The organism is Saccharothrix algeriensis, from assembly GCF_016907655.1.
Lineage (GTDB): Bacteria > Actinomycetota > Actinomycetes > Mycobacteriales > Pseudonocardiaceae > Actinosynnema > Actinosynnema algeriense.
The window spans coordinates 2,899,082-3,125,706 of the sequence record NZ_JAFBCL010000001.1; the positions used below are offsets into that span (position 1 = coordinate 2,899,082).

The following is a 226,625-nucleotide window of genomic DNA, read 5'->3' on the forward strand; positions in this document are numbered from 1 at the left end:
CTGGCGTACTCGGTGCGCACGATCGGCACCTATCCCGCGCCGGGCGACGAGGACGGCGTCGTGGACCGGATCGGGACGCCGATGTCGTTCGACCCGCTCAGGCCGGGCTACTCGGTGCGCGTGGGCGGCGCGGTCGCGGTGACCCACGTGGCCGGGCCCGGCACCCGCCTGGAGGTGCACCGCGACCGGGCCTCCCTGGCCGCCGACGGGTCCGACCGCCTCCTGCTGCTGCACCACCACAACCGGTCCGGGGCGCGGGCCGAGGTGGTCGTGCCCGGCGGCTGATCACCGACCGCGAGGTCGGGCACACCCGTACGGGTGTGCCGGGCCTCCGGCTTTGTGGGCATACTGCGTCGAATGGGCTTCGTGGTGGGACTGGACGCGGGCGGCACCTCGACCCGGGCTCTGGTGCTGGACCTGGACGGCACCCGGCTGGGAGCGGGGGTGGCGGGCGGCGCGAACCCCAACTCCCACCCGCCGGAGGAAGCGGCGGCGCACATCTGCCAGGCGCTGGTGGTCGCGCTGGACGGGCTCGACGCGGGCAAGGTCGAGTCGGGCGTCCTGGGCATGGCCGGCTCCAGCAAGCTCACCGACCCGCGCGTGGCGGGCCTGTTCGAGGCGGCCTGGGCCGACGCGGGGCTGCGCTGCCCGCTGCGCGTGATCACCGACGCGGAGGCGGCCTTCGCCACCGGTTCGGCGTCCCCGGACGGGACGGTCGTGATCGCGGGGACGGGGTCCACCTCGGCCCGCATCGCCGACCACCGGCTGGTGTCGACGGCGGGCGGCTACGGCTGGCTGCTCGGCGACGAGGGCTCGGCGTTCTGGCTGGGCCGGGAGGCCGTGCGGGCGACCCTGCGCGCCCTGGAGGGCCGCACCCCGCAGGACGCCCTGACCGCGGCCGTGCTGGCGCAGGCCGGCGTCGACCCGGACCCGCCCCGCGCGGCGTGGCGCCACCTGATCACCGAGGCCAACCGGGCGCGCCCCGTCGACCTGGCCCGCTACGCCCCGCTGGTGACCGCCCACGCCGCCGCCCCGACCGCGCACCCGATCATCGGGGCCGCGGTCGCGCACCTGACCGACCTGGCGCTGGCCGACCGCGAGGACGGCGACGACACGCCGGTCGTCCTGATGGGCAGCCTGGTCCACGCCCACCCCCTCGGCGCCCGGCTGCGCGCCGAGCTCGCCGCCCGCACCCGCGCCCCGGTGCGCATCGCGACCGAGGGGGCGGCCGGCGCGGCCTGGTTGGCGGCCGTGGCCCTGCTGGGCGACACCGCCCCCCGGCCGTCCTGAGGGCGCGGGCTTACTCGACGCGGGGCTTTCCGCGGCTTGCGGGGTTCTGCGCGGCTCTTCGCGGCTTGCGGGGCTTTCTGTGGTCTGCGGGGCTCTCCGCGGCCTGCCGCGCTCGCACAGGTGCGGCTGGGGTCGCGCGGCGCTTCCGCCCGCGCGGCGGAGCGGGGTGGCGCACTTCAGCCCCGGAGAGGGACCGGCTTCCGGGTGACGACGACCCGCCGCGGTTCCGCCGGGCTTCGGGGCGGCCGGGCCGAGCGCCGGTCAGGAGTCGCTGGGCAGGGGTCCGCCGGGCAGGGGTCACTGGGCGGAAGCCACGAGGCAGGAGTCCGCTCGGAAGCCGCGAGGCAGAAGCTCGCCGGGCAGAAGCCGCTGGGCAGAAGCCACGAGGCAAGAGCCGCGAGGCAAGAGCCGCGAAGCAGAAGCCGCGAAGCAGGGGCCGCGAGGTAGGAGTCGCAGGTCAGCGCCCGCCGCGCCGCACCGGGCGTGGCCTCCGGCCCCCGGCACCATCATCCCAGCCCACACCGACGTTCCCCGCCGCGAAAGCTGAGAACCGACTCCGCCACCGCCCCTCGGAGGCGCCGGGACGGCCGCTGCCGGAAGCCGGACCCGTCGAGGTCCGGGTGCCGACCGGTGATCGCGGGGTCGGGGTCGGGGTGATCGCGGGCCGGGGTCAGGCGGGCACGCGCGGGTGTCGCAGGCCGGGGTGGTCGGCGGGCAGCGACCGGCGCAGCACCCACCAGCTCACCGCGATGCACACCGCCTGCAGCGGCCAGGTCAGCACCGCCCGCATGACGCCCAGCGCCAGGACCTGCCCGGTCGCCCACAGGGCGCCGAAGACCAGCACCCGCAGCACGTACTGCCCCACCCAGGGCCAGCTGGCCACCCGGTAGGCGCGCATCAGGTCCGGGTCCCGCCGCCACCGGAACCTCTGCCCGGTGACCAGCCCGACCACGACCCCCAGCAGCGGCCACCGCACGACGATGCTCGCCGCCCACACCAGCGCGCTGGCCGCGTTCAGGAACACCTGCAGCAGGAAGAAGTCCTCGGCCCGCCCGGTCTGCAGCGCGACGTACGCGGCGAGCACCACCAGCGCCACGCTGACCAGCACCGCCCGCGGCCGGCCCCCGCGCGCCACGCGCACGACGCCGATGACGACGCCGCACGCCACCGCGGCCACCGCCCCGACGGCGACCGACCGCCCCGCCAGCACCCACCCCAGGGCGAACGCCAGCGGCGGCAGGGAGGCGTCCAGCGCACCCCCTCGCCCACCGAGCAGCTGGGCCAGCGAGTCACGGGTGTCGGTCATGACTCCAGATTGCCTCAGCCCTCACCCACCCAGGTAACGGACCAGTCTCGGAGCATTGACCGGGAGTGAGCGCCGTCACTACGGTGGCCGAAATCGTCTGGAAACTTAACAGACAGGAGGACCGATGCGCGCCGGGAGCCCGCGTCTGCTGCGCGAGATCAACGACCGCGCCGCGATCGAGGCGTTGCTGCGCAACGGCCCCCTGACCAGGTCCGAGCTGGAGGGGATCATCGGGCTGTCCAAGCCCGCGACCGCCCAGCTGCTCACCCGGCTGGAGACCGAGGGCACGGTCCTGCGCAACGGGTTGCGCGGCGGTGGCCGGGGCCCGCGGGCCCAGCTCTGGACGGTCAACGGCGCGCTCGCCCACGTGGCCGCCGTCGACCTGATGCCCGACACCGTCGACGTGGCCATCGCCGACATCTCCGGCGCGCTGCTCACCGAGCACAGCGCGCCCATGCCGCGCACCGGCGTGCTGGAGGCGTTCCACGGCGCGGTCGCCGAGGCCGCCGGGCAGGCCGGGCTCGCGCCGGGCGACCTGCGCCACGTCGTCGTCGGCTCCCCCGGCGCGGTCGACCCCGCCGACGGGAAGCTCAACTACGCGCCGCACATGCCCGGCTGGGCGGGCATCGACATCCCCGGCGAGCTGAACGCCCGGCTCGGCACCGCGGTCACCGTCGAGAACGACGTCAACCTCGTGGCGCTGGAGGAGATGGTCGCCGGCCGCGCCACCGGCGTGAAGGACTTCGTCCTGCTGTGGCCCGCCGACGCGGTGGGCGCCGCGGTCGTCGTCAACGGGGCCCTGCTCCGGGGCGCGACCGGCGGCGCGGGCGAGATCGACGCGATGCAGGTGCCCGACCACGCCCACGCCGACACCGGCACCGGGCGGACCGGCAGCCGCTACGGCGACCTGCTCGACAACGCCGCCATCCTCCGGCTCGCCCGCGCGCACGGCGTCCCCGCGCGCACCGGGCAGGCCGCCGTGCGCAAGGCGCTGGGCGAGGGCGCGCCCGGTCGGGCGTTCCTGGTCGACCTGGCCCGCCGGATCGCCACCGGGGTGGCCAACGTGGTCGCCGTCCTCGACCCGGAACTCGTCCTGCTCTCCGGCGGCATCGCGCAGGCGGGCGGCACGGCGCTCGCCGACCTGGTCGCCGCCGAGCTGCACGAGCTGGTGGTGCCCCGCACCCCCGTCCAACTCGCCCTGGTGACCGGGAAACCGGTGCGCTCCGGCGCGCTGCACTCCGCGCTGTCGGTCGTCAGGGAACAGGTGTTCGGCCTACCCGCCGCCACGACCGAACCCTTCCGCGGCCCCCGGGAGTCCCCGGACCGCGCAACGTCCCCGTCCGCACGTTGAGAGAAGGAGAGCACATGCGCAAGGTCCCCCGCGCAGCGCTGCTTTGCGTGGCCGCCGCGGTGTCCCTGTCCGCCTGCGCGGCAGGCGCGGGCAAATCCGACCAGTCCGGCGGCCCGGCCGCCGCGCCCGGCAAGGACGACCAGTTCTCGCTGACGGTGTGGAGCAACTTCTCCGGGCGCGAGCAGGCCGAGGTCACCAAGGCGCTGGAGAGCTTCAAGGAGAAGTACCCCAACGCCGAGATCAAGCACGAGGGCAGCCAGGACGACGACAAGATCACCGCGGGCATCCGCAGCGGCAACCCGCCGGACGTCGCGCTGTCGTTCGCCACCGACAACATCGGCCAGTTCTGCTCGTCCGGCTCGTTCCAGGACCTCAAGCCCTACATCGAGCGCGACGGGGTCGACCTCTCGCAGATCACCGACGCGGTGCGGTCCTACACCGAGTACAAGGGCACCCGCTGCGCGATGCCGCTGCTCAGCGACGTGTACGGCCTGTACTACAACAAGGACATGCTCGCGGCGGCCGGCATCAGCGAGCCGCCGAAGACCACCGCCGAGCTGCTGGACTACGCCAAGCGCACCACCAAGAAGGCGCCGGACGGCTCGATCGAGGTCGCGGGCTTCCTGCCCACCATGCTGTTCTACGCCAACCGCCCGCCGATCTGGGCGCCGAACTTCGGCGCGAAGTGGGAGGGCCCGGACGGCAAGTCGTCGCTGGCCACGCCCGAGTGGGCGGAGATGCTGAAGTTCCAGAAGGAGCTGGTGGACTTCTACGGCTACGACAACCTGGAGCGGTTCCGCGCCGGGCTCGGCCAGGAGTACTCCACCGATCACGCCTTCCACCAGAAGAAGATCGCCATGATGATGGACGGCGAGTACCGGACGGCGTTCCTGAAGGACCAGGCGCCCGACGTCAGGTTCGGCACCGCGCCGTTCCCGACCATCAAGCCCGAGCTGTACGGGATCGGCTTCACCACCGGCACCATCATGGGCGTGCCCAAGGGCGCGAAGAACGCCGGGGCGGCCTGGGAGCTGGTCAAGCACCTGTCGTTCGACACCGAGACGATCGTGGACCTGGCCAACGGGATCAAGAACATCCCGAGCACCAAGGCCGCGCTGGCCGACCCGCGGCTGGAGGTCGACGAGAACTTCAAGACGTTCATCGACCTGGCGCAGAGCGGCAAGCTCCAGGGCAACCCGGTGACGCCGATCGGCGACGCGCACATCAAGGCGATCGGCGACTTCGCGACCTCCTGGCAGGCGGGCAAGGTGCCCGACCTGATGGCCGGGTTGGCGGAGGTCGACAAGCAGGTCGACGACCGGATCGCGAAGAGCGGCAAGTAGCCGTGACGGCCACGCTCGACCGCGTGGACGCGGCGCGGACCGCCCCCGCCAGGGGGCGGTCCCGCGCCCGCGCCCGCCACCGGCTGACCGTGCTGGCGCTGATGGCGCCGGCGGCCGTCGGGTTCACCGCCTTCTTCGGCTACCCGCTGGTCGCGACGGTCGTGTTCTCGTTCACGGACTACGACCTGATCAACCCGCCGGAGTGGGTCGGGTTCGCGAACTACGCCTACATGCTCCGGGACGAGCTGTTCCTCACGGCGGTCTACAACACGCTGTGGTTCGTGGTCGCCCTGACCGTCCTGCGGGTGGTGTTCGCGCTGGGCGTGGCGTCGGTGGTCGCGCGGCTGAAGTCGGGCGTCGGGCTGGTGCGGACGCTGTGCTACCTGCCCTCGCTCGCGCCGCCGGTGGCGGCGACCCTGGTGTTCTTCCTGGTGCTGCGGCCCAACGAGGGCCCGCTGGACAAGCTGCTGGGCTGGTTCGGCGTCGAGAGCCCGCTGTGGTTCGCCGACCCGGCGTGGTCCAAGCCCGGCATCGCCGCGGTGATGCTGTGGGTGTCCGGCGACCTGATGATCATCATCCTGGCGGCGATCCTGGACGTGCCGCAGGAGCAGTACGAGGCGGCCGAGCTGGACGGCGCGGGCGTCGTGCGGCGGTGGTGGCACATCACCCTGCCGACGATCTCGCCGGTGCTGCTGTTCGGCGTGGTCAACTCGATCATCGTCGCGCTGCAGCTGTTCACGCAGGCGGTGGTGGCGGGCTCGGCGGCCAGCGGCGCGGCCGACATCACGGGCAACACCCGGTACCTCGGGTTCCCGGAGAACTCGACGCTGACGTTCCCGGTGTGGCTGTACACGCAGGGCTTCCGGTACTTCGACATGGGTTACGCCTCGGCGATGGCGACCGTGCTGTTCGTGATCTCGTTCGCCGCCACGGCGCTGCTCGTGCAGCGGATGCGCAAGGCCACGCACCAGGAGGAAGGGGGACCGGGCGCATGAGCACGGCGACGTTGACCGACACCGGGCGCCGCCCGGAACCCGACCGCAGGCCCCGCAACCCGCGGGCGGTCCTGGACTGGGTCGCCGTGCACAGCATCGGCCTTGCGCTGGCGCTGATGTTCGCGCTGCCCATCGTGTTCGTGTTCCTCACCGCCGTGATGTCCGACGGCCAGGCGTTCACCCCGGACCTGTGGCCGCGCGAGTGGCACTGGGGCAACTTCCTGGAGGTCTTCGACAAGGCCCCGCTGCTGAAGTACCTCGGCAACAGCCTGCTGTACTCGCTGCTGGCCACGGCCGGGATGCTGCTGTCCTCCATCCCGGCGGCGTACGCGCTGGCCAGGCTGAAGTGGCGGGGGCGCAACGCGGCCTTCCTGCTCGTGGTGGGCGCGATGATGCTGCCGCCGCAGGTGGTCGCCGTGCCGCTGTACGACATGTGGTCGAGCCTCGGCCTGACCGGCACCCTGTGGCCGCTGATCGCGCCCTACTTCCTGTTCGACGCGTTCAGCATCTTCCTGCTGCGCCAGTTCATCGTCACCATCCCGCAGTCCTACGTGGACGCCGCCCGGGTGGACGGCTGCTCGGAGTTCCAGGCCCTGGTGCGGATCGTCGTGCCGATGGCCCGGCCGGGCATCGCGGCGACCGCGCTGTTCTGCTTCCTCTACACCTGGAACGACTACTTCGGGCCGCTGCTCTACACCGGCGAGAAGCCGGACCAGTGGACGCTGTCGCTGGCCCTGTCGTCGTTCAAGGGCCTGCACCACGTGCAGTGGAACCTCGCGATGGCCGTGACGCTGCTGACCATGGTCCCGGCCGTGGTGCTGTTCGCCTTCGCCCAGCGCTCGTTCGTCAAGGGCATCACATTCACTGGAGTCAAAGGATGAAGCTGACCGTCGTCGGGGGCGGCTCGACCTACACGCCGGAGCTGGTGGACGGGATCGCGGGGCGGCGGACCAGCCTCGCCGTGGACGAGATCGTCCTGGTGGACCCGGACCGGCAGCGGCTGGCGGTGGTCGGCGAGTTCTCCCAGCGGCTGCTGCGGCACGCCGGCCACCACGCCGCGGTCCGCACCACCACCGACCTGGCGGAGGGCGTCGACGGCGCGTCCGCCGTCCTGCTCCAGCTCCGCGTCGGCGGCCAGCGGGCCCGCGCCCAGGACGAGACGTTCCCGCTGGCCTGCGACTGCGTGGGGCAGGAGACCACGGGCGCGGGTGGCCTCGCGAAGGCGCTGCGGACCGTGCCGGTGGTGCTGGACATCGCCGAGCAGGTGCGGCGGATCGCGGGCGAGGACACCTGGATCGTCAACTTCACCAACCCCGTCGGCATCGTGACGCGCGCGCTGCTCGAAGCCGGGCACCGCGCGGTCGGCCTGTGCAACGTCGCCATCACGTTCCAGCGCTGGACCTCCGCGCTGCTGGGCGTCGAGCCGGAGACGGTGCGGCTGGGGCACGTCGGGCTCAACCACCTCACGTGGGAGCGCGGCGTCTTCGTCGACGGCGTCGACCGCCTGCCGGAACTGCTCGACCGCCACGGTGACGCCCTCGCCGGGCACATCGGGCTGCCGGCGGACCTCATGCGCCGGCTCGGCATGGTCCCGTCGTACTACCTGAAGTACTTCTACGACCACGACGGCGTCGTCGCCGAGCAGAAGACCAGCCCGCCGCGCGCGGAAGTCGTCGCGGCGGTGGAGAAGGAGCTGCTGGACCTGTACCGCGACGTCGAGGTGGTCACCAAGCCCGAGCAGCTCGCCCAGCGCGGCGGCGCCTACTACTCCGAGGCGGCCGTGCAGCTGGTGCACGCGCTGACCGGCGGCGCGGGCGCGGAGCAGCACGTGGTGAACGTGCGCAACGGCCGCACGCTGCCGTTCCTGCCCGAGGACGCCGTCATCGAGGTGCCCGCGTCGGTCTCGCGCCAGGGCGCGAGCCCGCTGCCGGTCGAGCCGCTGCCGCCGTCGATCTCGGGGCTGATCTCGCACGTCACCGCCTACGAGCACCTGGCCCTGGACGCCGCCGTGCGCGGCGGGCGGGACCGGGTCGCGGACGCGCTGCTGGCGCACCCGCTGGTCGGGCAGCACGCGATCGCCGACCGGCTGGCCGACGAGCTGGTGGCGCGCAACCGCGACTTCCTGCCCTGGGCGGCCCGATGACCGACCGGGTGCTGGCCATCGACGGCGGCAACAGCAAGACGGCGGTGGCGCTGGTCGACGTGGCGGGGCGGGTCCTCGCCCAGGTCCGCGGCCCCGGCGCGTCGCCGCAGAACGTGGGGCTGGCGCGCAGCCTGGAGGTGTTCGAGGGGCTGGTCCGCGCGGCGGCCCGCCAGGCCGGGCTGCCCGACGACGAGCGCGTCGCCGCGCACACCGCCGCCTACCTCGCGGGCGCCGACCTGCCGAAGGAGGAGCGGGACCTGCGCGCGGCCATCGAGCGGCGCGGCTGGTCGGGCAGCACCGTCGTCGGCAACGACACGTTCGCCCTGCTGCGCGCGGGCACGTCCGACGGCATCGGCGTGGCCGTGGTGTGCGGCGCGGGCATCAACTGCGTGGCCGTCGCGCGCGACGGCCGCACCCACCGCTTCCCCGCGCTGGGCCGGATCTCCGGCGACTGGGGCGGCGGCGGGCACATCGGCGGCGAGGCGCTGTGGCTGGCCGTGCGGGCGGAGGACGGGCGGGGCGAGCCGACCGCGCTGCTGCCCGCGCTCATCGACCACTACGGGACCCGGACCATGGCCGAGGCCGTGGAGCGGCTGCACTTCGAGCAGGTCGAGTTCGACCCGCACGCGCTGTGCCCGCTGCTGTTCCGGGTCGCCGCGGCCGGCGACCCGGTGGCGCGCGCGGTGGTCGAGCGGCTGGTCGAGGAGGTGGCGCTGCTCGCGTCGGTGTCGTTGCGGCGCCTGGCGCTGCTCGACGAGCAGGTGGACGTCGTGCTCGGCGGCGGCGTGCTGACCGGCGCCCGCGACGCGGTGGTCGGCGCGGTGCGCGACCGGCTGCGGGACGCCGCCCCGCTGGCCCGGGTGCGCGTGGTCGACGTGCCGCCGGTGGTGGGCGCGGCCCTGCTGGGCCTGGACGCGCTCGGCGCGGAGCCCGGCGCGGAGCCGCGGCTGCGCGCCGCCTACGAGACCCCCGTGCCGCTGGACGTGGCGGCAGGCGGGTAGGACCCCGGTGCGGGGGAGGTCACGGCGGCGGCCCTCCCCCGCACCGGCCCAGGACACCGGTGCGCTGGAGGTTTCGGCGGCGGCCCTCCGCGCACCGGCCCGGATCCCGCTGTCCGGGGGGTGTTCGGCGGCGGCGCCACCGGACAGCGGGCCCGCCCCCGCGGCGACGTCAAGCGCCCGACGTCGCCGCGGGGCCGCCGCGCCCCTCGCGGCCGGCGTGATCTGCGCTGCAATCGCCCGCCTCCCCACCGTGGCCGCGACGGCCAACCCCGTAGACGAATCGCCCATTACCGGCACTTGATCACACCGTCCGGTGTCGTTGCCGTAACACCGTTGCCAACCGACGGTGGCGCAGGGCCGACTTCGGGGGGCATGCTGTCCTGCGCGGTCACGGGGGTGCCGCGCGAGGGGAGGGACGCGGATGGACGCGTTGGACAGCTTCGTCGCCTTGGGGGACAGCTTCACCGAGGGCATGGACGACCCGGGGCCGAACGGCAGCTACCTCGGCTGGGCCGACCGGTTGGCGGGCATGATCTCGGCGCACCGGCCCGGCCTGCGCTACGCGAACTTGGCGGTGCGGGGCCGGATGCTCCAGGAGATCGTCGAGGAGCAGATCCCGCTGGCGGTGTCGCTCCGGCCGAGGCTGGCGACGTTCTGCGGCGGCGGCAACGACCTGCTGGTGCCCGGCTCGGACCCGGACGCCCTGGCCGAGGTCTACGAGATCGCGGTCGCCGACCTGCGGGCGGCCGGCAGCGAGGTGCTGATCTTCACCGGCTTCGACCCGAAGCACACGCCGCTCCTGCGCTCGCTGCGCGGGAAGATCGCGGTCTACAACAGCCACCTGTGGTCGGTCGCCGAGCGCTACCACTGCCGGGTGGTCGACCTGTGGTCGATGTCCGTGCTGCACGACCGCCGGGCTTGGAGCGAGGACCGCCTGCACCTGTCCCCCGAGGGCCACCGCCGGGTGGCGCTGCGGGCGGCGGAGGTCCTGGGCTTCCAGCCGGAGGACGACTGGAGCACCCCGTGGCCACCGCTGGACACCGAGGACTGGATGACCCAGCGCCGCCACGACCTGAAGTGGGCCCGCGAGCACGTGGTGCCGTGGATCGCGAGGCAGCTGCGCGGCGAGTCGATGGGCGACGGCGTGGCCCCGAAGCGCCCGGAACTCCTCCCCCTCCACTCCGACTGACCACACCCGCGAGGTCGCGTCGGTGCGTTGCGCCCGGGTTTACTGCGATCACGCTTTTCGATCGCAGTAAACCCGCGCGCAACGCACCGACTACCAGGCGGCCTCGCCGCCGCCTGCGAAGCAGCGGCAATCCAACACAGCGGCAATCCAACACAGCGAGGTCGCGTCGGTGTGTTGCGCCCGGGTTTACTGCGATCACGCTTTTCGATCGCAGTAAACCCGCGCGCAACGCGCCGACTTCCAAGCGACCGAGCCGCCGCCTGCGAAGCAGCGGCAATCAGATAGAGCCAACCGGCCGGCACTCTCCCCCGAATGCCGGCCGGCCGGCGGTTGGGTGGCTTCCCCCCTGGCGTCCCCCTCCAAGAGCCACCCGGCACGCCGGACCGCATCAGCGTTGATCGGCGTGCGCAACCAAGCTCCCACGATTCGCCGGTCATGTGCTAAACACCCGCTAAACCCCGGTGGTCAACACCTCCAGGGCCGTCCGGACCAGCAGCGCGCGCGGTGAGCCCAGCCGTTCGAACAGCCGCAGCGACTCGGCCAGTTCCGCCTGCGCCGCAACGGTTTCACCCCGGGCGGCGAGCACCGAGCCGAGCACCTGGCGGCCGAACGCCTCCTCGAACTGCATCGACCCGCCGCGCGCCAGCTCCACCGCCTGCCGGGCGTTGTCCTCGGCCTCGGCCGGCAGGCCGAGTTCGGCGTACAGCTCGGCCAGGTTGGCCACCGCCAGCACGTAGGACCGCTCGTGGCCGTGCCGCTGGTGCAGCTCCATCGCCTGGAACTGGTGCTCCACCGCCGTTTCCAGCCGGCCGAGGCGCTGCTCGACCTGCGCCAGGTTGTTCAGCACGGTCGCCTCGCCGAACGCGTCGCCGTCCCGCCGGGCCACCTCGACGGCCTCGCGGTAGTGGGCGAGCGCCTCCTCGTGGCGCCCCTCCGCCGACAGCGCGCACGCCAACTGGTCCAGCGCCAGCACCAGGTAGCGCGGCTCGCCCAGCTCCTCGGCGATGCGGTGCGCCCGCTCGGCTTCGGGCAGGGCGCCGTGCAGCACGCCGGTCCACACGTTGACGGCGTGCTTGGCGTGCAGCACCAGCAGCTCGCCGAGCGGGTCGCCGGCGGCCCGCGCGGACGCGAGGCCGAACTCGGCGATCGCCTGCCACTCGCGGCTGACCAGGCGCACCAGGCAGTACGGGTGGACCAGCCGCACCAGCTGCCAGACCTGCCGGTGCAGGCCCGCCTCCGAGCCGGCGTGGACGAGGGCGATGAGGTTGGGCCACTCCTTGTCGAACCAGGACAGCGCCTGGCCGGGGGTGGCCGGCCGGGGCGCCTTCGGCTCGCACGCCCCGAGGTCCACCCCGTCGGACGCCGGCCGGATGAGCCGGCGGGCGTGGTCGCACGCCGCCAGGTAGTGGTCCATCAGCCTGCGCAGCGCTTCCCTGCGCCGGTCGGGCCGCTCGCCGGCGAGCACCTCCCGCGCGTACAGGCGGACCAGGTCGTGCAGCACGAACCCGCCGCGCCACAGCTCCACCAGCAGGTGGGCGTCGGCCAGGTCGGCCAACCGGCTCGCGGCGGTGCCCAGGTCGGTCCGGCACAGCGCGGCGACGGCGTGCGGGCTCACCCACCGCCCCGGCACCAGGCCCGCCGCCCGGAACGCCTCCGCCAGCTCCGGTGGCAGGTTGCGGTAGGACACCGCGAGGGCGCGCGCCACGCCGACGCCGGTGTCGGCGAGGTCCAGGGTGCGCAGCCGCGCGTCGTCGTCGGACAGCTGCGCCACCAGCGCCGCCACCGTCCACTCCGGACTGAACACCAGCTTGGCCGCCGCGATCCGCAGCGCCAGCGGCAGGTTGCCGCACAGCTCCACCAGCGCGCGCATGGCGCCGGGCTCCTGCTCCGACAGCGGCTTGCCGACCACCTCGTCCACCAGCCGGACGGACTCGTCCTCGCGCAGCGCGTCCAGCGTCAGCATCCGCGCGCCGTTGGACACCACCAGCGGCTCCAGCCGCCGCCGCGAGGTCACCAGCACCACCGAGCCCGCGCCGGGCGGCAGCAGGGGGCGCACCTGCTCCGGGTCGCGCGCGTCGTCCAGCACCACCAGCACCCGCCGCTTGGCCAGCACCGACCGGTACAGGCCGACCCGGTCGTCCAGGTCGCGCGGCACGCCGTCGGACGGCACGCCCAGCGCCAGCAGGAACCGCCCCAGCACCTCGGCGGGCTCCAGCGGCTCGCGGTCGGGCGCGAACCCGTTGAGCGAGGCGAACAGCAGCCCGTCGGGGAACTGCTCGGCCCGGCGGCGCCCCCAGGTGACCGCCAGCTCGCTCTTGCCGATCCCCGGCGCGCCGGTGACCACGGCCACCGTGGTCGCGTTCCGGTCGCGCCCGTCGCACAGCCGGTCCAGCCAGGCCAGCTCCTCGTCCCGGCCGATGAAGCCGCCGGCGGCGGCGGGCAGCTGCGCCGGCACGACCACCCCCGGCCGGGGCGGCGCCGGCGCCGCCGGCTCGGCCGGGCCCGGCGAGCTGAGCGCCGGGTCGTCGCGCAGCACCTGCTCGTGCAGCGCCCGCAGCTCCGGGCCGGGGTCGATGCCCAGCTCGTCCACCACCCGGCGGTGGAACCGCTGGTACGCCTCCAGCGCGTCGGCCCGCTGCCCCGACCGGTACAGCGCCCGCACCATGTGCCCGACCAGCCGCTCCCGGAACGGGAACTCGCCGACCAGCTGCCGCAGCTCCCCCACCAGCTCCAGGTGGCGGCCCAGCTCCAGCTCCGCCGCCACCCGCTCCTCCAGCGCGGCCAGCCGCAGCTCCTCCAGGTCCGTGGTGGCCGGCTCGCCCGGCACGTCGGCCAGCACCGGGCCCCGCCACAGGCCCAGCGACTCGCGCAGCAGCCGCGCCCGGATCGGCGCGGGCTTGCCGCGCGCGCCGGCCACCAGCTGCCGGGCGCGGTGGAAGTCCAGCCGCCACGGGTCGACCGCCAGCTGGTAGCCCGGCGGCGTGGTCAGGATCCGCGCCGACCCGGTCGGGTCGGCCTGCTCCAGCATCCGCCGCAGCCGCGACACGTAGCCGTGCACGATGGTCCGGGCCGTGGCCGGCGGGTCGTCGGCCCACAGGCTGTCCACTATCTCGTCGATCGGGACCACCCGGTTCGCCTCCAGGACCAGCATCGCGAGCAGGCCGCGCATCCCCCGGCGGCCGATGACGAGCTGGCGGCCGTCGGCGAGCACCTGCAACGGCCCGAGGACGCCGAACTCCAGCCCGCTCCTGCTCCGGTCGACCATGCCCCTCCCCCGCTTCGGTACGTGCTCGTTCGGTTCGGCTCGGTCACTGGATCAGGTGCGCCGCGTGGGCCGGTGGATACCTGTCGGTAGATGTTGTTTGCTCAACTAGCCGTGCTCCCATGACCGGACGACAGCGCGACGGCTAGGGTTTTGGCCCCGGACGACGCAGTGCAGGAGGGCAAGTGCCGCGCGAGCCGAAGAGCGTGGTCGACCGTGGCGCCGCCTGCCTGCTGGGCGGCGCCCTGGGTGATGCCCTGGGCGCGCCCGTCCAGTACTCGGGCTGGACGGACATCCAACGAGACCACGGCCCCGAGGGTGTTCTGGAACCGCCGCGTCCCGCTCTGGTGACCGACGACACCCAGCTCACCCTGTTCACCGCCGACGGCTACCTGCGCGCCTGGGTGCGCGGCCGGAACACCGGCGTGTGGGAGCCGGTGGAGACGGTGTGGCAGAGCTACCGGCACTGGCTGGTGACGCAGCAGGTGGCCGCGCCCGAGCCCGGGTGGACGGGGCTGGTCGCCGACGAGCGGCTGTACTCCAGCCGGTCGCCGGGCCTGACGTGCCTGCGCGCGCTCGCGGCCGACAGCCCGCCGACCCCGGAGGACCCGCACAACGAGTCGTCCGGGTGCAACGGTGTGACCAGGACCGCGCCGGCGGGTTTCGCGCCGAGCGCGGACATCGCCTACGACCTGGGCTGCCGGTTCGCCGCGCTCACCCACGGCGGCACCGGCGGCTGGGTGGCCGGGGGCGCGTTCGCGCTGCTCATCCACCTGATCGCGGTGCGCGGGCGGCCGTTGCGGGAGGCGGTGGACCAGGTCATCGGGCGGGTGCTGCGCGACGACCCGTACACGGCGAACTCGCTCAACCGGGCCGTGGTGTTCGCCGAGGAGCACCGGGCGCTGGGCTTCGAGTCGGTGCGCGTCGACCGGCTGGGCAGCGGGTGGACCGGGCCGGAGGCGCTGGCCATCGCCGTGCACACCGCGCTGGTGTACCCGCGCCGGTCGGAGTTCGTGGACGCCCTGCGGGCGGCGGCGAACCACTCCGGCGGCAGCGACGCGACGGCGGCGCTCACCGGCAACGTCCTGGGCGCGCTGCACGGGACGGCGGCGCTGCCCAGGGACTGGCTGGCGGGGCTGGAGCTGGTGGACCTGCTGACCCGGCTGGGCCACGACCTGGGGCACTCCGTGGTGGGCGAGGAGTTCGACCACCGGCGCTACGAGTGACCGGGGCGCCGCCGGGACCCGATCACCGGGCGCGGCGCCCGGGCTTGGCAGACGGCCTCGGCCGCACGATCCCGAATTCGTGCGACCGAAGCCGGCTCTCCGCGCGGTCGGCGCCGGGGTGCGCCCCGAGCGCGGCACCCGGCTGACCTGCGCAGAGCGGGTAACCCGTACCAGTAACCGTAGCAGGACGCGTGCGGGTCATCACACCCGGCCCACGTCCACGGCGACGCGGAGCGCCGGAACCGGGCGGCGGCCCGGTTCCGCACCGGGGGCGCGGCGCCGCGGCGGCGGGCCGCCGACCCGCTGGGCGCCCGCTGTCGCCCACCTGTCGACTTCCTGTGGATCGCGGCGGCCGGGGCCGGCCGGGTTCGACCGCCGGCCGGCGGGTGGCGCACCATGGGCGGGTGGACAAGGCCAATGCGGTTCGACTGCTCGTCGTGGACGACGAGCCCCACATCGCGGACCTGGTCGCGACCGTCGCCCGGTACGAGGGCTGGCAGGCCGCCACGGCGGGCAGCGGCGAGGCCGCGCTGGAGGCCGCGGCCGAGTTCCACCCGGACATCGTGGTGCTCGACCTGATGCTGCCCGACCTCGACGGGTTCACCGTGCTGGACCGGCTGCGGTCGACCGGCGCGATGGTGCCGGTGGTGTTCCTCACCGCCCGCGACGCCACGGCCGACCGCGTGGCGGGCCTCACCCGGGGCGGCGACGACTACCTGGTCAAGCCGTTCTCGGTGGAGGAGCTGATGGCGCGGCTGCGGGCCGTGCTGCGGCGCAGCACCGGGCCGCAGTGGAAGCGGTCCGTTCTCAAGGTGTCGGACCTGGCCCTGGACGAGGACACCCGCGAGGTCCGGCGGGGCGGCAGGCTGGCCACCCTCACGCCCACCGAGTACGAGCTGCTGCGCTACCTGATGCGCCGCTCGCCGGCGGTGCTGACCAAGGCCCAGATCCTCGACCACGTGTGGGAGTACGACTTCGGCGGCCGGTCCAACGTCGTGGAGCTGGTCATCTCGCACCTGCGGCGCAAGCTGGACGACGGCCACGAGCCGCTGATCCACACCGTGCGCGGCGTCGGGTACGCGCTGCGCAAGGCGCCCGACTGATGGCCGCACCGCCGATGGCGCCCGGGTCGCCGGCGCCGAGCCCGCCGGCGCCGCGGCCGGGCGCCCCCGCGCCGCGGTGGAGCGGGCTGCTCGGCCGCCGGTGGCTGCGGCTGCGGCTGGGCACGCGGCTCGCCCTGGGCCTGGGCGCGCTGGCGCTGGGCGTGTTCGCGGTGGTCGGCACGGTGATGGTGACCAACATGGAGGGTTACCTGGAGCGCAAGCTCGACGAGCAGATGAAGCTGACGCAGGTCGAGCTGGAGAAGGACATCGAGAAGTACGGCCGCCTGCACAAGGGGGTCTACGGCTGGTTCGCCGCCGTGTACGAGGTGCGGGACGGCCGGGCCACCCTCCGCCCGGCGGCCGACCTGCCGCCCGAGGGCGGCGGCCAGCTGGCCCGGGTCGCGGAGGCCGTGCGGGGCGACCAGCCGCAGTTCCGCACCGCGTACCTGGAGGGCAGCGGCACGTACCGGCTGCGCGGCTGCCCGGTCGGCGGCGGGGTGGTGCTGGTCAGCGCCGCCCCGATGGACGACATCACCACCACCGTGCGGCAGCTGGTGATGGTGGTGGTGGCGACGTTCGTGCTGGCGCTGGTCGCGTTCGTGGTGATCGGCCGGGCGGTGCTGCGGCGCGGGCTCCAGCCGCTGAGCGACATGGCGAAGACCGCGCACGACATCACCTCGCACGACCTCACCGACTCGGCCAGGCTGGCGGTGCGCGCGGAGGGCGGCAGCGGCGGCGTCGAGGTCGAGGAGCTGCGGACCGCGTTCAACACCATGCTGGAGCACATCGACTCGTCGCTGGCCGCGCGCACGGCGGCCGAGCAGCGGCTGCGGCGGTTCATCGCCGACGCCTCGCACGAGCTGCGCACCCCGCTGACGTCGATCCGGGGCTACGCCGACCTGTTCCGCTACGCGGCGGCGAACGCGCCGGAGGAGCGCGAGGCGCACCTGGAGAAGCTGCGCTCGGAGGCGGCGCGGATGAGCGTGCTGCTGGACGACCTGCTGCTGCTGGCGCGCCTGGACTCGGCCGAGACGGAGACGCCGCTGCGGCCGTCGCACGGCGACCTGGCGGAGCTGGTGCGCGAGTCGGCCGACGCGTTCCGGGCCGCCCGCCCGGACCACCCGCTGACCGTCGACACCGGCCCGGAGCCGGTGCGGCTGCGGTTCGACCCGATGCGGCTGCGGCAGGTGGTGGACAACCTGCTCGCCAACGCGGCCATCCACACCCCGCCGGGCACGCCGGTGGCGCTGTCGGTGGCCGCCGAGGGGCGGCACGCCGTCATCCGGGTGAGCGATTCCGGTCCCGGCATCCCGGCGGCCGACCAGGCGCGCATCTTCGACCGCTTCTACCGGGTGGACAACTCCCGCACCCGCGACCGGGGCGGCAGCGGCCTCGGCCTGGCCGTCGCGCACTCCCTGGTCGCCGCGCACGGCGGGACCATCGAGCTGGCCAGCCGGCCGGGTTCCACGGTGTTCACCACCCGCATCCCCAGGAGCTGACGCTTCGGCTTCCCGGCCGGCGCGATCGCCGGCCGGCGGCTAGGCGGTTCCCCCGCGCGGGGCGCCGAGCCGCCATTCGACGCAGTGGAATTCCCTGCGAACCGAGCAGTACTCGACGGGCACGTCCCGGATCCGCCACATGACCGGGCATCGGCGTCCGGTCACGCCCGGACCGCACGCCGACCCTGCGCCGGTGTGCCCGACCGAGAGAAGACACCGACGATGCATCGCACACGCAGACCGGCGCTCGCGGCGCTCGCGCTCGCGCTCGCCGCGTCCGTCACCCAGGCGGTCTCCCCTGCCACCGCCGCCCCCGTTGCCCCCGCACCGTCCAAGTGCGGCCCGATGGACGTCTCCTTCGTGGTCGACGACACCGGCAGCATGGGCGGCGCGATCGCCAACCTGAAGACCGGCATCAACCAGATCGCCCAGGTGGTCGAGGACCTGTCCGGGTTCGACTACCGGCTGAGCCTGGTGCGGTTCAAGGACAACATCACGGTCGTCAACAACTTCGCGCCCGGCAACAAGAACGCCGTCGCCGCGAGCGTGAACGCCCTCGCCGCGGGCGGCGGCAACGGCGAGCCCGAGGCGTCCGACGAGGCGCTCAACACGGTGGTCAACAACCTGCCCGCGGCGGGCCGCCCGCAGAACGCCGACTTCTCCGTCGGCTGGCGGTCGAACGCGACCAAGCTGGCGGTGCTGATCACCGACGCCCGGCCGGGCGGGTTCGACGACGTCTACGACACCACGACCAACACCGACCTGAACAACGCGGCGCTGCGGGCCAACCAGGCGCTCGGCAACGGCATCAAGATCTCGTCGGTCTACGTGCCCACGTCGACCACCTTCAACAACCCGATCATCCCGATCATGCAGAACTACGCCACCACGACCGGCGGCCTGTTCACCCAGGCGCAGGCCAACGGCTCGGGCGTGAGCACGGCGATCGTGAACTTCCTGCGCGACTGCAAGCGCAGCGACGTGTTCATCCGCGACCAGGTGGCCGACACCGGTGTCGAGCCGAACGGCAACTCGCTGTTCTGGAACAGCCCGGACATCAAGGTCTGCCCGACCACCGCGGACTGCGGGCCGGGCGGCATCCAGCCGGTCGTGGGCGCGCTGAACTACATCCACGTGCGGCTCAACAACCCCGGCCCGTACGGCGGCGGGGACTCGTCGGGCACGCTGAAGGTCTACCGCACCACGCCGGGCGGTTCCACGAACTGGCACCCGGTGACCAACGGCGACTGGACGTTCATCGGCCAGAAGAGCCTCACCGTGCCCACCGGCGGCACGACGGTGGCGAAGATCCCGTGGAAGCCCGTCCCCGGTCCGGGCCACTTCTGCCTGCTGGCGCGCTGGGTGTCGGCGAGCGACCCGATGGGCTACCCGGAGGTCTCCGACACGGCGCTCAACACCAAGCGCAACAACAACGTGGCGTGGCGCAACTTCCAGACCATCCGCGTGAAGCCGCTGAGCCCCGGCAGGTCCTGGTTCGCCGTGGGCAACGCCACCGAGCGCGAGATCAAGACCGACCTGGTCATCACCAGCCCGGACCGCCCGCTGGTCGGCAGCGGCCGGGTGGTCATCGACCTGGGCCCGCGCCTGTTCGAGCTGTGGCGCCAGTCCGGCGGCCACGCCGAGGGCATCAAGCAGGTGGGTGAGACCAGCGTCGAGGTGGCGGACCCGAAGCGGGCGGCCCTCGTCGGCCTGCCCATCAGGCCGGGCGAGCGCTTCACCACCGAACTGACCTTCGTGGGCGGCGCCGAGCCCGGTGAGTTCGTCCAGCACATCGTGCAGCACGTGGACGGCGAGGACATCGGCGGCGTCGGCTACGGCATCACCGTCGACAAGGAGTAACCCCGCGAGCCGCCGACTCCCCAGCGGCCAAGCCGCCGCCTGCGAAGCAGCGGCCATCAGACACAGCGAGGCCGCGTCGGTGGTTCGTGGCGCGGGTCTTGCCGATCACGCCCTTCGATCGGCAAGACCCGCCCCGCGAGCCGCCGACTTCCCAGCGGCCGAGCCGCCGCCTGCGAAGCAGCGGCCATCCAACACAGCGAGGCCGCGTCGGTGGTTCGTGGCGCGGTTGTCGTCGATCACGCTTTTCGATCGGCGACAACCGCCCCGCGAGCCGCCGACTCCCAGGCGGCCGAGCCGCCCGACGGAGTCGGGCCATTGAACACGAGAGCCGGTGAGGGGACTTGAACCCCTAACCTTTCGCTTACAAGGCGAGTGCTCTGCCAATTGAGCTACACCGGCGCGGCCGACGGCCGGGAACATCGTAAGCGCCCGCACCGGGTGTCACCTGCGGCGAACGGTCTGCTCACGGTGTGCCGCCACTGCTCCATCCGGAGGTGGCGAGCCCGTCCGAGTGGGCCCCGCAGAGCATAAAACCGCTGGCCAGCACTATCAACAGTGTTCAACGCAGGGTGATCGACTCATCCTTTCTAGGTACCTCCTCCAGGCGTGGCGCATGACACAGCGATGAATGTGACACCGTCGGGCGTGGCACAGGCAGGAGGACGACCACGAGGAGGGGATGCCCGTGCGGCTGGGGCGCAGGCGGTACCGAGACCCCGGGACCACACCCGGGTTCTGGCAACCGGTGGAGGGACCGTCCCTCCCGGACGACGCGACCGTCCACCTGGTACTGGACCTCGCGCTGCGGGTCGGCGAGGTCCAGCTCGCCAGCGGCGCGAGCGCGGCCGACGTCACGGCGACCGTGACCGCCGTCGCCGAGTCCTACGGGCTGCCCCGCACCGAGGTCGACGTGATCTACACGTCGATCACCGTCTCCTGCCACCGCGGCACCGAGGCCGCCCCGATCACGTCGCTGCGCGTGGTCCGCTCGCGCGGCCTGGACTACACGCGCCTCGCGGCCGTCGAGGACCTCATCCGGCGGATCGCGGACAACCGGGTCGAGGCGCCCGACGCGTACGCCGAGCTGGACCGGATCACCAAGCAGCCGCACCCGTACCCGCGCTGGGTCGCCACGGCGGCGCGGGCGGGCATGGCGGGCGGGGTGGCGTTCCTGGTCGGCGGCGGTCTGCTGCTGGCCCTGTCGGCGGCCCTGGTGACCGCGGTGATCGACCGGGTGGGCCGGGTGCTCAACCGGCGGTCGCTGCCGTTCTTCTTCCAGCAGGTGGTGGGCGGCGCGCTGGCCTCCTCCGCCGCCCTGGCCCTGTACGCGACGAACGCGCTGCCCGGCCTGCGCCCGTCGCTGCTGGTCGCCACCGGCATCGTGGTGCTGCTGTCCGGGCTGTCGCTGGTCGGCGCGGTGCAGGACGCGATCTCCGGCTACAACGTCACGGCCGCCGGCCGCACCATGGAGATCGCCCTGCTCACCGCCGGCCTGATCACCGGCATCGCGCTCACCCTGCGCGCCGGCGTGCAGTTCGGCGTGCGGACCTCCGCGGCGGACCCGCTGCCGCCGCTGATCTCCGCCGTGCCGATGCAGTTCGCGGCGGGCGCGGCGACCTCGGCGTTCTTCGCGCTGGCCGCCTACGCCCCGCTGCGCGCCCTGCCGATCGCGGCGGCGGCCGGCGCGGTCGGCACCGCCACCTTCGGCCTGCTGTCGCTCACCGGCACGAACGCCGTCGCCTGCGCCGCGGTCGCCGCCACGGTGGTCGGCTTCGGCGGCGCGGTCGTCTCCCGCCGGCTGCGCACGCCGCCGCTGGTGGTCGCCGTGGCCGGCATGGTGCCGCTGCTGCCCGGGTGGACCGCCTACCGCGGCCTCTACCAGCTCACCGTCGACGGCGACACGGCCGGCCTGTCGACCCTCGTGCTGGCCGCCGGCACCGCGCTGGCCCTGGCCAGCGGGGTGGTGCTGGGCGAGTTCCTCGGCCGGCCGGTGCGCACCGGGTTGGGCAGACTGGAGCGGAAGCTGTCGGGACCCCGGTCGTCCGGACCACCGCGCCCGGCCGGGCGACGGGACGGCCGGTCGTCCACCCGGACGTGAGATACGTCCAACCTGGTTGAACTCCGTGTGACGGGGATGACGGTAGGGCACCCGGAACGGGCGCTCCCGTTAACCTCGGGTGCGGGCGAGACGGATCCCCCTAGGAGGCGTTACCCGGTGAGCAGCATCGGCGAGAACGGCGCGGACTTCCTGGTCGTGGCCAACCGCCTGCCGGTTGACCTGGAGCGCCTGGAGGACGGCACCCAGCGCTGGAAGCACAGCCCCGGCGGCCTGGTCAGCGCGCTGGAGCCGTTCCTGCGGACGCACAGCGGCGCCTGGGTCGGCTGGCCCGGCATCGCCGACGCCGAGGTGGACGCGTTCGAGGAGGACGGCCTCCAGCTGCACCCGGTGGCGCTGAGCGCGACCGAGGTCCGCGACTACTACGAGGGCTTCTCCAACGGCACCCTGTGGCCGCTCTACCACGACGTGGTGGCGCCGCCCGCCTTCCACCGCCGGTGGTGGAACACCTACGTGCGGGTGAACCAGCGGTTCGCCGACGTGACGGCGAAGGTCGCCGCGCAGGGCGCGACCGTGTGGGTGCAGGACTACCAGCTGCAGCTGGTGCCCGCCATGCTGCGCGAGCTGCGGCCGGACCTGCGCATCGGGTTCTTCCTGCACATCCCGTTCCCGCCGGTCGAGCTGTTCATGCAGCTGCCCTGGCGCACCGAGATCATCCGCGGGCTGCTCGGCGCGGACCTGGTGGGCTTCCACCGGCCCGGCGGCGCGCAGAACTTCCTGTGGCTGGCCCGCCGGCTGGTCGGCCTGGAGCCCAGCCGGGGCGCGGTCGGCGTGCGCACCCGGCCCGGCGTGGTGCAGGTCGGCGACCGCACGGTGCGGGTGGGCGCGTTCCCGATCTCGATCGACTCGGCCGGGCTGGACGCGCTGGCCCGGACCAAGGACGTCCAGCAGCACGCGAAGCAGATCCGCGAGGACCTCGGCAACCCGAAGAAGATCCTGCTCGGCGTCGACCGCCTCGACTACACCAAGGGCATCGACGTCCGGCTGCGGGCGCTCTACGAGCTGATCGCCGACGGCCGGGTGGACCCGACCGAGGTGACCATGATCCAGCTCGCGACGCCCAGCCGCGAGCGGGTCGACCACTACAAGCAGATGCGCGGCGAGATCGAGCAGGCCGTCGGCCGCATCAACGGCGAGTTCTCCACCGTCGGCCACCCGGTCGTGCACTACCTGCACCAGTCGGTGGACCGCCGAGAGCTGACCGCGTTCATGTCCGCCGCCGACGTCATGGTGGTGACCCCGGTCCGGGACGGCATGAACCTGGTCTGCAAGGAGTACGTGGCCAGCCGCTACGACCTCGGCGGGGCGCTGGTGCTGTCGGAGTTCGCCGGCGCCGCGGCCGAGCTGACGAGCGCCTTCCTGGTCAACCCGCACGACCTCGACGGCGTCAAGAACGCCCTGGAAGCGGCCCTCACGCTCGATCCGGCCGAGGGCCGCCGTAGGATGCGCGCGCTGCGCCGCCAAGTCCTCACGCACGACGTCGACCGCTGGGCTCGTTCGTTCCTTGACGCCTTGGGTACGCAGACTTCGGTCTGAATCAGTTCAGACCACGCACCCGACCTGTCCCACCGAGTCTTGAGGAGGGGCGTTGACCGCCGAGGCCCTCCCCGCCGATCTTCGCCGTGCGATCGTCCAACTGGCGCGCACACCGCGCCTGCTGGTCGCCTGCGACTACGACGGGACACTGGCTCCGATCGTGGCCAACCCTGAGGACGCCCGCCCGCTGCCCGAGTCGGTGGGCGCGCTGCGCTCCCTGGCCGGGCTGCACGAGACCACGACGGCGGTGATCTCCGGCCGCGCCCTGCGGGACCTGGCGACGCTGTCCCGACTGCCGTCCGAGGTGCACCTGGTCGGCTCGCACGGATCCGAGTTCGACGTCGGCTTCGTGCACGCGCTCGACGCCGACGCGCGCACCCTGCACCGCCGGCTGGAAGCCGAACTGGAGGTGATCGTCGAAGGCCACGAGGGCGTCGCCCTGGAGGTCAAGCCCGCGAGCATCGCGGTGCACGTGCGGCGCGCCGAACCCACCGTGGGGGAGCGGGTTCTCGACGCCGTGCGCGGTGGTCCGTGCACCTGGGACGGCGTGCAGGTGACCGAGGGCAAGGCCGTGGTGGAGCTGGCCGTGGTGCAGACGGACAAGGGCCATGCCCTCGACGTCCTGCGCCACCGCGTGTCGGCCACGGCCGCCGTCTTCGTCGGCGACGACGTGACCGACGAGAAGGCGTTCGCCCGGCTGACCGGCCCCGACGTGGGCATCAAGGTCGGCGACGGCGAGTCGCTGGCCGGGTACCACATCGGCGACACCCTGGACGTGGCCACCGTGCTCGCGTTCCTGCTGGAGGAGCGCCGCGCGTGGCTGCACGGCGACCAGGCGGTGCCGATCGAGCGGCTGACCATGCTGGCCAACGAGCGGTCCGTCGCGCTGCTCACGCCCGACGCGCGGGTGAACTGGCTGTGCCACCCCGAGCCGGACTCGGCGGCGGTGTTCGCCGACCTGCTCGGCGGCCCGGCGGCCGGCCACTTCTCCATCAAGCCCGAGCACGGCTCGCTGCCCCTGGGCCAGCGGTACGTGCCGGGCACGATGATCGTGGAGACCCGGTGGTCGCGCCTGCTGGTGACCGACTACCTGGACCACGACCTGGCCTCGCACCGCACGGACCTGGTGCGGCGCATCTCCGGCTCGACCGACGCGGTGGTCACCTTCGCGCCGCGGCCCGAGTTCGGCCAGGTGCCGGTGCGGCTGCTGCGCGAGCGCGACGGGCTGCGGATCGTCGGCACCTCCGACCCGATGGTGCTGCGGTCGCCGGGCGTGGACTGGGAGATCACCTCCGACGGCGTCCAGGAGACCGCGACGGCCGTCGTGCGGCCCCGGGAGGGCGCGACGATCCTGCTGGAGCTGCGCTGCGGCACGGACGACCTGTCCGAGGCCACCCTCGGCGAGCCCGAGCGCCGGGCCCGCGCGGGCTCGTTCTGGTCGGACTGGGCGGCGACGCTCAAGGTCCCGCCGGTGGAGTCCGAGCTGGTGCTGCGCTCGGCGCTGACGCTCAAGGGCCTCGTGCACCACGAGACCGGCGCCATCATGGCGGCGGCCACCACCTCGCTGCCCGAGGAGCTGGGCGGCATCCGCAACTGGGACTACCGGTACTGCTGGCTGCGCGACGCGGCGCTGACCGCGCAGGCGCTGGTGTCGGTGGGGTCGCTGGGCGAGGCGGAGTCGTTCCTGCGCTGGGTGCACGGCGTGCTGGCCACGCTGCCCGGCCCGGAGCGGCTGCACCCGCTGTACACGCTGCAGGGCACCATGCTGGGCGCCGAGGCGGTCATCGACACCCTGCCGGGTTACGCGGGCTCACGGCCCGTGCGCGTCGGCAACCTCGCCAACCAGCAGGTTCAGCTGGACGTGTTCGGCCCGGTGGTGGACCTCGTCACGCAGCTCGCCGCGGCCCGCGGCACGCTGACCGACCAGGACTGGCTGATGGTGCAGGCGATGGCCGAGGCGGTCGCCCGCCGCTGGCACGAGCCCGACCACGGCATCTGGGAGGAGCGCCACGCGCCCCGGCACCACGTGTACTCCAAGGTCATGTGCTGGGTGACGCTGGACCGCGCGGTGTCGCTGGCCGAGACCTACGGCCGGGAGGTCGACCCGTCGTGGCCGGTGCTGCGCGACACGATCGCCAACGACGTGCTCAAGCACGGGTGGAGCGAGGAGGCGCAGTCGTTCACCACCGCGTACGACGGCGACGACCTGGACGCGGCCTCGCTGCACGTGGGGCTGTCCGGCCTGATCGACCCGGCCGACGACCGCTTCCAGGCCACCGTGACGGCGATCGAGGCGGAGCTGCGCTCCGGTTCGACCGTGTACCGGTACCGGCGCGACGACGGCCTGCCCGGTGACGAGGGCGGCTTCCACCTGTGCGCGGCGTGGATGATCGAGGCGTACCTGCTCACCGGGCGGCGGACGGAGGCGGAGGAGCTGTTCGCGCAGATGGTCGACGCCGCCGGCCCGACCGGCCTGCTGCCCGAGGAGTACGACCCGATCGCGGAGCGCTCCCTGGGCAACCACCCGCAGGCGTACAGCCACCTCGGCCTGATCCGCTGCGCGCAGCTGCTGGCGAGGTAGCGCCGCGTGCGGCCCCGGCGCGCGTCGGGGCCGCACGCAGCGGCGGGGGCGCCCGGCCCCCGTCCACACCGTTGTCCACACCCGTGGACAACTCGAACAAGCGTTCGATTCAGCTCATTTCCGCAGCTTGAGCAGGTGCAGCGCCTCCACGAGGTCGTGCGCCACCAGCGCCCGCGTCTCCGGCGGCAGCGGCCCGGCGTCCGGCGGCACCAGCGCCTTGGTGTAGCCCAGCCGGGCCGCCTCGGTGAGCCTGCGCCCCACGCCGTTCACCCGCCGCAGCTCGCCCGACAGCCCGACCTCGCCGACCACCACCAGGTCGTGCGGCAGCGGCTGGTCGGTCGCCGCGGAGGCCACCGCCAGCGCCACCGCCAGGTCGACCGCGGGCTCCACCAGCCGCATCCCGCCGACCGTGGCGGTGAACACGTCCTTGTTGTGCAGCGACATCCGCCCGCGCTTCTCCAGCACGGCCAGCGCCATCGCGACCCGCGCCGAGTCCAGCCCGCTGACCGCGCGCCGCGGCGACGGCAGGTTGGTCGCCGTCACCAGGGCCTGCACCTCGCCCAGCATCGGCCGCTTGCCCTCCACGACCACCGTCACGGCCGTCCCGGTGACGTCCTGGTCCCGCCGGTTGAGGAACAGCCCGGACGGGTCCGGCACGCCCACGATCCCGTCGTCGCGCAGCTCGAAGCAGCCCACCTCGTCGGCCGGGCCGTACCGGTTCTTGACGCCCCGCACCAGCCGCAGGCTGGAGTGCCGGTCCCCCTCGAACTGGAGCACCACGTCGACCAGGTGCTCCAGCACCCGCGGCCCGGCCACCGAGCCGTCCTTGGTGACGTGCCCCACCAGCACGATGGGCAGCCCGCGCTCCTTGGCCAGCGCCACCAGGCCCGTCGTCACAGCGCGGACCTGCGTCACCCCGCCCGGCGTGCCGTCCACCTCGGGCGAGGACATGGTCTGCACCGAGTCGACGATCAGCACACCGGGCCGCACCGCCTCCACCTGCCCGAGCACCGCCCCCAGGTCGCTCTCGGCGGCCAGGTACATCTGCCCGTGGATGTTGCCGGTCCGCTCGGCCCGCAGGCGCACCTGGCCCGCCGACTCCTCACCGGTGATGTAGAGCGAGGGCACCGCGCCCTTCACCGCCCACTGGTAGGCGACCTCCAGCAGCAGCGTCGACTTGCCCACGCCCGGCTCGCCGGCCAGCAGCACGACCGCGCCGGGCACCAGCCCGCCGCCCAGCACCCGGTCCAGCTCGGCGACCCCGGTGCGCCGGGCCCGCGCGGACTCGACGTCGACCTCGCCGATCGGCCGCGCCGGCGAGCTGGGCGCGCCCGCCACCAGCCGCGTGGCCGCCGACCGGCTGACGCCGCGCTCCTCGACGGTGCCCCAAGCCTGGCACTCGGGGCAGCGCCCCACCCACTTGGCCACCTCGTGCCCGCACTCGGCGCACCGGTAGCTCGTCGCCTTGGCCACCCGCCCGTTCTTCACCACCGACGCAGGCTAACCACCGCCACCGACACCGCCGCGCGGCGGTGGACGGCGAAGAACCCGCCACGCGCGGCGCGCGGCGGGTTCCCCGGTGCGGTGCGGGAGCGCGCGGTCAGTGCCCGGAGGACGGTTCCGAGCGCGGGTCGGGCGAGGCGCCGATCGGCAGCTCCAGCGTGAGCGGGCCGGCCTTCTCGAACAGGAACGTCACCCGGATGGTCTGCCCCGGCCGCAGGTCCCGGGTCAGGTCCTTGAGGACGATGGCGACCCGGCCGGGCTCGCCCGTGATGTCCGCCGAGGACGAGGGCTTGTTGCCCGGCGTCGTCGGGAACACCGAGCTGACGCCGCCCTGGCCCGCCGTGGGCGTGGACCGCGACGACGACGCGGACCCGGACTGGGACCCGGTCGTGGTGGTGGGCGTGGTCGTCGTGGTCGGGGCGCCGGAGGTCGGCGACGAGGCCGACGACGTCGACGAGGCCGAGCCGGTCGGCGACGAGGCCGAGGACTTCGGGGTCGTGGTCGACCCCTGGCCCGACTCGTCGTCCTGGTCGGAGCCGGCGGCGATCGCCGTGCCGGGCTCGAGGTCCACGTCGCCGGTGATCTCGGCGTTCCCGCGGCTGCCGTCGCTGGTCACCGACAGCAGCTTGTCGGCCTGCAGCGGGTCGTTGTTGGCGATCGCGACGATGACGGGCGCGTCGTCGCCCTCGCGGTAGTGGCCCTCGGCGACCGGGAACCGGAACTGCGCGTCGCGGACGGCGATCGCGCCGACCCCGCCGCTCGCCCCGTTGACCGCGGCCACCTGGGTGTCGGTCTGGGTGACCTGGCCAGCGCTGCAACCGGCGACGGCCAGGGCGAGGCCCGTCGCCGCTGCGGCCACGACGACCAGGCGACGAGGCGCTGGGGACTTCTGCTCTGCGCGACCCACGGCTGCTCGGATCCTTCCGGTGTGCTGGCTGGGCGGGTCGTCACCGGCCGTAGCACCGGTCGACCACCAGTCCAGGAGCCTAACCGGATCGCCGATCACCCACCTCACGTGGTGCCCCGCAGCCGATCCCGCCGCCCGGCGGCGTCCACAGTGGAGCAAGATCGACCTCGTCCGTTGCACGACGGCAGGGTGTTTGTCAACCCCCGCGCAGCCCTGACCTGCGCTAACCGATCTCCGGACGCCGAAGAGGGGATTGCTCGGCGTGTTAGGATGGGGTTAGCGAAAGGGGCAGAGGACACATGGTTTTCAAGGTCGGAGAGACCGTCGTCTACCCGCACCACGGTGCCGCTCTCATCGAAGCGATCGAGACTCGTGTGATCAGGGGCGAGGAGAAGAAGTACCTCGTCCTCAAGGTTGCCCAGGGTGACCTCACGGTCCGCGTCCCCGCCGACAACGCCGAGATCGTCGGCGTGCGCGACGTCGTCGGCCAGGAGGGTCTCGACCGGGTCTTCGAGGTCTTGCGCGCTCCTCACACCGAGGAGCCGACCAACTGGTCCCGGCGGTACAAGGCCAACCTGGAGAAGCTCGCGTCCGGTGACGTGAACAAGGTGGCCGAAGTGGTGCGCGACCTCTGGCGGCGCGAGAAGGATCGCGGTCTGTCCGCTGGTGAGAAGCGGATGCTGGCGAAGGCTCGGCAGATACTGGTCAGCGAACTGGCGCTCGCGGAGGGCACCGACGAGGACAAGGCGGAGGTCCTCCTCGACGAGGTCCTCGCCACCGCGTCCTGACCCTCGGCGCCCGTCCGAAGCAGAGATCCGCGAACATGGGTGTGGTCGCGCTCGTGCCCGCCGCGGGCCGGGGTGAGCGGCTGGGCTACGGCATGCCCAAGGCGCTCGTGCCGGTCGCCGGTGTTCCACTGCTGGTGCGCGCGGTGCGCGGCTTGTTCGAGTCGGGTTGCGTGCGGCACGTCGTGATCGCCGCGCCGCCCTCCGATGTGGACGTCGTGAACACCGTCACCGCCCCGCTGGCCCCGGCCGGCGGGGCGGTGCACGTCGTGCCCGGCGGCGCGGAGCGCTCGGACTCGGTGCGGTCGGCGCTGGTCCACGCGCTGCGCGCGATCCCGGGCACCACGGTCGTGCTGGTGCACGACGCCGCCCGCGCGTTCACGCCGCCGGAGGTGGTCCGGGCCGTGGTCGAGGCGGTGCGGGCGGGCAACCCGGCGGTCGTCCCGGTGCTGCCGGTGGTGGACACGGTCAAGGAGGTCGACGCCGGTGGCCTGGTCGTCGCCACCCCGGACCGCTCCGCCCTGCGCGTCGTGCAGACGCCCCAGGGCTTCGACGCCCGGGTGCTGCTGCGCGCGCACGAAGCGGCCTCGTCCGCGACCGACGACGCGGGCCTGGTGGAGCGCCTGGGTGTGAAGGTCGCCACGGTGCCCGGCCACCAGGACGCCATGAAGATCACCACTCCGTTCGACCTGGCGGTCGCGGAGGCACTGCTCGCGGGAGGCGGGGCGTGAGGGTCGGCATCGGCTCCGACGTGCACCGGGTGGAACCCGGCCGGGACTGCTGGCTGGCGGGCCTGCGCTGGGAGGGCGCGGACGGCTGCGCGGGCCACTCCGACGGCGACGTCGCCGCGCACGCCCTGTGCGACGCGCTGCTGTCGGCCGCCGGGCTGGGCGACCTGGGCTCCGTCTTCGGCACCAGCGACCCGCGCTGGTCCGGCGAGCACGGCGTGGAGTTCCTGGCCGAGGTGCGCCGCCTGCTCGCCGGCGCGGGCCTGCGGGTGGGCAACGCGGCCGTGCAGGTGATCGGCAACGCGCCGCGGATCGGCAAGCGCCGCGACGAGGCGCAGCGGGTGCTCTCGGCGGCCGTCGGCGGTCCCGTCTCGGTCAGCGGGACGACCACGGACGGCCTCGGCCTCACCGGGCGCGGCGAGGGCATCGCCGCCATCGCCACCGCGCTGGTCGTGCCGCTAGCCTGAGGCGCATGGCGATCACCCTCAACCCGGCCGTGCGCGCCCTGGTGGACGGCAGGAACTACGCCACCATCTCCACCCTGAACCCCGACGGCAGCCCGCAGAGCTCCGTCATGTGGATCACCAGGGACGGCGACGACCTGATCTTCTCCACGCTGCGCGACCGCCGGAAGGAGCGCAACCTGCGCCGCGACCCGCGGGCCAGCGTCAGCGTGTGGAGCAGCGAGAACCCCGAGGTCTACGCGGAGATCCGGGGCACCGTGACGATCACCGACGACACCGGCCACGCCGTGGTGGACGCCCTGTCGCACAAGTACCTCGGCAAGCCCTACCCGGAGGAGGACCCCGCCCTCGTGCGCGTGGTGCTCCGCCTGACCCCGACGAAGGTCACCGGCCACGCCGCCTAGCAACCGCCCGCACGAGCCCACCTGCACGAGCGGTGCGCCGCCGGCGCGGTCCGGTGCCCTCGTGTTCTCCCCGTATGGCCTGCCCGCAGGGCGACCGCGCTTGTCGTGGCAGGTCAAGCGCGCTTTTCGCTTGACCTGCCACGACCAGGGTGGTGGTCTTCGACAGGCCGTGCGGGGAGAACACGACCGCTCTTCCTCCTCCTTGGCGGCCTGCCCGTCCGGCGAGGACGCTTTTCGCCCTTCAGCCGGTCGCGATCGGGCCCCCGCAACGGGGCGTGTGTTGTATGTCTTGATCCTGTTCCAGCCCTTCAGCCAAGAGGTCCAGACCACGTAACGTGCCGGTGTGACGATCCGCGCCGTCCTCTTCGACTTCTCCGGGACGCTCTTCCGCCTCGAGCACGACTCGCTGGCCGAGCACGCCGACCTGATGCGCGCGCTGACCGCGCCGGTCGGCGTCGCCGAGGGCCTCGACATCGACCCGGACGAGTGGGCCCGCCGCGACCTCGACGGCGACCTGCACCGGGACCTGCACATCAAGGCCCTCACCGCCGCCGGCGCGCAGGACCCCGCCGACTTCTACGGCCGGCTGTGCAGCCCGCCGTTCTGGCAGCCCTACCCGGACACCGCGGCGGCCCTGGGCAGCGGGCTGCCGACGGCCGTGGTGAGCAACATCGCGTGGGACATCCGGGCCGTCTTCGCGCGCCACGGCGTGGAGGACCTGGTCGACGAGTTCGTCCTGTCCTACGAGGTGGGCTCGGTCAAACCGGACCCGAAGATCTTCCAGGTGGCCTGCGAGCGGCTCGGGGTTCACCCGTCCGAGGCATTGATGGTCGGCGACAGCGAGGAGGCCGACGGCGGCGCGGCGGCGATCGGCTGCCGGGTCGAGATCGTGCCGCCGCTGGAGACCGGCCAACGGCCCGACGCGCTGCTCCGGGTGCTGCGCGAGCACGCGGCATAGCGAACCGGCGCGGGGGCGACCGGCCGGTCGGCTCAACCCCGGGTGGTCGACGCCCGTACCATCTCGGGGGTGACCCTCCACCTGTACGACACCGCGAGCCGGTCCATGCGGGAGTTCGTCCCGCAGGTCTCCGGGACGGCGTCGATCTACGTGTGTGGGGCGACCGTGCAGGGTGTTCCGCACATCGGCCACGTGCGCAGCGGGTTGAACTTCGACGTGCTGCGCCGCTGGCTGGCGCGCACGCACGACGACGTCCGGCTGGTGCGCAACGTCACCGACATCGACGACAAGATCCTCGCCAAGGCCGCCGACCACGGCCGCCCGTGGTGGGAGTGGGCCTACCAGCACGAGCGCGCGTTCGAGGACGCGTACGCGGCCCTGGGCTGCCTGCCGCCCTCCTACGCGCCGCGCGCGACGGGCCACGTGACGCAGATGGTCGAGCTGATGCAGCGCCTGGTCGACCTCGGCCATGCCTACGCCGCACAGGGCGACGTGTACTTCTCCGTCGCCTCCTTCCCGGAGTACGGCGCGCTGTCGGGCCAGAAGCCGGACGAGGTGCACCAGGGCGAGTCGGCGGCGCAGGGCAAGCGCGACCCGCGCGACTTCACGCTGTGGAAGGCCGCGAAGCCGGGTGAGCCGGCGTGGCCGACGCCGTGGGGCCCGGGCCGGCCGGGCTGGCACCTGGAGTGCTCCGCGATGGCCACCGCCTACCTGGGCGGCACGTTCGACATCCACGGCGGCGGCATCGACCTGATCTTCCCGCACCACGAGAACGAGCTGGCGCAGTCCCGCGCGGCCGGCGACGGGTTCGCCCGGTACTGGCTGCACAACGCCTGGGTGACGCTCAGCGGCGAGAAGATGTCCAAGTCGCTGGGCAACACGGTCGCCATCCCGGTCCTGCTGGAGCGGGTCCGCGCGCCGGAGCTGCGCTACTACCTGGTCGGGCCGCACTACCGGTCGACCATCGAGTTCTCCCAGGAGGCCCTGGACGAGTCGGTGTCGGCCTACCGGCGCGTCGAGTCGTTCCTGCGCCGCGTGGTGGAGCGCACCGGCGCCGTCGGGGACGCCGGCGAGCTGCCGGCGGCGTTCTCCGCGGCGCTGGACGACGACCTGGGCACGCCCGGCGCGCTGGCCGCGATCCACCGCCGGGTCCGGGAGGGCAACACGGCGCTGGAGGCGGCCGACGACCTCGGCGCGCGGGCGGCGGCCGAGTCGGTGCGCGCGATGACCGGCGTGCTGGGCGTCGACCCGCTGCGCTGGGCGCAGGAGCCGGCCGACGGGGCGGGTGGCCGCAAGGCGCTGGCCGCCCTGGTCGAGCGGGTGCTGGAAGAGCGCGTGAAAGCCCGCAAGGACAGGGACTTCGCCAGGGCGGACGCGCTGCGCGACCACCTGCTCCTTGCCGGGATCGCCGTCGAGGACACCCCCGACGGTCCGCTGTGGACGTTGAAGGACGACTGACCTCGTGGCAGGGAACTCCAAGCGCCGGGGCGCGATGCGCAACCCCGGCTCCAAGAAGGGCGCGGTCGTCGGTTCCGGCGGGCAGAAGTCCAAGGGCCTGCAGGGCAAGGGACCGACGCCGAAGGCGGCGGACCGCCCCAACCACCCGGCGTACAAGCGGGCGCAGGCGGGCGCGAAGGCCGAGCAGGCCCGCGACCGGCGCCGCAAGGCCGCCGAGAACGCGCCGGAGACGGTCGCGGGCCGCAACCCGGTCGTGGAGTGCCTGCGCGCGGGCATCCCGGCGACCGCGCTGTACGTGGCGCTGGGCATCGACGCGGACGACCGGGTCGCCGAGGCCGTGCAGCTGGCGGCCGACCGCGGCATCTCGGTGCTGGAGGTGCAGCGGGGCGAGCTGGACCGCATCACCGGCGGCGCGGTGCACCAGGGGCTGGGCCTGCAGGTGCCGCCGTACGAGTACGCGCAGCCGCGCGACCTGCTCCGGATCGCCCGCGAGTCGGGCCGCCCGCCGCTGCTGGTGGCGCTGGACGGCGTGACGGACCCGCGCAACCTCGGCGCCGTGGTGCGCTCGGCGGCGGCGTTCGGCGCGCAGGGCGTGGTGCTGCCGCAGCGCCGCTCGGCGGGCATCACGGCCGTGGCCTGGCGGACCAGCGCGGGCACGGCGGCGCGGATGCCGATCGCGGTGGCCACCAACCTGACCCGGCAGCTGCGCGAGTGGGCCGACGAGGGCCTGATGGTCGTGGGCCTGGACGCGGACGGCACGGTCGACGTGGACGGGCTGGAGCTGGCCACCGGGCCGCTGGTGGTGGTCGTCGGCTCGGAGGGCCGCGGCCTGTCCCGGCTGGTGCGGGAGACCTGCGACCAGACCGTGTCGATCCCGATGGCGGCGGGCGTGGAGTCGCTGAACGCGTCGGTCGCGGCCGGCGTGGTGCTGGCGGAGGTCGCGCGGCGGCGGCGGCTGGACGTGGCCAAGCCCTGACGGTCGGTGCGGTGGGGCCGCCGGGCGGACCCCACCGCCGACCGGTGTGGTGACGGCTCCCGCCCGATGCGGTGATCCGGCCGGTCCGGGGCCGTCGGCGCGGTGACGGCCGGTGCGGTGCAGGCCGGTGTGACCCCGACCGGTTTGTCACCCGATCGGCCACTTCGGCGACGGCGGCCGGATAAAGTTCCCCGCGATGTCCTTCGCCACCCCGCTGTTCCTGTGGTTCTTCCTGCCGGTCGTGCTCGCGGCCGTCCTCGTGGCACCCAGGAAGCGGCGCAACGTCGTGGTGGCGGTGGCCAGCCTCTTCTTCTACTTCACCGGCGCGGGCGGCACGACGCTGCTGCTGCTCGGCGCGATGGTGGTGAACTACTTCGCGGGCCTGCGGCTGGAGCCGGGCAGGCCGGGCGACCGCCGGCTGGTGCTGGTCGGCGCGATCTGCGTCAACCTGGGCGTGCTGCTGGTCTGGAAGTACCTCGGCTTCGCCACCGAGCAGCTGCGCGCCATCGCGTCGCTGGTCGGCGCGGACCTGCCGGTGGTGCACCTGGCGCTGCCCATCGGCATCTCGTTCTACACGTTCCACCACATCTCCTACGTGGTGGACGTCCACCGGGGCGAGCGGCCCGCGCTGCGGGACCCGGTCGCGTTCGTCACCTACATCGCGATGTTCCCGCAGCTCGTGGCGGGCCCCATCGTCCGGTTCCGGGAGATCGCCGACCAGCTGCCGCAGCCCCGGCTGCACCGCTGGGACGACATCGCGGCGGGCTTCCCGCGGTTCGCGCTGGGCCTGTGCAAGAAGGTGGTCATCGCCGACTCGCTGGCCCCGCTGGTGGACGCCTGCTTCGCCACGCCCGACGACGAGATGACCTTCGCGATCGCCTGGCTGGGGGCCGTCGGCTACGCGCTCCAGCTGTACTTCGACTTCTCCGGGTACTCGGACATGGCGATCGGCCTGGGCCGGATGCTGGGCTTCCGGCTGCCGGAGAACTTCGCCCGCCCGTACTCGTCGGTGACGATCACCGAGTTCTGGCGGCGCTGGCACATGTCGCTGTCGCGCTGGTTCCGGGACTACGTCTACATCCCGCTCGGCGGGAACCGCACCGGCGTGCTGCGCACCTACCGGAACCTCGGGATCGTCTTCGTGCTCACCGGGTTCTGGCACGGCGCGAACTGGACGTTCCTGGTGTGGGGTTTGTTCCACGGCGCGCTGCTGATCGTCGAGCGCCGTTTCGGGTGGGATTCCGCACCGATCACCACGCGTGCGCGAATCGCCCGCCGAGCGCTCACGATGGTGTTAGTGGTGATCGGTTGGGTGTTTTTCCGGTCGGCCGACCTGGGTGCCGCGTTCACCATGATCGGGCACCTGCTGACCCCGGATTTCGGCGGTCTCGGCGAGGCCGTCGCGGCCGCCGCCACGAATCAGCGGATCGTGCTGCTGGTGATCGCGCTGGTCGTCGTCGCATTGCCCGACCACCCGGTGACGGGTCCGTACCTGGAGTCCTCGCGGGATCGGGTGGCGGTGGCCGCGCGGGCTTCGCTGATGACGGTGGGCGTGGCTTATGCGGCGCTGCTGGTCGCCGGCGGAACGTTCAGCCCGTTCCTGTACTACCAGTTCTGAAGATCCCCCGAGCGGGCAGCCGCACAATTGCCGAACAGCGGCGCGGCGCGGGCTCGCCGGGCCGCCGGAACGGGCTGCACCGGTCGGTCGAGCGGGTCGGCGACCAATGGGCGTCACCTTGACGTAGGGTAGGCGCGCTTTGCCCGACCCTGGTCCGCTACGGTCAACTGTCAAGAATAGGTACGGGACTTTTCGCCATTGTAACTACTTTATGTAACCGGCCTGGTCCGTTCGGGTACACACTGTGGTAGGACAGAGATTGCACAACCAGCAGCTTCTACCGTGCTGACCGAGATAATTGTTACTTCGGGTGGGGGTTACGTGACTCACTCAGTGGGGCCGACGAACCTGGAGGAGTGGTGACTTCCGGGGGAACCCTGCGCGCGCTCGTGGGCAACCGCGAGTTCCGCGGCATGTGGGTCGGCTCCACGGTGTCCACCGTGGGCGACCAGCTCGCGGCCGTGGCGCTGTCGCTCCTGGTCTACGAGCGCACCGGTTCCCCCGCGTGGACCGCCCTCACCTGGTCGCTGACGCTGCTCCCGTCCCTGGTCTCCGGACCGCTGCTGGCCTGGGTCGCCGACCGCTTCCCGCGGCGCACGGTCATGATCTGCTGCGCCTGGCTCCAGGCGGCGCTGCTCGGGCTGATGGCGCTGCCCGGCGTGCCGTTGTGGATCATGGTAGTCCTGCTCGTCCTCGTGCTGATGATCGCCTCGCCGTTCCTGGCCGCCCAGGAGGCGAGCCTGCCCTCCGTGCTGCCCGACGAGCGCTACGACGACGGCGTGGCGCTGTTCGGGACGTCGGTGGACGTGGCCCAGATGGCCGGCCTGGCGGCGGCGGGCTTCCTGGTGACCACCGCGGGCCCGAACGTGGCCCTGGCGATCGACGCGGTGACGTTCGTGCTGGTGGCGGTGCTGGTGCAGACGTCGGTGCGGTTCCGGCCGGCCGCCGACCCGCTCGGCGCGGCACATCGGGAAGCCGAAGGCGGCAAGGGAGCTTTCGCGCTGCTCGTCACTGAACCGCGATTGCGCTCTCTTATGGGTATGCGCCTTCTGGCCGGCATCGCGATGGTGCCCGAGGGGCTCGCCGTGCCGCTGGCCGCGAGCCTGGACGCGGTGTGGGCCGTCGGCCTCATCCTGGCCGTCGAACCGGCCGCGAACGTGCTGGGGGTGGCCGTGCTGTTCCGCCTGGTGCGCGACCCGGCGAAGCGCGAGCGGCTCATCGGCCCGCTGGCCATCCTGTCGCTGGCGCCGCTGGTGATGTTCGCGCTGAACCCCAACCTGACCTGGACCATCGCGCTGCTCGTGCTGGCCGGCATGGCCGGGGCCTACCACACGCCGGCCCGCTCGGCGTGGATGCGGATCCTGCCGGACGCCTACCGCGGGCGGGCCTACGGCATCGCGCGCACGGCGCTGAGGTCCAGCCAGGGCGGCGGGATGGCGTTGGCGGGGGTCGTCGCGCACGCGATCGGCTCGGTGACGGCGACGCTGGCGGGCGCCGGGGCCATCGGGCTGCTCCTCGCCGGGCAGGCGACCGTAGCCTGGAACCGCGCACGAGCCAGGACCGACCCGAACACGGTGGCCACATGAAACAGACTCACCACGAATGGCGATTCCCATGACGAGGCGCGTTCGTGCGCGCACCGCGAGAACGCACGCACGTACGGTGAAGATTCCGGACCGGGGCTCAAGGAGAGCGATGGGGTCACCACTCGCGGTTACGCATGGCGGACACTCCTCTACGCACGACTCGGGTACCGATGGGGGCCGTAAAGCCGCCGCTGCTCCGGCGAGTGGCCGCGCGGCGGCGGCATGAGTGTAGGGGGGACGTGGTGAAGAACAGTTTGCCTGACCACGCGCCGTCCGCGACAGCCAAGTGGCGCCCGAGTCGGAACTGGGACCTGTGGTCGCTGCGCCGCACCGCGATCGCCTACGTGCTTTCCGTCGAAGTGGTGGTGGCATTCGCCGCCATTTGGCTGTTGACCACGCTCGGTTCCGCGGCGCCCGCGGATTGGCTGCGGTTCGGCGCACTGGTGCTGGCGGTCACCGTCCACCTGACGATCGTCCGACGGGCCGAGGAATCGCGCCGGGACGAATCCGCGGGCCCGTACTTCGACCTCACTTCGGTGTGGACGTTCGCCGCGGCGATCGTGCTGCCCGCCGCCATGGGCGTCCTGGTGGTCGTGTGGCTGCGGGTGGTGCTGTGGCCGATCGCCCGGCGGCAGCCGTACCGGTTCGTGTTCACCTCCGCGCACATCGTGGCGAGCACCGCGCTCGCCGGCGCGGCCGTCCGGCTGTCGGGGTTCTCGCTGTCGTCCTCCGGCCGGGTCCTGACGGACCTCGCGCTGCTGGGCGTGCTGGTCCTCGTCGCCGCGCTGTACTGGTTCGTGCAGGTGCTGCTGATGACGGTGGCGCTCAAGATCGTCAACCCGCAGACCCGGTTCGTGGACTCGCTGGGCACGCGCCACGACAACATGCTGGAGATGACCACGCTCGGCGTCGGCGCGGCGCTCGGGCTGCTGGTCGCCACCCACTGGGTCGCGCCGCTGCTGCTGGCCGTGCCGGTGATCCTGGTCAACGCCCTGCTGCACCGCGCGTCGGAGCGCCACGCGCACCTGGAGCGGCTGGTCGCCGAGCAGCACAAGGCGCACCTGCAGCTGACCAAGGACGCCCACACCGACTACCGCACGGGCCTGTTCAACACCAACGGCCTGAGCGAGCACGCGGGCCGGCTCACTGAGCGCTGCCGGCACGCGGGCCAGCCGGTGACCGTGCTGGCGATCGACCTGGACCACTTCAAGCGCATCAACGACACGTGGGGCCACCCGGCGGGCAACGCCGTGCTGGCCGAGGTGGGCCGCATCCTGCGGGAGAAGCTGCGGCCGGGTGACGTGGCGGGCCGCGACGGCGGCGAGGAGTTCGTCGTCGTGCTGGCCGAGACGGGCCTGGTCCAGGGCACGGCGATCGCGGAGCGGGTGCGCGAGGCGATCGGCGAGATGACCGTCGTGACCACCGACAAGCACCGCAACACGGTGACCCTGCGCGGGCGCAACCTGCCGCTGACCGAGGACGGCCCGGAGGTGCGGGCGATCTCGGCGTCCATCGGCGTGGCGGTGGTCCCGGACAACGGCGACTGCCTGATGTCGGCGCAGCACAGCGCCGACGCGGCGCTCTACGCGGCCAAGGAGAACGGCCGCAACCAGGTGCGCGTGGCCGGCATCGACATCCACGCCCGCCGGCTGCCCGCGCCGCGGGTCGACGAGCCCGAGATCACCCGGTCCGCCTGAGCCGGCCGCGGGGCCGCCCGCGGCGCGCGGACCCCGGTGCGCACGACCTCGCCCCACCCGTGCGGCGCGTCCCGCACGGGCGAGCGCGTCAACCCGTGTCCGCATCACCCGGCGCCCGTCCCAGCGCTGCCGATCAGCCCCACCCGGTGCGGTACCCGCGCCGGCCCCCGGCCAAACCACCCGTCGCGGGCGGTCCGGTCAGGCGTCCGCCCGGGACCGCGCGCCGCCCAGCACCCGGCACACCAGGTAGATCAGGAACGACACCCCCGTGACGAACGCGCTCACCGGCACGCCGGGGGCGAGCGAGAGCAGGATGCCCAGCAGCACGGCCGCCTCGGCGAACACCACGGCCAGCGCGGTCGCCTTCACCGGTGACGCCGTGACCCGGCTCGCGGCGGCCGCGGGCGTGATCATCAGCGACAGCACGAGCAGCGCGCCGACGACCTGCACGCTCAGCGCGGTGGCCACGCCGACCAGCACCGCGAACACCACCGCCAGCGAGCGGACCGGGACGCCGCGCGCCGTGGCGACCGCCGGGTCGACCGAGGCGAAGTGCAGCGGCCGGTAGATGACCGCCAGCACCACCAGCACGGCGACCGACGAGCCGATCAGCAACCACAGGTCGGTCGAGCCGACGCTGACGATCTGCCCGGTGAGCAGCCCGAACTTGTTCGCCGACCGGCCCTTGTAGAGGTAGAGGAACAGCACGCCCAGCCCGAGGCCGAACGCCAGGATCGCGCCGATCACCGAGTCGCGGTCCGAGTCGCGCCGCGACAGCAGCCCGAGCAGCAGCGCCGCCACCACCGACCCGGCCAGCGCGCCGTAGCCGACGCCGACGCCGACCAGCAGGGCCGCCGCACCGCCGGTGAACGCCAGCTCGGAGGTGCCGTGGACGGCGAACGCCATCTTGCGGGTCACCACCAGCGGCCCGAGCAGGCCCGCCACCACGCCGAGCACCGCGCCCGCGATCAGCATCTGCCAGACGAAGTCGTAGCGCAGCAGGTCGAGCGTCAGCGACAGGTCGAAGAAGTTCTCCATCAGTCCTCATCCGCCACGTGGTGCGGCGCGTCCTCGCACACGTGCTGCGCGCCGACCACGTGGATCTGGTCGCGCACGCGGACCACCTCGACGTTGGTGCGGTACAGCTGCGACAGCGTCGCCGAGGTCATCACCTCGGCCGGGGTGCCGACCCGGAACCGACCGTCCACCAGGTACAGCACCCGGTCGACCAGCGGCAGCACCGGGTTGATCTCGTGGGTCACGAACAGCACGGCGGTGCCGGCCGTGCGCCGCCGCCGGTCGATCAGGTCGCTGACCACCCGCTGGTGCGCGAGGTCCAGCGACAGCAGCGGCTCGTCGCACAGCAGCACCTCGGGGTCGCCGACCAGCGCCTGGGCCACCCGCAGCCGCTGCTGCTCGCCGCCGGAGAGCAGCCCCACCGGCTCGTCGGCGTACCGGGTCGCGCCCACGGCGGCCAGCGCAGCGTCCACCTTGGCCGCGCGCTCGCGGCGCCCGCGCAGCCCCAGGCCCCAGTGGTGGCCGTCCACACCGAACCCGACCAGGTCGCGACCGCGCAGCGCGAGCGACGGGTCCACCGCGCGCTGCTGCGGGACGTACCCGATCCGGCGGTTGCCGCCCGAGACGTGCACGGTGCCCGCCGTCAGCGGCTGCAGGCCGAGCAGCACGCGCATGAGGCTGGTCTTGCCCGACCCGTTGGGCCCCAGCACGGCCACGAACTCGCCGGGCGCCACGTCGAGGTCCAGCCCGTCCCACAGCACCCGGTCCCCGTAGGACAGCCGTGCGCCGCGCAGGGTCACGGCGCCGCGCACGGGGGTGTCGGTCACCTGTGCCGTCATCCGCGCAGCGCCTCCGCCAGCGAGTCCACCTGCTTCGTCATCCAGTCAAGGTAGCCCGTGGCCCCCTCCGGCAGCGTCTCGGTGACCTGCACGACCGGGACGCCGGCCTGCCGGGCCCCGTCCACGACCTGCTTGACCGCCGCGTTCTCGGTCTGGACGTTGTCCACGACCGCGACGACCTGCTTCCGCCCCACCAGCTCGGTGACCTCGGCGAGCGCGGCGGCCGGGATGTCCGTCTCGCCCTCCACGGCCTCGCTGAACGTCTCGGGCGTCGCGTCCACCACGCCGGCGGCGTCGAGCAGGTAGTGCGCGACCGGCTCGGTCTCCAGCACCTTGCGGCCCTCGCCCGCGCCCGCGATCCGCTGGGACAGCTCGTCGAGCCGGCGGCCGAAGTCGGCGGCGTTGCCCTCGAAGTCGGCCCTGCGGTCCGGCGCGATCTCCGACAGGTCGGCGGCGGCCTGGTCGGCGACCTTGCGCACGCTGGCGAAGTCGTACCAGACGTGCTCGTTGACCTCGTGGTCGTGCGGCTCGGCCCCGGTCTCCGGCTCCGCGCCGGTCTCCGGCTCGGCGTGGTCGGAAGCCTTGCCCGACAGCGGGAACGCCTCGATCTTCTTCGCGCCCTCGGTCTCGGTGGTCAGCAGGGTGGCGAAGAAGTCGTCGTAGCCGCCGCCGTTGAAGATCACCAGCTTGGCGTCGCGCACGGCGGCCACGTCCGAGGGCTTGCTCTCGTAGGAGTGCGGGTCGCCCGACGGGTCGCTGATGATGGCGGTGACCTCCACCGCGTCGCCGCCGACGGCCTGCACGACGCTGCCCCACACGTTGGTGGACGCGACGACCTTGATCTTGCCGTTCGCCGCGGGCGGGGCCTGCTCACCGCCGCAGGCGGCGAGGACGGCGGCGGTCACGGCGGCCACCGCGCCGAGCATCGCGTTACGGACGGTCATGGGCTGGCTCCTCGACGGGCTGGATTTATGTGCAATGGAAACCGTTGTCGAGTTCAGTTTAGAACGCTCCGCCACCGGTGTGTCCACTGACCGGGTGTTCTGTGACTTTGCGCGCGGTCGCGGAACGCGACGAGGGCCACCTCCGCGTCGGGAGGTGGCCCTCGCAGCGCCGGGCGGGCGCGCAGCCGGTGCGGCGCGCCCGTCCCCGGTCCGGCCTCAGTCGCTCAGGCGCGCGCCCGTCTCCGGGTGGAACAGGTGGATCTCGGAGGCGTCGCGCACCGCGACCTTGACGACCTGGCCCAGGGCGGGCGGCGTGCGGCCGTCCACGCGGACCACGAACCGCTCCGAGCCGGAGCCGATCCGCACCGCGCCGTGCACCAGCGCGTCCGCGCCCAGCTCCTCGACCAGCTCGACGGTCATCTCCATGCCGGGGCCCTGCGAGCCGACCAGCGCCAGCGACTCCGGTCGGATGCCGAAGGTGACCTCGTCCAGGCCGCTCGCGCCGGCGCCGTCGAGCGCGCGGCGCTCCAGCGGCACCACGATGCCGTCCAGCTTCGCGCCCTCGGCGGTCAGCGGCACCGTCTTGAGGTTCATGGCGGGCGAGCCCATGAAGCCGGCGACGAACGCGTTGGCCGGCTTGTCGTACAGCGCGCGCGGGGTGTCGCACTGCTGGAGCAGGCCGTCCTTGAGCACGGCCACGCGGTGGCCCATGGTCATGGCCTCGACCTGGTCGTGCGTGACGTAGATCGTGGTGGTGCCCAGGCGCTGCTGGAGCGCGGCGATGTTCGCGCGGGTCTCCACGCGCAGCTTCGCGTCCAGGTTGGACAGCGGCTCGTCCATCAGGAAGACGGAGGGCTCGCGCACGATCGCGCGGCCCATCGCGACGCGCTGCCGCTGACCGCCGGACAGCGCCTTGGGCTTGCGGTCCAGGTACTTGGTCAGGTCCAGCATCCTGGCCGCCTCGGCGACCTTCTCCTTGATCCGAGCCTTGTCCACGCCGCGCAGCTTGAGCGCGAAACCCATGTTCTCGGCGACGGTCATGTGCGGGTAGAGGGCGTAGGACTGGAACACCATGGCGATGTCCCGCCCCTTGGGCGGCACGTTGGTGACGTCCTTGCCGCCGATGGTGATGGCGCCCTCGTCCACGTCCTCCAGGCCCGCGAGCATCCGCAGGGCCGTCGACTTGCCCGAGCCCGACGGGCCGACCAGCACCAGGAACTCGCCGTCGGAGACGTCGAGCGACAACTCGTCGACGGCGCGGACCGGCGGGGTGCCGGAGAAGACCCGCGATGCCTTGACGTAGGCGACCTCAGCCATGGGAACGCACCTTTCACTACCGAGCTTTGCCGCAACGGTAGGGATTGCAAGCGCTTACGGGAACGGGTGGATTGGTCCAGTCCGCGCGGCGCCCGGCGGGCTCAGCCCTTCACCGCGCCCGCCGACAGCCCGGCCACCAGGAACCGCTGGACCAGGTAGAACACCAGCACCGCCGGGACGGCGACCAGGACCGACGCCGCCGCGAGGTGCCCCCACTCGGTCCGGTTCTGCTGCACGAACACCTGCAGGCCCACCGCCAGCGTCTTGGACCGGTCCGCCGCCGAGAGGAACGCCGACGCGAACGCCACCTCGCCCCAGGCGGTCAGGAACGCGTAGAAGGCCGTCACCGCCAGGCCGGGGCGCGCCAGCGGCAGCACCAGCCGCCAGAACACCCCGAACGGCGAGAGCCCGTCGACCCGGCCCGCCTCGTCGATGTCGGTGGGGATGGTGTCGAAGTAGCCCTTGAGCAGGTAGGTGCAGAACGGCACCGCGGTCGTGCAGTACACCAGCACCAGGCCGGTGCTCGTGCCCTGCAGCCCCAGCGCCAGCAGCGCGTTGTACAGCGGCACGATCAGCACCGCGAACGGGAACATCTGCACCACCAGGAACGACAGCAGCAGCCCGCGCCTGCCCGGGAACCGGAACCGCGACGCCGCGTAGCCCGCGGTCGCCGACAGGAACACCGCGACCAGGGTGGTCAGCAGCGCGATGAGGACCGAGTTGCCGAACCACGCCAGGAAGTCGCCCTTCTCACCGGACAGGACCCGCGCGTAGTTGTCCACAGTGGACTGGTTGACCAGCTTCGGCGTCGTCTCGACGGCCCGCGCGTCCGGTTTGAACGACGTGACCAGGACCCAGAACACCGGGAACACCGCGATGGCCGACGCGACGAGCAGCGCGGCGTGCAGCCCGGCGCTCGCCAGCGGGGAGCGCTCGCGGCGCCTCCGCTTCGCCCGCGCCGCAACGGTTCCAGCGGTTCCGACCACCATCACCACACCTCGCCTCGCGCGCGCAGCGCCCGCCGGTGGACCCCCGCGAACACCAGCAGGACGGACAGGATCAGCACGCCGTAGGTCGACGCGATCGCGTAGTCCCGCGAGGCGCCGGAGAAGAACCGCTCGAACGCGTAGGTCACCAGGATCCGGGTGTTCGGGTTCGGGCCGGTGATCAGGTAGATCACCGCGAACATGTTGAAGGTCCAGATGATCCCCAGCAGCACCACGGTGCCGGACACCTCTCGCAGGCCCGGCAGCGTCACATGCCGGAACCGCTGCCACGGCGACGCGCCGTCCACCTCGGCGGCCTCGTACAGGTCGCCGGGGATGGCCTGGAGGCCGCCGAGCAGCGCCACCATCATGAACGGCACGCCCAGCCACACGTTGACGACGACGACCGCGACCAGCGCCCAGTCGGACTGGCCCAGCCACACCGGACCCGGCAGGCCGATCGCGCGCAGGGCCTGGTTGATGATCCCGTACTGGGCGTTGAACATGTACTTCCACGCGAACGCGCTGACGAACGCGGGCACGGCCCAGGGCAGGACCAGCAGCACCCGGTACGCGGCACGGCCGCGCAGCGGGCGGTTGAGCAGCACCGCCAGGCCGAGGCCGATGGCGTAGTGGCAGAACACGCAGCCGAACGTCCAGACCAGCGTGCGCGCCAGGGTCGTCCAGAACGAGCCGAAGCCCGGATCGCCGGAGAGCACGTTCAGGTAGTTGGTCAGGCCCACGCCGGTGTAGCCGGCGGCGCGGCCCAGGACCGGGTTGGCGATGTTGCCCTCGTTGATGTTCGTGAAGGTGAAGAACACGCCTTGGGCCAGCGGGTAGAGCACCAGCGCGGCGAGGACCACCACCACCGGCAGCACCATCGCGTACGCGTACCAGTGCCGGGTCAGGAACCTGCGCACGGTCGCCTCCTGGGGTCGGCGGGCGGGCCGCGCGCCAAGGGGAGGCGCGGCCCGCCGCGGGAAGGGGGGTCAGCCGATGGCGTAGTCCTCGACGACCCTGTTCCGGTAGACCTCGGCCACCTCGTCCAGCGCCGCGCGGGCGTCCTTCTTCCCCGCGAGCACGTCGGCGTAGGCGATCTTCAGCGGCTCGAACAGCTCCGCGCCCTCCGGGATCCACGGGCGGGCGTGGGCGGCGTCGACGACCTGGCGGAACGCGGAGACGACCGGGTTGCCCTTGACGCCGGCGACCTCGTAGGCGGACTTGCGGGTGGGCAGCAGGCCCAGCTCCTCGGCGATACGCGCCTGCGACTCGGCGCTGCTCATGCACGCGACGAGCTCGACCGCGGAGTCCCGGGCCGCGGTGCCCTGGCGGATGACGTAGTCGTGGCCGCCGACCGGCGCCGAGCCCTTGCCGGCCGTCTCGCCGGGCACGGGCGCGATGCCGAGGTCGGCCGCGTCCGCGAACGCCTCACCCTTGAGGTAGTCGGTCACCGACCACGGGCCGTTGATCACCATCGCGACCTCGCCGGCGGAGAACGCGGCCTGCATGTTGCCGTAGGAGTTCACCGGGTCCAGGGCGGTGGTCGCGGCCTTGGCGTCGAGCAGGCCCTTGGCGGTCTCCAGCGCCGCCACGTTCTCGGCGGAGTTGACGACGATCTTCTTCGCGGGCGCGTCCACGAGGTCGCCGCCCGCGCCGTAGATGAACGGCAGCGCGTAGTAGGCGTCGTTGTTGAGGAACAGGGTCTTCTCGCCGCCGAGCTTCGCGGCGGCGGCCTTGACCTCGTCCCAGGTCTTCGGCGGCTCCACGCCGGCGTCGGCGAGCTTGCGCTTGTTGTAGAACAGCGCCAGCGAGTCGGTGACCTGGGGCACGCCGTAGGTCCGGTCCTGGAACCTGGTGGAACCCAGCGGGGTGGCGAGGAAGTCGTCGGTGTCCCTGCCCAGCTCGGTGTCGGTGAGGTCGACGACGTAGCCGAGCTGGGCCAGCTGCGGCACCCAGGCGACCTCGGCGCGGAACACGTCGGGGCCCTGGCCGCCCTGCGCGGCGGTCTTGAAGTTGTTGAGCGCGAGGTCGAAGGCCACCACCTCGGTCCGCACCCGGTAGCCGCCCTCGGCGGCGCACTCCTGCGCGATCCGGTCGAACACCGGGCTCTCGCCGGGGCCGCTGGTGTCCCAGAAGGTGACCACGCCGCTGTCGGCGGGCGCGCCGCCGCCGCACGAGGCGAGGACGAGCGCGCCGGCCAGACCCGCCGCGGCGGTGACGAAGGTGGTGCGTCGCATCGTTGGTGCCGTCCCTCCGGTTGGCCTCATCGGGATGAGGTTCTGCAAGGACTTGCGAAATTCCTGACACAAGTTGCATAACCCCCTACCAGCGGAGGGTCAAGACACTTGCAGTAACCAAGCCGTAACGGAGGCGATCCACCGGACCGGCCGGGGACCGGCGTTGCAAAAACTTGCCGGTCCCGGCAGGCTGCACGTCACCCACGATCACCGAACGAGGAGGCGCGGTGTCCGGACTGTCCGAGATCGCGAGGGCAGCCGGGGTGAGCATGTCCACGGTCAGCCGGGTGCTCAACCGCCGGGCGGGTGTCAACGAGGAGACCCGCCAGCGCGTGCTGGCCGTGCTCGCGGAGATGCCCTACACGCCGCGCGGCCTGGGCGCGCTCCAGCGGACCGGGGTGATCGGGCTGCTCGTGCCGGAGCTGTCCAACCCGGTGTTCCCCGCGTTCGCCGAGGCGCTGGAGGTGCGCGCCGCGCGGCTGGGGTACTCGTCGCTGCTGTGCAACACGCGCGCGACCGGCAGCGCGGCCATGGGCGAGGAGGAGTACGTCCGGATGCTGCTCGCCCGCGGCGTCGAGGGCATGGTGTTCGTGTCGCCGGAGATCACCAACGCCGAGGTGCCGCTCGGCCAGGCGCCCCGGCCCAGCTACTACGCCAAGCTGCTGGCCGACGGCGTGCACATGGTGTTCCTCAACGGGGCCACGCCGTCGCTGGACGTGCCGGACGTGACGGTGGACGAGCAGCACGCGGGGTACGCGGCGACCCGGCACCTGGTGGAGCTGGGGCACCGCCGCATCGGCTTCGTGTCCGGTCCCGCGCGGTCGCTGACGTCCCGGCTGAAGCGGGCGGGCTGGTCGGCGGCGCTGGAGGAGGACGGGCTGCCCGCCGGCTCCGAGTACGTGGCGCACGCGCCGTTCGGGCCGGAGGGCGGCGCGGCGGCGACGGCCGCGCTGCTGGACGCGGTGCGGCCGACGGCGGTGATCTGCTCGTCCGACCACATGGCGATCGGCGTGCTGCGGGAGGCGCACCGGCGCGGCCTGTCGGTGCCCCGCGACCTGTCGGTGGTGGGGTTCGACGACATCCCGCTCGCGTCGTACTGCTCGCCGTCGCTGACCACGCTGGCGCAGCCGATCGAGGAGATGGCGGCAGCGGCCGTGGACGAGTTGGCGCACCGGCTGGACCCCGACCGGCGCAGGCGGCCGGCGGGCAACTACACCCGCGTGTTCCGCCCGGAGCTGGTCGTGCGGGAGTCCACGGCGCCGCCACCCACCGCCTAATTGGTCTGGACCATGTTCCACGCAGGTGACCCGGTCCCACCTGCGCGGATGCACCTTCTCAGGGATGCCCGTCACGCCTGCTTCTGTAATTGGTTCTGAACCGTTACGGTCACTTCATGGCGCGGTCGATGCATGTGCGACGCCCCGCGACGCTGGCCTCACTGGCGGCGGAGCTGGGTGTTTCCCGGACAACGGTGTCCAACGCGTACAACCGTCCCGACCAGCTCTCGCCGGAGCTGCGACGCCGGGTGTTGGAGACAGCGAGGCGGCTCGGCTACCCGGGGCCCGACCCGGTGGCGCGGTCGCTGCGGACGCGGAAGGCCGGTGCGGTGGGGCTGCTGCTCACCGAGAACCTGTCCTACGCCTTCCGCGACCCGGCGGCGATCGGGTTCCTGGAGGGCCTGGCCCTGGCGTGCGAGGACGCCGGGACCGGGCTGCTGCTGGTGCCGGCGAACCCCGAGCGCGAGGACGTGGCGGCCGTGCACCGCGCCGGCGTCGACGGGTTCGTCGTGTACTCGGTGCCCGACGACGACCCGCACCTGGCGGCGGTGCTGGAGCGGCCGGTGCCGACGGTGGTGTGCGACCAGCCGGACCTGGGCAACGTCGACCGGGTCGGCATCGACGACCGGGCCGCGATGAACTCGCTCGCCCGCCACCTCATCTCGCTCGGCCACCGGCGGGTCGGCGTGGTGTGCATGAGGCTCGCCCGCGACCGCAACGACGGCTACGTCACCGCCGAGCGGCAGCGGTCCGCGCACTTCCACGTGCAGCGGTCCCGGCTGGCGGGGCTGGCCGAGGCGTTCACCGAGGCCGGCGTCGACTGGGCGGGTGTGCCGGTGGTGGAGCGGTTCGACCACAACACCGCCTCCGGCGCGTCGGCCGCCGCCCAGGTGCTCGACCGCGACCCGCAGATCACGGCGCTGATCTGCACGTCGGACATCCTCGCGCTGGGCGCGCTGGGCGAGGCGCGCAGGCGCGGCCTCGCCGTGCCGCACGACCTCACGGTCACCGGGTTCGACGGCATCCGCGAGGCGGAGCAGGCCGGCCTCACGACCGTCCGCCAGCCCGTGCTGGAGAAGGGCCGGGCGGCGGGCAAGCTGCTGCTGGACTCGGCGGAGCGGACCAGGCCGCGCACGGTGACGCTGTCCACCGAGCTGGTCGTCGGCTCCACGGCGGCGTCGCCGCGCGGAGCGGTCGAGGAGCGCTGGTTCGGCCCGTGACGCGCGGCGGGCCGGGCGTCAGGTCATCCGGAAGGCCACCGGGTCGCTCGACCTCCCGGCCACCCGAGCGGTGAGCAGGTAGTCCCCCGGGCCCAGCCGGGTGTGCTCCGCGCAGCCCGGCTCCGAGGCCGTCCCCCGCCACTCCAGGCCGTACTCGAACAGCTCGCCGGGGCGCAGGACCCGCACCTCGGACCCGACGGTGTCGTAGCAGTCGTTGCTCGACCAGAGCCGGGCGCCCCCGTCGGCCGCGGTCACCACCAGCTCCCGCACCGCGCGGCCGATCTCCTCGGCGCACGGCTCCGGCCCGGTGTTCGACACCCGGATGCCCAGCTCCACCCGCTCCCCCGCCGGGTGGGAAGCCCTGTCCAGGGTCGCCACGACGCCCAGCTGCGCGGGCTCGCACCGCCGCGGCAGGCCCAGCGGCGACGGGGGCTGCCCCGGGAGGTGGCCGGGCGGGTGGGCGGCGGCCGGCCGGGTGGACGGGCCGGGCGGGGGCGAGGCCGACGAGGAGGCCGGCGAGGGCGGGTCGGCCTGCGGCGGCGGGTTGGAGACCACCGGGGCGACCGGGTCGGCCGGCGCGGACTCGCCGTGCCCGATGAGCGCGCCCACCAGCCACACGGCCAGCACGGTCGCGACCGCGGTGCCGGCGGCGGCCAGCGCTCGACGACGCCGGTACACCTCCGGCGGCAGTGGACCTGTGGGCACGATCACTTGGCGAAGGTAACCAAGTGACGTGGAATGGCCACGTAACTGCTTGTCATCCGATGTGATGAACGTGATTCACACCCCGGATCGGTTGCCGGTCCGCTGGAGGCGGGTTCCAATCCGGGGAGGAACAGGGAGGTGTTGGGCATGACGTCCATCGAAGAGCTGCTGCGCCGCAACGGGGAGCTGGGCAACGCCGTGCCCGGTGACCGCTCCTCGCCTCGGCCCTCCATGCAGGTTGCCATCCTGACCTGCATGGACTCCCGCATCCGGGTCTTCGAGATCTTCGGGCTCAAGCAGGGCGAGGCGCACGTGCTGCGCAACGCGGGCGGCGTGGTCACCGACGACATGATCCGGTCGCTCGCGCTGAGCCAGCGCAAGCTGGGCACCCGCGAGGTGCTGCTGGTGCACCACACCAACTGCGGGTTGCAGCTGGTCACCGAGGACGAGTTCAAGGACGAGCTGGAGTCCGACGCCGGGATGCGCCCCACCTGGGCCGTCGAAGCCTTCCGCGAGGTCAAGGACAGCGTCCGCAACTCCATGAACCGCCTCCGCCACAGCCCCTTCGTGCCGCACCGGGACAACATCCGCGGGTTCGTCTACGACGTGCACACCGGCGAGCTGACCGAGGTCGTCTAGGGGCTCTCGCCTGCGCGCGTGGTGCCCGCACGACGCGCGCAGGCCGCACGGCTCACTTTTCGCCCTCGGCTCTTGGCCCTTGGCTCTTGGCTTTTGGCACGCCCCGTGCAGACCGGTGCCTTCGTGTTCTCCCCGTATGGCCTGCCCGGAGGGCTACCATGCTTTTCTGGGGGGTGCAAGCACGCTTTTCGCTTGCACCCCCCAGAAAAGCATGGTCGTCTTTAGACAGGCCATGCGGGGAGAACACGACCGCTGTTTCTTTTCATTCTCCTTGGCGGCCTGCCCGTCCGGCGAGGACTCTTTCAAGCTCTTCAGCTGAGATCCGTACTGCACCAAATCTAACCCGGATCGGTGCAGGTCAGAGGTATGAAGGGCGGCCAGGAGGCCCCCAAGGAGGAGGGAAGTGCGTCGTGTTCTCCCCGCACGGCCTGCCGGAGGCAATCATCTTTGTCGGGGGGTGTCAAGCGAAGGGCGTGCTTGACACCCCCCGACAAAGATGATCGGGCTGCGCCCAGGCCGTACGGGGAGAACACGAGGCACACGGCTGCGCTGAAGCGCCGCCGCGCGGAGCGCGGCCTGCTGGAGCTAAGCGCCGCCGCGCGGAACACGGCTAACAGTGAGAACTGAAGCGCCGCCGCGCGGAGCGCGGCCTGCTGGAGCTAAGCGCCGCCGCGCGGAACACGGCTAACAGTGAGAACTGAAGCGCCGCCGCGTGGAACGCGGCCTGCTGGAGCTAAGCGCCGCCGCGCGGAACACGGCTAACAGTGAGAACTGAAGCGCCGCCGCGTGGAACGCGGCCTGCTGGAGCTAAGCGCCGCCGCGCGGAACACGGCTAACGCGGAACACGGCTAACAGTGAGAACCGAAGCGCCGCCGCGGAGCACAGGCCCACAAGCGTCAAAGCCGGGCGGTGCCCGGCAGCACCTCCCTCAACCGGGTCGCCGCCCTCTGGGACACTGGCCGGGCTATGAGCCTGGACGCGCAGACACTCCTCGACTGGTTCGCCGAGACCGCCCGGGACCTGCCCTGGCGGCGGCCCGACTGCACGGCCTGGGGTGTGCTCGTCAGCGAGATCATGCTCCAGCAGACGCCGGTCGCCCGGGTCGAGCCGATCTGGCGCGAGTGGTTGCGGCGCTGGCCGACGCCCTCCGCCATGGCCGCCGCGAGCCAGGGCGAGGTCCTGCGCGCCTGGGGCAAGCTCGGCTACCCCCGGCGCGCCCTGCGGCTGCACGCGGCGGCCCAGGCGATCGCGGCCGAGCACGGTGACGTGGTGCCGGACGACGTGGACACGTTGCTGGCGCTGCCGGGCATCGGCGCGTACACGGCCCGAGCGGTGGCGGCTTTCGCCTACGGGAAGCGGTGCCCGGTGGTGGACACGAACGTGCGGCGCGTGGTGGCGCGGGCCGTGCACGGCGCGGGTGACGCCGGGCCGCCGTCCACCACCCGGGACCTGAACGACGTGGCAGCGCTGCTGCCGCGGGAGGACGCGGCCGTGTTCTCGGCGGCCCTGATGGAACTCGGCGCCCTGGTCTGCGTCGCGCGCACGCCCAGGTGCGCGGACTGCCCGGTGCTCGCCACGTGCGCGTGGCAGCGCAACGGGCGCCCCGCCTACGACGGGCCGGCCAAGGCCGTGCAGAAGTTCGCCGGGACCGACCGGCAGGTGCGCGGCCTGCTGCTGGACGTCCTGCGCGGCACGCCCGAGCCGGTCGGCAAGGCCCGGTTGGACGCCGTCTGGTCCGACGCCGGGCAGCGCGACCGGTGCCTGCACTCCCTGCTGGTGGACGGCCTGGTCGAGCAGACCGCGACCGGGTTGTTCGCGCTGCCCGGGGAGCACTGACGTGCACGCGCTGGTGGTGTTCTTCGACGCCGACGCCGACGCGCGGGTCCGGGCGCTGTGGCGGCGGATCGGCGCGTCGTTCGAGCACCCGCCGCACCTGACCTACGCCGTGGCGGGCGCGATCGGGCCGAAGGTGCGCGCCGAGCTGCGCGAGGACCTGTCCCGGCTGTGGCTGCCCGACCTGTGGCTGCACACCCTCGGCGTGTTCTCCACCACCGAGAACGTGCTCCAGCTCGGCGCGGTCGTGGACGGGGAGCTGCTGGCCGTGCACTCGGCGATCCACGACGTGCTGGCGGGGCGGGTGAAGAACCCCAGCGCGTACTACCTGCCGGGCAACTGGGTGCCGCACTGCACGCTGCTGCACGGCGTCGACGACGCGGAGGTCGTCCGGGCGTTCGCCGCCCTGCACCCGGTCGAGCCGATCCGCGCCAAGGTCCGCGAGGTGTCCGTCGTGGACACTCAGACCGGCGGGATCGACCCGCTCAGGAAGGCTTCCACCGCGCCCCGGTAGACCTCGGGCGCCTCGTCGTGCACGACGTGCCCCGACTCGGGCACCAGCAGGTGCTGCCCGCCCGTGCGCCGGGCGACCTCGGCCATCTGCCCCGGCCGCAGCCCGCCCCGGCCCGCCTCGACGGTCAGCGTCGGGCACCGGACGGCGTCCACGAAGTCCCAGTAGGACCGCTCGCCCCACTCGGCCGCGATCTCGTAGAGGTCCTCCAGCCGCGCGATCAGGTGGTAGCCGTCGGCGCGCTCCTCGAACATCTCCTCGACCCGCGGCACCCGCACCACGGACCGGACGTGCGCCAGGGACTCGAACACCGGCCACGACTCGAAGTACCAGCGCCACTCGTCCACCGTGCGGCCCCGGTTGTCCGGCACGACGTCCTCCGCCACCACGGCCGCCACCAGCTCCGGGCGGGTCGCGGCCAGCGCCCACGCGTGCAGGCCGCCCATCGAGTGCCCGATCACCACGGCGGGCGCGAGGTCGTGCCGCTCGACCACGGCGGCGGCGTCGGCGACGAAGTCCTCCGTCCGGAACGGGCCGCGCTGGGAGTTGCGGCCGTGGCCCCTGGCGTCCGCCGCGACGACCCGCCCGTAGGGCTTGAGCCACTGCGCGACGGTCCACCAGGTGGAGGCCCGGCTCATCAGGCCGTGCATCAGCAGGATCCCGCGCCCCGATCCACCGAACTCCACAACGCTCATGCGTGCATCATGTCGGCATGGCAATCAGCCCCGGGGCCCGTCCCTACCTGCTCGTCGCGGCCGTCGTGCTCGTCGTGGCGGGGGTGCTGGTGGCCGAGTTGCCCGACCGGCCGGAGCAGCAGCCGCCGACCGCGTCCCCCGCGAGCGGCACTCCCCCGGTGGTCGACGCCGAGGGCGGCGACGGCGCGGGCGACCCGTACTACCCGCAGGACGGCAACACCGGCTACGACGTCGACGGCTACGACGTGGCCATCAGCTACGACCCCGGCACCCGGGAGCTGACCGGCAAGGCCCTGATCACGGCCGTCGCGACCGACGACCTGAGCCGGTTCAACCTCGACCTGTACCAGCTGCGGGTCTCCGGGGTGACCGTCGGGGACGTCGAGGCCGGCTTCAGCCAGGAGGGCGAGCACGAGCTGGTCATCACGCCCGCCGCGCCGCTGCGCGAGGACGAGCGGTTCGTCGTGGCGGTGACCTACGGCGGCCGGCCGGCCCTGTTCCAGGACCGGGCGCTGGGCCGCAGCGGCTGGCAGGTCTCGGCGGGCGGCGGCGCGTTCGCGGCGGGCGAGCCGCACTCGGCGACCACCTGGTTCCCGGCCAACGACACCCCGCGCGACAAGGCGTCGTTCAAGCTCGCCGCGCGGGTGCCGGACGGCTGGTCGGCGGTGTCCAACGGTGTGGAGGGGGAGGTCACGCACGACGCCGGCTGGACGACCTACCGGTGGGACGCGGCCGAGCCCATGGCGACCTACCTGGCCACGGTGGCGATCGACAAGTGGACCGTCGACCGGTCGACCCTGCCCGACGGGACGCCGGTGGTGAGCGCCTACGCGCCCGGCGCGCTGGGCGCGCGCGAGGACCAGCGGCGGCTGCCCGAGGTCCTGGAGTTCCTGTCCGCGAAGTACGGCCCGTACCCGTTCCGGGCGGCCGGCGGGATCTTCCTGTCCGACGACATCGGCTTCTCCCTGGAGACCCAGACCCGGCCGGTGTACGCCGGGTGGGCCGACCTGGAGACCATCGTGCACGAGAACGCCCACCAGTGGTTCGGCGACTCGGTGACGCTGCGGTCGTGGGCCGACATCTGCCTGAACGAGTGCCTCGCCAGCTACGCGCAGTGGCAGTGGGCGGAGGAGAAGGAGGGCGTCGACCTGGACGAGCGCTACCGCGCGGAGGTCGACCGGACCGACGGCTCGACGGGCTACTGGAACCGCAAGCTCTACGACATGGGGCGCGGCAACGAGTTCCGGGGCGTCTACGACAAGGGGCAGCTCGCGGTGCACGCCCTGCGCCGCCAGATCGGCGACGGGCCGTTCGACCGGGCGGTGCGGGAGTGGACCGAGCGGCACCGGGGCGGCAACGCCTCGTGGCCCGAGTTCGAGGCGCACGTCGAGCAGGTGTCCGGGCAGGACCTGGACGGCTTCTTCCAAGCCTGGTTCCGGGGCGACGAGCTGCCCCCCGACGAGCACCTGTGGCCGGGCTCCCTGCGGCGCTAGCGGTCCCTCCGCCGGCGGGCGGCCGGTGCTAACGTCGGTGCCATGGCGGTTGTGAAGATCAACGCGATCCACGTCCCCGACGGCTCGGGGCCGGAGCTGGAGAAGCGGTTCGCCGCGCGGCTCGGGGCGGTGGACTCGGCGGCCGGGTTCCTCGGCTTCCAGCTGCTGCGCCCCGTCGCGGGTGACGACCGGTACTTCGTCGTCACCCACTGGGAGACCGACGAGGACTTCAAGAACTGGCTGGGCGGCAGCGCGCGGGAAGCGCACTCGGGCGAGCGGGCCAAGCCCGTGGGCACCGGCTCGGACCTGCTGGAGTTCGAGGTCGTGCTCAGCTCCGAACCGAAGCGTGGCTGACCGGACCTCCACCGGGACGGGGCCCGACCAGGCCGGGCCCGACAGCACCGAACCCGATCGCGCCGAACTCGACAGCGCCGGGCCCGATCGTGCCGAGCCAGACAGCGCCGAACCCGACAGCTCCGGACTCGACCGCGCCGGGCTCGACAGCGCCGGACTCGACCGCGCCGCCGAGCTCATCGCGGGCGCCGGCGCGGTGCTGGTGTGCGCGGGAGCGGGCATGGGCGTCGACTCGGGCCTGCCGGACTTCCGGGGCGACCACGGGTTCTGGCGGGCCTACCCGCCCTACCGGCGGCTCGGGCTGCGGTTCGCCGAACTCGCCGACCCCGCGCACTTCGCGGCGGACCCGGCGCTGGCCTGGGGCTTCTACGGGCACCGCCTCGACCTGTACCGGCGCACCCGGCCGCACGCGGGGTTCGACGTGCTGCGGTCCTGGGGCGCGCGGGTGTTCACGTCCAACGTCGACGGGCAGTTCCAGCGCGCCGGGTTCGACGACGTCGCCGAGGTGCACGGGTCCATCCACCGCCTCCAGTGCGTCGAGCCGTGCACGGACGACGTGTGGCCGGCCGACGACGTGGAGGTCGACGTCGACCCGGGCACCATGCGGGCCGCCGCGCCGCTGCCCGCGTGCCGCAACTGCGGCGGCCTGGCACGGCCGAACATCCTGATGTTCGGCGACTGGTCGTGGGTCGCCGGGCCGAGCCGGCGGGCGCTGGACGAGCTGACCGCGTGGCGGCGCGGCGTGCGCGACCTCGTCGTGCTGGAACTGGGCGCGGGCCTGGCGGTGCCGACCGTGCGGCGGCAGGCGGAGCTGGCCGCCGCGGCGTCCGGCGCCCTGATCCGGGTCAACCCGCGCGAGCCGGAGGTGCGGCACGGGCGCGGGGTGGCGCTGCGGATGGGCGCGCTGGAAGCGCTCACCGAGCTGGCACGACGAACCGGGTGACGATCGCGCGGTGGTCGCTGCCCGGCACGTCGACCACCTGGAACGCCTCCACCGGGCACCGGTCGTCCACCAGGACGTGGTCGATGACGACCGGCGGCGGCCACACCGCGCCCGCCGGCCACGTCGCGGCCAGCCCCGCGCCGACCTGGTCGGCGGCGTCCACGTAGCCCTGGTCCAGCAGCCGGCGCAGGCCGACGTGGTCCAGCGTGGCGTTGAAGTCCCCCGCCAGGACCCGGAACGGCCCGCCCGGGTCGCGCCCCGGCAGGCCCGCCATGTCGCGCTGCCAGTGCTCCGGGCCGTCCGGGACGACCGGCGGCAGCGGGTGCACCGACAGGACCTCCAGGTCCTCGCCGGGCAGGTCGACCAGCGCGCCCGCCTGCCGCAGCGTGCTGGGCCCGGCGAGGGTGCGCGGGGTCAGCGGGTGGCGCGACGCGATGCCGGACCCGGAACCGCCCGGCTCCGCCAGGAACACGCGGTGCGGCAGCACCTCGTCGAGCCCGGCGCGCTCGAAGTCGCGGACCATGGCCGGCGTCAGCTCCTGCAGCGCCAGCACGTCGACCTCGTGGTCCCGGACGGCGTCGACCAGGGCCTCCGCTTCCGCCTTGCCCACCAGCAGGTTCGCCGACATGACGCGGACCTGCTGCCCCACCCCGGCGGGCCGCGCGTCGGGGAACGCGCGCGGCGCGACGGTCGCCACCAGCACCAGCGCGACCACCAGCGTCACCGCGCCGACCAGCCAGCGGCGCAGCAGCAGCGCGACCGCGCCGAGCAGCACGCCGGCCACCGTGAAGTAGGGGACGAGGGCGGTGGCGGCGACCATGTGCCGCGTGCCGTCGACGCCCAGCAGCCGGAGCGCGGCGGCGACGACGAACGCCGTGGCGGCGAGCACCAGGAGGGACGTCGTGGCCCTGTTCCTCGGACGGCTCTTCGGACGGCGTTCCCCGATGTCGACCACGCCCTCTAGTCTGCCCGAGTGAGAGTTGTGCTGACGGGTTTCGAGCCGTTCGGGGGCGACGACACCAACCCCTCGTGGGACGCGGTCCGCCGGGTGACCCCCGACGGGTACGAGTTGACGACGGCCGAGCTGCCGTGCGAGTTCGGGGCGTCGGTGGCGGCGCTGCGGGAGCTGGTGGTCCGCCACTCGCCGGACGTGGTGGTGTGCGCGGGTCTGGCGGGCGGGCGCGACGCGGTGACGCTGGAGCGGGTGGCGGTCAACCTGGACGACGCGCGCATCCCCGACAACGCCGGCCGGCAGCCGATCGACGTGCCGGTGGTGGAGGGCGGGCCGGCGGCCTACTTCACGACGTTGCCGGTGAAGGCGTGCGTGTCGGCGCTGCACGGGGTCGACATCCCGGCGGCCGTGTCGCACACGGCGGGCACCTTCGTGTGCAACCACGTGTTCTACGGCCTGCTGCACCTGATCGCGACCGAGTTCCCCGAGGTGCGGGGCGGCTTCGTGCACGTGCCTTACGCGCCGGAGCAGGGGTACGACAACGCGCCCAGCCTGCCCCTGCCGACCACGGCCCGCGCGCTGGACCTGATCATCCGCACGACGATCGCCCGCTCCACCGACCTGCGCACCACGGCCGGCACCCTGCACTGAGCCCTGCCTCGGGCTCCCCCGGGGAGCCCGAGCGGCGGGGTTCGTGCAGCTCTTCCCTCCACCAGGCCGCCTTCCCCCCGCAGCACTGCCTTCTCACCGCGCTCTTCCCGGCGCCTCTCCCGGGGCCTCTCTTCCTGGGGCTCTCTTCCCAGGGGCTCTCTTCCCAGGGGCTCTCTTCCTGGGGTCTTTTCCCGGGGGCTCTTCCCGGCGGGCCGCTCCGCGCCTCTGAGCACTGCCCCTCTTCACCCCGCGCGCCGCCTGCATCCCCCGAGCCACCCCACACCTGCGCGCCGCCCGCACCCCTACCGGTGCCCGCGGCGGCCTGAATCCCGCCGCCGGCAGGCCGCACCGCAGCCCTCACCCAACCGACAAGCCGCTCACCGCACAGGGCCGCCCGCGGGAAGGCTCGCGCAGGCGTACCCCCGGACAGGGAACCCCTGCGTGCATCCAAGCAGGGCGGCACGACGGGGAGCGTGGTCGGAGCTGAGAGCTGTGGACAGCGGGAGTGGGGCGAGGCGGGGTGGCTGAGCTGCGCAGATACGCAAAAGCGCCCCCTGGGGTCCCAGGGGGCGCTTCAGCTGTGGCGTCAGGCCGACTCGGAGTCCGACTCGCCGGTGTCACCACCGGACGAGGCGGCCAGGTCGACCGGCGGCGCGTCGGGCACCTGGAGGGGCTTCGACTCGCCGCGGAAGACGAAGTGGGCCTTGTCGTCCGCCTCCGACTCGCCGTCCCAGCCCTCGACGTCGGTGATGATGATCTGGCCCGGCTGGATCTCGCCGAACAGGATCTTCTCCGACAGCTGGTCCTCGATCTCGCGCTGGATCGTCCGCCGCAGCGGGCGGGCGCCCAGCACCGGGTCGAAGCCGCGCTTGGCCAGCAGCTTCTTCGCCCGGTCGGTCAGCTCGATCGCCATGTCCTTGTTCTTCAGCTGCTGCTCGACCCGCGCGATCATCAGGTCCACCATCTTGATGATCTCGTCCTGCGTCAGCTGGTGGAACACGATGATGTCGTCGATGCGGTTGAGGAACTCCGGCCGGAAGTGCTTCTTCAGCTCGTCGTTGACCTTGTTCTTCATCCGCTCGTAGTTCGACGCGGTGTCCTGGCCCGAGGTGAAGCCCAGGCCCACGGCCTTGGAGATGTCCGACGTGCCGAGGTTGGAGGTGAAGATGATCACGGTGTTCTTGAAGTCCACCGTCCGGCCCTGACCGTCGGTCAGGCGGCCGTCCTCCAGCACCTGCAGCAGCGTGTTGTACACCTCCTGGTGCGCCTTCTCGATCTCGTCGAACAGCACCACCGAGAACGGCTTGCGGCGCACCTTCTCGGTGAGCTGGCCGCCCTCCTCGTAGCCGACGTACCCGGGGGGCGCGCCGAACAGCCGCGAGGCGGTGTACCGGTCGTGGAACTCGCCCATGTCGATCTGGATCAGCGCGTCGTCCTCGCCGAACAGGAAGTTCGCCAGCGCCTTGGACAGCTCGGTCTTGCCCACGCCCGACGGGCCGGCGAAGATGAACGACCCGGACGGGCGCTTGGGGTCCTTCAGACCGGCCCGCGTGCGGCGGATCGCCTGCGACACGGCCTTGACCGCGTCGACCTGGCCGATGATCCGCTTGTGCAGCTCGTCCTCCATGCGGAGCAGACGCGTGGTCTCCTCCTCGGTGAGCTTGAACACCGGGATGCCGGTCCAGTTCGCCAGGACCTCGGCGATCTGCTCGTCGTCCACCTCGGCGACGACGTCGAGGTCGCCGTCCTTCCACTGCTTCTCCCGCTCGGCCTTCTGGCCCAGCAGCTGCTTCTCCGAGTCGCGCAGCTTGGCGGCCCGCTCGAAGTCCTGCGCGTCGATCGCGGACTCCTTCTCGCGCCGCACGTCCGCGATCTTCTCGTCGAACTCGCGCAGGTCCGGCGGGGCGGTCATCCGGCGGATCCGCATCCGCGCGCCCGCCTCGTCGATCAGGTCGATCGCCTTGTCCGGCAGGAACCGGTCGTTGATGTACCGGTCGGCCAGCGTCGCCGCCGCCACCAGCGCGGAGTCGGTGATCGAGACGCGGTGGTGCGCCTCGTACCGGTCGCGCAGGCCCTTGAGGATCTCGATCGTGTGCTCCAGCGACGGCTCGCCGACCTGGATGGGCTGGAACCGGCGCTCCAGCGCGGGGTCCTTCTCGACGTACTTGCGGTACTCGTCCAGCGTCGTCGCGCCGATGGTCTGCAGCTCGCCGCGCGCCAGCATGGGCTTGAGGATCGACGCGGCGTCGATCGCGCCCTCGGCGGCGCCCGCGCCGACCAGCGTGTGGATCTCGTCGATGAACAGGATGATGTCGCCGCGGGTGCGGATCTCCTTGAGCACCTTCTTCAGGCGCTCCTCGAAGTCACCGCGGTAGCGCGAGCCCGCCACCAGCGAGCCCAGGTCCAGGGTGTAGAGCTGCTTGTCCTTGAGCGTCTCGGGCACCTCGCCCTTGACGACCATCTGCGCCAGCCCCTCGACGACGGCGGTCTTGCCGACGCCGGGCTCGCCGATGAGGACCGGGTTGTTCTTGGTGCGGCGGGACAGCACCTGCATGACCCGCTCGATCTCCTTGGTGCGCCCGATCACCGGGTCGAGCTTGCCCTCCCGCGCGCTGGCGGTCAGGTTGCGCCCGAACTGGTCGAGGACCAGGGACGAGGACGGGGTGCCCTCACCGCGGCCACCGGACTCGGCGGGCTCCTTGCCGCCGGAGTAGCCGGACAGCAGCTGGAGCACCTGCTGGCGGACGCGGTTGAGGTCCGCGCCCAGCTTGACCAGGACCTGCGCGGCGACGCCCTCGCCCTCGCGGATCAGGCCGAGCAGGATGTGCTCCGTGCCGATGTAGTTGTGGCCGAGCTGAAGCGCTTCGCGCAGCGACAGCTCCAGCACCTTCTTCGCGCGCGGGGTGAAGGGGATGTGCCCGGACGGGGCCTGCTGGCCCTGGCCGATGATCTCCTCGACCTGCTGGCGGACGCCCTCCAGCGCGATCCCCAACGACTCCAGCGCCTTGGCGGCGACACCTTCACCCTCGTGGATCAAGCCCAGGAGGATGTGCTCGGTGCCGATGTAGTTGTGGTTGAGCATCCTGGCCTCTTCCTGGGCCAGGACAACCACCCGCCTCGCGCGGTCGGTGAACCTCTCGAACATTCGCACTCCCTGACTGCTGCGCCGGCGGTCCTCGGGCTCACCACTGGCATACCCCTGGCATGACCACGGAGAGCGCGGCACCGTGGGACCACTGTAGTCGTCAGCCCCGACGCTCTCAGTTCCCGTTCGCGTGCAGTCACCGTCGGGGATCTCTGACATCGGTACCAACGCGTGATCTGCCAGCCGGATTCCGCGGATCGGGCGGTGTCCGCTCAGCGCGAACACCTCCGGCCCGTCCGGCGGCGCGCGGCGTGACCGGTGTCACGCCCCGCCGCCGACCACGGCGACCCTCTATAAGGTTAGGCAAACCTCATACGAACCCACGCGAGGACCCTCTCACATGACCGTACCGGCGAAGGCACCCGCACGCGACGCGCACGCGCCGCTCGCCGGTTCGCTCAGCCAGGCCAACAGCCTCACCCAGTGGTGTGAAATCCGCTACGGCCTCCCGACCACGCCGCCGGTGGCGGGCGCCGCGCCCGGCACCGGCTGGCTCACCTCGGCGGCGCTGCTCGCCGCACCGGCCGGGTTCGACGCGTGGCGGGCCGCCCTCGCCGACTGGCTGCGCGCCGAGCACGGCGACGCGCCCGAGCGGACCACCGGCGGGTACGTCCTGGGCTGGTACCTCGGCGCGGTCGGCCTGCTCGGCGGCGCCCTGTTCCACCAGTCCCGGCGCGTGCCGTCGCTGCGACCGCGCGACGTGGCGATCCGCGTCGCCGAGCGGGGCCGCCCCCACGTCGTCGGCCTGGCGCTGCTGTCGGGCGGCTTCGCCTGCCTGCCCGACGACCCGGCGGCCGACCACCCGGCGGCCACCCCGGTCGCCGACGAGCAGGCCCTCGCCGCCCTCCTGCGGGCGCGGTTCGCCGACCACGCGGCCCGCTTCGCGGCCGTCTTCGGCCCCACCGTGCGGCTGGGCAGGCGGCAGCTGTGGGCAGCCGCCACCGACGCCCTGGACAGCGCCGCGTGGACGGCGGGCCGGCTCGGCGGCGACGAGGCGGCCGGGGTCGCCGACTCGGCGCTGCTGCTGCCGGCCCGGCTCGACCCGTTCACCTCCGCCTCGACGCTGCGCGCCGACGCCGGCGGCGGGTGGACCCGCCGCCGGGAGAGCTGCTGCTTCCACTTCGCGCTGCCCGGCGCGGAGGTCTGCCCGACCTGCCCGCGGGTGTCGGGCAAACGGGCCGGCGCCGCTTCCTAGATCACCCGCCCGGCGCGCGCCGCGGCTCCACCCGGCGCGTTTCGGGCGCGTTCGTCCGGCACCCGGACACATCACCCGCACGGGTGTCGGACATGATCGTTGTGAACTTCACCTTCCGACGTCCGACGTACCGCGCAGCGGCCCGACGCGCCCTTCTTGACCGATCATCCGATCACTTCGGTGTTGCGATCGCGTACCGGCCGGCGCAAATGGCCGCCGCCCCGGCGGCGGGGAAACGACGAAGGGGCGCCGGCGGCAAACCGGCGCCCCTTCGTAGATTGACGTAATTGCCCGACCCCGGGGGCCGTGCAATCACCGGACCCCATCGCGGGTCAGCCCTGCTGGTGGTAAGCCTCCAGCACCTCCGCCGGGATGCGCCCGCGATCGGAGACCTTCATCCCCTGCTTGCGGGCCCACTCCCGAATCGCCTGGTTCTGCTCGCGATCGGCCGATGCCGGACGTGCCGCCTTCACACCGGCCGGGCGACCCGGGCCGCGCTTGCGGCCGCCCGCCTTGCGAGCGCTGGCGACGAAGTCGGCGAGTGCGTCGCGGAGCCTGCCCGCATTGCTCGAAGAAAGGTCGATCTCGTAGGACACACCGTCCAAGCCGAAGCCGACCGTCTCCTCAGCCTTCCCGCCGTCCAGGTCATCGACCAGGGTCACGGTGACCTTCTGCGCCATGCGTATCCTCCTGGACTCCGAATGCGCGGTGTTCCCCGACCGCGACCAAAGCATTGTCGAGTGCAGGTTAGCGCACAAGTACCGCAATGCGCAGACCGGAGTCCGAGAAGTTACTTCATTCAGGGCGCACCAGGGGGAAGAGGATGGTCTCCCGGATACCGAGGCCGGTGATGGCCATGAGCAGTCGGTCGATGCCCATTCCGACGCCACCGCTCGGTGGCATTCCGTACTCCAGCGATCGCAGAAAGTCTTCGTCCACCGGCATGGCCTCGGCGTCGCCGGCGGCGCTCAACCGGGCCTGGGCTTCCAGCCGCTCCCGCTCCACGACCGGGTCGACCAGTTCGGAGTATCCCGTGGCCAACTCGAAACCGCGCACGTACAGGTCCCACTTTTCGGCCACGCCGGGCCGGGTGCGGTGCTGGCGGGTCAGCGGCGAGGTCTCGACCGGGAAATCCCGGACGAACGTGGGCGCGTGCAGCCGGTCGCCGACCAGGTGCTCCCACAGCTCCTCCACGAGCTTGCCGTGGCCGAGCTTCGGGTCGGTCTCCAGCCCCGCCCGGTCGGCGAGCCCGCGCAGGAGGTCCGCGGACGTCTCCGGCGTGACCTGCTCGCCGACGGCCTCCGACAGCGACTCGTACATGCCCAGCGTCGTCCACTCGCCGCCGAGGTCGTACTCCTCGCCGTCGGCGAGGGTCACCACGTGCGAGCCGGCGACCGCCATCGCGGCCTCCTGCACCAGCTCCCGGGTCATGACCGCGTTCGTCTCGTAGGTCGCGTACGCCTCGTAGTACTCCAGCATGGAGAACTCGGGCGAATGGGTCGAGTCGACGCCTTCGTTGCGGAAGTTCCGGTTGATCTCGAAGACCTTCTCGATACCGCCGACCACGCACCGCTTGAGGTACAGCTCCGGGGCGATGCGCAGGAACAGGTCGATGTCCAGCGCGTTGGAGTGCGTGACGAACGGCCGGGCCGTCGCGCCGCCCTGCAGGGTCTGCAGCATCGGGGTCTCGACTTCGACGAAACCGCGGCGGTGGAAGGACTCCCGCAGCGACCGCACCACGGCGGCCCGGCTGCGCACGGTGTCCCGGGCCTGCTCGCGCACGATGAGGTCCACGTACCGCTGCCGAATGCGGGTTTCCTCGGCCAGGTCCTTGTGCGTCACCGGGAGCGGGCGCAGGGCCTTCGCGGCGAAGCGCCACTCGTGGGCCATGACGGACAGTTCGCCGCGCCGCGACGTGATGACCTCGCCGCGCACGAATACGTGGTCGCCCAGGTCGACGTCGGACTTCCATTCCGCCAGGGCCTGCTCGCCCACCGCGTTCAGGCTCAGCATGGCCTGCAGCTCGGTGCCGTCGCCTTCGCGGAGCGTCGCGAAGCACAACTTGCCGGTGTTGCGGATGAACATCACGCGGCCGGTGACACCGACGACTTCCCCGGTGGACACATCGGGTTCGAGCCCCTGGTGCGCTTCGCGGACCTGGCGCAGCGTGTGCGTGCGGGGCAGTTCCACCGGATACGGGTCGACCCCCCGCTCCAGCAGTCGCACCCGCTTCTCCCGGCGCACCCGAAGCTGCTCGGGGAGGTCGTCATCACTGGTCGGGGCGGGGATGGCAGGCTGCTCGCTCACGGGGGAAGCCTACGGAAAGACCGCTCGGGGATTCGCACGGGTTCTCACTACGGTGGGGCCGGTGACGAGTGACGACCTGACCGCTCGCCGGGCGAACTCCTTCGGCGCGAACGCCCGCGCCTACGCCGAGCACCGGCCGGACTACCCGACCGCCGCGATCCGCTGGGCGCTGGCCCCGCTGGGCCCCGGCGCGCACCGCGTGCTGGACCTGGCCGCGGGCACCGGGAAGCTCACCGGCGGGCTGGTCGCCGAGGGCCACCACGTGACGGCGGTGGAGCCGGACGAGTCGATGCTGTCGGAGCTGGTGCGCCGGCACGGCGGGGTGCGGGCGCTGCCGGGCGCGGCGGAGCGCGTCCCCCTCCCGGACTCGGCGGTGGACGCCGTGGTGGTGGGGCAGGCGTTCCACTGGTTCGACCCGGTGCGGGCCATGGCCGAGATCGCCCGCGTGCTGCGCCCCGGCGGCGTCCTGGCCGGCCTGTGGAACCACGTCGACACCCGGGTCGGGTGGGTGGCCGAGTTCGACGAGGTGTGCCGCTCCAGCGTCCGGCCGATGGGCGCCCCCGGCGCCGCCGACGACACGATGCCGGCGCACGAGCTGTTCGAGGACGCCGAGGTCCGCGAGTTCCCGCACCGCCAACGCAGGACGGCGGAGACCCTCGTGGAGACGATCGGCACGCACTCGCACACCCTGGTGATCCCCCGCGAGGAGTGGGCGCGGCTGCGGCGGCGGATCCTCGACTTCCTCCGCTCCCGCCCGGAGACCGCCGAGGGCGGGTTCGACCTGCCGATCGTCACCCGCGGCAAGCGCGCCACCCGCCGCGCCTGACCGTCAGCGCATGTTGCGCTCGAACACCAGCCGCAGCCCCAGCAGGGTCAGGTCCGGCACGTGCCGGTGGATGCCGGCCGACTCCGCCACCACCAGCGGCGCCAGCCCGCCCGTGGCGATCACCATCACCTCGCCCGGCTCGGTCGCCTGCAGCTCGTCCACGATGCGCCGCACGAGGCCGTCGACCTGGCCCACGAACCCGTAGACGATGCCGGACTGGAGGCACTCGACGGTGTTCTTCCCGATCACCGACCGGGGTCGCACCAGCTCCACCTTGCGCAGCTGCGCGGCCCTGGCCGCCAGCGCGTCGACGGAGATCTCGATGCCCGGCGCCAGCGCGCCGCCCAGGAACTCGCCCTTGGCCGAGATGACGTCCAGGTTGGTGGACGTGCCGAAGTCGACCACCACGCAGGCGGTGCTGTAGAGGTGGTGCGCCGCCAGGGTGTTGATCACCCGGTCGGAGCCCACCTCCTTGGGGTTGTCCACCAGCAGCGGCACACCGGTGCGCACGCCGGGCTCCACGAGGACCTTCGGCACGGCCGAGTAGTAGCGGCCCAGCATGACCCGCAGCTCGCGCAGCACCGCGGGCACCGTGGACAGCGCCGAGATGCCGGTGATCTTGTCCGCGTACTCGCCCAGCAGGCCGCGCATCGTCAGCGCCAGCTCGTCGGCGGTCATCCGCGCGTCGGTGCGCATCCGCCAGTCGCGCACCAGGGCGGCCTTGTCCCCGGTGCCGTCGTACAGCCCCAGGACGATGTTGGTGTTGCCGACGTCGATGGCGAGCAGCACGGGCTTCCCTCTCTGGTTTCCCACCTCTGGCGAGCGCGGCGGCTCGGTGCACCGGCCGGTCCGGTGCGGCGCGCGGCGGGCCGGGCCGGGCGCGGCGCCCGGTCCGGCGCGCCGGCCGGTCCGGCGCTCAGCCGACCCGGTGCTCGGGCTGGAGCAGCGCGTCCAGCGCCGTGGCGTCCTCGGTCTCCGACGCGGGCTCCGCGGCCGGGGCCTGCTCGACCGCGGCGCCGCTGACCAGGCCGGACCCCTCCGGCGCGCGGGACGGGTCCGCGCCGAGCTCGACCACCCGGTTGTCCGCGTCCACGAACACGACCCTGGGCCGGTGGGCCCGCGCCTCGGCGTCGTCCATCTGCCCGTAGGCGATCAGGATGACCAGGTCGCCCGGCTTCACCAGGTGCGCCGCGGCGCCGTTGATGCCGATGACGCCCGTGCCGCGCGCGCCGGGGATGACGTAGGTCTCCAGCCGGGCGCCGTTGGTCACGTCCACGATCGCGACCTGCTCGCCCGCCAGCAGGTCGGCGGCCTCCATCAGGTCCTCGTCCACCGTCACCGAGCCCACGTAGTGCAGGTCGGCCTGCGTCACCGTCGCCCGGTGGATCTTCGACTTGAGCATGGTGCGGAACATGGCGGTCCCCCTCACTCGTCGCCGCTGCCCAGCAGCACGGCGGCGTTGTCGATCAGGCGGGTGGCGCCCACGCGGGCGGCGAGCAGCAGCCTGGCGTCGCCGTTCTCCGGCGCGGGGCCCAGGTCGGGCGCGCGCAGCTCCAGGTAGTCGACCTCGACGCCGGGCTCGGCGGCCAGCGTCGCGGACGCGGCGTCGAGCACCGCCGCCGCGCCCCGCCCGCTGACATACGCGCCGGCGACCAGCGCCGCGGACAGCGCGGTCGCGGCGGACCGCTCGGCCTCGGACAGGTACCGGTTGCGGGAGGACAGCGCCAGCCCGTCCGGCTCCCGCACGGTCGGCACGCCGACCACGTCGACCGGGAAGTCCAGGTCCCGCGCCATCCGGTGGACCAGCGTCAGCTGCTGGTAGTCCTTCTCCCCGAACACGGCGTAGGTCGGCTGCACGATGTTGAACAGCTTCGACACCACGGTCAGCACCCCGGCGAAGTGGCCGGGCCGGGACGCGCCCTCCAGCTCGTCGCCCAGCGGGCCCGGCGACACGGTCACGGTGGAGCCCGGCGGGTACACGTCCTCGGCGGAGGGCGCGAACACCAGCCCGACCCGCTCCTCGCGGCAGAGGTCCACATCGGACTCCAGCGACCGGGGGTACCGGTCGTAGTCCTCGGTCGGCCCGAACTGCGCCGGGTTCACGAAGATCGACACCACGACCACGGTGTTCTGCATGACGTGCGCTTCCCGGATCAGCTTCCGGTGCCCGGCGTGCAGCGCGCCCATCGTGGGCACGAGCGCGATGTTGCGCCCCGCGGCGCGCAGCGCGCGGACCACGCGCCGCAACCGGTCCGGGTCGCGGTGCACCGTGACGTCGTCGGGCGCGTAGTCGTCTCTGGTCAGCGGCTTGGTCATCGGTCCTCAAGGGTGGTGCGGACGTCGGCGGCCGGTCCGGGCCCGAGCAGCCCGGCGGCCTGCGCGCGGTCGACGGTGCGGCGCGCGAGAACTCGGTAGGGGGCAAGCGTCCCAGGCGCCTCGGCGGCCAGCACGCGCAGGTGCCCGGCCACGGTCCCGGCGTCGCCGCGGGCGACCGGCCCGGTCAGCGCGCGGTCGCCGTGCCGCAGCGCGTTGTCCAGCGCGGCCGACAGCAGCGGGCCGAGCACCCGCTCGGCGTTCGCGACGCCGGCCGAGCGCAGCACCTCGGCGCAGTCGCCGACCAGCGTCATGAGGTGGTTGGCGCCGTGCGCCAGCGCGGCGTGGTAGAGCGGCCGGGCGGCCTCGGTGACGCGCACCGGCTCGGCGGACATCTCCACCACCAGCGCCTCCCCGACGTTCCAGGCCGCGTCGTCGCCGTCGGCGGCGGTCACCCCGACCGAGCAGGCCGCCATCCGCTCCACGTCCTCCGGCCGGCCCGTGAACGTCATCACCGGGTGCAGCGCCACGCACAGCGCGCCCGCGGCGGCGGCCGGGGCCAGCACCTCGACGCCCTGCGCCCCGCTGGTGTGCACGACGATCTGCCCGGCCCGCAGCGACCCGGTGGCCACCAGGCCGCGCACCAGCCCGGCCAGCTCGTCGTCGGGCACGGCCAGCAGCACGAGGTCGGCCGCGGCGGCGACGTCGGGCGGCGGCAGCACCGGCACGCCCGGCAGCAGCTCCTCGGCGCGCCGCAGCGACGCGCGCGACACCGCGGACACCGAGCCGACGACGTGGCCCGCCCTGGTCAGGGCGGCGCCCAGCACCGAGCCGACCCGGCCGGCCGAGATCACCCCGACGGTCAGCCGCGCGGGGCGGGGGGTCGCGTCCATGCGACATGCTCCTTCAGTGGCGTTCCAGGCCCGTGCGGGTACCGGACGACGGCCGCGAGCGTAATCCGCGCCCGCCGGGGCCGTCGTCAACTGCGACGAACACCACCCGCCGCCTTGAGCGCGCCCGGCGCGTCCACCGCCGCCTGCCGTGCGGCGACGAGGGCCTCCAGCAGCGCGGAGTGGCGCTCCCCCGCGTCCGCGCCCGCGGTGCCCTGCTCCATGCGGTGGCGCAGGAACGCCAGTTCCGTCGCGGCCACCTGGTAGCCCGCGACGGCCCGCGCGGCCTGGTCGCCGACCTTGCGGCGCACCGCCCGCCGCCACCGCCGCCGACCCTGCAGCGAGGCCAGCAGCGTGACCTCGCTGGCGGCGATCCACCGCCGCGCGGCCATCTCCGGCAGCTGCCCGGCCACGATCCGCTGCTCGCGGCGGCGCTGCCAGACCACCAGCCACACCATGCCCGCGAACAGCGGCACCATGATCAGGAAGTACAGGTTGATGAACGTCGTCCCGGTGCCCACCGTGGTGGAGAAGTTCCACAGCGAGTGCAGCCCCGCCGCGCCCAGGTAGCCCAGCACCGGCGCGACCACCCGCAGCTTCCGGTTCGCGGTCATCGACGCGATGCCGACCCCGATCCCGGTCATCGCCGTGAACAGCGGGTGCGCGAACGGCGAGAGCACCCCGCGCAGGACGAACAGCGCCACGACCCCGCTGGACAGGTCGCCGAAGCCGCTGTCCACGAAGACCCGCGCGAAGTAGTAGATGTTCTCGGTGTAGGCGAACCCGGCGGCCGTGACGCCCGCGTAGACGATGCCGTCCACCACGCCGTCGAACTCGTCCCGGCGGCGCAGGAACAGCGCGATCACGAACGCCGCCTTGGTCGCCTCCTCCACGATCGGCGCGCCCACGACGGCGGCGAACGTCGACCCGTCGCCGTCGTTGATCAGCTCGCCCAGCACGTGCGCGGTCTGGTTGAACACCAGCGAGGTGATGGTCGCGCCGCACGCGCCCCAGGCGAAGGCCAGCAGCAGGATCTTCGCGGGCTCCGGCTCCCACCGGTCCACCCACAGGAAGGCGCTCAGCACGGCCACGACCGGCACCAGCGCCGCCACCGCGCCGACCAGGATCGGCCCGGCCCCGATCCGGCTCGTGCCCAGGCCGAGCAGCACCAGGCCGCAGACGCCCAGCCCGATCAGGCCGACGACCGGCAGCAGGACGGTCCAGCGGCGCTGGTTCGCGCGCTCGCGGGCGGGGGAGGCGGTCACAGTGGGCAACCTTAAAGGGACACTTGACCGATGCGGGACTGGGAAGCGGCGTGGCGCGGCGCGCTCTACGGCCCGGGTGGCTTCTTCCGGCGCGGCGAGGTGCCCGCGGGCCACTTCCGGACCGCGCCGCTGGTCGGTCCCGAGCTGGCCGAAGCCCTGCTGGTGCTGCTCGACCGGGTGGACCGCCTGCTCGGCCGGCCCGCGCGGCTGGACTTCGTCGACGTCGGCGCGGGCGGCGGCGAGCTGTCGGCCGCGGTCCGCCGCCTGGCGACCGGTCCCCTGGGTCGACGCCTGCACGTCACCGCGGTCGACCTCGGCCCGGCGCGCCGGCTGCCCGGCGTCCGGTGGACCGACACCCTGCCGGCGCGGGTGGAGGGCCTGCTGGTCGGCCACGAGTGGCTGGACGCCATCCCGTGCCCCCTGGTGACCGGACCGCACGACGACCCCTGGCTGGCGCGGTGGTGGCCGGTGCGGGAGGGCTGGCGGGCGGAGGTCGGCGCGCCCCGGGACGCCGCCTGGGCGGACGCCGTGGGCCGGGTGCGCGGGGCCGCGCTGGCCATCGACTACGGGCACCTGCGGGCCGACCGGGCGGCGGGCCGGTACCGCTCCGGGACCTTCGCCGCCTACCGCGGCGGTCGGCAGGTCGAGCCCGTGTTCGACGGCTCCTGCGACCTGACCGCGCACGTGGCGCTGGACGCGTGCGCCGAGGCGGCAGGCGGCGACCACGTCCTCGTGTCGCAACGGGACGCGCTCGCGGCCTTGGGCCTGACCGGGGCGGGTCCGGGCGGGGTCGTGGGCCTGGGCGGAATCGTGGGTCCGGGCGGGGTCGTGGGTCCGGGCGGGGTCGTGGGTCCGGACGGGGTCGTGGGTCCGGACGGGGTTGGCGGGATCGGCGGTCCGGACGGGGTCGGCGGCCCGCTCGGGGTGCGGAGGGGCGGCGGCATGGCGTGGCTGGAGTCGGCCGCACGGGCGTCCCGGGTGGCCGAGCTGCGGGCGGTCGGCGGGCTCGGCTCGTTCGGGTGGCTGCTCCACGGAGTCGACATCCCGGTGTCCGAACTCCTCCCCCCGCTACCACCCTGGCACCCCTGAGCCGCACCGCCCACGCACCACCCGCACTGCCCACGCAGCACACCAGCCCCGCACTTGCGGCTTTCGCTTTTTATCTTTTGGGTTTTCGGCACGCCCCGTGCAGACCGGCGCTCTCGTGTTCTCCCCGTATGGCCTGCCCGGAGGGCTACCATGCTTTTCTGGGGGGTGCAAGCACGCTTTTCGCTTGCACCCCCCAGAAAAGCATGGTTGTCTTTAGACAGGCCATGCGGGGAGAACACGACCGCTCTTGCTCTTCCTCCTCCTTGGCGGCCTGCCCGTCCGGCGAGGACTCTTTAGCTCTTCAGCCTCTGACCTGCGGCGAAGCCTCCCTCCCCACGATCAACCGACCCCATCGAGAAAGGCTGAAAATTTATTTGTTGCGGTGCGCGCCACAAGTAAGAAGAGCGGCCGGGAGGCCCCCAAGGAGGAGGGAAGTGCGTCGTGTTCTCCCCGTACGACCTGCCGGAGGCAATCATGTTTTCCGGGGGGCGTCAAGCGAAGAGCGTGCTTGACGCCCCCCGGAAAACATGATTGGGCTGCGCCCAGGCCGTACGGGGAGAACACGAGGCACACGGCTGCGCTGAAGCGCCGCCGCGCCGAGCGCGGCGCAGTTCGCCGGCGCCGCAGCCCATCGGTCTCCCGCCGGGGGCCGGCAGCAGGTCCGAAGACCGCCGGCCCCGGCCCGCCCCCACCCGGAAGCTGGTCGGCATGAGGATTCACGCATTGCCCACGGACGTGGTGGAGCGGGCCAGGAAGCTGGCCGGCACGGACGAGTTCCACGAGTTGCGCCACGAGGCGGTCGGCGCGCCGTTGCGGTGCTGCCTCCGCAAGGCCGGAGAGGGCGAGCCGGTCGTGCTGTTCCGCTACTCGCCCAGCACCGGGCGCGGCCCGTACGAGGAGCTGGGGCCGGTGTTCGTGCACCTGGAGCGCTGCGACGGCCCCGACGAGCTGCACGAGGTGCCGGAAGCGCTGCGCCACGCGCGCCGGGCGCTGCGCGCCTACGACGCCGACGGCCGGATCGTCGACGGGGGTGTCGCCCAGCCCGAGGAGCTGACCGCGCGCATCGAGGAGTGGCTCGCCGAGCCGGGGGTGGTGGAGGTGCAGGTGCGCAGCGCCACCCACGGGTGCTTCCTGTTCGCGGTGACCCCGGGCTGACGTGCGAGCATGACCGGGTGGAGATCACCGTTGGCGTAGGGGCCGGGGCACGTCACCTGGGCGTGGACCGGGTGGTCGACCTCGGCCCCCTGCACCCCTCCGCGCACGGCGCGTACCGCCTGCGCCTGACCGTCCGCGACGACGCGGTCATCACCGCCGCCGAACCGCTCGTCGGGCACCTGCACCGGGGCGCGGAGAAGCTGTTCGAGGTGCGCGACTACCGCCAGGTGCTGACCCTGGCCAACCGGCACGACTGGCTGGCCGCGTTCTGCAACGAGCTGGCCGTCGCGCTGGCGGTCGAGCGGATGACGGGCATGGACGTGCCGCCCCGCGCCCAGGCCCTCCGGGCGCTGCTGTGCGAGCTGAACCGGATCATGGCCCACCTGGTCTTCCTCACCCCGCTCACCGGCCCGACCGCCGCGCGCGGCCGGGAGGCCGTCCAGGCGGTGCTGGAGGAGGCGTCCGGCGGGCGGATCCACTTCATGTTCAACCGGATCGGGGGGCTGCGCGAGGACGTGCCGGCCGGGTGGGCCGACCGCGTCCGCGCCGCGCTGTCCGCAGTGGACGTCGACCCGGTCCCGCCCGGCCTGGCCGGGCTCGGCGTGCTGTCGAGGGAGGCCGCGCTGGCCTACGGCGTCACCGGGCCGATCGGGCGGGCGTCCGGGGTGGACCTCGACCTGCGCCGGGACGACCCGCTGCCGGGCTACCTCGGGCTGGACGTCGTCCCGGTGGTGCGGACCGAGGGCGACGCGCTGGCGCGGGTGCGGTGCCTGGTCGACGAGGTGCGGCAGTCCGTGCGGCTGGCCGGGCAGTGCCTGGACCGGCTGCCGGGCGGGCCGGTGAACCTGCGGCTGCCCAAGGCGGTCAAGGCGCCCGAGGGCTCGGTCTACACCCGGGTGGAGGCGCCGCTGGGCACCTCCGGCGTGCACCTGGCGTCGCGGGGCGAGAAGACGCCGTGGCGGCTCAAGCTCAGGACGCCGTCGTTCAACAACGTGCAGGCGCTCTCGGCGCTGCTGCCGGGCACGCGGGTGGACGACCTGCCCGCCGTGCTGGGCTCGTTCGCCGTGGTGGTCGGCGACATCGACAAGTAGGTCAGTCCTGGCCGCGCCGCCGCCGGCGGCGCGGGGACTCGCCGCCGCCGAACGCGGCCAGCAGCTCGCTCACCGACTTGCCGTCGGCGTGCGCGCCGGCCGGCTCCTCGGGCTCCGCCGCGCCGCGCCGCCCGGCGGGCCGGTCCTCGGCCCGCCGCCGGCCGCCGGCCTCGTCGGCCTCGTGGGCGGTGGACAGCTCGGCGGACGACCGCCCGGCGGGCGCGGCCGTCACCGGCAGGTACCCGCTCTGCTCGGCGGCCCGGCGCGCGGTCCCGCCCGCCTGCGCGGCGGTGGGCGCCGCGCGGTGGCCGACCGGCTCCTCGGCCGGGGTCGAACCGCCCGCCCTGGCCGCCGCGGGCGCGCTCCGGGGCCCGGCGGCCTCGGCCCGAGCCGCCTCGACCGGGCGGAAACCACCGGTCCGGGCCGCCGCGGGCGTCGTGCGGTGACCGGCGGCGGGCTCCGCGCGCGCGGGCTCCACCGGCCGGGCGCCGCCGGGCTGCGCCGCCGCGGGCGTCGTGCGGTGGCCGGCGGCGGGCTCCACCGGCCGGGAGCCGCCCGCCCTGGCCGCCGGGGTGGGCTGCTCGGCGGGCGCGGCCCGGCGGGCGTCGTCGGCGGCGACCGCGTCGCGGCTGATCATCTCGGTGCGCTCGGCGACCCGGCTGCGGCGCTGGATGGTGTGCTCGGTGCGGGACGGCTCGGGCTTGCGCGCCGGCTCCACCCGCACGGGCTCCGCGCGCGCCGGGTCCACCCGGGCCGAGTCGGTCCGGGCCGAGCCGGTGCGCACCGCGTCCGCGCGCGGCGACTCCGGGCGCGGGACCTCCGCGGCCCCGCCCCGCGCGGCGTCACCCGGCTCGGGGCCGACGGGCTCGGTGCGGCGCGTCGGCTCCGCCGCGCGGGCGGCCGTCGACGGGCTCAGCCGGCCCGCCAGGTCCACCCGGCCGGCGCGCTCGGCCGGCTCCGGCGCTCCCGGCCGCGCCACGGCGGCCGACCGCTGCCCGGTCGCGCGCGCCGGCTCGCGGCGGGCGGCCTGGGCGGGCTCGCGGCGCGCGGGCTCGGGGCGGACCGGCTCGGGCCGCCGGACCTGCTCCTTGCGCGGCGACTCGTGCGCCACGCGCTCGATCAACTCGGTGCGGTCGGCGGCGGGCTTGTCCGCCGCCTGCTTCACCGCGGTCGCCTTGGCCGGCCCCGCCGTGATGATCCGCTGGTCGCCCAGCGACATCAGCCGGGACTGGTCGGACAGGGACCGCATCCGGGTCGACTCGGCGCGCAGCGCCACCCGCTCGACCAGGACCTCGCCGCCGAGCAGGGCCTCCAGGTTCTCCCGCAGGGCGCGCAGCTCGTCGCGCAGCGCCTCCAGGTCGTCCTTCGCCTCCTCCTGCACCCGCTTGCGGGTCTCGGCCTCGACCTCCAGCTCGTACTCGCGCCGGGCCGCGACCTCGCGCTCCAGCTCCAGCTCGTAGACCGACTGCAGGTCCGCGACCTCGTCCTCCCGGTCGGTGACCTGGCGGCGGTAGCGGGCGGCGAGGAACGCCCCGACCAGCGCGGCCCACAGGGCGGCGACGACGCCCAGCCGCAGCCACCGGGCGCTGTCGCTGAGCACCAGGACCGCCGCGGCCCCCAGCGCGAGCACCAGTGCCGCCAACAGCAGCAGCCGCCCGGAGCCGAGACCGCCGGTCTGCCGCTCGTCGTCCTGCGCCGTGCCTCGCCCGGTCATGGCACCTACCGTACCGGTCAGTTACAGGATTGAGACCTCCACGTCCGCATTCAGCTCTCGCGGAGGGAGTCCTTCGGCGTCCGGCAGCAGTGCTCCAGCCACAGCCCGGCGCCGATCAGCGCCGCCGCGCAGGCGACGCCGACGACCGCGCTCACCAGGTCGTGGTCGGCGGCCTCGAACTCGCCGCGCACCGGCAGCACGTAGACCAGCACCCCGGCCCACGCGCCGGCCATGATCGCGCCGAGCAGCGACGACGCCTTCGCCAGCGCCACGGCGCGCGCGGCGGTCAGCGGCTGGACGGGCTCGGTGCCGGGTTTGCGCTGGATGCGCGCGCGCAGCGAGAAGGCGAGCACCAGGTCGACCACCGCTATGACCAGCAGGGTGAACCCGGCGAACGTGGGCAGCGGCGGCAGCGTGCCGTAGGCGAGCCGCAGCAGCAGGTGCGCGAGCAGGCCCGCGATCAGTGCCGCGGCGAGCAGGTCACGGGGCTTGGTGAACCTCACGCACCCATGGTGTCACCCGACCGGCGCGACCTCCCGGGCTCGCGAGCGGGCCGTCAGGCCAGGGGCAGGTCGTCGCGGCGGGTCACGCCGCTCACGTCGAGGCCCGCCACCAGGTCCGCCACGCGGCCGTGGCCGGGCAGCACGGCGTCCGGCTCGACGTCGAGCCACGGCACCAGCACGGTGGCGCGCTCGTGGGCCCCGGGGTGGGGCAGCAGCAGGGCCGGGTCGTCCGACGTCACCCCGGCCACGGTCACCACGTCGACGTCGAGCGTCCGCGGGCCCCACCGCAGGGTGCGGACGCGGCCCGAGGCGTTCTCCAGCTCCTGGCCGCGGCGCAGCCAGTCCCACGGCCCGGCCCCGCCGTCGACGACCAGCACGGCGTTGAGGAAGTCGTCCTGGTCGGTCACGCCCCACGGCGCGGTCTCGTAGACCGGCGACACCGCGACCAGCTCGGCGGCGAACCCGGCGACCGCGGCCCGCAGGTGCCCGAGCCGGTCGCCCAGGTTGGAGCCGATCGACAGCACCGCCCTAGCCACGGGTGCGCCTGACGGTCACCGCCACGTCCGCGAAGACCAGCGGGATCGGGGCGGAGGGCTTGTGGACGGTCACCTCGGCCGCCTTGACGCGCAGGTCGGTCATCACCTCGTCGGCGATCTTCCCGGCCACGGTCTCGATCAGGTCGTACGGGCCGCCCGCCACGATCGCCGCCGCGCGCTCGGCCAGCTCGCCGTAGTGCAGCGTCTCGCGCAGGTCGTCGGTGGCCGCCGCCCGCGACAGGTCCAGCCACGCCGTGACGTCGACCAGGAAGTCCTGGCCGTCGCGCTTCTCGTGCTCGAACACCCCGTGGAAGCCGCGCACCCGCAGGCCGCGCAGCGAGATCCGGTCACCCACGGCCGGCCGCCCACGCCCGCGCCACGGCCACCGCGTCCAGCGACCTGCCCACGTCGTGCACCCGCACGCCCCACGCACCCGCGAAGGCCGCCAGCGCCGACACCGCGGCCGTGGCGTCCTCGCGGCCCTCCGGCGGCCGGTCGCCCAGCAGGCTGCCGAGGAAGCGCTTGCGGGACGCGCCGACCAGCACCGGGAAGCCCAGCTCCAGCAGCTCGTCCAGGCGCCGCAGGAGCTGCCAGTTGTGGTCGGCGTCCTTGGCGAAGCCCAGCCCCGGGTCCAGCACGACGTCCTCCGCCGCGACGCCGGCCGCCAGCGCGGCGTCGACGCGGGCGCTCAGCTCGTCGCGCACGTCGCGCACCACGTCGTCGTACACGGCCAGCTCGTGCATCCGGCGGCTGTGCCCGCGCCAGTGCATCAGCACGTACGGCACCCCGGCGGAGGCCACCACCGACGCCATGCGCGGGTCGGCGAGGCCGCCGGAGACGTCGTTCACGATCGACGCGCCCGCCTCCAGCGCCGCCTCGGCCACCTCGGCCCGCATGGTGTCCACCGACACCGGCACGCCCTCGGCGACCAGGTCCCGCACCACCGGCGCGACCCGCGCGGCCTCCACCGCGGCCTCCACCCGCTGCGCGCCCGGCCGGGTGGACTCGCCGCCCACGTCGACCAGGGCCGCGCCGCGGCGGAACATCGCCACGCCGTGCTCGACCGCCTCGCGCCGCCCGAGGTACCGGCCGCCGTCGGAGAACGAGTCCGGGGTGACGTTCAGGACGCCCACCACCACGCAGTGCCCCGGCCTGGGCAGGCTCACCTCGTGCGCCCCCTGATCAGCTCGATGGCCTCCGCCCGCGTCGACGCCGACGAGCGCAGGATCCCGCGCACGGCGGAGGTGGTGGTCCGCGAGCCGGGCTTGCGCACGCCGCGCATCCCCATGCACAGGTGCTCGGCCTCCACGACCACGATCACACCGCGCGGTTCCAGCCGCCGCACCAGGGCGTCCGCGATCTGCGAGGTCAGGCGCTCCTGCACCTGGGGCCGCTTCGCGTACAGGTCCACCAGCCGGGCCAGCTTGGACAGGCCGGTGACCCGCCCGTGCTCGTTCGGGATGTAGCCCACGTGGGCGACGCCGTGGAACGGCAGCAGGTGGTGCTCGCAGAACGAGAACATCGGGATGTCGGTGACCAGGACGAGTTCCTCGTGGCTCTCGTCGAAGGTCTTCGCCAGCACGCTGTCCGGGTCGGTGTACAGGCCCGCGAACAGCTCCCGGTACGCCCTCGCCACGCGGGCCGGGGTGTCGCGCAGCCCCTCCCGCTCCGGGTCCTCGCCGCACGCGAGCAGCAGCTCGCGCACGGCCGCCTCGGCCCGCCGCTGGTCGAACGCCCGCCGCGTGGGACCGGCCTCCCCGCTGGGGAGGCCGGTCCGGTCGATCTCGGTCACGTGCGGTTGTCCGGATCCGCGTCGAACGACCGCTTCCCCGCGTCGGCGTCGGTGTGCTCCGGCTGCCACTGGCCGGGCTGCCCGCCGCCGCCGGGCACCGTCGCCGGGGTCCAGCCGGGCGGCGCGCCGTAGTGGGGCGGGCCGGACGACGGGTGCTGCGGCTGGGCCGGGTGCGGCGCGCCGTTGCCGTTCGGAACGGCGGGCGGCGCGGGCGCGGGCGCGGGCACCGGGTCCTGCGCGGGCGGCAGGTCCTGGTCGAGGGTGTCCTCGATGGCGGGCGGCCACGGCTCGCCGCGCTCCTTCGCCAGCTCGGCCGGGGTCTTGACCGGCGGCTTGTCCGACGGGGTGCGGTTGCCGAAGTCGTTGAACTTCGTGATCCGCGGTCGCTTCTCGACGCCGGCGAAGATCCGCTCCAGGTCCTTCTGGTGCAGGGTCTCCTTGTCGATCAGCTCCAGCGTCAGCGCGTCCAGCACGTCGCGGTAGGTGTTGAGCACCTCGTACGCCTCGGTGTGCGCGGCCTCGATCAGCTCGCGCACCTCCTCGTCGATCTCGTGCGCGACCTCCAGCGAGTAGTCGGCCTGCCGGCCCGCCGTGCGCCCGAGGAACGGCTCGCCCTGCTCCTGGCCGTACTTGACGGCGCCCAGGCGGGCGGACATGCCGTACTCGGTGACCATCGCGCGGGCGATCTTGGTCGCCTGCTCGATGTCGTTGGACGCGCCGGTGGTCGGCTCGTGGAAGACCAGCTCCTCGGCGGAGCGCCCGCCGAGCGCGAACACCAGCCGGGCGATCATCTCGGACCTGGTCATCAGGTCCTTGTCCTCCTCGGGCACGGACAGCGTGTGACCGCCGGTCCGGCCGCGGGCCAGGATGGTGACCTTGTAGACCGGGTCGATGTCCGGCATCGCCCACGCGGCCAGGGCGTGCCCGGCCTCGTGGTAGGCGGTGATCTTCTTCTCCTTCTCGGAGATGATCCGGCTCTTGCGGGCCGGGCCGCCGATCACGCGGTCCACCGACTCCTCCAGCGCGGCGCCGTCGATGACCGTGCCGTTCTGGCGGGCGGTGAGCAGGGCGGCCTCGTTGATGACGTTGGCCAGGTCCGCGCCGGAGAAGCCGACGGTGCGCTTGGCCAGGCCGTCCAGGTCCGTGTCGGGGGCCAGCGGCTTGCCCTTGGCGTGCACGCGCAGGATCTGCTTGCGGCCCTTGAGGTCCGGTGCGGACACCGGGATCTGCCGGTCGAACCGGCCGGGCCGCAGCAGCGCCGGGTCCAGGATGTCGGGCCGGTTGGTCGCCGCGATCAGGATGATGCCGCCGCGCGAGTCGAAGCCGTCCATCTCCACGAGCAGCTGGTTGAGCGTCTGCTCGCGCTCGTCGTGACCGCCGCCGAGGCCCGCGCCGCGGTGGCGGCCGACCGCGTCGATCTCGTCGACGAAGATGATGCACGGCGCGTTCTGCTTGGCCTGCTCGAACAGGTCGCGCACCCGGGAGGCGCCGACGCCGACGAACATCTCCACGAAGTCCGAGCCGGAGATGGAGTAGAACGGCACGCCGGCCTCGCCGGCGACGGCCCTGGCGAGCAGGGTCTTGCCGGTGCCGGGCGGGCCGTAGAGCAGGACGCCCTTGGGGATCTTCGCGCCCAGCGCCTGGTAGCGACCGGGGTTCTGGAGGAAGTCCTTGATCTCCTGGAGCTCCTCGACGGCCTCCTCGGCGCCCGCGACGTCCGCGAACGTCGTCTTGGGCATGTCCTTGGACAGCTGCTTGGCCTTGGACTTGCCGAAGTTCAGGACGCGGTTGCCGCCGCCCTGGGCGTTGTTCATCATCCACATCAGCAGCAGCAGCAACAGGCCGAGCGGGACCAGGTACAGCAGCATCTGCATCAGGAACGAGTCCTGGCTGACCTTGGTCTCGACGGTCGGCTTGTTGCCGGCCTGGTCGAGGATGGTGAAGACCTCGTCGGTGGAGCTCGCCGGGAACTGCGTGATCAACCGGTTGTGACCCTCGAAGGTCACCCCGTCGTTGAGAGTCAGCTTGAGGCGCTGCTCCTTGTCCTCGATCGTGGCTTCCTTGACCTTGCCGTCCCGGACTTGCTGGAGTGCCTGGGACGTCTTGACGGGGGTGTACCCCCGTGCGTCGTCGAAGAGCACGGTGAAGGCGTAGTAGAGCAGCAACACCGCCACGATCCACAGCAGCGGGTTGCGAAGCAGGCGCTTGCGGTCCATTCACTTACGGCCGGCGGGCGGCCTCGACCCTCCCTGACTTGGTGACGGGCGCGGACGGGCACGACCCGTCCGGCCAGCGTACCGCCCGGAGCGCGGGGGGAGCGCTCCGCGTGCGGGGCTGTCACGTCTCGTCCGACCAACGGATGGCGCCCGTCAAGTGTTCCCCGCGGTGACCGCGGACACCCTGCGCAGGTCAAACGGGTTCACCCGGTCGTGGAGCAGGTCGCGGGCGGGGTGGCGCAGATCGCCGTAACACCGGACGGCGGTGTGACGTTACTAGCAGGTAGCACGGAAGTGAGGAATGTTCGGGTGAACGAACCCGAGGGTGCGCGCGCGCACGACGGCCACACCCCCTCCGCAGTTGCCGAGTGTTCATCACCCACCCGAAAGGGTGAACACCGACCGAAGGTACCCACGGTATGCCTGCTCCCACCGAGCGTCCCACCGGCCGAGCCCGCCGGATCGCCCTCCCGATCGGCGCGCTGCTCGGCGTCGTCGCCGCGGCCGGCGCCACCGCCGTCGCCCTCCGGGCCACCTCCGGGCCGGACTGCGCGGGCGCCCTGCCCCTGAAGGTCGCGGTCACCCCGGCCGTCGAGGAGGTCGTGCGCGCCGCGGCCGACGACTACCAGGCCGGGCGGCCCGTGGTCGACGGCCGGTGCGTGCAGCTGCAGGTCGAGCCCCGCAGCGCGGCCGACGTCGCCCACGAGCTGCCCACCGCGCAGATCAACCCGCCCGCGCTGTGGGTGCCCGACTCGTCCATGTGGGCCGCCGAGACCCGGCGGCAGGCGGGCGACCTCGGGCCCGAGGCGCCCCGGCTGGACATCGGCGAACCGCTGGCCTCGTCACCGCTGGTGATCGCCGGCTCCGAGCGGGCGATGGGTGCGCTCGGCTGGCCCGTCACGCCGGTGAGCTGGGCGAAGGTGGTCGACCCGGCGGTCGCCGTGGCGCTGAGCAACCCCACGACGTCCACCGAGGGCCTGGCCACGCTCGCGGTCGTCCGCACCCTGCTCGGCAAGCCGGACGGCGCCGCCGACCCGGCGCTGATCGGCGCCCTGATGCGGGTCGGCCGCGACGCCCCGCCGTCCGTGCGGGACGCGTTCGGCAAGGTCGTGCAGGGCGCGGACGACGCACCGGTGTTCACCGCCGCCGAGCAGTCGGTGCTGGCCGCCAACCGGGCCGCCGGCTCGCGCCGGGTCGTGGCGTCCTACCCGGCGGAGGGCACCGTCGGGTTCGACTACCCGGTGGTGCGGGTCACCCGGGTCGGCGAGGCGGCGGGCACCGCGCAGGCCGCCGCGGACTTCACGCGGGTCCTGCGCTCCGACCGGACCGCCGAGCGGTTCGCCGGGGCGGGCTTCCGCACGCCCGCCGGCGAGGCGCCGGAAGGCTGGACCACCGAGCGGGACGGCGTGCGCGGCGACAACGTGGCGCTGACCGCCACCCCCGCCCCGGAGCAGGTCTCGGAGCTGCTGCGCACGTGGGGCGCGGTCAGCCTGGACACCCGCATCCTCGCCGTGCTGGACGTCTCCGGCTCGATGGCCGAGAGGATGCAGGGCGGCGGGCTGACGCGGGTGGTCGCGGCGAAGGAGGCGGCCCTGACGGCGCTGTCGATGCTGCCGGACACCTCGGAGATCGGCCTCTGGGCGTTCTCCACGGACAAGGGGCCGAAGGGCTACGTCGAGCTGGTGCCCGCGGGCCCGCTCGGCGAGCCGATCGACGGCGCGCCGCGCCGGGAGCAGCTGCAGCGGGGCGCGGAGCGGATCCCCGGCCTGGTCGGCGGCGGCACGTCGCTGAACGACACGGTGCTGGCCGCGTTCCGCGCCGCGCAGCGGTCGTTCGACCCGACGAAGATCAACTCGGTGACCATCATGACCGACGGCAGCAACGACGACGCCTCGTCCGTCGGGCTGCCGGAACTGCTGGCCGCGCTGGGCCGGGAGGCCGACCCGGCGCGGCCGGTGCCGCTGTTCATGGTCGGCCTGGGCCCGGACGCCGACCTGGCGGCGCTCGAGCGGATCGCCTCGGCCACCGGCGGCAAGTCCTACCAGGCGCTGCAGCCCGAGGACATCGAGACCGTGCTGCTGGACGCCATCTCGCAGCGCCGCTGCCGCCCCGACTGCTGAGCCGGGGCGCCGGTCTCAGCCGGAGTAGACCTTGGGGTCCAGGGTGCCGATGTAGGGCAGGTCGCGGTAGCGCTCGGCGTAGTCGAGGCCGTAGCCGACCACGAACTCGTTCGGGATGTCGAAGCCGACGTACTTCACCGGCACGTCCACCTTCACCGCGTCGGGCTTGCGCAGCAGCGAGCAGACCTCCAGCGAGCGCGGCTTGCGGGACGCCAGGTTCTTCAGCAGCCAGGACAGGGTCAGGCCCGAGTCGATGATGTCCTCGACGATGACCACGTCGCGGTCCACGATGTCCCGGTCGAGGTCCTTGAGGATGCGCACCACACCCGACGAGGACGTGGCCGAGCCGTAGGAGCTGACCGCCATGAACTCCAGCTGCACGGGCACCGGCAGCGCCCTGGCCAGGTCGGTCATGAACATCACCGCGCCCTTGAGCACGGTGATCAAGACGAGGTCGGACCCGCCGTCGGCCGGGTGGTCGGCCGCGACCTTCTTGGCCAGCTCCGCGACCTTGTCGCTGATTTCCTGCTCGGTGATGAGCACGGAGGCGATGTCGCCGTCGTACACGGACGATCCCCTTTTGTCATGACTGCACGGCTTCCACCCGCAGCCTGCCATGCGCCCGGCGCGCCACAAAGCCGCCGGGCAGCCAGACGCCGCCCTGCCCGCGCCAGTCGCCGACCAGCGCGTCCACCCTCCTGAGGTGGGAGTCGGACAACTCGGGCACGCCCGCGCCGAGCAGCCAGAGACGAAGAACACGCCGGCGCAGGGCCGGCGGGAGGCGCGCGAGGTCGGCCGCCGACTGGCGGTCGCCCGGGAAGCCCTCGGCGAGCGCGTCGAGCGCGTCGCCGTCCTCGCGCAGCTGCGCGGCGGTGCGGGCCAGCGCGTCGGCAACGCCCTGCTGGAGCACGTCCTCCAGCAGCGGCAGCACCTCGGTGCGCAGCCGGACGCGGGTGTAGGCCGGGTCGGCGTTGTGCGGGTCGACCCACGGCCGCAGGCCCAGCTCGGCGCACGCCGCGGCGGTCGCCGCGCGCGGGACGGCGAGCAGCGGGCGCCCCCACGGGGGGTCGTACGGGCGCATCCCGGCGATGCTGCGGGGCCCGGAGCCGCGCCCCAGGCCCAGCAGCACGGTCTCCGCCTGGTCGTCGCGGGTGTGGCCGAGCAGCACCACGCCCCGGTCGGGCCGCAGCGCCGCGTAGCGGGCCCGCCGGGCCGCCGCCTCCGGGCCGCCCGGACCGCTCACCACGACCCTGCGGACCTCCGCCCGCAGGCCCAGCTCCCGGCAGGTGCGCGCGGCCCGCTCGGCCACGTGCGCGGAGCCCTCCTGGAGCCCGTGGTCGACCACGACCGCGGCCGAGCCGGGCGCCAGCCGGGCCGTGGCGGCGGCCAGCGCGAGCGAGTCCGCGCCGCCCGACACGGCGACCGTGACGTGCTCGGGCGCGTGCTCGGCCAGGAACCGCTTCACCGCCGTGCGCACGAGGGCCAGCGGCCCGTTCACGGCGAGACGCGGCGCAGCCAGGCGGCGGGGTCGGCGATCTCGGCCCTCGTGGGCAGCGTCCCGGGGTCGGTCCACACGGCGTTGAAGCCGGCCATGCCGACCCGGTCGACGACGTGCCGCGTGAAGGCCGCGCCCTCCGCGTACTGCCGGACCTTGGCCTCCACGCCGAGCAGGGTGCGCAGCACCCGGTCGAGCACCCCGCCGCCCTTGCGGCGCGCGGTGAACCGCTCGCGGATGACCGCGACGTTCGGCACGACCTCCGGGCCCACCGCGTCCATCACGTGGTCGGCGTGCCCCTCCAGCAGCGTGGACAGGGCGATCAGGCGGTCCAGCACCGCGCGCTGGGCAGGGCTCTGCCACAGGTCGACGAACCCGCCCGCCTCGCGCAGCCGCGCGGGCAGGTCGCGCAGCCGGGGCGCGACGCCGTCGTCCATCGAACCCAGCAGCTCGGCGACCAGGCCGGCGAAGTGCCCGCCGAGCCACGGCACGGCCGTGAACTGCAGCCGGTGCGTGCCCTCGTGCAGGCACACCCACATGCCGAAGTCCGCCCCCGGCACGTCCAGCGCCCGCTGCGCGCCGACGACGTTCGGCGCGACCAGCAGCAGCCGGCCGCCGGCGGAGAACGGGTCGTACTGCCCGAGCACGCGCGCGCTGAGGAAGGCCAGGACCACGCCCGCCTGCACGCCGGCGGTGCCCGCCAGCACGCCGCCGAACGCGCCCGACTGCCGGGGCAGCGCACCGTCGGTCAGCGCGGCGAGCCCCTGGGCGGCCGCCCGCACCCAGCCCGGCCGGTCCACGACCTCGCCCGCCCGCAGCGGCAGGCCGTGCCCCAGGCCGGTCACCTCCCGGACGTGCACCTCGGCGTCGACGGCCTGCTCGCGCAGCCGCCCCACCGCGGTGTCGGCCTCGGCCCGGGGCACCGCCGGGCCCGGTCGGACGAGCCGGGCGGCGGTGGCGACGGCCAGCTCCCAGTCGACGGGGTCGCTGCCCGCGGTGCGGTGATCCTGCGCTGAGGGGTCCACACCCGCTGACGCTACCTGCGGCGGCCGGCCCGGCGACACTCCCGGCTCAGCCCCCGCAGCCACAGGTCCGCAGCGCGGCGGCCAGTTCGTCCAGCGCGTGGCGCACCACCCGGTTCTCGGCCGGGCTGAGCGACATGAACGCGAACACCAGGAGCCGCCCGTCGGTGTCCACGACCACGCCGGCCAGCGAGTTCACGCCGGTCAGCGTCCCGGTCTTGGCCCGCACCCAGCCCTTGCCCGCCGCGCCCGCCTCCTGGTAGCGCCCGGCCAGCGTCCCGCTGCCGCCCGCCACCGGCAGCGCGGTCATCAGCGGGCGCAGCTTCGCCGTCCGGGGGTCCGCGGCGCCGGGCTCGCCCGCGGCCACGAGGATGTCGGTCAGCAGCCGCGCGGGCACCTTGTCGTCCACCGACAGCCCCGACGCGTCGACGACCTCCGCGCCGGTCAGGTCGAACCCGTTCTCGGTGAGCACCGCCCGGACCGCCTGCACCGCGCCGGCGAACGTGGGCGGCATCCCCCTGGCCAGGGCGACCTCCCGGCCCAGCGTCTCGGCCAGCACGTTGTCCGAGATCTGCATCATGTTCTCGACCAGCTGGTCCACCGGCGCGGACTCGACCTCGGCCAGCACCTCCGCGCCGGGCGCGGCGGCGCCCGGACCCGCCGACGGCACGCCCAGCCGCGCCGCCAGCGCGGCGGCGGCCGCGGCGGCGGGGGTCGCCGAGCGCGGGTTGTCCATCATCGTCGGGTCCTGCCGCCCGCCGTCAGCCATCAGCGGCACGATCGGCGCGACGTAGCCGTCCGGCACGTCCTCCGGCGCCCAGCCGGGCGCCAGGCCGTCGCCCTGGTAGCGGCTGACGTCGAACAGCAGCCGGTCGACCGGGCCCCGCGCCTTCACCCGCGCGGCCAGGTCGTCCAGGGTGGCCGCGCCGGGGTAGACCGTCCGGCGGTCGGCGGGCAGCGAGGACAGCGTGGGGTCGCCGCCGCCGACCAGCACGGCGGTGCCCGGCTGGTCGCCCCGCACCACCCTGGTCGTCAGCCGGTCGGTGTGGTCGAGGGTGAGCAGCGCGGCCGCCGCGACCAGGACCTTGACCGTCGAGGCGGGGGTCAGCGGCGTCGTCTCGCCCTGCTTCCACAGCACCGCGCCGCTCGCCGGGTCGACCACGCTGCCGGTCAGCGTGCCGAGCGCGCCGTTGCCCGCCGGCCCCTTCAGCACCGCGGCGACGCCGGCGGCGGTGGGCGCGGGCGCGTCCGAGCCGACGCCCTTGATCGCCGCGGTGACGGGGGCGGGCGGCTGCGGCGCGGCCGTGGTCGGGGTGGGCGCGCCGGACAGCCAGCCGAGCTGCCAACCGGCCACCGCGCCGCCCGCGAGCAGGACGACCAGCGCCAGCGCGCCGACCACCAGCAGCGGGCGCCGGCGCCGGGGCTGCTCGGCCTCGATCTCGTCGGCCCGCCGGAACCGCTCGGGGCGGGCGGCGGGCTCGTCGGGCTCGTCGGCGGGGCGCGGCGCCGGGGTGGCCTTCGCGGCGGGCGCGTCCCGCCCCGGCTCCGCGCCGGCCCCGGACCACCCGCCGGCCGCCGCCGCGCCGGGCCGCCCGCCCGCACCCTCCACATCGGACCCGGACCGCCCGGGACCTTCCGCACCGGGTCGCTCGACGCCCTCCGCGCCCCGCGGCCCGGCACCCTCCGCACCCCGCGGCCCGGCACCCTCCGCACCCCGCGGTCCAGCGCCTTCCGCACCCCGGGCCCCGGCGCCTTCCGCACCGGGCGGCCCGCCCGCGGGCCGCGCACCGGACCACCCGCCGGCCGCCGCCGCGCCGGGCGCCCCCCGGTGCCCGGCCGGGGGCCTCTCACGGTCCGTGATCGGTTCAGCGGCGCCGGCCCGCGGCGGGCCGGCGCTCGCCGGGCCCGGCGGCGGCACGGGGATGCGCATCGTCGGCGGATCGGCCGGACCGGACCGCCTGACCTGCGGCGTCGGCGGCCCCGGGGCCGCTTCGTCGCCGTCGACGGTCGGCCACGATGGCTCGTCGGGCACGCAGTCCTCCGCTGTCGATTACAAGCAATGTCACACCCGCGACCAGCACGCGGGTGAGGGTTGACGACACCTCGTGGTCCACACTAGTGGCGTAACGAACGTCAAGGACGAGCGAGGACCGCGCAGTGGAGTTCGACGTCACCATCGAGATCCCCAAGGGTGTCCGCAACAAGTACGAGATGGACCACAAGACGGGGCGCATCCGGCTGGACCGGACCCTGTTCACGGCCACCCAGTACCCGGCGGACTACGGCTTCGTCGACGACACCCTGGGTGAGGACGGCGACCCGCTCGACGCGCTGGTCCTGGTCCAGGAGCCGACCTTCCCGGGCTGCCTGATCCGCGCCCGCGCCATCGGCATGTTCCGCATGACCGACGAGAAGGGCGGCGACGACAAGCTGCTGTGCGTGCCGGCGGAGGACCCCCGCTCGGAGCACCTGCGCGACATCCACCACCTCAGCGAGTTCTACCGCCTGGAGATCCAGCACTTCTTCGAGGTCTACAAGGACCTGGAGCCGGGCAAGAGCGTCGAGGGCGCCACCTGGGTGGGCCGGGCCGACGCCGAGGCCGAGATCGTGCGGTCCTACCAGCGCCTGAAGGACGCCGTGGCGCGCGGCGAGGACCACTGAGCCCCTGCGCGGGTGCGAGAGGAGCGGGCCACCCGGTCGGGTGACCCGCTCCTCTCGCGTCCGGGGTGGCGCCGGTCTAGTGGATCGCGACCGGCGGCTGCGCGGCGCCGTCCTCGTCGCTGACCCGCTCCAGGCCGGACCGGCTGGACAGCGGCACCTCGCGCAGGAACCACACGATGGCGAAGCCGATCAGCGCGATCCCGCTGCCGACCAGGAACACCAGGTCGATCGAGCCGGAGAAGCCGTCCAGGAACGGCCGCGCCAGCACCGGGTCCAGGGTGCCGAGGAACTCGGTGTTGTCCAGGCTCAGCCCGCCGCCGCCCTGGAGCGACGCGGCGAACTGCTGGTTCTCCGGCCGGGCGAGCGCCGCGGTGAACGCCGGGTCCACCGCCGCCGCGCGCAGGCCGTTGCCGATCTTGTCGGCGACCGTGCTGAACAGGATCGACAGGAACACCGCGGTGCCGACCGTGCCGCCGATCTGCCGGAAGAACGTGGCCGAGGCGGTCGCGACGCCCATGTCGCGGGGCTCCGCGTCGTTCTGGATGGCCACCAGCAGCGTCTGCATGCACAGGCCGAGCCCGGCGCCCAGGAAGAACATGTACACCAGCGGCTGCCAGACCGGCGTGTCGGTGCCGATCGTGCCGAACACGAGCAGCGCGGCCGTCAGCAGCCCGAACCCGATCACCGGGAACACCTTGTAGCGACCGGTCTTCGCGGTGATGTTGCCGCTGACCCCGGCGGCGGTCATGATGCCGAGCGTGAGCGGCAGCATCATCAGGCCGGACTGGGTGGCCGAGTAGCCCTTCACGATCTGCAGGTACAGCGGCAGCGACACCATGCCGCCGAACATCGCGAGGCCGAGCACGAAGTTGATCGTGTTGCCCAGCGCGAAGGTCTGCCGGCGGAACAGCCGCAGCGGCAGCAGCGCCTCGTCGCCCATCCGCCGCTCGGCCAGGACGAACCCGACCAGGCCCAGCACGCCGACCGCGTAGAGGGCGAACGAGGTCCCCGAGGCCCAGCCCCACTCGCGGCCCTGCTCGGCGACGATCAGCAGCGGCACGAGGCCGACGGTGAGCAGCGCGGCGCCGAGGTAGTCGATGCGGTGGTCGACCCGCTTGTGCGGGACGTTGAGCACGCGGGCCACCACGACCAGGGCGATCAGGGCGATCGGCACGTTGACCAGGAACACCCACCGCCAGCCGGCGGTGCCCAGGAAGCTCTCCAGGCCCGCGAACAGCCCGCCGACGACGGGGCCGGCGACGCTGGAGACGCCGAACACCGCCATGAAGTAGCCGGTGTAGCGGCTGCGCTCCCGCGGCGAGGTGATGTCCGCCAGGATGGCCATGGCCAGCGACATCAGACCGCCGGCGCCCAGGCCCTGCACCGCGCGGAACGCGGCCAGCTCGTACATCGAGTTCGCGATGCCGCACAGCAGCGAGCCCACCAGGAACAGCGAGATCGCGGTCAGGTACATCGGCTTGCGGCCGTAGATGTCGGACAGCTTGCCGTACAGCGGCGTCGAGATGGTGGCCGTGATCAGGTAGGCGGTGGTCGCCCACGCCTGGAGCGTCTGGCCGTTGAGCTCGTCCGCGATGGTCTTCATGGCGGTGGCCACGATCATCTGGTCCAGCGCGGCGAGGAACAGCCCCAGCAGCAGCCCCGACAGGATCGTCAGGATCTGCCGGTGGGTGAGCAGGGCGGCGCCGGGTGGCGGCGCGTCCGCTCGGGTCGTCGTCTCCGACATCAGCTCTCCCCTTCTGAGCGCGGCCCCAGTCCGCTCTCAGCGATGAACTCCGGTAGAGCGCGTTCGTAGTCGCCCACGAAGCGCTCGAAGTGGTCGAGGAACGCCGCGAGGTCCTCTTCGGACCAGTCGGCGAGCATTCGGGCGATGGACCGGTTGCGCATCAGCCGCCGCTCTTCGAGCAGGCGTTTCCCCGCGTCCGTCACGGCCAGCACGCTGGCCCGGCCGTCGTCGGGATCCGCCCGGCGTTCGACCCACCCCTCCTTGACGAGCGTCGCGACCTGGCGGCTGACCGTCGAGGGGTCCGAGAAGACCGCCTCCGCCAGCGCGCTCGACCGCGACGGCCCCAGGTGGCTCAGGTTGGCGAGCAGCACGAACGACGCCTTGTCCAGGCCGGCCCTGCTCAGGTGCGCGGCGACGCAGGCGTGCATCTTGTTCAGCCGCACCAGCGCCGTGCCGACCCGCTCGGCGTCGGCGAGGCGGGGATCGCCGGCAGCGTCACCCACCGAGGTCACCATGGAACACTCCGTTGCTTGCATCATCCAACTAGTTGCTGGATGCAAGCATGGTCTTCCCGAGGAGTCCTGGCAAACGAAATAAGCGGTGATCCGCGTCTCGTGCCTACCAGCCGGTAACATCCCCGGCCATGAGCACCGACCACTCGTCCGTCGCCGAGGCGATGAAGCAGGCCGTGCCGTGGGTCAGGACCAGCGGCGTGGAGTTCGTCGAGGTCACGGGCGACCGGGCGGTGGCCGCGCTGCCGGACGACCCGGCCGTGCGCAACCACGTGGCGGGCCCGCACGCGGCCATGGTCTTCGGCCTCGGGGAGACCGCGTCGGGCGCGGTCACCCTGGCCGCCTTCGGCCCGCACGTGGCCAGGGCCACACCGCTGGTCGCGCGGTCGGAGATCGCCTACCGCAAGGTGGCGCTGGGCCCGCTGCGCGCGGAGGCCGTGCTGGGGCGGCCCGCCGACGAGGTGCTGGCCGAGCTGGCCGCGGGCACGCGCCCGGAGTTCCCGGTCACCGTGACCGTGACCGACGCCGAGGGCGCGACCACCGCCGAGATGGTCGTCGTCTGGACGCTGCGGCCGAACCGCGCCTGACCCCGCGCGCCGGGAGCGCCACCCGCTAGTTTCACCGGTGTGAAGGTCGACCGCCTGGACGTCTCCGCCGACCCGCGCACCGCCCTGGCCGCCCTCCGGCGGGCCGAGGCCGACGGCTGCTCGGGCTTCTGGCTGTCCGAGACCCGGCACGACCCGTTCGTCGGCCTGGCCCGGGTCGCCGACCGCACGGGCGTCGAACTGGGCACCGCCATCGCCGTGGCGTTCGCGCGCAACCCCATGACCACCGCCGTGCAGGCCAACGACCTGCACCTGCTCTCCGGCGGCCGGTTCAACCTGGGCCTGGGCTCCCAGGTCGAGCCGCACGTCACCAACCGCTTCGGGATGCCCTGGTCGCGGCCCGCCGCCCGGATGCGCGAGTTCGTCCTGGCGCTGCGCGCCATCTGGCACACCTGGGCCACCGGCGAGCGCCTGCGGTTCCGCGGCGAGTTCTACCGGCACACCCTGATGACCCCGTTCTTCGACCCCGGCCCCAACCCGCACGGCACGCCGAAGGTGTGGCTCGCGGGGGTCGGCGAGCTGATGACCGAGGTCGCGGGCGAGGTCGCCGACGGGTTCCTGTGCCACAACTTCACCACCGAGAGGTACCTGCGGGAGGTGACGCTGCCCGCGCTGGCCAGGGGCCGGGCCAAGGCCGGCGCGACGCTCGCCGGGCTGGAGGTCAGCGGGCCGGCGCTGGTCGCGCGCGACGACCGGGAGGTGGCGGAGGTCAGGCGGCAGGTCGCGTTCTACGGCTCCACCCCGGCCTACCGGAAGGTGCTGGACCTGCACGGCTGGGGCGACCTGCACGAGGAGCTGCACCGGCTGTCCCGGCGGGGCCGGTGGGCGGACATGGCCGCCGCCGTCGACGACGAGGTGCTGCACGCCTTCGCCGTGGTCGGCTCCCCGGACGAGGTGACCGCGGAACTGGACCGGCGCTACGGCGACGTCGCGACCCGGGTGCTGCGCACCGAGTGAGCGAGGCGCCCACGAAAAAGGGGCCCACGAAAAAGGGCCAGGCCGGAAGACCGACCTGACCCTTCGTCCCACCGAGCCGCCTATCGGAATCGAACCGATGACCTGCTCATTACGAGTTCTCCAGTGATCGTGTCGAGCGCTGACAGGTGGTACCGCCCCGGTCTGATCCTTGCAGGTCAGACCGGGGCGGCTGCCGTTTCGGGACGATCCCTGTCGCTCGGTGATCATGCGTCCGAGCACCTCGGGCACACGTCGAGCACACTCGTTGACACCTAGAAGCGCAGGTCAGAGATGGTGTTCAGGTCGATGCCGTACAGGGCGTAGACCTTGATGGTGTTCTCCCCGGTCAGTTCCTCCTCGGCGTAGCCAAGCAGTCCGGCGACCCGAACGACCTCGTCCTTCGATCCGGCTTCGATCTCGACGTAGGTCGGGATGCGCGGCCACGTGTCGATCTCGACCTGTGCGCCGTCGAGGACGAAGCTCGTGCGCTTGGTCTCCTGGTACGACTTCGCGGTGAACCCGAGCACGCCGAGCAGGGCGTTGGTCGTGTCGAAGTCGCTCACGGTCACTTCGGTCTCGTGAGTGCCGTCGATGGCGTCGCTGGTGATCTGCTTGACTGTCAGCGTCACCTCGTCCCCGGTGTCCCGCAGCCTGATCCACTTCGACTGGTCGCCGGGCGTGATGTCGTAGACGTAGCGGCGCATGAACCGCTCGCCGAGCTTCTGCCCGCCCTTGTCGAGGATGAGCCGTTCCATCTCGGCGGGATCGACGTCGAGGATCTTCCCCTCGAACTCAATGGGCGCAGTGTGCTCGATCGGCACTCGCGGCCGTCCTTCCTGGTTGATCGGTGCTGGTCGACGCTATGCCGCGTGGCGGCGGGTGAGTCGGTCGTACTCGACCTCACGCAGGGCCAGCACTTCTGTCAGCACCGGCCCGGTGAGGAAGTCGTCAAGGGGCATGGTCAGGTCCATCCGTTGGATGCAGACACCGACCTGGTAACGACCGTCGCGGTCGTAGTAGAGCCGCACGCCGTAGAAGCCCTCTTGACAGTCGGTGTCGTTGTTGAACCGGCATCCGGCGCACGTCTCGGGCAGCCGGACGCGCCGAATCTGCTTGAAGTACACCCGACGTCCGTCCGGGAGGCGGTAGGCGGTGCGCGCCCCAGAGACGCCTGCGGTGATGTAGTGCGCCTCAGCGACCGCCCCGCGTTCAGCCAGGATGCGCTCGATGGCCTCGACGGAGACCGGGCCGTGGTCCAGCGAGTTGAGCAGTCGGACCGACAGGTGCGGGGAGTATTCATCGAGCAGGCGGTGCACGCGCGGCGCGTGGCTGTAGTCGATTACCACGATGTTGGCGCTGGCCTTGACCCCGTGCGCCTCACAGACGGCAATCGAGCGTTTCAGTGCGTCGATCTTGCGCTGCGCGCGTTCGGGGTCGCGGTAGCGGGCGTGCTGGGTCTGGGCGAGTTCGGCGGCCGTGGTGCCGAAGATCGAGAAGTTCACCCGGTCCAGTCCAGCGTCAGCGCAGGCGGGCAACACCTCCGCGCCGTTCTCGCCGTTGGACGTCATCCCGACTCGCAAACCCGCGTCGGTGGCGATCTTGGTCAGCCGCGCGATGGCGGGATGCTTGGAGGGTTCACCGCCGGTCAGGTGGACTTCGGTCAGGTGCAGCGCCTCGCATAACGCGATCAGCGCGCGCCCGAACTGCTCGTTCGCGGGCATCGGGGCAGGAAGGAAGGTCGCGCCGTTGGCGGCGGCGTAGATCGACATGCGCCCGCTCGGACCGGCAATCGTGAAGTCGCCAACGGGACGACGGCGGTTGTCCACTGCAACGGGTGTGCCCTCGTTGTGGCAGAACGTGCACGTCAGACCGCAGGCGTCGATCACCTTCGCGCGGGCGGTCTTGTCTTGCTCGATGTGAACGGGCAGATCCGTGGGAATCATGGGGAGCTGCTAGCCCTTCTGGTGGGTGGCGTCCGAGGACGTGCGCGCTGGTGGGGATGCCGGTCCGGATGCCGAGGTGAGGCAACGGGTTGGCGTTGACCCGGTGCACCACGCGGTGCCCGGTGAACGCTCTCCGGCCGTGCAGCCATCGGTGGTTGTCGAGGAGGTAGCCCTGTCCGGCGCTCAGGTCCAGCTCGTGCATGTGCCGGGCGATCGCCGCTCGCAGCGTCGGCAGCCACCGACTCACCTCGGGCGAGAAGTGCACGAGGTCGTCTTGGCGCAGCCTGATGGTGACCCGTCCGCCGTCGTACTCGGTGAAGATCGCGCCGAGATGACCCGACGCACCGCCGAACAGCACTGACCGGGGCGTGCACAGCGCCGTCAGCGCGTCAGGTGCGGTGTCGGCGAGCGTGTCGTACACCGCCTGTCCGTCGATCAGCACGCATTGACCGCCGCTCGTCGCGGGCTGCGAACAACCCAGGACCAGCAAGGCGGGCGGGTTGGCGACACCGGAGCGATCCGTGTGCGGCGGGAGCGCGCACGAGCTGAACCCGGCGAACGCTCCGTTCTGAGCTGATCCGAGGTCCACCAGCGTGGTGACGCCGTCCGACGCGCTGTCCCGATGCGGAACGACCGTGGCAACGGAGCGAGCGACGCGCAACAGGTGTGCCGAGTCGACGAGTCCTTCGACCAGAGCCAAGCCGTGATGCGTCAGCGCTTTCACCATGGCCACCTGATCACCGGCCGCGATCCAACCGCGCTCGAACGGGCCATCCATCGTCTCTACCTCCCGAAACACTGGTTTCGCGAGATCATGGGAGCGCGATCCGACCTGGTACGTCCAGTGACAAGCTGTCAACACAGCGTCGCCTATTGCAGGGTTGCCGGGTGCTACTTTGCCGATGAGCAGATCGCTCATGCTTTCCGGAGGTCAACGCCGATGAGCCAGCCCGTCTACCCCGTCTCGATCAAGGGCGTGGTGGTGCGCGACGACAAGGTGTTGCTGCTGAAGAACGAACGCGACGAGTGGGAGCTACCCGGAGGCCGGATCGAACCCGGCGAGACGCCCGAGGACTGTGTGGCGCGGGAGATCACCGAGGAAACGCAGTGGCAGGTGACCACCGGGCCGATCCTCGACACGTGGATGTACTACATCAACGTGGCGGAGAAGAACGTGTTCATCGTGACCTACGGCTGCTACCCGAACGGTGACGCTGAACCCGTGCTCTCCCACGAGCACAAGGAGATCGGGCTGTTCACCGAGTCCGAGGTGCGCGGGCTCAACATGCCGGACGGGTACAAGCGTTCGATCGGGAATTGGTTCGCGCGTCTGCGCGAGACCGACCGGGAACTGATCCGGTAGTCGCTCATGGCGGGTGGGCGATGCGAGGCTTGCGGGACCGAGTTGAGCAGGCTCGCGGTCGAGCCGGTCTGTCCGACGTGCCACGCGAGCGCACGTCACTCACCGCCGATCATGTCGGTTCGCCCGCTGACACCGGCAGTGTGGCTGTGGTCGGCTCCCGAGGCGGCAGCGGCGCTGAGGACTCGTGACCTGGCGACGATCCTGCGCGTCTACCGCCGGGTGAACGGCCTCAACCAGGAACGGCTCGCCGCACTGCTCGGCTACGACAAGACCTATGTGTCGATGATCGAGACCGGTCGGCGCACCATCAGCGACGTCACCACCCGACGCCACATCGCCCGTGTTCTCGGCTTGCCGATGCACGTGCTCGGCGTGACGGACAACGACGATGCCGACTTCGCCGCGATGATCCAGTTCGGTGACTCGACCATCCGACTCGCCGAGATCGCCCGCCAGTCCGGGCGCGCGGTCGACGCGGTCAACGAGCTGTGGCCGCTGGTTGCCAGGTTGGAGGCACGCGCCGCCGAGGGCCGCGCCGAGCGCGACACGATGATCCTGCTCGGGCAGGGCAGGGCGGCCTTGGGCGTCTCGCTGGGCACCGTCCTGCCCGAGGAACGCCTGGCCGCTGCCGCGCGCTGGACCGGCAAGGCCCTCGTCGTAGCCGAGCGGCTGGGAGATCCCGTGTTCCTCGCGCACGCGCTCCGGATGCACGGCAACGAGCTGCGCAAGGCGGACCACGTCGGCGCGGCGATCGCGCGCCTGAGTCGAGCTGTGGCCGTGTCCGGTGATCGGGAAGGCCAGGGCGCGGCGTTCGCCCTACTGGCGCGTGCGGCAGGGGAGCAGGGCGACGCGGACCTCTTCGACCAGGCGATCACCGGTTACCGCGACCTGCTCGACGCGGAAGCGGGGCGCGGAATGCTGTTCAACCGGTTCACGTTCCGGGAGATCGAGCTGCGCGGCCTGATCTCGACCGGCCGCGCCGCCGAGGCCGTGTGCGCGTTGCAGACCGACGTCAGCGGTCCACCCGTCGCACCCCAGTGGCACATCATCGAGCGGGTGACCGCCGGGCAAGTGCTGCTCGCTGCCCGGCATCGAGACGGCGCGACGGAGGCGTTCCGAGCGGCGCTGACCGCTGCCGAGGTCCACCGGTTGCCGCACCAGGTGCAACGGACGATCCGAGCAGCCGACGACGCCGGCCTTGCCGAGATCAGTGCAGACGGTCGCGCAGCTCTCCAACGGTTGACGGATCAACTCGCGCCGTCGTCGGCGCGGCGGTAGCCCGGAATCGCCCGAGTTTCGTACACAGCGCGAGCTGCTATGACGTACCGGTCGGGCGGAAGGCAGTCGGGGCCCTGGTCAGGGCTGCTCGCGTGCGCGCGGGGAGGCTACCGACCGGTCGCGACGGTGCTCGTCGGGATCACCATTCGGCTCATTCGGATCAGCACCCATGACGTGATCCGAACGGGCCGAATGGTGATCCGGATGACGAGTCACAAGTCGAGCGACCAGACCGACCCCTGTCCGAAGCCCTGCCGGGTGGTGGCGATACCGGCACGCTTGCGGGCACGCTTCAACGTCGCCTCGGCGATGCCGTCCGCGCGTGCGGCCTTGATGATCTCGGCTGCCTTGCCGCTGCCGCCGTGCTGGATCAGGTAGTCGCGCAGCCATCCGGCCGCCTCGTCGCGCTCCGAGCGTGCCTCGGGATCAGCGCCGGTCTCGGCGAGGATGTCGCGCACGCTGCGCTCGGTCTCGCCCACCATCACCAGCCGACCGACCTCGGCGGGTCCGTCGTCGGTCGGGATCACGGCCGACTCGATGCGGTAGCCCAGTGACGGCAGGTCCAACCGCCCGAGGTTGTTCTTGGCCTGACTGATGACACACGCGCCGTTGTCGCTCCCCTCGTCGCGAGCGACCGCCAACACGGCACGTGCCACAGCGGAGAACGCCCGACTGCGGTGATCAGGTTCAGCGGGTCCGGGCTCGCCGACTTGTTGAAGTGGGCCGGCCCGACCACCGCGCACCCGGTTCGGTCGGCCATGCGCGCCAGCGGTTCGAGGGCCTGGCGCAGCTCCCGGTCCCGATGGGTGTCGATCCCCGCCCCGATGGCGGACAGCAGCGGGTCGAGGATCAGTAGGCCGACGCTACGCGCCGTGATCTCCTCGCCCAGCGCCTCGCAGTCCCGAGGCAACGTCAGCCCCGTGACGATGCCGTCCACGTCCACCTCGGCCCGGTAGACCGCGTCGAGGTCGGCACCGGCAGCGGCCCAACTCGTCCCGCGCCGGTCCACCGGGACCGATGGGCGCACTTCGGGCACACGACACCCGAGACGGTGCCGCCCTATAGCTCGTCACCAGCCTGGGGAACGAAAAGGACCAGGTCAGACGCGCTGACCTGGTCCTTATCCCACCGAGCCGCCTATCGGAATCGAACCGATGACCTGCTCATTACGAGTGAGCCGCTCTGGCCGACTGAGCTAAGGCGGCGAGACGCGACAACTATAGCCCAAGCACCGGCCGTCATCCGACAGGGGGGCCGGTCGACGGACCAGCAGTGACGTCGCTCACACGGGCGCCGCACCCGTCGTCGCCGTCGTGGGAGGTGCGGCCTCCTGCGCCTGACGACCCTGCCCGTCGCCTCCGCGCTGGTCACCCTGCGCCCCGCCCCCGTGACGGGCCGGCCGGTGACCACGCCGACGCCCGGACCTCCGCCGCGAACCTGCCCGTGCTCGACGCTGCCCACCCCCACCGACCCGGCCGGGACGCCGCCCGCGGGGTGAGGCGCCGGATCAGCCGCGCTGGAGGGTGGTGAGCATCGCCTCCACGGCGATGCGCGGCTTGACGTTCAGCTCCAGCGCCTCCCGGCACGCCAGCACCGCCTCCAGCCGCCGCAGCGCCGACTCCGGCGACCACGACTCGGCGGCGGTCCGCGCGTCCGCCGCCCGGTCGGGGTGGTTCAGCGCGGCCGCCGCGCCGGACGCGATCACCAGCACGTCCCGGTAGAACGCCGCGAGGTCCACCAGCGCCTGGTCCAGCGAGTCCCGCTGGGTCCGGGTGGCCCGCGACTTCTGCCGCTTCTCCAGGTCCTTCAGCGCGCCCTTCGCGCCCCGCGTCGCCGCGGCGGTGCCCTTGCCGGTGCCACCGGCGCCCATGGCGGTCTCCAGCGCCTGCCGCTCGGCCTCGTCCCGCGACTCGTTGGCGGTCCGGGCGTCCTCCTCGGCCGCCTGCACCAGGCTGTCGGCGCAGGTGAAGATGTCCGCCGCGCGCCGCAGCGCCAGCGGGACGCGCAGCACGGCCTCCCGCCGCGCCCGCGCCGACCCGTCGGTCGCGAGCCGGCGCGCGCGGCCCACGTGGCCGCCGCACACCGACGCCGCCCACCGCGCCGCCTCCGCGGCCACGCCCTCCTCCACCAGCGCCGACGCGATCGACTCCGCGCGCGGCGTGCCCAGCGGCACGACCCGGCACCGCGACCGGATGGTCACCGACACGTCGTCGGGGTGCGCCGACGGCGCGCAGAGCAGGAACACGGTCCGGTCCGGCGGTTCCTCCACGGCCTTGAGCAGGGCGTTCGACGCTCCCTCGGTCAGCCGGTCGGCGTCGGCGATGATCACCACCTGCCACCGCCCGGACGTGGGCCGCCGCGCGGAGACCTGCACCAGCGACCGCATCTCGCCGACCGGGATGGACAGCCCCTCCGGCGCGATCACCCGCACGTCGGCATGCGTGCCGGCCAGCGCCGTGTGGCACCCCGCGCACGCGCCGCAGCCGGGCCGGTCGTCGACGGCCGTGCACTGGAGGGCCGCCGCGAACGCCCGCGCGGCCTCGGACCGGCCGGAGCCGGGCGGGCCGGTGAACAGCCAGGCGTGGGTCATCGCGCCGGGGGCGGGCGAACCGCCCGCCACGAGGGACGCGGCGGCCTCGGCGGCGGCGGCGAGCACCGCGACCGCGTCGGGCTGGCCGACGACCCCGCTCCACACACCCCTGTTGGCCACGGTCGACAAACCTACCGAGCGGTCACGAGCTCTCGACGACCGGTCGCACCGGGGCCCGCGCCACCAGCGGCAGCACGGCCTCCCGCACGCGCTCGGCGACCTGGTCCACCGGGCCGTCGGCGTCCACCACGACGTACCGCTCGGGGTCGGCCGACGCCATCTCGGTCAGCAGCCGCTGCACCCGCCAGTGGTGCTCCACCGCGTCCAGCGGGCCGGCGTCCCCGTCCGGGGTCCGGTCCAGCAGCACCGTCACGTCCGGCCGCAGCCGCCCGGTGGCCCAGTCGACCAGGCCCTCCACCTCGCGCGGTTCGAGCGTGCCCGCGGCGCTGAAGTGCGCCAGCGGGCTGTCCACGTACCGCTCCATCACCACCAGCGACCCGCCGGCCAGCGCGGGCCGCACCTCGCGCTCCACCACGTCGGCCCGCACCGCCGCCGCCACCAGCGCGTGCGCCCGGACGCCCGCCAGGTCGGCGGTGGACAGCAGGTCGCGCAGCCGCTGCTCGTCCAGGTCGGGGTCGGAGGCCAGCAGCACCTCGTGCCCGGCCGACCGCAGCGCCCCGGCCAGCAGCCGCGCCTGGGCGGCGGTGTCCGCCCGGCTCTCGCCCTCCACCGCGATCAGCAGGCCGCCGCCCCGCCTGCCGCGACCGCGCAGCGCGTCCAGCAGGCCGGACAGGATGGGCTCCGCCCGGCGGCTGTCCATCTGCCGGTAGGCGATCAGCCCGAGCAGCGCGGCGACCAGCGCGGCGCCGAAGAGCACCGGGCGGGTCCCGTCCACCTGCATGGGGTGGCCCAGCACCGTGACCGTCCGCCGCTGGATCACGCTGACCAGCAGCGGGGCGGCGGCGGTCGACGCGCCCAGCACGATCTTGAGCAGGGACTGCAGCAGCGCGACCGTCCGGCCGCGCATCGCGTCCTCGACCTGGGAGCCGACGATGGTCAGCCCGGTCAGGAACGCCGTGCCGGCGCAGCCGCCGACCAGCGCCACCGCGACCAGGGCGACCCACAGGTGCGGCGCGAGGGCCACGACCATCAGGCTCAGCCCCGCCAGCACGATCGTGACGCCGAACAGCCGGTCGTGCGGCAGCCGGCGGGCCATCCGCGGTGCGAGCGCCATGCCGACCGCCAGGCCGGTGAACACCGCCACGAACAGCAGGCCGAACGCCGGCGCGCCGCCCAGCAGCGACTGCGAGTACAGCGGCGCCGTGCCGATGACCGCGCCGGCGGCGGCGAACGCGCCGATCATGCCGATCACCAGGCCGCGCACCAGCGGCGTGCGGCCGGCGTAGCGCAGGCCGTCGCGCAGCATCGCGAAGAAGCCCGGCGCGGCGCCGTCCCCGCGGGTGCGCCGGGCGCTCGCGACCCGGCCGGACAGCTCCGGGATGCGGGTGGCGACCAGGACCGCCGACGTGACGTAGAGCGCGCCGTTGACCATCACGGCGATGGTGGCGACGCGGAACTCCAGGTCGGTGCTCTGCAGGTGCAGGTAGCCGGGGATGCCGGAGATCAGCGAGTACAGGCCCGCGCCGCTGATGACGGAGATGCCGTAGGTCATCACCAGGCCGAGCTGGTTGGCCGTCTCGACCTGGTCGGGGCGGCGCAGCAGGTTCGGCACGGCCGAGTCCTTGGCCGGGATCCACAGCATCGCGCAGCAGCCGACCAGGAAGTTCGCGATGAACAGCCACCACGCCGTGCCGACCAGGGCGATGGAGATGAACAGCCCGCCGCGCAGCAGGTCGCAGGCGACCATGATCTTGCGCCGGTCGAACCGGTCGGCCAGCACGCCGCCGAGCGGGGCGAACAGGATGCCGGGCAGCAGCTGGGTCAGCACCACGAGGCTGAGCGAGAAGCTCTGCCACTGGTAGCTCTCGGTCAGGTTCGTGACCAGTCCGGTCAGGGCCAGCAATGACAACCAGTCACCGACGCTGCACAGATAGGTGACGCCCCAGAGCCTGCGGAACGGCCGGATCGCCAACACACTGCGAATCCGGTGGCTGGTCGACGCCGCTGTGCCGGTGTCCTGGATGGTGCTCACCCCCGCCGTTCGTGCAGGGAAACAGCGTAGCCGGGACGATTCAGCCACATGACCGCATCCGCCAACCGGGTGGTCGGCGGGTCACCGGAACAAGTCCGCCACGAACCCGATGATCTCACGCGCGACGCCGACCAGCAGCCCGCTCGACACCGCCAGGACCAGCAGCCACCCCACCAACCCGCCCTTGCCGCCCCTGCGCTCGGGCTGGACCACCGCCGTCGGCAGGGGGACGGGCGCCATGCGCGACCCGCTCCCCGGTGGCGCGCCCTGCGCGGGCGGCACGACCTGCGCGGGCACGCGTCGGGCCGCCCTGCGCGCCGCGGGCCCGCGCACCGGCCGGGTGGGCGCGGCAGGGGGTCCGGGCGCCGCCGGGGCTGGGTCGGGCTCGTCGGCGCCCCCGGCGGGGAGCGCGTCGGGGAACGGCGCGTCCCGCGCGACCGACAACGCGTCGGGGAACACCGCGTCACCGCGCGCCGTCGACAGCGCGTCGGGGAACGCGGCGTCCCGCGCGACCGGGCCCGTCAGCGCGTCGGGCAGCGGTCGGGGCGCCGGCCCGCCGGCCGCCACCAGGCCCGCCGACGGGTCCGCGAACGCGCGAGGCGGCGGTGGCGCCTGCGTGCCGTCGAGGCCGGAGTCGTCCACCGCCGCACCACCCGTCTCAGCTCTTCGACTTGGCCGGGGCCTTCTTGCGCGCCGGCGCCTTCTTCTTCGTCACCGGGCCCTTGGCGCGCTTCTCCGCCAGCAGCTCCGCCGCCCGCTCGTCGGTCAGCCCCTCGACGCTGTCCGACTTGCGCAGCGACGCGTTGGTCTCGCCGTCGGTGACGTAGGGCCCGAACCGGCCCTCCTTGACCACCATCGGCTTGCCCGACACCGGGTCCGCCCCCAGCTCCTTCAGCGGCGGCGCGGCGGCGGCCCGACCGCGCTTCTTGGGCTCGGCGTAGATCCTGAGCGCCTCGTCCAGGGTCACCGTGAACAGCTGGTCCTCGCTGGTCAGCGACCGCGAGTCGGTGCCCTTCTTCAGGTAGGGCCCGTACCGGCCGTTCTGCGCGGTGATCTCGGCCCCGGTCTCCGGGTCCTTGCCCACCACGCGCGGCAGCGACAGCAGCCGCAGCGCGTCGTCCAGCGTCACCGTGTCCAGCGACATGCTCTTGAACAGCGACCCGGTGCGCGGCTTGGGCGCCTTCTTGCCGTCCGGCGGCTCCGGCAGGACCTCCGTCACGTACGGCCCGAACCGGCCCTCCTTGGCCACGATCTCGTGACCGGTGACCGGGTCCGCGCCCAGCGAGCGGCCTTCCTGCGGGGTCGCGAACAGCTTCTCGGCGACCTCCCGGTTCAGCTCGTCCGGCGGCAGGTCGTCCGGCAGGTTCGCGCGCTGCGAGGTCAGCCCGCCGTCCGGGCCCTCGACCTCGCGCTCCAGGTACGGCCCGTAGCGGCCGACCCGGACCACGACCGTGCGGCCCTCCAGGTCCACGAACAGCGGGATCGAGTTCACCTCGCGGGCGTCGATCTGCTCGACGCTCGACCCGACCAGCTTCTTCAGGCCGCCCGAGCGGCCCACCGACGACTCCGGGCCGACGTTGCCGCCGAAGTAGAACCCGGACAGCCAGGTCGTGCGCTCCTGGCGGCCGGCGGCGATGCCGTCCAGCTCGTCCTCCAGCGCGGCGGTGAAGTCGTAGTCCACCAGCCGCCCGAAGTGCCGCTCCAGCAGGCCCACCACCGCGAACGCCACCCAGGACGGGACCAGCGCGGAGCCCTTCTTCCACACGTAGCCGCGGTCCTGGACGGTGCTGATGATCGACGCGTAGGTGGACGGGCGGCCGATGCCCAGCTCCTCCATCGTCTTGATCAGGCTCGCCTCGGTGAAGCGCGGCGGCGGCGACGTCGCGTGCCCGTCCGCCGACAGCTCGGTCGCGACCAGCGCCTGGTCCTTCGCCAGCTGCGGCAGCCGCGACTCGGCGTCGTCGGACTCGCCGCCCGCCTCCGAGTCGACCGTCTCGACGTACGCCTTGAGGAAGCCCGCGAACGTGATCGTGCGGCCGGACGCGGCGAAGGTGACCTCCTCGCCGCCCGGACCGCTGCCGCCGGGCACCGCCCGCGTGACGCCGGAGATGCGCACGCTGGTCGTGTTGCCGCGCGCGTCGGCCATCTGCGAGGCGATCGTGCGCTGCCAGATCAGCTCGTAGAGCTTGAACTCGTCGGCCTCCAGCTCCCGCGCCACCTGGCCGGGCGTGCGGAACACCTCGCCGGCGGGGCGGATGGCCTCGTGCGCCTCCTGGGCGTTCTTGACCTTCCGGTTGTACTGGCGGGGCTCCCTGGCCACGTACTGCGCCCCGTACAGCTCGGTGGCCTGCGCGCGGGCCGCGCTGATCGCCGTCTCCGACAGGGTCGTGCTGTCGGTGCGCATGTAGGTGATGTAGCCGTTCTCGTACAGCTTCTGCGCGGTCCGCATCGTCCGGTCCGCCGAGAACCGCAGCTTGCGCCCCGCCTCCTGCTGGAGGGTCGAGGTCATGAACGGCGCGTACGGCTTGCGCGTGTACGGCTTCTCCTCCACCGAGGTGACCGCCATCGCGGCGTCGGCCAGGCCGGCGGCGATCGCGCGGGCCTGCGCCTCGTCCAGGACGCGGACCTCCGCGCCCTCCTTGAGGCGGCCGGTGGACTCGAAGTCGCGCCCGGTGGCCAGCCGCACGCCGTCCACGGCCACCAGGCGCGCGCCGAACGCGCGCGGCGAGGCGGCCTCCCCCGCGTCCACGGTCGCCGAGACGTCCCAGTAGGAGGCGGAGACGAACTTCATCCGCTCCCGCTCGCGCTCGACCACGATCCGGGTCGCCACCGACTGCACGCGGCCCGCCGAGAGCTTCGGCATGACCTTCTTCCACAGCACGGGGCTGACCTCGTAGCCGTAGAGGCGGTCCAGGATGCGCCGGGTCTCCTGCGCGTCGACCAGGTCCTGGTCGAGGTCGCGGGGGTTCGCCGCGGCGGCGAGGATCGCGGGCTCGGTGATCTCGTGGAACACCATCCGGCGGACCGGCACCTTGGGCTTGAGGGTGTCCAGGAGGTGCCAGGCGATCGCCTCGCCCTCCCGGTCGCCGTCCGTCGCGAGGTACAGCTCGTCGACGTCCTTGAGCAGCTCCTTCAGCTCCGCGACGGTCGACTTCTTGTCCGGCGTGACCACGTAGAGGGGCTCGAAGTCGTGGTCGACGTCGACCCCGAGCCGCGCCCACGGCTGGCCCTTGTACTTGGCGGGCACGTCCGCCGCGCCGCGCGGCAGGTCCCGGATGTGCCCCTTGGATGACTCCACGACGAAGTCGTTGCCGAGGTAGGACGCGATCTTCCGCGCCTTCGCGGGCGACTCGACGATCACCAACCGCCGGTTACCGCCCGCTGATCCCCCGCTGCTCTTCTTCGCCCGTGTCGATCCAGCCACGCCGTCCCGCTCTCTCCGAACACTGTGTCCCGACCCGCCAGTGTGCACTGTCCTTCGTCGCCGCATGGGCAGCCCTGGTCGGGACAGGGTGGCACAAGCGCGTCCGATCCCCCGTCAGGAGGACCGCTAGGCGGCCGGCCAGGTGCGTTCGACGACTCCGCGCGGAGCACGCCCGACCAGCTCGGCCAGCCGCTCCAGCCGGCGCCGGCCCACCACGCGCAGCGCCGGGCCGCCGGACCCGAGCAGTGTCGCCGGGAGCCCGGAGGCTGCCAACGCCTTTTGCAGCGGCTCGTGGGTGGCGGGGGCCGCCGGGTCCAGGCCGAGCACGTACGCGGACTCGGCCCAGCGGCCGGAGGCCAGCGCCCACAGCCGCAGCACGCCGCCGTGCGGGGTGAACCCCGGCGGCACCACCTTGGCCCCGCCCGCGAGCCACTGGCCCGCCAGGCCGGTCAGGTCGGTGCGGAACGCCGTGGCGACCTCCAGCCCGCGCCGCGCGGGCGGCAGCGCCCGCGCGCCCGGGTCGTCCCCCGCCCGGCCGGGCCGGGGGCGGCCGAACACCACGCCGCCCGGTTCGGCCTCGTCCTCGACCACTTCATCCGTTTGGTCGGTGATGTCCGGTTCTTCCGGGGCGGGGTCGGGCGGCTCTCCGCGCTCGTCCTGCCCGTCGCGCCCGTCCTGCTCGTCGGCGGGATCGGCCGCGCCGTCCGGGTCGGCCGGCCCCGCGGGGCGCTCGACCGCGTCGAGGCGGGCGTGCACGCCCCGCTCGGCCAGCGCCGCGACCAGCGCCAGCCCCCGCCACCGCTCGTCCAGGGGCACGGAGATGCGGGCCGCCCGGCCGCGCGCGAACCCCACCGCCCGACCGGGCCCGCACAGCAGTCCGGCCAGGTCCGCGACGCAGGGCGAGCGCGCCTCCGCCGAGAAGAAGGACAGTTGCCCCACGACCAGGCAGCGTAGAACACACGTTCGACCACGGCCAGTCTCCGACCGGGCGATCCCGCCCGGTCGGAGGTGGCGCCGCCGGTGATCGGCGGTGGTGCCGCCGGTGTCAGCCGCCGAGGTTCTTCAGCGTGTCGCTCATCGCGACGCACTCCGGGGCCTGCTTGAAGGCGGCGCCGAGCTCCGGGTCGTCCTGGAGCTTCTTGATCTGCTCCTGGAGCTTGGTCGGGTCGGCCTCGTCGCCGCCCAACTGCTCCAGCTTGGTGGCGAACTCCGGGTCGTTCGGGTCGAGCTTGGCCAGTTCTTCACTCGCCGTGTTCAACGACTTACCGGATTCAGTGAAGAACTTCACCAGTTCGTCGTGCAGCGCCTGGGCCTCCGGTGACGGCGCACCCAGCGCGTCCAGCTTCGCTCCGGCGTCCGCCATCGACTTGCCCGACTTCGTCGAGTACTCCATCAGCGCGGCCTTCTGCGCCGCCGGGTCGTTCGCCCCGCCTTCGAGCATGACCTTGAGCAGCTGCATGACGCTCTCGACGGTCGGCGCGATGCCCTCGCAGAACGTCCCGGTCCACTTCACCGGGTCCGCCGCCGCGGCAGGCGTGGTCGTGGTGGCCGCCGAAGTGCCGGTGGTCGACCCGCTGGAGCCGGCGGACCCGGACGAGCCGGAACACGCGCCCGTCAGCAGAACGGCCGCCAGCACCCCGACCAGGGCAGTGCGGTGCTTCACAGGAACCCCCCAAATTGGTCCGAACGGAAGACCGGCAACCTACTACGGGGCGCGGGCGCCGGTCCGAACGGGATGCGGGGCGCGTCCGCCGGCCCCGCGAGCGCCGTTCGGGGCCGTGCCGCGGGCGGGGTCACGTGGTGGGGGACGCCGGCGCGCTGGTGGACGCCGGCGGGCTGGAGGGCTCCGAGGAGCCGGAGGACTCCGACTCGGACGGGCGGAGGGTGCGCAGCGCCTGGCAGGACTCCGCCTGCTCGGCGGCGTCCCGCAGCTCCGGGGTGGCCTCCAGCTGCTTCAGGGGCTCCACGAACTGGTCGAGCCGGGCGATCGCCTCACCGGCGGCCTGGAGCCCTCCCACGGGGTCGTTGGCGTCCGCCTGCTCGACGGCGACCTTGGCGTCGCTGAAGGACTGGGCGATCTCGGAGAACGTCGTGGCCATCTTCGACACCTGCTCGTCGCCCCCCGCGACCGGCGACGGCCCGACCTCGCGCAACTTGCCCGCGGTCTGGTTGAAGGCGTCCGCCATCTGCCCCATGTAGGCGCTCATGTCGGCCTTCAGCTTCACGGGGTCGTTGGCGTCCAGCTTCGGCGGCGTCTTCGGCACGGACACGAAGGAGGCGGCGGCCGTGCACACCCTGTCCATGTAGGCGACGGCGTCATTGGGCGCGGCCGAGGTCGACGGGGCCGGGTCGCCACCGGACCCGCATCCGGCGGCCAGCGCCGCGGCGGCCACGAGGGCAAGGCGGATCCTCATCACGGACTCTCCTCACGAAAACACCGGAACTCCCAGTCTGCCCAAGACCGGGCCGGTCGGCTCACGCACCCGGACAAGCCGCCCGTTTCGGGTGCCCCGCCGGGGCCGCCCCCACACGTCGAGGCAGCCCGCGCACGACCCGTCAGCGGCAACCCGCGCGGATCGCGCCCGCCGTGAGGAGCCGGCCGCCCGACCCCGCACGCGCCGCGGGCGGGCGCCCCCCGGAGGGAGGACGCCCGCCCGCGGCGGTCAGCCGGTCAGACCGCGCCGTTGCTCACCGAGGTCTCCGCCGGGGAGTCCGTGATGGCGGTGCCGCGCCGCTTGGACACGACCACCGCGGCGACGATGACCGCCACCGCCACCAGGGCGATCGCGTACCGCATGCCGGGCGAGGCGGCGTCGCCGATCGTGGCCGTGATGATGGCCGGCGCGATCAGCACCGACACCAGGTTCATCACCTTGATCAGCGGGTTGATCGCCGGGCCGGCGGTGTCCTTGAACGGGTCGCCGACCGTGTCGCCGATGACCGTGGCGGCGTGGGCGTCGGAGCCCTTGCCGCCGTGGTTGCCGTCCTCCACCAGCTTCTTGGCGTTGTCCCACGCGCCGCCCGAGTTGGCCAGGAACACCGCCATCAGGGTGCCGGTCGCGATGGCGCCCGCCAGGTAGCCCGCCAGCGGGCCGACGCCCAGGCCGAAGCCCACCGCGATGGGCGCCATCACCGCCAGCAGGCCCGGGGTGGCCAGCTCGCGCAGCGAGTCCTTGGTGCAGATGTCCACGACCCGGCCGTACTCGGGCTTGACCGAGCCGTCCATGATGCCGGGGTTGTCGCGGAACTGGCGGCGCACCTCGAACACGATCGCGCCGGCGGCCCGCGTGACCGCGTTGACGGCCAGCCCGGAGAACATGAACACGACCGCCGCGCCGATGATCAGGCCGACGAGCACGTTCGGCGTGAAGGACACGAAGTCGGAGTCCTCGAACACCCCGCCGACGCCGTCCAGGGCCTTCTCGATGGCGTCCTTGTAGGAGCCGAACAGGGCGGTGGCGGCCAGCACGGCGGTCGCGATCGCGATGCCCTTGGTGATCGCCTTGGTGGTGTTGCCCACCGCGTCCAGCTCGGTGAGGATCTGCGCGCCCTCGCCGTCCACGTCGCCGGACATCTCGGCGATGCCCTGCGCGTTGTCCGAGACGGGCCCGAAGGTGTCCATGGCGACGATCACGCCGACCGTGGTCAGCAGGCCGCAGCCGGCCAGGGCCACGGCGAACAGCGCCACGACCACCGAGCCGGACAGCAGGAACGCGCCGTAGACCGCGCCGCCGATGACCAGCGCCGTGTACACGGCCGACTCGAAGCCGACCGAGATGCCGGAGAGGATCACCGTCGCCGCGCCGGTCAGCGACGTCCGGCCGACCTCCTTGACCGGCTTGTGCTCGGTGCCGGTGTAGTAGCCGGTCAGCTTCAGGATGACGCCCGCCAGCAGGATGCCGATGATCACCGCGATGGCCGCGATCAGGGCCGGGTTGCCGGGCGTGGCGCCGACCTCCTCGGACACGCCCCGCAGTTCGCCGAAGGAGCCGGGCAGGTAGACGAACGCCGCGATCGTGCACAGCACGGCCGAGATGACCGCCGAGACGTAGAACGAGCGGTTGATCGCCGACAGGCCGTTCTCGCCGGTCCGCGCCTTGGTGATGTAGACGCCGACGACCGCCGTGAGCACGCCGATCGCCGGGACGATCAGCGGGAACAGCAGGCCCTTCGCGCCGAACGCGGCGGTGCCGAGGATCAGCGAGGCGACCAGCGTCACCGCGTAGGACTCGAACAGGTCGGCGGCCATGCCCGCGCAGTCGCCCACGTTGTCGCCGACGTTGTCCGCGATGGTCGCCGCGTTGCGCGGGTCGTCCTCGGGGATGTTCTGCTCGACCTTGCCGACGAGGTCGGCGCCGACGTCGGCGGCCTTGGTGAAGATGCCGCCGCCGACCCGCATGAACATCGCCAGCAGCGCCGCGCCGAAGCCGAAGCCCTCCAGCACCTTCGGCGCCTGGCCGGTGTAGACCAGCACGACCACCGCGGCGCCGAGCAGGCCGAGGCCGACGGTGAACATGCCCACCACGCCACCGGTGCGGAAGGCGATGCGCGTGGCCTTCTCGCGGCCGTTCGACTCCCGGGCGGCGGCGGCCACGCGCACGTTCGCGCGGGTGGACAGCCACATGCCGAGGTAGCCGATGCCGGCGGAGAACGCCGCCCCGACGATGAAGAACAGCGACCTGCCGACGCGCTCCGCGATGTCGTCCGCGGGTAGCGCGAACAACAGCACGAACACGATGACGACGAAAATGCCGAGCGTGCGGAACTGCCGGTTGAGGTAGGCCGCTGCGCCCTCTTGAACCGCCTTGGCGATGTCCTGCATCTTCGGGGTGCCCTGGCCGGCGGCCAGGACCTCCCGGAGCAGGACATATCCGACGGCGAGGGCAGCCAGGGCGACCACGGCGACCACGGCCACGAGGCCCTGGTCACCTCCGGAGAGCTGTAGGCCCTCCGCGAGGAATTGCCGGGACATCCGTCCTCCTGGTGTGTTTTCCAGCCCAACGGCGGGTGCACCGCGCTCCGCCGGGACCGGCTTGCCCAACACGACCGTCAGCCCCGGCACAACGTGACGCATCCCTCATTGGATGCGATAGCGGCGGAGTCTATTCATAGCGCGCAAGAGCGCGACAGTGCGTCCCGTATCGCGTACACACCGTTATCAACGCAGGAAGCAACTGTGATGTCGGTGCGGTGTGCGAAGCTGCGCCCCGTGGCGAACCAGGGACGTCGACTGCTGGACCGGGTCCTCGCCGGGGTCCCGGCGGGCGAGTCGCCGCTGACGCACCGCGCGGACCTGCCCCGACGGGCGGCGCGGTCGGTCCCGTGGCCGTCCTGGGCGGCGGCCGGGGTGGTGTCCGCGCTGGTCGAGCGCGGTGTCGGGGAGCCGTGGCGGCACCAGGCCGAGGCGGCGGAGCACGCGTGGGCGGGGCGGCACGTGGTGGTCGCCACGGGCACCGCGTCGGGCAAGTCGCTGGCGTACCAGCTGCCGGTGCTCAGCGCCGTCCACGGTGACCCGAAGGCGACAGCCCTGTACCTCTCCCCCACCAAGGCGCTGGGCGCGGACCAGCTGCGCGCGGTGGCGGAGCTGGGGGTGCCGGGGGTTCGGGCGGCGTCGTTCGACGGCGACACGCCGATGGCCGAGCGGGACTGGGTGCGGGCGCACGCGAACTGGGTGTTCACCAACCCGGACATGCTGCACCGGGGCGTGCTGCCCCACCACGCGCGGTGGGTCAGGTTCTTCCGGCGGCTGTCGTACGTGGTGGTCGACGAGTGCCACTCGTACCGGGGCGTGTTCGGCTCGCACGTGGCGCTGCTGCTGCGCCGGCTGCGCCGGGTGGCGCGGCGCTACGGGGCGGACCCGGTGTTCGTGCTGGCGTCGGCGACGGTGGCGGATCCGGCGACTTCGGCTTCCCGCTTGGCGGGCGTGCCGTGCGAGGCGGTGACGGAGGACGGCTCGCCCCGCGCCGCGCGGACCGTGGCGCTGTGGGAACCGCCGCTGCTGGACGAGCTGGAGGGCGAGAACGGCGCGCCCGTGCGGCGGTCGGCGGGTGCAGAGACGGCGCGCATCCTGGCGGACCTGGTGGTCGAGGGCGCGCGGTCGCTGGCGTTCGTGCGGTCGCGGGTGGGCGCGGAGCTGACGGCGCTGGCGGCGCGGCGCGCGCTGGCGGAGGTCGACCCGGAGCTGGCGACGCGGGTCGCGGCCTACCGCGGCGGGTACCTGCCGGAGGAGCGGCGGGCGCTGGAGCGGGCCGTGGCGAGCGGTGACCTGCTGGGCGTGGCGACTACGAACGCGCTGGAGCTGGGCGTCGACATCGCGGGCCTGGACGCCGTGGTCGTGGCCGGGTTCCCGGGCACGCTGGCGTCGTTCTGGCAGCAGGCGGGCCGGGCGGGGCGCAGCGGCAGCTCGGACGCCCTGGTGGTCTTCGTGGCGCGCGACGACCCGCTGGACACCTACCTGGTGCACAACCCGGCGGCGGTGCTGGACAAGCCGGTGGAGGCCACCGTCCTGGACCCGGCGAACCCGTACGTCCTGGAGCCCCAGCTGGCGTGCGCGGCGGCCGAGCTGCCGCTGACGGAGGAGTCGCTGGCCGACTTCGGCGGCGACGCGGCGCTGCCGGTGCTGGCCGACCTGGTGGCGCGCAAGGTGCTGCGCCGCAGGCCCAACGGCTGGTACTGGACCTCGCACGAGCGGCCGCACGGCGACGTGGACATCCGCGGTTCGGGCGGGGAGCAGGTCGTGGTCGTGGAGGGCGACTCGGGCCGGGTGCTGGGCACGGTGGACCCGGCCGCGGCGCCCTGGACGGTGCACGACGGGGCGGTGTACCTGCACCAGGGCGAGTCCTACGTGGTCGACCGGCTGGACCTGGAGAGCGGGATCGCGCTGGTGCACGCGGAGAAGCCGGACTGGTCGACCACGGCCCGCGACACGAAGGACATCACGGTCGTGCGGACGCTCGAGGAGCGGGCGCACGGCGGCGTGACGGTGTGCCTGGGCGAGGTGGAGGTGACCTCGCAGGTCGTGGGCTACCTGCGCAAGCTGCCGTCCGGCCAGGTGATCGACTCGGTGCCGCTGGACCTGCCCGCGCAGACCCTGCGCACCAGGGCCGTCTGGTACACGGTCGGCGCGCAGCTGCTGGGTGGTGCGCCGGGGGGCGCCGGACTGGCCCCGGCGCGCGTCCCCGGCGCACTGCACGCCGCCGAGCACGCGGCGATCGGCCTGCTACCCCTGTTCGCGACCTGCGACCGCTGGGACATCGGCGGCGTGTCGACCGCGCTGCACCAGGACACCGGGGAGGCGACGGTGTTCGTGCACGACGGTCATCCGGGGGGCGCCGGATTCGCCGACCGCGGTTTCGCCGCGGTGGTCCCGTGGTTGGCCGCGACGAGGGAGGCCATCGCCGCTTGCACGTGCCCGGCCGGGTGCCCGTCCTGCGTCCAGTCGCCGAAGTGCGGGAACGGCAACGATCCGCTGGACAAGGCGGGCGGGTTGGCCGTGCTGGACGTCATGCTCGGGGCTGTCGGGGAGAGTTCCCACGACGCCCGGCACGGCCAAGTCGGTGGTGCCGCCCCCGCCGCCGACCACGGCGACGGGGACCGGTGGAACGAGGTCGGCCCGGATCACCTGGTCGGCCCCGATCATTCAGCCGATCGAGACCACCCGACCGGCGATGAGCACTCGGCCGGCCCGGACCACTCGACCGAGTAAGGCCGGGCGGCCGGAGCGGAACCGGCGGAGGGCCACCGGGCCGGCGGCGAGCCGATCGGGAGCGCCCGGCCGGCCACCGGACGAGCTGCTGCCCGATGACCGGCCGGCCGGCGGCGAGCCGGCCGACCTACCCGACGGCGAGCCGACCGGCGGTCAGCTGATCGGCGGACTCGTGCACGACGGCCTCGGCCAAGGCGTCCTGCACGACGCCGAGGCGGGGCAGCCGCCACGCGCAGATCTGCGGCTTGACCCGCCAGTGGACGACGCCGTGCTGGAAGGGCGTCGGCGGCAGCGGGACGTGCTCGCCCTGGCCGTAGTGGTGGACGTCGTGGCGGGAGCCGTGGTCGGCGACCCAGTCGGCGGACACCTGCGGCCCGGTGGCGACCAGGAACATCCAGCGGCCCGAGGGCGTCGCCGCGATCGGCACCGGGACCCCGGCCGCCCGCAGCGCCACGGCGGCCCGCCGGCCGAGGTCGGCGTCGACCTCGATGGCGTCCACGCCGTGCCCGGTGGCCAGCAGGATGCTGTAGGAGTGCCCGGCCCACCAGGTGGCGACCTCGTCCGCGCCGGTGCCGACGCGCTCCTGCCAGTCGTGGTGCACCGGGGTCGGGCCGTCGTGCTCGGCGCCTTCCCGACCGGCCCACCGCGCACCCGCCGGATAGGCGCCCGGCAGCACAGGCCACCCGTGCCACGCGAGGTTGACCGCCTCGGCGCGCAGCTCGATGCGGAAGGCCCCGCGCCAGCTATCCGACCACTCCATCTTCCGTTCGCCTCCTAGGAAACCCACGACACCGTGCCGGGTTCTTCGGCACCGCGTCGGTGCCGCCACTCGAACTAACGACATGACCGGGACTCCTGGTAAGCACCAGTCGACAACTGGTAGGTACGGAACGGCGAACGCCGGTCCGCCGGACGGCCGACAGAACCCGCGCAACCCGGCCGGCCACCGCCGGACCAGCCCCCGGCGCCCGAGTGAGCCCGCTCACCGCCGCAAGGCGACCGCTCGTCGCGTCGGAGCGGCGAAAAGCTCGGTCACCCTTCACCCGGGCCGGCCCGGGCACGCGCGCCCGGCGCACCGACCACCGAATCAGGACCGCTCACCTCGACCACCACCTCCCACCCGGAAACGTCGCAGCCCACCAACCGCACTCCCATCCGCTCGGCCACCCAGGCGGCCCTCCCGCACGCGTGCCGGCTCCCGTCGACCAGCCACCCGGCCGCCGCCACGGCCGCGAGGTCAGCCGCGGCAGCGGCGCGGTGCCGAGCGATCACCACCTCCCCGAGCCACACCCCGAACACGACGAGGGAGCACAACACCCCCATCACCGCGACCGCGACGACCGACGCCACCCCGCGGTCATCACCCACCAACGACACCAACCCGTCACCCCGCTCTCACCACCACCTCGCCCAAGCCCTCCACCCGCCCAAGCCACCGCCGGCCCGAGCCGCCTACCCGCCCAAGCCACCACCCGCCCGAGCCGCCTACTCCCTCAAGCCACCACCTGCCCGAGCCGCCTGCCCGCCCGAGCCGCCGTTCCACCTCCCCGATCACCGGCGCACCGGTTGCCGTTCCTCCTCGGCGACGCCGGGCTCCAGCACGGCGTAGGCCCGGGACCGCACGTCGACCAGGGAACGCCGCGCGGTGACCTCGACCCACGCCGTGTCGCCGTCCTGCCGGACGACCAGCTCGGCCCCCGCCGGCGCGATGGCCGCGACCACCGACGACGCCCGCGCCGCCTCACCGCGGGCGACCAGTCGAGCGGCCTCGCGGGCGGCGTCCGTGCACCGGAGCTGCCCGACCACCGCCATGACCACCTCGGCCCCGAGCACGACGAACGCGAGCACCCCGCAGATGGCCAGTGCCGCCTCCACCGTCACCGCGCCGCGGTCCCCCAGCCCCGACCGCCCGCGCGCGGACCGGTTCTCCCCGGCCACCGCGGGGGTCGGCGGATCGCCGGAGGTCACGTGCCGACCGTCAGCGCCCGCTCCACCAGCCCGCGCAGCTGTTCTGCCACCCAGTCACCGCCGAGCAGCAACAGCAGCACCGTCGCGAGCCCGGCCGCCGCCAGCGTGCCGATGGCGTACTCCGCGGTGGTCATCCCCTTGTCATCCATCAAGTTCACCCTTTCCTGTAGTCCTTTGTGGATAGTCGTCACCACTCGTGCCCGTTCTCCGCTCTCCGACCGGACGTCCACCGGTCCGTGCTTCACCACTCCGCGCCACGCGCGTTCACCACCGCCCGCCCACCTGCTCGGCCAGCCCGATCACCACCGGCAGGACGCCCAGGCACAGGAACGCGGGCAGGAAGCACAGCGCCAGCGGCCCTGCGACCAGCACGGCCGCGCGCTGGGCCCGGCTCTCCGACTGGTCGGCGGTGCGGGCCCGGAGGTCCGCCGCCAGGTCGGTCACCGCTCCCGCCAGCGCCGCACCGGACCGCGCGCTGCGCCGGGCGATGCGGGCGAGGGGCGCCGTGTCCGGGTGGCGCAGGGCAGCGGTCCACGCCGTGGCCGGGTCCGCGCCCAGTGCCAGCAGGTCACCCACCCGCCGCAGGTGCTCGGCAGGCCCCGGCGGGACACCGGCCAGCACCGCGTCGACCGCCGTCGCCACCGGCAGGCCGGCGCGGAGGGCGGCGGCCAGCAGGTCCCAGCTCGCCGGCAGCGCGAACGGGTCCGGCGGAGGCGGCTTGGTCCGGGGCGGGCGCCGGGTGGGCGCGACGAGCCTCCCGAGCACCGCCCGCCGCGGCGGGTGGACCAGCAGCGCCGCCGCCAGCAACAGCAGGATCACGTCGTCACCTGCCTGGTCAGCCGCGCGCTCCACCGCAGGCCCGCGCAGATCAGCCCGGCCCCGGCCACCAGGAGGACCTGACCGGCCGCGGTGGACGTCAGCACGCCCAGCGGCCCCGAGCCGGTCAGCTCGCCCAGCAGCACGCCGAACGCCGGCAACGCCGCCAGCACCGCCGCGCTGGCCCGCGGACCGGCCATGCGGGCGTGGAACTGCCGGGCGAACCCGAGCCGCTGCCGGAGGTCCTGCCGGACCGCCTCCAGGACGTCGGCCAGCGGCACCCCGTACTCGCTCGACAGCCGCCACGCCCGCGCCAGCCGGCGGGCGTCGGGATGGGTCAGGGCCGCCTCGACGTCACCACCGCGCGCCGCTGTCGACGCGATCGTGCGGAGGATGCCCGCCGCCGGCGGCTCGGCGTCCTCGGCCGCGCCCGCCGCGGCCTGGGCCGGGTGGGCGCCGGAGCGCAGTTCGGCCACGAACGCCGACAGCCCCTCGGCGATCGCCGTGGTCGCGGCCAGGCGGGCTCGCTCCGCACCGCGATCGCGCCAGGCGCGCCACACCGCCAGGGCCACGAGCGCGCCCGCGACCGCCCCGCCGACCCCGAGGAGCAGGCCGAGCACGGCGCCCAGGGCGACAGCGGCCGGCTGGTTCGGACGGCGCGGGCGGACCCTCCGGCACCGCCTGCCCCGCAACCGGTGCAGCCGCCCCGCCGCCGACGGCGGCAACACCAGCAGGGCAGCCGCCAGCAGCAGCGGGATCACGGCTCACCCGCCGACGCCGCGTCGATGAGGCCCCGGAGCGCTTCGCCCGCCGGCTGCCACCCGCCGGCCCGCCGCCACGCCGTCCGGACCAGCAGGGTGTCGTGCCGCCGCTCGAACACCCCGATCTCGGCGAGCCGACGCCCTCGCTCCGTGCGGCGCATGTGCAGGACCACCTTGACCGCGGCGGCCAGTTGGCTGTGCAGCGCCCGCCGGTCCAGCCCGCCCAACGCCGCCAGGGCCTCCAGGCGGGCGGGCACCTCGGCGGGCGAGTTGGCGTGCAGCGTGCCCGCGCCGCCGTCGTGGCCGGTGTTGAACGCGGTGAGGAGGTCCACCACCTCCGCGCCGCGCACCTCGCCCACGACGATCCGGTCCGGCCGCATCCGCAGCGCCTGCCGGACCAGGTCGCGCACCGTGATCCGCCCCGCGCCCTCGACGTTCGCGCCGCGCGCCAGCAGGCGGACGAACTGCGGGTGGTCGGGCTCCAGCTCGCCGGCGTCCTCCACGCAGACCACGCGCTGGTCGTGCGGCACGCAGCCGAGCAGCGCCGCGAGCAGCGTCGTCTTGCCCGAGCCCGTGCCGCCCACCACCAGGAACGCCAGCCTCGCCCGCACGATGGCGCGCAGCAGCCCGGCCGTCGCGCGGTCGAACGTCCCGCGCTCCGCCAGCGCCGCCAGGTCGTGCGCGGCGGGCCGCAGGACCCGCAGGGACAGGCAGGTCGACGGGGTGATCGGCGGCAGGACGGCGTGCAGCCGCACCGAACCCGGCAGCCAGCCGTCGACGTAGGGCATCGCGTCGTCCAGCCGCCTGCCCGCCTCGACGGCCAGCCGTTGGGCGAGGCGGCGCACGGCCTGCTCGTCCGCGAACACGACACCGGTGCGCCGCAGGCCCTCGGCGCCGTCGACCCACACCTGGTCCGGCCCCGTGACCAGCACGTCGGTCGTCCCCGGATCGCGCAGCAGCGGCTCCAGCGGGCCCGCGCCGCCGAACTCCTGCCGCACCAGGGCCAGCGCCCGCTCGAGGTCCTCCTGGCAGACCACCCCGCCGGCTTCGCTGCGCACCACCGCCGCGACCGACGCCGAGGTCAGCTCGACGCCGCCGTCCGCCATCCGCCGGCGGACCCGCTCCACGAGTTCGTTCACGACCCGCCTCCACGCCGGCCGGCGGGCTGAGGCGCGGCGCGCAAGCGGTCGCGCGCCCCGCGAGCGCGGTCACCCACGGCTCGCCCCCGCCAGCCGGGCCTCCTGCGGAGGTTGGTTCTCCCGCTCCCGCAGGGCGGCCAGCACGCTGCGGGCCGCGACCGCCAGCGGGCCCTGCCGGTGAACCGGGAACCGGCCCTGGTCCAGGGCCGTGTCCAGGCGGCGCTCCGGCCGCATGGTGGCGAGCACGGGGACGCCGACCGCCCTGGCCACCTGGCGGGCCCGGATGCCGGTCGGCGCCGGGCCGCGCACCACGGCCTGGACCGCGACGCCCCGGTCGGCCACCTGGACGGCCACGCGCCGCGCCGCCGCGCAGGCCCGCAGCCGCGCCGGGACGACCAGCACCGCCAGGTCCGAGCGGTCGAGGGCCGCGGCGGCGGCCGGCGACAGCCCGCGGGGCACGTCGCAGATCACCGTCTCCCCCGCCCGCCGGCCCGCCTCCACCACCGCCGCGACGGCCTGCGCCGTCGGGTCCGGGCCGGTGCGCGCGCACGACAGGAAGCTCAGCCGGCCCCGGCCGCGGGTGCGCGAGGGCAGCGCCGCCCGCAGCTCGGCGACCGGCACCCGGCCGCCGGTCAGGGACAGGTCGGCCCACCGCCTGCCGGGCTCGTGCTCCGCGCCGAGGGCCAGGTCGAGCCCGCCGCCCAGCGGGTCGCAGTCGACCAGCAGGCCCCGGCCGCCGGCGGCCAGCACCGCCTGGCCCACGGCGGCGGCCAGCACCGACGCTCCCGCGCCGCCGCAGCCACCCAGGACCGACAGCACCCGGCCGCCGCCGGCGGGCGACTCCACCAGGTCGGACAGGACCTCGGGCAACCGGGCGGAGGGCAGCTCGACGACCTGCTCGACGCCCAACCGCACGGCCGGCGGCCACGTCTCGGGCGGCGGCGGGCCGGTGGAGACCACGAGCACGCCGGGCCGCCGGGGCAGGGCCTCCCGGGCGCACGAGGCCGCCGCGGCGGCGTCCAGGACCACGGCGGGAGCGGCCTGCCAGCGGGCGCGCAGGGCGGGCACGTCGGGCACGCGCTCCACCTCGCAGCCGGCGACGGCCGCGGCGTGCAGCACCTCATCCAGCAGGGGGCTCTCGGACACCATGGCCAGCAGTCGGTTCACAGCTCCTCCTCGCGTCGGGTGGTGCCCACGGTCCCAAGCGGTGAGGAAGGCCACAACAGCCCATGATCAACATGTGGACAACTCAGAGGCTGTGGACAACTCGAAGCCGCGAATCGGCGGTCTCGACGGCCGAAAGGGCCCGATCGGCTGCCGCGCGGAAGGGTGAGGAGAAGGGCGCGCGAAGAGGCTCGGAGCGCGGTGGGGATCGGGGAGGGGCGCCGGCGGAAGATCACCCGAACCGGCCCCGGACATGGGACGACCCCCGCCAGGGGGGAGGGACGGGGGTCGTCATCGGTTCAGTCCCGGGGGGTCGGACTGAACCCGTCCGGTCGAGCCGGACCCGTCTACTGTATCCCCACGGGGCGGGGTCATGCGTGTCTTCCGTTAGAGGGACACGGAAAATTCGGTAGACCGCATCACTGTGAGTTCGTAAAGCGGCGAATAACGGTTGCCGACCGGCTCGCCGAACGCGCCCTTAAGCTGGCGCCGTGACCGAGCACGCCACCGAAGGCAGCAGAGTCGCCGCGTTCTTCGACCTGGACAAGACGGTCATCGCCAAGTCGAGCACGCTGGCGTTCAGCCGGCCCTTCTTCCAAGAGGGTCTGATCAACCGGCGAGCGGTGCTCAAGAGCGCCTACGCGCAGTTCGTGTTCATGCTGGCCGGCGCGGACGCCGACCAGATGGACCGGATGCGCTCGCACATCACGGCCCTGTGCGAGGGGTGGGACGTCGAGCAGGTGCGCTCGATCGTGGACGAGACCCTGCACGACATCGTGGATCCCTTGGTCTACAAGGAAGCCACGCAGCTCATCACCGACCACAAGGCGGAGGGGCACGACGTGGTCGTCGTCTCCGCGTCCGGCGAGGAGCTGGTCGCGCCCATCTCCTCCATGGTCGGCGCCACGCACAGCGTCGGCACCCGGATGGTCGTCGCCGACGGCCGTTACTCCGGCGAAGTGGGCTTCTACTGCGCGGGCGAGAACAAGGCCGTCGCGGCCAAGCAGCTCGCCGACGAGCACGAGTACGACCTGGCCCACTGCTACGCCTACTCCGACTCCATCACGGACCTGCCGCTGCTGGAGGCCGTCGGGCACCCCACCGCCGTCAACCCCGACCGCGCGCTGCGCAAGGTCGCCGTCTCGCGCGGCTGGCCGGTGCTGACGTTCTCGGACCCGGTCTCGCTGCGCGCGCGGATACCGCGGCCGTCGGGCGCGGCGGTGGCGGCCACCGCGATCGGGTTGGGCGCCGCGACCGCAGCCGGTGTCGCCTGGTACGGATTGCGCCGCCGGCGCCGCAGTTGATTCACCCGCCGCGATGCCCGGCCGGCGGTACCGGGCTCGCGGGGCGGGGGAAAACACTGTCAGACAACGACTTCCGCTACTCACGGTCGCTTGACCGGTGCACCCCATCGAGCCCTTGCTGTGACGCCGAACACGAACTACAAAGGAGGTGCGGACCTCGGGTCGGCCAGGGACGGGGCGGAGGAGAAGCGCCGTTCACCCCGACAGAGCTCCGTGCGCGGGCTTCGAGCACCCACGCGCAGCACGCCGCGGGAGGCTTGTCGTCTAGGGACTGCGTATCGGGACGCCGGACGCCGAGTCCAGGTTGGTACGACACGAGTTGCACGCTTGGTAACTCGAAAGTCCGCGCCGTCGGCCGTGCCCCCCAGTCACTGGGGGGCACGGCCTGTTTTGCGGCCCTGCCAACGAGAACCCACCGCCGGAACCACTCGAAAGGGTGACCCAGCGGGGCCCGGAATCGTCGGTGCCCGTCCGCACACTTCCCTCACGGCGCGAATCCGTTGACCCACCACTGTGACGTGGGTAACTTGCCGAATGGGTCCGCGTCGTGGTGGAAGAGTGCCAAGCAGGGAGGACACCGTGCTCCGTCAGCTCGTCGCCGCGGCCGTCGTCGTGGTGGCCTCCGCGGTGCCGCCGGCCGCCGCGCAGCCGGCGCCCGCGCCCGCGCAGCCCGCGCCCGCGCAGCCCGCGCCGCCGGAACAGCTCGCGCGGCAGTCGGCCGCCGCCCTGGCCCGGGGCATGTCGCTGGAGCAGAAGGTGGGCCAGCTGTTCGTCACCTACGTCCACGGCCAGGCCGCGCACGAGGCGCACCCCGGCAACCGGCGCGACTTCGGCGTCGACACCCCGGCCGAGGTGGTCGCCCGGTACCAGCCCGGCGGGGTCGTCTACTTCGACAACCCCAGCTACGACAACATCGACACCCCGCGGCAGGTCGCCGCGCTGTCCAACGGCCTGCAGCGCGCCGCCCGCATCCCGCTGGCCGTCTCCACCGACCAGGAGATGGGCCTGGTGACCAGGATCGGCGCGCCCGCGACCCAGTTCCCCGGCAACATGGCGCTCGGCGCGGGCCGCAGCACCCGGGACGCCGAGCGGGCCGCCGCCATCACCGCCCGCGAGCTGCGCGCCATGGGCGTCAACCAGAACTTCGCGCCGGACGCGGACGTCAACTCCAACCCGGCCAACCCGGTCATCGGCGTCCGCTCCTACTCCGGCGACCCCGGGCTGGCCGCCGGGATGACCGCCGCCCAGGTGCGCGGCTACCAGCAGCGCCCCTTCTCCCGGACCGCCGTCTCGGCCACCGCGAAGCACTTCCCCGGCCACGGCGACACCGACGAGGACAGCCACACCACCCTGCCGCGCGTGGACCGGACCGCGGAGCAGTGGCGCGAGGTCGACGCGCCGCCGTTCCGGGCCGCCATCGCCGCCGGCGTCGACTCGGTCATGACCGCGCACATCCGGATGCCGCGGATCGACCCGTCCGGTGAGCCGGCGACGCTGTCCAAGCCGGTGCTGGACCTGCTGCGCCGCGAACTGGGCTACGACGGGGTGGTGATCACCGACTCGCTGGCCATGGCGGGCGTGCGGCAGCTGCACCCGGACGCCGAGATCCCGGTGCTCGCGCTCAAGGCGGGCGTCGACCAGCTGCTGATGCCGGTCGACCTCCGGCTCGCGATCGACGGCGTGGTCGCGGCGGTGCGCAGCGGCGAGCTGACCGAGCAGCGCGTCGACCGCAGCGTGCTGCGCGTGCTGCGGATGAAGGTCCTGCGCGGCATGGTGGCCGACCCGGTCGTGGACGAGGGCGCGGTCGACTCCGTCGTCGGCGCGCCGGAGAACACCGCCGCGGCCCAGGAGATCACCGACCGCACGGTGACCGCCGTGCGCAACGAGTCCCTGCCGCTGCGGGCGAAGCCGACCGCGGCGCTGGTCACCGGCTGGGGTGAGACGACCACGCGCACGCTCGCGGGCCTGCTCGGCGGCACCGCCCTGCCCACCGGCAGCGCACCCGACGAGGCCCGGATCGCCGCCGCGGTCGACGCCGCCCGGTCCGCCGACCTGGTGGTCGTGCTGACCAACGGCCTCGCGGGGCAGCCCGCGCAGCAGGCGCTGCTGACCAGGCTGCTCGGGACGGGCGGACCGGTGGTCGCGGTGGCCGTGCAGAACCCGTACGACGTGGCCCACACCGCCGCGCCGAACTGGCTGGCCACCTACTCTTCCGGCGCGGGGTCGATGGCGTCCGTCGCGGGGGTGGTCACCGGTCGGGTGCGGCCGACCGGCCGGCTGCCGGTCACGGTGCCCGGACCGACGCCGTACCCGTTCGGCCACGGCCTGAGCTGGTGACGGCGTGGGGCCGGTGAAGCGCAGGCACCTGCTCGTCGGCGCGGCGCTGGCCGTGCCCGCCCTGACGACCCCGGCCGGTGGGCGGCTCGTGGCGGAGGGCGGGGGTGCGGCGGGGGACGGCGGGCGGCTCCCGGCCGAGGGGGGAGCGAAAGGCGGGGGCGCGGGTGGACCGGGCGCGGAAGAGGAGGTCGCGGAGGACGGCGGGCGGCGGCTCGCGACGGGGGCGGAGGTCGCGGCGGCGGGGGGCTGGCGGCTGCTCGACGGCCGCGCGGTCGGCGTGGTCACCAACCCGACCGGCGTCCTGCGGGACCAGACGCACGTCGTGGACTCGATGGTGGCGGCCGGTCGCGTGCCGAGGGCCGCGTTCGGGCCCGAGCACGGGTTCCGCGGCACCGCCCAGGCGGGCGGCTCGGAGGGCGACTACCGGGACCCGCGCACGGGCGTCCCGGTGTACGACGCGTACGGGGCGGGCAGCGCGAAGCTCGCGGGCATGTTCGCCAAGGCGGGCGTCGACACGGTGGTGTTCGACATCGCCGACGTGGGCGCGCGCTTCTACACCTACATCTGGACCATGTACACGGCGATGCAGGCCGCCGCGGCGGCCGACGCCGAGTTCGTGGTGCTGGACCGGCCGAACCCGGTCGGCGGCGGCGCGAAGGGGCCGCAGCTCGACCCGGCGCACGCCACGGGCGTGGGGCGCAAGCCGATCGTGCAGCAGCACGGCCTGACGGTCGGCGAGCTGGCGGCGCTGTTCGACGGCGAGTTCCTGCCGCACGACGGGGGGCGGGTCGCGCTGCGGGTGGTCCCGGTGCGCGGCTGGCGGCGGGACGAGCTGGACACCGGGCTGCCGTGGGTGCCGCCGAGCCCGAACATGCCGACGCGGGACACCGCGCTGGTCTACCCCGGCACCTGCCTGTTCGAGGGGACGGTGCTCTCCGAGGGGCGGGGCACCACCCGGCCGTTCGAGACGGTGGGCGCGCCGGGCATCGACTGGCGGTGGGCCGAGGACCTGAACGGCCTGGGCCTGCCGGGCGTGCGGTTCCGGGAGGCGCACTTCACGCCGACGTTCGGGAAGTTCACCGGCCAGGTGTGCGGCGGGGTCGCCCTGCACGTCACCCGTCCCGGCGAGTTCGACGCGATCCGGGCGGCGGTGGCGATGATCGTCACGGCGCGGGCCCGGTACCCGCGGGTGTTCGGGTGGCGGCCGGACCTCTGGATCGACAAGCTCTCCGGCTCCGACCGGCTGCGCCGCATGGTCGACGCGGGCGCGGGGGCCGACGAGGTGGTCGCCGCCTGGGGCCGGGAGCTGGCCGACTTCGACCGCCTCCGCCGCCCCTACCTCCGGTACCGGTGAAGGAGCGACCGTGCGCACCCTGCTGACCGCCCTGGCCCTGGCCACCACCACCGCGCTGGCCACCACCGCGCCGTCGGCGGCCGGTCCGCGGGCCGGCCCGGCCGCCGACGCCGCTGCCCGCGGGGTCGTGGTCGCCACCCACGAGGTCGGTCCCGCGGCCGACGCGATCGAGGCCACCGCCGGGGTCGGTCCTACCGCCCACGGGGTCGGGGGCGCTGCTCACGGGGTCGGGGGCGCTGTCGGTGTGGATGGCGCGGGTCGGGTGGGTGACGGCCCGACGAGCGTCCACCCGGGAGGCGCCGGGCAGGCGACCGCCCCCACGACCGCGGGTGCGGCAGAGGATGGACCGGTGGCTGAGGACGTGACGACCGAAGGCATGTCGACCGAAGGCACGACGGCCGGGGGCGCAACAACCGGGGGCGCAACGGCCGGGAGCGCGGCTGCCGGGGGCACAACAACCGAGGGCACAACAACCGAGGACACAACAACCGAGGGCACAACAACCGAGGGCACGACGGCCGGGAGCGCGGCTGCCGGGAGCACGTCGACCGAGGACGCCCCGGATCCGGAGCCGGCCGGGGGCGACGCGCAGGACCGCCGGCGGCCGGGGCGGTTCGACGTCCCGGCCCGGGGGTGGGCGGACGACGTGCTGCGACCGGGCGCGCCGGAGCACGTGGGGCTGGACCGCGGGCCGATCGACGCCGCGGTGGAGCAGGTGCGCCGCCACACCGCGCCCGACGCGACCGGCCGCCCGCTGTTCGCCGGCGCGGTGACCCTGCTCGCCCACGACGGCGTGGTCACCACCCACGAGGCCGCCGGGTGGGCGCTGCGGTACGCCGACGCCGCCGGCACCGAGCTGCCGGCGGACCGGCGGACGCCGATGCGGCCCGACACGATCTTCGACCTGGCCTCGATCAGCAAGCTGTTCACCTCGATCGTCGTCATGCGCGAGCAGGAGCGCGGCACGCTCGACCTAGCCGCGCCGGTCGCCCGGTACCTGCCGGAGTTCGGCGTCAACGGCAAGTCCTCGATCACCGTCGAGCAGCTGCTGACCCACACCTCCGGCCTCGAACCCTGGCTGCCGCTCTGGTCGCGCTACCCGGACGTCCCGGCCCGGATCAAGGCCGTGCTGGACGTCGCGCCCGAGAGCCCGCCGGGCTCCGCCTACCGCTACTCCGACCTGAACCTGATCACCCTCGGCGTGCTCGTCCACCGGGTCACCGGCAAACCGCTGGACGTCCTGGTCCGGGAGGGCATCACCGAACCGCTCGGCCTCACCGACACCGGCTACAACCCGCCGAGGGCCGTGCTCGGCCGGATCGCCGCCACCGAGTTCCAGGGCGCCCGCGGCCTGGTCCACGGTGAGGTGCACGACGAGAACGCCTGGTCGCTGGGCGGCGTCGCCGGGCACGCCGGGGTGTTCTCCACCGCCCGCGACCTCGCCACGCTCGGCCAGGCCATCCTCAACGGCGGCAGCCACCGCCACCGGCGGATCCTGCGGCCGGAGACGGTCGAGCTGATGCTGACCGACTTCAACCAGGAGTTCCCCGGCAACGCGCACGGCCTGGGCTTCGAGCTCGACCAGCGCTGGTACATGGGCGCGCTGACGTCGCCGCGGACCGCGGGCCACACCGGTTTCACGGGCACCTCGCTGGTCGTCGACCCGCTGTCGCGCTCGATCGCCGTCCTGCTCACCAACCGCGTGCACCCCGACCGCGACCGGGGTTCGGTCAACCCCGCCCGCCGCGCCGTCGCCGACGGCCTGGCCCACGCGCTGCGGGTGCAGCCCCGGCGCGGCCCGGCGGCCTGGGCCGCGACCGCGGGCGGCGGCACGCTCACCACCCGCGAGCTGGGCGGGCGGTCCGGGCGGCAGCGGCTGGAGTTCAGCGCCTTCGTGGACCTCGACCCGGCCGACCGGGTCGTGGTGCAGGCCGGCGACGACGGCTCCACCTGGCGGGACCTGACGACGCTGTCGGGTTACGGGGGGCGCCGCTGGCAGCGCGTGGAGCTGGTGACGGAGGCGGCGGCCCGGTACCGCTGGCTGTTCGTGCGGGGCGACGGGCACGGCGGTCGCGGCGCGTACGTCGACGCCGTCCGGGTGACGGATGCCCGCGGGGTGCTGGTCGACGCGGAGCACGAACCGGCCGCCCTGCGCGCCGTCGGGTGGCGTTCGGTCACCGGGTGATCGGCTTTCGGCCGAACCGGTGAGGCCACCGGAGGGGATTCGTCCACGGACGGGCGACTTCCCCACACTGTGCGTTGATTTTACGTTTAACGGTTAGTAAGTTTCCCACGTGTCCACCGACAACCCCGACGCCAGCCCCCTCGTCCGGATCCGCTCGCTGCTGCCGGGCCTCGCCCGCGCCGAGCAGCGGGTCGCCCGGGTCGTGCTGGACAGCCCGGCGACGGTCGCCCACCGCAGCATCACCGAGGTCGCCGAGGCCGCCGGCACCAGCGAGACCACGGTGACCCGGTTCTGCAAGGCCATCGGCGTCGGCGGCTACCCGGAGCTGCGCATCGCGCTGGCGGCCGACACGGCCCGCACGGCCGCCCGCACCGACCGCGACCTGGGCGGCGACATCGGCCTGGCCGACGACCTGCGCCAGGTCGTCGGCAAGGTCGCGTTCGCCGACGCCCGCGCGGTCGAGGAGACGGCCGAGCAGCTGAACGTCGACACGCTCCAGCGGGTGGTCGAGGCGGTCGCGGGCGCGCGGCGGGTGGACGTCTACGGGTTCGGCGCGAGCGCCTTCGTCGCCTTCGACCTCCAGCAGAAGCTCCACCGGATCGGGCGAACCTGCTTCGCCTGGAACGACACCCACATCGCCCTCACCTCGGCCGCCGTGCTCACCGGCGCCGACGTGGCGGTGGCCATCTCGCACACCGGGTCCACCGCCGAGACGGTGGAGGCGCTGCGGGTGGCCAAGGACCACGGCGCGACCACGGTGGCGCTGACGAACTTCCCGCGCTCGCCGATCAGCGAGGTCGCCGACCACGTGCTCACCACCGCCGCGCGCGAGACCACGTTCCGCTCCGGCGCGATGGCCAGCCGGATCGCGCAGCTGACCGTGATCGACTGCCTGTTCATCGGCGTCGCGCAGAAGCACGTGGACAGCGCCAAGACCGCCCTCGAAGCCACCTACGACGCGGTGTCGGGCCACCGCCTCGGCGCCCGGCCCGACGGCCGGCGCCGGCGGGAGACCGGTAAATGACGCGGCCCCGGCACGGTGTCGCGATCCGGGTGGAGTCGCCGACGGAGGCCCGCAACCCCCGCACCGAGGACATCGACCGGCTGTCCACGCTGGACGTGCTGCGGCTGATCAACTCCGAGGACCACCAGGTGCCCGACGCCGTCGCGGCCGTGCTCCCGGACCTCGCGCGGGCGGCCGACCTGGCGGTGGGCGCCCTGCGCGCGGGCAACCGGGTGCACTACGTGGGCGCGGGCACGTCCGGCCGGCTGGCCACGCTGGACGCCGCCGAGCTGGCGCCGACGTTCAACGCGCCGCCGGACTGGTTCCTCGCCCACCACGCCGGCGGGCCGGAAGCGCTGGTCAAGGCGGTCGAGGACGTGGAGGACGAGGCGGCGGGCGGCGCCGCGCAGATCCGCCGGCACGCGGTGGCGGGCGACGTCGTGGTCGGTCTGACTGCCTCGGGCCGCACGCCGTTCGTGGTCGCCGCGCTGGCGGAGGCCCGCGCGCTGGGCGCGAGCACGGTCCTGGTGTCGAACAACCCGACGGCGCACCCGGTCGACGTGGACGTGCTGATCGCGGTCGACACCGGCCCGGAGGCCATCGCCGGCTCCACCCGGATGAAGGCGGGCACGTCCCAGAAGCTGGTGCTCACGTCGTTCTCGACGGCCGTGATGGTGCGGCTGGGCCGCACCTACTCCAACCTCATGGTCTCCATGCGCGCCACCAACGCCAAGCTGCGCGGCCGGACGGTCCGCATCCTGCGCGACGCCACGGGCCTGGCCGAGGCCGAGTGCACCACCGCCCTGGCCGCGGCGGGCGGTGACCTGAAGGTGGCGCTGGTGCACCTGCTGGCCGACGTGCCGACCGCGCGGGCCGCCGAGGCGCTGGACGCCGCGCAGGGCCACGTCCGGCAGGCGCTCACCCTGCTGTCACCGGGCGCCACGGGATAGGCGTCGACAGCACCATCGAGGACGACGTCTCGCCGTACCCGCCCAGCCGCACCAGCAACCGCTCCAGCTCGACGATCGAGCTGGTCACGACCTTGACGACCGAGCAGATGTCCCCGGTCAGCCGCACCACCTCCACGACCTCGGGGCAGTCGTCGAGCAGCTCGGGGTGCACGGTGATGCACCGCGCCCCGTAGCACTTCATCCGCACCAGGGCGACGACCGACCGCCCCACCGCCGTCGGGTCGACGGTCGCCCGGTACCCGGTGATCACCCCGGCGTTCTCCAGCCTCCGCACCCGCTGCGCCGCGGTCGGCGGCGACACGTGCACGCGTCGGGCCAGCTCGTTGTACGAGAGCCGCGCGTCCTCCTGCAACGCCTCCAGCAGCGCCCAGTCGACGCGGTCCAACTCCGTGCTCATGAACCGAAAGCTATACCGGGAAACAGTTTTTGACCATGAGAACTTCCTCGGAGAACGGCACGCGACGCCCATTCAGATCAGGAGAACGCACCTTCATGATGAAGTCATGGAATGCCCGGTCGCACCCAAGCTGGACTTCGGCGGCACGACGCCTTACGAGGAGTACGTGCACGCTTCGGTGCTGCACTCGTTGCAGCGGCAGTGGTCCCAGGACCCGCGTGAGATGTCGTTCCTGGTGATCACCCAGGTCATGGAGCTGTACTTCGGCCTGCTCTGCTTCGAGTGGCGGCAGGCGCAGCGCGAGCTGCGCGCCGACGACCTGCGCGCCGCCGTCCGCACGCTCAAGCGCAGCGACCTGCACATGCAGGCGCTCAACGCCGCGTGGCGGCCGATCGCCCGGATGACCCCGACCGAGTTCAACTCCTTCCGCGACGCCCTCGGCGAGGGTTCGGGCTTCCAGTCCGGCCGCTACCGCGAGGTGGAGTTCCTGCTCGGCGAGAAGTCCCGGTCCATGCTGGTCCCGCACCGCTCGGTGCCCGAGCAGCACGACGCCCTCGAAGCGCTGCTGCACGAGCCGAGCCTGTACGACGACGTGCTCGCCGCCCTGCGCCGCCAGGGGCTGCCGATCCCCGACGAGGTGCTCGAACGCGACCTCTGCGAGCCCTACGAGCCGCACGACGACGTCGAGCGCGCCTGGGTGGACATCTACCGCGACGGCTCCCGCGACCTGCTGGAGCTGGGCGAGGCGCTGACCGACGTCGCCGAGGAGTTCACCCGCTGGCGGCACGACCACCTGCTGGCGACCCGGCGCTCGATGGGCTCGAAGGTCGGCACCGGCGGCTCCGCCGGCGTGGCCTGGCTGGAGAAGCGCGCCCGGCGCTCGGTCTTCCCGGAGCTCTGGACCGCGCGGAGCCACGTGTGACCGCCGACCCGACCACCGACCCCCTCGCCCACGTCCGGGACCTGTTCGACCTGGACGACGACGTCGTCTACCTGGACGGCAACTCGTTGGGCGCACCGCCGAAGAACGTGGCCGCGCGCGTCCAGGAGGTCATCACCCACCAGTGGGGCAGACGGCTGATCCGCGGCTGGTCGGAGGGCTGGTGGGAGGCGCCGGAACGGGTCGGCGACCGCATCGGCCGGCTGATCGGCGCGGCGCCCGGCCAGGTGGTCGTGGGCGACTCGACCAGCGTGAACGTGTTCAAGGCGCTGATGGCGGCGGTCCGCGGCACCGACCGCGCGGAGATCGTCGTGGACGCCGGCACGTTCCCCACCGACGGCTACCTCGCCCGCTCGGTGGCGGAGCTGACCGGGCTGGAGCTGCGGCCGGCCGACCCGCGCGAGCCGGGCCTGTCCGAGCGGACGGCGGTCGTGCTGCTCAACCACGTCGACTACCTGACCGGCCGCCTGCTGGACATGGCGGAGCTGACCGCGCGGGCGCACGAGGTGGGCGCGAAGGTCGTCTGGGACCTCTGCCACAGCGCGGGCGTGCTGCCGATCGAGCTGGACGCCCTGGGCGTGGACCTCGCCGTCGGCTGCACGTACAAGTTCCTCAACGGCGGCCCCGGCTCGCCCTCGTTCCTCTACGTGCCGACCGCGGCGCAGCCGGGGTTCCACCAGCCGCTGACCGGGTGGACGGGGCACCGGGCGCCGTTCGCAATGGCACCCGACTACGTGCCCGGCCCCGGCGTCTCGCGCGCCCGCGTGGGCACCCCGGACATCCTCTCGATGCTGGCCCTGGACGCGGCGCTGGACGTCTGGGACCGGGTCGAGCTGGCCGACGTGCGCGCCAAGGGCCTGGCCCTCACCGCGCACTTCCGCGCCCTGGTCGAGGACCTGCCCGGCGTCGGGGTGCTGACCCCGGCCGACGAGTGGCGCGGCCACCAGGTCTCGCTGCGCCACCCGGACGCCGAGGGGATCATGCGGCGGCTGGTCGACCGGCAGGTCATCGGCGACTTCCGCCCGCCGGACGTGCTCCGGTTCGGCTTCGCGCCGCTGTACAACTCCTTCCGGGACGCGGAGCGCGCCGCGGCCGCCCTCCGGCAGGTGCTCTAGGCGGAGGCGGCGTCCGCGATGCCGCGCGCCTCGCGGGCGCCCGCCTCCAGCGCCCGGCAGCAGAACAGCAGCCACCGGGCCACCCCGGCCGGCTCCCCGGTGGAGAAGCCGTGCAGCGCGGCGGCGTAGTCGTCGCGCCGGCGCAGGCACCACACCTCGGGCACGCCCAGCGACTTGGGGTCCAGGCCGGTCGCGATGGACGTCAGCCGGGCGGCGGCCCGCGCGACGACGCCGTTGGCGGTCGGGAACGGCGCCAGCGACATCAGCTCGCCGTGGACCACGGCGACCACCAGCGGTCCGGGCACGGCGGTGCCGCCGGTGACCAGGCCGGCCAGCAGGTCCAGCCGCTCGGAGATCCCCGGCGCCGGGCGCGGGCGGCCCGGTTCCGCGCCCAGGTCCGCGCCGGCCAGCACGTGCAGCCGGGCCAGCGCCTGCAGCGGCGCCCGCTGCCAGGTGGGCAGCACCGCGCCCAGCGACTCGGCGACCCGCAGCGCGCCCGCCAGCACGGGGTCGGTCACCGCCCCGTCCTCGGGGATCCCGCTCGGGCCGCCGTCCAGGGCCGCCGACGCGCGCGCGGCCCGCACCGAAGCCTCCGCGGCGGTGGTGGCCCAGCCGCGCAGGTTGACCCGGTGCCGGTGGACCCCGAACACGGCGTCGCGGGCGGACTGGACGGCGTCGGCCACACCGGGCAGGTCCAGCAGCGGGGCGAGCGGATCGGTCACGCCCGAGAACACTACCCGCTGGTAAGTGGATTCCTCGATCAGCACGGAATTGGCCATTCAGGATGGCCACTGCCGAGCACTACCGTCCCCGGCATGAGCTGGTACGACCGCCCCACCCTCATCGGCGAGCACGTGCGCCTCGAACCGCTGACCCTCGACCACGCCGAGGGCCTGCTGGAGGCGGGCAAGGACCCGGACGTCTGGACGTGGCTCAGCGTCCGGCAGCCCACCACCGTCAACGAGGCCCGCACGATGGTCGAGGAGGTGCTCGCCGACCCGGACCGCCGCGCCTGGGCGCAGATCGACCCGCGCACCGGCGAGGTCGCCGGCACCACCTCCTACTACGAGATCGACCCGCGCAACCGCGGCCTCTACATCGGCTACACCTGGATCGGCACGCGCTGGCAGCGCACCGCGCTCAACCGCGACGCCAAGCTCCTGCTGCTCACCCGGGCGTTCGAGGACCTGGGGGCGCACCGCGTCGGCTGGCACACCGACGGCTGCAACACGCGGTCGCAGCGCGCCATCGAACGGCTCGGCGCGACCCGCGAGGGCGTCCTGCGGGTGCACCGGGTCCGGCCGGACGGGTCGCTGCGCGACACGGTCGTCTACTCGATGACCGCCGACGAGTGGCCGGGCGTCAAAGCGGCCCTGCGGGCGTGAGACTGGTCACGAACAGGGCCTCCGGTCGCGTCAGGGGGTGTCACCCAGCGGGATCGCCATGGTCAGCGGGGGCCGGCGCGGGTTACACAGTTACCCACGTGTTTCGAGCGTGCTCGAAATTGGTCTGAACCTTTTTGGTGCGCAGTGAACCGGATCGCACTACCGTCAGTGCGCACCCGACGGATTTTCAGGAGGTCCGCCCACCATGACCCAGCCGCAAGCCCAGGGACCCGCCCTGGACAACCTGCTGACCGAGAACCGGACCTTCCCGCCCGGTGAGGAGTTCGCCGCGCAGGCGAACGCGACGCCCGCGCTGTACGAGGAGGCGAGTGCCGACCGCGAGGCGTTCTGGGCGAAGCAGGCCGAGCGGCTGGCGTGGGAGACCGGGTGGACGCAGGTCCTGGACTGGTCGAACGCCCCGTTCGCCCGGTGGTTCGTCGGCGGCCGGCTCAACGTCGCCTACAACTGCGTCGACCGGCACGTCGAGTCCGGCCACGGCGACCAGGTCGCCATCCACTGGGAGGGCGAGCCCGGCGACAGCCGCGCCATCACCTACGCCGACCTCCAGCGCGAGGTGTCCAAGGCGGCGAACGCGCTGGTCGAACTCGGTGTCGGGGCCGAGGACCGGGTCGCCATCTACATGCCGATGGTGCCCGAGGCGATCTTCGCGATGCTGGCGTGCGCGCGGCTGGGCGCGCTGCACAGCGTCGTGTTCGGCGGCTTCTCCGCCGAGGCGCTGCGCACCCGCATCGAGGACTCGCAGGCCAAGCTGGTGATCACCACCGACGGCCAGTACCGGCGCGGCAACCCCGCGCCGCTCAAGCCCGCCGTGGACGAGGCCGTGGCCAAGGCCGCGAGCGTCGAGCACGTGCTGGTCGTCAAGCGCACCGACACCGACGTGGCCTGGACCGAGGGCCGCGACATCTGGTGGCACGACCTGGTCGACCGGCAGTCCGACCGGCACACGCCGGAGGCGTTCGACTCCGAGCACCCGCTGTTCATCCTCTACACGTCCGGCACCACGGGGAACCCGAAGGGCATCCTGCACACGTCCGGCGGTTACCTGACCCAGGCGTCGTACACGCACTACAACGTGTTCGACCTCAAGCCGGACACCGACGTGTACTGGTGCACCGCCGACATCGGCTGGGTCACCGGCCACAGCTACATCGTGTACGGCCCGCTGTCCAACCGCGTCACGCAGGTCGTCTACGAGGGCACGCCGAATACCCCGCACGAGGGCCGGCACTGGGAGATCGTGCAGAAGTACGGCGTGTCGATCTACTACACCGCGCCGACGCTGATCCGCACGTTCATGAAGTGGGGCGCGGACATCCCCGCCAAGTACGACCTGTCGTCGCTGCGCGTGCTGGGCAGCGTCGGCGAGCCGATCAACCCGGAAGCCTGGATCTGGTACCGGGAGAACGTCGGCGGCGGCCGGACGCCCATCGTGGACACCTGGTGGCAGACCGAGACCGGCGCGATCATGATCTCGCCGCTGCCCGGCGCGACGGCCACCAAGCCCGGTTCGGCGCAGCGCCCGCTGCCCGGCATCGGCGCCAAGGTGGTCGACGACCAGGGCGTCGAGGTCGAGCACGGCGGCGGTGGCTACCTGGTGCTGGACGAGCCGTGGCCGTCGATGCTGCGCGGCATCTGGGGCGACGAGGCCCGCTACCGCGACACCTACTGGTCCCGGTTCGCCGAGCAGGGCTTCTACTTCGCGGGCGACGGCGCGAAGTACGACGCCGACGGCGACATCTGGCTGCTCGGCCGGGTGGACGACGTGATGAACGTGTCCGGCCACCGGATCTCCACCACCGAGGTGGAGTCGGCGCTGGTCTCGCACCCGACCGTGGCGGAGGCGGCGGTCGTGGGCGCGAGCGACCCGACCACCGGCCAGGGCATCGTCGCGTTCGTCATCCTGCGCGGCGGGGTGGCCGACGAGGCGTCCGGCGCGGAGGCGATCAAGGCGCTGCGCGAGCACGTGGCCCGGGAGATCGGCCCGATCGCGAAGCCGCGGCAGATCATGGTCGTGCCGGAGCTGCCCAAGACCCGCTCGGGCAAGATCATGCGCCGCCTGCTGCGCGACGTGGCGGAGAACCGGCAGGTCGGCGACGTCACCACGCTGGCCGACTCGTCCGTGATGGACCTCATCTCCAACGGCCTCAAGTCGGGCTCCGCGGAGGACTGAGCACGGCGCCGCGGGTGCCGCCGCGCTGCGGGCGGCACCCGCGGGCACGACCGCCGCGACGAGGTGGGCCGGGGAGCCCGGCCGGCGCGGGACCGCCGCCGGCGGCCTCGCCGCCCACCGCGGCGCCGCCGGTCCGGCGTGGTCGGGCGCACCGGCGCGCCGGCGGGTGGGCGGAAGGCGACACGTGATCCGCCGGTCGCACGGCCCCGAGCGCGCGTGCATGGCACGATGAGCGGCGTGACCACCGCTCGGGAGAACACCAACGGCAGCGGGCTGCCACCTGTTCCGTCCATCCCGTTGACCGCGGAGAGCGCGGCGAAGATCGCGGAGGAGACGTCCATCGGCGGTCTGGTGCGCGATGCGACCGCCCACCTGTCCACGCTGGTCAGGGCCGAGGTCGAACTCGCCAAGTCGGAGATCGCCGGCGAGGTGCGCAAGGGCGTCAAGGGCAGCGTCTACTTCATCGTGGCACTGACCGTGCTGCTGTTCAGCTCCTTCTTCTTCTTCCTCTTCGGCGCCGAGCTGCTGGACGTGTGGCTGCCGCGGTGGGCCGCGTTCCTGATCGTGTTCGGCCTGATGCTGGTGGCCGCCGCCGGGTTCGCGCTGCTGGGCTACCGCAAGGTGCGCAAGCTGCGCGCGCCCCGGCGGACCATCGACTCGGCCAGGGACACCGTCGCGGTGCTGCGCCACCGCGGCGACGGGTCCTGAGCCGCACCGCGCGGTTGCCGCCGGACCCGTCCACCGCCCGGGTCGCCGGACCCTGGGCGCACCGGGACGTGTCCGCCAACGGCATCCGCCTGCACGTGGCCGAGCTGGGCGACGGCCCGCTCGTGCTGCTGCTGCACGGGTTCCCGGAGTTCTGGTGGTCCTGGCGGCACCAGCTCGTCGCGCTGGCCGAGGCCGGCTACCGGGCGGTGGCGGTCGACCTGCGCGGCTACGGCGACTCGGACAAACCCCCGCGCGGTTACGACGGCTTCACGCTGGCGGGTGATGTCGCCGGCCTGGTGAAGGCGCTCGGCGCGTCCCGCGCGCACGTCGTCGGGCACGCGTGGGGCGGGATGCTCGCGTGGACGGTCGCGGCCATGCACCCCCGGCTGGTGCGCTCGGTCACCGCCGTGTCCGCGCCGCACCCGCTGGCGCTGCGCCGGGCCGTCCGGCGGCACCCGCGCGGCCAGGGGCGCGCCGCCGGGCACCTGTTCCGCTTCCAGCTGCCGGTGTACCCGGAGCGCCGGCTGACCGCCGACGGCGGCGCGGCGGTGGGCCGGCTGCTCGCCGCGTGGTCCGGTCCCAAGTGGACCGTCGCGCCGGAGTTCGACGAGGTCGTGCGGCGCAACCGGGAGGCGATGCTCGTGCCGGGCGTCGCGCACTCGGCGCTGGAGTACTACCGCTGGGCGGTCCGCTCGCAGCTGCGCGGCGACGGCCGCCGCTTCGCCGAGGCCGTCGACCGCCGGCTGGACGTGCCGGTGCTGCAGCTGCACGGCGCGCTGGACCCGGTGATGCTGGAGTCCACCGCGGTCGACTCCGGCCGCTGGACCGGGCCGGGCGCCCGGTTCCACAGCCTGCCCGAGGTGGGCCACTTCCCGCACCAGGAGGCGCCGCACACCTCCTCCCGGCTGATCACGGGGTTCCTGGCGGCGCGCTGAGCGGCGCCGGAACCCGACCGCGCCGCGGCTCGGCCGCCCGCGGGGCGCAGCACGGCCGTGAACAGCGTGGAGATCGCCAGGAAGAGCCCGGACCGCAGGTCGGCCGGCCACCGGGCCGCCGCCCCGGCGTCCGGCCGGCCGGCGCGCACGGCCCGCTCGGCGTTGCGCCCGAGCCCCAGGGTGTCGTCGGCGGGCCCGAAGTCCCGGAACACCGGTGCGGTGATCCGCAGCTCCACGTCGAACCCGGCCTCCTCCGCCGGCCGGGCCACCCACCGGCCCGCGGTCGCGTCGGCCGGCCCCGACAGGTCCGTCCCCGGCCCGCACCCCACGTCGAGCACGGTGTGCCGCGCGCACGTCCAGCAGCCGTGACTTGCAGTCCTCGGCGGTCTCGTTCGCCGCCACCGCGTCGAGGTACCCGATCGCGCCCACGGGACCGGGCACCCAGTCGACCACCGGGCGCGGTGCTCAGGACGCGCAGGTCTGGGTGGAGGTCCGCCGCACCAGGGACGGCGCGCTCGCCACCTCGTCGGCGACCTCCTGCGCGGTCAGCACGAAACCCGTCTCCTGGTCGTCCACGGCCGCGCCGAACACCACGCCCATCACCCGGCCCTGCGGGTCGACCAGCGGGCCGCCGGAGTTGCCGCTGCGCACCTTCGCCCGCACGGTGTAAACGTCCCGCGTGACGGTCGCCGCGTCGTAGATGTCCGGCCCGCGCAGCATCGGGATGCGCTCGCGCACGCGCGCCTCGGACGCCGTGTACGGGCCGTCCAGCGGGTACCCGAGCACGATCCCGTCCTCGCCCTGCTCGATCTCGTCGGTCCGGAACTCCAGCGGGGCCGCGCTCAGGTCCGGCACGGCCAGGATCGCGATGTCGGTCTGCGCGTCGTAGTGCACCACCGTCGCGTCGAACTGCCCGCGCCCGACCTCGACCGCCACCTCGGTGGTGCCGGCGACGACGTGCGCGTTGGTCATCACCCGCTCCGGCGAGATGACGAACCCGGTGCCCTCCAGCGCCCGCGAGCACGACGGCGCGCGCCCGCGCACCTTCAGCACCGACGGCCGCAGCTCCTGCACGACCGGGCTCGCCGACAGCGCCGGGTCGGGCGGCCCGACCTCCTTCAGCGGGGTCCGGTCGAACGGGTCGACCGCCGCCGGGAAGCCCGACACGTCGAACAGGTCCTGCAGCTCCTCCGACAGCGTCCGGGCGGCCTGCGGCATGGTGTCGTCGACCGTCGACAGGATCACCGACTGGTTGAGCGCCTTCGCCAGCGACGGCAGCCCCGCCACCACGGTCAGCGGCAGCGCGATCATCCACGCCACCACGAACACCACCGCGCCCTGCACGATCGCGCCCAGCGCGTTGTCCGCGCCGCGCAGCGGGCTGGAGTTCACCCGCGGCTTGATGATCCGCCCCACGTACACGCCCAGCGTCTCGCCGAGCGCCACCAGCAGGACGACGATCCCGACCGCGAACACGACCTTGGTCACGACGTTGTCGAACCGGGCGACCACCAGCGGCGCGAGCTGCGTGCCCAGCACCAGCCCGACCAGCACGCCCACGAACGCGGGCAGCGCGACGACCATGCCCTGCCGGGCGCCCGAGACCGCGGCGAAGGCGGCCAGCGCCAGCACCAGCAGGTCAACCCAGTTCACGCCGCCCAACCCTCCGCCGTCACGTAGCGCGCAACGCTAGCTCAAGGTCGCGCACGTCGGTGGTGTCCCACGGGCGCTCCCAACCGCCCAGCGCGAGCATCCGGTCGAGCAGGCCCGCGGTGAAGCCCCACACCAACATGCCAGGCGCGGAGAACGCGGGCCCGACGTAACCCGACGAGTGGGCCACCCGGAACCGGTTCGCCGGATCGGCCAGGTGCGAAACCGGGACCCTCGCCACGGCGGCGGTCTCGGCCGGGTCGACCGGCGCGACCGGCGACGGCGCGGCCCAGTGCGCGAGCACGGGCGTGACCAGGAACCGGGACACCGGCACGTACAGCTCGGGCAGCGCCGCCACCGGGCGGACGCCGGAGCGCACCACCCCGGTCTCCTCGAACGCCTCGCGCAGCGCCGTGTCCACCGGCCCGTCGTCGGTCGGGTCGGCCGCCCCGCCGGGGAACGCGACCTGGCCCGGGTGCGACCCGAGGGTGTCCGAGCGCCGCAGCAGCAGCACGTCCGGCCCGTCCGGGCCGTCGCCGAACAGCATCAGCACGGCCGCCCGCCGGCCCGAGCCGTCCGGCGGCGGCGTGATCCTGGTCAGCGCCCGGGCGTCGACCTCGGCGGCGGCCTTGACCAGCCCGGCCATCCACTCGGGGACGTCCTGCGGGCTCGCCAGGGCGGTCACCCGACCACCTCGCGCACCTGGTCGACGCTGGTCAGCACGATGGGATCGGTCACCTCGACCAGCGACCCGCCCCCGTCCACCACGTAGGTCACCGGCAGCCGCGGCGGCGTGCGCACCGCCCGGCGCACCGCGTCCTGCTCGCTGAACACCGCGGGCAGGCGGACGCCGAGCTTCGCCAGCAGCTCCAGCCCGTCCCCCTCCTTGCTCCCCACCAGCACCGTCAGCACGGGGACCGCGCCCGGCTGGGCGGCGTACTCGTCGAGCACGCGCAGCTCGTCGTGGCAGGGGAGGCACCAGGTCGCCCAGAAGTTCACCACCGCGCGGCCGGGCGGCAGCGAGCCCACGTCGACCTGCTCGCCGTCGCCGAGGCAGGTCGCGGACACCCCGCGCAGCACCTGCGGACCGCCCTCGCCGCGCGGGCACGCCCGCAGCGCGGCCCGCTCGCGCAGCAGCCCCAGGTCCTGCGGCGGCGGCCCCACCCGCTCGACCGCGCCCTCCTGCACCGCGTCCGGCGTGCGCGGCCAGAGGGCCACCGCCCCGGCGACGGCCAGCACCAGCACGACGACCGCCCAGCGCGCTCCCCGGCTCACGCCAGCCTCTCCCCCGCCCGCACGCGCTCGGCCAGCGCGATCAGGTGCGGCGCCTCCTCGCCCTTGACCAGCTTCTCGGCCTTCGCCGGGTCCACCTGGCCGATGCCGTAGGACGGGCACTGCGGCGCCAGCAGGCACGCGCCGCACGCCGGTGTGCGGGCGTGGCAGACGCGCCGGCCGTGGAAGATCGTGCGGTGCGACAGGAGCGTCCAGTCCTTGCGCTCGACCAGCTTGCCGACGGCGTGCTCGACCTTGACCGGGTCCTCCTCCGCGGTCCAGCCCCAGCGGCGGACCAGGCGGCCGAAGTGGGTGTCCACCGTGATGCCGGGCACGCCGAACGCGTCGCCGAGCACCACGTTCGCCGTCTTCCGCCCGACACCGGGCAGCGTGACCAGGTCCGCCTGCCGACCGGGCACCTCGCCGCCGAACCGCTCGACCAGCGCCGCGCCCAGGCCGATCAGCGAAGCGGCCTTGTTGCGGTAGAAGCCGGTGGAGTGGATCAGTTCCTCCAGCTCGGCGCGGTCGGCGGAGGCGTAGTCGGCGGCCTTGCGGTAGCGCCGGAACAGCGCCGGCGTGACCTGGTTGACCCGGACGTCCGTGGTCTGCGCGGACAGCACGACCGCGACCAGCAGCTCCAGCGGGTTCGCGAAGTCCAGTTCGCAGTGCGCGTCGGGGTACCCCAGCTGGAGGATCCGCACCATCCGCCGCGCCCGCCGGGTGAGGCCGAGCGGAGTCTCCGGCTTTTTCACCGTGCTGCGAGCCGCCATGCCACTTACGTTACTGCGTCTAATTGCCGCTGCTCCGCAGACTGTGTCATGGCCGCTGCTCCGCAGACGGCGGCGAGGTCGCTCGAAAGTCGGCGCGTTGCGCGCGAGCCTCGCGACGATCGAAAAGCGTGATCGTCACGAGGCTCGGGCACAACACACCGACGCGACCTCGCGGGGCGTCCTAAGTGGGCGTCAGGTGCGATCTTGGGTGGCGGAGGCGGGTCTGGGGTTGGGCCGAGCGGGAGGGAGTCGGGATGGGGTGGGTGGAGTCGGTTCGAGGGGGTTGACGCGGGTACTCACGGGACGGCGAGCAACCGGCGGGCGGGATGCGCGTCCCTCCATACAAGACGACTCCCGCACGCCGGTCGAGACCCCCTCGGATGCGCCACCCAAGGTGATGCGCAAGGATCGGAGCCATCATGACTGCCTGGTTCGTCATCGCCGTTCCGATCGTGATCATGTTCTTCGCGCTCTTCATGGAGCGCGTCGAAGCTCGTCTCCGCCACGTCGCCGTCCAGGAGGACGAGGTCGAGGAGTTCCTGGAGTCGGCGCGCCCCGACGAGGTCAGGGCGCTCTACGGGCACGGCATCGGCCGCGCGCTGGAGCTGTTCCGGTTGCGCAGGCTGGGCGGTCGTGCCAGGAACCTGCGTCAGCGGCGCGCCCGCCGCTAGCGGGGCAAGGAACCGGCGAGGCCCACGGGGGCAACCCGGCGGGCCTCATCGGGCTGTCCGGGGCTGGGTCGACGGCGCGCCGAAAGGCGATCCATCGCACAGCGCTTAGACTGCACTCAGTGATCGACGGCAAGGCGCTGATCCGCCAGAAGGCGGAACGCGCTCGACCAGCCGTCGCGTCTCGACAGGAGGGACGAGGTGGACGAGACCCTGGCCCGCGCGGGCATTTTCCAGGGGGTTGAACCGGCGGCAGCGGAGGCACTGGCGCAGACGCTGGAGTCCGTTGAATTCCCGCGCGGCCACGTGATCTTCGCGGAGGGCGAGCCGGGCGACCGGCTCTACATCATCCAGTCCGGCAAGGTGAAGATCGGTCGCAAGTCGCCGGACGGCCGCGAGAACCTGTTGGGGATCTTCGGGCCCTCCGACATGTTCGGCGAGCTGTCGATCTTCGACCCCGGGCCGCGCACGTCGACGGCGACCACGGTGACCGAGGTGCGCGCGGTGAGCATGGACCGCCCGGCCCTGCGGCAGTGGATCACCAACCGGCCGGAGATCGCGGAGCAGCTGCTCCGGGCGCTGGCGCGCAGGCTGCGCCGGACGAACTCCATGCTGGCGGACCTGATCTTCACCGACGTGCCCGGCCGCGTCGCCAAGGCGCTGTTGCAGCTCGCGCAGCGCTTCGGCAGCCAGGAGGCCGGCCTGCTGCGGGTCACGCACGACCTGACGCAGGAGGAGATCGCCCAGTTCGTGGGCGCTTCGCGGGAAACGGTGAACAAGGCCCTGGCCGACTTCGCCCACCGGGGCTGGCTGCGCCTGGAGGGCAAGAGCGTCCTGATCCTGGACCCGGAGCGCCTGGCCCGCCGAGCCCGCTGACCAACCCGCACAGCAATCCCGCACCCGCGAGGCTCATACCCCGCACCCGCGAGGTCGCGTCGGTGTGTTGTGCCCGAGCTTGCCTGCGATCACGCTTTTCGATCGCAGGCAAGCTCGCGCGCAACGCGCCGACTTTCGAGCGACCTCGCCGCCGTCTGCGAAGCAGCGGCCATGACACAGTCGCGTCGGTGTGTTGTGCCCGAGCTTGCCTGCGATCACGCTTTTCGATCGCAGGCAAGCTCGCGCGCAACGCGCCGACTTCCAGGCGACCGAGCCGCCGTCTGCGGAGCAGCGGCCATCCAACACAGCAGCGGCAATCCAACACAGCAGCGGCAATCCAACACAACAGCGGCAATCCAACACAACAACAAGGCCGGGCGCCGCCCCCGACGCGGCGCACCGGCCTTGTTGTTCGCGCAGCCCATCCCCCGACAGACCGCGCTTCTCCCACACCTCCGGCGCCTGCAGGCCCCGACCCTCGAGCGCCGGAAGGAGGTCTGGTTACCCCGTCTGACCTCGCGGGAAACGGGTCGGCGTGGTGCTTCCACCATCGCACGGCCCCTACCCCGCAACTCAAGCCCGTTCACCCTCAAGGACCTTCTGTGCAGCGCTTTCGCTGCCCGGTTTCACCCGGTCATCCCAATGTTGTGACCGAATCGCAACACCGGTTCCGGGTGATGGACGTCGCCGGCAAAGCACTGGTACGCCCGTACCAGTGCCCTGCATACTGGTACGCATGTCCCAGTCTGCCCGCCTCTCCGACTACCGCGCTGCCCTGACCACCCCCGGGATGCGCGGTCCGGTCGTCGCGTCCCTGCTCGCCCGGCTGCCGATCGCCATGGTCGGCCTCTCGCTGCTGCTCTACGTGCAGCGCGAGACGGGCTCGTTCGCGGCGGCCGGTCTGGTGTCGGCGTCGTCGCTGGTCGGCGTCGCGGTGGGTTCGATCGTGCAGGGCAGGCTGATGGACCGCCTCGGCCCGACCCGGCCGCTGCTCGTCGCGGTGTCGTCGTTCGCGCTGTTCGTCGCGCTCGCGGTGGCCGCCGTCGAGGCGCGCGCCGCGCTGCCGGTGCTGGTGCCGGTCGCGTTCGCGGTCGGCATCAGCGAGCCGATGGTCGGCTCCGCCTCCCGCGCGCTGTGGGCCCGGGTGCTGCCGCCCGGCTCGACCCGCCACGCCGGGTTCGCCTACGAGGCGATCAGCATGGAGGTCTTCTTCATCCTCGGCCCCGGCCTGGCCGGCCTGCTGGTCACCGCCCCGTGGGCGGGCACGGGCGTGGTGCTCGCCGCGGCCTCGATGGTCGTCGGCGCGCTGTGGTTCGCCCTGAACCCGACGGTCCGGGGCGTGCAGCCCGAGCAGACCCACCGCAACCTGCTGGGCGCGCTCGCGTCGCCCGGGATGCGCACGGTCGCGCTGGCCGCGCTCGGCTTCGGCGTGACGATCGGCTTCATCGAGGTCGCGGTGCCGGCCGCCGCCGCCGAGGCGGGCCACGTCGGCCTGGGCGGGCTGCTGCTGAGCCTGTGGTCGGTCAGCTCCGTGCTGTTCGGCGTGCTGTACGCGATGCGGCCGTTCCCCAAGGCCATGCACCTGCGCCTGCCGGTGCTGCTGGGCGGGTTCGCGCTGCTGTCGCTGCTGCTGGCGATCCCGACGACGCTGATCGGCCTGGGCGCGGCGCTGCTCGTGGTCGGCACCCTGATCACGCCGCAGTCCACCACCCACTCCGCCGCGATCGAGCAGGTCGCGCCCGCGGGCACGGCGACCGAGGCGTTCGGCTGGGTCGTCACGGCGGTGACCGTCGGCCTGGCGCTGGGCCAGTCGCTCAGCGGCCACCTGGTCGAGGCGCACGGCACGCCGACGGCGTTCGTGGCCGCCGCCGCGTCCGGCCTGGTGATCGCCGCGCTGGTCTGGGTGTTCCGCGGCACGGTCGCGGCCGGCGTGCCGCAGCCGCACCGGGACGAGGTCGCCCTGGTCTCCCGCTGACACGGGCGGTGCACGGCGGGTGCCTGAAGGTTCCCTGAACGTCCGAGCGCGGACCGCGCCAACGGGTGACGACTCGCGCCGTGCGCACCACACTGTCGTCACCATTCGCGCGGACGGGGTCCGCACCGCCCCGTCGCGGCCGGGCGGCAGCGCCGGGACGACCTCCCGGTGACGCCGCCCCACCCGCCGACCGGGCCCGAGAACCGCTGGAGGCGGACATCGACAGCACCGTGGTGGTGGAGGCGGACGCCCTGGCCTGGGCCGTGCGCCGGGCGACGCCGTGCTCAGGCCCGCACGGCTCCGTGACGCTCCGGGTCGAGGGCGGTGAGCTGCGGGTGCGCGGCAGCGGCCCGCGGGACGGGGAGTGCGAGGAGTCGGTCCGGGCGGTCGTCGGGGGCGACCGCATCACCAAGACGTTCCAGGCGGGGTACCTGGCGGACGCGCTGAAGGCGTTCAGCGGCCGGCAGGTGGAACTCCGCATCCAGGACGGCCTGCGCTCGACCGTCCTCACCGGCCGGCCCGGTGACGACGGCGTCGAGCTGAAGTACCTGGTGGCGCCGCTGCGCACGGTGGCCTGACCACCGCCGGCGGGCGACGCGACCGCACCGGCGCCCCGACCACCTCCGCAGGTCCGGGGCGCGCACCGGAGGACACGTGCCGACCGCCCGCGCCGGGACCGCTCCGCAGGTCCCCGACGCGGGCGTCGGCCCCGGGCGGGTCAGGGCTCGGCCAGGTAGTCCAGCTGCGCCCGCACGGACCACTCCGCCGCCGACCACAGCGCCGGGTCCACGTCCGCGTAGACCACCTCCACCACCTGCCGCGCCGAGGGCGACCCGCCCAGCTCCGCCACCGCCGCGCGCACCTGCTCCAACCGCTGTTCCCGGTGCGCCAGGTAGGTGCGGGCGACCGAGGCGGCGTCGGGCAGCTCCGGCCCGTGCCCCGGCAGCACCACCGTGCCCGGCGGCAGGCCGGCCAGGGCCTCCAGCGACCCCAGGTAGTCCCGCAGCCGGCCGTCGAGCACGGTGGTGCCGCGGCCGAGCACGGTGTCGCCGGTCAGCACCGCGTCCTCCACCAGGAAGCTCAGCGAGTCGTCGGTGTGCCCCGGCGTCGCGAGCACCCGGATCTCCAGCCCGCCCGCCACCACGACGTCCCCGCCGGCCAGGCCCTCCGACCCGAGCCGGAACCGCGGGTCGAGCGCCCGCACCGGCGCGCCGACCAGCGCGCCGAACTCCGCCGCGCCCTCCGAGTGGTCGTGGTGGCCGTGCGTCAGCAGCACGACGTCCACCGGCCCGGCCGCCGCCACCCGCTCCAGGTGCCCGCGGTCCAGCGGCCCGGGGTCGACCACCGCGCACGACGGCGACCCCGGCGCGCGGAGCAGCCAGGTGTTGGTGCCCTCCAGCGTCATCACCGAGGGGTTCTCCGCGAGCACCACCGACGCGAACGGCGTGACCTCGCGCAACCGCCCGTACGCCGGGCTCACGGCAGGACCACCCGGACCTCGTCGCCGTCCCGCACGACCTTCGGGATGATCTTGTCCACCACCCGCTCCGCCACCAGCACGTCCGCCACCCCCCGGAACCCGGCCAACTCCGACAACGCCACCCAGGTCGGCGGCATGAGCATCCGCCGGCCGTCCCGCCAGTCCGCGAGCGCCTGCGCGGGGGTCTGCCACACCGCGTCGGACGCCTCCGTGGTCCACCCGTCCGCCCGCTGGCCGCCCGGCAGCACGGCGACGAAGAAGCGCGTGTCGTACCGGCGGGGCTCCTCGGGCGGCGTCACCCAGTTCGCCCACGGCCGCAGCAGGTCCGCCCGCAGCACCAGCCCCCGGTCGGCGAGGAACCCCGCCAGCGACAGCTCCCGGGCCACCAGCGCCGCCCGCGCCGCGGTGAACGGCGCGGTGTCCGCCACCGCGGAGTCGGCGGACGGCCCGGCCAGCAGCACCCCGGACTCCTCGAACGTCTCCCGCACCGCCGCGCACACCAGCGCCCGCGCCAGCTCCGGCGAGCACGCGAACCGCTCGGCCCACCACTCCGGCGGCGGCCCGGCCCACGCGACGGACGCGTCGGCGTCGCGCGGGTCGACCCCGCCGCCGGGGAAGACCGTCATCCCGCCGGCGAACGCCATGCCCAGCACGCGGCGCTGGAGGAAGACCTCGACGCCCGCGTCGCCGTCGCGCAGCAGCATCACGGTCGCCGCGTCCCGCGGGGTCGCCGGGACGGCCGGGGCGACGTCGGGCACCAGGCCGGGCGGCAGGAGCAGTTCCTGGGGGAGTTCGCGCACGGTCCCGAGCCTACGACGAGGATCACCGCCCGTGGACACCGCGAAAAAGGGCTGCCTGGTCAACGTGATGATGTTCGTCGTCGGCGCGTTCGCGGCCACGGGGCTGACCACCGCCCTGGCGCTGATCGCCTTCCTGCCCCTCACCAGCACCGTCGGCTCCGACCCGGGCACGCCCGGGGTGTGGGTGAAGAAGTCCGAGGCCCTGGTCGGCGCGCCTGAGTACGAGGTGCTGCTCGGTTCGACCGAGGACTACGGGCACGTGGTCGGGATCCCGCGCGGCTGGGGCCACACCCCGCAGGTCGTCCGCCACCCGGACCGCGTCGAGCTGCGCTTCGACAACGGGGGGCTGATCTCCGTCCCCGCCTCGACGTACTCCGGTGGCCGCTGAAGGATGGACCCCGTGAAGATGGACCCCGTGGACGAACAGCTGCGCGTCGGGCTCGTCGGAGCCGGCCCGTGGGCCGGGAGGGTGCACGCGCCGAGCCTGGCCGACCACCCCGGCACCCGCCTGACCTCGGTCTGGGCCCGTCGGCCCGAGGCCGCCGCCGCCCTGGCCGAACCGCACGGCGCGCAAGTCGCCGCGGACCTGGACGAACTGCTGTCCGCGGTGGACGCCGTGGCGTTCGCCGTGCCGCCGGAGGTCCAGGCCGGGATCGCGACCAGGGCCGCGGGGCTGGGCAAGCACCTGATCCTGGAGAAGCCGATCGCGGCCGCGGTGGCGGAGGCCGAGCGCCTGGCGGAGGCCGTCGACCGGGCCGGCGTGGCGTCCCTGGTGGTGCTCACCAGGCGGTTCGCCCCGGAGACCGAGGAGCAGCTGCGCCAGCTGCGCGAGGTGGGCGGCTGGGTGGGCGGCGCCGCCCGCTGGCTGAACGGCGCGCTGCTGGGCGGCCCGTACGCCGACTCGCCCTGGCGGCACGACCGCGGCCCGCTGCACGACGTCGGCCCGCACGCGTTCGACCTGCTCGACGCGGCGCTGGGCCGCATCACCGACGTGATCGCCGCCCACCGCTCGGAGAGCGGCCTGTGGCAGCTGGTGCTGGCCCACGAGGGCGGCGCCACCAGCAGCGCCTCGCTGAGCATGGCGGTGCCGCTGAACCCGGGCGTCTCCGAGGTCAGCGTCTACGGCGACCACGGCTACCGCGTCCTCGCCGACCGCGGCACCACCGCCCAGCAGTGCTACACCAACCTGCTGGACGACTTCGTGGCCATGGTGGACAGCGGCACCACGACCCACCGCTGCGACGTCCACCGGGGCCTGCACCTGCAGCGGATCATCGACCAGGCCCAGCGCAAGGCGGAGTCCGCCGCCGCTCACCTCCGCGGCGCCCCGCCGGCGGAGTGAGTGAGGTCACACGGGAAAGCGCCGGTCGTCCCGTCGCGGTGGCGGAACGGCCGGCGCTCCCGGTCCCGGGCGGTCAGCCGGGGTACTTGCCGTTGTTCGGCTTGGGCACGCCGTTCACGAACTCGACGGGCCACGACTGCTGCTCGCGCTGGGCCAGCTCCTCGTGCAGCTGCTGGAGCAGCGCCCGCTCGCGGTCGCTGAGCTTGGCGTCCACGGTCGGCGACACGTGCACCGCCGACGGCGGCTGACCCTCCGCCAGCGCCGCCTGGAGGGCCGCCAGGTCGTCCGGGCGCAGCTCGGTCGTCACCTCGGACCGCGACAGCGGGGACTCCCCCGGCAGCGACGGCGGGAGCTCCTCGGACCGCGACGCCGGCTCCTCGGACCGCGGTGGCACCGGCTCCCCGGACCGCGGCGGCGTCGGCTCCTCGTCGGGCGGCAGCGCCGGCTCCTCGCTGAGCGACCGGGGCGGCTCCTCCACGAGGGACCGCGGCGGCTCGTCGGCGAGCGACCGGGGCTGCTCGTCGGCGGGCGCCTGGAACGACCCGTCGCCGGGCGGCCGGTGGGCCTCCACGTCGTGCGGGCCCCGGTGCGCGCCGTCGTGCGAGCGGTCGCCGCGGGAGCCGGCCGAGAGGTCGTCGCCCGGCCCGTCGTCCTGCGGGCGGTCCTCGTGCGGGGCGCCGTCGCGGAAGCGGTCGCGGCCGGCGCGGGCGCCGTTGGAGCGGTCGCCCGAACGGCCGCGCCGGGACTCGGGCGCCGACGGCTCCTCCGCCTGCTCCCGCACCGGCAACCGCTTCACCGGCTTGGGCGGGAAGGGCTGCGCCCCCTCGAACGGGTCGGACCGCGCGCGACGGGGCTCGGAGCCGGTTTCGGGGTGGTCCGCGGGCACCGGTTCCGGCTCGACCACCGGTGCCTCGTCCCGGACCTCGACCCCGTCGAACCAGGCCGGCCGGTCCGGCGGCGCGGTCGCCGCCGACGCCGTCCGGAAGAACACCTCGCGGGCCGTCGTCACCGCCGCCGCGTGGTACTCGCCCAGCGGCGTGCCGACCGTCAGCACCTCGACCACGGCCCGGATGCCGGCCTTCCGCAGCACCGTGTCGACCCGGTACGCGGTCGCGGGCGCGAAACCGGCCGGGCCGATGTCCACCAGCACCACGCGCTGCGGCAGCGGGCCGGGCGTCGCGCCGGCCGGGGTGGACCGCCACGTCGCCCGCACGGACCGGACGTCGGGCAGCACCGCGGCCGTCCTGCCCAGCACCTCGGCCAGCCCCTCGGCCGGGTCGGACTCGTCGGTGAACCGGTGGCGCGGCACGGGGACCGACTCGACGGCGAACAACCGGTCGGCCAGCGCCGGGTCGGACCGCACCTCGCCGAGCAGCCGGCCGATCTCGTGGCGCTCGTCCACCGACACCGGGACGCGCCCCGCCAGCAGGCAGCCGACCAGCAACTCGACCGCGCGGTCGAGTTCGGCCACCGCCAGCAGCTCCCGGGCCTGGGTCAGCGCGTCGTCGTCGACGCGTCCGGCCAACGCCAACAGGAGGTCGTGTAAACGGACGGGAAGTCCCACTCCGTCGTTCGTCACGCCTGCTCTCCTTCCGGCCCGCGCGGCAGCGACGAGCTCTACACGGGCACCAGGTGCCCGTCGGCCTCGGCCCCGGTGCACACCAGTTCCGACGCCGCCAACGCCGCCCGGTGGTAGGGCGGCAGGTCTCCCCCGGCGGGCAGGACCTCCACGCGGGGGTCGTGCTCGCCGAGCGCCCGCAGCACCCGCTGGAGCTCGCCCGCCAGGCGGGCGTGCCCGGACGTGGCCGTGACCAGGACGACCTTCCCGGCCCCGTCCCCGCCGTGCCGCCACGTGGTCCGGACTTCGCCGACTCCCGGGCGACCGCGCAGGGTCGCCCCCAGCACTGCGGTCGCGGAATCGCCCATCAACACCCGTTCGGGTGATTCCGGGGTGAATGTGTAACCGGGTTCGGGCTCCTCGTCCAGTCCCTTGACGGAACTGATCGCGGAAAGGTCGCCGCCGTGCGGCACCAGGCCGTCGGCCAGCAGGCGCTGCTCGTGGTCGGTCAACCCGATCCGGTCGTGCAGCAGGGTCCGGGGCAGCGCCCGCGCGAGCACCGCGATCGCGTCCGTGGCGGCCCAGTCGCGGAACCGCCACAGCACGTCGTCGGGCAGCCGGCCGGCCAGCCGCAGCAGCAGCTCGTGCAGGGTGTCGGACATCTCACTCCCCGATCTCGACGACCAGGTCCACCTCGACCGGCGCGCCCAGCGGCAGCTCCGCGACGCCGACCGCCGCGCGGGCGTGCCTGCCGGCCTCGCCGAAGACCTCGCCCAGCAGCTCGGAGGCGCCGTTGAGCACGGCGGGCTGCCCGGTGAACCCGTCGGCGGAGGCCACGTAGCCGGTGACCTTCACCACCCGCACGATCGCGTCGACGCCGACCAGCGCCTCGACCGCGGCCAGCGCGTTGAGCGCGCAGGTCCGCGCGTGCGCCTTGGCCTCCTCGGGGCTGACGTCCGCGCCGACCTTGCCGGTGGCGGCGAGCGCGCCCCCGACGAACGGCAGCTGGCCCGACGTGTAGACCAGCGACCCGGAGCGCACGGCCGGCACGTACGCGGCGACGGGGGCCGCGACGGCGGGCAGCTCGACGCCCAGCTCCGCCAGGCGGGACTTCCAGCTCATGCCTTCGGCCGCTTCAGGTAGGCGACGTGCTGCTCGCCGCTGGGGTTGGGCAGGACGGTGACGAGCTCCCAGCCGTCATCGCCCCACTGGTCCAGGATCGCCTTGGTGGCGTGGATCAGCAGCGGGACGGTGGCGTACTCCCACTTGGTCATGTCGCGCAGCCTAGCCGCACGAGGAAGGGGGGCACCCGACCGAGTACCCCCCTTGGTGTAGAGCGCGCGGACCGGCGGTCAGCGGCCCGCCTTCACCTCGGCGACGAACGCGCGGAACGCCCGCGCCGGGAAGACCAGCGTGCCGCCGTCGCGGTTCTTGGTGTCCCGCACACCGGTCGCGCTGCCCGTCACCGCCAGCTCGACGCACTGCGCGGCGGAAGCGCTGCGGCTGCTCTTGCGCCAGGTCTGCTCGTTCATCGGTCTCCTAGTGTGTCTCGAACGGCCTTGATGAACTCAAGGGATTCCGCTGGAGTCAGCGCGGAAGCCGCCGCGTCGCGCCAGATGCCGTCCAACGGCTCCACCTCCTCCTGCTCCTCCAGCATCGCAAGACCCGAGATTTCTTCGGTATAGGCCGCGCAGGGAGCGTCCTGCTCCGGGAAGTCCAGCAGCAACAGCAGCGCCGTCGGCTGGGGCCCGTACGCGCCGACGTCGAAGGGCAGGACCTGGACGGTCACGTTCGGCCGCTGGGCCGACTCGACCAGGTGGTCGAGCTGCCCGCGCATGACCTCGGGGCCGCCGACCACCCGCCGCAGCGCGGCCTCGTCGATCAGGGTGTGCAGCTCGAAGGGCTCCTCGCGGTCCAGCAGCTGCTGGCGCGTCAGGCGTTCGGCCGCGGCGGTCCGGTCCCAGCTGTCGCCGATGACCAACCGGTGCGAGGCGCGGGCGACCGCCTCGGCGTAGGCCGCGGTCTGGAGCATCCCCGGCACGTAGACGACGTCGAGCGTCCGCTCCCGGTGGGCCTCCAGCTCGTCCATCCGGAACCGCCGGTACTTGACCGGCAGGGCCGCCGCGTGCTCGATCGTCGCGTTGTCGACGTCCGCGACCTCCCACATCTGGAGCAGGAACGTCTTCTGCTCGGGCGCGGCGCCCAGCTCGTCCAGGATCACCGACACGGACGGCCACCGCGCCAGGTGTGTGCCCGCGAGCAACCGGGTGACCGTCGGCCGGGAGACCCGCGTCCGCCGGGCGATCTCCTCGGCCGTCAGCCCGGACTTCTCCTGGAGCTGCTTGATGAACCGCGCCAGCCTGCGCTTGCCGCGAGTAGTGCCATCCGCCATCCGACTCAACCTTCTCACTCTGCGTAGTGGTTCGTCGCGCGACATCACCCGACTGAACACCAAGGACGTGAACAGTACAGATGTTAGGGTCCTCACGTCGGTGGGGCAATCCGGGGACGGGGCGGGATGGATCGCGACGAGTTGGAGATGGCCGCGGGGGCCGGTCGGGCGCTGGACGAGTGCAAGCGGTTCATCGCGCGGGTGCTGGACGAGTCCGGTGGCCGGAGCACCACCGACTACACCGAGACCGTCGAGCAGTGGGCGCGCCGGCTGGGCGTGGTGCTGCTCGACGTGGGTTGGCAGGCCGTGCGGTGGGCCGAGGCGAGGGAGCGCGGCGTGGTCGAGGGCCGCGTCGAGACCAGGGAGGACGAGGACGGATGACCGGCATCGACGTGGCGCGGCACGCGCCCCGGCTGTTCGCGGTGGTGCAGCAGGACGACGAGGAGGACTGGATCGCCGCCTGGGGCATGGCGTTCGAGGACCGCGCCGAGGTCGCCTCGACCGCGGGGGACCTGAGGATGCTGACCACCAGCCCGGAGGGCGCGCTGCGCTACTTCGAGGAGGGCGAGGACGTCCGCACCAGCCTCGTCTGGGTGAACCCTGCCGAACCCGGCGCCCCGGCGCTACGTTGATCGCGTGGAGACGTGGCGGGTCGTCGCGACGGGCGCGTTCGTCCTCGGCGGGCTGGTGATGGTGCTCGTCGGGATGGCGCAGGCGCGCGACCGCAGGCACTCCCGGGCCGCCGACGTGTGGCGCGCGGGCCTGGTCGGGCTGGCGGCGGTGGGCGTCGTGGCCGTGCTCATCGCGTACCTGCTGCCGTCGGTGGCGGCCTGGGGCGTGGTCGCGGCGACGGCCATCGCGGTGGTCTTCGTCACCATGGCGGATTGACCGCGTCCAGCGGCTCTCAGCCGGGCGCGCCTAGGCTGACCTGGTGATGAACGGCTGGACCGACGAACTCACCCGCGCCCGGCTGCACGTGGTCACCGGCAAGGGCGGCACCGGCAAGACGACCGTGGCCGCCGCCCTCGCCCTCGCGCTGGCGACCGGCGGGCGGCGGGTGCTGCTGGTCGAGGTCGAGAACCGGCAGGGCATCGCGCAGCTGTTCGACCGCGCGCCGCTGCCGTACTCCGAGGAGCGCATCGCCTCCGCGCCCGGCGGCGGCGAGGTGCGCGCGCTGGCCGTCGACCCGGAGGCGGCGCTGCTGGAGTACCTGGACATGTTCTACAACCTGGGCTTCGCGGGCCGGACGCTGCGCCGGATGGGCGCGATCGAGTTCGCCACGACGCTCGCGCCCGGGCTGCGCGACGTGCTGCTCACCGGCAAGGTCAAGGAGTGCGTGCGGCGGGCGGGCCGGGCCGGGCGGCACGAGTACGACGCCGTGGTGCTCGACGCCCCGCCCACCGGCCGGGTGGTGCGGTTCTTGGACGTGACCCGGGCGATGGCGGACCTGGCGAAGGTCGGGCCGATCAAGGGCCAGAGCGAGGGCGTGGTGACGCTGCTGCACTCGGGCGACACGGCCGTGCACCTGGTCGCGCTGCTGGAGGAGATGCCGGTCCGCGAGACGCTGGACGCGGTCGCCGAGCTGGACGCCGCCGACCTGCGGCCCGGCGCGGTGTTCGTCAACCGGGTCCGGCCGCCCCGGCTGCCCGCCCGCTCGATCGCCTCCGCCGCGGCCGGGCGGGTCGACGCCGAGCGGCTGCGCGCCGGGCTGGCGTCCGCCGGGCTGGAGGTGGCCGACGAGGTGCTCGGCGGGCTGGTCGACCAGACCGTGGAGCACGCCGTCCGGGTCCGGATGGAGGAGCAGGCCAAGGACCTGCTGGCCGAGGCGGACCTGCCGACGCTGGAGCTGCCCGAGCTGACCGACGGGGTGGACGTGGCCGCGCTCTACGAGCTGGCCGAGGTGCTGGTCGGACGGGGTGTGCGATGAACCGCCTGGACGTGGACAACCTGCTGGACGACCCGGCCACCCGGGTGCTGGTGTGCTGCGGGTCGGGCGGCGTCGGCAAGACGACGACGGCCGCCGCGCTGGCCGTGCGGGCCGCCGAGCGGGGCCGCCGGGCCGTCGTGCTGACCATCGACCCCGCGCGCCGGCTGGCCCAGTCGCTGGGCCTGCGCGAGCTGGGCAACCACCCGCGCCGGGTCGAGGTCGACGGGTTCGAGCCCGCGGGCGAGCTGCACGCGATGATGCTGGACATGCGCCGCACGTTCGACGACATGGTGTGGCAGCACGCGGGCCGCGAGCGGGCGGAGCAGATCCTCCAGAACCCCTTCTACCAGACGATCTCCACGTCGTTCTCCGGCACGCAGGAGTACATGGCGATGGAGAAGCTGGGCCAGCTCGTCGCGCAGGGCGAGTGGGACCTGATCGTGGTGGACACCCCGCCGAGCCGCAGCGCGCTGGACTTCCTGGACGCGCCGCAGCGGCTGTCGACGGTGCTGGACGGCCGGCTGATCCGGATGCTGTCCGCGCCGGCGCGGGCGGGCGGGCGCGGCATCCGCAAGATCGTCGGCGCGGGCTTCGGCCTGTTCACCAAGGCCGTGTCGACCATCGTCGGCGGCCAGCTGCTCCAGGACGCCTCCACGTTCGTGCAGGCGTTCGACAGCATGTTCGGCGGCTTCCGGCAGCGCGCCCAGGCCACCTACGACCTGCTGCGCTCGCCCGGCACCGGGTTCCTGGTGGTCGCCGCGGCCGAGCCGGACGCGCTGCGCGAGGCCAGCTACTTCGTGGAGCGCCTGTCGGCGGAGGGCATGCCGATCAACGGACTGGTCGCCAACCGGACGCACCCGGTGCTGGCCCCCCTGCCCGCACCGGGCGCGCTGGCCGCGGCGGACCGGCTGGAGCGCTCCGGGGACGCCCCGCTGGCCGCCGCCGTGCTGCGGGTGCACGCGGACCGCGCGGCCGTCGCCGATCGGGAGAGGCGACTGCTCGCGCGGTTCACCCGCGCGCACCCCGACGTGCCCCTGGTCGGTGTGCCCGCGCTGCCGGCCGACGTGCACGACCTGGCCGGCCTGCACGAGATCGGCCGGCGGCTCGCGGGCGAGTGACTACCCGACCTTCTCCTCGTGGTGCTCCTGGCGCGCGGTGTCCAGGAGCTCGTGCCAGGACGTGACGTCGGGCCGCCGGCGCAGCAGCGCGCGCCGCTCCCGCTCGGTCATGCCGCCCCAGACGCCGAACTCGATCCGGTTGTCCAGTGCCTCGGCGAGGCACTCGGTGCGCACCGGGCAACCCAGGCACACCACCTTCGCCTTGCGCTGCTCCGCGCCCCGGACGAAGAGCTGGTCCGGCTCCTCATCACGGCACGAAGCCTTGATCCGCCAATCCCCCTGCTGCATAACCCCCACCTCGGTTCACACAGTGCCCAGACTCTTTTAAATCCGCCACACCCCTGCCGCGGATGCCGTAGGCTTCCCCACATCGAGTGGTCGTGCCGTCGGCTGCTGTCTTGGACAGTGACGGACTGTAGAGCCTTCCGGTTCCACCTCCAACCCTGGGTTGCGCACCTGTTACCTGTCTTGAGTACGAGTACTCATCCTGTGTAATGAAGGCTGCGCGAGTTCCGATGACCTGGTCAGAGGCGGCGTACGCTGACCTGTCATGCGAGCCAGGAACGGCGTGCTGAAACTGCTCGGCCTGTGTCTGCTAGCCGGCGTGTTGCTGGCAGGCATGATGTTCCCTGTCGCCGGCTCGCTGGGGCTGGTCTCCAACCGCGCCAGCGACACCGTGGACAGCATCTCGGCGGACCTGGTGACGACCGACCCCCCGTTGATCACCACGATCACGGACAAGGACGGCGCGCCGATCGCGTACCTGTACGACCAGTACCGGGTGCTGGTCCCGCCCGAGAAGATCTCCCCGGCGATGAAGGCGGCGCTGATCTCCGTCGAGGACCGGCGCTTCTACGAGCACCAGGGCGTGGACTGGCGCGGCACGATCCGCGCCGGGCTGACCAACCAGTTGGGCGGCTCGGTCACGCAGGGTGCCTCCACGCTCACGCAGCAATACGTGAAGAACTACCTCGTACACGTCGTCGCGCGGAATAACCGGGTCGAGCAGCAGAAGGCGCAAGAGCAGACAATCGCTCGCAAAGCACGGGAAGCGCGCATCTCCCTGCAACTGGAACGCAAACTCGGCAAGGAGGAGATCCTCGCCCGCTACCTCAACGTGGTGCCGTTCGGCTCGACGATCTACGGCATCTCGGCGGCGTCCCAGGCGTACTTCAACACCACGCCGGAAGCGCTGACCGTGCCGCAGGCGGCGATGCTCGCGGGCATGGTCAACAGCCCGTCGTCGCTCAACCCGGAGGCGTTCCCGGAGAAGGCGCTGGAGCGCCGCAACCAGGTGATCGACAAGATGGTCGAGAACGACAAGCTGTCCCGCGACGCCGCCGAGGCCGCCAAGAAGGAGCCGCTCGGCCTCGCGGACCCGGTGCGCACCCCGCCCAACGGCTGCGTCGGCGCGGGCCCGGAGCACGGCTTCTTCTGCTCGTACGCCGTGACCTACCTGGAGCGCAACGGGTTCAGCCTGGAGCAGCTGAAGAACGGCGGCTACACCGTCCGGACCACGTTGGACCGCGACATCACCCGCAAGGCCAAGGAGTCCGCCGAGGCGCAGGTCGCCAAGACCACCGACGGCATCGCGAACACGATGGCGGTCGTCCGGCCGGGCAAGGAGCGGCACGAGGTCGTGGCGCTGGTGGCCAACCGGGACTACGGCCTGAAGGCCGACGAGTTCCAGACCACCTACGACCTGCCGTCCGGTGTGGAGAACAAGTTCGGCGCGGGCAGCATCTACAAGGTGTTCACGGCCGCTGCGGCGCTGGAGAAGGGGATGGGCATCGAGAACACGATCGCCACGCCCAACTTCTACGAGTCGCGGGTGTTCAAGGGCGGCGGCGCGCGGTGCGGGTCGACCGGCGAGCAGGGCACCCGGTGGTACTGCCTGGGCAACCACGACGACACCTACCCGCCGCAGATGTCGCTGCAGACGGCGCTGCAGACCTCGCCCAACACCGGGTTCGTGATCCTGGAGGAGCAGCTGGGCATGGACCCGGTGGTGGACATGGCGTCGCGGCTGGGGATGCGGGAGACGATGGCGACCAACATCGCCGGCGTCCGCCCGGACCCGAAGGCGAAGGACAAGAACCTGCGCATGTCGCAGACCGAGTACTACAAGGCCAACGGCGGCAACGCCTCGTTCACCCTGAGCCCCGCGCCGGTCAGCACGCTGGAGCTGGCCAACGTCGCGGCGACCATCGTCAGCGGCGGCGTCTGGTGCCCGCCGTCGCCGGTCGCGGAGGTGCGCGACCGCAGCGGGCAGGTGGTGCCGGTCAACGAGGCGCCGTGCGAGCAGGTCGTGGCCGAGGGGCTCGCCAACGGCCTGGCCGTCGGCATGAGCAAGGACGACGAGGAGCGCGGCACCGCGGCGGCGGCGGCGAAGGAGTTCAAGTGGGAGCGGCCGATGATCGGCAAGACGGGCACCACCGAGGAGTACAAGTCGGCGGCGTTCATCGGGGCCACCATGGACTACGCGGCGTCGGTGCAGACCTTCAACGACGGGACGACCCCGCGCGGCATCTGCGTGAAGACCGGCGCGCCGCGGCTGTGCGGCGAGGGTGACATCTACGGCGGCACCGTGCCCGCGAAGACCTGGTTCGACACCATGGTGAAGGTCCACGAGGGGCTGCCCGTCCGCGACCTGCCGCCGGTGGACGAGCGCTACCTCCGCGGCGGCGAGGAGATCCAGGTCCCGGAGGTCGTCGGCAAGGACGTCGGCGAGGCCACGCACGTCCTGGAGGAGGCCGGCTACCGGGTCACCACGTCGAACCGCAACTCGGGGAAGCCGAAGGGGACCGTGGTCAGCCAGACGCCGCGCGGCAGCGCCCTGCACGGCACCATCGTGACGCTGATGGTCTCGACGGGCTACGTCCCGCCGCCGCAGCCGGCCGACACGACGACCGCGCCGCCGCCCGGCCTGCCCAGCGAGCCCGAGCAGCCCGGTGAGCAGCCGGAGCCCGGCCGGCCCACCGACCCGCCCAGGGTGACGATCCCCGTCCTGCCGACGGACCGCTGAGCCCGCCCGGGGCCGGGCCGGCTGCCGGGCGGTCCGGGCCGGTTCCGCCGGGGCGGTTCAGGCCAGCTTCGCCTTGACCGCCGCCGCGACCCGGCCGCCCTCGGCGCGACCGGCCACCCGCGCGTTGACGATCTTCATGACCTGGCCCATCTGCCGCTGGCCGGGCTGCTCGCCCAGCTGCTGCGCGACCTCGGCGACCGCCGCGGCCACCAGCTCGGCGAGCCCGGCGTCGTCGAGCTGGGCGGGCAGGTAAGCCTCCAGCACCGCGGACTCGGCCCGCTCCAGCTCGGCCTGCTCGGCGCGGCCGGCGCCCGCGAACGCCTCGGCCGCCTCGCGGCGCTTCTTCACCTCGCGGGTGATCACCTTCAGCACCTCGTCGTCGGTCAGCTCCCGCGCGGCCTTGCCGGAGACCTCCTCCGTGGTGATCGCGGCCAGCGCCATGCGCAGCGCGCCCGCCCGGACCGTCTCCCGGCCCTTGATCGCCGCCGTCAGGTCCGCCTGCAACCGCGCCTTCAGCTCCGCCATGAGGGCGAACGTTACCGGGCACCGCGCTGAGCCCCGAATCGGTCAACCCCCTACCCTCGGGTGCGTGAACACGTTCGGCCGCACCCTGCTCGCCACCACCGCCCTCGGCACGGCCGCGCTCGCCTACGCGGCGGGCGTCGAGCGCAGGCACTGGACGCTGCGCCAGGCCACCGTGCCGGTGCTCGCGCCCGGTTCCGCGCCGCTGCGCGTGCTGCACGTCTCGGACCTGCACATGCTGCCCGGGCAGAAGTCCAAGCAGCGGTGGGTCGCGGCGCTGGACGAGCTGGAACCGGACCTCGTCGTGAACACCGGCGACAACCTCGCGCACAAGCAGGCCGTGCCCGCGGTGGTCCGGGCACTGGGGCCCCTGCTGGACCGGCCGGGCGTGTTCGTGTTCGGCAGCAACGACTACTACGCGCCCCGGCCGAAGAACCCGGCCCGCTACCTGCTGCCGTCGGCGAAGACCAAGCGCATCCACGGCATCCCGCTGCCGTGGCGGGACCTGCGGGCGGCGATGGTCGAGCGCGGGTGGCTCGACCTGACCCACGTGCGCCGGGCGTTCACGGTGGCGGGCCAGGAGGTCTTCGCGGCCGGCCTGGACGACCCGCACCTCAAGCGCGACCGCTACGAGGACATCGCGGGCCCGGTGCCGTCGGCGGCCCTGCGGTTGGGCGTCACGCACTCCCCGGAACCCCGCGTCCTGGACCCGTTCGCGGCCGACGGCTACGACCTCGTCCTGGCCGGCCACACCCACGGCGGCCAGCTCCGCGTGCCCGGCTACGGCGCCCTGGTGACGAACTGCGACCTGGACCGCTCCCGCGCCCGCGGGGTGTCCCGCTGGGGGTCGCACACGTGGCTGAACGTCTCCGCCGGCCTGGGCACCTCGCCCTACGCGCCGGTCCGCTTCGCGTGCCCGCCGGAGGCGAGCCTGCTCACCCTCGTGCCGCGGCCCGTCGACGCAGGTCAGGGCGCTTCGGACGCGGAAAGGGGCACCCGGTTCGGAGTGGGCGGGAACGTCAGGTAGAGTTCTCCTCGTTCCACCGCAAGACGGGGTGTGGCGCAGTTTGGTAGCGCGCTTCGTTCGGGACGAAGAGGTCGCAGGTTCAAATCCTGTCACCCCGACACAGGTCAGGGCCTGTCCGAGAAGGTTTCGGGCAGGCCCTGAGTCGTCTGTACAGCAGCGAAGTACAGCAGCTAGCCGGCCAGACTGTCGTTGAGCTTCTGCAGCGCCTGGCGGGCGACGTCTGTCGACACCTGGGTGTAGATCTCCATCGTCACGTCCATCTGGGCGTGCCTCAGGATCTTCATGATCACCCGAGGGTGCACGTCCAGCTCGACGAGCAACGACCCGCAGCTCCGCCGACCGTCGTGCACGGTGATCTTCGGCACGCCGGCCTTCCGACACCGGGCGTCCCAAGCCCGGTTGAAGTTCCGCGGCTCGATCGGGCCGCCGAACCGAGTCCCGAACAACAGGCCGGTCTCCTGCCACACCTCACCGGCTCGCGACCTGTCGCGCTTGCGCCGTTCCTTGCGCGCCCTGAGCGCGTCCACGGCCATCGAGGGCAGCGGAAGGGTGTCGTCGGATGCCTCGGTCTTCGTCTCGCGGTGCAGGAGCCTCCTGCCGACGCGTTGGAGCTGCCTGTTGATGTCGAGCTGTCCCAGCTCGAAGTCGGGGGCGCCCACCGGCACGCCCAGCGCCTCTCCCTTGCGCATGGCCATCAGCACGACCAGGACGTAGGCAGCGTAGAGCGGATCATCGTCCGCCTTCGCCGAGGCGAGGAACGCCTTCGCCTGTTCATTCGTCCACCGCTGCCGCTTGCGCCCACGTCCCCGTTTCTCCAGTTTCGGGATCTTTATCAATGAGGCAACGTTTCGACCGACCAGCTCTTCCCGCATGGCCTGGGAAAGCGCGTTGCGCAGGCACCCCCGGATGTCGGACAGTGTCCGCATACTGAGCAACTGCCCACAGCACTCCCCCACCGCGCAACAACGCTGCTTCCTCTTATCCCGAGCCGCATCTTTACCCTGTGCGCAACACTGGCACGTAACGGCTATCTTGTTCATCCACTGTTGCGCTTTCACCACCGTCAGCTTGGGAAGGGTCACTTCTCCCAGATGCGGCAGGATGTGCAGCCGGATGAACGTCTCGTTCGTCGCGTACGTGAGTGGAGCCGAGTTCGGCTTGACCACGTCAGCGAGCCAGCGGAGCAGGAACGGCCCCAGCTTGGGCGTCTTCGTCGCCACCGGCCCGTTTGCCGCGACGCCCATGAGCTTGACCCACTTGGCATGGACATCGTCCCTCGTCTTCCCGTAGACGTACTTCCGAGTCCTCTTGCCCTCGGGCGTCACGACCCAGGCGTACGCGGCATAGCCGTTCTTGTAGGGATAGATGGACCCTTCGCCGTTCTCACGCGATTTCCCGCCCATATCAGGCCGCCTCTCCCTCAACTCGCCGCTTCACGTAGGCGTCCACCCACTCCGGCAGAATGCGACGGTTCCCGCCGTCCTTGATTGATCGGATCTCACCGGAGGCAACGAGCATCTTGGTTTTGGACAGGCCGTAACCGAGCATCTTCGCCACTTCGGCGACCGTGTGCCACTTGGGTGTTATAGGCACAGTCATATTGTTACCTCCTCCGTGTACTTTCGCTGACGTTGTGAACGGAGCCGTTCGGCAATTCCGGCCGCTAGTTCACGTTCCGCGTCGTTGGCGTGGCCCGACCCCGAGTAGGCCCAGTCGTTGACGACGATCACGTCCTCGGCCTGGAGGTCGAGGCGTTCGAGGACTTCGGCCGCGCGGAAGGCCCGCCGGTCGTCCCGGATGCGCTTGAACGTGGTGCTGTAGTGCTTGGACTTGGTCAGGAAGTGACCCCGGAAGCCGAGCATGTGCGCCCACTTGCGCAGGTTCAGATCGGCGTAGAAGCCCAGTTCACCAAGGTTCCACGCGGTTTGGATCATGCGTCGGTGGTGAGCCGGGACCCGCAGGTGGTCGATGTCGAGCTGCGACCGGATCGGCCGGTCGGGGGTGTCCCGCGCCCCGGTGCCCTTCGTGGCGTACTTGGCCACATACGCGGCCAGCCGGGTATCGCTGACCGCGCCACCCAGGTCTTCCACTTCTCCGGCAATCCCCGCACGGATGGGGCGTACGTCGACCTGTTCGCCCCAGACCAGGTCCAGCACGGTCCCATCCGGGCGGAACGACCGGACCAGCACCGACCGCGCTGCGACCCGCACCGCCTGGTCCACCAACTCGACGGTCGCCCAGGCCGGTGCGGGATCGGCCGATCCTTCGGGTCCGTCGAGACGGACGACGGCGTGGAAGTGCACCAGGCCGCGTCGCTGGTACTCGGCGACCTTGGCGTACGAGACCCGCGCGTGGTCCTTGAACTCGCTCACCGTCAGCCCCGCGCTGCGGGCGATCACACGCCGCAGGGCGATGGTGAACCGGTGCCACAGCTTGCCCGCGTGCGCCTGCCAGAGCACCGCGGCTTCGTAGTCGTAACCCTCTGCGTCGACCGCGCTCCCGAGTCGTGGATCGTCAACGTGGTGGAACCCGCCGCAACCGGTGCACGGCCGCGCCTTGCCGGATCGGGCGGTAGGCCGGTTGTGGACCGCACCGAACGATGGAGCGGTCAAGGTCGCGAACACCCGCGGTTTCTCGGCGACCGCGGGCGTTACGCCCTTGCTGCCGCCGGCCAGTCCAGCGCGCATGAGGTGGAAAGCATCGGCCGCGTACCGGTCCGAGCAGGCCGGGCACACCGAGGCCCGCCGGTTGCCGCAAGGCGCCAACACGTCCCCGCCGAAGTGGGCCAGGACGCTTGTGCCGTCGCAGGTGCGGAGTTGCCAGCTCCCGCGCAGGTGGATCGGCGCGGCACAGCCGCCTGTAGCGGTGACCTTGTCGCGCCAGTCCTGGTAGTCCGCACGACGGACCTTGCCGGTGATGCGTTGTTCGAGTGTCAGAACCAAGTTGTCCCCCTCCAGTAGTGGCGCGGGCATCGGGCCAATCGGCTTCTCCGGCCATGACCGCGCTCAGAAACCCAGACGTGTCAAGGAAAATTTCAGGACAAGGCATCGTGTCCACTGTGGAGTTAACAAAGATCAATCACCCACGGGCCGACGAGGTGACAGACCCGAAGGGACGCCCTTCTAACCCTATCAGTATAACTAGTAGAGCTAGAGGTACAACTAGACCAAACGAGTGAGTATCAGTAGTACTAGCTTTGCCACTACAGTTCAGTCATGGCGCTAGACACGACGGACCCCAGACCCGCCTACCAGCAGATCGCCGATGACCTGCGCCGTCACATCGCATCCGGCGAAGTCCAAGTCGGGGACAAGCTCCCTTCGCTCGCCGAGTTGCAGACCAGGTATGGCCGCGCCCTGATGACGCTTCAGAAGGCCCTCGACGTGCTGCGCGGTGAAGGTTTGGTGATCTCCCGCCAGGGCGAGGGGACGATCATCGTCAGGAAGCCCGATGCCCCAGCGGAAGAGGATGCCCCCTCACCGCAGGAGCTTCGGAAGTTGTTCGAGCGCATCAACAGCGCCCTGGACGACCTTGGCCGGCGAGTGTCCGCCGTCGAGGCCGAACTCTTCGGCTCCACCGCGAAGGACCCTGACCCGAAGGTAACCGATAGCTGACGTCGTCCCCGATCACGACTCCGTCAACGGCTCACACCGCTCAGCGAACTCCGCTGCCGCCGCGGCCAACTGCCGTGCGAACCGAGCCGCCAGTTTCGCCCCGTCCTCGTGTCCGGCGATCTGCACGGTCACGCGCGCGTCGCCGGATGAGACCACCAGCGACGGGTGTCCAAGCGGACGGTCCACCACTTCCACGTCCGCGTCCGCCTCCGGGTGGAAGAGCACATACAGCCCCATCGTCCCCACCCTCGCGCCCATCAGGACCTGACTCGACCAGGCTCGCACCCAACGAAGGCCGACTCCATACAGATCACCGCTCGACCATCGGACGCACCACTAACCGCAGGTGAGCGCTGTAACCGGCGAGTTACACTCCGAAGTAGTCCAAGCAACAGGGGGTGGACAGGAAGTGAGCACGTCCAAACGGCGCTGTCGCACGTGTGACACCTGGTTGGCCGGCGACAACCAGGGCGCGCAGTGCGGTCCCTGTGCTGCCGTCTCCAAGGTCAGCGCCCCCAAGCTGCCGCCGGAGTTCTGGAACCGCGACACCCTCCGGGAAGCGTTCGAGTCCCGCAGCATCGGCCAGCTCTTCCGCGCATACCGCCAGGCCCAGAACCCCGCCGTCTCCCAGACGACCCTCGCCACCTGGCTCGACCTCACACAGGGCCGCGTGAGCGAGATCGAACGGACCCGCCGCCCGGTAACCGACCTCGAACGCCTCGAACGCTGGTGCGACGCGCTCAACGTGCCGCACCACCTGCGTTGGTTCAACGGCGGCGTTCGCGAGGCTCGCAATGGCCAGACGCAACGTGGCACACCGACCCCCGCCTACGTCCCTCCTCAAGCATGGGCGCCGGTCGACCAAGGCTCGCCCCAACCAGCACACGAGCTGGACATCGTCCACGTGGGCATTCCGCGCCTACGGCGTTCGCTCGACATCCTCGACCTCCCCGAGGATGGCCCCACGCGAAGCCTGTCCGACCTGCGCGCCGACGTGGCCAGGATGACCGAGCACCGCCTGGAAGCCCGCTACGGCGACCTGGTGCGCCACCTACCCGACCTGCTCGGCGAACTGGCCCGAGCCCGCCAACTCCTTACCGCCAGCGAACGCCGCCAGGCCGCCACCCTGCTCACGCTGGCCCTGCGCGCCGCGGACGGCGTGGCCTACAAGTACCGTTACTTCGACCTGTCAGCCCGCCTCATCGACTTCATGCACAGGACCGCCGAGGAGTCCGACGACCCACTGCTGCCAGCGGCGGTGTCCTACGTCCGCACCGAAACGTTCTTCGCCAGCGGCGACCTCCACACAGCCGCCCGCACGCTGGACCAAGCCGCGGACCAGGTCCCCACCCGAGCCCTGAAGCAGGCCACGACCGCAGCGGCGTTCGGATCACTCCACATGCGCGCCGCAGTGGTCGCCGCCCGAGCGGGCAAGGCCGACATAGCCGCCGACCACCTGCTCACCGCCCGATACGCCGTCCACGCCACACCTGAAGGCGTCTACCACGGCACCGCGTTCGGTCCGGCCTCGCTGCGCATCCACGAACTAGCCGTGGCCGCCGAACTCCGCGACCCTGCCGGTATCCAACGAGCGGCTACCTGGCAACCGCCACACCAGCTCCCAGCCGAACGCCGCTCGCACTACTACATCGACCTGGCCCGTGCCCAGCTCGACCTCGGACACCACGAAGAAGCCCATGCGTGCCTCCAGGTTGCCCGCCAAGCGGCCCCCGAGCACGTCCGCACGCACCCGCAGGTACGGCAGGCCCTATCGGCGTTGCTGCGCACCCACCCGTCGCTCAGTTCGGATTTGCTCGACCTGGCCGTGTGGGCCGGCGCTCACTGACCCACCAGACGCCTACGCCGCCGCGAGCAGTTCCGGTAGGTCGTGCAGGGAGTTGATCACCCAGTCAGCATTGCGGCGCACCAGCGGGTCATCCGCCCACAGGTACCCCCAAGGCCCTCGCCGGATGAGCGCGGTCTGCAGCCCGGCCGCCTTCCCCGCGACCACGTCGTTGTCCCGATGATCACCGACGTAGAGCACTTCCCCAGCGACACCCGCAGGCGTCATCCTCACGACCCGCTCGAAGAACCCAGGCGCAGGCTTGGCCACGCCCCACTCCCCGGACGTGGCGATCCCGTCCACCGGCAGGTTCAACCCACGCAACAGCTCGCCCGTACGAGCAGTCTGGTTCCCCGCGACACCAACCCACAGCCCCAGATCCTTCAGCCGCGCCAGTCCGCTCCGTACATCCGGGTACAGGTCCTTGTCCTCAATGGACTCTCCCTGTCCGGCTTCCTCTCGCAACTGCCGCTCGTGGGCCACGTCGAACCCGGGCCGGAAGTACTGGAACGTCTCAGCGTTGTCCCGCCCCGCAGCAGTGACCGCCCCGAGCACGGTGGAGAAGGTGTGCCGGGGCACGCCGATCCAGTCGGCCCACGCACCCCACTCCCGTGAGTCATCCAGCAACGTCTCACCCACGTCGAACACCACCGCAGAGACCATGCCTTACTCCTACGTCATCAGACCCGACCACGCGACAATGCCTCAGCCTCGGCGCTCCATGCACCAGCCCTGACCTCGGTGTTCAGAGTTTCTTTTCTCCATCCAGCCCTGACCTCGGTGTTCAGAGTTTCTTTTCTCCATCAAGGCGGCCCCCTGCGGGGGCCGCTGGCCGTTCGTGCTTGTTCAGGCTGTTGCGGGCGGGCTCCGGCGGTGTTGTCGGTCGCGCCAACGTGGGCCTGGCGGCCCACGGGCGCGACACGCGAGGCACCGGCGCCCGCCCGCAACAGCCCGAGGCCACGACCAGCAGCCCCCACAGGGAACTGCGTGATCGGGCCGTGCTTGTGCTAGAGAGCTGCTTCCGGCGACTGGGCTGGGACGAGCGCCGAGGTGTTGGCTTGGTCGGGCTGGTCTTGGCGCTCGGCTGCCGCACCTGTGGACTGCTCGACGCCTTGACGGCATCGACCAGCCCACAGCCTTGCCCTCGGACTATGAGTTGCGTGGGCTGCCGCTTGCGGCACAGCGTGGAGCTGTCAGGAGTCGTTGGTCGGTGGTTCCTCTGTCAGTCGTTTGCGCAGCGCCTCCGCACGTTGACGGGTTGGAAGTGCATCGGGATTGCCGAGTTCGTCTAGCAGCAGTGCGAGGTTGTTCAGGGACAGGGCGAGGTTGGGCAGGTAGGCATCGGGGTTGACCTCCGCCAGGCGTTCCCAGATGTCGACGGATCGCTGCGCTGGTTCCAGCGCCTGTTGCGGCTGTCCCACCTCAGCCAACCGGTTGGCAAAGTTGTTCAGGGACAGGGCGAGGTTGGGCAGGTAGGCATCGGGGTTGACCTCCGCCAGGCGTTCCCAGATGTCGACGGATCGCTGCGCTGGTTCCAGCGCCTGTTGCGGCTGTCCCACCTCAGCCAACCGGTTGGCAAAGTTGTTCAGGGACAGGGCGAGGTTGGGCAGGTAGGCATCGGGGTTGACCTCCGCCAAGCCCTCCCGGATGTCGACGGATCGCTGCGCTGGTTCCAGCGCCTGTTGCGGCTGTCCCACCTCAGCCAACCGGTTGGCAAAGTTGTTCAGGGACAGGGCGAGGTCGGGCAGGTAGGCATCGGGGTTGACCTCCGCCAGGCGTTCCCAGATGTCGACGGATCGCTGCGCTGGTTCCAGCGCCTGTTGCGGCTGTCCCACCTCAGCCAACCGGTTGGCAAAGTTGTTCAGGGACGTGGCAAGGTCGGACAGGTAGGCACCAGGGTTAACCTCCGCCAAGCCCTCCCGGATGTCGACGGATCGCTGCGCCGGTCCCAATGCCTGCTCACGCCGACCCACATCTGTCAACCGGTTGGCAAAGTTGTTCAGGGACGTGGCAAGGTCGGACAGGTACGCACCAGGGTTAACCTCCGCCAGATCAGAGTAGATGTCGACGACATGTCGCGCGATGCCCAGCGATTCCTCCCGCCGACCCAACTCCGCCAACCGAACAGCGAGGTTATTCAACGACATCGCAAGATTAGGCAGATAGGCAGCCGAGTTAACCTCAGCCAGCCCCTCATAAATTTCGACGACATGTCGCGCGATGCCCAGCGATTCCTCCCGCCGACCCAACTCCGCCAACCGAACAGCGAGGTTATTCAACGACATCGCAAGATTAGGCAGATAGGCAGCCGAGTTAACCTCAGCCAGCCCCTCATAAATTTCGACGACATGTCGCGCGATGCCCAGCGATTCCTCCCGCCGACCCAACTCCGCCAACCGAACAGCGAGGTTATTCAACGACATCGCAAGATTAGGCAGATAGGCAGCCGAGTTAACCTCAGCCAGCCCCTCATAAATTTCGACGACATGTCGCGCGATGCCCAGCGATTCCTCCCGCCGACCCAACTCCGCCAACCGAACAGCGAGGTTATTCAACGACATCGCAAGGTTGGGAAGGTAAGCGTCAGGGTTAGCCTGCGCCAGGTCGGAGTAGATGTCGACGGCGTGCTGCGCGGGACCCAATGACTCCTCCCGCCGACCCAACTCCGCCAACCGAACAGCGAGGTTATTCAACGACATCGCAAGGTCGGGAAGGTAAGCGTCAGGGTTGGCCCGCGCCAGACCTTCTCGGATATCGACGGCATACTGCGCGGGACCCAATGACTCCTCCCGCCGACCCAACTCCGCCAACCGAACAGCGAGGTTATTCAACGACATCGCAAGGTCGGGAAGGTAAGCGTCAGGGTTGGCCCGCGCCAGACCTTCTCGGATATCGACGGCATACTGCGCGGGACCCAATGACTCCTCCCGCCGACCCAACTCCGCCAACCGAACAGCGAGGTTATTCAACGACATCGCAAGGTCGGGAAGGTAAGCGTCAGGGTTAGCCTGCGCCAGGTCGGAGTAGATGTCGACGGCGTGCTGCGCGGGACCCAATGACTCCTCCCGCCGACCCAACTCCGCCAACCGAACAGCGAGGTTATTCAACGACATCGCAAGGTCGGGAAGGTAAGCGTCAGGGTTAGCCTGCGCCAGGTCGGAGTAGATGTCGACGGCGTGCTGCGCGGGACCCAATGACTCCTCCCGCCGACCCAACTCCGCCAAAAGGGTGGCAAAGTTGTTTGATGCGCCCGCCAGGTCCGGAAGTAGTTTCCCTTGATTCTTTTCGATCAAACCATAGTAAAGATCAACAGCGCGCTCCGCAGCCGCCAGAGCGTCAACCCTGCGACCTGATTGATGCAACAACGCAGCCAAGTTGCTGAATGACATCGCAAGGTTTTGCAGATGTTGACTAGGGTCACTCTCCGAAAGTTGTAGATAAATCGAATTAGCCTCCGTCATTGCGGCGAGCGCTTCCTCAACCCGTCCTATCTCCAACGACGCAAAGGCGAAATTATTTAGACTTATGGCGAGGCCATGAGTTTCCGAATCAGGATTTTGCAAGGCGAGCTGACGGCGGATTATTACCGCCTCCCGCATCGAGGTGTAGGCATCTCCACGCCGACCCAAGCTTGAAAGTGCCCGACTTTGCCCGTCGAGCAACTCGGCGCGCATATTAGTGTCGCCTTCGGACACTTCCGCAAGAGCCTGTCGATAATACTTCACCGATTTATCGAGATCTTCAACTACACCATTTAGGAAGAATCTGCCGCGCAGGGCGTCCCCGAGGTCCGCCAAAAGTCGAATACGTGTCCCGCTGTCCACACCAATAGGCCGTGCAAGTACGTCTTCACCAGTGCGAATTGAAGCATTTAGCCGGCTGGTTTCGCCAGCTGACGCAGAGTGCAGGTCGCCAGTGAGGGGACTTACCGATTCTTGAACATTTTTCGCCTTAGTGGGTTCACTCATCGGATCCTCCACCCTTGACGATACGCTTTGCTATCTCACGGTCATACACATCTATAAAACCCACTTTTGATTGCCAGCGAATAAACAGTTTGGACTCGCTCGAGTCGGACTGCATGTCAAAGCTGCCGCTGCTCGCTTGAGAACTATTGTCACTAAATGCGGCAATCTCGACAGATGAGCCATTCCGCCGAGAAGTAAACTGTTCGACATGCGGCACGACGACGTGAGGACTTCCGCTCACGGTCCGTCCATTTGCTGCAATCCAAAGTCGATGAATACCTGCAAAGCTCCCATCCGGGTCGACCTGAATTGCCGACCAGTGCAGCAATTGAAGTGCCACACTCGCCACTTTCGACCATCGGGCTTTTTTACCAACAAGAATTCCGCGTACCGCTTCATGGCTGACGGTGTCGGGCAGATCATCCCTTGCCCTAATCGCGTTACTGATAGTGCGAGTTCCTGGCATACCAGCATTCGCGTACAACACGTGAATCGCAACCGTTAAGTCTCGTTGACCCCCAGGAGGCAAGTCTCCCTCATCGGGCAGGTCCACGGCCAAGGCTTACTCCCCGGCTTGGGTGTCAATAAGTGTCAAGTTGCGTCATAAGATACTACCGCCTCATGGCAGCCCACGACAGTTCGGGTCAACCTTGGCCACGGCCCGACATGGTTAGACTTTGACATCACCGCAGGTCAGACCATTTTTCCAGAGACGCACCGGCGTACCTGGAGGGCCCGTGAAGAAGGCAATTACGGTCTTGACACTGCTATTGATCTTGATCATCCTTGCAGTGGTCGAACCTGAAGCTGTGCAGGCTGTAGCCGATCTGCTGCAGAGCCTGCGCTGGAGGCCTCGCAGCTAGGTTGTCGCAGCTGAGAACCTCGGAGCAGCGCTGAGCTCGTGCCCACCGCAGAGTCAGCGCTGCTCGGAGGACTGCTGTACAGCAGCGAAGTACAGCAACCGCCCCGACCCGAAGAGACCTCAGGTAACCGGCATCGACCGTCCGACCTCGGCAAGGGCCAGCAACGACCTTGCTGCCGACAGTTCGGGACGAAGAGGTCGCAGGTTCAAATCCTGTCACCCCGACACAGGTCAGGGCCTGTCCGAGAAGGTTTCGGACAGGCCCTGAGTCGTCTGTGCAGCAGTGGAGTACGGCAACTCCACCGCCCGGTCTCATCACCCCTCGGACTCGAGTTCTCCTTGCCGGCCCGGATCCTCTCGGCGCGTTCCAGGAGCGGCTGCGCTTCCGCGTGCCGGCCGAGGTCTTTCAGCACCAGGGCGAGGTTGCCCAGGCTGATGGCGACGAACGGGTGGTCCGGGCCGTGCGCGGCCTCGCCGATGGCCAGGGCACGCTCCAAAAGGGGCCGCGCCTGGTTGGCCATGCCTGCTGTCTGGAGGGCGGGATCAGCGCCGGGTTCTCCGCGTTGATCCACCACACCACCTCCAGACGCGCGCCGTGCCGGTGGCAGGACTCCTGCGCCAACTGCGTCTTGCCGACCCCGCCCATCCCGCGCACCGCGTGCACCGCCACCCGCGACCGCGACCGCAGCAACCGCCGCAACTCGCCCAGATCCCCGTCACGACCGGTGAAGTGCGGATTGCGACCCGGCACGTTCCACATCCCGGCCCGTCCCCCGCCGGCCACCGCGGACCGCTCGGGAACCTCCCGGGACGCCAGGAGCTGGACCACCACACCGAGCAGCACCAGCACGCCGAACACCAACCAGACCCGCGGCTGGTCCTTGAACCACTCGGGGGTCTCGTCGGAGGCGTAGTTGGTGACCACGCCGACAGCCGCGCCCAGCAGCACGACCACCACCGCGTTGATCTTCACCTGACGCGAGGCCATGACACCACTATCGGGTCCGACCCGTACCCCGTTCCAGCGACACCCCAAGGCGGACGCGGATCGATACCGCCACTCCGCGGCCAAGCACGAACAGCGTCCGGCGCACTCCGCTCGAACAGGCCGCGCCCGAGCCGGGCGCAATCCCGGGCAACGCCATCGGCGGGGGTTTCCCGGCGGGTAGCCGAAAAATTGCGGGGCGCCGACTACCGGTTCATGCCACTCTCGGGGGAAACGCGCGTGACCGGCGACGGGATCTGCAGGCCGTGGTGGCTGATCATGGGGCTCACCCGTTCCGCGCGCAGCAGCCACGCGGGACGCCGGGCGGTGAGGATGATCGCGAAGAGGGCTCCGCTGCCGATGACCGACGTCGTGACGACGGTGGGCACGCTGCCGTCCGCCCCGCCGAGCACCGCGCCGCCGACGGCCACCACCACGGCGGCCAGGGCCAGCGCCGCCGTGCGGAGCCGGGCGGTCCACACGTACCCGCGACCGGCCCTGACCTCGTCGGACAGCGCGCGCGCCCGGCCGGCCAGCCCGGGGTCGGTCGCGGGCACCCCGGCCAGCCGCCCGGCCACCCGGGCGCACTCGGCGAGCTGGGCGGCGGTCGTGATCTCCGGGAACCCGTCCCGGGTGCGCGAGCGGCAGGTGTCCGCCACGGCCAGCAGGGCGGCGACGAGGCGGTCGTCGGCCTGCGCCGACGGGGCGGCGGCCCGCTCGCGGTCGGCCTGATCCACCGCGTGCCACGCTTCCGCCACGGCGGTGACGCGTTCGTCCATCGGGATCTCCGGAATCTGTGCCAGTGAGGAATTCGTGAACGAAGTGCCCGACGGGAACGTAGCCGAAAAAACCGGTCCGCCGCACGCGAAAGCGGGCGGTGGACCGGTGGGGACGGTCCGGCTCGCCGCCTCGGCCGCGGGCGCCTGCCTGGTGCTGAGCCTCGCGACGGGGCTCGGCGTCCACTACTTCCCGCGCCTCGGGGACGCCCCGACGCCGATCGCCGCCGCGCCGACCACCCCCTCGACCACCTGGACGCACGAGGAGCCGACCACCTCGACGTCGTCCGCGCGGGGCGGCCCGGGGTCCCGGGAGTACCGCACCGACCCCACCGCGCCGGTGCCGTCGGGGTACCGGCGGGTGGCCGGGGCCGGTGTCTCGACCGTCGTGCCGGCGTACTTCCGGCTGGAGATCCCCAAGTCCGCCGTCGCGGCCGACCCCGGCGACGAGGACTTCCAGGCCAGGTTCGGCGGCGACGCGCACGGGCCGGGCAGCCTGTGGGCCGCCGTCGGCGACGGCGCGGCGCAGGTCGCCGCCACCACCACCGACTACCGGCAGGTGGCCCTGGAGGAGGCGTCCTACGACGGGTTCGACGCCGTCGAGTGGGAGTACCGCCACACCACCCGCTCCGGCACCGCCGCGCGGGCCCGCGCCCTGTACTGGCGGGAGCGGGGCGCGGAGTACGTCCTGTACGTCACCAGCCCCGAGCAGCGGTGGGACGAGGCGGTCCGCCTGTTCGACGCGCTGGTCACCCACTGCCGGATCGGCGCCTGAGGAGCGCATCGACCATGGTTTCGACCGAACGGCCCGCCACGGGGCCCGTCGCGGCGCCCGGCGCCGCCCCGGCGGGGGTCCGCGACGAAAGCACCCGCTACCTGTGCGCCGCCGCGCACCTGAGCCGCGACTTCGCCGACGCCGCCATCGGCGAGCTGCTCACCGAGCCCACCCGGCAGGCGGCCCCGGACCCGGGGGTGGACCGGGTCGCGGTGCTGACCGAGTCGCTGGCCGCCCGGCTGCGCACCGACGTGGTGGACGGCCTCGTGCTCCTGCTGCTCGTGGCGGCGGTCGTCTTCGCGCTGCCGCTGGTGGTCGCGTGGAGCCTCGTCGCGCTGCTGCTGAGCCTGCCCAGGATCGTCCGGGCGCGGCGGGCGGCGCGGGAGCGGGCCGGGGTGGGCCGCCGCGCCCGCCCGCTGCGCACGGGCGTCACCGTCGTCCTCCTCGTCTCGCCGCTGATGGGGCTCGGGACCGGGGACACCGGGACGGACGTGTTCGAGGCCGCCGCGGCGGACTGGACCAGCCCGGTGGTGCTCGCCGCCTTCTTCGCGGTGCTGCTGGCCAACCGGCTGGTGATCGAGCACCACGTCGTCCGGCGCTTCGGGCCCCGGCCGCACGCGGGCGAGGCGCCGCGACCGCTGGACCGGTTCCTGCTCCGGCTCGCCCCGGCGCTGCACGACCGCGTCCTGTCGCGGGCGGAGGAGGAGCGGCTCGGTCCGGACGTCACCCCGGGGGACGACCTCGTGCGGCTGCTGGTGCACCGCGGCTACAAGCCGTTCGTCGGCGCGGGCGACATCACCGAGCCGTGGACGGTCGCCATCCCGCTGGAGCGGGCGGGCACGTCGGCCGAGGGCGGCGCGCTGGACACCGCGGCCCTGCTCCGGGGCATCACCGACAAGGTCGCCGACCTGCGCCGGACGGGGTCGCTGGCGCCCAGCCGCAGGCTCCGCGGGCTGACCGTCGAGGACGTGGTGATCGTGTCCGCCCGGGGCCTCGTCGACCACCTGCGCGACCCGGTGAGCAGGCCGTACCTGTGGAGCAACGAGCACCGGCCCTACACCCACGTCTCCCGCCGCCACGCCGAGGAGCTGCGCGACGAGCCGCTGGAGTGGGCGCGCTTCTACCGCTGCTTCTCGGTCGAGACGTGGGACCGCGACCTGGTGCTGTCGGTGTTCGTCCACGTCGCGGTGGACGACTCGACCCTGTACCTGGAGTGGACGCCGTGCGTCCTCAAGCCGGTGAACGCCGAGCTGCGGGCGGTCGACGGCCGGCCCGACTCGCTCGGCGCGCCGATCCGGCAGGCGATCGGGGACCTGGTGCTGCTGCCGGCCAGCGTCGTCACCCGCCTGGTCCGGCTGGTGCGGCGGCCCCGGCCGCTGCCCGCGCGCTCCGGCCGCGCCGACCCCGACCGGTACGGCGCCCTGGCCGGCCTGCGCGAGATGGCCGCCGACGACGACGTCGAGTCGTACTTCCAGCAGGCCGACATCGAGCGCTACGGGCACCTCCTGCGCACGCGGGTGACGCTGGCGGTGTCGGAGCTGCTGCGCGCGGCGGACTACCGGACGGCCTCGTTCGACCAGCAGGTCCAGTCGGTGGTGAACAACACGGTCAACACGGTGACGGTGGCCGACGGCGGGACGCTCACCGGGCACGTCCTGCAAACCGGGAACCTCGACGGCGGCGTGGACATCACTGGTTGACGGCGCACCGCGCCCACCGCCGCGCCGGCGGCGGTGGGCGACCACGGACAGTGTCCCCACCGCATCGCTTCGCTCGATGTAGTGAACTTTCGTCCGCGTAGTCGAACTACGACGTAGCGTGGTCCTCAGCCGAGTGAATGTCACGTTCTGTTGATACAAACGAGTGAAGGTTGACGGTTCAACTCACGGAACGTAACGAGAGAAGAGATCGACGCGAAGACGAGGCGACCGCGTCGGTCACCGACGCCCCAGCCAGGGAGAGCCAGCCATGAGCATCGTCTCCGCGTTCAAGCCCGCCTCCGGCAGCCGGCTCGCCCTCCTCGCCTGGGCCCTCGTGGCGATCGGGGCGGCGGGCCTGGTCACCGCCCTCGCCGCGCCCGTCGCCGGGCTGGTGGCGGGCCTTGCGACAGCCCTGGTCGGGCTCGTCGTCACCGCGCTCGCCAGGGCGTCGCGCACGCTGGACCGGATCCTCGCCGAGGAGCTGGACCGGACCGGGCCCTGAGCCGGCCCCTCCCCCGTTCGGACCTCCCCCGATCGGCCTCGGGCGCGCCACCGCGGCCACCGGCACGATCGAGCCATGGCAGACGACCCGGCGCGAGCCGCCCTGCGCAGGCGCACCTACGACACCGGCGACCTCAGCGCCCTCCCCGTGTTCGCCGGCGGCTACATCAACTTCGGCTACTGGGACGGCGTGCCGCTGGACCGCGACCTCACCGCCGAGCAGCGCGTCGCCTCCCAGGAGGCCCTCTACGACGTGGTGCTCGACGCGCTGGACGTCACCGGCCGCCGGGTGCTGGAGGTGGGGTCCGGGCGCGGGGTCGGGGCGCGGCGGGTGGCGCGGCGCGGGGTCGCGCGCCTGACCGGCCTGGACCTGATGCCCCAGCAGGTCGAGCGCGCCCGGGCGGCGGCGCGGGACGAGCGCGTGGCGTTCGCGGTGGGCTCGGCGTCGGCCATGCCGTTCCCCGCCGACGCCTTCGACCGCCTGCTGTCGGTGGAGGCGGCGCAGCACTTCGAGGACCTGGCCGGCTTCGCGCGGGAGGCCGCCCGGGTGCTCGCGCCGGGCGGGCGGCTCGCCGTCACGACGTTCTTCGCCGAGCGCGACGACGCGGGACCGGCGCTGGCGGAGCTGCTGGAGACGTTCGCCTCGGGGCTCGACCTGGCGCACCCGATCGGCCGGTTCGCCGACGACCTGCGGGCCGCCGGGTTCACCGGCGTGCGGGCCGACCGCCTCGGCGCGCACGTGTGGCCCGGCCTGGACCGCTGGGTCGCGCAGGTGGGCGGGCCCTACGACTGGGGCCGCAACTGGCTCGTCGCCGCCGACCGCGGCCTGCTGGACTACTACCTGGTCACCGCGCGGCAGCCGGCAGCATGGGGGGCGTGACGACGCACCCGACCGCCGAAGTGCCCGACCCGCTGTTCGACGACGCCGAGGCCGAGGCCCGCTGGCGCGCCCGGTTCACCGCGCCGCGGGTCAGCCTGCCCGGCTGGGCGGACGACGCGCCCGACCGCGGCCTGTACCTGTCGAACACCAGCGGCGTCTGGGAGGTCTACGCCTGGGACCGCGGCGCGGGCACCCACCGCAAGGTCACCGACCGCCCGAACGGCACGTCGCACGCCGCGCTGAGCCCGGACGGCGAAGCGGTCTGGTGGTTCGCCGACAGCGACGGCGACGAGTTCGGCGTGTGGGTCAGCGAGCCGTTCGAGCCGGGCGCACCCGCCGCGCCCGCCGTCGAGGGCGTGCCCGCCGGGTACCCGGCGGGGCTGGAGATCGGGCACGGGCTCGTCGTGGTCGGCACCTCCACCGACGAGGGCACCACCGTCCACGTGTCGCGCGGCGGCGGGCCGGCCGAGGTGGTCTACGCGCACGGGAACGACGCCGGGGTCGCCGCGCTGTCCAGGGACGAGACGCTGATCGCGCTGGCGCACTCCGAGCACGGCGACAACCGGCACACGGCGCTGCGCGTGATCACCCCGGACGGCGAGCGGGTCGCGGAGAAGTGGGACGGCCCCGGCAAGGGCCTGGACGCCATCGCGTTCAGCCCGGTGCGCGGCGACAACCGGCTGCTGGTGCTGCACGAGCGGCGGGGCCGGGAGGAGCTGCTGATCTGGGACGTCGTCGCGGGCGCCGAGACCGAGGTCGCCGTCGACCTGCCCGGCGAGATCAGCGCCGACTGGTACGAGGACGCGACGGCGCTGCTCGTCGTGCACACGTTCCGGGCCCGCAACACCCTCCACCGCTACGACCTGGCGACCGGCGCCCTGACCGCCCTGGGCACCCCGCACGGGACGGTCGGCTCGGCGAACGCGCGCCCGGACGGCTCCGTGGAGTACTCGTGGTCCTCGGCCGCGCGGCCGGGCGTCGTGCGGGTGCTCGACGCGGACGGCGACGACCGGGTGCTGCTGGCGCCGCGCGGCCACGAGGCGCCGCCGTCGGTCGGGCTGCGGGACGTCTTCGTCGGCGAGGTGCACGCCCTGGTCGCGCGCCCGGACGGGGCGCCCGACGGGCCGCTGCCGACGGTGTTCAGCCTGCACGGCGGCCCGCACTCGGCCGACGAGGACCGGTTCTCCGCCTACCGGGCGGCGTGGCTGGACGCCGGGTTCGCCGTGGTGCACGTCAACTACCGCGGCTCCACCGGCTACGGCTCGCGGTGGCGGGACGCCATCGAGGGCAGGCCCGGCCTGACCGAGCTGGAGGACGTGGCCGCCCTGCACGACTGGGCGGTGGGCTCCGGGTTCGCCGACCCGGCGAGGTGCGTCGTCAACGGCGCGTCGTGGGGCGGGTACCTGGCGCTGCTCGCGCTGGGCACCCAGCCGGAGCGGTGGGCGGCGGGCGTGGCGGGCGTGCCGGTCGCCGACTACCCGGCCGCGTACGAGGACGAGATGGAGCCGCTGCGCGCGTTCGACCGGGCGCTGTTCGGCGGGTCGCCGGAGGAGGTGCCGGAGCGGTACCGGGAGAGCTCGCCGCTGACCTACGTGGACGCGGTGCGCGCGCCGGTGCTCGTGCTGGCCGGCGAGAACGACCCGCGCTGCCCGATCCGGCAGATCGACAACTACCTGGAGCGGCTGGCGGCGCGCGGCGCGGCGTACGAGGTGTACCGGTACGACGCCGGGCACGGGTCGCTGGTGGTGGCGGAGACCATCCGGCAGACGGCGGCGGAGGTGGCCTTCGCCCGCCGGGTGCTCCGGCGCGTCGGGGCCTCGCGCACCGGCGGGTGACCGCCCCGGGCGGGGGTCCGGCGCGCCGGTGACGTCGGCGGGCGCGACCGGCGGGCCGCCGGCGCGCCGCCCGGTCGGGCGGCGCGCCGGGACCGGTCAAGCCTGCTGGGCCTGCCACATCCAGTGGGCCTGCTCCAGCTGCTTGGTGATCTCGATCATCAGGTCCTGGGTGACCAGGTCGGACTTGTCGGTCTCGTCGACCCGGCTGCGCAACCGCTCGATCAGCGCGGCGAGGGCGGCCACCACCGCGGACACCACCTCGTCCTCCTTGAGCCAGTTCTCCGGGAAGTCCGGCACCCCGGAGGTCTCGGCCACGGTGCGGGCCTTGCCGTTGGGCGAGATGCCCAGGGCCGAGGCCCGTTCGGCGACCTCGTCGGTGTAGGTGCGCGCCATGGTCACCAGCTCGTCGAGCTGGAGGTGGACGCTGCGGAAGTTCTTGCCGACCACGTTCCAGTGCGCCTGCTTCGCGGCGAGCGACAGGTCGATCAGGTCGACCAGCGTGGCCTGCAACACCGCGCCGACGGATGCCTTGTCCGCGTCGGACAGCGGACTGGTGATCGGGGACTTGCCCATGGTGCTAGCGCCTCCTTCAGACGGTGGCGGTCAGAGCCACCTCGACGTTGCCGCGCATGGCGTTGGAGTACGGGCAGATGCGGTCGGCCAGGGCCACCAGCTCCTCCGCCGCGGACTGCTCGACGCCGGGGAGGTGCGCCCGCAGGTCGACGGTCAGCTGGTAGCCGCCGGCGCCGTCCGGGCCGATGCCGACCCGCGCGGCGACCGTCGTCTCGCCCAGCGGCACCTTGCTCTGGCGGCCGGCGACCCGCAGCGCGCTGTGGAAGCACGCCGCGTAGCCGGCGGCGAACAGCTGCTCCGGGTTGGTCCTGGGACCGCCGGCGCCGCCCAGCTCCTGCGGCGTGGTGAGCTGCTCGTCGAGCACACCGTCCGAGGAGCGGACCTCGCCGTTGCGGCCGTCGCCGGTCGCCGTCGCCTCCGCCGTGTAGAGCACCTGCATGAACGCTCTCCCTTGAGCTGGTGGCGGACTGCCGCCCGCCAGGGCCCCGGCCGGAGCCGGGTCACACCGGGTCGTGTGTCAGCTCGCGCCCTGACGGAGGCGTACCCCTCAAGTAGAACCGTCAACCGGCGTGTGACGCGGCGAACTCCGCCACCTGTCGCCCGATAGTGCGCAGATTGCCCGCGACCGTGTGGTCGGAGCAGCCGCCTTCGAGGTCGAAGTCGACCTCGCCGGAGTTGATCGCGGCGCCCAGCGGCGTGGGCCAGCCGCGCAGGGCGTGCACGATCGAGCGCAGCGCGGTCAGCGTCGTCACCGACGCCTGCCAGCCGCGCGCCGCGGCGACGCAGCCGACGGCCCGGCCGTCGAGGTAGGGCCGCTCGTCCCCGCGGAGGTCCTCGACGTAGTCCAGGGCGTTCTTGACCAGGCCCGACACCGTGCCGTGGTAGCCGGGCGAGACGAGCACGACGCCGTCGGCGCGGCGCAGGGCGTCGACCAGGCGGCGGGCGTTGGCCGGCCGGTCCGGGATCGACGGGTCGTAGAACGGCAGCACGAGCTCGGGCCCCGCCACCTCGATGACCTTCGCGCCCGCGTCCGCCGCTCCGGACAGCGCGATGCGCATGGCGCGCTCGGATTGCGAGTTCGAGCGCAGCGAACCGCCGATGCCCACGACCGTGACCGTCATGGTCCCGATCCTGCCACCTCCACCTAGCTGGAGGTCCATTCCGGGCCGGGTGGCTTACCCGCTAGTAGCGTGCAGCCCATGTCGAAGTTCGCCGAGTCGCTCCTCCCCGGCGCCCTGGCCGGCGCCCTGCGCTTCGCGTTCGGCCTGCCCGCGCCGCTGCGCAGGTTGATCGCGGGCCGCCCGATCACGCTCGACGGCCAGCGCCTGCACCCCGAGGCGCAGCTGCTGCTGCGGCTCGGGCAGCTCGGCGGCGGGGACCGGCGGGCGACCACGCCCGCCGCCGACCGCTCGGCGCTGGCCAGGAGCACCGCGCTGGTCTCCGGCCCGGTCATCGGGGGCGTGGCGGTCCGCGCGGTCGACATGGCCGGCGTGCGCGGCCGGTGCTACACCCCGCGCGGCCTGGCCGAGGGCTCGCCGCTGCTGGTCTTCTACCACGGCGGCGGGTGGGTCAGCGGCGACCTGGACAGCCACGACAACCTGTGCCGGTACCTGGCCGCGCAGGCCGGCGTCCGGGTGCTGTCGGCGGACTACCGGCTCGCGCCCGAGCACCCGTTCCCGGCGGCGGCCGACGACGCGGCGACCGCTTACCGGTGGGCCGTCGAGCACGCGGCGGAGCTGCGCGCCGACCCCGCGCGCGTCGCGCTCGGCGGGGACAGCGCGGGCGGCAACCTCGCGGCGGTGACGGCGCTGCACGCGGGCGCGGTGAAACCGGTGTTCCTGCTGCTGTTCTACCCGGCGGTGGACGCCACGGCGCGGCGGCGGTCGCGGGAGCTGTTCGGCGACGGGTTCTTCCTCACCGACCGGAAGATGGACTGGTTCCTGGACCACTACGCGCCCTCCCCCGACGCGCACCGCGACCCGCGGCTGTCCGTGCTGCTCGCGGAGGACCTCAGCGGGCTGCCGCCGACCTACCTGGCGACCGCGGGCTTCGACCCGCTGCGCGACGAGGGCGAGGCGTTCGCGGCGAAGCTGGCGGAGCAGGGCGTCCCGGTGGTGCTGCGGCGGCACGAGGGGCTGTTCCACGGGTACGCGAACGTCCTGGGCGTGGGCGGCGTGTTCCGGGAGGCGGTGGCGGAGGCCGTGGGCGCGCTGCGGACGGGGCTGGCGCTGGCGAACACCCGCCAGGGGGTCGGCGAGACGGCCTGACGCGCGGGCCGGTCCGGGCACGGCGGAGGGGAGGGGCGCCGGGCGCCCCTCCCCCGCGGTGTCGCCGGGTCCTACTTGTCGAAGGCGGCGGCGATCTTGTCGCCGGTCTCCTTGTCGATGTTGCGCCAGTACTCGAAGACGCGCTCCAGCACCGGGGCGGACACGCCCTTGCTCGCGTGCTGGACCACGTTGTGCACCAGGCGCGCGCGCTGCTCGTCGTTCATGACCTCGCGGACCAGCGTGCCGGCCTGGCCGAAGTCGTCGTCCTCCGCGTGCAGCTTGTACGCCGAGCGGATGACCTCGTCCTCGATGCCGTAGGTCGCCACCGTCTCACCGGCCTCCGCGGCGGAGGCGTGCGGGCCGCCGTAGGAGTTCGGGGCGTACACCGGGTCGGCGTGGTTGGTGTACCGCATCGACCCGTCCTTGCTGTACGAGTTCACCTGCGACTTCGGGCGGTTCACCGGCAGCTGGTTGTAGTTGGTGCCGATGCGGTACCGCTGGGTGTCCGGGTAGGAGAACAGGCGGCCGATCAGCATCTTGTCCGGGGACGTGCCGATGCCCGGCACCAGGTTGCTCGGCGAGAACGCCGCCTGCTCGATCTCCGCGAAGTGGTCCGACGGGTTGCGGTCCAGGACCAGCTTGCCGACGGTGATCAGCGGGTAGTCCGCGTGCGGCCACACCTTGGTCACGTCGAACGGGTTGAAGCGGTAGTCCGCCGCGTCCGCGTAGGGCATGACCTGCACCTTCAGCGTCCACGTCGGGAAGTCGCCGCGCTCGATGGCGTCCCACAGGTCGGTGCGGTGCGCGTCGACGTCCTCACCGGCGAGGCGGGCGGCCTCTTCGATGGTCAGGGTCTCGACGCCCTGGTCGGTCTTGAAGTGGTACTTGATCCAGAACTTCTCGCCGCCGGCGTTCTCCCACAGGAAGGTGTGCGAGCCGTAACCGTTCTGGTGGCGCCAGGACTTGGGGATGCCGCGGTCGCCCATCAGCCACGCCACCTGGTGCGCGGTCTCGGTCCGCAGGGTCCAGAAGTCCCACTGCATGTCGTGGTCGCGGCGGCCGGTGTCGACGCGGCGCTTCTGCGAGCGGATGAAGTCCGGGAACTTGATCGGGTCGCGCAGGAAGAAGATCGGGGTGTTGTTGCCGACCAGGTCGTAGTTGCCCTGCGGGGTGTAGAACTTCAGCGCGAAGCCGCGCGGGTCGCGCCAGGTGTCGGGCGTGCCCAGCTCGCCGGCGACGGTCGAGAAGCGCAGCAGCAGCTCGGTCTTCACACCCGGCTGGAACAGGCCGGCCTTCGTGAAGGCGCTGACGTCCTCGGTCGTCTCGAAGTACCCGAAGGCGCCGCCGCCCTTGGCGTGCACGACCCGCTCGGGGACGCGCTCGCGGTTGAACTGCGCGCTCTTCTCGATCAGGTAGTGGTCCTGCAGCAGGATCGGGCCGTTGGCGCCGGCGGTCAGCGAGTGGTCGTCACTCGCGACCGCGTTGCCGGAGTTGTTGGTCGTGTGACGCGCTTCGGTCACGCTGGTTGCTCCTTCATCGGGGTGCGGCAGTCAGGGCACAGCCCCCAGAACAGCACCTCGGCCTCGTCCACGGCGAAGCCGACCGTGTCGGAGGGCTCCAGGCAGGGCGCCGCCCCGTGGACGCAGTCCACGTCCTCGGTCCGCCCGCAGCGCCTGCACACGAGGTGGTGGTGGTTGTCGCCGGTCCGCGTCTCGAACCGCGCCGGGTGACCGGCGGGCTCGATGCGGCGCACCAGCCCGGTCCGCGAGCACGCGTGCAGCACGTCGTAGACGGCCTGCGTGGACACGGTCCCCAACCTGGCCCGGACGCCCTCGGCGACCTGGTCGGCGGTCGCGTGGGGGTGCCCGGCGAGCCACTCGAGCACCGCGAGCCGGGGCGCGGTGATCCGCAGCCCGGCGTCCTTGAGAAGCTCACGTGGTCCTGGGGTCATGGCTGCACCACTCCATCATGTTTTCTGGAACCGGTCAAGAAAACGAACGGTTAAACCTCTTGCCGGGACGAGTGAAGATGGGCTGGTGAACCTCGCGCCCTACCTCGCCGTCCTGCGCACGCCTCGGGTGCCCTCCCTGATGCTCCTGATGCTGTTCGCCCGGATACCCGCGACGGCGGCGGGCATGACCATCACCATGCACGTCCTGCTCACGCTGGACCGCGGTTACGGCGCCGCGGGCCTGGTCGGCGCCATGGCCACGGTCGGCATCGCGGTCGGCGCGCCCCTGATGGGGCGGCTCACCGACCGGCGCGGCCTGCGGACGATGCTGCTGGTCTCGATGGTGTCCGAGGGCCTGTTCTGGTTCGTCGCGCCCGCGCTGCCCTACGCGGTGCTGCTGGTCACGTGCTTCGTCTTCGGCATCTTCGTCATGCCGGTCATGCAGATCGGCCGCCAGGTCGTCACCGCGCTGGTCGGCGAGTCCGGGCGGCGCACGGCGCTGGCGATGGACTCCATGGCGGTCGAGGTGGCGTTCATGGCCGGGCCGGCGCTCGGCGTGCTGCTGACCACGCAGTGGAGCAGCCGGGTCGCGATGTGGTCGATCGGCGCGTGCATGGTGGTGTTCGGGCTGGTCCTCTACGCCGTGGACCCGCCGGTGCGCGACGAGGGCGAGCGCGGCGCGACCGTGCCGCGCTCGCGGTGGCTGACCGGTCGGCTGGTGGGCGTGCTGATCAGCGCGGGCGGCGCGACGTTCGTGCTGTCCGGCGTGGAGGTCGCGGTCGTCGCGAGCATGCGCGGCCTGGGGCTGACCGACTGGACGGGCGCGCTGATCGTCGTCATGTGCGTGGCGTCGCTGGTCGGCGGCTTCGTCTACGGCGGGCTGCACCGGGTGCCGCCGGTGTGGGCGCTGATGGGCGCGATGGGCCTGCTGGCCGTGCCGATCGGGCTGTTCGGGGCGTCGCCCTGGGTGCTGGCGGCGGCGCTGGTCCCGATGAACCTCCTGTGCGCGCCGACCATCGCGGGCACCGGCGAGGCGATCACGCAGCTGACCCCCGGCTCGGCCCGCGGCGAGGCGATGGGGTTGCAGGGGTCGGCGTTCACGCTCGGCGCGGCGGTGGGCGCGCCGCTGGCGGGCTTCGTCATCGACCACTCATCACCTGCCTGGGGTTACTTCGTCGCGGGGGTCGGCGCGGTGGTGATCGCGGCGGGTTCCCTGGTGCTGGGCTCGGCGGTCGGGGGAGCCGACCGCGCGGCAGCGGTCGTGGTGGAACGCTAGCCGCCGGCGACCCCGGAAGTCGCCGGCCCGGACGAGCGTCGACCGGATGGCGGCGCGGCCGGGAACCGCCCGGGCGCAGCGGGGCGGGGCAGGACGGGGCGGTGGCCGGGCCGAGTGGCCCAGGGACCGGCCCGGCCGAGGCCCGCTTGCGACTTCGCGGGCGAACCCGGTGGTCGCAGCGGCCGAAGCTTCAACAGTTCCTCCAACGATACGGTCGAACCCCATGAGTCAGGACATCGGGGACTTCGTGACCGCGTCGTGCGAGCTGCTGGGATTCGGCGAGCCGACGCACCGGGAACCGGCCTTCGCCCGCACCCGCAACGAACTGCTCGCCCGCCTGGTCGACCGGGGCTTCCGGTCGATCGCCCTGGAGACCGACCGCGTGGCCGCGCTCGCCGTGGACGACTTCGTCCGCGAGGGGGTGGGCGCCCTCGACGCGGTGATGGCCGAGGGGTTCTCCCACCGCTTCGGGGAGCACGCCGCCAACCGGGAACTGGTCGCCTGGCTGCGCGACCACAACGAGAACCGCCCCGCGCGGGAACGGGTGGCCTTCCACGGCTTCGACACCCCGGTGGAGATGACCAGCGCGCCCAGCCCGCGCCGCTACCTCCAGCACGCCCGCGACTACCTGGGCCCGGACCCCGGCGTCCCCGACGTCGCCGACCTGGCCGGCGCGGACGAGCGGTGGAGCCGCGCGGAGGCGGTCATGGACCCGGCCGCCTCGATCGGCGGCACCCCCGGGGCCCACGCGCTGCGGGTGGTCGCCGACGACATGCTGGTCGCGCTCCACTCGCGGGCGCCGCGACTGATCGCGGCGACGTCCCGCGCCGAGTGGTCCAGGGCGCGGACGCACCTCACCGCCGGCCTCGGCCTGCTGCGCTACCACGGGCAGTCGGCGCGGCGCGTCGACGAGGCCGACCGGCTGTCGCGGATGCTCGCCACCCGGGACGCCCTCATGGCGGGCAACCTCCTGGACATCCGGGAGGTCGAGGCCCGCCGGGGCGCGACCCTGGTCTTCGCCCACAACCGGCACCTCCAGCGCAGCCCGAGCCGGTGGCTGTGGGAGGAGCTGGACCTGCGCTGGTCCGGCGCCGGGGCGGTCGTCGGGTCCCTGCTGGGCGAGCGGTACGCCTTCGTCGCGGGCAGCCTGGGTCGCAGCGCGGCGCTGGGACTGGCCGAGCCGGCGGCGGACACCTACGAGGGCGCGCTCCAGCGCCGCGGCCCCGCCCGGGCCCTGACCCGGGCCACCGCGATCGCCCCCGCCCGCACCCGCGCCGACACCACCCCGGAGCAGGGCTACTTCCCCCTCGACCGGGAGACCCTCGACGGCGCCGACGCGGTCCTGCACATCGGCGACGGCGCGCCGGGCGCGGCCTGACCGCCACCGCGGCTCAAGCCCGGTGGAGGTCCCGCAGCGCGTGGTAGAGGCGTTCCACGGCGGGCCGCCGCTCGGCGTAGAGGCGGCGGGCCGCCTCGTCCGGGCGGATGGTCCTCGTGGGCTTGATCAGGGACGCGGCGGCGGCCAGGTCCGGCAGCTCGCCCAGCGCGCGCCAGCCGAGCAGGCCCGCGCCCACGCCCGAGCCCTCGCTGTCCTCCGCCAGCTCCAGCTCCAGGCCCAGCGCCGACGCCAGCACCGTCGCCCACAGGTCGCTGCGGAACGCGCCGCCGGTCACCCGCACCGCGTGCACGTCGGCCACGGAGCGCACCGCGTCCAGGACCAGGGCCACCTGCTGGGCCACGCCCTCCACCAGCGCCCTGGTGATCTCGGCCCGGCCGTGCTCGCGGCGCAGCCCCACCAGCGCGGAGCGCGCGTCCGGGTCCCACCACGGCGCGCGCTCGCCGAGCAGGTAGGGCAGCGCGGTGATCCCGGACGCGCCCGGCGGGACCGCGGCGGCCTCGTCGAGCAGGGTCACGACGTCGGCGCCGAACGCCTCGGCCGCCCACTGCGCGACCACGCCGCCGTTGCTGACGGCGCCGCCGAGCACCCACAGGCCGTCGGCGACGGCGTAGCAGAACACGCGGCCCGCCTCGTCGACGGCGGGGCTGTCGCGGACGACGCGCAGCGCGCCGCTGGTGCCCAGCGACACCGCCGCCACGCCGGGCGCGACCGCGCCCACCCCGAGGTTGGCCATGGGCCCGTCACCGCCGCCGAGCACCACCGGGGTGCCCGGCGCGATGCCGGGGATGGCCCGGGTGAGGGGGAACGAGTCGGTCGGCGCGTGCAGCGGCGGCAGCTGCTCGGCGGTGACGCCGGCGAACCCCAGCGCGGTCGGGTGCCAGTCCAGCGAGCGCAGGTCCATCAGGCCCGTCGCCGAGCCCGAGGAGTGCTCGGTGACCAGGTGGCCGGTCAGGCGCTGGGCGACGTAGTCCTTGAGGCCGCACCAGACGTGCGCGGTGCGGCCCCGGGAGGTGAACCAGGCCAGCTTCGCCAGCGGCGCGAACGGGTGGACCGGCGTGCCCGTCGCGCGGTGCAGGAAGATCCCCAGCGGGGTGCGGCGCAGCTCGCCGGCCACGTCGGCGGCGCGGTTGTCCGCCCAGCTCACCGACGGCGTCACCGGGTTCGCCGCGGCGTCGAGCCCCAGCAGCGTGTGCATCGCGCCGGTCAGCGACAGCGCGCGCACCCGGTGGCCCAGGGCCGCGACCTCGCGCAGCGCGTCCAGCGCCGCGGCCCACACCTGCGCCGGGTCGTGGGTCGCCTCGCCGGAGGGCGTGGTGCGCATCGGGTAGCCGTGCTCCGCCGATGCCACCACGCCCGCGTCCCGGTCGACCGCGATCACCTTGGTCGCCGTCGTGCCGAGGTCGACCGCGAGCACCACCTCCGCCATGCCGGCGAACCTACCCGCGCTCGGCCAGCTCCTCGGCGATCTCGTAGGTGTTCAGCGCCGCACCCTTGCGGAGGTTGTCCCCGCAGACGAAGAAGTCCAGGGTGTTCGGGAAGTCCAGCGCCTGGCGCACCCGGCCCACGTAGGTCGGGTCCAGCCCGACCACGTCCGCCGGCGTCGGGAACCGCTTCTCCGCCGGGTCGTCCACCAGCACGATCGTCGGCTGCTCCCCGAGGATCCCGTGCGCCTGCTCGACGGTCACCTCGCGGGCGAAGGTCGCGTGCACGGCCAGCGAGTGCGTCGTGACCACGGGCACGCGCACGCAGGTCGCCGACACCTTGAGGTCGGGGATGCCCAGGATCTTGCGGGACTCGTTGCGGACCTTCAGCTCCTCGCTGGTCCAGCCCTCGTCCTTGAGCGAACCCGCCCACGGCAGCACGTTGAGCGCCAGGGGCGCCGGGAACGGCGAGTCGGCCAGCGGCAGGCCGGCGGCCTCCAGGGTCTCCCGCACGTCGCCGGCGCGGACGCCGACCTCCTTGCCCGCCAACGCCTCCAGCTCGCCGTAGAGCCGGTCGATCGCCGCCTGGCCGCCGCCGGAGGCCGCCTGGTAGGAGGCCACCACCAGCTCGCGCAGCCCGAACTCCCGGTGCAGCGCGCCGAGCGCGGCCATCATCGACAGCGTCGTGCAGTTCGGGTTCGCGATGATCCCCTTGGGGCGCTCGGAGATCCGGTCCGCGTTCACCTCCGGCACCACCAGCGGCACGTCCGGGTCCATCCGGAACGCGCCGGAGTTGTCCACCGCCACCGCGCCGCGCTCGACGGCGACCGGCGCCCACTGCGCGGAGACCTCGTCGGGCACGTCGAACATCGCGACGTCCACGCCGTCGAAGGCTTCCGGCGACAGGGCGACCACGGTGAGTTCGGAACCCCGAACCACGATCTTCTTCCCCGCCGAGCGCGGCGAGGCGATCAGCCGGATCTCGCCCCACGGCACGGAGGGGCGGTCGTTGATGATGCCGATCATGACGGTGCCGACGGCGCCGGTCGCCCCGACCAGGGCCAGGCAGGGCTTGCGCTCGTTCCCGCTCATCGCCCGCTCCCCGCGTACACCACGGCCTCCTCGTCGCCACCCAGCTCGAAGGCGTCGTGCAGGGCGCGCACGGCGTCGTCGAGCTGCGTGTCGCGGCAGATGACCGAGATCCGGATCTCCGACGTCGAGATGATCTCGATGTTGACGCCCGCCGTCGCGAGCGCCTCGCAGAACATCGCCGTCACGCCGGGGTGCGAGCGCATCCCCGCGCCGATCAGCGACACCTTGCCCACGTGGTCGTCGTAGAGGACCTTCTCGAAGCCGATCTCCCCGCGCGCCTTCTCCAGCGCGGCCACCGCGCGCGGTCCGTCGTCCTTGGACAGCGTGAACGTCACGTCCGTCCGGCCGGACACGGCCTGCGACACGTTCTGCACCACCATGTCGATGTCGAGCTCCGCCTCGGCCACCACACGGAAGATCCGGGCCGCCACGCCGGGGTGGTCGGGCACGGCGGTCACGGTGACCTTGGCCTCCGACCGGTCGTGCGCGACGCCGGTGATCATCGCCTGTTCCACGGGAAGGTCCTCCACTGACCCGGACACGACGGTCCCGGGCTTGTTGCTGAACGAAGATCGGACGTGCACCGGGACGCCGTAGCGGCGGGCGTACTCGACGCAGCGGAGCATGAGCACCTTGGCCCCGCACGCCGCCATCTCGAGCATCTCCTCGTAGGTGATGGTCTCCAGCCGCCGGGCGTTCGGCACGATGCGCGGGTCGGCGGTGAACACGCCGTCCACGTCGGTGTAGATCTCGCAGACGTCGGCCTTGAGGGCTGCCGCCAGCGCCACCGCGGTGGTGTCGGTGCCGCCCCGGCCGAGCGTGGTGATCTCCTTGCTGTCCTGGCTGACGCCCTGGAAGCCCGCGACGATCGCGATGGCCCCGTCGGACAGCGCGTCCTGGATGCGGCTGGGCGTCACGTCGATGATGCGCGCCCGGCCGTGCACGGACGTGGTGAGCACCCCGGCCTGCGAGCCGGTGTAGGAGCGCGCCTGGGCGCCCAGCGAGTGGATCGCCATCGCCAGCAGCGACATCGAGATGCGCTCGCCGGCGGTGAGCAGCATGTCCATCTCGCGGGCGGGCGGCACCGGGGACACCTGGCGGGCGAGGTCGAGCAGCTCGTCGGTCGTGTCGCCCATCGCCGAGACGGCCACCACGACGTCGTTGCCCGCTTTGCGGGTCGCGACGATGCGCTCGGCCACCCGTTTGATCCGCTCGGCGCTCTCGACCGAGGAACCGCCGTACTTCTGGACGACGAGCGCCACAGATCCTCTCCCTCCGAGCCGATGCCTGCCAGCGGGAAACCCCAGCTTGCGGGCAGACTACCCGGCCCGGGGAGCGGAGGACGGCCACCGTGACGGGCACTACCCTCGTGTCCGTGTCAACCGCGGAGGCCGTTCACGTGGAGCCGGAGGACGCGCCGGGGTCGGTGCGGGGGCGGCCGGCGCACGCGGCCGGGCGCCGGGTGGCGCTCGCCCTGGCGCCCGGCGTGCTCTACCTGGCGGTGCGCGAGGTGGGGCTGCTGGTGCTGGCGCTGATGGCCGCGCGCTGGGACAAGGACGTCACGCGCGCGTTGACCTCGTGGGACGGGCAGTGGTTCCTGGGCATCGCCGAGGGCGGCTACGCGAACGTGCCGCCGGGGCTGGTGGACGCGTTCTCCCGGCGGACCGCGGAGACGCCCCTCGCGTTCTTCCCCGGCTACCCGGCCCTGGTGCGGTGGGTGGACGGGCTGCCGTGGGTCGACGCGGTGGACGCGGCGTTCGCGGTCAGCGCGGTCAGCGGGGTGTTCTGCGCCTACGGCCTGCACCGGCTCGGCAGCCGGGTGGCCGGCGGCTCGCGGCGGGCGGGCCTGGTCCTGGTCGTGCTGTTCGCGGCCTCGCCGATGGCCGTGGTGCTGTCGATGACCTACTCGGAGGCGACGTTCTGCGCGCTGGCCGCGTGGTCGCTGGTGGGCGTGGTGGAGCGGCGCTGGGTCCTGGCCGGGGTGTGCTGCGCGGCGGCGGGCCTGGTGCGGCCGACGGCGGCGGCGCTGGTCCTCGCGGTGTGCGCGGCGGCGCTGGTGGCGATCCTCGCCCGCCGGGACGGGGCGCGGCCGTGGGTCGGCGCGGCGATCGCCCCGCTGGGCCTGCTCGGCTACCTCGGGTACGTGGCGCTGCGCACCGGCCAGTGGGACGGGTGGTTCGCCGTGCAGCAGCGCGGCTGGGACTCCCGGTTCGACGGCGGCGCGGCGACCTGGCGGTTCGCGCTGCTGGTGCTGGGCGACCCGCGCTCGGTGCTGGAGCTGGCGACGGTGTGGTTCCTGGTGGCGGCCATCGCGCTGGTGGCGCTGAGCGTCCGGCGGCGGCTGGAGCTGCCGCTGGTCGTGTACGGCCTGGGCGTGCTGGTGATGGACCTGGGGTCCAACGGGCTGATGAACTCCAAGGCCCGGCTGCTGCTGCCCGCGTTCACCCTGCTGATTCCCGCGGCGCTGGCGCTGGCCCGGCGGCGGACCGGCACCGCGGTCGGCGTGCTGCTGGGAGTCGTAGTGTTCAGCGCGTGGTTCGGGGCGTACGCCGTCACGGCTTGGCAGTATGCGATCTGATGGAAACTCACCCGATCATCGCCCGGCGCTGGAGCCCCCGCGCCTTCGACCCCGACGCCGTGCTCGACCCCCCGGTCGCCCGGCAGCTGCTGGAGGCCGCCCGGTGGGCGCCCTCGCACGGCAACACCCAACCCGCGCGGTTCGTCCTCGGCTACCGCGGCGACGAGACCTTCCGCCGGATCTTCGACACTCTCAAACCGGGCAACCAGCTGTGGGCCGGGCGCGCGTCCGCGCTGCTGCTGGGCGTCCGGGTCACCGCCGACGAGCGCGGACCGGTGCCCAACACCGAGTACGGCCTCGGGCTGGCGGTGGCGAACCTGACCCTCCAGGCAGTGGACCTGGGCCTGGTCACGCACCAGATGGGCGGGTTCGACCACGCCGCGGCGGCGGAGGTCTTCGGGCTGCCCGAGGACGCGGTGCCCGTGGTCGTGGTGGCGGTGGGCTCGCTCGGCGACCCCTCGCTGCTGCCCGACGACCTGCGGGAGCGCGAGCAGCAGGAGCGCAAGCGCAAACCGCTGGGCGAAACGGTGTTCACCGGGAGTTGGGGGCGCAGCGCCTTCGACGAGCGGAACTGATCCGGAAATGCCCGTGACCACGACCGGCCGGCGCACCCGTGCGGGTGGCGCCGGCCGGTCGTGACCCATTTCCCTCGGTGGAGACCTTCGACTGCGGAAATCCCGGCGCGGTCCGCCGATGCGCGGGCGCGCTCGTCCCGCCGGCCGCGCCGCGGCGGCCGGGCGGTGCTGTCACCTGGCCACCGCGCGGGCCAGCACACCGGTCACGACCAGCCAGAACACCGCGGCCAGGCCGTAGTTGACGATCACGCCGAGATTCGCGTCGTCCAGCTGGAACAGGCCCGGGAAGAACAGCGCCAGGGGCTCGGCCAGTTGTTGGACGAAGCGGAAGAACGCGTTGGCCTGGTTCGCCCCGAAGAGGATCATCAGGATGTAGAGGACCTCGATGAGCGCGAACACGACGCCGACGCCGCTGATCACCCGCGCGGCCGTGAAGCCGCCGCTGCGCGTTGAGGTTCGCCATCTGGACATGGCTATTACGTGCCCTAGCCACGGACGAGTGAAACTCGACCGGGTGAAGTTCCACCATCTGGGCGCTCAGTTCCACCCCGGACCGGTCTCCGGTTAGGCTGTCGACGTGGCACGCGCCCTCCTGCTTCGCCGCCGTGACGGGGTCTGATCAGACCGGCCCCCCGTCGCGGGTCCGAGCGCTGCCGCCGGTCGTCACCCCCCCGGCCAGCAGGAGCCCCCCAGCCATGACGACCTCACCCGACGCGTACACCTCGGGCGCCAGCCGCATCCGCCCCCCGGCCCGCCCCGCGCCGCAGGACCAGCCCGGCTGGAACCCCCAGCTCGGCACCTCGATGCCCGTCCACCGCTACCGGCCGTTCCACGAGCTGGTGGAGACCGTGGACCTGCCCGACCGCACGTGGCCCGCCAAGCGGATCACCCGGGCCCCGCTGTGGTGCGCGGTGGACCTGCGGGACGGCAACCAGGCGCTGATCGACCCGATGTCCCCGGCCCGCAAGCGCAAGATGTTCGACCTGCTGGTGCGCATGGGCTACAAGGAGATCGAGGTGGGCTTCCCGGCCGCCTCGCAGACCGACTTCGACTTCGTCCGCGAGATCGTCGAGGACGGCGCGATCCCGCCGGACGTCACCATCCAGGTGCTGACGCAGTGCCGCCCCGAGCTGATCGCCCGCACCTTCGAGGCGCTGCGCGGCGCGGGCCGGGCGATCGTGCACTTCTACAACTCGACGTCGATCCTCCAGCGCCGCGTGGTGTTCAGGTCCGACCGCGAGGGCATCAAGCGGATCGCCACGGAGGCCGCCGCGTTCGCCCTGGAGGAGGCGAAGAAGTACCCGGAGACGGACTTCCGCTACGAGTACTCCCCCGAGTCCTACACCGGCACCGAGCTGGCCTACGCGCTGGAGGTGTGCGACGCGGTCTCCGCGGTCATCGCGCCGACGCCGGACAAGCCGCTGATCATCAACCTGCCGGCGACCGTCGAGATGGCCACCCCGAACGTGTACGCCGACTCGATCGAGTGGATGTCGCGCAACCTGGCCCGCCGCGACTCGATCATCCTGTCGCTGCACCCGCACAACGACCGGGGCACCGGCGTGGCCGCCGCCGAGCTGGGCTACCTGGCGGGCGCGGACCGCATCGAGGGCTGCCTGTTCGGCAACGGCGAGCGCACCGGCAACGTCTGCCTGGTGACGCTGGGCCTGAACATGCTCGGCCAGGGCGTCGACCCGCAGATCGACTTCTCCGACATCGACGAGATCCGCCGCACGGTCGAGTACTGCAACCAGCTGCCGGTCGCCGAGCGCCACCCGTACGGCGGCGACCTGGTGTTCACCGCCTTCTCCGGCTCCCACCAGGACGCGATCAAGAAGGGCTTCGAGGCCCTGGAGGACGCCGCCAAGGACGCGGGCAGGCACGTGGACGAGTTCCCGTGGGAAGTCCCGTACCTGCCGATCGACCCCAAGGACGTGGGCCGCAACTACGAGGCCGTGATCCGGGTCAACTCGCAGTCCGGCAAGGGCGGCGTGGCGTACCTGATGAAGACCGAGCACCACCTGGACCTGCCGCGCCGGCTCCAGGTCGAGTTCTCGCGGGTCGTCCAGGAGGTCACCGACACCCACGGCGGCGAGATCTCGCCGAAGGACATGTGGGACTCGTTCGCGACGGAGTACCTGGACGGCGCCGCGCCGCTGAAGCTGGTGCGCCAGAAGGTCTCCGGCGACGGCAGCGGCCACGAGACGATCAAGGCCGTGCTGGTGGTCGACGGCGAGACGACGGAGGTCACCGGCGGCGGCAACGGCCCGATCGCGGCGTTCGTGGACGCCCTGGCCACCGTCGGCTACGACGTGCGGGTGCTGGACTACTCCGAGCACGCGATGTCGTCGGGCGACGACGCCCGCGCGGCGGCGTACCTGGAGTGCGCGGTGGGCGACCGGGTGCTGTGGGGCGTGGGGATCGACTCCTCCACGGTGTCGGCGTCGTTGCGCGCCGTGGTCTCCGCCCTGAACCGGGCCCACCGCTAGGCGTCCGCGCTGCGGCCACCCGCAGGCGCGGGTGGCCGCAGCGGCGTTCAGCAGCGGCGTCTTCCAGCGGCGGTGTTCAGCGGCGGTGTTCAGCGCGCCGGCCGGGTGGCGCGGTCCAGGGCGGCGCGGACCGCCGTGCGCGCGCGGGCGTAGGCGTCGGGGTCGTCGTGCAGGACGGACCGCGCGTTGGCCAGGTCCAGGTAGGAGATCAGCTCGAACGCCAGCTGGCCGGGGTCGACCGCGAGGTCCGGGACGTCGCGGACGGTCGCGGTGACCAGGTCGTCCCAGCCCCGCGCGCACTCGGCGACGGTGTCGCGCACGCGGCCGGGCCGGGCGCCGAACTCGGCCTGCACGGCGTAGAAGAAGCACCCGCCGGGGAACGTGCGGCGCTGGGAGTAGTCCAGCCAGCCGGTGAGCAGGCGTTCCAGGCGCGCCAGGCCGGGCGGCTCGGCCGACGCCGGCTCCACCACCTCGGTGAGGAAGATCTTCGCCGCGGCCCGGACGGTGGCCAGCTGCAGCTCCTCCTTGGACCCGAAGTGCGCGAACACGCCGCTCTTGCTGATCTCCAGCTCGGCCGCCAGCCGACCGATGGACAGCCCCTCCAGCCCCTCCACCGACGCGATGCCGGCCGCGCGCAGCAGGATCTGCCGCCGCGTCTGCTCGCCCCGCTCCACCCGACCGTCGACCTTCACGGCGCCCACGCTAACCCCTTGACCCCACCCCAACTAACTGTACGATCGTTCGTACAACTTCTTGAGGGGGCCTCGTGGACCTGCTGGACCTGCACCGCGCCGCGATCGACGACCACCGGGCGCTGCTCGCCCGGCTGCGGCCGGCCGACTTCGACCTCGCCACGCCCTGCGCGGGCTGGACCGTCCGGGACCTGCTGCGCCACCAGGTGGAGGTGGCGCTCGACTACGACGCGCGCGCCCGGGACGGGCAGCGCCGCCCGTGGCCCGACGACGACCCGGTGGTGGCCTACTCGATGGCGAACGACCTGGTCGTGGCGGCGTTCCGGGCCGACGGGTTCCTCGACCGCGGCGCCGAGTTCCTGAACTTCGGCACGCAGCCGGGGCGCGTCCTGGTCGGCGCGCACTTCATCGACAACCTGGTGCACTCGTGGGACGTGCGGCGGGCGCTGGGCGTCGACAGCGCGCTGGACGACGACCTCGCGCACGCGGCCTACCGGGTGGCCGCCCGGTACCCGACCACGCCGGACGTGCGGGGGCCCGGCGCGCCGTTCGGGCCGCCGGTGGCGGTGGCCGAGGACGCCCCGATCACCGACCGGCTGGTGGCGCTGCTCGGCCGCTCGCCCGACTGGCGGGCGTGACCCGGCGCGGGGGCGCGGCCGGCGGCGGCGCCCCCGCCCGGGTCACGGGTTGAGCGCCTCGGTCACCGAGGCCGGGCCGACGAGGGGGACGTCCGGCGAGATGCCGCCCTCCTCCACCAGCACGGCGTCGACCTCGTGCGGCCGGATCCGGCCCGAGCGGATGTCCTCCGCCCAGTGGCAGGCCACCTTGTGGCCGGGCAGCACCTCGCGCAGCGCCGGCCGCTCGGTGGAGCACCTCGTCCCCTGCTTCCACGGGCAGCGGGTGTGGAAGCGGCAGCCGGTCGGCGGGTTCGCGGGCGAGGGCAGGTCGCCCTTGAGCAGGATGCGCTCCCGCCGGTCCTCCGCCACCGGGTCCGGCACCGGGATCGCCGACAGCAGCGCCCTGGTGTAGGGGTGCAGCGGCTCGGCGTAGAGGTCGTCCGAGGTCGCCTCCTCCACCAGGCCGCCCAGGTACATCACGCCCACCCGGTCGGAGATGTGCCGGACCACGGCCAGGTCGTGCGCGATCACCAGGTAGGTGAGCCCGAAGCCGTCCTGCAGCTCCTCCAGCAGGTTCACCACCTGCGCCTGCACCGACACGTCCAGCGCGGACACCGGCTCGTCGGCGATGATCAGGTCCGGTTCCACCGCCAGCGCGCGGGCGATGCCGATGCGCTGGCGCTGCCCGCCGGAGAACTCGTGCGGGTACTTGCGCAGCGCCGTCGACGGCAGGCCGACCGCCGTCAGCAGCTCGCGCAGCCGCCGGCCGGTCGACTCCTTGCCCCTGTCCAGCCCGTGCGCCCGCAGGCCCTCGACCAGGATCGACTCCACCGACTGCCGCGGGTCCAGCGACGACATGGGGTCCTGGAACACCATCTGCATCCGCCGCCGCATGGTGCGCAGCGACTCGCCCTTGAGCGTGGACAGGTCCGTGCCGTCGAACACGACCCGGCCCGCCGTCGGCTCGGTCAGCCGCAGGACCGCCCGCCCGAGGGTGGACTTGCCGCAGCCGGACTCGCCGACCAGCCCGTAGGTCTCGCCGCGCCGGACGGCCAGGTCCACCCCGTCCACGGCGTAGACGTGCCCGACCGTCCGGTCCAGCAGGACGCCCCGCTTGATCGGGAAGTGCACCTCGATGCCCTCCACCGCCACCAGGTCGTCCACAGTGGACACCGGCGTCGCGGGAGCCGGCCCCGCACCGCTGCGCTCGGTCACGCCGTCACCTCCTCGGTCACCTCGGGGCGCACCGGGTTGTGGCAGCGCAGCAGCCTGCCACCGCCGATGTCCTCCTGCGCGGGCGTCACCCGGACGCACACGTCCAGCGCGTTCGGGCACCGCGGCGCGAAGGCGCACCCGCGGTCCCACGGGATGTTGTCCGCCACCGAGCCCTCGATCGGCGACAGCTTCTCGCCGCGCGGCGCGTCCAGGCGCGGGATGGAGGCCAGCAGCCCGTGCGTGTAGGGGTGGCGCGGCGAGGCGAACAGCGGGTGCCGCTGCGCCTTCTCCACGACCCGGCCGCCGTACAGGACGTTGACCTCGTCGCACAGCCCGGCGACCACGCCGAGGTCGTGCGTGATCATCACCAGCGCGGTGCCCAGGTCCTGCACGAGTTCCTTGAGCAGGGCCAGGATCTGCGCCTGGATCGTCACGTCCAGCGCGGTGGTCGGCTCGTCCGCGATCAGCAGCCGCGGCCGACAGGCCAGCGCCATGGCGATCAGCGCGCGCTGCCGCATCCCGCCGGAGAGCTGGTGCGGGTACTCGGCCAGCCGCCGGCGCGGGTCGGGGATGCCGACCTTGTCCAGCAGGTCGGTCGCCTCCACCATCGCCTTCTTGCGCGCCATGTCCCGGTGGCGCTCCAGCACCTCCGTCACCTGCAGGCCGATCGGGATGACCGGGTTCAGCGAGGACAGCGGGTCCTGGAACACCATGCCGAGGTCCCGGCCGCGGCGGTCGCGCATCTCCTTGTCCGACAGGGACAGCAGGTTGGTGCCCTCGTACCCCACCGACCCGGTCACGCGCGCGCCGCGCCGGGGCAGCAGGCCCATGATCGCCAGCGAGGTCACGGACTTGCCGCACCCCGACTCGCCGACCAGCCCGACGGTCTGGCCGGGCTCGACGTCGAAGCTCACGTGGTCGACGGCGGTGAAGGGCTGCTCCCCCTTGCGCTCGAAAACCACGGTGAGGTCACGCACTTCCAGCAACGCCATGACTCACCGCCTGCTCTTGGGGTCGAGGGCCTCGCGCAGGGTCTCGCCCATGAGCGTGAAGCCCAGCGCCACCACGATGATGCAGCCCGCGGGCCAGAACGCCAGGTGCGGGTGCGTGTCGAACACGTTCTGCACGTCGCCCAGCATCTGGCCCCACTCCGGGACCCGGTCGTCCGGGTTGCCCAGGCCGAGGAACGACAGCGCCGCCGCGTCGATGATCGCCGTGGCCAGCACCAGCGTGGACTGCACGATCACCGGGCCCAGCGAGTTGGGCAGCATGTGCCGGAACACGATCGCGCCCGGCTTGACGCCCAGCGCGGTCGCCGCCAGCACGTGGTCGCTGTGCCGCTGCGCCAGCATCGACCCGCGCAGCAGCCGGGCGAACACCGGTATCTGCACCACCGCCACCGCGATGATCACGGTGTACTGGTTGGGGCGCGCGAACATCGCGCTGATGCTGAACGCCAGCAGCAGGCTCGGCAGCGACAGCATGACGTCGACCAGCCGCATGACGACCGAGTCGACCCAGCCGCCGAACGCGCCGGCCAGCGTGCCCAGCGTCAGCCCGCCGGCCAGCCCGATCAGGGTGGCCAGCACGCCCACGATCAGCGTCTGCTGCGAGCCGACCAGCAGGCGGGAGAAGAAGTCCCGGCCCTGGAGGTCCCCGCCGAGGACGTGCCCCGGCTGCGCGGGCGGGATCTCGTTGCGCGCCTTGACGACCTGGTCGATCAGCATCGGTTCGGACGGGTCGTGCGGCGCCAGCCACGGCGCCAGCAGCGACACCAGCACGAACAGCCCGATGATGACCGCGCCGGTGAGGAACATCGGGCTGCGCCGCAGCCGCCGCCACGCGCTCGCGGCGAGGCTGGTGCCCGCGTCGGAGTCGGCCGTCGCCGCCAGGGCGTCGATGCGGTCCTTCCGGCGCTGCCCGAGCTTCCCGGCCGGACCGCCCCCGGCGGAGGCCCCGCCCGGCTCGGGCGGGTTCTCTTGGGTGGGTGTGACCATCGCGGCTACCTCGTCCTGATCCGCGGGTCGATGAGCGCGTACGAGAGGTCGACCAGGAGGTTGACCACCACGTAGACGATCGTGGCCATGATGATCAGCAGCAGCAGGACCGGGTAGTCCCGCCGCTCGAACCCGATCGCCAGCGCCTGCCCGACGCCCGCGAACGAGAACACCTTCTCGGTGAGCACCGCCCCCGCGAGCAGCGCGCCGGTCTGGAGGCCGATCGTGGTCACCACCGGGAGCATCGCGTTGCGCAGCACGTGCCGCCGCCGGATGACCGGGGTGGTGAGGCCCTTGGACTCGGCCGTGCGCACGAAGTCCTCGTCCAGCACGTCCAGGACGGCCGCGCGGGTGATGCGGAAGACCACCGCGAACGGGATGGTGGACAGCGCGACCGCGGGCAGCACCAGGTGCTCCAGCGCGTTGAGCGCCGCGTCCCACTCCTGCGTGATCACGCCGTCGAGCACGAAGAACCCGGTCACGCGGGTCGCGTTGATCGCGTCCTGCCTGCCCTCCGTCGGCAGGCCCAGCGCGGAGGACAGCACGTCCTTGAGCACGTAGGCCAGGAAGAACACCGGGACGGCGACGCCGATCAGCGAACCGCCGACGCTGAGGTTGTCGAACCAGCCCCCGCGCCGCTTGGCCGCCAGGTACCCCAGCGGGATGCCGAACGCGATCGCGATCACGATCGCCAGGAAGCTGAGCTCGATGGTGGCCGGGAACCGCTGGAGGAAGATCTCCATCGCCGAGTCGCCGGGCTGGACGCCGATGGAGACGCCGAAGTCGCCGGAGAAGGCCCGGCCCAGGAACTTGAAGTACTGCACGAAGATCGGCTGGTCCAGGCCGAGCTGCTTGGTGAGGGCCGCCCGCGACTCGGGCGTGGAGCGCTCCCCCAGGAGGGCCGAGACCGGTCCTCCCGGGAGAGCGCGCAACCACGCGAAGAGCAGCAGGGACAGCACCAGCACCACGCCGACCAGCTGGACGAGCCGTCGGATCGTGTAGCGGAGCATGGGGCTACCCAGTCGTCTCTATCCGCAGGGGGTCAGCCCTTGGTGGCCGAGCCGAACCGCTCGTCGGTCAGCGGGCTGGGCGTGACGCCCTGGACCTCCTTCTTGAAGACCAGCGCCGGCGGGGAGTGCGACAGCGGCACGGCCGGCAGGTACTCCTCCATGATCTTCTTGTTCAGGTCCTCGTACAGCGCGGTGCGCTTGCCCGCGTCCGGCTCGGCGTTGGCCGCGGCCAGCTTGTCGGCCAGTTCCCCGCCCCACGGCGCCTTGCCGGTGTTGAACCGGTTGTCGGTGCGGCCGAAGAACGTGCCGATCCAGTTGTGCGCGGTGCCGTTGTCACCGGTCCAGCCGAGCATGAACAGGTCCGGGGCGCCCTGGTCGACGTCGGTCAGGTAGCCGCCGTTCCACGGCTTGCTCACGGCCTCCAGCGTGAAGCCCGCCTTCTCCAGGTCGCCCGCGATCGCGCCGTAGAGGTCCTTCGGGCTCGGCATGTAGGGCCGGGTGACCTCGGTGGGCCAGTAGAACTTCAGGCTCAGGCCGGTCGCGCCGGCCTCGGCCAGCAGCGCCTTGGCCTTCTCGACGTCGTACGGCGCCGCGGTCAGCGACTTGTTGTACCCGTCGACCAGCGGCGGCATGAACTGGGTGGCGACCGCGGCGCCCTCCGGGAGCTGCGACTTGACCAGCTGGTCGCGGTTGATCGCGTGCATCAGCGCCTGGCGGACCTTGAGGTCCTGGAGCTTGGGGTTGTTGAGCTGGTTGATGCCCAGGTACAGCACGTTGAACGCCGGGCGCACCTTGACGTCGAACCCGTCGGACCGCAGGCCGGCCCAGTCGGCGGCGTTGGGCAGGTCGTAGCCGTCGATGTCGCCGGCCTTGAGCGCCTGCTTGCGGGCGGTCTCGTCCGGGATGATCCGGAAGACGACCTTGTCCAGCTTGGCCTTGGTGCCGTGGTAGTCGTCGTTGCGGACGAGCTCGACGACGTTGTTGGCCTTGTCGTACTTGCCGAACTTGAACGGGCCGGTGCCGGTCGGGTGCTCGTTGGCGTAGGCCGGGTAGGTGATGCTCTCGCCGACCTGCGTGACCTTGTCCGCCTCGTACTTCTTCAGCGCCTCGGGGCTGGAGATCGAGAACGACGTGAAGCCCAGCACGGAGGGGAACTGCGAAGTCGCACTGGTCAGCTCGACCACCGCGGTCTTCGGGTCCTGGACCGCGCACGACTTGAACAGCGACGGCTTGTCCGGGGTGGTGGCGAAGCCGCCGAAGTTGTCCAACCAGTACTGCGAAACCGCTTCGCTCTGGCCGGCGCCGGTCTGGTTGTACCAGCGGTTGAAGTTGAAGCACACCGCTTCAGCGTTGAACGGAGTCCCGTCGTGGAATTTCACATTTTCCTTGAGTGTGAACGTCCACGTCTTCCCGTCGGCCGACGACTCCCACTTGGTGGCGAGCGCGGGCTCGACCTCGGCGCTGCCGGGCTTGAAGCCGACGAGGCCCTCGTACATCTGGCGGGACACGCGGAAGGTCTCGCCGTCGGTGGCGTAGAACGGGTCGAACCCCTTGGGGGCGCCCGCCGCGCCGAAGGTCAGGGTGCCGCCTTCCTTGCCGGACCCGGATTCGCCGTCCCGGTCGGATTGCGCGCAGGCGGACAGTGCGAGCGCGGCGACGCCGGTCAGGCCGATCGCGGCCGTCCAGCGGCGCCGGGCCGTTCGGGAATGAGCCATCAAACACCCCTAGTGGAAATCCGGGATCTCACGGTGTGGTCAGGGACCCTAACCCGTCACCACAACCCTTCAGAGGTAACCCAGGTCACAATACGGCCACGTGAATGGGCATTCTCGTACTTCCGGCGCACGTTCGCTGACCCAACGTGACGACGACTCGACGGGCAAACGCCCTCCTACGCTGTACAACGGACAACAGCAAACCCGCACGCGCGCGAGGGGAGGTCGGGGGTGGGCCACCGGGTCGAGTTCCGCGTCCTCGGGCCGCTGCAGGTGCTCGTCGACGGCGAGCCGGTGGTCGTCCGCGCGGGTCGGCAGCGCGCCCTGCTGGTGTCGCTGCTGATGCGGCCCGGGTCGGGCGTGTCGGTGGACGAGCTGGCCGAGCACGTCTGGGGCGCCGATCCCCCCGCGCGGGCCCGCGGCACGCTCCAGACCTACGTCATGAGGTTGCGGCAGGTCCTCGGGCCCGCGGTGCCCATCCGCACGGCGCCCGACGCCTACCTGATCGACGTGGACGAGCGGACCATCGACGTCGTCCGCTTCGAGCAGCTGGTCGAGGAGGGCGAGCAGGAGCGCGCGGCGGGCCGGCTGGAGCCCGCGTCGGCGCTGTTCACCGCCGCCCTGGCGCTGTGGCGCGGCCCGGCGATGGTGGACGTGCCGTCGGAGGTGCTGCACCGCGACGAGGTCCCGCGGCTGGGCGAGCGCCGGCTGCACGCGGAGGAGCGGCGCGTCGAGGTCGACCTCGAACTGGGGCGCCACGCCGAGCTGATCCCCGAGCTGTACCGGCTGACCAGCGAGCACCCGCTGCGGGAGCGGCTGTGGTCGCAGCTGATGGTGGCGCTGTGCCGGTCCGGGCGGCAGGCCGACGCGCTGGGCGCGTACCGCCGGGTCAGCGGGCTGCTGGCGGACGAGCTGGGCATCGACCCCGGCGACGAGCTGCGGCGCGTGCACCAGCAGGTGCTCAGCGGCGCGCCGGCGCCGGCCGTGGGCTCGCCCGCGCCGGCCCGGCGGGACCGGGTCGTGCCCTCGCAGCTGCCCGCCGACATCGGCGACTTCGTGGGGCGCGAGCAGGCCGTCGAGCTGATCGAGGCGCTGCTGCGGACCGCGCAGGGCGTGCCGGTGGTGACGCTCGCGGGCCCGCCGGGCGTGGGGAAGACGGCGCTGGCCGTGCACGCGGCGCACCGGATGCGGCAGCACTTCCCGGACGGGCAGCTCTACGTGAACCTGCGCGGCTACGCCCAGGGCCCGCCGCTCAAGGCGGTGGACGTGCTGCCGCGGTTCCTGCGGGCGCAGGGCGTGCCGCCGGAGTCGGTGCCGCTGGACCAGGACGAGCAGGAGGCGATGTTCCGGTCCCGGCTGACCGACCAGCAGGTGCTGCTGGTGCTGGACAACGCGGCCAGCGCCGAGCAGATCCGGCCGCTGCTGCCCGGCTCGCCCGGTTGCGCGGTGCTGGTGACCAGCCGGGACACCCTGCGCGGGCTGGCGGTCAGCCACGCGGCGTCCAACGTGCGGCTGGACGTGCTCGACGCCGAGGAGACCAGGGCGCTGCTGGCCGGGATGCTCGGCGCGGACGTGGTGGCCGCGCAGGCGGAGGCGGCCGACGAGCTCGCCGAGCTGTGCGCGCACCTGCCGCTGGCGCTGCGGATCGCGGCGGCGAACCTGCTGTCGCGGCCGGAGACCACCATCGCGTCCTACGTCGAGGAGCTGCGGGCGGGCAACCGGCTGGCGGCGCTGGCCGTGGAGGGCGACGAGCGGGCTGCCGTGCACGCGGCGTTCGACCTGTCCTACACCGCGCTCAAGCCCGAGCTGGCCTCGCTGTTCCGGCTGCTCAGCCTCGCGCCCGGCGACATCACGCCGGACCTGGCGGCGGCGCTGGGCGGGCTGACCACGCAGGACGCGCGGCGGCGGCTGGACCGGCTGGCGACGGCGAACCTGGTCGACAACCACGCGCCCGGCCGCTACCAGTTCCACGACCTGCTGCGCGACTACGCGGCCGAGCGGCTGGCGGTCGAGGACGACCCGGCGGAGTGCGCGCAGGCCCACCGCCGGCTGCTGGACTGGTCGATCCGCTCGGTGGACAACGCGACGGACACGGTCAAGGCGACCCTGATGCGGCTGCCGCGCGACGCGGTGGACTCCGGCGTCGCGCCGCGCCTGTTCGCCACCCCGGCCGAGGCGCTGGCCTGGCTCGACGCCGAGCGCGCGAACCTGGTCGCGCTGGTGCTGCACTCGTCGGACCGCCAGCCCGACAGCGACACCTGGCAGCTGGCCGACGCGCTGCGCCGCTACTTCTACGCCCAGGGCCTGCCGGTCGAGTGGCTGGCCACGGCGAAGGCCGGCCTGTCGGTGGCGCAGCAGATCGGCGACCCGGTCGGCGAGGTGGCGATGCTGTCGTCGCTGGGGGTGCTGTACTGGGCGATCGGCCAGCACCGGGTGGCCGTCGACTACTTCCGCCGCGCCATCCCGATCCAGCGCCGCACCGGCGCCGCGCCCGCCGCCGAGGCCGCGGTGCTGGCGAACCTGGGCGGCGTCTACATCGACCTGGGCGAGCTGGAGCAGGCCGCCGAGTGCCTGGAGCGGGCGCTGGTGATCACGCGCGGCATCGGCGCGCTGCAGCAGGAGGGCATCGCGCTGCTCAACCTCGGCGGCGTCTACCTGCAGCTGGGCCAGCTGGACCGCGCGGTGTCGTCGTTCGAGGGCTCGCTCGACGTGGGCAACCGCCTGGGCGTGTGGATCACCCAGGCCGACAGCTACCGCGCGCTGGCGGAGGTGCACCTGTTCCAGGGCAGGCCCGAGCGCGCGGCGCAGCTCTACGAGCGGGCCGGCGACCTGTACGAGCGGGCGAGCGCGCGGGGCTTCGCCCACATCCCGCACGAGGGCCTGGCGCACACCTACGTGATGCGGGGCCGGTTCGCCGACGCGATCTCCGAGGCGTCGCGGGCGCTGGGCATCGCCGAGGACCTGGGCAACCTCAAGGGCGTGTGCGACGCGAAGAACGCGCTGGGCGAGGCGCTGCACGGCACCGGCCGGCACGGGGAGGCGGTGCAGCGGCACACCGAGGCGCTGCGCATCGCGGAGGAGACGGGGTACCCGTGGGGCATCTGCGCGGCCCGCCGCGGCCTGGCCCTGGCCCACCGCGCGGCGGGCAGGCTGGACGAGGCGCGGTACTCGGCGAGCCAGGCCCTGGACAGCGCCGTGCGCTACCGGCTGCGCCTGGCCGAGGTGGAGGTGCTGGCCCTGCTGGGCCGGGTGCGGCTGGACCAGGGCGACGTGGCCGAGGCCCTGGACCACGCGCGGCGCTCGCTGGAGCTGAGCCGCTCCACCGGTCAGCGCTTCGTGCAGGCGCGCGCCGCCCACGTGGCCGGCGATGCCGCCGCCACCACCGGCGACCACGCCACCGCGCGCGCCTACTGGACGACCGCCCTGGAGTGCTTCACCGCCATCGGCTGCCCCGAGGCGGCCGGGGTCCGGGCCGCCCTGGCCCCCTGAGCGCCGACCTGCCCCGGTCCGCGCGGGTCGGGCGGCACGCGCCGCGCCGGCCGGGCGGCACCGCCGGACCGATCACCGCCCGACCGGTCGACGCCCGGCTGGTCACCGCTCGATCCGTCACCGCTCGATCGGCCACCGCCCGATCGGTCACCACTCGATCGGTCACCACTCGATCGGTCGACGCTCGACCGTCACGGTTCCACCGTCACGATGCGGTCCGCCCGCTCCCGCGTGCCGTCGACCGCGAACCAGCCCCGCTCGAACGCCTGCCAGCGCACCAGGTGCGCGCGGCTCGCCTCGCCGTCGCGCGCGACGGCCCGCTCCAGCCGCGCGCGCTCGTCGGGCAGCTCCACCCAGACCGCCTCGTCCAGCCGGGGCGCGATCGACCGCCGGGCCGCCGACACGCCCTCGATGACGAGCACCTCGGGCACCTCGACGGTCACCAGGTCGCCGGGGCGCGGCCACCCCGCGGACCAGTCCACGCGCCGGTAGGAGCCCGCGCGCCCGGCCCACAGCGGCTCCAGCACGCCGGTGACCAGGCGCGGCCACCACGACACCGGGTCGGTCCACGTCGCGAAGTGGTCGGTCGGCACCACGGTCGCGCCCAGCTCGGCGGCCAGCGCCGCCGCGTGGGTCGACTTGCCCGACCCGGACGGCCCGTCGACCGCGATCAGCCTCACATGCTGCGCCGGCCGGACAGCGCCCGGCCGAGGGTCAGCTCGTCCGCGAACTCCAGGTCGCCGCCCATCGGCAGGCCGGAGGCCAGCCGCGTCACGGTCAGGCCGGGGAAGTCGCGCAGCATCCGCACCAGGTAGGTGGCGGTCGCCTCGCCCTCGGTGTTCGGGTCGGTGGCGATGATGATCTCGTCGACGTCGGTGCCGATGCGCGTGAGCAGCTGCCGGATGCGCAGCTGGTCGGGGCCCACCCCGGACAGCGGGTCCAGCGCTCCGCCCAGCACGTGGTAGCGGCCCCGGAACTCCCGGGTCCGCTCCACCGCCAGCACGTCCTTCGGCTCCTCGACCACGCAGATCAGGCTCGGGTCGCGGCGCGGGTCGCGGCAGATGCGGCAGGTCGTCTCGGCCGAGACGTTGCCGCACACCTCGCAGAACACCACGCCGTCCTTCACCTTCTGCAGCGCGTCCTGCAGCCGGCCGATGTCGGCCGGGTCCGCCGCGAGCAGGTGGAAGGCGATGCGCTGCGCGCTCTTGGGACCGACGCCCGGCAACCGGCCGAGTTCGTCGATCAGGTCCTGGACGGGCCCCTCGTACATCAGCCGAGCAGCCCGCCGAGGCCGCCCAGGTCGTCCATGCCGCCCATGCCGGACGCCAGCGGGCCCATCTTCTGCGCCGCCAGCTCCTGCGCGGCGCGGTTCGCGTCCCGCACGGCGGCGACGACCAGGTCGGACAGCGTCTCGACGTCGTCCGGGTCGACCGCCTTCGGGTCGATGTCCAGGCTCTTGAGCTCACCGCCGCCGGACACCACGGCGGTCACCAGCCCGCCGCCCGCCGTGCCGGTCACCTCGGCTTCGGCCAGCTCCTGCTGGGCAGCGGCCAGTTGCTGCTGCATCTTCTGCGCCTGCTGGAGGATCTGCTGCATGTTCGGCCCACCGGGTTGCACCGCGGGTTCCTCTCGTCGGGGTTTGCCACCAGGGTAGCCGCGCGGATCAGCCCTTCAGCGGCCGAGCACCCAGCTCGTCGGCGAGCAGCTTCAGCACGGCCGTCTCCGGGTCGAGCGCCTCGCCCGCCTCGCCCGGACGGGCGGCCTCGGCGAGCATCTCCTCCTCGTCCACCGGCTCCGGCGGGAGGGGCTCGTCGGGATCCGGCGGCTCGGGCGGCGGCGGGACGTCGTCGACGGGCGCGGGGCGCGCCGGCGGGGCCTGCCGGGTCGGGGCGGCGGCGCGGGCGGCCTGGCTGGGCCGCGTCGGCGCGGACCGCTGCTGCCGGGCGGGCGGCGCGGAGCGGGCGGGCGCCGCGCCCGGCTCGCCGTGCACGCAGCCGACCTGCCACGTGCCGCCGAAGACCCGGGAGAACGCCGCGGCGATCGCGTCGACGTTGCGCTGCTCGGCGAGCCTGCGGGCCAGCGGCGCGGAGATGTGGGACACCGTGACCGACGTGCCGTCGACCGCGGCGACGGTGGCGCTGGTGAGCAGCGCGCCGGCGCTGGGGCCGGCGATGCCGCGCACGATGCCGCACAGCTCGGGCCACCGCTTGCGGATCTCCGCCGCGTCGGCCCCGGACACCAGCCCGGACACCGGTCCGGGCTGCTCGACCGGGCGCTCCGCACCGGACCCGCCGGCCGGGGGCGCCCCGCCGGGCGGGTTCGCCGGCGACCCGCCGCGGTGGTCCACCGAGGACGCCGCACCACCGGCCGCGGGCCCGCCGCGGTCCCCGGCGGGCGCCGCGCCGGGCCGACCGGCCGGCGACCCGTCGCGGTCCACCGGGGGCGGTCCGGGGTCGGCCTGGGCCGGCGGCCCCGGCGGGGACCCGGCCGAACCGGGGGCGCCGGCCGGAGTGGACCGCTCCGGAGTGGACTGACCCGGAGTGGACTGACCCGCAGTGGACGGCGCCGCAGTGGACGGGGCCGGAGCGGGCTGCCCAGAAGCGGGCTGCCCGGAAGCGGACGGGGCCGGAGCGGACGGGGCCGGAGCGTGCTGGACCGGGCCGGCCCCGCGTTCGGGGGCGGCCGGGGGCCGGGGACCGCCCGGCGCGGACGCCGACCGGCCCTCGCCCTCGGCGGCCGGCGCGGCGGCCCGCTGCGACGGCCGCTGGAAGGTCCGGCCGCTCTCGCCGCCCGCGACCGCACCACCCGGGGCCGCACCACCCGGGGCCGCACCACCCGGGGCCGGGCCGCCGACGGGCGCGCCGTACTTCTCCAGGCGCTCGACCCGCTGCAGCACGGCCGATTCCGCGTCGCTCGCCGAGGGCAGCAGCATCCGCGCCGCCACCAGCTCCAGCAGCAGCCGGGGCGCGGTGGAGCCGCGCATGTCGGTCAGCCCCTGGTGCAGGACCTCCGCCCACCGGGTGACCGTCGCGGGCCGGGTCGCCGCCCGCTGCTCCGCCATCCTGGCCACCACGTCGTCCGGCGCGGACACCAGGCCGCGCTCCGCCGCGTCGGGCACGGCGTGCAGCAGCACCAGGTCCCGCAGTCGGTCCAACAGGTCGGACGCGAAGCGGCGCGGGTCGTGCCCCGCGTCGACCAGCCGGTCGATGGTGCCGAACACCGCCGAGCCGTCACCGGCCGCCAGGCCGTCCACCACGTCGTCGATCAGCGCCACGTCGGTCACGCCGAGCAGCGCGATCGCCCGCTCGTAGGTGACGCCCTCGGGACCCGCGCCGGACAGCAGCTGGTCCATCACCGACTGCGTGTCCCGCGCCGAGCCGCCGCCCGCGCGGATCACCAGCGGGAACACCGAGGGCTGGACCGCCACGCCCTCGGCGGCGCAGTTGCGCTCCAGCAGCGCCCGCATCGCCGACGGCGGGATCAGCCGGAACGGGTAGTGGTGCGTCCGCGAGCGGATGGTGGGCAGCACCTTGTCCGGCTCGGTGGTCGCGAAGATGAAGATCAGGTGCTCCGGCGGCTCCTCCACGATCTTGAGCAGGGCGTTGAAGCCCTGCGTCGTGACCATGTGCGCCTCGTCGATGATGAACACCCGGTAGCGCGACTCCGCCGGCGCGAAGAACGCCTTGTCCCGCAGCTCGCGGGCGTCGTCCACGCCGCCGTGCGAGGCGGCGTCGAGCTCCACCACGTCGACGCTGCCCGCGCCGTTCGGCGCGAGCCCCACGCACGAGTTGCACTCGCCGCACGGGTCGGGCGTCGGGCCGGACGCGCAGTTCAGCGAGCGGGCCAGGATGCGCGCCGAGGACGTCTTGCCGCAGCCCCGCGGACCGGAGAACAGGTAGGCGTGGTTGACCCGCCCGGCGCCGAGCGCCGTGCGCAGCGGGTCGGTGACGTGCTCCTGCCCGACCACCTCCGCGAAGGTGGCCGGCCGGTACTTGCGATAGAGGGCGAGCGCCACGGCGGAGACCCTACCGAAGGGGACCGACGGAATGAGGGGACCCCGTGCACCCACCAGAGCCCGCTTATCCTTGCTGCCTTCCGGCCCTGGGGAGGTTCGCGAGATGTGTGCCGCACGAGGTCCGCGACAAGTGTAGCCCCCGCTCCGGGCGACCCCCGCCCCGGGGGGGGGGGGGGTGATCTCCCGCCCCCCGCCCGGCCCCGCGCTACCCCAGCACCCGCACCGCCGCGGCGTGCAGCCCCGGGCCCGCGGCCAGGAAGCTCGGCGCGCCCGCGTGCCACGGCGACCCGTCCGCCGCCGTCACGACCGCGCCCGCCTCCCGCGCCACCAGCGACGCGCCGAGCAGGTTCTCGGCGTCCTGCCCGTACTCCCAGAACAGGTCCAGCCGCCCGGCCGCCACGTCCGCGACCTGCCAGGACGTCGGGCCGAGGTTGCGCACCGCCGCGACCCGGTCGAGCACCCCGGGCAGCTTCCGCCCGGCCAGGGCGTTCGCCGCGGGCTGCGGCGGGAACGCGGGCGGCTGGCTGGTGGCGACCACGGCGGCGGACAGGTCGGTCTTGCGGGACGGCCCGACCGGGGCGCCGTCGCGCCACGCGCCCCCGCCGCGCTCCGCCGAGTACGTCTCGCCCAGCAGCGGCGAGTGCAGCACCGCGAGCACCGGCTCCCCGTCCCGGACCAGGGTCGCGGTGACGCACCACTGCGGCAGGCCCTGCAGGAACTGGACCGCGCCGTCCACCGCGTCCAGCACCCACCGCCCCTCGGGCAGCCGGGCGCGCAGCGCCCCGACCAGCGGTTCGTCGACGGCCCGGAAGACCCGGACCAGCTCGTCGAGCGTCGCCGGCGGCCGGGCCGGCCGGAGCGCCGGGATGCCGGCGGCGACGTCCTGCACGATCTCGATCACGTCGTTGCGCATGGGACGAGGATTAGGGTCGGGGTGGCAGCACGAGCCCTCCCGGGTCGGGGGATGAGCGGAACAGGACAGCGGTGATGCGGGAACTGGCGGTTCCGGACCAGCGGGTGGTCTCCGCCCTCCAGGTGGACGGGCGCGCCGGGCCGGGCCGGATCGCCGAGGTGCTGGACGTGTCGCCGCGCACCGTCGCCCGCAGCCTGGCGCGGCTGGCGCCGCTGGTCCGGGTGGTCCGCGTGCCCGACCCCGCCCACGGCCTGCGCGGCGCGGCGCTGGTGCGCGTGCGGGTCCTGCGCGGCCGGGTCGAGGTGCTGGCCGACGCGCTGGCGCGGCGCCCGGAGGTGCTGTTCGTGGACGTCCTGTCCGGCGGCGAGGAGATCAGCGCCGTGGTGCTGGGCGGCGTGCCGAAGCTGCCCGCGAACGCGATCACGTCGGTCCAGGCGCTGTCGGTGCTGCACGTGTTCTCCGACGCGGCCGACTGGCGGACCGGCCTGCTCACCGCGGCGGAGGCCGCGGCCCTCGCGCCGCGCCCGCCCACCGACGGCGTCACGCCCGACGCGCTGGACCTGGCCCTGCTCGACGTGCTCGCCGCCGACGCCCGGACCGGCCCCGGCGCGCTGGCGGCGGCCACGGGCGCGCCGGAGTCCACCGTGCGCCGCCGCGTGGACCGGCTCGCGGCGGGCGGGCACCTGCGGACCTGCGTCGTCGCCGACCCCCGGCTGTTCGGCCTGGCCGTGGACGCGAACGTCTGGATGACCGTCCCGCCCGGCCGCCTGGACGCCCTGGGCCGCGCCCTCGCCCGGCACCCGCTGGTGCACGGCGCGCTGGCGACCACCGGGCGGACCAACCTCACCGCCGCCGTGTTCTGCCGCGACCTGCCGGCCCTGTACGAGTTCGTGACCGGGCTGCACGACGTCCCGGCCGCCGAGGTCACGGTGGTCGGCTCGGCGGTCAAGCGGGCGGGGTGGCGCTGACGGCCGGGGTGCGCCGCTAGCCGCGCACCTCGTTCCACGCGCCGATCAGCTCGTCCATCGCGTTCAGGTCCAGCGGCACCGGGTCGCGCGGGTCGCCGACCCGCCAGTAGGTGACGTGGCCGTGCTCCAGGCCGAACACCAGGGCGGTCCGCGTCCCGGTGCGGGCGCCGGCCACGACGACGCAGCGGAGCTGGTCGGTGGCCGCGCCGGCGCGCTGCAGCCGGCGCAGGTCCTGCCACAGCGCCAGCAGCCGGTCGGCCTCCGCGCCGGTGAACTCCACCGGCTCCAGGGCGCTCTCCGCCAGGTAGGCCCACACGCCCCGGTCCGCCAGGGGTTTCAACCACAGGTGGAGCTGCTCGCCGGACGCCGACGAGCACAGGTAGCACTCAGCACCTTCCAGCGGCGGCACAGTCCCTCCCAGCCGTGACCCCCAAGACCTCACCGCGCCCGGTGCCGATCACCGAACCGGCGCGCGATCTCCGTCAGCAGGTCCTCGTCGGACACCGCGGACAGGTCCAATGGTCGCGCGCGCCGGCCCGGTCCGCTCGGGTCGTCGGCGGAGATCCCGACCAGCCCGAGGGCGTGCCCGACGTCCGCCCCCACGACGCGGGCCACCCGTTCCACAGTCGTCTTGGTCGTCCCGACGGCGTACTTGCGGCCGTCGCGCACGGCGTACCCGCGCTCCAACTGCCGCACCTTCGCGTGACTCACCTCCGCCAGTCGGGCGACCTCGGCCACCGACAGCCCGGCCAGCCGACGCGCCTCCCGTAAGTACGGTCCGAGCGGCCACTCCGGCAGCCGGTCCGGGCCGTCCTCCGGAAGGGTCATAGATCAAGTGTGGGCAAACAATCGCAAACCGGCAAGCCGGAGGTGCGCGCACGCTGCGTCGCGCGCGTGCGCGCAACGGTCGTCACCTGCGCAAACTCCAGCAAACGTCTTCCGAAGATTTGTTTGTTTGTCTATGGTTTGGCCATGACCGCCGTAGCGATCAACCGAACCCTGCTGAGGCGCCTCCGGGTGACCTCGCGACGGACGGTGACCGAGCTGGCCGCCGAGGTCGGGTGCACCAAGGGCGCCCTCTCCGGGATCGAGCGCGGCCACCGCACCCCGAGCCCCGCCCTGCTCGGCCGCCTCGCCGACGCGCTCGCCGTCGACCCGGAGGACCTGCTGCTCGGCGAGTGCCCGGCGACCCGGGGGTGACGTCGGGAGGACGAGATGAACCGCACCCAGGTAGCCGCCCTGCTCCGCGCCGCCTCGGCCGTCGACCCGCGCCTGCCGGCCCCCGACGCGACCGCCCTCGACGCGTGGGCCGCCCTGCTGGACGACGTGCCGCCGGAGGTCGCCGCCGACGCCCTGCGCGACCACTACCGGCGGCACACCGAGACGATCATGCCCGCCGACGTCGTGCGGCACTGGCGCGCGGCGCTGCGCGGGGCGGACCGGCCGGGCCCGCCGCGCCGGCGCTCGTACCTGCTGGTGCTGCCCGACGCCTGCCTGCCGCCCGCCGACCTGCGCGCGGCGACCGCCGACCTGGCCCGCGCCACCGGCGTCCCGCCCCTGGGCCGCTGCTCGATCCGCCTGCGGCGGACCGCGCCGGACGGCCGCGCCGGCGACCCGGAGCGCCTGGTGGCCAGCACGCGGGCGTGCGCGGAGGGGCTGGTGGACGCGGGCGTCGCGGCGCTGGTCGTGCAGCGGACGCCGGAGGCCGGCACCGGCCCGCGGCACGCCCTGGTGCTCGTGGTCAAACCCGGCGTCGGCTGCGACGCGGGGTGGCCGCTGTCGAGACCGCGCCCCTGACCAGCCGTTTTGTTCGGCCGGTCCTCCGTTGGGTAGGCTCTCCGGCGGAGGATTCGCATAGCGGCCTAGTGCGCACGATTGGAAATCGTGTTGGGTTAACCCCCTCACGGGTTCAAATCCCGTATCCTCCGCAGGTCGAAGCCCCGGTCACCAGCAGGTGACCGGGGCTTCTCCGGTTGCGGGGCCGCTCACCGCCGCCGGGTCACCGGGGCAGGCGCTCCAGGATGTCCTCCAGCAGGAACACCGCCCGGTCGACCCGGCTGCTGCCCGTGCTCGGCCGCAGCTTCACGACCTGCGGGTCGTGGTCGCTGGCCTGGTCGGCGAACTCGGCGTTGACGTGCACCACGTCGTAGCGGTACCGCTCGATGTTGGCGCTGATCAGGATGTGGTCCAGGGCCTGCGAGTTGCCCTCGAAGACGTAGCCGTACCGCTCGGCCTCCGGCAGCGTCGAGACCAGGTCGACCACCGCGCCGCCCGCCGTCAGCGTCGCGATCGCCGGCGAGAACTGGTAGTCGTTGAAGTCGCCCGCGAGCACGACGTTCGCGCCCCGGTCCACGGCCTTCACCCGGTCGACGAACGCCCGCAGGACGGCCGCCTGCTGCCCGCGCTGCACCTCGGAACCGCGCTGCGGCTCCTGGTAGCGGCCGTGCAGCGCCTGGTCGCCGCCCTTGGAGTTGAAGTGGTTCGCGACCACGAACACCGTGCGGCCCCGGAACTTGAACTCGCCCGCCAGCGGCTTGCGGCTGCTGTCCCAGGCGGGGTTGCCCGGGTCGACGCGGCCCGGCGACGCGGACAGCGCCGCGCGGCCGTGCTGCCGGACCACCGACACCGGGGTGGTCGCGTCGCCGCCCGCCCGGTCCACGAAGGACACCCGCGCGGGGTTGAACAGGAACGCCACCCGGATGTTGCCGCCCGGCTCGCCGCCGTCGGCCTTGTCCCGCGGGTCGACCTGCCGCCACTCGTAGCGCGGGCCGCCCGCGGCGGCGATCGCGTCCACGAACCTGGTGAACGTCGCGCCGGCCGTCACCGTGCCGTCGTCGGTGGCGCCGTTGTCGTCCTGGACCTCCTCCAGCACCAGCACGTCCGGCGACGCCAGGTTGCCCACCACCGCCGCGGCGAGCCGGTCGAACTTCGCCTGCGGGTTGGTCGCGGCGAGGTTCTCGACGTTGTAGGTGGCCACGGACAGCTCGTACGGGCGGGCCGGGTCGGTCTTCTCCGGGGTGGCGCCGCCGGGCACGTGCTCGCCGGTGGTCTTCGTGGCCAGCGTGTAGCCGCCGAAGTTCGTGTACTCGACGTTGCCGAGGGTCGCGCCGCGCCACACGTCGCCGACGTCGCTCGCCTCCGGGGTGGCGCTGCCGGCCTTGACCTTGATCCGGCCGCTGTTGGGCCGGTCGTACCCGAGGTAGACCGTGCCGCCCCGGGCGGTCGGGTTCTGGGTCGGCCTGGTGGTGATCCACGTCTCGCCGTAGCCGTTCGTGGGCCCGACCACGCGGGCGTCGTCGACCCGGACGTAGGTGCCCTCCAGCGACTCGTAGTAGTCCTGGCCGTAGGTCGACGGGTCCAGCTCCAGCGCCTCGACGCTGCCGCCGCCGGCGGTCGGCAGGAACCCGTCGGGCGGGCTGAGCACGACCGGCGCGGGCAGCGGGTTGCCCTTGGACACGACGGTGACGGTCACGCCGGCCAGCTCGGTGAGCGTCTGGTTGGAGTTGCCCGCGGTGTCACCGCCCGGCCGGTACTCCGCCACCGTGCCGCTGACCAGCACGGAGTCGCCCGGCTCCACGGTCGGTTCGAGGTCGGCGGTGTAGGCGAACAGGCCCTCGCTGGTGCGCGGGTCGGCGTCGGGCGAGGTGTCCTGGAACCAGAAGCCGCGGTCGCCGGTGGCGCGGGTGGCCGTGACGACGCCCGGCACCCCGCTGACCCTGGCGCCCAGCAGCGGCGAGATCCGGGTCGTGCCCTGGATGTCGCGGATCCGCTTGTCGCCGGGACCGGGCTCGGGCTCCTGGTCGCCGGGGCCCTCGCCCCCGGCGTTGACCGGCGTCGGCGCGCCCACCGCGAAGTCGGCGGAGTTGTCGTCGGTGTCGTCGAGCGCGGGCCGGGCGGCGGAGGTGGAGCTGGTCGGGTCGGCGGTCGGCGCGCCCTCGCGGACGACGGTGGACCTGCCGTAGCCGACCAGGTCGCGCACGCGCGGGTCGGCCGCGCAGTCGGCGGCGGTCTTGCAGGTGAGCGCCGCGGTGGCGGCGACGAGCGCGACCGTGCCGCCGGTGGCGGACATGGCCGTGCCGCCGGTGGCGTCGGGCGCGGGCAGCGCGACGGTGCCGGCGGCGCCCTTGGCCTGGGCCACCAGGTACCGCCCGCCGGGGGCGAGCGCGCCGGCCAGCGGCGTGACCTGCCACCGGCTCGCGGCGCTCGCGCCGGCGGGCAGGTACTGCACGCTCCAGCCGTCGAGGGGCACGGCGCCCGCGCCCCGGTTGGCCAGCTCGACGAAGTCCTGGGTGAGCGTCGCGCCCGAGTTGCCGCCGCCGCCGTAGACCTCGGCGATCAGGGCGTCCGGGCTGGGCGCGGCGGTCGCGGGCGTGACCAGGGCGAGCGACACGGCCGCGACCACCAGGCCGACGCGGGGCGGGGTGGGTCTCAACGGGTCCTCCGGGTGTGTGCGGGTCCGCGAATCCTCCCCGGACCGGGTGAACTGCGAAAGAAGCCGTCACCAACTGTCGTCAATGCGTTCGGGTGCGCTGCGCGATTGCCCGAGGCTGGATACCGCGCGCGGTGGACCACCACGATCACTCGAACGTGTGTTCGAGAATAGGGTAGGGTCGATCACGTGTCCGCCCGGTGGCCCTCCCAGCGCCGGCCCGGGCACAGCGCACACGACGGGGGCGCGGTCCGCCTGACGAGGCGGGCCGCGCCCCCAATGCGCGGGTCGGGGTTCCCGGCCGCGGGGCGCTACCGGGGCTTGTGCAGCAGGAACAGGTAGTAGCCGAGGTGGTCGCGGGTGTAGGAGCGCACCAGCCGGATCACGGGGTCCATCCCGGCGGCCAGCTCGGGCCCGTAGCGCTCGACGACCTCGTCGCGCCGGTCGGTGTAGAGCAGCCCCATCAGCTCGCCGGAGAACGCGAGGTTCTGCGTCAGGTTCTCGGCCCGGACCAGTTCCAGGCCCGCGGCGGCGGCCCGCTCCAGGGTCTTCGCCGGCGTGGTCGGGGGCGCGCAGAACCAGGTCCGCCGGAACGCGGCCGACTGCTCCGCGGAAGGCGTCCCGCGCAGGGTGAACTCGCTCACCAGCAGCCGCCCGCCCGGCCGCAGGACCCGGGCGGTCTCGTGGAACGCCCGCTGCCGGTCGGCCAGGTGCGGGTAGACGTCGATGGCCAGGGCCGCGTCGAACGACCCGTCCGCGAAGTCGAGGTCCAGGACGTTGCCGTAGCGGAACGAGACGCGGTCGGACAACCCCGCCGCCTCCGCCCGCCCGGTGGCCCGGAGGACCTGCTCGCGGCTGACGGAGATCCCGGTGACCCGCCCGCCGCTGCGCTGCGCCACCCGCAGCGCGGGCACCCCGGTCCCGGACCCGATGTCGAGCAGGTGCTCGTCGGCCCGCAGCCCCAGGGTCTCGACGTGGTGCTCGGTCTGCCGCTCCTGCGCCAGGTTGGCCAGGTCGGCGAGGGTGGTGGCGGGCGCGCGCTCGCCGGGCGGGGTCCACATGCCCACGTGCAGACCCACGTCGCCGATGGTCAGCGCGTAGAGGTCGCCGAACCGGTCGTACGCGGTCCCGACCTCCTCGGGAGTCGGCGCGGTGAGCCCATCGATGTCGTCACCCGTCGCGGTCATCGCCCACAGCCTCCTCGAAGACGCCCTGCGATGTGACCCCGATCACGATACTGATCACCCCCACTCCCCCCGACCGCATCCGCGCGGCTCCACCAGCGGCAACAGGGTGATCCCCGAGCCGGGGCGGCAGCGGTGGCCCCGAACCGCGGTGGCGGCGGGATTCACTCCACCGACTCATGATGAGCGGGGGGCGGCGCCACCCCGACGACGAGACAGCGGCGAACCGGATCAAACGGCCGACTTGGCGGGTGAAGTCCCAGTTCACAACGCGTCTTCCCCGCGCAGGCGGGGGTGGTCCCGGCTGACACGGGTAGCCGGCGCTCAGCAGGTCGTCCTCCCCGCGCAGGCGGGGGAAATGCCGCCGAACGTCGGAGCCCCGGTTGCCATGATCGGCAACCGGGGCTCTGAGCAGCGGTGGCGGTGGGGTTCGAACCCACGCGGATACGCGCGACGTCGGGCTGCCCGATGAGCTGGTGACGCTGCACAAGGCCATCCAAGACCGCGAACGGAAGACGGCCGGGCAGCTCTGGACCGAGAGCGGCGACAGCAGCTAGCCTACACGTGCTCTGAGCTGGGCTTTTTACCCTGAAAGAAGATCAGGTTTCACAGGGTGGAGGTCTCTGAAGCTTCGGGAAGTGCCATCTGGGGCATACAAGCATCCAGGTGATGGTTGCTACGTCCGTATACGGTACGTAACCATACGAGCTAGGGTGGAGGTCCGCCCTGCGCGTAGGAGTTGGAGGTGGCCATGAGCGTCTGCGTTACGCCTGAAGAGAAGGTCGCCCGCGAGGCTGCCGAGGTGCCGCTTCCTCAGCCAGCCCTGGTCAACCCCACTGACAGGCATGAGCGTCGCTTGGGTCACGACGAGGCCCTCGAGCGCATCCGCACTCGCTACAGCAACGCGATCGAACTGCTCGGCAAGATCTGATCTTGATCGAAGACGGTGGATGGCTGTACCTCGAAGCAGAGGAAGCTGTCGAGATCATGCGCTCGTTCGGAGTTCACGCCTTGCTCTGCCCTTAGTCACCTTTCTACAGCTGCGGAGATCGCAGAGGTCAGGGCAACACACGAGCAGGAGCAGCGCACAGCCCTGCGCGTTCCAACTGAGACGAAACGTCGGAGCCCCGGTTGCCATGATCGGCAACCGGGGCTCTGAGCAGCGGTGGCGGTGGGATTTGAACCCACGGAGGCTTGCACCTCACACGCTTTCGAGGCGTGCTCCTTCGGCCGCTCGGACACGCCACCGCCGAGAACAATACAAGACCGCCGGGGGTGCTCGACACCGGGGTCCGGTGGCGGCGGTGCGGTGGGGTCAGCGCCAGACCTTCATCACCTCGGCCAGGCGGACCCTCGCCCGCGCCAGGCGGCCCCGGACCGACTCCTCGCTGGCGCCCACCGCGAGCGCGATCTGCGCGTACGACAGGCCGTCCACCTCGGCCAGCAGCCACGCCGCCCGCTGCGGCTCCGGCAGCCTCCGCAGGGCCAGCCGCAGCGCCGCCACCGCCGCCACGGTCTCGGCGACGATCGACGGGTCGCGGGGCGGCTGGCCCAGGCCGACCGGGGTCGCGCCCGTGTCGGGCAGGTCGCCCACCGGGTCGGTCCGGTTGCGCCGGAGCACGCCGAGGCACTGGCGGTGGGCCACCCGGAACAGCCACGTGCGCACCGCGGCCGGGTCGCTGAGCGAGTCCAGCCGCCGCCACGCGGTCGCGAAGACCTCCTGGGTGACGTCCTCGGCCTCCGCCCGGTCGTTGAGGATGCGGAAGGCCAGCCCGAACACCCGACCGGAGTACCGGCGCACCAGGACTTCGAACGCGGCCAAGTCTCCCCTGGCGACGCCGCCTGCCAGTGCGGCGTCCGCGATCTCGACGGACACCCGTCCAATCGTGGCAGCGGCCCTGCCTGCCCGCAGATCAGCGGATACACCCGAGCGGGCTAATTACGAGGACCGCTCGCGAGCCCGGGGGCCGCGCCCGGCGCGACCCCTCTCACCGGGCGGAGAAGAACGACTCCAGCAGGGCCGCGCACTCGTCCTCCAGCACGCCGCCGACCACCTCCGGCCGGTGGTTGAGCCGGCGGTCCCGCACGACGTCCCACAGCGAGCCCGCCGCGCCGGTCTTCGGCTCCCAGGCCCCGAAGACGACCCGCGAGACCCGCGCCAGCACCAGCGCGCCGGCGCACATCGTGCACGGCTCCACGGTGACCGCCAGCGTGCAGCCGACCAGCCGCCACCCGTCGCCGAGCGCGTCCGCCGCCGCCCGCAGCGCCAGGACCTCCGCGTGCGCGGTGGGGTCGCCGAGCGCCTCGCGGGCGTTGCAGGCGCGCGCCAGCTCCGCGCCGTCCGGGCCGAGCACCACCGCGCCGATCGGGACGTCGCCGGTGCGCGGCGCCAGCGCCGCGACGTCCAGGGCCGACCGCACCAGCTCCTCGTCGGTCACGCCTGGATGCTGTCCAGGACCTTGGTGAACTCGTCGCCGAACCCGCACCGCTGGGCGATCATCTGCAGCTGCTCGTCCGGGTACAGGTCGACCTCGTCCACGACCACCTGCAGCTCGTGCGGCGGCATCCCGACGTCGGCGAGGACCGAGAGGTCGCCCTCGGGCCACAGCTCGTCGTCGTCCTCGTCGGGCGGGTCCACCCGCAGGAGGTCCAGCACGTCCGCCGCGATGTCGTAGTCCAGCGCGGCGGCGGCGTCCGAGAGCAGCAGCGACACCCCGCCGGGCACCGGTCGCAGCACTATGAAGAACTCGTCGTCCACCGCCAGCAGCCCGAAGACGGCACCGGTGGAGCGGAGTCGGCGCAGTTCCGTGATCGCCGCGTCGAGCTCGGAGAGCGCCGAGCTGTCCATCCTGCTGCACCGCCAGCGGCCGTCCTCCCGGACCACCGCGACAGCGAAGCCGTTGACCGGCTCCTGGTGTGCCATGTGCACACCGTAGGGCCACCGGAGCGCACCCGGTAGCACGGGGGCCTCGGGCCGGGCACCGGGGCTCCTCCGATGCCACTATCGAGGGATGAGCACAACTCTGCCGCACGCACAGACGACCGCACCCGAGCCCCGCTACACCGGGCTCGTGGAGGCAGCTCGTGCCCTTCAGCCCAGGACGGTGGCGCTGCGCCGCCAGGTGCACCGGCACCCGGAGCAGGGGCTCGACCTGCCCGCCACGCAGGCGGCGGTCCAGCACGCGCTGGCGGGGCTCCCGCTCGAGGTCACCACCGGGAGGTCGACCACCTCGGTCGTCGCGGTGCTGCGCGGCGCGAAGCCGGGGCCGACGGTCCTGCTGCGCGGCGACATGGACGCGCTGCCGCTGCAGGAGGAGACCGGCCTGGCGTACGCGTCCGAGGTGGCCGGCTCGATGCACGCCTGCGGCCACGACACGCACGTGGCGATGCTGGCCTCCGCCGCCCGCCTGCTGTGCTCCCGGCGGGAGGCGCTGGCCGGCCAGGTGGTGTTCATGTTCCAGCCGGGCGAGGAGGGGATGCACGGCGCCCGGCACATGCTCGACGAGGGCGTGCTGGACGCGGCGGGCACGCCGGTGGAGAAGGCGTTCGCCCTGCACGTCTCCTCGACGCTCCAGTCCGGGGTCGTGGTCTCCCGCGGCGGGCCGACCATGGCCTCGGCGGACAACTTCCGCGTCGTCGTCCGCGGGCGGGGCGGCCACGGCGGCACCCCGCACGACGCGGTCGACCCGATCCCGGCCGCCGCCGCGATGGTCGGCGCACTGCAGACCGCGGTGGCCCGCCGGGTCAACGTGCACCGGCCGGCGGTCGTGACGGTCGGCCACATCAAGGCGGGCACGACCACCAACATCATCCCGGAGACCGCCGTGCTGGAGGGCACCGTCCGCACGCTCTCCGACGAGACGCGGACCTTCGTCCTCCGGGAGCTGCGGCAGGTCTGCGAGCACGTGGCGGCCGCGCACGGCTGCACCGCCGAGGTCGAGGTCGTCCCCGGCTACCCGGTGACGGTGAACGACACCGAGGTGGGCCCGCACGTGCTCGACGTGACCTCGGCCGCCCTCGGCGCGCGCTGGGCCTCCCCCATGGAGGACCCGCTGATGGGCGCGGAGGACTTCTCGTACGTGCTGCAGCGCGTGCCCGGCGCGATGGCGTTCCTGGGCGCGTGCCCGCGGGGCGTGGAGCTGTCGCAGGCGGAGCCGAACCACTCGAACAAGGTCCTCTTCGACGAGGCGGCCATGGAGCACGGGGTGGTGGTCCACACGGCCTTCGCCCTCGACGCCCTGCGGTGAGCGCCGTCCCCGCCGCTCGCCACCCCCGCCGCTCACCGCCGGCAGGATGTGCCCCGTGCGTGACGTGTGCGTGGTCGGACTGGGGTTGATCGGCGGCTCGGTGCTGCGCGCCGCGGCGGCGGCCGGGCGGGCGGTGTGGGGCGCCACGGCCTCGGCGCGGGACGCCGACGCCGCCCGCGCGGAGGGCTACGACGTCCTGGCGCCGGACGCCGCCCTGGCGCGCGCCGCGGAGCGGGACGCGCTGGTCGTCGTCGCCGTGCCGCTGCCCGCCGTCGAGGAGGTGCTGCGGCGGGTGCCGGACGGGGTCCGGCTGACCGACGTGGTGAGCGTCAAGGGCCCCGTGGCCGAGGCGGTCGCGCGGGTGGCGCCCCGGGCCCGGTACGTCGGCGGGCACCCGATGGCGGGCACGTCGGCCTCCGGCTGGGCGGCGGGGCGGGCCGGGCTGTTCCGCGACGCCGCCTGGGTGGTCGCGGCTGAGGACGGCGCGGACGTCGAGGTGCTGGCCGACGTCGTCGGGCTCGCCCTGGACGCCGGGTCGCACGTCGTCCCGACCACCGCCGCGGAGCACGACGCGGCGGTGGCCCGGATCTCGCACCTGCCGCACGTCCTGGCGGCCGTGCTCGCCTGCGTCGGCGCGGACGGCGGGCCGCTCGCCCTCGCGCTCGCCGCCGGCTCGTTCGGCGACGGCACGCGGGTCGCCGCGAGCGATCCCGACCTGGTCCGCGCCATGTGCGAGGGCAACCGGGCCGCCCTGCTGACCGCCGTGGACGACGCGCTGGGCAGGCTGGGCGCGGCGCGCGGGTCGCTCGCGTCGACCGGCGGGCTGGCCAAGACGATCGACGCCGGGCACCGGGCGCGGCTGGCGCTGCACGAGGCCCGGGAGGCCGGGGGCTCCGGGGGCGCGGCCCTGACCGTCGACCTGGCCTCGCCGGGCGCGCTGGAGGCGCTGCGGGCGCTGGGGTCGCGCGGCGGCCGGGTCGTTGGGCTGAACGGCGGGACCCTGCTCGCGCGCGACTCGTAAAGTCGGCGGGTGGCGCCTCGCAGGCTCGTGGTGTGGCTCGGCGGGCTCGCCCTCGTGGCGGGCGCGGTCGTGGCGCTGCGCGGCGGGACCGCTCCCCCGCAGCCGCGCGGGCCCGACGGGTTCCTCGCCGACCGGGTCGAGCACGTCCCCGGCGACCGCTCGCCGCGGCGGCCCGCCGACCTGGTGCTGACCAGCCTGGACGGGACGAGCCTGCGCGCCGCCTGGACGGCCGCCGGCGGTGTCGCGCCCGGCGGGTTCGAGGTGCGCTGGGCGGGCCGCACCCGCCTGGTGCAGGCGACCGAGACCGAGCTGACCGACCTGCCCGCGGACGCCGGGACCGCCGTCGAGGTCCGCGCCGTCGACGAGCGGGGCCGCCGCTCGCCGCCGGCCGTGGCGCGCGCGACGCCGGCGCAGGCGCACGACCGGTCGTGGACCGAGCACCTGGCCCGGCCGCCCGACGCGCTCGACGGCCCCGCGGCGCTGGGCCCGCGCCGGTGGCGGGTGCTCGCCCCGGGCGACGACTGCCTGGGCCTGCGCCCGCTCAACGGCAGGCGGCTGGCCGTCACCTGCGACGCGCTGGACCTGCAGTCCAACGTCCCGCTGCGGCTGGGCGCCCCGGCCGCGGACGGCGCGGTCGGCCGGGTCGTCCTGACCACCGACGGCCCGGGCGCCGAGCACGGCGGCGAGCTGCTGGTGGCCCTGCTGCCCGAGCCGTTCCACGACCTCCCGCGCCTGGTCGAGCCCTTCCCGCCGGGTTCGGTCGTCCTGCGCGTCACCCCGCACGGCGTCAGCGTCGACGCGGGCGCGGGCGTGCCGCCCACCTCCCGGGTGGTGCCCGTCGGCGGCACCGCGCCGCCGCCGACGCCCGGCGTCCGGCACCGCTGGGAGCTGCGCGTCCTGCCCGACGCCGTGGTGGCGCTGCGGGACGGCGAGGCGCTCGCCGCGGCGGCGGTCGCCGTGCCGTGGGCGGTGGCCCGGCCGCGGTTGGCGTTCCGCGGCGCGGGCGCCGGGGTCGACGCGTTCGGCGTGGGCGGCGTGCCGGAGGAGCCCGTGCCCGCCTCGGTCGTGCGGCTCGACCCCGGTCGGGCGGGGGGCGGGGCGGTGGACCTGGGCTCCGCGGCCGCGCAGCACCTGGCCGGCGGCAGGTCGGTGCGGGTCGTCGCGTCGGTGAGCACCCCCGACTCGGCCGTCCGGGACGTCCCGGTCACGATCGGGTTCGGCGGGCGGACCGCGCCCGGCGTGCTCCTGCCGCCGGTCGGCGACGGGGCCCGGACCGGTGTGGTGCGCGCCGACTTCCCGCTGACCGACCCGGTCGCGGACACGCCGGTCCGGTTGACGGCGGCGCGCGAGGCGCTGGTCGGCGCAGCGCACCTGGTCGTGGACGAGGGCCCGGCGGCCGACCGGCGCCCGCTGCCGCGGATGACCGACCACGGGCCGCCGGCGGTCCGGCCGCCCGCGCCGGTCGTGACCGTGGTGCCCGAGACCGGCCCCGCCGACCGGGTCCCGCCCGGTGGCCGGGCGCGGGTCGTGGTGGAGCTGGCCGGGGGCGGCGAGCGCGAGGTGGCGGCGGTCGCGGCCGTCGAGGTCGACCTCGACGGGCAGCGGCTGGCGGTGCTGCCGACCGGCGGCGCGGCGGGCGGGCGGCACGAGCTCCTGGTCGACCTCGCCGGCGAGCCGGCCGGTCGGCACGCGGTGGTGGTGCGGGTGCTCCCGGTGGACCAGGGGCAAGAGGTCCGGACGGCCGAGCACCCCTTCGCGATCGGCGGGCCGTAGATCTCGGGTGCGCAACGCCCGGTGACCCAGGTCACCCCCGCCGCCTAGCTTGGTGCCGTGGACCGCCGCCGGATCGCCCTCGTCGCCGCCGGCGCGGTGCTGCTCGGCGGGGTGGTGGCGGTGCTGCGGGGTGCCGGCGGGGGCGACCCGGAACCCCGGACCGCCACGTCCGCGCCGCCGCCGACCTCGCTGGCGCCGTTCGCCGCCGACGGGGTCCTGGTCCCGAGGGCGGGCGAGCCGCCGCACCGGCCGGAGGGCCTGCGGGTGACCGCCGGGCCCCGCCGGCTCCAGGTGCGGTGGTCGGGCGAGGAGGCGCCGGGCTACGAGGTGCGCTGGGGCCGCGACGGCCGGCTGGACCGCAGCAGGCTCGTCGCGCGGACCGCCACGCAGCTCGACGGGCTCGACGACGGGGCCGCCTACCGGGTGGAGGTCCGGGCGGTCGACGCGTTCGGGCAGCGCTCCGAGCCGGCGGGCGGCGAGGGCGTCCCGCGCACGCCGGGGGTCGGCGACCTCGCGCTGGTCGACCGGTTCGACCAGCCCGACGCGCCGGACCCGGCCCGCTGGCGGTTCACGGCCGAGGACGACTGCGCCCGCGCCACCCCCGGCCGGGGCGACGACGGGGCGCGGCTGGTGATCGGCGACAACTGCGTGGCGACGGCCGCGTCGCTGCGGTCGCGCACGCCGTTCGCGCTGCGCGACGCCGACGACCTGGGCCGGGTCGTCGTGGACACCGACGCGCCCGGCGCCGACGGCGAGCTGGCCGTCGACCTGGTGCCCGGCCCGATCACCGCGGTGGGTGGCGACGGGCTGCCGCCGGGCGCGATCCGGCTGCGGGTGGCCGGCGGCAGCGGCGGGACCACCGCCGAGGTGCTGACCCCGGAGGGCACGCCGACCACGGCGACGCGCCCGCTGCCCGCGCCGGAGCCGGGCCTGACCCACCGCTGGGAGCTGGCGCTGCGCCGCGACGGCGCGCGGGTGCTGCTGGACGGCGAGGTCGTGGCGACCAGCCCGGCGACACCGGGCTGGCGGGAGGCCACCGCGCTGGTCTCGGTGTCCGGGCGGACCGGCCGGCGGGCGGCGATCAGCCTCGTGGCGTTCGACGCCGCACCGGCCACCGCGCCCGCCGCCGCGCCGCCGCCGGACGTGCGGGTCGCGGTCGCGCCCGACGCAGCGCCGGTCACCGGCACGCCCCTGCGCGGCGTGGTGGGCGGCCAGGTGCGGATGGTCCTGCGGCACACCGACCGGTCGCCGGTCGCGCCGGGGTTCGCCCTGGCCGTCGGCGACGCGCGGGTGCCGCTGCGGCCGGCCGTGCCGGGCGCGCCGTGGCGGCCGGGCGCCGGCTACCCCGTGGTGGCCGACGTGCCGGCCTCGGCGCTGGTCCTGGTCGACGGCCGGCTGCCGGTCACGGTGGTGACCGGCCTGCCGGTGCGGGCCACCCACGTCGACTTGGAGCTGACGCCCGCGCCCGGCGCGCCGCCCGCGCCGCGGCGCACCGCCGGCGACCCGCCGGCGAACGGCCCGGAGCCGGACCTCGCCCGGGTCGTGGGGACGGTGCTCGACGCCGGCGGTCGCCCGGTGCCCGAGGGCTCGCCGGTCCCGCGCGGCCGGGTGGTGTTCGACCTGACCCTGGACGGCCGGTCGGGGGAGCGCGGCGCGGGCCTGGCCGGGCTGGCCGGGTTCACCGTGCGGCTGGACGACGAGCGGATCGCGACCGTGCCGACGGACCTGGGCGGGCCGGGCGTCGCCGGGTCGTTCCGGCTGGCCCTGGACACCGGCGGGCTGTCCGCCGGGCCGCACACGATCGAGGTCCGCCTCTACGGCGCCGCCGCGGACGTCCGGCCGTCGTCGGCGTTCGTGTCGTTCTTCCTGAGCTGACTTCCCGGGCCGACTTCCCGGGCCGACGCTCCCCGGGCCGGTGCCGACGCGCCCGCGCGCCCCGCGTCAGATGCGCTGCGCGACGCCCGGGTAGTCGACCACCAGGCCGGTCTTGTCGACCGTGATGTCCTGCTGGAAGTCGCCGCTCTCGAACGACACCACGGACTGCCGCTCCCCCACCGACACCGTCCGGTACCGCTGCCGCACCAGGCGCACCGAGAGGTCCGGCAGCGTCACGTGGACGACCGGCAGCTCGTGCTCGCCCGGTTCGTCCTGGAGGCGGAGGCGGCGGATCGGGATGGCGTTGAACAGCACGGCGAACTGCACGTCCACGTCCACCGCGCCGTCGAAGTCGGCGCGCTCGGCGCCCTGGCCGTGGTCGACCAGCCAGACGCCCTCGGACGAGCGGGACACCGAGACCTGGCGCTCCTCGGACACCGTCGCCGTGCGCAGCAGCAGGCGGGTCACCGCGCCGGTCTCGCCGACGGAGACCTCGAACGACCCGCTGAACTGCTCGTCCGGGCCCGCCGTCACCAGCCGGCCGGAGGCCCGCAGCTTGCGCTCGGACAGCAGGAAGCGGACCTGCTCCAGCCGCGGCACGGAGTAGCCCTGCCACGTGACGATCTGCGCGGACGGCGAGCGGGCCTCACCGGGCCGGCCGGCCCGCTCCGCCGTGTCGGCCGAGTTCACTGCCCACCCGGGAGGATGTCCTTGACCTTCTCGGCCACCGACTCGACCTGCTCCTCGTGCCCGAACCGGCCGGCGAGGAAACCGGCCGCCGCGTCGATGCCCTGGTCCACCTTCTCGTGGTTCTCCTCCAGCAGCTCGGACGCCTTGTTCCTGATCTCGTCGAAGTTCATGGTGCTCCCTCGCGCTCCAGACGGAGGCTACCCGAACCGCCCCCGCGTCCCCAGCGGCTCACCACGCTACCCGGCGGGCCGCCCCGCGCCACCGGCACCGGACGCGCGACGGCCCCCTCGGAAGGCGTTCCGAGGGGGCCGTCGCGCGTCCGGTGCCGGCCCGGGGGCCGGTGGGATCAGGCGGTCTTCTTGCGCCGCACGACGATCATCGCCGCGACGCCGGCGCCGAGCAGGCCCAGGCCGATCAGCAGCGGCACGAAGATCGAGGCGCCGGTCGACGCCAGGTCGTCCTCACCGCCACCCGCGCCGGGGGCCGGCACGTCGTTGGTCGTCGTGGTGGTCGGCGCGGCCTCGGTCGTCGTGGTGGTGGTCGTGGTCGTGGCCGAGGCGGGGGACGAGGAGGTCGTCGGCTTGGCGCCCTCGACCCACTTGACCTTCGCCTGGTCCTTGGCGTCCATCTTCGCCGGCTTGGCGATCACGAGCGACTGGGTCTTCTTGTTGCGGTCGCTGGAGACGAACAGCCGGCCGTGGCGCACCTCGGCGGTGGCGCGGACGGTGAACTCGACCTCGGAGGGCTCGACGCCCTCGGCCACCTTGACGAAGACCTCGCTGATCTTCTGCTCGGCGGCGACCTTCACGTCACCCCGCTGCTCGACGAGGTTCAGCTCCTTGCCGTCCCGGTCGGTGAAGGTGACGCCCTCGGGCAGCTCCGCCTCGACGAAGACCTCGTCGGCCGACGTCTTGACGGTGAACGGGCCGATCAGCCTGCCGTCGGCGGCGCCCTCCAGCAGCTTCGGGTCGACCGACAGGGTCGGGGCCGGCTCCTGGTCGACGCCGACGTTGATGGCCGGGTCGGTCAGCCGCTTGTAGACGGCGACCACGTCCGCGTCGGCGCCCTCGGGCTCGATGCTGGCGTCGGCCAGGTCGAGGTCGATCCCGTCGGTGTAGTGCCAGATCGCGGCCTGCGTGCCCGCGATGAAGGCGCTCTTCTTGACACCGGCGAGGTTGAACGCCTGCTGCGCCTGCGCCAGGTCCAGCTTCGGGTAGCTGTTGTGCAGGATCCAGTTCACGTACTTGGCGTTGGCCGTGAACTTCGTGTCCGGGTTCGGGTGCTGGTCCCACGGCACCTCCTTGAGGGGGGTGTTGTCCTCAAGGGGGGTCGGCAGCTCGACGCAGTACGCCGTGGCGGTCTGGTCCTTGCCGGCCTCGTTGATGCGCAGGCCGATCAGCTCGGTGTTGAACGCCTCGCCACCCTTGTCCGTCTTGAGGCGCTTGCCGTCCTTGTTCAGGTGCAGCCCGATGCCCTGCTCGTCGGCACCGGGGTGCGGCCTGACCTCCACCGCGTCGGCGGCGGCGGGCAGGGCGGACAGGAACACGAGGGAGGCGCCGAGGACCGCAGCCCCCATGCGCTTCAGGGTCGACCGGGGTGCCATGTTTCTCCTTGAGGCTTCGCGGGTAGCCCGATGATTTAGTCCAAGGCGGCGGTCCGTGTCGAATCCGGCCGGACCGCAGGTACAGGGGGAACCGACACCGAATCGACAGGAATCGGCGGAACACTATCCGATCGGGTTACCACGGAACGGTGACGGGCGATCCGGCTGGTCACAGGCGTCGGAGCAGCCACAACGCCGTCGGACAGTCCGAAGTGGATGATCGAACCACGGCGTCACCTGGTTGCGCAGCCCGCCGAATGGCCGTTTCGACGGGCGGCGAACGGCCGCAACCGACCGGATCGACGCGGAGTTACCGCAGGTCAGAGCGGGTATGTCGCAGACAACGTCCGAATAGCGTCGGCAAACCGACGCCACACCGTTGTGAAACGGTGATCTAGGCGACCAGCTCGGCCGCCGCCACCGGGCGGATGTCCCCCACGCGCAGCGACGTCCCGGGCAGGCACAGGTCCTTCGCCGTGGGCGGCTGACCGGCCAGGATCCACTTGCACAGTGCCGCCAACTGGTAAGACACCAACGGGGGAACAGCATCACCCAGATGTCGGTAGGCATTTCCGATGATCGAGACGTCGAACCGGAACCTGCGCGGGAACCCCTGCAGCAGCGCCATCTCCCGCACCGTGCACAGCCGGTCCTGCTCGGGGTGCGCGTACCGGCCGTTGCCGACGTGCCCGCACTCCCGCTTGATGGTCCGCGCCGGCTCGTCCCACCACATGCGCCCGTAGACGTCCGGGTGCGAGCCCCACTTGCCGTCCTCGATGATCTTGCGCTGCGCCGGGTTCAGCAGCTGCTCGGCGGGCGAGCCGACCAGGTCGCCCCACGACCCGCCGTCGGCCGGTATGGCCCGCATCCGGTCCAGCGACCGGCCGTGCCGGAACGACGGCGACACGTGCATCGGGTCCTCGGCGTCGACCTCGCCCGCCACCACCGGCGGCAGCTTGCCGATGGCGCGCCGCACCGTCACCGCGCCCGGCCGCACCTCCCAGCCCGACCACAGGTCGTCCAGGGTGCGCAGCGGGACGCCCGAGTCCACCGCGACCACCACCGCGCGCTCCCGCAGCTGCGGGAGCCCGAACCGGGACAGCATGTGCGAGGAGGCGGCCACCTCGTAGCCGAGTTCGAGCAGCTGGTCGACCAGCCCCTCCAGGTGGTGCCGCTGCTTGCCCTTCACCAGCTCGCGGGCGTTCTCCAGCAGCATGACGCGGGGGCGCAGCTCCGCCACGTACGCCGCCACCCGCCCGACCAGCGAGTTGCGCGGGTCGTCGCGCAGGTGGTTCGCGGCGGTGATGCGGGTGAAGCCCGAGCACGGCGGGCACGCCACCAGCACGTCCAGCTCGCCCCGCCGCAGCCCCCACACCTCGCGCAGCACCGCCGGGTCGAGCCGGCCCAGGTCCACCTGGAGCGGGTCGACGCCGATGTTGTGCCGGTAGGTCCCGTTGCAGCGCAACGATCCCAGCCGCGACGACGGCTTGCCGATCTGCGCGTCCGCCGCGCCCACGACCGTGAAGTCCCGGTGCGCTTGGAACCCCAGGCTCATGCCGCCGGCACCGGAGAAGAGGTCGACGACCTTGTAGGTGGGTCCACGCACGCCGGTGATCGTACGAGGTCCCGCGGACCCGCCAGGACCGGCTTCGCCGCCGCGCGCGCCAGGCACGGGCCGGGTGACGTCGCGCGGTCCGCGCCGTGCCGCTGCGGCACCCGGCGGGCGCCATCCCGTAGCTTCCCCGGCATGGAGCTGCCACCCGCCTGGCAACGGCCGGATCCGTTGCGCGGCTTGGAGAAGGTGTCCTGGGCCGAACTGTCCCACGGCGCGGGCGTGGGCGACCTCCTGCGCCGGACGGCGGAGGGGGACCTGGACGCCTGCGCGCAGCTGGAGAGACGCCTGCTGGACGAGGACACGGTCTCCGAGGCGACCTGCCACGCCGTGCCGTTCCTGGCCGGGCTGGGCGCGAGCTACAAGGTGGCGGGCGCGGTGCGCGATCGGGTGATCTTCCTGCTCGCCGCGACGGCGCTGGCGAGCGCGGGCTTCACCGAGGACGGCAAGCGCACCCGCCGCCACTGGAACCCGCTGGGCCGCGAACTCCCCCGCCTCCCACCGGACTGGATCACCCACACCCGCTACGCCGTCGCCAAGAACGCGCCGAAGGTGTTCGACGCGCTGGTGGGCGCGGAGGTGGCGTGCTCGATGGCGCTGGCGATCGCCGTTCCCGAGGTCGCGCCCAAGCACGTCGTGGACGTGGCGCAGGGCATCGCTTTCGGTGGCACGCACCCGGAGGCGCTGGTGGAGGCCGCGTGCGTGGCGCTGCACCTGATGCTCGGCGAGGCGGTCGACGCGGCTTGGGTGCACGCCCTCGCCCAGGCCGATCCGGACCTGCGGCGGTCCTACGCGAACGGCGGCTACCCGACCCACCAACCACCGGTCGTGACCGCTCAGTTGATGGGTTACCACTACGCCTTCCTCGCCGCTTACGGTTAGCGCCCAGGAGGTGGACCGCAGCCAGGCCGTTCACGGTTCGCAGCTTTTGGGTTTGCACGCCCCGTGCAGAACGATCGCTTCGTGTTCTCCCCGTATGGCCTGCCCGGAGGGCTACCATGCTTTCTTGGGGGGTGCAAGCACGCTTTTCGCTTGCACCCCCCAAGAAAGCATGGTCGTCTTTGACAGGTCATGCGGGGAGAACACGACCGCTCTTGCTCTTCCTCCTCCTTGGCGGCCTGCCCGTCCGGCGAGGACTCTTTCAAGCTTTTCAGCCTCGGGCGGAACAGCACCGAATCTCACCCGGATCCGTGCGGGATACAAGTATGAAGAGCGGCCGAGAGGCCGCCAAGGATGACACAAAGACCAAGCTCAGGGCGTCGTGCCATCCCCGTATGACCTGGTCGGAGACAACCACATGTGTCAAGGGGAGATCGAACCGGGAGTGGATCAACCGGGTGTCTCGATCTCCCCTTGACACATGCGGTTCGCTGCGCGCAGGCCATACGGGGATGACACGCAGCCCACACCGGGGTGCGCGCTGCGCGCGGCTTCGAGCCGATTTCGGGGCGGTTCGGGGTGGGTTCAAAGCCAAGCCGGTTCCGAGGCGGTGCGGCGTTGTCTTGAAACCGGTGGAGGTGGTGTTCGTAGGGGTCGTCAGGCGGTGACGGCTCCCAGTTCCACCACTGGTGCGAGGACGTCGTCCTCGACCGGGATCGCGGGTTCCAGCGGGCCCAGGGCCGTGCGCCACTCCTGGTCGGCCAGCGCGAAGGCCGCCACCGTCAGCGCCACCACCGGGCGCCCGGGGGGCAGCTGGTCGGCGAGGAAGTCCAGTTCCAGCCGGGCGCCCAGCGGGGAGGGCCGGAGCCGCAGCGTGCCGTGCGGGGTCTCGTCGGGGTGCGCGAAGCGGCACGACCACTCGGCGAACACGATGGGGCGTTCCACCACCTCGGTCGGGTTGACGGCGCGGACGTTCGCGCCGACCGTGCCGTGCCGGTAGTTGTCGGCCGCCGCGACGAGCAGCTCCTCGAACTCGATGGACGACACGCCGAGGTCGTGGCCGGCGACCAGGGCCACCTGCACGAGGGCCAGCGGCAGCTGCGGCAGCGCGTCCTCGAAGCACGTCATGGCGGCGCCGTA

General features: G+C 73.3%; 209 protein-coding genes, 5 tRNA genes, 1 other RNA gene and 2 pseudogenes (2 of these 217 running past the window's edge). 99 read left to right on the plus strand and 118 right to left on the minus strand.

From position 1 onward, the window contains the following. Both JOE68_RS13065 and JOE68_RS13070 read left to right on the plus strand, forming a co-directional pair. Nucleotides 1-285, plus strand: the 3' end of a protein-coding gene (locus tag JOE68_RS13065; RefSeq protein WP_204842627.1) for a S8 family peptidase. It extends 2,970 nt beyond the left edge of the window; 285 of the gene's 3,255 nt are visible here — the last part of the coding sequence; its start codon lies beyond the left edge, outside the window; the stop codon is at nucleotides 283-285. Nucleotides 286-357: 72 nt separating this feature from the next. Then, nucleotides 358-1,290, plus strand: coding sequence for an N-acetylglucosamine kinase (locus JOE68_RS13070; protein ID WP_204842628.1), 933 nt, complete (start codon nucleotides 358-360; stop codon nucleotides 1,288-1,290). A 670-nt stretch (nucleotides 1,291-1,960) separates the two neighbouring features. On the opposite strand, the gene JOE68_RS13075 is transcribed toward JOE68_RS13070, so the two are convergent. Further along, nucleotides 1,961-2,596, minus strand: coding sequence for a DUF3159 domain-containing protein (locus tag JOE68_RS13075; protein WP_204842629.1), 636 nt, complete (start codon nucleotides 2,594-2,596; stop codon nucleotides 1,961-1,963). Between the two features lie 124 nt (nucleotides 2,597-2,720). On the opposite strand from JOE68_RS13075, the gene JOE68_RS13080 reads away from it, so the two are divergent. From JOE68_RS13080 to JOE68_RS13110, 7 genes are all read left to right on the plus strand, one after another. Next, nucleotides 2,721-3,947 carry an ROK family transcriptional regulator gene (locus tag JOE68_RS13080; protein WP_204842630.1) on the plus strand — a complete coding sequence of 409 codons (1,227 nt, stop codon included), beginning with the start codon at nucleotides 2,721-2,723 and terminating at the stop codon, nucleotides 3,945-3,947. A gap of 14 nt (nucleotides 3,948-3,961) precedes the next feature. Beyond that, nucleotides 3,962-5,290 carry an ABC transporter substrate-binding protein gene (locus JOE68_RS13085; protein WP_204842631.1) on the plus strand — a complete coding sequence of 443 codons (1,329 nt, stop codon included), beginning with the start codon at nucleotides 3,962-3,964 and terminating at the stop codon, nucleotides 5,288-5,290. A gap of 2 nt (nucleotides 5,291-5,292) precedes the next feature. Beyond that, on the plus strand, nucleotides 5,293-6,285 hold the full coding sequence (locus JOE68_RS13090; RefSeq protein WP_204842632.1) for a carbohydrate ABC transporter permease: 993 nt from the start codon (nucleotides 5,293-5,295) through the stop codon (nucleotides 6,283-6,285). After that, complete coding sequence (locus tag JOE68_RS13095; protein ID WP_239562229.1) at nucleotides 6,282-7,166, plus strand: carbohydrate ABC transporter permease; 885 nt, start codon at nucleotides 6,282-6,284, stop codon at nucleotides 7,164-7,166. The genes JOE68_RS13090 and JOE68_RS13095 overlap by 4 nt, the downstream gene beginning before the upstream one ends. After that, nucleotides 7,163-8,428 (plus strand): 6-phospho-beta-glucosidase, encoded by a 1,266-nt coding sequence (locus JOE68_RS13100; protein WP_204842633.1) that lies wholly within the window; start codon nucleotides 7,163-7,165, stop codon nucleotides 8,426-8,428. Before JOE68_RS13095 ends, JOE68_RS13100 begins: the two co-directional genes overlap by 4 nt. Then, nucleotides 8,425-9,429 carry an N-acetylglucosamine kinase gene (locus JOE68_RS13105; protein WP_204842634.1) on the plus strand — a complete coding sequence of 335 codons (1,005 nt, stop codon included), beginning with the start codon at nucleotides 8,425-8,427 and terminating at the stop codon, nucleotides 9,427-9,429. Before JOE68_RS13100 ends, JOE68_RS13105 begins: the two co-directional genes overlap by 4 nt. Nucleotides 9,430-9,850: 421 nt before the next feature. Next, a complete protein-coding gene (locus tag JOE68_RS13110) occupies nucleotides 9,851-10,618 on the plus strand; it encodes an SGNH/GDSL hydrolase family protein (RefSeq protein ID WP_204842635.1) in 768 nt (255 codons plus the stop codon). Nucleotides 10,619-11,069: 451 nt separating this feature from the next. Here the strand turns inward: JOE68_RS13110 and JOE68_RS13115 are convergent, their stop codons facing one another. Next, a complete protein-coding gene (locus JOE68_RS13115) occupies nucleotides 11,070-13,883 on the minus strand; it encodes an AfsR/SARP family transcriptional regulator (RefSeq protein WP_204842636.1) in 2,814 nt (937 codons plus the stop codon). Nucleotides 13,884-14,065: 182 nt separating this feature from the next. On the opposite strand from JOE68_RS13115, the gene JOE68_RS13120 reads away from it, so the two are divergent. The 4 genes from JOE68_RS13120 to JOE68_RS13135 all read left to right on the plus strand — a co-directional run bounded on the left by JOE68_RS13120 (nucleotide 14,066) and on the right by JOE68_RS13135 (nucleotide 19,568). Then, the gene (locus JOE68_RS13120; RefSeq protein WP_204842637.1) at nucleotides 14,066-15,106 is read left to right on the plus strand and encodes an ADP-ribosylglycohydrolase family protein; all 1,041 of its coding nucleotides are present in this window, start codon (nucleotides 14,066-14,068) and stop codon (nucleotides 15,104-15,106) included. 404 nt (nucleotides 15,107-15,510) lie between these two features. Next, a complete protein-coding gene (locus JOE68_RS13125; RefSeq protein ID WP_204842638.1) occupies nucleotides 15,511-16,209 on the plus strand; it encodes a response regulator transcription factor in 699 nt (232 codons plus the stop codon). Further along, nucleotides 16,209-17,708: a sensor histidine kinase gene (locus JOE68_RS13130; protein ID WP_239562230.1), complete on the plus strand. Its 1,500-nt coding sequence runs from the start codon at nucleotides 16,209-16,211 to the stop codon at nucleotides 17,706-17,708. The genes JOE68_RS13125 and JOE68_RS13130 overlap by 1 nt, the downstream gene beginning before the upstream one ends. Before the next feature lie 345 nt (nucleotides 17,709-18,053). Beyond that, nucleotides 18,054-19,568 (plus strand): vWA domain-containing protein, encoded by a 1,515-nt coding sequence (locus tag JOE68_RS13135; RefSeq protein ID WP_239562231.1) that lies wholly within the window; start codon nucleotides 18,054-18,056, stop codon nucleotides 19,566-19,568. 326 nt (nucleotides 19,569-19,894) lie between these two features. Here the strand turns inward: JOE68_RS13135 and JOE68_RS13140 are convergent. After that, nucleotides 19,895-19,967: transfer RNA gene (locus tag JOE68_RS13140), tRNA-Thr, on the minus strand. Between the two features lie 280 nt (nucleotides 19,968-20,247). Between JOE68_RS13140 and JOE68_RS13145 the strand changes: the two genes are divergently transcribed. The 3 genes from JOE68_RS13145 to otsB all read left to right on the plus strand — a co-directional run bounded on the left by JOE68_RS13145 (nucleotide 20,248) and on the right by otsB (nucleotide 25,801). Continuing rightward, the gene (locus JOE68_RS13145) at nucleotides 20,248-21,666 is read left to right on the plus strand and encodes a threonine/serine exporter family protein (protein ID WP_239562232.1); all 1,419 of its coding nucleotides are present in this window, start codon (nucleotides 20,248-20,250) and stop codon (nucleotides 21,664-21,666) included. Between the two features lie 117 nt (nucleotides 21,667-21,783). Continuing rightward, nucleotides 21,784-23,220: an alpha,alpha-trehalose-phosphate synthase (UDP-forming) gene (locus JOE68_RS13150; protein ID WP_204842640.1), complete on the plus strand. Its 1,437-nt coding sequence runs from the start codon at nucleotides 21,784-21,786 to the stop codon at nucleotides 23,218-23,220. 52 nt (nucleotides 23,221-23,272) lie between these two features. Further along, nucleotides 23,273-25,801: a trehalose-phosphatase gene (otsB, locus tag JOE68_RS13155; RefSeq protein WP_204842641.1), complete on the plus strand. Its 2,529-nt coding sequence runs from the start codon at nucleotides 23,273-23,275 to the stop codon at nucleotides 25,799-25,801. 114 nt (nucleotides 25,802-25,915) lie between these two features. Here the strand turns inward: otsB and radA are convergent, their stop codons facing one another. Further along, a complete protein-coding gene (gene radA / locus JOE68_RS13160; RefSeq protein WP_204842642.1) occupies nucleotides 25,916-27,292 on the minus strand; it encodes a DNA repair protein RadA in 1,377 nt (458 codons plus the stop codon). Between the two features lie 109 nt (nucleotides 27,293-27,401). After that, the gene (locus tag JOE68_RS13165; RefSeq protein WP_204842643.1) at nucleotides 27,402-28,163 is read right to left on the minus strand and encodes a copper chaperone PCu(A)C domain-containing protein; all 762 of its coding nucleotides are present in this window, start codon (nucleotides 28,161-28,163) and stop codon (nucleotides 27,402-27,404) included. Between the two features lie 347 nt (nucleotides 28,164-28,510). Between JOE68_RS13165 and JOE68_RS13170 the strand changes: the two genes are divergently transcribed. The 10 genes from JOE68_RS13170 to JOE68_RS13215 all read left to right on the plus strand — a co-directional run bounded on the left by JOE68_RS13170 (nucleotide 28,511) and on the right by JOE68_RS13215 (nucleotide 38,885). Next, a complete protein-coding gene (locus JOE68_RS13170) occupies nucleotides 28,511-28,999 on the plus strand; it encodes a CarD family transcriptional regulator (RefSeq protein WP_204842644.1) in 489 nt (162 codons plus the stop codon). A gap of 35 nt (nucleotides 29,000-29,034) precedes the next feature. Further along, the gene (gene ispD / locus JOE68_RS13175; protein ID WP_204842645.1) at nucleotides 29,035-29,727 is read left to right on the plus strand and encodes a 2-C-methyl-D-erythritol 4-phosphate cytidylyltransferase; all 693 of its coding nucleotides are present in this window, start codon (nucleotides 29,035-29,037) and stop codon (nucleotides 29,725-29,727) included. Then, nucleotides 29,724-30,191 carry a 2-C-methyl-D-erythritol 2,4-cyclodiphosphate synthase gene (gene ispF, locus JOE68_RS13180; protein WP_204842646.1) on the plus strand — a complete coding sequence of 156 codons (468 nt, stop codon included), beginning with the start codon at nucleotides 29,724-29,726 and terminating at the stop codon, nucleotides 30,189-30,191. Before ispD ends, ispF begins: the two co-directional genes overlap by 4 nt. Before the next feature lie 5 nt (nucleotides 30,192-30,196). Continuing rightward, the gene (locus JOE68_RS13185) at nucleotides 30,197-30,592 is read left to right on the plus strand and encodes a PPOX class F420-dependent oxidoreductase (RefSeq protein WP_204842647.1); all 396 of its coding nucleotides are present in this window, start codon (nucleotides 30,197-30,199) and stop codon (nucleotides 30,590-30,592) included. A gap of 343 nt (nucleotides 30,593-30,935) precedes the next feature. Further along, on the plus strand, nucleotides 30,936-31,550 hold the full coding sequence (locus tag JOE68_RS13190; protein ID WP_204842648.1) for an HAD family hydrolase: 615 nt from the start codon (nucleotides 30,936-30,938) through the stop codon (nucleotides 31,548-31,550). Nucleotides 31,551-31,619: 69 nt separating this feature from the next. Next, complete coding sequence (gene cysS, locus JOE68_RS13195; RefSeq protein ID WP_204842649.1) at nucleotides 31,620-33,008, plus strand: cysteine--tRNA ligase; 1,389 nt, start codon at nucleotides 31,620-31,622, stop codon at nucleotides 33,006-33,008. 4 nt (nucleotides 33,009-33,012) lie between these two features. Continuing rightward, on the plus strand, nucleotides 33,013-33,984 hold the full coding sequence (gene rlmB / locus JOE68_RS13200; protein WP_204842650.1) for a 23S rRNA (guanosine(2251)-2'-O)-methyltransferase RlmB: 972 nt from the start codon (nucleotides 33,013-33,015) through the stop codon (nucleotides 33,982-33,984). A 196-nt stretch (nucleotides 33,985-34,180) separates the two neighbouring features. After that, on the plus strand, nucleotides 34,181-35,602 hold the full coding sequence (locus tag JOE68_RS13205; protein WP_204842651.1) for an MBOAT family O-acyltransferase: 1,422 nt from the start codon (nucleotides 34,181-34,183) through the stop codon (nucleotides 35,600-35,602). Nucleotides 35,603-35,961: 359 nt separating this feature from the next. Next, nucleotides 35,962-37,188 (plus strand): MFS transporter, encoded by a 1,227-nt coding sequence (locus tag JOE68_RS13210; RefSeq protein WP_204842652.1) that lies wholly within the window; start codon nucleotides 35,962-35,964, stop codon nucleotides 37,186-37,188. Between the two features lie 389 nt (nucleotides 37,189-37,577). Further along, nucleotides 37,578-38,885 carry a GGDEF domain-containing protein gene (locus JOE68_RS13215; protein WP_239562233.1) on the plus strand — a complete coding sequence of 436 codons (1,308 nt, stop codon included), beginning with the start codon at nucleotides 37,578-37,580 and terminating at the stop codon, nucleotides 38,883-38,885. A 198-nt stretch (nucleotides 38,886-39,083) separates the two neighbouring features. Here JOE68_RS13215 and JOE68_RS13220 read toward each other — a convergent pair whose 3' ends face one another. From JOE68_RS13220 to JOE68_RS13250, 7 genes are all read right to left on the minus strand, one after another. Then, a complete protein-coding gene (locus JOE68_RS13220; RefSeq protein ID WP_204842654.1) occupies nucleotides 39,084-39,923 on the minus strand; it encodes a metal ABC transporter permease in 840 nt (279 codons plus the stop codon). Then, nucleotides 39,923-40,741, minus strand: a complete 819-nt coding sequence (locus JOE68_RS13225; protein ID WP_204842655.1) for a metal ABC transporter ATP-binding protein — start codon at nucleotides 40,739-40,741, stop codon at nucleotides 39,923-39,925. The genes JOE68_RS13220 and JOE68_RS13225 overlap by 1 nt, the downstream gene beginning before the upstream one ends. Further along, nucleotides 40,738-41,685 (minus strand): metal ABC transporter solute-binding protein, Zn/Mn family, encoded by a 948-nt coding sequence (locus JOE68_RS13230; RefSeq protein ID WP_204842656.1) that lies wholly within the window; start codon nucleotides 41,683-41,685, stop codon nucleotides 40,738-40,740. Before JOE68_RS13230 ends, JOE68_RS13225 begins: the two co-directional genes overlap by 4 nt. A gap of 216 nt (nucleotides 41,686-41,901) precedes the next feature. After that, the gene (locus JOE68_RS13235) at nucleotides 41,902-43,002 is read right to left on the minus strand and encodes an ABC transporter ATP-binding protein (protein WP_204842657.1); all 1,101 of its coding nucleotides are present in this window, start codon (nucleotides 43,000-43,002) and stop codon (nucleotides 41,902-41,904) included. A gap of 101 nt (nucleotides 43,003-43,103) precedes the next feature. After that, nucleotides 43,104-43,991: a sugar ABC transporter permease gene (locus JOE68_RS13240; RefSeq protein ID WP_204842658.1), complete on the minus strand. Its 888-nt coding sequence runs from the start codon at nucleotides 43,989-43,991 to the stop codon at nucleotides 43,104-43,106. Then, nucleotides 43,991-44,908 carry a carbohydrate ABC transporter permease gene (locus JOE68_RS13245; protein ID WP_372443291.1) on the minus strand — a complete coding sequence of 306 codons (918 nt, stop codon included), beginning with the start codon at nucleotides 44,906-44,908 and terminating at the stop codon, nucleotides 43,991-43,993. The genes JOE68_RS13240 and JOE68_RS13245 overlap by 1 nt, the downstream gene beginning before the upstream one ends. Before the next feature lie 69 nt (nucleotides 44,909-44,977). Continuing rightward, nucleotides 44,978-46,225, minus strand: coding sequence for an extracellular solute-binding protein (locus tag JOE68_RS13250; RefSeq protein WP_204842659.1), 1,248 nt, complete (start codon nucleotides 46,223-46,225; stop codon nucleotides 44,978-44,980). Between the two features lie 227 nt (nucleotides 46,226-46,452). Between JOE68_RS13250 and JOE68_RS13255 the strand changes: the two genes are divergently transcribed. Then, a complete protein-coding gene (locus JOE68_RS13255; RefSeq protein ID WP_204842660.1) occupies nucleotides 46,453-47,502 on the plus strand; it encodes a LacI family DNA-binding transcriptional regulator in 1,050 nt (349 codons plus the stop codon). A 116-nt stretch (nucleotides 47,503-47,618) separates the two neighbouring features. Continuing rightward, complete coding sequence (locus JOE68_RS13260) at nucleotides 47,619-48,722, plus strand: LacI family DNA-binding transcriptional regulator (protein ID WP_204842661.1); 1,104 nt, start codon at nucleotides 47,619-47,621, stop codon at nucleotides 48,720-48,722. Nucleotides 48,723-48,740: 18 nt separating this feature from the next. On the opposite strand, the gene JOE68_RS13265 is transcribed toward JOE68_RS13260, so the two are convergent. After that, on the minus strand, nucleotides 48,741-49,433 hold the full coding sequence (locus JOE68_RS13265; protein ID WP_204842662.1) for a hypothetical protein: 693 nt from the start codon (nucleotides 49,431-49,433) through the stop codon (nucleotides 48,741-48,743). 141 nt (nucleotides 49,434-49,574) lie between these two features. Between JOE68_RS13265 and JOE68_RS13270 the strand changes: the two genes are divergently transcribed. From JOE68_RS13270 to JOE68_RS13280, 3 genes are all read left to right on the plus strand, one after another. Next, nucleotides 49,575-50,066, plus strand: a complete 492-nt coding sequence (locus JOE68_RS13270; RefSeq protein ID WP_204842663.1) for a beta-class carbonic anhydrase — start codon at nucleotides 49,575-49,577, stop codon at nucleotides 50,064-50,066. Between the two features lie 966 nt (nucleotides 50,067-51,032). Then, complete coding sequence (locus JOE68_RS13275; protein WP_204842664.1) at nucleotides 51,033-51,902, plus strand: HhH-GPD family protein; 870 nt, start codon at nucleotides 51,033-51,035, stop codon at nucleotides 51,900-51,902. A 1-nt stretch (nucleotide 51,903) separates the two neighbouring features. Continuing rightward, nucleotides 51,904-52,413, plus strand: coding sequence for a 2'-5' RNA ligase family protein (locus JOE68_RS13280; protein WP_204842665.1), 510 nt, complete (start codon nucleotides 51,904-51,906; stop codon nucleotides 52,411-52,413). Here JOE68_RS13280 and JOE68_RS13285 read toward each other — a convergent pair. Further along, entirely contained in the window at nucleotides 52,362-53,105 is a 744-nt protein-coding gene (locus tag JOE68_RS13285) for an alpha/beta fold hydrolase (protein ID WP_204842666.1), read from the minus strand. The genes JOE68_RS13280 and JOE68_RS13285 overlap by 52 nt on opposite strands. A 17-nt stretch (nucleotides 53,106-53,122) precedes the next feature. Here JOE68_RS13285 and JOE68_RS13290 point away from each other — a divergent pair, with 17 nt between their 5' ends. From JOE68_RS13290 to JOE68_RS13300, 3 genes are all read left to right on the plus strand, one after another. Further along, nucleotides 53,123-54,598, plus strand: a complete 1,476-nt coding sequence (locus JOE68_RS13290; RefSeq protein WP_204842667.1) for a M1 family metallopeptidase — start codon at nucleotides 53,123-53,125, stop codon at nucleotides 54,596-54,598. A 42-nt stretch (nucleotides 54,599-54,640) separates the two neighbouring features. Beyond that, the gene (locus JOE68_RS13295; protein WP_204842668.1) at nucleotides 54,641-54,952 is read left to right on the plus strand and encodes an antibiotic biosynthesis monooxygenase family protein; all 312 of its coding nucleotides are present in this window, start codon (nucleotides 54,641-54,643) and stop codon (nucleotides 54,950-54,952) included. 178 nt (nucleotides 54,953-55,130) lie between these two features. Next, nucleotides 55,131-55,895, plus strand: a complete 765-nt coding sequence (locus JOE68_RS13300) for an SIR2 family NAD-dependent protein deacylase (RefSeq protein ID WP_307820032.1) — start codon at nucleotides 55,131-55,133, stop codon at nucleotides 55,893-55,895. On the opposite strand, the gene JOE68_RS13305 is transcribed toward JOE68_RS13300, so the two are convergent. Further along, entirely contained in the window at nucleotides 55,867-56,850 is a 984-nt protein-coding gene (locus tag JOE68_RS13305; RefSeq protein ID WP_307819658.1) for an endonuclease/exonuclease/phosphatase family protein, read from the minus strand. The two genes, JOE68_RS13300 and JOE68_RS13305, sit on opposite strands and share 29 nt — an antisense overlap. Before the next feature lie 18 nt (nucleotides 56,851-56,868). Here JOE68_RS13305 and pcp point away from each other — a divergent pair, with 18 nt between their 5' ends. Next, nucleotides 56,869-57,498: a pyroglutamyl-peptidase I gene (gene pcp, locus JOE68_RS13310; RefSeq protein ID WP_204842669.1), complete on the plus strand. Its 630-nt coding sequence runs from the start codon at nucleotides 56,869-56,871 to the stop codon at nucleotides 57,496-57,498. Between the two features lie 586 nt (nucleotides 57,499-58,084). On the opposite strand, the gene JOE68_RS13315 is transcribed toward pcp, so the two are convergent. Beyond that, on the minus strand, nucleotides 58,085-60,643 hold the full coding sequence (locus JOE68_RS13315) for an ATP-dependent Clp protease ATP-binding subunit (protein WP_204842670.1): 2,559 nt from the start codon (nucleotides 60,641-60,643) through the stop codon (nucleotides 58,085-58,087). Between the two features lie 340 nt (nucleotides 60,644-60,983). On the opposite strand from JOE68_RS13315, the gene JOE68_RS13320 reads away from it, so the two are divergent. Next, a complete protein-coding gene (locus tag JOE68_RS13320) occupies nucleotides 60,984-61,838 on the plus strand; it encodes a (2Fe-2S)-binding protein (RefSeq protein ID WP_204842671.1) in 855 nt (284 codons plus the stop codon). A gap of 332 nt (nucleotides 61,839-62,170) precedes the next feature. Here the strand turns inward: JOE68_RS13320 and JOE68_RS13325 are convergent, their stop codons facing one another. Then, nucleotides 62,171-62,518 (minus strand): histone-like nucleoid-structuring protein Lsr2, encoded by a 348-nt coding sequence (locus JOE68_RS13325; protein ID WP_204842672.1) that lies wholly within the window; start codon nucleotides 62,516-62,518, stop codon nucleotides 62,171-62,173. A 115-nt stretch (nucleotides 62,519-62,633) separates the two neighbouring features. Further along, entirely contained in the window at nucleotides 62,634-64,145 is a 1,512-nt protein-coding gene (gene lysS / locus JOE68_RS13330; RefSeq protein WP_204842673.1) for a lysine--tRNA ligase, read from the minus strand. 61 nt (nucleotides 64,146-64,206) lie between these two features. Here lysS and JOE68_RS13335 point away from each other — a divergent pair, with 61 nt between their 5' ends. Continuing rightward, nucleotides 64,207-64,971, plus strand: coding sequence for a class I SAM-dependent methyltransferase (locus JOE68_RS13335; RefSeq protein WP_307819659.1), 765 nt, complete (start codon nucleotides 64,207-64,209; stop codon nucleotides 64,969-64,971). A gap of 3 nt (nucleotides 64,972-64,974) precedes the next feature. Here the strand turns inward: JOE68_RS13335 and JOE68_RS13340 are convergent, their stop codons facing one another. The 5 genes from JOE68_RS13340 to JOE68_RS13360 form a co-directional block, all read right to left on the minus strand. Next, a complete protein-coding gene (locus JOE68_RS13340) occupies nucleotides 64,975-65,760 on the minus strand; it encodes a type III pantothenate kinase (protein ID WP_204842675.1) in 786 nt (261 codons plus the stop codon). Between the two features lie 127 nt (nucleotides 65,761-65,887). Then, a complete protein-coding gene (gene panD, locus JOE68_RS13345; protein WP_204842676.1) occupies nucleotides 65,888-66,385 on the minus strand; it encodes an aspartate 1-decarboxylase in 498 nt (165 codons plus the stop codon). Nucleotides 66,386-66,396: 11 nt separating this feature from the next. Continuing rightward, nucleotides 66,397-67,287 carry a pantoate--beta-alanine ligase gene (gene panC / locus JOE68_RS13350; protein ID WP_204842677.1) on the minus strand — a complete coding sequence of 297 codons (891 nt, stop codon included), beginning with the start codon at nucleotides 67,285-67,287 and terminating at the stop codon, nucleotides 66,397-66,399. Next, nucleotides 67,284-68,177, minus strand: a complete 894-nt coding sequence (locus tag JOE68_RS13355) for a Rossmann-like and DUF2520 domain-containing protein (RefSeq protein WP_204842678.1) — start codon at nucleotides 68,175-68,177, stop codon at nucleotides 67,284-67,286. Before JOE68_RS13355 ends, panC begins: the two co-directional genes overlap by 4 nt. Before the next feature lie 86 nt (nucleotides 68,178-68,263). Next, nucleotides 68,264-69,439 carry a PrsW family intramembrane metalloprotease gene (locus JOE68_RS13360; protein ID WP_204842679.1) on the minus strand — a complete coding sequence of 392 codons (1,176 nt, stop codon included), beginning with the start codon at nucleotides 69,437-69,439 and terminating at the stop codon, nucleotides 68,264-68,266. A gap of 30 nt (nucleotides 69,440-69,469) precedes the next feature. Between JOE68_RS13360 and JOE68_RS13365 the strand changes: the two genes are divergently transcribed. The 3 genes from JOE68_RS13365 (at nucleotide 69,470) to JOE68_RS13375 (ending at nucleotide 72,774) form a co-directional block, all read left to right on the plus strand. After that, nucleotides 69,470-70,528 carry an SAM-dependent methyltransferase gene (locus tag JOE68_RS13365; RefSeq protein ID WP_239562234.1) on the plus strand — a complete coding sequence of 353 codons (1,059 nt, stop codon included), beginning with the start codon at nucleotides 69,470-69,472 and terminating at the stop codon, nucleotides 70,526-70,528. Between the two features lie 708 nt (nucleotides 70,529-71,236). Further along, nucleotides 71,237-71,683 (plus strand): DUF1203 domain-containing protein, encoded by a 447-nt coding sequence (locus JOE68_RS13370; protein WP_204842680.1) that lies wholly within the window; start codon nucleotides 71,237-71,239, stop codon nucleotides 71,681-71,683. A 17-nt stretch (nucleotides 71,684-71,700) separates the two neighbouring features. After that, nucleotides 71,701-72,774: an NADH-quinone oxidoreductase subunit D gene (locus JOE68_RS13375; protein ID WP_204842681.1), complete on the plus strand. Its 1,074-nt coding sequence runs from the start codon at nucleotides 71,701-71,703 to the stop codon at nucleotides 72,772-72,774. Nucleotide 72,775: 1 nt separating this feature from the next. Here JOE68_RS13375 and JOE68_RS13380 read toward each other — a convergent pair whose 3' ends face one another. From JOE68_RS13380 to ftsH, 7 genes are read right to left on the minus strand one after another with little or no spacing between them, the layout of a single operon-like run. Continuing rightward, nucleotides 72,776-74,488 carry a DUF6779 domain-containing protein gene (locus tag JOE68_RS13380; protein ID WP_204842682.1) on the minus strand — a complete coding sequence of 571 codons (1,713 nt, stop codon included), beginning with the start codon at nucleotides 74,486-74,488 and terminating at the stop codon, nucleotides 72,776-72,778. A gap of 50 nt (nucleotides 74,489-74,538) precedes the next feature. Next, nucleotides 74,539-74,991: a DUF3180 domain-containing protein gene (locus tag JOE68_RS13385; protein WP_204842683.1), complete on the minus strand. Its 453-nt coding sequence runs from the start codon at nucleotides 74,989-74,991 to the stop codon at nucleotides 74,539-74,541. A 53-nt stretch (nucleotides 74,992-75,044) separates the two neighbouring features. Then, complete coding sequence (folK, locus tag JOE68_RS13390; protein ID WP_204842684.1) at nucleotides 75,045-75,527, minus strand: 2-amino-4-hydroxy-6-hydroxymethyldihydropteridine diphosphokinase; 483 nt, start codon at nucleotides 75,525-75,527, stop codon at nucleotides 75,045-75,047. Continuing rightward, nucleotides 75,520-75,882, minus strand: a complete 363-nt coding sequence (folB, locus tag JOE68_RS13395) for a dihydroneopterin aldolase (protein ID WP_204842685.1) — start codon at nucleotides 75,880-75,882, stop codon at nucleotides 75,520-75,522. The genes folK and folB overlap by 8 nt, the downstream gene beginning before the upstream one ends. After that, complete coding sequence (folP, locus tag JOE68_RS13400) at nucleotides 75,875-76,693, minus strand: dihydropteroate synthase (protein WP_346038818.1); 819 nt, start codon at nucleotides 76,691-76,693, stop codon at nucleotides 75,875-75,877. The genes folB and folP overlap by 8 nt, the downstream gene beginning before the upstream one ends. Next, nucleotides 76,690-77,319, minus strand: a complete 630-nt coding sequence (folE, locus tag JOE68_RS13405; RefSeq protein WP_204842686.1) for a GTP cyclohydrolase I FolE — start codon at nucleotides 77,317-77,319, stop codon at nucleotides 76,690-76,692. Before folE ends, folP begins: the two co-directional genes overlap by 4 nt. Further along, nucleotides 77,316-79,535 (minus strand): ATP-dependent zinc metalloprotease FtsH, encoded by a 2,220-nt coding sequence (gene ftsH, locus JOE68_RS13410; protein ID WP_204842687.1) that lies wholly within the window; start codon nucleotides 79,533-79,535, stop codon nucleotides 77,316-77,318. Before ftsH ends, folE begins: the two co-directional genes overlap by 4 nt. A gap of 419 nt (nucleotides 79,536-79,954) precedes the next feature. Here ftsH and JOE68_RS13415 point away from each other — a divergent pair, with 419 nt between their 5' ends. Next, nucleotides 79,955-81,655 (plus strand): substrate-binding domain-containing protein, encoded by a 1,701-nt coding sequence (locus JOE68_RS13415; RefSeq protein WP_204842688.1) that lies wholly within the window; start codon nucleotides 79,955-79,957, stop codon nucleotides 81,653-81,655. Nucleotides 81,656-81,670: 15 nt separating this feature from the next. Here the strand turns inward: JOE68_RS13415 and hpt are convergent, their stop codons facing one another. Genes hpt through dacB form a run of 4 tightly spaced genes read right to left on the minus strand, consistent with a single transcriptional unit; the run spans nucleotide 81,671 to nucleotide 85,781 of the window. Next, nucleotides 81,671-82,222: a hypoxanthine phosphoribosyltransferase gene (gene hpt, locus JOE68_RS13420; RefSeq protein ID WP_204842689.1), complete on the minus strand. Its 552-nt coding sequence runs from the start codon at nucleotides 82,220-82,222 to the stop codon at nucleotides 81,671-81,673. 16 nt (nucleotides 82,223-82,238) lie between these two features. Further along, nucleotides 82,239-83,153 carry a tRNA lysidine(34) synthetase TilS gene (gene tilS, locus JOE68_RS13425; RefSeq protein ID WP_204842690.1) on the minus strand — a complete coding sequence of 305 codons (915 nt, stop codon included), beginning with the start codon at nucleotides 83,151-83,153 and terminating at the stop codon, nucleotides 82,239-82,241. Beyond that, nucleotides 83,150-84,175 (minus strand): Rv3626c family coenzyme F420 biosynthesis-associated protein, encoded by a 1,026-nt coding sequence (locus JOE68_RS13430; protein ID WP_204842691.1) that lies wholly within the window; start codon nucleotides 84,173-84,175, stop codon nucleotides 83,150-83,152. Before JOE68_RS13430 ends, tilS begins: the two co-directional genes overlap by 4 nt. A 46-nt stretch (nucleotides 84,176-84,221) precedes the next feature. After that, the gene (gene dacB, locus JOE68_RS13435; protein WP_204842692.1) at nucleotides 84,222-85,781 is read right to left on the minus strand and encodes a D-alanyl-D-alanine carboxypeptidase/D-alanyl-D-alanine endopeptidase; all 1,560 of its coding nucleotides are present in this window, start codon (nucleotides 85,779-85,781) and stop codon (nucleotides 84,222-84,224) included. Between the two features lie 548 nt (nucleotides 85,782-86,329). On the opposite strand from dacB, the gene JOE68_RS13440 reads away from it, so the two are divergent. Next, nucleotides 86,330-86,833: an inorganic diphosphatase gene (locus JOE68_RS13440; RefSeq protein WP_204842693.1), complete on the plus strand. Its 504-nt coding sequence runs from the start codon at nucleotides 86,330-86,332 to the stop codon at nucleotides 86,831-86,833. A gap of 76 nt (nucleotides 86,834-86,909) precedes the next feature. Here JOE68_RS13440 and JOE68_RS13445 read toward each other — a convergent pair whose 3' ends face one another. Continuing rightward, nucleotides 86,910-88,577, minus strand: coding sequence for an MDR family MFS transporter (locus JOE68_RS13445; RefSeq protein WP_204842694.1), 1,668 nt, complete (start codon nucleotides 88,575-88,577; stop codon nucleotides 86,910-86,912). After that, nucleotides 88,577-89,080, minus strand: a complete 504-nt coding sequence (locus tag JOE68_RS13450; RefSeq protein WP_307819660.1) for a MarR family winged helix-turn-helix transcriptional regulator — start codon at nucleotides 89,078-89,080, stop codon at nucleotides 88,577-88,579. The genes JOE68_RS13445 and JOE68_RS13450 overlap by 1 nt, the downstream gene beginning before the upstream one ends. A 140-nt stretch (nucleotides 89,081-89,220) precedes the next feature. On the opposite strand from JOE68_RS13450, the gene JOE68_RS13455 reads away from it, so the two are divergent. Together JOE68_RS13455 and JOE68_RS13460 are read left to right on the plus strand one after the other, a co-directional pair. Beyond that, the gene (locus tag JOE68_RS13455; RefSeq protein WP_204842696.1) at nucleotides 89,221-89,676 is read left to right on the plus strand and encodes a DUF4442 domain-containing protein; all 456 of its coding nucleotides are present in this window, start codon (nucleotides 89,221-89,223) and stop codon (nucleotides 89,674-89,676) included. Between the two features lie 39 nt (nucleotides 89,677-89,715). Then, nucleotides 89,716-90,651, plus strand: a complete 936-nt coding sequence (locus tag JOE68_RS13460) for a TIGR03617 family F420-dependent LLM class oxidoreductase (RefSeq protein ID WP_307819661.1) — start codon at nucleotides 89,716-89,718, stop codon at nucleotides 90,649-90,651. A 272-nt stretch (nucleotides 90,652-90,923) separates the two neighbouring features. Here the strand turns inward: JOE68_RS13460 and JOE68_RS13465 are convergent, their stop codons facing one another. The 3 genes and pseudogenes from JOE68_RS13465 to JOE68_RS32450 all read right to left on the minus strand — a co-directional run. After that, nucleotides 90,924-91,472, minus strand: coding sequence for a class IV adenylate cyclase (locus JOE68_RS13465; protein ID WP_307819662.1), 549 nt, complete (start codon nucleotides 91,470-91,472; stop codon nucleotides 90,924-90,926). Between the two features lie 39 nt (nucleotides 91,473-91,511). After that, complete coding sequence (locus tag JOE68_RS13470; protein WP_204842697.1) at nucleotides 91,512-92,594, minus strand: radical SAM protein; 1,083 nt, start codon at nucleotides 92,592-92,594, stop codon at nucleotides 91,512-91,514. A 157-nt stretch (nucleotides 92,595-92,751) separates the two neighbouring features. After that, nucleotides 92,752-93,321: pseudogene (locus JOE68_RS32450) on the minus strand (TauD/TfdA family dioxygenase); the annotation flags it as partial. Between JOE68_RS32450 and JOE68_RS31165 the strand changes: the two are divergent. Continuing rightward, the gene (locus JOE68_RS31165) at nucleotides 93,217-93,957 is read left to right on the plus strand and encodes an NUDIX hydrolase (RefSeq protein ID WP_239562235.1); all 741 of its coding nucleotides are present in this window, start codon (nucleotides 93,217-93,219) and stop codon (nucleotides 93,955-93,957) included. The pseudogene JOE68_RS32450 and the gene JOE68_RS31165 overlap by 105 nt on opposite strands. A gap of 42 nt (nucleotides 93,958-93,999) precedes the next feature. Further along, nucleotides 94,000-95,235 carry a helix-turn-helix transcriptional regulator gene (locus JOE68_RS13485; protein WP_239562236.1) on the plus strand — a complete coding sequence of 412 codons (1,236 nt, stop codon included), beginning with the start codon at nucleotides 94,000-94,002 and terminating at the stop codon, nucleotides 95,233-95,235. A gap of 212 nt (nucleotides 95,236-95,447) precedes the next feature. On the opposite strand, the gene JOE68_RS13490 is transcribed toward JOE68_RS13485, so the two are convergent. The 11 genes and pseudogenes from JOE68_RS13490 to JOE68_RS13540 all read right to left on the minus strand — a co-directional run bounded on the left by JOE68_RS13490 (nucleotide 95,448) and on the right by JOE68_RS13540 (nucleotide 108,373). Further along, nucleotides 95,448-95,891 carry a hypothetical protein gene (locus JOE68_RS13490; protein WP_239562237.1) on the minus strand — a complete coding sequence of 148 codons (444 nt, stop codon included), beginning with the start codon at nucleotides 95,889-95,891 and terminating at the stop codon, nucleotides 95,448-95,450. Between the two features lie 59 nt (nucleotides 95,892-95,950). Further along, a pseudogene (locus tag JOE68_RS32455) lies at nucleotides 95,951-96,271 on the minus strand (AAA family ATPase); the annotation flags it as partial. Between the two features lie 95 nt (nucleotides 96,272-96,366). Beyond that, nucleotides 96,367-96,440 (minus strand) — tRNA-Thr (locus JOE68_RS13500). Nucleotides 96,441-96,742: 302 nt separating this feature from the next. Beyond that, on the minus strand, nucleotides 96,743-97,945 hold the full coding sequence (locus tag JOE68_RS13505) for a DNA polymerase III subunit delta' (protein ID WP_307819663.1): 1,203 nt from the start codon (nucleotides 97,943-97,945) through the stop codon (nucleotides 96,743-96,745). Nucleotides 97,946-97,967: 22 nt separating this feature from the next. Further along, nucleotides 97,968-99,977, minus strand: coding sequence for a bifunctional MFS transporter/dTMP kinase (locus JOE68_RS13510; RefSeq protein WP_204842703.1), 2,010 nt, complete (start codon nucleotides 99,975-99,977; stop codon nucleotides 97,968-97,970). 81 nt (nucleotides 99,978-100,058) lie between these two features. Further along, the gene (locus JOE68_RS13515; RefSeq protein ID WP_204842704.1) at nucleotides 100,059-100,619 is read right to left on the minus strand and encodes a hypothetical protein; all 561 of its coding nucleotides are present in this window, start codon (nucleotides 100,617-100,619) and stop codon (nucleotides 100,059-100,061) included. A gap of 16 nt (nucleotides 100,620-100,635) precedes the next feature. Then, on the minus strand, nucleotides 100,636-103,401 hold the full coding sequence (gene topA / locus JOE68_RS13520) for a type I DNA topoisomerase (RefSeq protein ID WP_307819664.1): 2,766 nt from the start codon (nucleotides 103,399-103,401) through the stop codon (nucleotides 100,636-100,638). 126 nt (nucleotides 103,402-103,527) lie between these two features. Beyond that, nucleotides 103,528-104,340 carry a hypothetical protein gene (locus JOE68_RS13525; RefSeq protein WP_307819665.1) on the minus strand — a complete coding sequence of 271 codons (813 nt, stop codon included), beginning with the start codon at nucleotides 104,338-104,340 and terminating at the stop codon, nucleotides 103,528-103,530. A gap of 106 nt (nucleotides 104,341-104,446) precedes the next feature. Beyond that, the gene (locus JOE68_RS13530) at nucleotides 104,447-105,064 is read right to left on the minus strand and encodes a hypothetical protein (protein WP_204842706.1); all 618 of its coding nucleotides are present in this window, start codon (nucleotides 105,062-105,064) and stop codon (nucleotides 104,447-104,449) included. Between the two features lie 130 nt (nucleotides 105,065-105,194). After that, a complete protein-coding gene (locus JOE68_RS13535) occupies nucleotides 105,195-105,815 on the minus strand; it encodes a hypothetical protein (RefSeq protein WP_204842707.1) in 621 nt (206 codons plus the stop codon). A 257-nt stretch (nucleotides 105,816-106,072) separates the two neighbouring features. Next, a complete protein-coding gene (locus JOE68_RS13540; RefSeq protein ID WP_204842708.1) occupies nucleotides 106,073-108,373 on the minus strand; it encodes a sodium-translocating pyrophosphatase in 2,301 nt (766 codons plus the stop codon). Between the two features lie 207 nt (nucleotides 108,374-108,580). Between JOE68_RS13540 and sftH the strand changes: the two genes are divergently transcribed. After that, the gene (gene sftH / locus JOE68_RS13545; protein WP_239562239.1) at nucleotides 108,581-111,106 is read left to right on the plus strand and encodes a DEAD/DEAH box helicase; all 2,526 of its coding nucleotides are present in this window, start codon (nucleotides 108,581-108,583) and stop codon (nucleotides 111,104-111,106) included. 127 nt (nucleotides 111,107-111,233) lie between these two features. Here sftH and JOE68_RS13550 read toward each other — a convergent pair whose 3' ends face one another. The 8 genes from JOE68_RS13550 to ssd all read right to left on the minus strand — a co-directional run bounded on the left by JOE68_RS13550 (nucleotide 111,234) and on the right by ssd (nucleotide 116,957). Beyond that, the gene (locus tag JOE68_RS13550; RefSeq protein ID WP_204842709.1) at nucleotides 111,234-111,866 is read right to left on the minus strand and encodes a bifunctional DNA primase/polymerase; all 633 of its coding nucleotides are present in this window, start codon (nucleotides 111,864-111,866) and stop codon (nucleotides 111,234-111,236) included. A 272-nt stretch (nucleotides 111,867-112,138) separates the two neighbouring features. Next, nucleotides 112,139-112,474: an Rv3654c family TadE-like protein gene (locus tag JOE68_RS13555; RefSeq protein ID WP_307819666.1), complete on the minus strand. Its 336-nt coding sequence runs from the start codon at nucleotides 112,472-112,474 to the stop codon at nucleotides 112,139-112,141. Between the two features lie 183 nt (nucleotides 112,475-112,657). Further along, nucleotides 112,658-113,074, minus strand: coding sequence for a TadE family type IV pilus minor pilin (locus tag JOE68_RS13560; protein ID WP_307819667.1), 417 nt, complete (start codon nucleotides 113,072-113,074; stop codon nucleotides 112,658-112,660). After that, nucleotides 113,071-113,223: a DUF4244 domain-containing protein gene (locus JOE68_RS13565; protein WP_204842710.1), complete on the minus strand. Its 153-nt coding sequence runs from the start codon at nucleotides 113,221-113,223 to the stop codon at nucleotides 113,071-113,073. Before JOE68_RS13565 ends, JOE68_RS13560 begins: the two co-directional genes overlap by 4 nt. Before the next feature lie 115 nt (nucleotides 113,224-113,338). Further along, entirely contained in the window at nucleotides 113,339-113,893 is a 555-nt protein-coding gene (locus JOE68_RS13570; RefSeq protein WP_204842711.1) for a type II secretion system F family protein, read from the minus strand. Continuing rightward, the gene (locus JOE68_RS13575; RefSeq protein ID WP_307819668.1) at nucleotides 113,890-114,651 is read right to left on the minus strand and encodes a type II secretion system F family protein; all 762 of its coding nucleotides are present in this window, start codon (nucleotides 114,649-114,651) and stop codon (nucleotides 113,890-113,892) included. The genes JOE68_RS13570 and JOE68_RS13575 overlap by 4 nt, the downstream gene beginning before the upstream one ends. Further along, nucleotides 114,648-115,790, minus strand: a complete 1,143-nt coding sequence (locus JOE68_RS13580; protein WP_307819669.1) for a TadA family conjugal transfer-associated ATPase — start codon at nucleotides 115,788-115,790, stop codon at nucleotides 114,648-114,650. Before JOE68_RS13580 ends, JOE68_RS13575 begins: the two co-directional genes overlap by 4 nt. Nucleotides 115,791-115,859: 69 nt before the next feature. Continuing rightward, complete coding sequence (gene ssd / locus JOE68_RS13585; RefSeq protein ID WP_204842712.1) at nucleotides 115,860-116,957, minus strand: septum site-determining protein Ssd; 1,098 nt, start codon at nucleotides 116,955-116,957, stop codon at nucleotides 115,860-115,862. 488 nt (nucleotides 116,958-117,445) lie between these two features. On the opposite strand from ssd, the gene JOE68_RS13590 reads away from it, so the two are divergent. The 6 genes from JOE68_RS13590 to JOE68_RS13615 all read left to right on the plus strand — a co-directional run bounded on the left by JOE68_RS13590 (nucleotide 117,446) and on the right by JOE68_RS13615 (nucleotide 126,087). Further along, nucleotides 117,446-118,258 carry an HAD-IB family hydrolase gene (locus JOE68_RS13590; RefSeq protein WP_204842713.1) on the plus strand — a complete coding sequence of 271 codons (813 nt, stop codon included), beginning with the start codon at nucleotides 117,446-117,448 and terminating at the stop codon, nucleotides 118,256-118,258. Nucleotides 118,259-118,792: 534 nt separating this feature from the next. Then, the gene (locus JOE68_RS13595) at nucleotides 118,793-120,595 is read left to right on the plus strand and encodes a glycoside hydrolase family 3 protein (RefSeq protein WP_204842714.1); all 1,803 of its coding nucleotides are present in this window, start codon (nucleotides 118,793-118,795) and stop codon (nucleotides 120,593-120,595) included. 4 nt (nucleotides 120,596-120,599) lie between these two features. Next, a complete protein-coding gene (locus JOE68_RS13600; RefSeq protein ID WP_307819671.1) occupies nucleotides 120,600-121,949 on the plus strand; it encodes an exo-beta-N-acetylmuramidase NamZ family protein in 1,350 nt (449 codons plus the stop codon). A 10-nt stretch (nucleotides 121,950-121,959) separates the two neighbouring features. Then, nucleotides 121,960-124,134 carry a serine hydrolase domain-containing protein gene (locus JOE68_RS13605; protein ID WP_307819672.1) on the plus strand — a complete coding sequence of 725 codons (2,175 nt, stop codon included), beginning with the start codon at nucleotides 121,960-121,962 and terminating at the stop codon, nucleotides 124,132-124,134. Nucleotides 124,135-124,243: 109 nt separating this feature from the next. Then, nucleotides 124,244-125,158, plus strand: coding sequence for a MurR/RpiR family transcriptional regulator (locus JOE68_RS13610; RefSeq protein ID WP_204842715.1), 915 nt, complete (start codon nucleotides 124,244-124,246; stop codon nucleotides 125,156-125,158). Further along, complete coding sequence (locus JOE68_RS13615; protein WP_204842716.1) at nucleotides 125,155-126,087, plus strand: N-acetylmuramic acid 6-phosphate etherase; 933 nt, start codon at nucleotides 125,155-125,157, stop codon at nucleotides 126,085-126,087. The genes JOE68_RS13610 and JOE68_RS13615 overlap by 4 nt, the downstream gene beginning before the upstream one ends. Here the strand turns inward: JOE68_RS13615 and JOE68_RS13620 are convergent. After that, nucleotides 126,056-126,505: an Lrp/AsnC family transcriptional regulator gene (locus tag JOE68_RS13620; protein WP_204842717.1), complete on the minus strand. Its 450-nt coding sequence runs from the start codon at nucleotides 126,503-126,505 to the stop codon at nucleotides 126,056-126,058. The genes JOE68_RS13615 and JOE68_RS13620 overlap by 32 nt on opposite strands. Nucleotides 126,506-126,611: 106 nt before the next feature. Here JOE68_RS13620 and JOE68_RS13625 point away from each other — a divergent pair, with 106 nt between their 5' ends. Next, on the plus strand, nucleotides 126,612-127,427 hold the full coding sequence (locus tag JOE68_RS13625) for a tryptophan 2,3-dioxygenase (RefSeq protein ID WP_204842718.1): 816 nt from the start codon (nucleotides 126,612-126,614) through the stop codon (nucleotides 127,425-127,427). Next, on the plus strand, nucleotides 127,424-128,560 hold the full coding sequence (gene kynU, locus JOE68_RS13630; protein WP_204842719.1) for a kynureninase: 1,137 nt from the start codon (nucleotides 127,424-127,426) through the stop codon (nucleotides 128,558-128,560). Before JOE68_RS13625 ends, kynU begins: the two co-directional genes overlap by 4 nt. Here the strand turns inward: kynU and JOE68_RS13635 are convergent. Next, entirely contained in the window at nucleotides 128,557-129,282 is a 726-nt protein-coding gene (locus JOE68_RS13635; protein ID WP_307819673.1) for a Fic family protein, read from the minus strand. The genes kynU and JOE68_RS13635 overlap by 4 nt on opposite strands. Before the next feature lie 93 nt (nucleotides 129,283-129,375). On the opposite strand from JOE68_RS13635, the gene JOE68_RS13640 reads away from it, so the two are divergent. The 5 genes from JOE68_RS13640 to JOE68_RS13660 all read left to right on the plus strand — a co-directional run bounded on the left by JOE68_RS13640 (nucleotide 129,376) and on the right by JOE68_RS13660 (nucleotide 134,148). Then, nucleotides 129,376-129,945, plus strand: a complete 570-nt coding sequence (locus tag JOE68_RS13640; RefSeq protein ID WP_204842720.1) for a GNAT family N-acetyltransferase — start codon at nucleotides 129,376-129,378, stop codon at nucleotides 129,943-129,945. A gap of 205 nt (nucleotides 129,946-130,150) precedes the next feature. Then, nucleotides 130,151-132,136 (plus strand): acetate--CoA ligase, encoded by a 1,986-nt coding sequence (gene acs, locus JOE68_RS13645; protein WP_204842721.1) that lies wholly within the window; start codon nucleotides 130,151-130,153, stop codon nucleotides 132,134-132,136. A 228-nt stretch (nucleotides 132,137-132,364) separates the two neighbouring features. Beyond that, complete coding sequence (locus JOE68_RS13650; RefSeq protein ID WP_204842722.1) at nucleotides 132,365-132,844, plus strand: phage holin family protein; 480 nt, start codon at nucleotides 132,365-132,367, stop codon at nucleotides 132,842-132,844. Nucleotides 132,845-132,912: 68 nt separating this feature from the next. Continuing rightward, nucleotides 132,913-133,779: an alpha/beta fold hydrolase gene (locus JOE68_RS13655; protein WP_307819674.1), complete on the plus strand. Its 867-nt coding sequence runs from the start codon at nucleotides 132,913-132,915 to the stop codon at nucleotides 133,777-133,779. A gap of 57 nt (nucleotides 133,780-133,836) precedes the next feature. Next, nucleotides 133,837-134,148, plus strand: coding sequence for a hypothetical protein (locus JOE68_RS13660; RefSeq protein ID WP_204842724.1), 312 nt, complete (start codon nucleotides 133,837-133,839; stop codon nucleotides 134,146-134,148). A gap of 96 nt (nucleotides 134,149-134,244) precedes the next feature. On the opposite strand, the gene JOE68_RS13665 is transcribed toward JOE68_RS13660, so the two are convergent. The 4 genes from JOE68_RS13665 to nth are packed head-to-tail and all read right to left on the minus strand — an operon-like array spanning nucleotide 134,245 to nucleotide 137,471. Then, nucleotides 134,245-135,432, minus strand: coding sequence for a MarP family serine protease (locus JOE68_RS13665; RefSeq protein WP_204842725.1), 1,188 nt, complete (start codon nucleotides 135,430-135,432; stop codon nucleotides 134,245-134,247). A gap of 19 nt (nucleotides 135,433-135,451) precedes the next feature. Continuing rightward, complete coding sequence (locus tag JOE68_RS13670) at nucleotides 135,452-136,075, minus strand: NUDIX hydrolase (protein ID WP_204846089.1); 624 nt, start codon at nucleotides 136,073-136,075, stop codon at nucleotides 135,452-135,454. Nucleotides 136,076-136,110: 35 nt separating this feature from the next. Beyond that, nucleotides 136,111-136,704 carry a TlpA family protein disulfide reductase gene (locus JOE68_RS13675; protein WP_204842726.1) on the minus strand — a complete coding sequence of 198 codons (594 nt, stop codon included), beginning with the start codon at nucleotides 136,702-136,704 and terminating at the stop codon, nucleotides 136,111-136,113. Next, nucleotides 136,701-137,471, minus strand: coding sequence for an endonuclease III (gene nth, locus JOE68_RS13680; protein ID WP_204842727.1), 771 nt, complete (start codon nucleotides 137,469-137,471; stop codon nucleotides 136,701-136,703). Before nth ends, JOE68_RS13675 begins: the two co-directional genes overlap by 4 nt. A 419-nt stretch (nucleotides 137,472-137,890) precedes the next feature. Here nth and JOE68_RS13685 point away from each other — a divergent pair, with 419 nt between their 5' ends. The 4 genes from JOE68_RS13685 (at nucleotide 137,891) to JOE68_RS13700 (ending at nucleotide 141,568) form a co-directional block, all read left to right on the plus strand. Further along, entirely contained in the window at nucleotides 137,891-138,142 is a 252-nt protein-coding gene (locus JOE68_RS13685; RefSeq protein ID WP_204842728.1) for a hypothetical protein, read from the plus strand. Between the two features lie 198 nt (nucleotides 138,143-138,340). Then, on the plus strand, nucleotides 138,341-139,015 hold the full coding sequence (locus tag JOE68_RS13690) for a Crp/Fnr family transcriptional regulator (protein ID WP_015097742.1): 675 nt from the start codon (nucleotides 138,341-138,343) through the stop codon (nucleotides 139,013-139,015). A 736-nt stretch (nucleotides 139,016-139,751) separates the two neighbouring features. Next, nucleotides 139,752-140,990 (plus strand): MFS transporter, encoded by a 1,239-nt coding sequence (locus tag JOE68_RS13695; protein ID WP_204842729.1) that lies wholly within the window; start codon nucleotides 139,752-139,754, stop codon nucleotides 140,988-140,990. 230 nt (nucleotides 140,991-141,220) lie between these two features. Further along, nucleotides 141,221-141,568: a hypothetical protein gene (locus JOE68_RS13700; protein ID WP_204842730.1), complete on the plus strand. Its 348-nt coding sequence runs from the start codon at nucleotides 141,221-141,223 to the stop codon at nucleotides 141,566-141,568. A 140-nt stretch (nucleotides 141,569-141,708) separates the two neighbouring features. Here JOE68_RS13700 and JOE68_RS13705 read toward each other — a convergent pair whose 3' ends face one another. Next, nucleotides 141,709-142,470 carry an MBL fold metallo-hydrolase gene (locus JOE68_RS13705; RefSeq protein ID WP_204842731.1) on the minus strand — a complete coding sequence of 254 codons (762 nt, stop codon included), beginning with the start codon at nucleotides 142,468-142,470 and terminating at the stop codon, nucleotides 141,709-141,711. Then, nucleotides 142,467-143,270, minus strand: coding sequence for an NUDIX hydrolase (locus JOE68_RS13710; protein ID WP_204842732.1), 804 nt, complete (start codon nucleotides 143,268-143,270; stop codon nucleotides 142,467-142,469). The genes JOE68_RS13705 and JOE68_RS13710 overlap by 4 nt, the downstream gene beginning before the upstream one ends. 31 nt (nucleotides 143,271-143,301) lie before the next feature. On the opposite strand from JOE68_RS13710, the gene JOE68_RS13715 reads away from it, so the two are divergent. After that, nucleotides 143,302-143,658, plus strand: a complete 357-nt coding sequence (locus JOE68_RS13715) for a hypothetical protein (protein WP_204842733.1) — start codon at nucleotides 143,302-143,304, stop codon at nucleotides 143,656-143,658. Between the two features lie 18 nt (nucleotides 143,659-143,676). Then, nucleotides 143,677-144,612, plus strand: coding sequence for a Gfo/Idh/MocA family protein (locus JOE68_RS13720; RefSeq protein WP_204846090.1), 936 nt, complete (start codon nucleotides 143,677-143,679; stop codon nucleotides 144,610-144,612). A 73-nt stretch (nucleotides 144,613-144,685) separates the two neighbouring features. Here the strand turns inward: JOE68_RS13720 and JOE68_RS13725 are convergent, their stop codons facing one another. The 6 genes from JOE68_RS13725 to JOE68_RS13750 form a co-directional block, all read right to left on the minus strand. Further along, complete coding sequence (locus JOE68_RS13725) at nucleotides 144,686-146,191, minus strand: hypothetical protein (protein WP_204846397.1); 1,506 nt, start codon at nucleotides 146,189-146,191, stop codon at nucleotides 144,686-144,688. Between the two features lie 38 nt (nucleotides 146,192-146,229). Then, entirely contained in the window at nucleotides 146,230-146,832 is a 603-nt protein-coding gene (locus JOE68_RS13730) for a hypothetical protein (RefSeq protein WP_204842734.1), read from the minus strand. A gap of 1 nt (nucleotide 146,833) precedes the next feature. After that, the gene (locus JOE68_RS13735; protein ID WP_204842735.1) at nucleotides 146,834-147,292 is read right to left on the minus strand and encodes a RidA family protein; all 459 of its coding nucleotides are present in this window, start codon (nucleotides 147,290-147,292) and stop codon (nucleotides 146,834-146,836) included. Beyond that, the gene (gene sp36, locus JOE68_RS13740; RefSeq protein WP_204842736.1) at nucleotides 147,289-147,444 is read right to left on the minus strand and encodes a Sp36 family protein; all 156 of its coding nucleotides are present in this window, start codon (nucleotides 147,442-147,444) and stop codon (nucleotides 147,289-147,291) included. The genes JOE68_RS13735 and sp36 overlap by 4 nt, the downstream gene beginning before the upstream one ends. A gap of 78 nt (nucleotides 147,445-147,522) precedes the next feature. Then, nucleotides 147,523-147,702 (minus strand): DUF397 domain-containing protein, encoded by a 180-nt coding sequence (locus JOE68_RS13745; protein WP_204842737.1) that lies wholly within the window; start codon nucleotides 147,700-147,702, stop codon nucleotides 147,523-147,525. Then, complete coding sequence (locus JOE68_RS13750; protein WP_204842738.1) at nucleotides 147,699-148,562, minus strand: helix-turn-helix domain-containing protein; 864 nt, start codon at nucleotides 148,560-148,562, stop codon at nucleotides 147,699-147,701. Before JOE68_RS13750 ends, JOE68_RS13745 begins: the two co-directional genes overlap by 4 nt. 126 nt (nucleotides 148,563-148,688) lie before the next feature. Between JOE68_RS13750 and JOE68_RS13755 the strand changes: the two genes are divergently transcribed. From JOE68_RS13755 to bagB, 5 genes are read left to right on the plus strand one after another with little or no spacing between them, the layout of a single operon-like run. Continuing rightward, nucleotides 148,689-148,943: a hypothetical protein gene (locus JOE68_RS13755; protein WP_204842739.1), complete on the plus strand. Its 255-nt coding sequence runs from the start codon at nucleotides 148,689-148,691 to the stop codon at nucleotides 148,941-148,943. After that, nucleotides 148,940-149,194 carry a hypothetical protein gene (locus tag JOE68_RS13760; RefSeq protein WP_204842740.1) on the plus strand — a complete coding sequence of 85 codons (255 nt, stop codon included), beginning with the start codon at nucleotides 148,940-148,942 and terminating at the stop codon, nucleotides 149,192-149,194. Before JOE68_RS13755 ends, JOE68_RS13760 begins: the two co-directional genes overlap by 4 nt. A 4-nt stretch (nucleotides 149,195-149,198) precedes the next feature. Then, the gene (locus JOE68_RS13765) at nucleotides 149,199-149,450 is read left to right on the plus strand and encodes a hypothetical protein (protein WP_204842741.1); all 252 of its coding nucleotides are present in this window, start codon (nucleotides 149,199-149,201) and stop codon (nucleotides 149,448-149,450) included. Between the two features lie 46 nt (nucleotides 149,451-149,496). Then, a complete protein-coding gene (bagA, locus tag JOE68_RS13770; protein WP_204846091.1) occupies nucleotides 149,497-150,489 on the plus strand; it encodes an ATPase BagA in 993 nt (330 codons plus the stop codon). After that, complete coding sequence (bagB, locus tag JOE68_RS13775; RefSeq protein ID WP_204842742.1) at nucleotides 150,486-151,607, plus strand: ATPase BagB; 1,122 nt, start codon at nucleotides 150,486-150,488, stop codon at nucleotides 151,605-151,607. Before bagA ends, bagB begins: the two co-directional genes overlap by 4 nt. Here bagB and JOE68_RS13780 read toward each other — a convergent pair whose 3' ends face one another. Further along, nucleotides 151,608-151,895, minus strand: coding sequence for a WhiB family transcriptional regulator (locus tag JOE68_RS13780; protein WP_204842743.1), 288 nt, complete (start codon nucleotides 151,893-151,895; stop codon nucleotides 151,608-151,610). A gap of 262 nt (nucleotides 151,896-152,157) precedes the next feature. Between JOE68_RS13780 and JOE68_RS13785 the strand changes: the two genes are divergently transcribed. Then, nucleotides 152,158-154,632: a transglycosylase domain-containing protein gene (locus JOE68_RS13785; RefSeq protein WP_204842744.1), complete on the plus strand. Its 2,475-nt coding sequence runs from the start codon at nucleotides 152,158-152,160 to the stop codon at nucleotides 154,630-154,632. Between the two features lie 57 nt (nucleotides 154,633-154,689). Here the strand turns inward: JOE68_RS13785 and JOE68_RS13790 are convergent, their stop codons facing one another. Then, nucleotides 154,690-155,157, minus strand: a complete 468-nt coding sequence (locus JOE68_RS13790) for a GatB/YqeY domain-containing protein (RefSeq protein WP_204842745.1) — start codon at nucleotides 155,155-155,157, stop codon at nucleotides 154,690-154,692. Nucleotides 155,158-155,221: 64 nt separating this feature from the next. Here JOE68_RS13790 and JOE68_RS13795 point away from each other — a divergent pair, with 64 nt between their 5' ends. Together JOE68_RS13795 and JOE68_RS13800 are read left to right on the plus strand one after the other, a co-directional pair. Beyond that, nucleotides 155,222-156,181, plus strand: a complete 960-nt coding sequence (locus tag JOE68_RS13795) for a metallophosphoesterase (RefSeq protein WP_204842746.1) — start codon at nucleotides 155,222-155,224, stop codon at nucleotides 156,179-156,181. A gap of 24 nt (nucleotides 156,182-156,205) precedes the next feature. Beyond that, nucleotides 156,206-156,279, plus strand: a tRNA-Pro gene (locus tag JOE68_RS13800). Between the two features lie 72 nt (nucleotides 156,280-156,351). Here the strand turns inward: JOE68_RS13800 and JOE68_RS13805 are convergent. The 3 genes from JOE68_RS13805 to JOE68_RS13815 are packed head-to-tail and all read right to left on the minus strand — an operon-like array spanning nucleotide 156,352 to nucleotide 159,123. Further along, the gene (locus JOE68_RS13805) at nucleotides 156,352-157,584 is read right to left on the minus strand and encodes a tyrosine-type recombinase/integrase (RefSeq protein WP_204842747.1); all 1,233 of its coding nucleotides are present in this window, start codon (nucleotides 157,582-157,584) and stop codon (nucleotides 156,352-156,354) included. A 1-nt stretch (nucleotide 157,585) separates the two neighbouring features. Further along, nucleotides 157,586-157,738: an excisionase family DNA-binding protein gene (locus tag JOE68_RS13810; RefSeq protein WP_307819675.1), complete on the minus strand. Its 153-nt coding sequence runs from the start codon at nucleotides 157,736-157,738 to the stop codon at nucleotides 157,586-157,588. A gap of 38 nt (nucleotides 157,739-157,776) precedes the next feature. After that, nucleotides 157,777-159,123, minus strand: a complete 1,347-nt coding sequence (locus JOE68_RS13815; RefSeq protein ID WP_204842749.1) for a replication initiator — start codon at nucleotides 159,121-159,123, stop codon at nucleotides 157,777-157,779. Nucleotides 159,124-159,396: 273 nt separating this feature from the next. Here JOE68_RS13815 and JOE68_RS13820 point away from each other — a divergent pair, with 273 nt between their 5' ends. Continuing rightward, entirely contained in the window at nucleotides 159,397-159,795 is a 399-nt protein-coding gene (locus JOE68_RS13820) for a GntR family transcriptional regulator (RefSeq protein WP_204842750.1), read from the plus strand. Between the two features lie 12 nt (nucleotides 159,796-159,807). On the opposite strand, the gene JOE68_RS13825 is transcribed toward JOE68_RS13820, so the two are convergent. Next, the gene (locus JOE68_RS13825; protein WP_204842751.1) at nucleotides 159,808-160,032 is read right to left on the minus strand and encodes a hypothetical protein; all 225 of its coding nucleotides are present in this window, start codon (nucleotides 160,030-160,032) and stop codon (nucleotides 159,808-159,810) included. A gap of 172 nt (nucleotides 160,033-160,204) precedes the next feature. Between JOE68_RS13825 and JOE68_RS13830 the strand changes: the two genes are divergently transcribed. Beyond that, nucleotides 160,205-161,641: a helix-turn-helix domain-containing protein gene (locus JOE68_RS13830; RefSeq protein WP_204842752.1), complete on the plus strand. Its 1,437-nt coding sequence runs from the start codon at nucleotides 160,205-160,207 to the stop codon at nucleotides 161,639-161,641. A 12-nt stretch (nucleotides 161,642-161,653) separates the two neighbouring features. Here JOE68_RS13830 and JOE68_RS13835 read toward each other — a convergent pair whose 3' ends face one another. The 6 genes from JOE68_RS13835 to JOE68_RS13860 all read right to left on the minus strand — a co-directional run bounded on the left by JOE68_RS13835 (nucleotide 161,654) and on the right by JOE68_RS13860 (nucleotide 168,232). Continuing rightward, entirely contained in the window at nucleotides 161,654-162,301 is a 648-nt protein-coding gene (locus JOE68_RS13835) for an HAD family hydrolase (RefSeq protein WP_204842753.1), read from the minus strand. 530 nt (nucleotides 162,302-162,831) lie between these two features. Continuing rightward, entirely contained in the window at nucleotides 162,832-165,606 is a 2,775-nt protein-coding gene (locus JOE68_RS13840; RefSeq protein ID WP_204842754.1) for a tetratricopeptide repeat protein, read from the minus strand. Then, on the minus strand, nucleotides 165,599-166,159 hold the full coding sequence (locus tag JOE68_RS13845) for a hypothetical protein (protein ID WP_204842755.1): 561 nt from the start codon (nucleotides 166,157-166,159) through the stop codon (nucleotides 165,599-165,601). Before JOE68_RS13845 ends, JOE68_RS13840 begins: the two co-directional genes overlap by 8 nt. A gap of 515 nt (nucleotides 166,160-166,674) precedes the next feature. Then, nucleotides 166,675-166,989, minus strand: a complete 315-nt coding sequence (locus tag JOE68_RS32460) for a tetratricopeptide repeat protein (protein WP_372443292.1) — start codon at nucleotides 166,987-166,989, stop codon at nucleotides 166,675-166,677. Then, complete coding sequence (locus JOE68_RS13855; RefSeq protein WP_204842757.1) at nucleotides 166,875-167,456, minus strand: hypothetical protein; 582 nt, start codon at nucleotides 167,454-167,456, stop codon at nucleotides 166,875-166,877. Before JOE68_RS13855 ends, JOE68_RS32460 begins: the two co-directional genes overlap by 115 nt. A gap of 203 nt (nucleotides 167,457-167,659) precedes the next feature. After that, entirely contained in the window at nucleotides 167,660-168,232 is a 573-nt protein-coding gene (locus tag JOE68_RS13860; RefSeq protein ID WP_204842758.1) for a hypothetical protein, read from the minus strand. Nucleotides 168,233-168,338: 106 nt separating this feature from the next. Here JOE68_RS13860 and JOE68_RS13865 point away from each other — a divergent pair, with 106 nt between their 5' ends. The 5 genes from JOE68_RS13865 (at nucleotide 168,339) to JOE68_RS13885 (ending at nucleotide 173,920) form a co-directional block, all read left to right on the plus strand. Continuing rightward, nucleotides 168,339-169,004, plus strand: coding sequence for a serine/threonine kinase C-terminal domain-containing protein (locus JOE68_RS13865; protein ID WP_204842759.1), 666 nt, complete (start codon nucleotides 168,339-168,341; stop codon nucleotides 169,002-169,004). 14 nt (nucleotides 169,005-169,018) lie between these two features. Next, a complete protein-coding gene (locus JOE68_RS13870; RefSeq protein ID WP_204842760.1) occupies nucleotides 169,019-170,704 on the plus strand; it encodes an AbeC-like domain-containing protein in 1,686 nt (561 codons plus the stop codon). A 268-nt stretch (nucleotides 170,705-170,972) separates the two neighbouring features. Further along, on the plus strand, nucleotides 170,973-171,206 hold the full coding sequence (locus JOE68_RS13875; protein WP_204842761.1) for a hypothetical protein: 234 nt from the start codon (nucleotides 170,973-170,975) through the stop codon (nucleotides 171,204-171,206). 75 nt (nucleotides 171,207-171,281) lie between these two features. Beyond that, nucleotides 171,282-172,085, plus strand: a complete 804-nt coding sequence (locus JOE68_RS13880) for a class I SAM-dependent methyltransferase (RefSeq protein ID WP_204842762.1) — start codon at nucleotides 171,282-171,284, stop codon at nucleotides 172,083-172,085. After that, entirely contained in the window at nucleotides 172,082-173,920 is a 1,839-nt protein-coding gene (locus JOE68_RS13885; protein WP_346038711.1) for a S9 family peptidase, read from the plus strand. The genes JOE68_RS13880 and JOE68_RS13885 overlap by 4 nt, the downstream gene beginning before the upstream one ends. A 96-nt stretch (nucleotides 173,921-174,016) precedes the next feature. On the opposite strand, the gene JOE68_RS13890 is transcribed toward JOE68_RS13885, so the two are convergent. The 3 genes from JOE68_RS13890 to JOE68_RS13900 form a co-directional block, all read right to left on the minus strand. After that, nucleotides 174,017-174,493 (minus strand): Dps family protein, encoded by a 477-nt coding sequence (locus JOE68_RS13890; protein ID WP_204842764.1) that lies wholly within the window; start codon nucleotides 174,491-174,493, stop codon nucleotides 174,017-174,019. Nucleotides 174,494-174,509: 16 nt separating this feature from the next. Then, nucleotides 174,510-174,932, minus strand: coding sequence for an organic hydroperoxide resistance protein (locus tag JOE68_RS13895; protein WP_204842765.1), 423 nt, complete (start codon nucleotides 174,930-174,932; stop codon nucleotides 174,510-174,512). A 121-nt stretch (nucleotides 174,933-175,053) separates the two neighbouring features. Beyond that, complete coding sequence (locus JOE68_RS13900; protein WP_204842766.1) at nucleotides 175,054-175,614, minus strand: NADPH-dependent FMN reductase; 561 nt, start codon at nucleotides 175,612-175,614, stop codon at nucleotides 175,054-175,056. Between the two features lie 78 nt (nucleotides 175,615-175,692). Here JOE68_RS13900 and JOE68_RS13905 point away from each other — a divergent pair, with 78 nt between their 5' ends. Continuing rightward, on the plus strand, nucleotides 175,693-176,760 hold the full coding sequence (locus tag JOE68_RS13905) for an alpha/beta hydrolase (RefSeq protein WP_204842767.1): 1,068 nt from the start codon (nucleotides 175,693-175,695) through the stop codon (nucleotides 176,758-176,760). 71 nt (nucleotides 176,761-176,831) lie between these two features. Here JOE68_RS13905 and JOE68_RS13910 read toward each other — a convergent pair whose 3' ends face one another. Together JOE68_RS13910 and JOE68_RS13915 are read right to left on the minus strand one after the other, a co-directional pair. Further along, entirely contained in the window at nucleotides 176,832-178,280 is a 1,449-nt protein-coding gene (locus JOE68_RS13910; protein WP_204842768.1) for a catalase, read from the minus strand. Beyond that, complete coding sequence (locus JOE68_RS13915; protein ID WP_204842769.1) at nucleotides 178,277-178,711, minus strand: Fur family transcriptional regulator; 435 nt, start codon at nucleotides 178,709-178,711, stop codon at nucleotides 178,277-178,279. The genes JOE68_RS13910 and JOE68_RS13915 overlap by 4 nt, the downstream gene beginning before the upstream one ends. Before the next feature lie 85 nt (nucleotides 178,712-178,796). On the opposite strand from JOE68_RS13915, the gene JOE68_RS13920 reads away from it, so the two are divergent. Beyond that, nucleotides 178,797-179,987 carry an MFS transporter gene (locus JOE68_RS13920; protein WP_204842770.1) on the plus strand — a complete coding sequence of 397 codons (1,191 nt, stop codon included), beginning with the start codon at nucleotides 178,797-178,799 and terminating at the stop codon, nucleotides 179,985-179,987. A gap of 223 nt (nucleotides 179,988-180,210) precedes the next feature. Continuing rightward, the gene (locus tag JOE68_RS13925) at nucleotides 180,211-181,365 is read left to right on the plus strand and encodes an erythromycin esterase family protein (RefSeq protein ID WP_204842771.1); all 1,155 of its coding nucleotides are present in this window, start codon (nucleotides 180,211-180,213) and stop codon (nucleotides 181,363-181,365) included. Nucleotides 181,366-181,378: 13 nt separating this feature from the next. On the opposite strand, the gene JOE68_RS13930 is transcribed toward JOE68_RS13925, so the two are convergent. Genes JOE68_RS13930 through JOE68_RS13940 form a run of 3 tightly spaced genes read right to left on the minus strand, consistent with a single transcriptional unit; the run spans nucleotide 181,379 to nucleotide 185,161 of the window. Then, on the minus strand, nucleotides 181,379-182,812 hold the full coding sequence (locus JOE68_RS13930; protein WP_204842772.1) for a gluconokinase: 1,434 nt from the start codon (nucleotides 182,810-182,812) through the stop codon (nucleotides 181,379-181,381). A gap of 10 nt (nucleotides 182,813-182,822) precedes the next feature. Then, complete coding sequence (locus tag JOE68_RS13935) at nucleotides 182,823-183,899, minus strand: aspartate-semialdehyde dehydrogenase (RefSeq protein ID WP_204842773.1); 1,077 nt, start codon at nucleotides 183,897-183,899, stop codon at nucleotides 182,823-182,825. Then, on the minus strand, nucleotides 183,896-185,161 hold the full coding sequence (locus JOE68_RS13940; protein ID WP_204842774.1) for an aspartate kinase: 1,266 nt from the start codon (nucleotides 185,159-185,161) through the stop codon (nucleotides 183,896-183,898). Before JOE68_RS13940 ends, JOE68_RS13935 begins: the two co-directional genes overlap by 4 nt. A 113-nt stretch (nucleotides 185,162-185,274) precedes the next feature. Here JOE68_RS13940 and JOE68_RS31815 point away from each other — a divergent pair, with 113 nt between their 5' ends. Together JOE68_RS31815 and JOE68_RS13950 are read left to right on the plus strand one after the other, a co-directional pair. Beyond that, nucleotides 185,275-186,477, plus strand: coding sequence for a glycosyltransferase family protein (locus JOE68_RS31815; RefSeq protein WP_275584722.1), 1,203 nt, complete (start codon nucleotides 185,275-185,277; stop codon nucleotides 186,475-186,477). Next, on the plus strand, nucleotides 186,477-187,052 hold the full coding sequence (locus JOE68_RS13950) for a nitroreductase family protein (protein WP_204842776.1): 576 nt from the start codon (nucleotides 186,477-186,479) through the stop codon (nucleotides 187,050-187,052). The genes JOE68_RS31815 and JOE68_RS13950 overlap by 1 nt, the downstream gene beginning before the upstream one ends. A gap of 171 nt (nucleotides 187,053-187,223) precedes the next feature. Here JOE68_RS13950 and JOE68_RS13955 read toward each other — a convergent pair whose 3' ends face one another. Continuing rightward, complete coding sequence (locus JOE68_RS13955) at nucleotides 187,224-187,523, minus strand: hypothetical protein (protein ID WP_204842777.1); 300 nt, start codon at nucleotides 187,521-187,523, stop codon at nucleotides 187,224-187,226. 224 nt (nucleotides 187,524-187,747) lie between these two features. Between JOE68_RS13955 and leuA the strand changes: the two genes are divergently transcribed. After that, complete coding sequence (leuA, locus tag JOE68_RS13960; protein ID WP_204842778.1) at nucleotides 187,748-189,541, plus strand: 2-isopropylmalate synthase; 1,794 nt, start codon at nucleotides 187,748-187,750, stop codon at nucleotides 189,539-189,541. 89 nt (nucleotides 189,542-189,630) lie between these two features. On the opposite strand, the gene JOE68_RS13965 is transcribed toward leuA, so the two are convergent. After that, nucleotides 189,631-190,233 (minus strand): TetR/AcrR family transcriptional regulator, encoded by a 603-nt coding sequence (locus JOE68_RS13965; RefSeq protein WP_204842779.1) that lies wholly within the window; start codon nucleotides 190,231-190,233, stop codon nucleotides 189,631-189,633. A 74-nt stretch (nucleotides 190,234-190,307) separates the two neighbouring features. Between JOE68_RS13965 and JOE68_RS13970 the strand changes: the two genes are divergently transcribed. After that, complete coding sequence (locus JOE68_RS13970) at nucleotides 190,308-190,871, plus strand: TIGR03086 family metal-binding protein (protein ID WP_204842780.1); 564 nt, start codon at nucleotides 190,308-190,310, stop codon at nucleotides 190,869-190,871. Nucleotides 190,872-190,913: 42 nt separating this feature from the next. Here the strand turns inward: JOE68_RS13970 and JOE68_RS13975 are convergent, their stop codons facing one another. Genes JOE68_RS13975 through JOE68_RS13995 form a run of 5 tightly spaced genes read right to left on the minus strand, consistent with a single transcriptional unit; the run spans nucleotide 190,914 to nucleotide 196,787 of the window. Continuing rightward, nucleotides 190,914-192,023, minus strand: coding sequence for an ABC transporter ATP-binding protein (locus JOE68_RS13975; RefSeq protein ID WP_204846092.1), 1,110 nt, complete (start codon nucleotides 192,021-192,023; stop codon nucleotides 190,914-190,916). A 38-nt stretch (nucleotides 192,024-192,061) separates the two neighbouring features. Continuing rightward, on the minus strand, nucleotides 192,062-193,057 hold the full coding sequence (locus JOE68_RS13980; RefSeq protein ID WP_204842781.1) for an ABC transporter ATP-binding protein: 996 nt from the start codon (nucleotides 193,055-193,057) through the stop codon (nucleotides 192,062-192,064). A 3-nt stretch (nucleotides 193,058-193,060) separates the two neighbouring features. Then, complete coding sequence (locus JOE68_RS13985; RefSeq protein WP_239562242.1) at nucleotides 193,061-194,062, minus strand: ABC transporter permease; 1,002 nt, start codon at nucleotides 194,060-194,062, stop codon at nucleotides 193,061-193,063. 5 nt (nucleotides 194,063-194,067) lie between these two features. Then, complete coding sequence (locus JOE68_RS13990) at nucleotides 194,068-195,072, minus strand: ABC transporter permease (RefSeq protein WP_204842782.1); 1,005 nt, start codon at nucleotides 195,070-195,072, stop codon at nucleotides 194,068-194,070. Nucleotides 195,073-195,104: 32 nt separating this feature from the next. Next, nucleotides 195,105-196,787, minus strand: a complete 1,683-nt coding sequence (locus tag JOE68_RS13995; protein WP_204842783.1) for an ABC transporter substrate-binding protein — start codon at nucleotides 196,785-196,787, stop codon at nucleotides 195,105-195,107. Nucleotides 196,788-197,018: 231 nt separating this feature from the next. Between JOE68_RS13995 and JOE68_RS14000 the strand changes: the two genes are divergently transcribed. Next, nucleotides 197,019-200,276: an AfsR/SARP family transcriptional regulator gene (locus JOE68_RS14000; RefSeq protein ID WP_204842784.1), complete on the plus strand. Its 3,258-nt coding sequence runs from the start codon at nucleotides 197,019-197,021 to the stop codon at nucleotides 200,274-200,276. Between the two features lie 191 nt (nucleotides 200,277-200,467). On the opposite strand, the gene JOE68_RS14005 is transcribed toward JOE68_RS14000, so the two are convergent. The 6 genes from JOE68_RS14005 to JOE68_RS14030 form a co-directional block, all read right to left on the minus strand. Next, nucleotides 200,468-200,956, minus strand: a complete 489-nt coding sequence (locus JOE68_RS14005) for a uridine kinase family protein (RefSeq protein ID WP_204842785.1) — start codon at nucleotides 200,954-200,956, stop codon at nucleotides 200,468-200,470. Beyond that, nucleotides 200,953-201,546 (minus strand): recombination mediator RecR, encoded by a 594-nt coding sequence (gene recR / locus JOE68_RS14010; protein ID WP_204842786.1) that lies wholly within the window; start codon nucleotides 201,544-201,546, stop codon nucleotides 200,953-200,955. The genes JOE68_RS14005 and recR overlap by 4 nt, the downstream gene beginning before the upstream one ends. After that, nucleotides 201,546-201,872 carry a YbaB/EbfC family nucleoid-associated protein gene (locus JOE68_RS14015; RefSeq protein ID WP_239563809.1) on the minus strand — a complete coding sequence of 109 codons (327 nt, stop codon included), beginning with the start codon at nucleotides 201,870-201,872 and terminating at the stop codon, nucleotides 201,546-201,548. Before JOE68_RS14015 ends, recR begins: the two co-directional genes overlap by 1 nt. Nucleotides 201,873-201,939: 67 nt before the next feature. After that, nucleotides 201,940-204,291, minus strand: a complete 2,352-nt coding sequence (locus JOE68_RS14020; protein ID WP_204842788.1) for a DNA polymerase III subunit gamma and tau — start codon at nucleotides 204,289-204,291, stop codon at nucleotides 201,940-201,942. Between the two features lie 31 nt (nucleotides 204,292-204,322). Further along, nucleotides 204,323-204,417, minus strand: an RNA gene (gene ffs / locus JOE68_RS14025) — signal recognition particle sRNA small type. A 79-nt stretch (nucleotides 204,418-204,496) separates the two neighbouring features. Continuing rightward, a complete protein-coding gene (locus tag JOE68_RS14030) occupies nucleotides 204,497-205,204 on the minus strand; it encodes an inositol monophosphatase family protein (RefSeq protein ID WP_204842789.1) in 708 nt (235 codons plus the stop codon). A gap of 74 nt (nucleotides 205,205-205,278) precedes the next feature. Between JOE68_RS14030 and JOE68_RS14035 the strand changes: the two genes are divergently transcribed. After that, entirely contained in the window at nucleotides 205,279-206,172 is an 894-nt protein-coding gene (locus JOE68_RS14035) for an AsnC family transcriptional regulator (protein WP_204842790.1), read from the plus strand. A 16-nt stretch (nucleotides 206,173-206,188) separates the two neighbouring features. On the opposite strand, the gene JOE68_RS14040 is transcribed toward JOE68_RS14035, so the two are convergent. After that, nucleotides 206,189-206,581, minus strand: a complete 393-nt coding sequence (locus tag JOE68_RS14040) for a hypothetical protein (RefSeq protein ID WP_204842791.1) — start codon at nucleotides 206,579-206,581, stop codon at nucleotides 206,189-206,191. A gap of 29 nt (nucleotides 206,582-206,610) precedes the next feature. Then, nucleotides 206,611-207,000 carry a helix-turn-helix domain-containing protein gene (locus JOE68_RS14045; protein ID WP_204842792.1) on the minus strand — a complete coding sequence of 130 codons (390 nt, stop codon included), beginning with the start codon at nucleotides 206,998-207,000 and terminating at the stop codon, nucleotides 206,611-206,613. A gap of 144 nt (nucleotides 207,001-207,144) precedes the next feature. On the opposite strand from JOE68_RS14045, the gene JOE68_RS14050 reads away from it, so the two are divergent. The 3 genes from JOE68_RS14050 to JOE68_RS14060 all read left to right on the plus strand — a co-directional run bounded on the left by JOE68_RS14050 (nucleotide 207,145) and on the right by JOE68_RS14060 (nucleotide 208,100). Then, nucleotides 207,145-207,372 (plus strand): helix-turn-helix domain-containing protein, encoded by a 228-nt coding sequence (locus tag JOE68_RS14050; protein WP_204842793.1) that lies wholly within the window; start codon nucleotides 207,145-207,147, stop codon nucleotides 207,370-207,372. A 15-nt stretch (nucleotides 207,373-207,387) separates the two neighbouring features. Further along, a complete protein-coding gene (locus tag JOE68_RS14055) occupies nucleotides 207,388-207,969 on the plus strand; it encodes a hypothetical protein (protein WP_204842794.1) in 582 nt (193 codons plus the stop codon). Between the two features lie 46 nt (nucleotides 207,970-208,015). Next, a tRNA-Ser gene (locus tag JOE68_RS14060) sits at nucleotides 208,016-208,100 on the plus strand. A gap of 71 nt (nucleotides 208,101-208,171) precedes the next feature. Here JOE68_RS14060 and JOE68_RS14065 read toward each other — a convergent pair. Both JOE68_RS14065 and JOE68_RS14070 read right to left on the minus strand, forming a co-directional pair. After that, nucleotides 208,172-210,604, minus strand: coding sequence for a DUF8508 domain-containing protein (locus JOE68_RS14065; RefSeq protein WP_204842795.1), 2,433 nt, complete (start codon nucleotides 210,602-210,604; stop codon nucleotides 208,172-208,174). 308 nt (nucleotides 210,605-210,912) lie between these two features. Further along, on the minus strand, nucleotides 210,913-211,788 hold the full coding sequence (locus JOE68_RS14070) for an SAM-dependent methyltransferase (RefSeq protein ID WP_204842796.1): 876 nt from the start codon (nucleotides 211,786-211,788) through the stop codon (nucleotides 210,913-210,915). 742 nt (nucleotides 211,789-212,530) lie between these two features. Between JOE68_RS14070 and JOE68_RS14075 the strand changes: the two genes are divergently transcribed. Then, nucleotides 212,531-212,716: a hypothetical protein gene (locus JOE68_RS14075; protein ID WP_204842797.1), complete on the plus strand. Its 186-nt coding sequence runs from the start codon at nucleotides 212,531-212,533 to the stop codon at nucleotides 212,714-212,716. Nucleotides 212,717-212,948: 232 nt separating this feature from the next. Here the strand turns inward: JOE68_RS14075 and JOE68_RS14080 are convergent. From JOE68_RS14080 to JOE68_RS14095, 4 genes are all read right to left on the minus strand, one after another. Continuing rightward, nucleotides 212,949-213,033: transfer RNA gene (locus JOE68_RS14080), tRNA-Ser, on the minus strand. Between the two features lie 67 nt (nucleotides 213,034-213,100). Then, nucleotides 213,101-213,661, minus strand: a complete 561-nt coding sequence (locus tag JOE68_RS14085; protein ID WP_204842798.1) for an RNA polymerase sigma factor — start codon at nucleotides 213,659-213,661, stop codon at nucleotides 213,101-213,103. A gap of 112 nt (nucleotides 213,662-213,773) precedes the next feature. Continuing rightward, the gene (locus JOE68_RS14090) at nucleotides 213,774-214,223 is read right to left on the minus strand and encodes a nucleoside deaminase (protein ID WP_204842799.1); all 450 of its coding nucleotides are present in this window, start codon (nucleotides 214,221-214,223) and stop codon (nucleotides 213,774-213,776) included. Next, on the minus strand, nucleotides 214,220-214,708 hold the full coding sequence (locus JOE68_RS14095; protein WP_204842800.1) for a tRNA adenosine deaminase-associated protein: 489 nt from the start codon (nucleotides 214,706-214,708) through the stop codon (nucleotides 214,220-214,222). Before JOE68_RS14095 ends, JOE68_RS14090 begins: the two co-directional genes overlap by 4 nt. Nucleotides 214,709-214,796: 88 nt before the next feature. Between JOE68_RS14095 and JOE68_RS14100 the strand changes: the two genes are divergently transcribed. Genes JOE68_RS14100 through JOE68_RS14115 form a run of 4 tightly spaced genes read left to right on the plus strand, consistent with a single transcriptional unit; the run spans nucleotide 214,797 to nucleotide 220,701 of the window. Beyond that, the gene (locus JOE68_RS14100; RefSeq protein ID WP_204842801.1) at nucleotides 214,797-216,032 is read left to right on the plus strand and encodes a M20 metallopeptidase family protein; all 1,236 of its coding nucleotides are present in this window, start codon (nucleotides 214,797-214,799) and stop codon (nucleotides 216,030-216,032) included. Nucleotides 216,033-216,087: 55 nt separating this feature from the next. Continuing rightward, nucleotides 216,088-217,053, plus strand: a complete 966-nt coding sequence (locus JOE68_RS14105; RefSeq protein ID WP_204842802.1) for a prephenate dehydrogenase — start codon at nucleotides 216,088-216,090, stop codon at nucleotides 217,051-217,053. Nucleotides 217,054-217,062: 9 nt separating this feature from the next. Beyond that, entirely contained in the window at nucleotides 217,063-218,826 is a 1,764-nt protein-coding gene (locus tag JOE68_RS14110; RefSeq protein WP_204842803.1) for a hypothetical protein, read from the plus strand. Between the two features lie 57 nt (nucleotides 218,827-218,883). Further along, nucleotides 218,884-220,701, plus strand: coding sequence for a fibronectin type III domain-containing protein (locus tag JOE68_RS14115; RefSeq protein WP_204842804.1), 1,818 nt, complete (start codon nucleotides 218,884-218,886; stop codon nucleotides 220,699-220,701). A 66-nt stretch (nucleotides 220,702-220,767) separates the two neighbouring features. Here JOE68_RS14115 and JOE68_RS14120 read toward each other — a convergent pair whose 3' ends face one another. The 4 genes from JOE68_RS14120 to JOE68_RS14135 all read right to left on the minus strand — a co-directional run bounded on the left by JOE68_RS14120 (nucleotide 220,768) and on the right by JOE68_RS14135 (nucleotide 224,600). Beyond that, nucleotides 220,768-221,391 carry a putative glycolipid-binding domain-containing protein gene (locus JOE68_RS14120; protein ID WP_204842805.1) on the minus strand — a complete coding sequence of 208 codons (624 nt, stop codon included), beginning with the start codon at nucleotides 221,389-221,391 and terminating at the stop codon, nucleotides 220,768-220,770. Then, entirely contained in the window at nucleotides 221,388-221,561 is a 174-nt protein-coding gene (locus JOE68_RS14125; protein ID WP_204842806.1) for an antitoxin, read from the minus strand. The genes JOE68_RS14120 and JOE68_RS14125 overlap by 4 nt, the downstream gene beginning before the upstream one ends. A gap of 176 nt (nucleotides 221,562-221,737) precedes the next feature. Then, nucleotides 221,738-222,967, minus strand: a complete 1,230-nt coding sequence (locus JOE68_RS14130; RefSeq protein ID WP_204842807.1) for a thioester domain-containing protein — start codon at nucleotides 222,965-222,967, stop codon at nucleotides 221,738-221,740. A gap of 421 nt (nucleotides 222,968-223,388) precedes the next feature. After that, nucleotides 223,389-224,600, minus strand: a complete 1,212-nt coding sequence (locus JOE68_RS14135) for a DNA cytosine methyltransferase (RefSeq protein WP_204842808.1) — start codon at nucleotides 224,598-224,600, stop codon at nucleotides 223,389-223,391. A gap of 141 nt (nucleotides 224,601-224,741) precedes the next feature. Between JOE68_RS14135 and JOE68_RS14140 the strand changes: the two genes are divergently transcribed. Further along, on the plus strand, nucleotides 224,742-225,488 hold the full coding sequence (locus JOE68_RS14140) for a hypothetical protein (protein WP_204842809.1): 747 nt from the start codon (nucleotides 224,742-224,744) through the stop codon (nucleotides 225,486-225,488). A 654-nt stretch (nucleotides 225,489-226,142) separates the two neighbouring features. Here the strand turns inward: JOE68_RS14140 and JOE68_RS14145 are convergent. Then, nucleotides 226,143-226,625, minus strand: the end of a protein-coding gene (locus tag JOE68_RS14145; protein ID WP_204842810.1) for an ATP-grasp domain-containing protein. Its footprint extends 945 nt past the window's final position; only the last 483 of its 1,428 coding nucleotides appear in the window; its start codon lies off the right edge, out of view — the gene reads right to left on this strand; the stop codon is at nucleotides 226,143-226,145.

Excerpts from the sequence above, each read along its gene's own strand:
- JOE68_RS13070 (WP_204842628.1), top strand. The coding sequence starts at position 358 with ATGGGCTTCGTGGTGGGACTGGACGCGGGCGGCACCTCGACCCGGGCT.
- JOE68_RS13075 (WP_204842629.1), bottom strand. The coding sequence starts at position 2,596 with ATGACCGACACCCGTGACTCGCTGGCCCAGCTGCTCGGTGGGCGAGGG.
- JOE68_RS13080 (WP_204842630.1), top strand. The coding sequence starts at position 2,721 with ATGCGCGCCGGGAGCCCGCGTCTGCTGCGCGAGATCAACGACCGCGCC.
- JOE68_RS13085 (WP_204842631.1), top strand. The coding sequence starts at position 3,962 with ATGCGCAAGGTCCCCCGCGCAGCGCTGCTTTGCGTGGCCGCCGCGGTG.
- JOE68_RS13095 (WP_239562229.1), top strand. The coding sequence starts at position 6,282 with ATGAGCACGGCGACGTTGACCGACACCGGGCGCCGCCCGGAACCCGAC.
- JOE68_RS13100 (WP_204842633.1), top strand. The coding sequence starts at position 7,163 with ATGAAGCTGACCGTCGTCGGGGGCGGCTCGACCTACACGCCGGAGCTG.
- JOE68_RS13105 (WP_204842634.1), top strand. The coding sequence starts at position 8,425 with ATGACCGACCGGGTGCTGGCCATCGACGGCGGCAACAGCAAGACGGCG.
- JOE68_RS13110 (WP_204842635.1), top strand. The coding sequence starts at position 9,851 with ATGGACGCGTTGGACAGCTTCGTCGCCTTGGGGGACAGCTTCACCGAG.
- JOE68_RS13115 (WP_204842636.1), bottom strand. The coding sequence starts at position 13,883 with ATGGTCGACCGGAGCAGGAGCGGGCTGGAGTTCGGCGTCCTCGGGCCG.
- JOE68_RS13130 (WP_239562230.1), top strand. The coding sequence starts at position 16,209 with ATGGCCGCACCGCCGATGGCGCCCGGGTCGCCGGCGCCGAGCCCGCCG.
- JOE68_RS13135 (WP_239562231.1), top strand. The coding sequence starts at position 18,054 with ATGGACGTCTCCTTCGTGGTCGACGACACCGGCAGCATGGGCGGCGCG.
- JOE68_RS13145 (WP_239562232.1), top strand. The coding sequence starts at position 20,248 with ATGCCCGTGCGGCTGGGGCGCAGGCGGTACCGAGACCCCGGGACCACA.
- JOE68_RS13170 (WP_204842644.1), top strand. The coding sequence starts at position 28,511 with ATGGTTTTCAAGGTCGGAGAGACCGTCGTCTACCCGCACCACGGTGCC.
- ispD (WP_204842645.1), top strand. The coding sequence starts at position 29,035 with ATGGGTGTGGTCGCGCTCGTGCCCGCCGCGGGCCGGGGTGAGCGGCTG.
- JOE68_RS13185 (WP_204842647.1), top strand. The coding sequence starts at position 30,197 with ATGGCGATCACCCTCAACCCGGCCGTGCGCGCCCTGGTGGACGGCAGG.
- JOE68_RS13205 (WP_204842651.1), top strand. The coding sequence starts at position 34,181 with ATGTCCTTCGCCACCCCGCTGTTCCTGTGGTTCTTCCTGCCGGTCGTG.
- JOE68_RS13220 (WP_204842654.1), bottom strand. The coding sequence starts at position 39,923 with ATGGAGAACTTCTTCGACCTGTCGCTGACGCTCGACCTGCTGCGCTAC.
- JOE68_RS13225 (WP_204842655.1), bottom strand. The coding sequence starts at position 40,741 with ATGACGGCACAGGTGACCGACACCCCCGTGCGCGGCGCCGTGACCCTG.
- JOE68_RS13230 (WP_204842656.1), bottom strand. The coding sequence starts at position 41,685 with ATGACCGTCCGTAACGCGATGCTCGGCGCGGTGGCCGCCGTGACCGCC.
- JOE68_RS13235 (WP_204842657.1), bottom strand. The coding sequence starts at position 43,002 with ATGGCTGAGGTCGCCTACGTCAAGGCATCGCGGGTCTTCTCCGGCACC.
- JOE68_RS13240 (WP_204842658.1), bottom strand. The coding sequence starts at position 43,991 with ATGGTGGTCGGAACCGCTGGAACCGTTGCGGCGCGGGCGAAGCGGAGG.
- JOE68_RS13250 (WP_204842659.1), bottom strand. The coding sequence starts at position 46,225 with ATGCGACGCACCACCTTCGTCACCGCCGCGGCGGGTCTGGCCGGCGCG.
- JOE68_RS13260 (WP_204842661.1), top strand. The coding sequence starts at position 47,619 with ATGGCGCGGTCGATGCATGTGCGACGCCCCGCGACGCTGGCCTCACTG.
- JOE68_RS13270 (WP_204842663.1), top strand. The coding sequence starts at position 49,575 with ATGACGTCCATCGAAGAGCTGCTGCGCCGCAACGGGGAGCTGGGCAAC.
- JOE68_RS13275 (WP_204842664.1), top strand. The coding sequence starts at position 51,033 with ATGAGCCTGGACGCGCAGACACTCCTCGACTGGTTCGCCGAGACCGCC.
- JOE68_RS13285 (WP_204842666.1), bottom strand. The coding sequence starts at position 53,105 with ATGAGCGTTGTGGAGTTCGGTGGATCGGGGCGCGGGATCCTGCTGATG.
- JOE68_RS13290 (WP_204842667.1), top strand. The coding sequence starts at position 53,123 with ATGGCAATCAGCCCCGGGGCCCGTCCCTACCTGCTCGTCGCGGCCGTC.
- JOE68_RS13295 (WP_204842668.1), top strand. The coding sequence starts at position 54,641 with ATGGCGGTTGTGAAGATCAACGCGATCCACGTCCCCGACGGCTCGGGG.
- JOE68_RS13315 (WP_204842670.1), bottom strand. The coding sequence starts at position 60,643 with ATGTTCGAGAGGTTCACCGACCGCGCGAGGCGGGTGGTTGTCCTGGCC.
- JOE68_RS13320 (WP_204842671.1), top strand. The coding sequence starts at position 60,984 with ATGACCGTACCGGCGAAGGCACCCGCACGCGACGCGCACGCGCCGCTC.
- JOE68_RS13325 (WP_204842672.1), bottom strand. The coding sequence starts at position 62,518 with ATGGCGCAGAAGGTCACCGTGACCCTGGTCGATGACCTGGACGGCGGG.
- panD (WP_204842676.1), bottom strand. The coding sequence starts at position 66,385 with ATGTTCCGCACCATGCTCAAGTCGAAGATCCACCGGGCGACGGTGACG.
- panC (WP_204842677.1), bottom strand. The coding sequence starts at position 67,287 with ATGACCAAGCCGCTGACCAGAGACGACTACGCGCCCGACGACGTCACG.
- JOE68_RS13355 (WP_204842678.1), bottom strand. The coding sequence starts at position 68,177 with ATGGACGCGACCCCCCGCCCCGCGCGGCTGACCGTCGGGGTGATCTCG.
- JOE68_RS13365 (WP_239562234.1), top strand. The coding sequence starts at position 69,470 with ATGCGGGACTGGGAAGCGGCGTGGCGCGGCGCGCTCTACGGCCCGGGT.
- JOE68_RS13370 (WP_204842680.1), top strand. The coding sequence starts at position 71,237 with ATGAGGATTCACGCATTGCCCACGGACGTGGTGGAGCGGGCCAGGAAG.
- JOE68_RS13380 (WP_204842682.1), bottom strand. The coding sequence starts at position 74,488 with ATGACCGGGCGAGGCACGGCGCAGGACGACGAGCGGCAGACCGGCGGT.
- ftsH (WP_204842687.1), bottom strand. The coding sequence starts at position 79,535 with ATGGACCGCAAGCGCCTGCTTCGCAACCCGCTGCTGTGGATCGTGGCG.
- JOE68_RS13415 (WP_204842688.1), top strand. The coding sequence starts at position 79,955 with ATGCCTGCTCCCACCGAGCGTCCCACCGGCCGAGCCCGCCGGATCGCC.
- JOE68_RS13445 (WP_204842694.1), bottom strand. The coding sequence starts at position 88,577 with ATGTCGGAGACGACGACCCGAGCGGACGCGCCGCCACCCGGCGCCGCC.
- JOE68_RS13455 (WP_204842696.1), top strand. The coding sequence starts at position 89,221 with ATGAGCACCGACCACTCGTCCGTCGCCGAGGCGATGAAGCAGGCCGTG.
- JOE68_RS13470 (WP_204842697.1), bottom strand. The coding sequence starts at position 92,594 with ATGATTCCCACGGATCTGCCCGTTCACATCGAGCAAGACAAGACCGCC.
- JOE68_RS31165 (WP_239562235.1), top strand. The coding sequence starts at position 93,217 with ATGCGGAACGACCGTGGCAACGGAGCGAGCGACGCGCAACAGGTGTGC.
- JOE68_RS13535 (WP_204842707.1), bottom strand. The coding sequence starts at position 105,815 with ATGAGGATCCGCCTTGCCCTCGTGGCCGCCGCGGCGCTGGCCGCCGGA.
- JOE68_RS13540 (WP_204842708.1), bottom strand. The coding sequence starts at position 108,373 with ATGTCCCGGCAATTCCTCGCGGAGGGCCTACAGCTCTCCGGAGGTGAC.
- sftH (WP_239562239.1), top strand. The coding sequence starts at position 108,581 with ATGTCGGTGCGGTGTGCGAAGCTGCGCCCCGTGGCGAACCAGGGACGT.
- JOE68_RS13550 (WP_204842709.1), bottom strand. The coding sequence starts at position 111,866 with ATGGAGTGGTCGGATAGCTGGCGCGGGGCCTTCCGCATCGAGCTGCGC.
- JOE68_RS13565 (WP_204842710.1), bottom strand. The coding sequence starts at position 113,223 with ATGGATGACAAGGGGATGACCACCGCGGAGTACGCCATCGGCACGCTG.
- JOE68_RS13595 (WP_204842714.1), top strand. The coding sequence starts at position 118,793 with ATGGGTCCGCGTCGTGGTGGAAGAGTGCCAAGCAGGGAGGACACCGTG.
- JOE68_RS13615 (WP_204842716.1), top strand. The coding sequence starts at position 125,155 with ATGACGCGGCCCCGGCACGGTGTCGCGATCCGGGTGGAGTCGCCGACG.
- JOE68_RS13620 (WP_204842717.1), bottom strand. The coding sequence starts at position 126,505 with ATGAGCACGGAGTTGGACCGCGTCGACTGGGCGCTGCTGGAGGCGTTG.
- JOE68_RS13625 (WP_204842718.1), top strand. The coding sequence starts at position 126,612 with ATGGAATGCCCGGTCGCACCCAAGCTGGACTTCGGCGGCACGACGCCT.
- JOE68_RS13640 (WP_204842720.1), top strand. The coding sequence starts at position 129,376 with ATGAGCTGGTACGACCGCCCCACCCTCATCGGCGAGCACGTGCGCCTC.
- acs (WP_204842721.1), top strand. The coding sequence starts at position 130,151 with ATGACCCAGCCGCAAGCCCAGGGACCCGCCCTGGACAACCTGCTGACC.
- JOE68_RS13650 (WP_204842722.1), top strand. The coding sequence starts at position 132,365 with ATGAGCGGCGTGACCACCGCTCGGGAGAACACCAACGGCAGCGGGCTG.
- JOE68_RS13670 (WP_204846089.1), bottom strand. The coding sequence starts at position 136,075 with ATGGCCGGGCTGGTCAAGGCCGCCGCCGAGGTCGACGCCCGGGCGCTG.
- nth (WP_204842727.1), bottom strand. The coding sequence starts at position 137,471 with ATGGCGGCTCGCAGCACGGTGAAAAAGCCGGAGACTCCGCTCGGCCTC.
- JOE68_RS13685 (WP_204842728.1), top strand. The coding sequence starts at position 137,891 with ATGACTGCCTGGTTCGTCATCGCCGTTCCGATCGTGATCATGTTCTTC.
- JOE68_RS13695 (WP_204842729.1), top strand. The coding sequence starts at position 139,752 with ATGTCCCAGTCTGCCCGCCTCTCCGACTACCGCGCTGCCCTGACCACC.
- JOE68_RS13720 (WP_204846090.1), top strand. The coding sequence starts at position 143,677 with ATGGACCCCGTGGACGAACAGCTGCGCGTCGGGCTCGTCGGAGCCGGC.
- JOE68_RS13730 (WP_204842734.1), bottom strand. The coding sequence starts at position 146,832 with ATGTCCGACACCCTGCACGAGCTGCTGCTGCGGCTGGCCGGCCGGCTG.
- JOE68_RS13735 (WP_204842735.1), bottom strand. The coding sequence starts at position 147,292 with ATGAGCTGGAAGTCCCGCCTGGCGGAGCTGGGCGTCGAGCTGCCCGCC.
- sp36 (WP_204842736.1), bottom strand. The coding sequence starts at position 147,444 with ATGACCAAGTGGGAGTACGCCACCGTCCCGCTGCTGATCCACGCCACC.
- JOE68_RS13745 (WP_204842737.1), bottom strand. The coding sequence starts at position 147,702 with ATGAACGAGCAGACCTGGCGCAAGAGCAGCCGCAGCGCTTCCGCCGCG.
- JOE68_RS13750 (WP_204842738.1), bottom strand. The coding sequence starts at position 148,562 with ATGGCGGATGGCACTACTCGCGGCAAGCGCAGGCTGGCGCGGTTCATC.
- JOE68_RS13755 (WP_204842739.1), top strand. The coding sequence starts at position 148,689 with ATGGATCGCGACGAGTTGGAGATGGCCGCGGGGGCCGGTCGGGCGCTG.
- JOE68_RS13760 (WP_204842740.1), top strand. The coding sequence starts at position 148,940 with ATGACCGGCATCGACGTGGCGCGGCACGCGCCCCGGCTGTTCGCGGTG.
- bagA (WP_204846091.1), top strand. The coding sequence starts at position 149,497 with ATGAACGGCTGGACCGACGAACTCACCCGCGCCCGGCTGCACGTGGTC.
- bagB (WP_204842742.1), top strand. The coding sequence starts at position 150,486 with ATGAACCGCCTGGACGTGGACAACCTGCTGGACGACCCGGCCACCCGG.
- JOE68_RS13780 (WP_204842743.1), bottom strand. The coding sequence starts at position 151,895 with ATGCAGCAGGGGGATTGGCGGATCAAGGCTTCGTGCCGTGATGAGGAG.
- JOE68_RS13785 (WP_204842744.1), top strand. The coding sequence starts at position 152,158 with ATGCGAGCCAGGAACGGCGTGCTGAAACTGCTCGGCCTGTGTCTGCTA.
- JOE68_RS13790 (WP_204842745.1), bottom strand. The coding sequence starts at position 155,157 with ATGGCGGAGCTGAAGGCGCGGTTGCAGGCGGACCTGACGGCGGCGATC.
- JOE68_RS13805 (WP_204842747.1), bottom strand. The coding sequence starts at position 157,584 with ATGGGCGGGAAATCGCGTGAGAACGGCGAAGGGTCCATCTATCCCTAC.
- JOE68_RS13820 (WP_204842750.1), top strand. The coding sequence starts at position 159,397 with ATGGCGCTAGACACGACGGACCCCAGACCCGCCTACCAGCAGATCGCC.
- JOE68_RS13825 (WP_204842751.1), bottom strand. The coding sequence starts at position 160,032 with ATGGGGCTGTATGTGCTCTTCCACCCGGAGGCGGACGCGGACGTGGAA.
- JOE68_RS13835 (WP_204842753.1), bottom strand. The coding sequence starts at position 162,301 with ATGGTCTCTGCGGTGGTGTTCGACGTGGGTGAGACGTTGCTGGATGAC.
- JOE68_RS13840 (WP_204842754.1), bottom strand. The coding sequence starts at position 165,606 with ATGAGTGAACCCACTAAGGCGAAAAATGTTCAAGAATCGGTAAGTCCC.
- JOE68_RS32460 (WP_372443292.1), bottom strand. The coding sequence starts at position 166,989 with ATGGCCAACCAGGCGCGGCCCCTTTTGGAGCGTGCCCTGGCCATCGGC.
- JOE68_RS13855 (WP_204842757.1), bottom strand. The coding sequence starts at position 167,456 with ATGGCCTCGCGTCAGGTGAAGATCAACGCGGTGGTGGTCGTGCTGCTG.
- JOE68_RS13860 (WP_204842758.1), bottom strand. The coding sequence starts at position 168,232 with ATGGACGAACGCGTCACCGCCGTGGCGGAAGCGTGGCACGCGGTGGAT.
- JOE68_RS13870 (WP_204842760.1), top strand. The coding sequence starts at position 169,019 with ATGGTTTCGACCGAACGGCCCGCCACGGGGCCCGTCGCGGCGCCCGGC.
- JOE68_RS13875 (WP_204842761.1), top strand. The coding sequence starts at position 170,973 with ATGAGCATCGTCTCCGCGTTCAAGCCCGCCTCCGGCAGCCGGCTCGCC.
- JOE68_RS13880 (WP_204842762.1), top strand. The coding sequence starts at position 171,282 with ATGGCAGACGACCCGGCGCGAGCCGCCCTGCGCAGGCGCACCTACGAC.
- JOE68_RS13890 (WP_204842764.1), bottom strand. The coding sequence starts at position 174,493 with ATGGGCAAGTCCCCGATCACCAGTCCGCTGTCCGACGCGGACAAGGCA.
- JOE68_RS13895 (WP_204842765.1), bottom strand. The coding sequence starts at position 174,932 with ATGCAGGTGCTCTACACGGCGGAGGCGACGGCGACCGGCGACGGCCGC.
- JOE68_RS13900 (WP_204842766.1), bottom strand. The coding sequence starts at position 175,614 with ATGACGGTCACGGTCGTGGGCATCGGCGGTTCGCTGCGCTCGAACTCG.
- JOE68_RS13905 (WP_204842767.1), top strand. The coding sequence starts at position 175,693 with ATGTCGAAGTTCGCCGAGTCGCTCCTCCCCGGCGCCCTGGCCGGCGCC.
- JOE68_RS13915 (WP_204842769.1), bottom strand. The coding sequence starts at position 178,711 with ATGACCCCAGGACCACGTGAGCTTCTCAAGGACGCCGGGCTGCGGATC.
- JOE68_RS13925 (WP_204842771.1), top strand. The coding sequence starts at position 180,211 with ATGAGTCAGGACATCGGGGACTTCGTGACCGCGTCGTGCGAGCTGCTG.
- JOE68_RS13930 (WP_204842772.1), bottom strand. The coding sequence starts at position 182,812 with ATGGCGGAGGTGGTGCTCGCGGTCGACCTCGGCACGACGGCGACCAAG.
- JOE68_RS13935 (WP_204842773.1), bottom strand. The coding sequence starts at position 183,899 with ATGAGCGGGAACGAGCGCAAGCCCTGCCTGGCCCTGGTCGGGGCGACC.
- JOE68_RS13950 (WP_204842776.1), top strand. The coding sequence starts at position 186,477 with ATGGAAACTCACCCGATCATCGCCCGGCGCTGGAGCCCCCGCGCCTTC.
- JOE68_RS13955 (WP_204842777.1), bottom strand. The coding sequence starts at position 187,523 with ATGTCCAGATGGCGAACCTCAACGCGCAGCGGCGGCTTCACGGCCGCG.
- leuA (WP_204842778.1), top strand. The coding sequence starts at position 187,748 with ATGACGACCTCACCCGACGCGTACACCTCGGGCGCCAGCCGCATCCGC.
- JOE68_RS13980 (WP_204842781.1), bottom strand. The coding sequence starts at position 193,057 with ATGGCGTTGCTGGAAGTGCGTGACCTCACCGTGGTTTTCGAGCGCAAG.
- JOE68_RS13985 (WP_239562242.1), bottom strand. The coding sequence starts at position 194,062 with ATGGTCACACCCACCCAAGAGAACCCGCCCGAGCCGGGCGGGGCCTCC.
- JOE68_RS13990 (WP_204842782.1), bottom strand. The coding sequence starts at position 195,072 with ATGCTCCGCTACACGATCCGACGGCTCGTCCAGCTGGTCGGCGTGGTG.
- JOE68_RS13995 (WP_204842783.1), bottom strand. The coding sequence starts at position 196,787 with ATGGCTCATTCCCGAACGGCCCGGCGCCGCTGGACGGCCGCGATCGGC.
- recR (WP_204842786.1), bottom strand. The coding sequence starts at position 201,546 with ATGTACGAGGGGCCCGTCCAGGACCTGATCGACGAACTCGGCCGGTTG.
- JOE68_RS14015 (WP_239563809.1), bottom strand. The coding sequence starts at position 201,872 with ATGCAGCAGATCCTCCAGCAGGCGCAGAAGATGCAGCAGCAACTGGCC.
- JOE68_RS14030 (WP_204842789.1), bottom strand. The coding sequence starts at position 205,204 with ATGCGCAACGACGTGATCGAGATCGTGCAGGACGTCGCCGCCGGCATC.
- JOE68_RS14035 (WP_204842790.1), top strand. The coding sequence starts at position 205,279 with ATGCGGGAACTGGCGGTTCCGGACCAGCGGGTGGTCTCCGCCCTCCAG.
- JOE68_RS14045 (WP_204842792.1), bottom strand. The coding sequence starts at position 207,000 with ATGACCCTTCCGGAGGACGGCCCGGACCGGCTGCCGGAGTGGCCGCTC.
- JOE68_RS14050 (WP_204842793.1), top strand. The coding sequence starts at position 207,145 with ATGACCGCCGTAGCGATCAACCGAACCCTGCTGAGGCGCCTCCGGGTG.
- JOE68_RS14055 (WP_204842794.1), top strand. The coding sequence starts at position 207,388 with ATGAACCGCACCCAGGTAGCCGCCCTGCTCCGCGCCGCCTCGGCCGTC.
- JOE68_RS14070 (WP_204842796.1), bottom strand. The coding sequence starts at position 211,788 with ATGACCGCGACGGGTGACGACATCGATGGGCTCACCGCGCCGACTCCC.
- JOE68_RS14095 (WP_204842800.1), bottom strand. The coding sequence starts at position 214,708 with ATGGCACACCAGGAGCCGGTCAACGGCTTCGCTGTCGCGGTGGTCCGG.
- JOE68_RS14100 (WP_204842801.1), top strand. The coding sequence starts at position 214,797 with ATGAGCACAACTCTGCCGCACGCACAGACGACCGCACCCGAGCCCCGC.
- JOE68_RS14125 (WP_204842806.1), bottom strand. The coding sequence starts at position 221,561 with ATGAACTTCGACGAGATCAGGAACAAGGCGTCCGAGCTGCTGGAGGAG.
- JOE68_RS14130 (WP_204842807.1), bottom strand. The coding sequence starts at position 222,967 with ATGGGGGCTGCGGTCCTCGGCGCCTCCCTCGTGTTCCTGTCCGCCCTG.
- JOE68_RS14140 (WP_204842809.1), top strand. The coding sequence starts at position 224,742 with ATGGAGCTGCCACCCGCCTGGCAACGGCCGGATCCGTTGCGCGGCTTG.